The following is a 230,686-nucleotide window of genomic DNA, read 5'->3' as shown; positions in this document are numbered from 1 at the left end:
TCACAAGATCAACAACGTGCTCGGTCAGGTGCTGCTCGCCAAGCGCATGGGCAAGACCCGGATCATCGCCGAGACCGGCGCCGGCCAGCACGGGGTCGCCACGGCGACGGCGTGCGCGCTGCTCGGACTCGAGTGCGTCGTGTACATGGGCGCCGTCGACACCGCGCGCCAGGCTCTCAACGTCGCCCGGATGCGTCTGCTGGGTGCCGACGTCGTCTCGGTCGAGACCGGCTCGGCCACGCTGAAGGACGCGATCAACGAGGCCCTGCGGGACTGGGTCACCAACGCCGATCGCACCTACTACTGCTTCGGAACCGCCGCCGGCCCGCACCCCTTCCCGCTGATCGTGCGCGACTTCCAGCGCATCGTCGGACTCGAGGCCCGCGCGCAGGTGCAGGCGTCCACCGGCCGCCTGCCCGACGCGGTCGTGGCGTGCGTCGGTGGCGGGTCGAACGCGATCGGTATCTTCCACGCCTTCATCGACGACCCCTCGGTCAAGCTGGTCGGGTACGAGGCCGCCGGTGACGGCGTCGAGACCGGTCGGCACGCAGCGACTTTCGCGGGCGGGACCCCCGGCGCCTTCCAGGGCGCCTACTCGTACCTGCTGCAGGACGAGGACGGGCAGACCATCGAGTCGCACTCGATCTCGGCCGGCCTGGACTACCCCGGGGTGGGACCCGAGCACGCGTACCTCAAGGACACCGGCCGCGCGTCGTACGAGCCGATCACCGATACCGAGGCGATGGACGCGCTGCTGCTGCTCTCGCGCACCGAGGGCATCATCCCGGCGATCGAGTCGGCGCACGCGGTCGCGGGCGCACTCAAGCTGGGGCGCGAGCTCGGTGACGGCGCCATCATCGTCGTGAGCCTGTCCGGCCGCGGCGACAAGGACATGGACACCGCGGCGAAGTGGTTCGGGTTGTTCGACGACGAGCCGGGCACCACCGATGCAGCACATTCGACCGAGGAAGGTACCACCAAGTGAGCCAACGAGATTCGCGCCTGGCGCCGACGTTCGCCCAGTGCCGCGCGGAGGATCGCGCCGCGCTCGTGGGCTACCTTCCGGCCGGCTATCCCGACGTCGCCGGGTCCATCGACGTCTTCAAGGCGATGGTCGACTCCGGCTGCGACATCATCGAGGTCGGCGTCGCCTACTCGGACCCGGTGATGGACGGCCCCACCATCCAGCACGCCGCCGAGACGGCACTGCGCAACGGGGTCCGGGTGCGCGACGTGTTCACGATCGTCGAGCAGATCGCGTCCGTCGGCGGCAAGGCCGTCGTCATGACGTACTGGAACCCGGTACTCAAGTACGGCGTCGACGCGTTCGCCCGTGACCTCGCCGCGGCGGGCGGACTGGGCATGATCACTCCCAACCTCATCCCCGAGGAAGCCGGTGAGTGGATGAGCGCCTCCGACGAGCACCACCTCGACCGCATCTTCCTGGTCGCGCCGTCGTCCACGGAGGAGCGGCTGGCGAAGACCCTCGACGCCAGCAGCGGCTTCATCTACGCGGCGTCGACGATGGGCGTGACCGGCGCGCGCGACAGCGTCTCCTCGATGGCCCCCGAGCTCACCGCCCGCATCCGCGCGCACTCCGACATCCCCGTCGGCGTCGGGCTGGGTGTGCGGTCGGGCGCGCAGGCCGCCGAGATCGCGTCCTACGCGGATGCCGTCATCGTGGGGTCGGCGATCGTGTCGGCGGTGGAGCAGGGCCTCGGGGCGGTGCGGACGCTCACGGCCGAACTGGCGGAGGGTGTGCGCTCGGCTACCGTGGCGTCGTGACTTCGATGGTGACCTCGACCGAACTGCTCGCGTACCTCCCGAGCCCACCGCAGGGTGTGTGGCACGTGGGGCCGCTGGCGTTGCGCGCGTACGCGCTCTGCATCATCGTCGGCATCGTCGTCGCCATCGTGTGGGGCGATCGCCGTTGGGTCGCCCGCGGCGGCGAGAAGGGCACGGTCCTCGACATCGCGATCTGGGCCGTGCCGTTCGGTCTCGTCGGCGGCCGGCTGTACCACGTGATCACCGACTGGTCGACCTATTTCGGGGCGGACGGCCGACCGTCGGATGCGCTCAAGATCTGGCAGGGCGGCCTCGGCATCTGGGGCGCCGTGCTCCTCGGTGGCGTCGGAGCGTGGATCGGCTGTCGGCGCCGCGGCATCCCGCTGCCGGCCCTCGGTGACGCCATCGCGCCGGGCATCGTGCTGGCGCAGGCGATCGGCCGGGTGGGCAACTGGTTCAACCAGGAGCTGTACGGACGCGCCACCACCGTGCCGTGGGGCCTCGAGATCTACGAGCGCACCGACGCGGCCGGCCGGGTCGACACCCTCGACGGGGTCTCCAACGGCGTCGTCCAGCAGGTGGTGCATCCGACCTTCCTGTACGAGCTGGTGTGGAACCTGCTGGTGGTCGTGCTCCTGGTGATCGTCGACCGCCGGTTCAGGATCGGTCACGGGCGCCTGTTCGCGCTCTACGTCGCGGGTTACTGCGCCGGCCGGTTCTGGATCGAACTCATGCGCTCGGATCACGCGACCCACATCCTCGGTATCCGGGTCAACTCGTTCACGTCGGCCCTCGTGTTCGTGGGTGCGGTCGCCTACTTCGTGCTCGCGACCAAGGGCCGGGAGGCTCCCGAGGAGTTGCAGCCGCACCGAGCCGACCGCGCGACCGCGGCCGTGGGTGCCGGTGAGCGGTCCGACTCCGGCGTCGACCACCAGACCGATGCGTCCGGCGTTGCCGACCCGACCGACCGGGGCGGTTCCGATGTGAAGGGGAGCAGAAATGAGTGACGACCGAAAGCCCGGCGACGACGCGCCCGAGCCCCGGGAGCAGGGCTGGGCGGACGCGTCGTCGGAACCCACGCCCCCGGAATTCGGTTCCCCGTTCGACTACGACCCGACGGCCGACGCGTCGATGACGGAGTCGACCTCCGGCACGTCCGCGGTGCCGCCGTCGGGAGGCAATTCCGCCGGCCCCGGCTGGGACACCTATTCCGGTGTCGGCAACGGTCCGGGCTGGGGCAGCGGACCCAGCTATCCGCCGCCGTCGAGCGACCCGCTGCCGCCGTCCCCCGGGCCCGTCTACGGGACGCCGCAGCCCGAGTACGGCCGGCCGACGCCCCCTCCGCCTCCGCCGTCCGCGCCGCCGTCGTATCCCGCCGGGTCGGCCTACTCCGCCCCCGGGGCGTACCCGCCCGCCTACGGCGGTTACGGAGATCCGGGCGCACCGTACGGTCGTGATCCGCTCACCGGGGAGCCGTTGTCGGACAAGACGAAGGTCGCGGCCGGACTGCTGCAGGTCTTCCTCGGCGCGTTCGGCGCCGGTCGCTTCTACACCGGGCACACGGGCATCGCGATCGGCCAGATCGCCGTCACGTGGCTCACGTGCGGTCTTGGCGTCGTGTGGCCCGTGATCGACGGCATCGTCATGCTCGCCGGCAACGTCCGTGACGCGCAGGGACGCAAGCTCCGCAGCTGACCCGTCCCGTACGCACCGCCCGCGCCCTCTCCGCGTGGGCGGTGCGGCATTTTTCGCCATCGCTTCGGACGGCACCAGCTTGGTAAACTGACCCGGCCGGGAAGCGATTCCGGCAACCTTCACGGGTCGACAGCAGTGCCGGTGGACCCCGATCGATGCAGTCGGCACCCGTAATGGGCGACCCCCGCCAGGGAGCCGCCGGAGAAGTGCGCGACGCGCGATGGCCCGCAGCGAGGCCCCGCTTCGAGGCTGGACCGGTGTGGAGGTGTTCGGTGCTGTTCTCTCGGCAACCCGATTCCCGTGCCGCGGGCCTCTACGTCGGCGATCGCGAATCCGATTCGTGTGGGGTGGCGATGGTCGCCGACATTCACGGGCGCCGCTCGCACCGCACCGTCGCCGACGCGCTGTTGGCACTCGACAACCTCGAGCATCGCGGCGCCGCGGGTGCCGAGGTCAACAGCGGCGACGGAGCGGGAATCCTCGTCCAACTGCCCGTGGATTTCCTGCGCGATCTCGTCGACTTCGCATTGCCGCCGCCGCTCGCCACCGGTGAGCCCACGTTCGCCGCCGGAATCTGCTTCCTGCCGCAGGATCCCGATCGACGGGTGCACGCGCAGCGCCGGGTCGCCGAGATCGCCGCGGAGGAGAACGTCCGGGTCCTCGGGTGGCACGACGTGCACGTCGATCCGATCGGCGCCGACATCGGTGCCACCGCACTCTCGTGCATGCCACACATGACGTATCTGTTCGTCACCGCGCCGGCGGACGGCGGGGAACGGGCCGGTGGGCTGGAGCTGGACCGGCGGGTCTACGGACTGCGCAAACGCGCCGAACGGGTCACCCCGGCCGCCGAGGACACCGGGACCGCCGTCTACTTCCCGTCGTTGTCGAGCCGGACGCTGACGTACAAGGGCATGCTCACCACGGCGCAGTTGGCGCGGTACTTCCCGGACCTGCGCGACCCTCGGATGACCACGGCCATCGCCGTCGTGCACAGCCGGTTCTCGACCAACACCTTCCCGTCGTGGCCGCTGGCGCACCCGTTCCGCTACATCGCGCACAACGGTGAGATCAACACCGTGCGCGGCAACCGGAACCGGATGCGGTCGCGGGAGGCCATGTTGGCGAGCGATCTCATCCCCGGCGACCTGGAGCGGCTGTTCCCGATCTGTACTCCGGACTCGTCGGACTCGGCGTCCTTCGACGAGGTACTGGAACTGCTCCACCTGGCCGGCCGTTCGCTCCCGCACGCGATTCTCATGATGATCCCCGAGGCGTGGGAGAACCATCCGGCGATGAGCGACGAGAAGCGGGCCTTCTACCAGTTCCACGCATCGCTGCTCGAGCCGTGGGACGGCCCCGCCTGTGTGACGTTCACCGACGGCACCGTCGTCGGCGCGGTACTAGACCGCAACGGCCTGCGGCCCGGCCGGTGGTGGCAGACGTCGGACGGGCGGGTCGTGCTCGCGTCCGAAGCCGGTGTCCTGCCGATCCCGCAGTCCGATGTCGTCGCCAAGGGTCGGCTCGAGCCCGGCCAGATGTTCCTGGTCGACACCGCCGCCGGTCGTCTCGTGCCCGACGACGAGATCAAGGGTGCCCTCGCGGCCGAGCAACCGTACGCCGAGTGGCTCCACGCGGGCCTGCTCGACCTCCGGACGGTCCCGAGCCGGGGAAGGACCCCGCGCGACCACGAGGCGGTGATGCGCCGGCAGCAAGTGTTCGGCTACACCGCCGAGGAGCAGCGCGTCCTGCTCGCCCCGATGGCGACCGCGGGGGCGGAGCCGCTCGGGTCGATGGGCACGGACACCCCGATCGCGGTGCTCTCGAAGAGGCCGCGTCTGCTGTTCGACTACTTCGTCGAACTGTTCGCCCAGGTCACCAACCCGCCGCTGGACGCCATCCGCGAGGAGATCGTCACGTCGCTGCGGCGGGTGATGGGGCCCGAACAGAATCTGCTCGCCCCCACGGCCGCGTCGTGCCGGCAGATCGTGTTGTCGTGGCCGGTGCTCGACAACGACGAACTCGGCCGGATCATCGACGTCAACGCCGACGGCGACTGTCCCGGCCATGCCGCCACCGTCCTGCACGCTCTGTACGACGCCGGCCGGGGTGGCGAGGGAATGGCCGACGCGATCGAGGACCTGCGCGAGGCCGCGAGCGCGGCGATCGCGAACGGTTACCGGACGCTGGTGATCTCGGACCGCGACTCCGATCATCTGCACGCGCCCGTCCCGTCGCTGCTCGCCGTCTCCGCAGTGCACCACCACTTGGTGCGCACCAAGGAACGGACCAGGGTGGCGCTCGTCGTCGAGTCCGGGGACGCGCGGGAGGTGCACCACATCGCGCTGTTGATCGGGTTCGGTGCCGCGGCCGTCAACCCGTATCTGGCGATGGAATCGATCGAGGACCTGGTCGCCGAGGGCGAGTTGAGCGGCGTGCAATCGTCGGTCGCGGTCCGCAACTATCTGAACGCACTCGGCAAGGGTGTGCTCAAGGTGATGTCCAAGATGGGGATCTCGACGGTCGGGTCCTACACGGCCGCACAGGTCTTCGAGGCGATCGGACTCGCGCACGACCTGGTCGACGAGTACTTCACCGGCACCGTCAGCCGGCTCGGCGGCGTCGGCCTGGACGTCCTCGCGCGCGAGGTGGGGCTTCGGCACCGGGAGGCCTACCCCGAGAACCCGTCGTCGCGCGTGCACCGGCGCCTGGACGTCGGGGGTATCTACCAGTACCGGCGCGGGGGTGAACTGCACCTGTTCACCCCCGAGACGGTGTTCCTGCTCCAGCACGCCACCCGCACCGGCCGCGAGGACGTGTTCGCCCGCTACAGCGAGGAGGTGGACCGGCTGTCCGCGGAGGGCGGCACCCTGCGCGGGCTGTTCGAGTTCCGGCGCGGACTACGCCCGCCCGTACCGCTGGCCGAGGTGGAACCCGCCGCCGCGATCCTGCGGCGGTTCAACACCGGTGCGATGAGCTACGGCTCGATCTCCGCGGAGGCGCACGAGACGATCGCCGTCGCGATGAACCGGATCGGGGGACGGTCGAACTCGGGGGAGGGCGGCGAGGACGTCGACCGGCTGCACGATCCGCTCCGACGCAGCGCCGTCAAACAGGTCGCCAGCGGCCGCTTCGGCGTCACGAGCGACTACCTCGTCAACGCGAGCGACATCCAGATCAAGATGGCGCAGGGCGCCAAACCCGGCGAGGGCGGTCAACTGCCGGCCTTCAAGGTGTATCCGTGGATCGCCCGGACCCGGCACTCGACGCCGGGGGTGGGGTTGATCTCGCCGCCGCCGCACCACGACATCTACTCGATCGAGGACCTCGCGCAGCTGATCCACGACCTCAAGAACGCGAACGAACACGCGCGGGTGCACGTCAAGCTGGTCAGTTCGGTGGGCGTGGGCACCGTGGCCGCGGGGGTGAGCAAGGCCCACGCCGACGTCGTCCTCATCTCCGGCCACGACGGCGGCACCGGCGCCTCGCCGCTGACCTCGCTCGAGCACGCGGGACTGCCGTGGGAGATCGGCCTGGCCGACGCGCAGCAGACGCTGGCGCTCAACGGTCTGCGGGACCGGATCACCGTGCAGTGCGACGGCGGCCTGCGAACCGCCCGCGACGTCGTGGTGGCGATGCTGCTGGGCGCCGAGGAATACGGATTCTCCACCGCGCCACTCGTCGCGGCCGGCTGCATCATGATGCGGGTCTGCCACCTGGACACGTGCCCGGTGGGGGTGGCGACGCAGAACCCCGAACTGCGCAAGCGGTTTACCGGGCGTCCGGAGTTCGTGGAGGCCTTCTTCCGATTCGTCGCCGAGGAGGTCCGCCGACGCCTCGCCGAATTGGGGTTCCACAGCGTGGACGAGGCCGTCGGCCACCCCGAACTGCTCGAGACCGCGGCCGGGGTGGCGCACTGGAAGAGCCGCGGATTGGACCTGCGTCCGATCTTCGCCTCCGAGGAACCGATGTCGGTTCCCGGCCGGCCGCAGCGGCGCCGGGTGCGGGCGCAGGAACACGGGCTGGACCTCGCGCTCGACCGGACCCTCATCCAGTTGGCGGAGGGAGCGCTCGAGGACGCGCTCCCGGTGCGGCTGGAACTGCCGGTCCGCAACGTCAACCGGACCGTGGGCACCCTGCTGGGATCGGAGGTGACCCGGCGGTACGGGGCGGCCGGCCTGCCCGACGACACGATCCGGGTCCAGCTCGACGGATCGGCGGGCCAGTCGCTGGGGGCGTTCCTGCCTCCCGGGATCACGATCGACCTCGTCGGCGATGCGAACGACTATGTGGGCAAGGGGCTTTCGGGAGGCCGGATCGTCGTCCGGCCCGCCGAGGACGTGCTGTTCCTGCCGGAGACGCAGGTGATCGCCGGCAACACGCTGCTCTACGGCGCGACGGCCGGCGACACATACTTCCGCGGCCGGGTGGGCGAGCGGTTCTGCGTGCGGAACTCTGGCGCGCTGGCCGTGGCCGAGGGCGTCGGAGACCATGCGTGCGAGTACATGACGGGAGGCCGGGTCGTCGTCCTCGGCTCGATCGGACGCAACATGGCGGCCGGGATGTCCGGGGGGATCGCGTTCGTCCTGGACGCCGACCCCACGAGGATCAACACCGCGATGGTGACACTGCAACAACCCGACGGGGACGACCTGCGGTGGCTGCGTTCGGTGGTCGAGCAGCACCTGCGCTGGACCGGGTCGGCGGTCGCGGCCTCCGTCCTCGCGGACTGGCCGCGCCGGTCCGCGTTGTTCACCAAGATCATGCCGATCGACTACCAGCGGGTTCTCGAGGCCACCAGGATCGCGAAGGCCGAGGGCCTGGACGTCGACACCGCGATCATGGAGGCGGCTCGTGGCTGATCCGCAGGGTTTTCTGCACATCGACAAGCGTGAGGCGCGCAAACGTCCGGTGACCGAGCGCGTGCACGACTGGCGCGAGGTGTACGAGCCGCAACCTGCAGCCGAACGCGAGCGGGAGGTCGCGGAGCAGGCCACCCGCTGCATGGACTGCGGCATCCCGTTCTGCCATTCCGGAAGCGCCGGGTGTCCGCTCGGCAACCTCATCCCCGAGTGGAACGACCTGGTGCGGCGCGGACGGTGGGACGCGGCGGCCGAGCGTCTGCACGCGACCAACAACTTCCCCGAGGTGACCGGCCGGATCTGCCCGGCACCGTGCGAGGCCGCGTGCGTGCTGTCGCTCGCCGACACCCACACCACGGGCAGCGTCACGATCAAACGGATCGAGCAGGCCATCGCGGACATCGCCTGGGAGAAGGGTGAGGTGGGCCCGGTTCTGCCCACCGTGCACACCGGCCGGCACGTCGCGGTCGTCGGTTCCGGCCCCGCAGGACTGGCGGCGGCCCAGCAACTCACGCGGGCCGGGCACGAGGTGACGGTGTACGAGCGCGACGACCGTCTCGGTGGTCTGCTGCGGTACGGCATCCCGGCGTTCAAGCTCGAGAAGTCCGTCCTCGATCACCGGCTGACGCAGATGCGGGTGGAGGGAACGCATTTCGTCACCGACGTGGAGGTCGGTGTGGAACTTCCGGTGTCGGCGTTGACGTCCCGGTTCGACGCGGTGGTTCTCGCGACCGGCGCGCTGAAGGCGCGGGACAACCGCGACGTCGTGGGCCGCGACCTCGAGGGCGTGCACCTGGCGATGGAGCATCTCGTCGCCTCCAACCACGAGTGCGAGGGGGACGGCCCGTCCCCGATCACCGCGCGGGGCAAGCACGTCGTGATCATCGGGGGCGGCGACACCGGAGCCGACTGCCTGGGCACTGCGCACCGGCAGGGCGCGCTGTCGGTGACGCAGCTCGACTACCACCCGGCGCTGCCGACCGAACGCGACGAGGGATCGACACCGTGGCCCGCGTGGCCCATGGTGCTACGCACCTCCCCGGCGCACGCAGAGGGCGGCGTGCGCCGGTACGAGGTTGCGGTGCAACGCTTTCTGGGTGACGCCGAAGGGCACGTGCGGTCGATGGTCCTGGCCGAGGTGCGACTCGGCCGCGACGAACACGGTCGGCGAATGATCGTGCCCGTGGGGGAGGAGATCGAATTACCCTGCGATCTGGCACTTTTCGCGATCGGATTCGAGGGGATCGAGACCGGGCCCCTGCTCGGGGACCTCGGGCTCGAGACGAACAGGAGAGGCGCGCTCTCGTGTGGATCGGATTGGCAGACCGCCACTCCCGGTGTGTTCGTGTGCGGGGACGCCCACCGCGGCGCGTCACTCGTCGTGTGGGCGATCGCCGAGGGCAGGTCGGCCGCGCGGGGCGTCGACGTCTATCTGACGGGAGGGTCCGAACTGCCCGCGCCGGTGCATCCGACGGCGCTGCCGCTGACGGTCGTCTGACGATCACCGGGACGTCACCGGTCGTTCGCCTGCCGAATAGAGTTCGTTCCTGAAGTTGACTAGGCTTTGCTCGTGACCCGACGCACGAAGATTGTCTGCACTCTTGGCCCTGCTACTGCTACCGGTGACCGCGTCCGTGAGCTCGTCGAGAGCGGGATGGACGTCGCGCGACTGAACTTCAGCCACGGTGAACATTCCGATCACGAGGAGAACTACCGGCGGGTGCGCAAGGCGTCCGAGGTGACCGGCCGCGCGGTCGGTATCCTCGCCGACCTGCAAGGTCCGAAGATCCGCCTCGGCCGGTTCGTGGAGGGCCGGACCGTGTGGGAGACCGGCGAACAGATCCGCATCACCGTCGCCGACTGCGAGGGGACCCACGACCGCGTCTCGACCACGTACAAGCAGCTGGCCGAGGACGCCCGTCCCGGCGACCGGTTGCTGGTCGACGACGGCAAGGTGGGGCTCGTGGTCGAGGCCGTCGAGGGTGACGACGTGGTGTGCCGCGTCACCGAGGGCGGCCCCGTCTCGAACAACAAGGGCGTCTCGCTGCCCGGGATGAACGTCTCGGTTCCGGCGCTGTCGGAGAAGGACATCGCCGACCTCGAGTTCGCGCTGCGCCTGGGCGTCGACTTCATCGCGCTGTCGTTCGTGCGCTCGCCCGCCGACGTCGAACTGGTGCACGACGTCATGGACCGCGTGGGCCGGCGGGTCCCGGTGATCGCCAAGCTCGAGAAGCCGGAGGCGATCGAGAACCTCGAGGCCGTGGTGCTGGCGTTCGACGCGGTAATGGTGGCCCGCGGCGACCTCGGGGTGGAGTTGCCCCTCGAGCAGGTGCCGCTGGTGCAGAAGCGGGCCATCCAGATCGCCCGCGAGAACGCCAAGCCGGTGATCGTGGCGACCCAGATGCTCGAATCGATGATCGAGAACTCCCGTCCCACCCGCGCCGAGGCGTCCGACGTCGCGAACGCGGTCCTGGACGGTGCGGACGCGGTGATGCTCTCGGGCGAGACGTCCGTGGGCAAGTACGTGATGGAGACGGTGCAGACGATGGCTCGGATTCTCGAGGCCGTCGAGACCGATCCCGCGCGGGTGCCGCCGCTCACCCATGTGCCGCGCACCAAGCGCGGTGTGATCTCCTACGGCGCCCGGGACATCGGTGAGCGCCTGGACGCGAAGGCGTTGGTGGCCTTCACCCAGTCCGGGGACACCGTCCGCCGGCTGGCGCGGTTGCACTCGCCGCTGCCGCTGCTGGCGTTCACCCCGCTCGAGGAGGTGCGCTGCCAGTTGGCGCTCTCGTGGGGTACCGAGACGTTCATCGTGGATCCGGTCGATTCGACCGATCAGATGTTCTTCCAGGTCGATCACGCGTTGCTGTCCCTCGGCCGCTACAACCGCGGGGATCTCGTGGTGATCGTCGCGGGTTCGCCGCCCGGCACAGTAGGCTCGACCAACCTGATCCACGTCCACCGGATCGGGGAGGAAGACCACTAGAAGGGGTAGCCGGGTGAGCGATCTGGGTGCGGACGTGCGTGCGCCGCGGTCGGCGGATCTGGAGACGATGCTCTCGCTCCTGGATCTCGAGCAGATCGGCGAGGACACGTACCTGGGGCATCACCCGCGGCAGGTCGGCAGCCGCACCTTCGGGGGGCAGCTGACGGCACAGGCGTTGGTGGCCGCGGACCGGACGGTCGACGGCGATCGTCCGGTCCACGCGCTCAACGCCCACTTCATTCGGGGCGGCGACGTGAAGGCGCCCATCGAGTTCCGCGTCGACCGGCACCGGGACGGGCGGGCGTTCGCGAACCGTCAGGTGACCGCCTACCAGGGCGGCAACGTGGTCTTCTCGATGTTCGCGGCGTTCCAGGACTGGACCACCGGTCTCGAACACGGCGTCGACATGCCTGCGGTGCCCGCACCGGAGACGCTGCCCTCGTTCGACGATCACATCGTCGGGTACGAGGATCGTCTGCGCGTGTTCGTCGACGCGCTCAAGCCGATGCAGATGCGGTACGCCAACGACCCCACCTGGGTGCTCAAGGGCACCGGGGAACGGCTGAACCACAACCGGGTGTGGCTGCGGGCGGACGGATCCCTGCCGGACGATCCGTGGGTGCACGCGGCGGCGCTGGCCTACTCCTCCGACACGACGGTGCTCGATTCCGTGCTGACCACCCACGGCCTGTCCTGGGGGCTCGACCGGATCGTCGCGGCCACCGTCAACCACTCCATCTGGTTCCATCGCCCGTTCCGCTTCGACGACTGGGCGTTGTACGCCACCGAATCGCCGGTGGCCTCCGGCTCCCGCGGCCTGGCGACCGGGCATTTCTTCACCCGGGACGGACAGCTGATCGCGACGGTTGTCCAAGAGGGCGTGATCAGGCACTTCCCCCCGCGGCGATGACCGTCGAACCCGTATCGGGGTCGGCCGGGGGCCGATAGAATTCTGGTTCTTCCGAGCCGGCACGCCGTCGCCGATGGGGGAGCCTCATGCGCAGCGAACCGATCGACTGGAATCACGAGGCGGTCGCGAGCCTCCTCTGGACCGCACGGGCGTTCGCGATCGCGATCGTCTGTCTGGTGACCGTCGGGTACCTGCTGGCCCGCCACACTCGGTGGGGCCGACAGTTCTGGACGGTCTCGGGCGCCTACTTCTCCGGACGCGACAGCCGGCGCACGTGGGCGACGGTCGCGGTGATGCTCTTCCTGGCCGTCCTGGGTGTGCGGCTGACGATTCTGCTGTCGTATCAGGGCAACGAGATGTACACCTCGTTGCAGTACGCCGCCCAGGCATTCTCGGGCGGCGACAGCGTGGCGCTCGCCGAGGCGAAGTCGACGTTCTGGCGGTCGATCGCGGTCTTCGCGGTCCTCGCGACCGTGCACGTGGTCCGCTCGCTGCTGGACTACTACGTGGGGCAGGCGTTCGTCATCCGCTGGCGGGTGTGGCTCACCGACCGCGTGGCGTCGGACTGGCTGGATGGGCGCGCCTACTATCGCGGACGCTTCGTCGACAGCGGCATCGACAACCCGGATCAGCGTATCCAGGCCGACGTCACCGACATGACCACCATCACGCAGTCGTTGTCGATGGGGCTGGTCACTGCGGTCACCTCGGTGGTGGCCTTCACCAAGATCCTCTGGGACCTGTCCGGGCCCATGTCGTTGTTCGGCGTCGAGGTGCCCCGCGCGATGGTGGTACTGGTGTACGTCTACGTCCTGACGGCGACCGTCGTCGCCTTCCGGATCGGGCGCCCGCTGATCCGCCTGAATTTTCTCGACGAACGACTGACCGCGAACTTCCGCTATGCGCTGGTTCGGCTGCGGGACCGCGCAGAAAGCGTCGCGTTCTATCACGGTGAGACGGTGGAGAAGTCGGGGTTGCTCGGGCGCTTCACCGCGGTGATCGCGAACGCGTGGCGAATCGTCTTCCGAACGTTGAAGTTCAACGGTTTCAACCTGGGTGTCAGTCAGGTAGCGGTGGTGTTCCCGCTGCTCGTCCAGGCTCCTCGGTTCTTCGCCGGAACGATCACGCTCGGCGACATCACCCAGAGCGCAACGGCTTTCGGTCAGGTGTCCGATTCGTTGTCGTTCTTCCGGCAGTCGTACGACACCTTCGCGGGCTACCGCGCCGCCCTCGTGCGGTTGGACGGGCTCCTCCACTCCGACGCGCGGTCCCGCGACCTGCCCGCAGTGCGCACCGAAAGCGTCGAGGGCGAGGTGCAGTTGTCCGCGGTGCGCGTCGAGCGGCCGGACGGGCGTCCCCTCGTCGAGGACCTGACGCTGCGGCTGGCTCCCGGCGACGCGCTGCTGGTGTCGGGGCCGTCCGGTTCCGGGAAGACGACGCTCCTGCGTACCCTGGCGCGGATGTGGCCCTACGCCGGCGGGACCGTGCGCCGGCCGACCGGCTCGGACGCCCTGTTCCTCTCGCAACTGCCGTACCTTCCGCTCGGCGACCTGCGGGCAGCCGTGGCGTACCCGGCGCGGGCCGGCGATCTCGGCGACGACGCGATCCGGGACGTGCTGGGCAAGGTGGCGCTGGGACACCTGGTGGACCGGCTGGACGAGCACGCGGACTGGTCGTCGATACTCTCGCCGGGGGAACAGCAACGCGTGGCCTTCGCGCGCATCGTGCTGATCCGGCCGCAGGTGGCGTTCCTCGACGAGGCGACCTCGGCCGTCGACGAGGGACTCGAATGCCAGCTCTACCGGCTGGTCCGGGAGGACGTGCCGGAGTGCATGATCTTCAGCGTCAGCCACCGCAGCACCGTCGACCGGCACCACACGCGACGGCTCGAACTGCTGGGAAACGGTCCGTGGCAGTTGTCGGAACTGGCTCTCAGTTGAGCGGAACATCGCTGATGCCGAGCCCGGGGGCCTTTCACGTACGCGCGTGAAAGGCCCCCGGTGCGGGTCAGAGGTACTGTCCGCAGGTCGGCCAGGCGCCGGAACCCTGGCTCGCCAGGATGGACTCCGCCACCTGGATCTGTGCCTCGCGGGAGGTGTTGTGCGGCAATCCGTTACCGCCGTGCGCATTCCAGGTGTCGGCGCTGATCTGCAGGCCGCCGTAGTACCCGTTGCCGGTGTTGGTGCCCCAGTTTCCTCCGCTCTCGCACTGTGCGACCGAATCCCAGTCGCCGGAGGCCGCGTTGGCCACCGAGGTGGTCATGGTCAGTGGTGCTGCGACGAGCGCGGTGGCCGCCGCTGCGGTGCCGATGGTGCGCTTGACGGTGTACTTCGACATGCGTGTGTCCTCTCCGTGGTTGATGACGAGGACTCCGGTGTGTGCCGACGCTGCGTTCGAGTCGGCCGGAGCTGCGTGCCTCGTCGTGCCCCTGGAAGGTTTTCCCGTATCCGATCCCGCTGGGGCGGAACAGCTGTGAAGCGGGACGGTGCTCGGTGTGTCGAGCCGGTCACGACGCTAGGACGGATCGCGCGGCCAGTCACCAGCCGATTTTCTGGGACGGCGGTCCCGCATTGCGGACGGCGTCCCGCCATGCCCCCAGGTGGGCGGCGGATCGAGGGATCGCGGGAAACATGCATCCGGGTCCAAACCGTGACGAGCGTCACTGGCAGGGGGTGACGTGCGTCACTTCGAGACCGGCGCGAAGCACTCGCGTGACGTCATCGAGTCATGGGGCGCGAACCGGACGCCGGTGGGCCAACCGCGCGAACGGGCCGGTCACAAGGCGGCGACGCGACGCGCGATGTCGACGACCCCGAGGGGCACCACGCCGATCCCGCGGGCATCCGTGAGCCGAGCGTCGTCGACACCGGACGTGGCGTCCGTGGCGACGACGGCGCGGTAGTCGCGAGAGGACGCGTCGAACAGGGTGGCGCGCGGGCAGTTCGGGAAGTTGCAGCCCGCGACCACCACGGTGTCGATGCCGGCCCGGCGGAGCCGTGCGTCGAGGGCGGTGCGGTGGAATGCGCTCCACCGCGGCTTCCACATCGCCGTCTCGAGGGGGCCCAGGGGCTGCTCGGCGCCGGTGAGGAGGAGTTCGTGGTCGAGCGGCGGCGCACCGCCGGGCAGTAGAGCGTCGACGATCAGGGATCCCGCCGACCCGGGGCGAACGACGGCATCGCCTCGCGAGATCGCCCCTCGGCGAACGAGATCCACGTCGTCGCCGGCGTAGAGGCGGACGACGTGCACGATCGGTCGCCGGGCTCGCCGGAAGGCGACCGCCAGCGAGGCGAGCGCCGGCACCACGCCGGTGGTGCCGGCGACGGGCAGCGGGCCGTCGTCGGTGAAGTCGTTCTGCATGTCGACCACCAGGAGCGCGGACGACTCCCAGTGGGGTCGGACGAACTCGTCGAGGTGGGCCGGATCGTCCGTCATGGTCCGAATCCAATCAGACCGCGCGGCGTCCGAGACGCGAAACGCGGCCCGCCGCGAAGGCGAGCCGCGTCTCGTCGGCGCGGTGGGCGGTCAGGCCGACACGATCACCGAGGAGCCGTGGCCGAACAGGCCCTGGTTGGCAGTGATGCCCACGCGGGCACCCTCGACCTGACGGCCCTCGGCCTGCCCGCGGAGCTGCCACGTGAGTTCGCAGACCTGGGCCAGCGCCTGCGCGGGGACCGCCTCGCCGAAGCAGGCCAGGCCGCCGGACGGGTTGACCGGGATCCGGCCGCCGATCGACGTGTCACCGGCGCGCAGCAACTGCTCGGCCTCACCGCGCTTGCACAGTCCGAGGTCCTCGATCCAGTCCAACTCGACGGACGTGGCGAGGTCGTACACCTCCGCGACGTCGACGTCCTCCGGGGCGATACCGGCCTCCTCGTAGGCCGCGTAGCCGATCGACTCCTTGAACGTGCGTTCCGGCGCGGGTACCGCCGACGCGGACTCGGTCGAGAAGTTCGGCATGTCCATGATCGTCTGCGGGAACGTCGGCGTGACGGTCGAGATCGCCTTGATGCGAACGGGATCGACGATGCCCTTCTTGCGGGCGTACTCCATCGACGTCAGGATGATCGCAGCTCCGCCGTCGGAGGTGGCGCAGATGTCGAGCAGGTGCAGCGGGTCCGCCACCATCGGAGAGGCCAGCACGTCCGCCGCGGCGACCTCCTTGCGGTACCGCGCGTACGGGTTGTTCAGGCCGTGCTTGGCGTTCTTGACCTTGACCGCTGCGAAGTCCTCGGGGGTGGCCCCGTAGAGGTCGATGCGGCGACGGGCGTTGAGCGCGAAGTACGCGGGGTTGGTCATGCCCATCAGGCGGAAGCGCAGCCAGTCCGGATCGTCCCAACGCTCGCCGGCGTTGGGCGCCAGGAAGCCCTTGGGGGTGGTGTCCGCGCCGACGACGAGCGCGACGTCGGACAGGCCGGCGAGGATGCGGGCGCGGGCGGTGTCGAGGGCCTGGGCGCCGGTGGCGCAGGCCGCGTACGACGTCGCGACGCGCGCCCCGTTCCAGCCGAGCGCCTGCGCGAAGGTCGCGCCGGCGACGTATCCGCCGTAGCCGTTGCGGACGGTCTCGCCGCCGACGATCAGGTCGACGTCGGTCCAGTCGACGCCCGAATCGGCCAGCGCGGCACGCGCGGCGGCGACGCCGTACTTGACGAACGAGTGTCCCCACTTGCCCCACGCGTGCATGCCGACACCGAGGACGGCCACATCGTTGTTGGTGCTCATGCCTGTGCCCCGTTCTGTGCTGCCGCCACCGGCTTCCAGCGCCAGATGCTGCGATCTCCGGTTTCGTCGGTGTAGAGGGTCTCGACGACGAGTTCGACGTCGTCGCCGACCTTCAGATCGGCGACGCCGAAACCGTCGGCGACCTGCCCGAGCACGACCAGACCCTCGGGGAGTTCCACCGCCGCGAGCGCGAACGGCACGTACGGGTCGGTGTTCGAGATGTACGGGGCGGGCGGCTTGTACTGCGCGTCCGTGTAGGACCACACCTTGCCGTGACGGGAGAGCTCGACGTCGTCGAACTCCTCGCCGGAGCAGGCCGGGTTCTTGCAGAAGGTGGTCTCCCTCGGGAACGAGATGTTCCCGCAGGACCGGCACTCGGTACCGATCAGGGCCGGCTGCGGCCCGGTGGTGAACCAGCCCTCGACGGCCGGTGTGGCGGTGTCGCTCATGCAAACCTCATCTGCTTGTCGAGCCTGATCGGCCGCTCGCCGCGGCGACCGACATCGGAACGGGTTGCAGTATGGCATGAGTTAACTGATTCCCCACCCGTGATCCCATCCACCGGACGACGCGAATCGGGCAGGAGGGTTTTCTCCGGGCGCCGGTCCACGGGGCCCGCCCAGTGGGAGTCCCCGCGCCCCGGGTCGCGCCCGCCAATACGAACATTCGACCGAATCGGGCACGCCCGGGTCGTCCGGTGTCGGCGTCGATCGGTTGTTTGGGCAACACGCCGGGATTCTGCGGTTGATCTACGGCACTGTCGGGCGACCGACCGTTATCGTGATCGCGCGAGTCGTCGGAGGTGCACTGTGCTCAGAGTGACTGTCAGACCCGAGGATCGGATGATCCGTCTGCGCGATGGTCGGTCGATGGGGTTTGCCGACTACGGTCCCGCGGACGGCTTCGTCGTCATCAATGCGCACGGTGGACTGTCGTGCCGCCTCGACATCCGGGCGGCCGCCCCGGTGGCCGAGGCCGCCGGCATCCGACTCATCTCACCCGACCGTCCCGGCATCGGACTGTCGGATCCCAGCCCGGGCCGCACGGTGCTCGACTGGGCGGCCGACGTCGAGGAATTGGTGGACCGGCTCGGGATCGAGCGGATGAGCGTGCTCGGCTGGTCGATGGGCGGCCAGTACGCTGCCGCCCTCGGCTACGCGCTGGCCGCCCGGATCCGGCGGGTCGCTATCGTCGCCGGCGCCCTACCGCTCACCGAGGACGGTGTGATCTCGCGGCTCGCAGGTTTCGACCGCTGGCACACCTACATGTCGCTGCACTGTCCTGCTCTGGCGACGGGGTGGTTCCGCGCGATGTCGGTGGTCGCCCGCTCGATGCCCGGACAGTTCGCCCGGTTGTCCGCCCGGGCGCTCGCCCCGTTGGACGCGGAGGTGGTGCGCAACGATCCGCGCGACTTCGCGGCGTTGACGGGGGAGGGTCTACGCCTTCCCGCCGGTGTCGTCGAGGAGTACCGCGCCTGGGCCCGGCCGTGGGGGTTCGCGCCGGAGGACCTCGAGGTCCCGGTCGACGTGTGGTGGGGCGACGGCGACCGGCTCGTACCGAAGGAGTGGCCCTCTCAGCTCGCCACTCGGATCCCGAAATCCACGCTGAACATCGGTACCGGCGGGCACTTCATGGCGCATCTGCACTACCGCGCGATCTTCGATTCGCTCGCCGAGTGCGCGTAGCCGCGTCGAATTTCACCATCCTTTTCACTCGCTTCGCCCTGGGCGCCGACTGAAACGTGTGGCACTCTGGAAGTTGCTCCTTTTGGTAGGGGAGACGGAAGGCCCCGGGGTCCTCGATCTCGGGGCCTTCTCGTGTCCCGGGGTGCCCCGGAGGACGGGCCTACGGCACCTTCACATCGACGATGGTGACCCCGGGTTCGGAGTGCGTCGACACCGCGAGCCCGAGATGTCGCGCCGTGCGTTCGAAGCCCCGTCTGCTGCCCAGCGACCGCCCGAACAGTTGCGTGATCCCGCGACTGCGGGCGGCCGTGCACGCGGACGAGAGCAGGGCCGCACCGACGCCCCGGTGCTGCCAGGCATCCTCGACCAGCAACGAGGCCTCCGCCAGCCCCGGTTCGTGGACCGTGGCGATCAGCTGGCCGTACCCGACCAGCGCGGAATCCTTCTCGGCGACGAACGCGCATCCGTGTGCGGGCGCGAGCAGCGCTGCTGCCCATCGGGGCGGTAACGCGTGCAGACCGGTGTGGTACCGGTCGTAGAGGGTCTCGGCCGAGCACCGTCGGTGCAGGTCGGCGAGGGCGCCGGTGTGGGTGCCGGCGGCCGGGCGCACGACGACGCCGTCATCGGTCGTGTGAGTCGGTTTCGACTGCGAGTTCGATTGGGGCGCAGAAGGTTCGCATGGATCGGTCATGAGCAACACCATTCGTCGGGGTGGACCGCACGCTCAACGCTAGCGAGCGGGCGGTCTCCCGTCGCCGGTCGGCGCCGGTGGCGCTCACCACATCTTCGCGGTGCTGTGACCGGCCGCCGATCTCACTGGTTCCGGGGCGGCGGCGCGACCTCGACACCACCGGATTCGTGTTCCGGACCGGCGATCGGGCTCTCGGCCGGAACCCGGGCCCGGAACCGGGCGGCCTCGCTTCCCGAGGCGTCGGGACGGCGCTCGTCGTTGCTGCGGTACGGCCCCGGCTTGGGGCGGGGGTGTCCACCCGGGAAGGCCAGCCGCGCGATCGTGCGGTGCACCATCCACCACTGCTGTCCGAACGGGCCGGTGTTGTAGGGCAGCTGGTACCGCTCGCAGATGTCCTTCACCTTGGGGGCGATCTCGGAGTACCTGGTGCTGGGCATGTCCGGGAACAGGTGGTGCTCCACCTGGTACCCGAGGTTTCCGCTGACGACGTGGAACAGAGGGCTGCCCTCGATGTTCGCGGCGCCGACGAGCTGCCGCACGTACCAGCCGCCCCGGCTCTCGTTCTTCGTCTCGGCCTCGCTGAAGGTGTAGGCCTGGTCGGGGAAGTGCCCGCAGAAGATGATGGCGTGCGCCCACACGTTTCGGATCAGGTTGGCAGTCGCGTCGGCCGCCGCCGTGGCGAGGTAGGTTCTCTCGATTCCGGCGAGGGTGCGGTCGGCGACGTCGGCGATTCGGGTCCATCGGCCGCCGCCCGCCTTCCGGAGTCGGTTGCCGATCCGCGACGTCCGGGGCTGCGGCAGGCGACCACCGGCCGCCAGTTGGGCGAGACCGAACGCGCCGGCGCTGATCAGCGGCCAGCCGAGGTAGTCCTTGACGATCTGGGCGCGCGCCTTGCCGGAGATGCCCCGCAGGTCGCGCCGGACCTCGGACCACGATTTCTCACCCGTCCGCACGGCCTCGATGTCCATGTCGTGGACGGCGACACCCCACTCGAACAGCGCCATGAGCAGAACGTTGTAGAACGGCTGGGCCAGATAGACCGGATGCCACTTCTGCTTCGGATCGATCCGCATGATCTCGTACCCGAGATCCTTGTCCTTGCCGCGGATGTTGGTGAAGGTGTGGTGGATGTAGTTGTGCGAGTGTTTCCACGCCTCCGCCGTGGAGGCGGTGTCCCAGTCCCAGGTCGACGAGTGGATGTCCGCGTCGTTCATCCAGTCCCACTGGCCGTGCATCACGTTGTGGCCGATCTCCATGTTCTCGAGGATCTTCGCCATCCCCAGGCACGCGGTGCCGAGTACCCAGGTCGTTCGGCGGGACGATCCCAGGAGCAGCACCCGTCCGGCCACGGCCAACTGGCGCTGCGCGGAGATCACCGCCTTGATGTACCGGCGGTCCCGTTCGCCGAGGTCGGCGTAGACCTCGTCGTGGATCGCATCGAACTCGCGCTCGAGCTTCCCGAGGTCGGTCTCGGTCAGATGGGCGAGGGGACTGTTCGCGTCGACGGTGCTCGCGGTCGGGGTCATCTGCGGCCTCCTGTCCTTCGGTTCCGGTGGTCGGGGACGGTGGGTCAGAGTTCGATCTCGAGGTCGCCCTCCGCGGTGTTGACGCACGTGCGGATGACCTTGCCGGTCACGTCTGCGACGTCGCCGGTGCGCAGGTCGCGGATCGTGCCGGAGCGGGCCGTGCCGGCGCAGGTGTGGCAGATGCCGATGCGACAGCCGAACGGGAGGGTGAGCCCCTCCTTCTCGCCGGCCACCAGGATCGGCGTGCCGCCGTCGCAGTCCACCGTCACCTTGCTGCGCAGGAAGCGGACACTGCCACCGGTGCCCTCGCCGACCCCGCCGCCGATGATCGGCTGGAAACGCTCGAGGTGCATGCGGGTCGGGTCGCCGTGTTCGGTCCAGTGCTCGACGAGGCCGTCGAGCATCTCGCCGGGGCCGGAACAGAAGGCCTCCCGCTCGCGCCAGTCGGGGCACAGCCGGTCCAGGTCGTCCGGGGTGATCCGGCCCTGGTGCTCGGTGAGGCGCAGTTCCAGTCGCATGCCGTCGTGCCGGCGGTCCAGCTCGCGCAGTGCCGCACCGAACATGAGTTGTCGCTCGGTCCGGGCGGAATGGATCACGACGACGTCGTCGAGTGCTCGCCGGTGGTGGAGGCTGCGCAGCATGCTGATGATCGGTGTGACACCACTGCCGGCGCTGATGAACAGCATCGAGGCCGGCAGCGGATCGGGCAGCGTGAAGACTCCCTCCACCTCGCCGAGCCGCACCACCTCGCCCGGGCGGATGCGTTGCACGAGATAGGGGGACACCACGCCCTTGTCGACCTTCTTGGGGGTGACGCTGACCAGCCCGTCCTCGTCGTCCGGGTCGGACGTCAGCGAATACGCCCGCCAGTGGTAGCGGCCGTCGATCAGCACGCCGAGCCGCACGTACTGGCCCGGTGCGTGTCCCTGCCACGCGAAGCCGGGGCGGATCATCACTGTGGCGGCGTCGGAGCCCTCGGGTTCGATCCGCTCGACCCGGCCGCGCAGTTCCCGGGTGGTCCACAACGGGTTGATCAGCTCGAGGTAGTCGTCGGGCAGCAGTGGCGTGAACAGGTGCCGGACCGCGCGCAGCGCGGCTCTCCACGGTGCCGGCACCGGTGGAGTAGCTCCGCGCTCTGCCATGGAGCCAACTGTAGAACGCTCGCGGTTCGAAAGCGCGGGAACTGCATGAACGGCTGTCGGCACGCGAATCCACCGCAGCCCGCGAGTGCCGCACGGCCGGAGCGGGATCCCGAAAGACGCTCGGCCCCTTCGGTGGCCGGTTCGGTGCCGGTCTCGGTATCGCCGGTCCTGGTCTGTCGTGGTGCCCTCGGTGAGACTCGAACTCACACTGCACGGGTTTTGAATCCGTTTCCTCTGCCAATTGGGATACGAGGGCGTGCGGGTTACCACTCTAGAAGATCACGGAGCACAGTCAAACCACCGGTACCCTCGTAGCGTTCGTGCCCGGATCGACGGGCGCCGACCCGAGGAGATAGGTGACGATGGACGCTACCCCCGCGCAGGGCACGCAACGACAGCCGCGCCGCGTGGTGGTGGCCGAGGACGAGGCGCTCATCCGGCTCGACCTGGTGGAGATGCTCCGCGAGGAGGGCTACGACGTGGTCGGCGAGGCCGGTGACGGCCAGCGGGCCGTCGAGTTGGCCGAGGAGTTGCGCCCCGATCTCGTGATCATGGACGTCAAGATGCCGCGCCGGGACGGCATCGACGCCGCGTCCGAGATCGCGGCGAAAAGAATTGCGCCCGTGGTGATCCTGACTGCGTTCAGTCAGCGTGAGCTGGTCGAGCGGGCTCGGGACGCCGGCGCGATGGCGTATCTGGTCAAGCCGTTCTCCAAGGCCGACCTGGTACCGGCCGTCGAGCTCGCGGCCAGCCGGTTCACCGAAGTCGCGCTCCTCGAGCGGGAGGTCGCCAACCTGTCGGATCGGCTCGAGACCCGGAAGGTGATCGAGCGCGCCAAGGGTGTGCTCATGCAGTCGCAGGGGCTCAGTGAGCCGGAGGCGTTCAAGTGGATCCAGCGCGCGGCGATGGATCGCCGCACGACGATGAAGGCCGTCGCCGAGGTGGTCCTCGACACGCTCGGCGGTGGCGGCCCCGCCTGAGTGACGGCGTCGGCGGTGGCGCCGGCGCCGGGCGCACGGGGAGGAACGACGTGCCTGTCGGCGCGGCTCCCTAGACTGGTCCACCGTGAGCCCCGCAACCACATCCTCGTCCACCGCCTCCGCATCCGCCGCCGCGCCCGGTTCCGACCGGCCGACGCTGCTGCTTCTCGACGGACACTCCCTGGCCTACCGCGCGTTCTTCGCGCTGCCGGCGGAGAACTTCAAGACGCAGAGCGGGCAGACCACCAACGCGGTGTACGGGTTCACGTCGATGCTCATCAACCTGCTGCGTGACGAGCAGCCCACGCACGTCGCGGCCGCGTTCGACGTGTCCCGCCAGACGTTCCGGGCCGAGGCGTTCCCGGAGTACAAGGCCAATCGCAGCAAGACGCCGGACGAGTTCAAGGGCCAGGTCGAGATCACCAAGGACGTGCTCGGCGCGATGGGCATCCCGGTGATGGCCATCGAGGGCTACGAGGCCGACGACATCATCGCGACCCTCACGACGCAGGCCACCGCGCTGGGCTACCGGGTGCTCGTAGTCACCGGCGACCGGGACTCGCTGCAGTTGGTCACCGACGACGTCACCGTGCTGTACCCGCGCAAGGGCGTCTCCGACCTGACGCGGTTCACGCCCGAGGCGGTGGAGGACAAGTACGGCCTCACCCCGCAGCAGTACCCGGACTACGCGGCCCTGCGCGGCGACCCCAGCGACAACCTGCCCGGCATCCCCGGCGTCGGAGAGAAGACCGCGGCCAAGTGGATTCGGGAGTACGGCTCCCTCGAGAACCTCGTCAACGACGTCGACAAGGTGCGCGGCAAGGTCGGGGACGCGTTGCGCGCCAACGTCAACAGTGTGCTGCTCAACCGGCACCTCACCGAGATGGTGCGCGACGTCGCGCTGCCGTACACGCCCGACCAGCTGGCGCTGGCGCCGTGGGACCGGGAACGGATCCACGCGCTGTTCGACGATCTCGAGTTCAAGGTGCTGCGCGACCGGCTGTTCTCGACGCTGACGTCGACGGAACCCGAGGCCGAGGAGGGATTCGAGGTCCGCGGGCGCGCGCTCGCGGCCGGTGAGGTGGCGGCGTGGATCGCCGAGCACGCGTCGACGGGGGAGCGGCACGGGTTGTCCGTCGTCGGTGTGGGCGCGCCGTACGGCGGCGACGTGACGGCTGTCGCTATCGCCGCGTCCGACGGCGAGGGCGCCTACATCTCCACCACGGTGGTCACCCCGGAGGACGAGGCCGCGCTCGTCGCGTGGCTCGCCGATCCTGCGCAACCCAAGGCGCTGCACGAGGCCAAGCGGGCGCTGCATGCCCTGTGGGGTCGCGGCTGGACGCTGGCGGGGCTCACCAGTGACACCGCGCTGGCCGCCTACCTCGTGCGGCCGGGACAGCGCACGTTCAACCTCGACGACCTGTCGCTGAGGTACCTCAAGCGAGAGCTGCGCGTGGAAGAGTCCGGGCAGCAACAGCTTTCGTTGCTGGACGACGAGGACGCCGCGGACGCCGAGGCGGCCGAGGGGGAGATCCTGCGGGCCCGGGCCGTCGTCGACCTGGCTGCCGCCCTCGACGCCGAACTCGCCGACATCGAGGGCACCGGTCTGCTCGCGGACATGGAGCTGCCGCTGCTCGGCGTGCTCGCCGAGCTCGAGGCGACGGGCATCGCGGTGGACATCGACCATCTCCACGATTTGCAGTCGACGTTCGCGGCCCGGGTCGCGGAGGCGGCCGACGCCGCGTACGAGGTGATCGGCAAGCAGATCAACCTGGGGTCGCCGAAGCAGCTGCAGGTGGTGTTGTTCGACGAACTCGACATGCCCAAGACCAAGAAGACCAAGACCGGGTACACCACCGACGCCGACGCGTTGCAGTCGTTGTTCGAGAAGACGCAGCACCCGTTCCTCGAGCACCTGCTCGAGCACCGCGACGCGACCCGGCTGAAGGTGACGGTCGACGGCCTGCTCAAGACCGTCGCCGACGACGGCCGGATCCACACCACGTTCAACCAGACCGTCGCGGCCACCGGACGTCTCTCGTCCACCGAGCCCAACCTGCAGAACATTCCGGTCCGCACGGACGCGGGCCGTCAGATCCGCGACGGCTTCGTCGTGGGGGAGAGCTTCGACGCCCTCCTCACCGCCGACTACAGCCAGATCGAGATGCGCATCATGGCGCACCTCTCGCGCGACGAGGGGCTGATCGAGGCGTTCAACACCGGCGAGGACCTGCACAGCTTCGTCGGTTCGCGGGCGTTCGGAGTGCCGATCGACGACGTCACCCCGGAACTGCGGCGCCGTGTAAAGGCGATGTCGTACGGACTCGCGTACGGGCTCAGCGCCTTCGGGCTGGCCGCGCAGCTCAAGATCTCCACCGAGGAGGCGCGCGAGCAGATGGAGGCGTACTTCGCCCGCTTCGGCGGGGTGCGCGACTACCTGCGCGAGGTGGTCGAACAGGCTCGCAAGGTCGGGTACACCGAGACCCTGTTCGGGCGCCGCCGTTACCTGCCGGACCTCAACAGCGACAACCGGCAGCGCCGTGAGGTCGCCGAGCGGGCCGCGCTGAACGCGCCCATCCAGGGCACGGCCGCCGACATCATCAAGGTCGCGATGATCGACGTCCAGCGCGCACTCAAGGACGCCGGGTTGCGCTCGCGGATGCTGCTGCAGGTTCACGACGAATTGGTACTCGAGGTGTGCGCCGCCGAGCGCGAGCAGGTGGAGCAACTGGTGCGCGACAAGATGGCGTCGGCGATCGAGCTTTCGGTGCCGCTCGACGTGTCGGTGGGTACCGGACGCAGCTGGGACGCCGCCGCGCACTGATCGGTGCGCGGGACGGCGTCCCAGCGGGTGCGTCGAGAGGGGGTCGCTCAGTTGCCGGTCTGAGCGGCGATCTCCTGGCGGACGGCATCCATGTCGAGGGCCTTGACCTGCGTGATGAGGTCTTCGAGCGCGGCCGGAGGCAACGCGCCCGCCTGGTTGAAGACCAGCACACCCTCGCGGAACGCCATGATCGTGGGGATCGAGCGGATACCGGCGCCGGCGGCGAACTCCTGCTCGGCCTCGGTGTCCATCTTCCCGTGTACGACGTCGGGGTGCTTCTCCGAGGACGCCTCGAAGGTGGGGGCGAAGGAGCGGCACGGTCCGCACCACGACGCCCAGAAGTCGACGAGGACGATGTCGTTGTCCTCGACGGTTTCCTTGAAGTTCTGCTGGGTGAGGGTCTGGGTAGCCACGAAGGCTCCTTTCCGTGGGGGTGAGGCGGACGCGCGGCCCGTCAGGGATCGGTCGGACATCTGTCCGTCGGCCCGTGCAACGCTTCCGCTGCCCGAATTCTTCCGCACGGCGGCGTCGGAAGCGGTCGCGGCAGGTCCGATCAGGCGCGTCGCGTGATGCGCCACTCCCGCTTGGCGTCGGAATCCCACCGGCGGACTCCGTCGGAGGTCCCCACCACGTCGCGGTTGCCGGCGCGGGTGACGACGACGGCCGTCCCGAGATCGGTTGCCTGGATTCGGCGGGACAGCGTCACGTGCGGCGTCCACTCGCCGGGCACGATGTGCGGCGGGACGCCCTCGCAATCCACGATCAGTTCGTAGACGACGCGTTGCAGCGTCAGTAGTTCGGTGGTCGGCACCACCAGCCGGGCGAGCGTCAGTCGTCGTCCACCGAACACGACCACGCCACCGAGCCGGATCGGGAGCGGGGCGGATGGTAGTTCCCGCACCAGCGCGTGTTCGACCTCCGGCGGAATGTGGCTCGCGACGCCCAGCGTGACGTGGGGTCGATTGGATTCGGCGGTGATGCGGTCCTGACTCGGTAGGCGCGCGGCCGTCAGCCGCCGCCACTCGGCGCGCACCGTCGCGTCGACCTGGCGGTCGAGCAGCAACTCCACGGACTGGACCATCGTCAGCAATGATGGTCCGGTGGGTAGTGGGAGTACAGGAGATCCGGGGAATCCGCGCGTCGGACTGCTCGTCGGCGACGGGATCGGGCGGGAGATCGTCCCGGCCGCCCGGGACGTCGTGGACGCGGCGCTGGCCGCCGTAGCACTGCCGGAAGTCGACTGGGTGCCACTTCCCATCGGCTCCGACGCCATCTCGACGTACGGCACGCCGACGCCCGAGCACACGCTGGTCGCACTCGCCGATCTCGACGCGTGGATTCTGGGCCCGCACGACAGCGCCTCGTACCCCGACCCCTTCCGGCAGCAGCTCACTCCGGGCGGCGCCATCCGCAAACGGTTCGACCTGTACGCCAACATTCGTCCGGCCCGCGCGCTCCCGGGAGTGCGCGCGGTGTCGCCGCACATGGATCTCGTCATCGTCCGTGAGAACACCGAGGGGTTCTACGCGGACCGGAACATGTTCGCCGGGGTCGGCGAGTTCATGCCGACACCCGACGTGGGGCTGGCCGTGGGGGTCGTGACCCGGGCTGCGTGTGAGCGGATCGCGCACACCGCGTTCCGACTCGCGCAGCAGCGGCGCAAGCGCGTCACGGTGGTGCACAAGGCGAATGTGCTGTCGATCACCACGGGACTGTTCCGCGACGTCTGCCGGGAGATGGGTCGGCACTACCCGGACGTCGACGTCGACGATGCACATGTCGACGCGATGGCCGCGCACCTGGTGCGGCGCGGCGAGGACTACGACGTGATCGTCACCGAGAACATGTTCGGCGACATCCTCTCCGACCTCGCCGGTGAGCTGTCGGGTTCGCTGGGCACGGCCGCGTCCATCAACGCGTCCGATACCAAGGTGATGGCGCAGGCGGCCCACGGTGCGGCGCCCGACATCTCCGGCCGCAACCGGGCCAACCCCACCGCGATGATCATGTCGGCGGCGATGCTGCTCGACTGGCTCGCCGCGGTGCGGCACGAGCCCGCCCTGGGAACCGCGGCCGAGCGGATCCGCGGGGCGGTCGAGCGTACGGTCGCGTCCGGGGTGGTCACCGCCGACCTCGGCGGGCTCGCGTCGACGAGCGAGTTCACCGAGTCCGTTATCGCACGGGTGTTCCGCCGATGAGCACGGGTCCCGTTCGGTCACCGGCCCGTCCAGGCAGTAGTGTGTCCCGGGTTCGCCGGTCGGAAAACGGAGGTTCGAGGCGCGCGTGTTCGCTCGATTCGCAAGTCGCGTGACCGCTGCCGTCGTGGCATCCGTCGTCGCTCTCGGAGCCGCCGGATGCGTCACGAACGACGAGGGGCTGGTTCCGGTGCTGCCGGAGATCGACGTCCCCCGCGTCGCCGCGATCGCCGAGCAACTGCCGCCGGCGATCGCCGACTCCGGGAAACTCCGGGTCGGTACCAACCCGCCGTACGCGCCCAACGAATTCAAGGACGAGACCGGCGCGATCGTCGGGTTCGACGTCGATCTGCTGGAGGCCGCGGGCGCGGTCCTGGGCCTGACCCTCGACATCAAGCAGACCGACTTCGACAAGATCATTCCGGCGGTCCAGGCCGGCACGCTCGACGTCGGGATGTCGTCGTTCACCGACACGCTCGAACGTGAGAAGAGCGTCGACTTCGTCACGTACTACAGCGCCGGCGTGCAGTGGGCGCAGCGGGCGGGCGACGACGTCGACCCGGACGACGCGTGCGGACTGCGGGTGGGGGTCCAGACCACCACCATCGAGGACATCGACGAGGTGCCGGCGAAGAGCGCGGCCTGCGTCGCGGCCGGCAAGCCGCCGATCCGCAAGATCAAATACGACAGCCAGGACGACGTGGCCAACGCGCTCATCCTCGGCCGCGTGGACGCCTTGTCGGCCGACTCGCCGGTGACCGCGTACGCGATCAAGCGCAGCGACGGCCGCATCGTGCCCGCCGGAGGCGTGTACGACGCGAGCCCGTACGGATGGGTGGTCGCGAAGGGATCACCTCTCGCGCCCGTGCTGCAGCAGGCCGTGCAGTACCTCATCGACGGCGGCCAGTACCGCACGATCGCCGAGGCGTGGGGCGTCGAGGCGGGGGCGATCGAGACATCGGTCGTCAACGGCGCATCGAACTGAAGCACAGGAGAGGGAACAGCCATGCCAGCCAACGAGAGCCGGCCGCCGGACGTCGGGGCCGCCTCCGAGCCGGAACCGATCAAAGCGGTCCCGTTGCGGCACCCCGGGCGCTGGGTCGCGGCGGTCGTCGTGCTGGCGCTGTTCGCCCTGTTCGTCTACGGGGCTGCCACCAACGAGGCATTCCACTGGGACGTCTACGGGCAGTACCTCTTCGACAAGCGGATCACCGCCGCGGCGTGGAAGACGATCCAGCTCACGGTGCTGGCGATGGTCATCGCGATCGTGCTAGGCGTGGTCCTGGCGGTCATGCGGCTCTCACCGAACCCGGTGTTGCGGTCTGCCGCGTGGGTCTATCTGTGGGTGTTCCGCGGCACGCCGGTGTACGTGCAGTTGGTGTTCTGGGGCCTGTTCCCGGCCATCTACAAGACGATCGACCTGGGAATCCCGTTCGGGCCGCAGTTCGTGCACCTCGACATCCAGACGTTGGAGGCCGGGTTCCTGTTCGCGGTGATCGGACTGGCACTCAACGAGGCCGCCTACATGGCCGAGATCGTCCGCGCCGGCGTGGGCTCGGTGAGCGAGGGCCAGACGGAGGCGTCGACCGCGCTGGGTATGTCGTGGGCGCAGACCATGCGCCGGACGGTGCTCCCGCAGGCGATGCGGGTCATCATCCCGCCTACCGGCAACGAACTCATCAGCATGCTCAAGACGACATCGCTGGTCGCGGCAGTGCCTTACAGCCTCGAACTGTACGGGCGTGCCCGGGACATCTCCGGGGCCAACTTCTACCCGGTGCCGCTGCTGCTGGTCGCCTCCACGTGGTACCTGGCGATCACGAGCATCCTGATGGTCGGCCAGTACTACATCGAACGGCACTACTCCAAGGGTGCGTCTCGGACCCTCACTGCCGGACAGCTCCAGGCGCTGGCGGACGCGCAGCGCCGTGACGAAGGTGGCCCGGCATGACGGCTCCGATGGTCCGCGCCGATCGCGTCTGCAAGAACTACGGGGCACTGCAGGTGCTGCGCGGCATCTCGCTCGAGGTCGCTCGCGGTCAGGTGCTGTGCCTGATCGGGCCGTCCGGCTCCGGCAAGTCCACGTTTCTGCGCTGCATCAATCACCTCGAGCGCGTCGACGCGGGCCGCCTGTACGTCGACGGCGACCTCGTCGGCTACGCCGAACGCGGCGGCAAACTCCACGAGCTGAGTCCCCGCGCCGCCGCCCGGCAACGGCGCGACATCGGTATGGTCTTCCAGCACTTCAACCTGTTCCCGCACCGGACCGTGCTCGACAACATCGTCGAGGCGCCGGTGCTGGTGAAGAAGGTGCCGCGCGCGAAGGCCGTCGCACAGGCTCGGGAACTGCTCGACCGGGTGGGGCTGGCGTCGAAGGCCGACGCCTACCCGGTGCAGTTGTCCGGTGGGCAGCAGCAGCGCGTCGCGATCGCCCGCGCCCTGGCGATGGAACCGAAACTGATGCTGTTCGACGAGCCCACGTCGGCGCTCGACCCGGAACTGGTCGGGGAGGTGCTCGGGGTCATGAAGGAACTGGCGCAGGACGGCATGACGATGGTTGTCGTCACCCACGAGATGGGGTTCGCCCGCGAGGTCGCCGATCAGCTGGTGTTCATGGACGGCGGTGTGGTCGTGGAGGCGGGGGAGCCGCGCGAGCTCCTGACCAACCCGCGGCAGGAGCGGACCAGGACCTTCCTGTCCAAGCTGCTCTGAGCCTGCCCGGTCCGCCCTGTCCAAGCTGCTCTGAGCCTGCCCGGTCCGCCCTGTCCAAGCTGCTCTGAGCCTGCCCGGTCCGCCCTGTCCGGCGCGGCCGGGTCTCAGGCGGGCTTGCGGGTGACGAAGATCGCCGTCCCCGGGAACAGTTGGCCGCGCAGCGGGCTCCACTGACCCCACTCGCGGTCGAGCCACTCCGGCCACTCGGGCTCGACGATGTCGCGCACCTCCAGCCCCGCGGCCACCGCCTCACGGACCCGGTCGCCGACCGTCCGGTGGTGCTCGACGTATGTCGGAGTGCCGTCGGCGTCGACCTCGACGTAGGGCGTGCGGTCGAAGTAGGGGAGCGTCGCGGTGAGTCCCCGCGGTCCCGGATCGTCGGGGAAGATCCAGCGGATCGGGTGGTTGACCGCGAACACCCACAGCCCGCCCGGGCGCAGCACCCGGGCCACCTCGCGCATCACCCGGGCAGAATCCGCAACGAACGGAACCGCGCCGAAAGCCGAACAGGCGAGGTCGAAACTCCCGTCCGCGAACGGCAGCGCTTCCGCGCCGGCCTGGACGAGGGGAACCCGCGGCCCGCCACGGTCCATCGCGCCGAGGCCTCGCTCGAGCATTCCCATGGAGATGTCGAGTCCCACGACCTCGGCACCCTGGCCGGCGAGCCAGCGTGCGCACGGAGCCGAGCCGCAGCCCACCTCGAGGATGCGCTTGCCGGTGACGTCGCCGAGCAGGTGGACATCGCCTTCGTGGAGGCCCTCCGGGCACCACACGAACTCGCCGGCCGACGAATCCACGCCGAGGAACTCGCCGTGCGTGCGGTGGTAGTCGTCGGCGTCTGCGTCCCACCACGCCCGGCTGGCGCGTTCGCTCGCCTCGGTGCCGATCCGGGTACGGCTGACCCCGCTGGTGCCGAGGGCGGAGATTGCTGTGGCATGACGGTCGTCGGACGTGTCTGACATGGGTGCCAAGCCTAGAGACCGCGTACGGTGGGGGAAGCGGGTGGCCGGATCGGCGCCGTCGGGGGGGCGGGTGAGCCCGGGTTTGCCCAGCTAGCCGAAGGTCGCGTACCCTGTTGCTCGCGAGTGTCTTCGACGCAGTTCTCGCTGTCCGGTGATTTCACCGGACGGCGGCGGAGAAGCCTCGTGGTGGTCCGGAAGACGGGCGATTCGGGCGCTCAGCCGGAATCCGATGCATTTCGGTCCGCCTGTCTGACAGAACATCACCAACCGACTAACAACCCGTCCGGAGCAACCCAACACATGCCCTCCAACACCGTGACCTCGCCGCAGGTAGCCGTCAACGACATCGGCTCCGCCGAGGACTTCCTCGCCGCCATCGACGCCACGATCAAGTACTTCAACGATGGCGACATCGTCGAAGGCACGATCGTCAAGGTCGATCGCGACGAGGTCCTTCTCGACATCGGTTACAAGACCGAAGGCGTCATCCCTTCCCGTGAGCTCTCCATCAAGCACGACGTCGACCCCAACGAGGTCGTCTCCGTGGGCGATGAGGTCGAAGCCCTGGTCCTCACCAAGGAGGACAAGGAAGGCCGTCTGATCCTGTCGAAGAAGCGCGCGCAGTACGAGCGTGCTTGGGGCACCATCGAGGAGCTCAAGGAGAAGGACGAGGCCGTCAAGGGCACCGTCATCGAGGTCGTCAAGGGCGGCCTCATCCTCGACATCGGTCTGCGTGGCTTCCTGCCCGCCTCGCTCGTCGAGATGCGTCGCGTCCGCGACCTCCAGCCGTACGTCGGCAAGGAGATCGAGGCCAAGATCATCGAGCTCGACAAGAACCGCAACAACGTGGTCCTGTCGCGTCGCGCATGGCTCGAGCAGACCCAGTCCGAGGTCCGCAGCGAGTTCCTGCACCAGCTGCAGAAGGGCCAGGTCCGCAAGGGCGTCGTGTCCTCGATCGTCAACTTCGGTGCGTTCGTCGATCTCGGCGGCGTCGACGGTCTGGTCCACGTCTCGGAGCTGTCCTGGAAGCACATCGACCACCCGTCCGAGGTCGTCGAGGTCGGCAACGAGGTCACCGTCGAGGTTCTCGACGTCGACCTGGACCGCGAGCGTGTCTCCCTGTCGCTGAAGGCGACGCAGGAGGACCCGTGGCGTCAGTTCGCCCGCACCCACGCGATCGGTCAGATCGTGCCGGGCAAGGTCACCAAGCTCGTTCCGTTCGGCGCGTTCGTTCGCGTCGAGGAGGGCATCGAGGGCCTGGTGCACATCTCCGAGCTGGCCGAGCGCCACGTGGAGGTTCCGGACCAGGTTGTGGCCGTCGGCGACGACGCGCTCGTCAAGGTCATCGACATCGACCTGGAGCGTCGCCGCATCTCGCTGTCGCTGAAGCAGGCGAACGAGGACTACAACGCCGAGTTCGATCCGTCCAAGTACGGCATGGCCGACTCGTACGACGAGCAGGGCAACTACATCTTCCCCGAGGGCTTCGATCCCGAGACCAACGAATGGCTCGAGGGCTTCGACAAGCAGCGTGAGGAGTGGGAGTCCCGGTACGCCGAGGCCGAGCGTCGCCACAAGATGCACACCGCTCAGATGGAGAAGATGGCCGCCGACGAGGCCGCCGAGGCTGCTGCCGGCGCGTCCGGCACCAACTACTCCTCCGAGACGGGCTCCGACGAGGGCGCGGCTGCGACCTCCGAGTCCACCGGTGGCTCGCTGGCGAGCGATGCCCAGCTCGCGGCTCTGCGCGAGAAGCTGTCCGGCAACGCCTGATAGCGACAGCCTGAACATTCGGGCTCGAACGACCGGAGGACCCCGGCCCTGATCTCAGGGCCGGGGTCTTCCGCATTTCGCCCTCCGCGCGACTCGCCGGGGAGAGAACGACTGTGGCCCCGATCCTCGCGGGATCGGGGCCACAGTGCGTGTCGTGTGCGGTCGGTCAGTTCGCCGCGGCGGGCACCCATCGGGTGGGCATGGTCGCCGTTCGCTTGCGGATGGTCGCGAAGCTGTGGCGGGCGGGGGTCAGCACGCTGGCGAACCAATTGCGGCGATGCTCTGCGAGCGCCGTGGCCACCTCGGGAATGAGGATCGCGTGGACGCCGTTCTCCATGCCGAGACGGTGCCGACCGGGACGGGTCGGATTGCTGCGCATGAGCTGCTCCTACTCGCTTCGCGTATCGGCTGGTCGGACGGTCGAGGACAGGCTATCCGACCAGGTCGCGGAACCACGCCATTTGGTCCGTTGATGATCTTCGGCGTGTTTGGTGCGACACTGGTCGGCGTGTTGAGAGTGGGCCTCACCGGAGGCATCGGAGCCGGCAAGTCGACCGTGTCGAAGGTTCTCGCGAACCTGGGTGCGGTCATCGTGGACGCGGATCTCATCGCCCGAGAGGTCGTCGAGCCGGGAACGCCCGGCCTCGCGGCGCTCGTCGATGCGTTCGGGGACGACATCCTGCACGCGGACGGCTCCCTGAATCGTCCGGCGCTGGCGGAGAAGGCATTCGGCAGCGACGAGTCGCGGCTGCTGCTCAACTCGATCCTGCATCCCCGGATCGGACAGCGCACCGCGGAACTCGTCGAGGGGGCGAGCGCCGACGGCATCGTCGTGCAGGACATCCCGCTGCTCGTGGAGGGCCGGATGGGGCCCGCCTTCAACCTCGTGGTGGTCGTCTACGTCGACGTCGAGGAGCGGGTCCGTCGCCTCGTCGAACTGCGGGGAATGCCCGAGGTCGACGCGCGGGCGCGCATCGCGGCGCAGGCGACGGACGAGCAGCGCCGGGCCACCGCCGACGTCTGGCTCGACAACTCCGGTGCGCCCGAGCTGATCGAGGCGCAGGTGCGGGCGCTCTACACCGATCGGCTCGTCCCGTTCGAAGCGAACCTGCGCAGCCGCACCGTCGTCGGGGTGCCGCCCGTGCTGCGGCCGGCGGACCCGGGTTGGGCGGGGCAGGGACACCGGCTGGTCGAGCGTCTGCGCGCGGTGTGCGGGGGCGGCGCGGTGCGCATCGATCATGTCGGCTCCACTGCGGTGCCGGGGCTCGACGCACGCGACCTCATCGACATCCAGATCACCGTCTCGGATCTCGCGGCCGCGGCCGAGTTGACCGAGCCGTTGGCGGCAGCCGGATTCCCGCCGATTCCCGCGGCGACGCACGACGAACCGAAGCCCGTGTACGGCGTCGGGGGAGAGGCTGATCCGGCGCTGTGGGACAAGCGCACACACGGCGGCGCCGATCCCGGCCGGCCGGTGGAGATCAGTGTCCGCGTCGACGGCTGGCCCGGACAACGATTCGCGCTGCTCCTGAGGGACTGGCTCCGCGCGGACGAGCACGCGCGCGACGAGTTCCTCGAGGTCAAACGGACCGCGGCGGAGAAGGCTGCGCTCGAGGACGGCGACGCGACCGTCATCTACTCCCGGGCGATGGCGCCCTGGTTCGACCGCGGTTACCAGCGGGCGTGGGAGTGGGCGGAGTCGACCGGGTGGGCGGCCGGCGACTGACTTCTCGTTCGTTCCCGCCCGTCCGACCCGGCGACGATTGCAGGTGAGTGACGCCCGCGTTCGTCGGAGAAGGCCGTCCCGGCCGCCGCCTAGCCCCAGCCGTGCAGGACGATCTTGCCGGTGGTGCGGCCTGTCTCGACGGCCTCGTGTGCCTGGCGCAGGGTGGCGGCACTGATCGGAGTCAAAGTACGGGCGGTGGTGGGACGCACGATGCCGTCGTCGACGAGTTGCGAGACCCTGTCGAGCAGGGCGCGCTGCCGGTCCATGTCGGGCGTGCCGTAGAGCGGGCGGGTGAACATCAGCTCCCAGTGCCAGGTGATGCTCTTGTTCTTGAGTGGTTCGACGTCCCGGGGGCCGTCGTCGATGGCGACGATGTGCCCGAACGGGGCGACGACCTCGGCGTACATCGGGATCTGCCCCTCCGAGTGGGCGGTGAACATCCAGTCCACCCCTCCCGGTGCGATCCGCGCAACTTCGGCGGCCAGGTCGCCGCGATGGTTGACGGTGTGCTCCGCGCCCAGCTCGCGCACCCACTCGCGCCCCTCGGGCGTGGAGGCGGTGGCCACGACGGCGACGTTCGGCAGCAACGCCTCCGCGAGTTGCAACATCACCGATCCCACCCCGCCGGTGGCGCCGACGACCAGCAGTGTCCCGGTGGAGTTCTCGGTCAGAGCGAGCCGATCGAACAGTGATTCCCACGCGGTGATCGCGGTCAGCGGCAGCGACGCGGCGTCGGCGAACGACACGGTTGCGGGCTTGCGGCCCACGATGCGCTCGTCGACCACGTGCAGACGTTGGTTCGTGCCCGGCCGGTCGACGACGCCGGCGTAGAACACTTCGTCGCCGATCTTGTACGTGCTGACCGCCGACCCGACCGCGGTCACGGTGCCGGCGGCGTCGAATCCGAGGACCCGCAGGCCGTCCGGGGCGGCGTTGGTGCGGAGCTTGACGTCGACCGGGTTCACCGAGACGGCCTCCACTCGGACGAGCAGGTCGTGCTCACCGCAGGTGGGGAGCGGGACGTTCTCGGTGATCAGGCAGTTCTCGTCGGTGACGGGCAGGTTCTCGCGGTAGCCGATGGCAGTGGTCGTTTCGGTCATGACCCGATGATGCGATACGGGTACCAGTTACCGTCAAGGGAACATACTTCCCTTTGGGTACCATTGCTGGATGGCTGCCACGCTTCCGACCGCACCGCACGACGTCTACGCGGCGATGTGCCCGTGTCGCGACATGCTCGATCTGCTCGCCAACAAGTGGAGTGCATTGGCGATCGGCGCGCTCGAGGATGCACCGCTGCGCTTCGGGCAGCTGCGGGCCCGCTTGGAGGGCATCAGTCCCAAGGTGTTGTCCCAAGTCCTCAAGCGCCTCGAGGCGCACGGGTTGGTGGACCGCGCCGTGTTCGCCGAGGTTCCGCCGCGGGTGGAGTACAGCCTCACTGAGCTCGGTCGTGGCGCTGCTGACCCGCTGCGGCACCTGCGCACCTGGGTCGAGGCCAACGTCGACGTCCCCTGAGACGACGTCCCCTGGCCTACGGACGTCAGCGCCAACTGACCGGCATGCCCTTGGACGCCAGCCAGGCGTCCATGTCGTGACCGTGGGCGGCGATGCCGTCGACGGCTGCCACAGCCCGGCGGAAGGCCCGGTCGGCGGTCCGGGGGGAGACATAGCCGTACGCGGTCGCCGAGATCAGCTCGTCCACGTCGAGAAGCTCGGTCTCCCGGCCGGTGCGGACCACGAGATCGAGGTAATGGTCCTCGGATTTCCACACCGTGGGTCCGCGCGTGAAGTCGCCGATGTCGATGTAGTGGTTCTGATCGCGCTGGTGGTACGGGTGGTAATGGAAGATCGACGCCCGGATCCCGAGATCCGGAAGAATCCACGACTCCAGATAGTGGAACTGTGGGTGGTCGGCAGTGCGCGCCATGTACAGGCCCCACGGCTCGAGGCGGTAGTGGTCCACCGGCCGCACGAACCCCTTCGGATCGGTGTTGGTGCCCTCGGTGACGTTGAAGTACTCGATCTTGGGCCGGTGCGCCGGCGCCAGATCGACCGCCGGGAACTGGACGGAAGGTGCAGGCACCGGCGGTACGGCGGCCGTGGCGCCCGGTTCGACGTTCTCCATACAGCAAGAACGTACCGGCAAACGTCGGCACCGGCACCGCCGAAGAAGCGGGGCCGCGGGCAGCGTTATCAGAACTTGTCGGAAGGGGCGCATACCCTGGTGACATGGCGTTCGCATCCGAGCACCCCGTGGTGGCACATTCCGAGTTCCGGCCGGTCAGTGAGGTCGAACGTTCCGACGGCCGATTCCAGGTCGTCAGCGAGTACGAGCCCGCCGGCGATCAGCCGGAGGCGATCGACGAGTTGGAACGGCGGCTGCGGGCGGGCGAGAAGGACGTGGTCTTGCTCGGTGCCACCGGTACCGGAAAGTCGGCCACCACGGCGTGGCTCATCGAACGCGTCCAGCGGCCGACGTTGGTGATGGCCCCCAACAAGACGCTGGCCGCCCAGCTGGCGAACGAACTGCGCGAGATGCTGCCCAACAACGCGGTCGAGTACTTCGTCTCGTACTACGACTACTACCAGCCAGAGGCGTACATCGCGCAGACGGACACCTACATCGAGAAGGACTCGTCGATCAACGACGACGTCGAGCGTCTGCGGCATTCCGCGACGTCGAGCCTGCTGTCCCGCCGCGACGTCGTCGTGGTGGCCTCGGTCTCGTGCATCTACGGCCTCGGTACGCCGCAGTCGTACCTGGACCGGTCGATCCAGCTCGAAGTGGGCGTCGAGGTCGACCGGGACGCACTGCTGCGGTTGCTGGTCGACGTGCAGTACACCCGTAACGACATGTCCTTCACCCGCGGCTCGTTCCGGGTCCGCGGCGACACGGTGGAGATCATCCCCTCGTACGAGGAACTCGCGGTGCGCATCGAGTTCTTCGGCGACGAGGTCGAGGCGCTCTACTACCTGCACCCGCTGACCGGTGACGTGGTCCGTCAGGTCGACACGGTCCGCATCTTCCCGGCGACGCATTACGTGGCCGGCCCGGAGCGCATGGAGCGGGCGGTCAAGGACATCGAGGCCGAGCTCGAGGAGCGGCTCGCGGACCTGGAGAACCGGGGCAAGCTGCTCGAGGCACAGCGGCTGCGGATGCGCACCCAGTACGACCTCGAGATGATCAAGCAGGTCGGCTTCTGTTCCGGCATCGAGAACTACTCGCGGCACATCGACGGCCGCCCGGCCGGTTCCGCGCCCGCCACGCTCATCGACTACTTCCCGGAAGACTTCCTCCTGGTCATCGACGAGTCCCACGTGACCGTCCCGCAGATCGGCGCGATGTACGAGGGCGACATGTCCCGCAAGCGCAACCTCGTGGAGTTCGGGTTCCGGCTGCCGTCGGCGACCGACAACCGGCCGCTCACGTGGGAGGAGTTCGCGGGACGCATCGGACAGACGGTCTATCTCTCGGCCACCCCCGGACAGTACGAGCTCGGGCAGGCGGGCGGGGAGTTCGTCGAACAGGTGATCCGCCCCACCGGACTGGTCGACCCCGAGGTCATCGTCAAGCCCACCAAGGGGCAGATCGACGACCTGGTTCACGAGATCCGCGAGCGGACCGAACGCGACGAACGCGTGTTGGTCACCACCCTCACCAAGAAGATGGCGGAGGACCTCACCGACTACCTGCTCGAGCTCGGCATCCGGGTGCGGTACCTGCACTCGGACATCGACACGCTGCGACGGGTGGAACTGCTGCGGCAGCTGCGGCTGGGCGAGTACGACGTCCTCGTCGGCATCAACCTGCTCCGCGAGGGCCTCGACCTGCCCGAGGTCTCGCTGGTCGCGATCCTCGACGCGGACAAGGAAGGCTTCCTGCGCAGCACCACCAGCCTCATCCAGACCATCGGTCGTGCCGCTCGTAACGTCTCCGGGCAGGTGCACATGTACGCCGACAAGATCACCGACTCGATGCAGCGCGCGATCGAAGAGACCGAGCGCCGCCGCGAGAAGCAGATCGCGTACAACCTCGAGAAGGGCGTCGACCCGCAGCCGTTGCGCAAGAAGATTGCCGACATCCTGGACCAGGTCTACGAGGAAGCGGAGGACACCGAGGTCGGCGTCGGCGGCTCGGGCCGCAACGCAAGCCGGGGACGGCGCGCCCAGGGTGAGGCGGGACGCGCTGTCAGCGCCGGCGTCTACGAGGGGCGCGATGTGAAGGCGATGCCGCGGGCCGAACTGGCCGATCTCATCAAGGAACTCACCGACCAGATGATGAACGCGGCGCGCGATCTCCAGTTCGAGCTCGCCGGCCGGCTGCGCGACGAGATCTCCGACCTGAAGAAGGAGCTGCGCGGGATGGACGCGGCAGGCCTGAAGTAGCGCCCGCTAACGTCTTGGACCATGGACGCACATCTGGCCGGCCGAACCGCTCGCTCCCTCGAACTGCTGCACTCCCTCTCCTACTTCGCTCCCGAGGTGGAGACGGAGCTGACCGGTGTCGGACTCGAACCGGGTCGGATGACGTACTTCGCGGCGCGGTCGGCGGCCATGGGGGCGGTGGGTGCGGGCGCCGTCGCCGCCACGTTCTACAACTTCAATCCGGGGCTGATCGCGGATGCGATCCCGCGTGCCTGGACGCTCGCCGAACCACAGCGGATCGTCGCCGCGCGGTACCGCGGCGTCGACGCCGCCTACCGCTCGCTGCTCGGTGACGTCGTCTCGTCTCCCGAAATGGCGGAGGCCGCGCAGCTGGCCGCCATTGCGGCGCAGGGCATTCCCGGCGCCGAGGGACGCCCCCTGTACGCCGGTCACGCCGAACTCGAGTGGCCCGACGAGCCGCACCTGGTGCTGTGGCACGCGCTGACATTGCTGCGCGAGTACCGCGGTGACGGGCACGTCGCGGCATTGCAGACCGCCGGCCTCAGCGGTCTCGAGGCGCTCATCACCCACACCGCCGCGGGAATCGGCTTCCAGAAGAAGTTCGCGCAGAGCCGCCGGGGATGGTCGCCGTCCGAGTGGGACGATGCCGTCGGCACACTGCGCGACCGCGAACTCCTCGACGAGCGCGGCGAATTGACCGCCGACGGACGGGAGCTGCGGGAGGTCGTCGAGGATCTCACCGACGAACTGGCGGCGGCACCGTGGACCGAACTCGGCGAGGATGGCGCGGCCCGGCTGCGGTCGCTCGCGGAGCCGTGGCGAAAGTCCGTCCGCGAATCGGGACTGTTCCCGTCGTCGCTGTTCGGCCCGCGGTACGGCGAGCCGCGCTGACGGGCCGGACCGCGCGGCGCCGCTCGTGGTGGAATGGTGGCCGGGGCGGAGGCTCCACCGGGGGATGAAGCATGTCGTGCCGCAATTCCACCAGGCTTCGCGTCGATGGCGCTAATGTCAGCGCAGCGAATTGGTGATCTCGGTCGAACAGGGCACACAGCGCGTCCTCGTTCAATGCAGACATGGAGGAATGAATGAGTGCCTACCGGACCGTCGTCGTCGGAACCGATGGATCGGACTCGTCCTATCGGGCGGTGGACAAGGCCGCGGCTCTCGCCGGTGACGCCGACGCCAAGCTCGTGATCGCCTGCGCGTACTACCCGGCCGATCCCAAGGACACCGAGGCGGCGCAGGACACCCTCGGCGCGGACGCCTACCAGGTGACGGGATCGGCACCCACGTACGAGATCCTGCGTACGGCGCGCGAGCGCGCCACCTCGGCCGGGGCGAAGAACATCGTCGAGCGGGCGATCGTGGGTGCGCCGGTCGACTCGCTGCTCGCGCTGGTCGACGAGGTGGAGGCGGACCTGCTCGTGGTCGGCAACCGCGGACTCAACACCATCACCGGCCGCCTCCTCGGGTCGGTGCCGTCGGACACTGCACGCAAGTCGACGTCGGACGTGCTGATCGTGCACACGGTCCGCTGACGTTGCTCAGCAGAAGCTGCTGCGGGCCGCGTCCAACAGCAGCCGCGTCGCCGCCTCGGCGGTGAGCGCTCCACCCGACCGGCTCGCGCCGTACGCACCCGTCGGCTGCAGATGCTCGAGGATCGACGCATCGGGTGTGCCGGCAGCCGACTGCCGGCACACCCCGTCGCCGAGCGCGAACAGCGTCGCCTGCGGCACCACGTCGGGGAACCCGCTCGTCGCGAGTGCCTCCGCGTAACGCGCGACCCGGGCTTCGGTGGTCGACACCGTGGACGTCGGTACCGCGGCTGCGGCCGCGGTCTCGGCGCCGGCGGGTGCTTCGTCGATTCCGGAGCCGAGCGTGCAGCCCCCGACCAAGGCGGCTCCGAGGACACCGACCGCTCCCAGCGACGCTGCGCGCCACGCGCTCCGGAAGGTGGGCGATGGCGTCGGCATGGATCGTCGTCCTTCGCGTCGGAGGTGTGCGGGTGGCCCCGCGTGCCACTGGCACGCTACCGGCCGAGCGCTCCGGAGATCACCCGGACCACCGATCAGCCGGCCGACGACACGACCGTCGCATCGAGGGACGCCAGCACGCTGGGCAGCGGCCGGGAGTGGACGATGCCGAGACGCTGGGTCGCGCGGGTGAGCGCGACGTAGAGATCGTTGAGGCCGCGCGGCGACTCGTCGAGCAGATCCTGGGGCTCGACGACGAGTACCGAGTCGAACTCGAGGCCCTTGGCGTCCCTGACGGTGAGCACGCTGACCGAGTCCGAGCGCAGGTCCGCCAGCTGCTCGACGTGCTCGTGGCCCGCGAGGACTGCGGTCAGCCCGGGCCCGGTCTCGTCGGCCACCCGCCGTCGCACCTCGTCCAGGACCTCGGATTCGTCCACCGACTGCGCCCACGGCGGGAAGCCCGATTCCCGCACGGAGCGGGGAACCGCCTGACTCGGATCGATCTCCGCGAGCACCCGGTGTGCGAGTTCCATGATCTCCGCGGGCGTCCGGTAGTTGACCGTCAGCTCGGTGAGCTTCCACCGCTGAGCGACGTACGGCCCGAGCACGTCCTGCCACGACGAGCTGCCCGCCGGATCGCCGGTCTGGGCGGTGTCGCCGACCAGCGTCATCCAGCGGTTCGGGATGCGCCGCATCAGCATGCGCCACGCCATCTCCGACAGCTCCTGCGCCTCGTCGACGATCACGTGGCCGTAGGTCCAGGTGCGGTCCGCGGCCGCGCGTTCGGCGGTGGTGCCGTGCCGGCCCATCTCGTGGCGCTCGGCGAGCTGGCTGGCGTCGATCAGGTCGTAGGCCATGAGGATCTCGGGATCGAGTTCGTCCTCGAGGTCCTGCGGCGCCGACCCGGTCAGGATGTCCAGCGCGCCCTGGGCGTCGGCGATCTGCGCGCGCCAACGGCGTTGTGCGCGTTCACGTTCCGCAGCGTCGTCGACGCCGAGCAGCTCGGCGAGTTCGTCGAGCAGCGGCGCGTCGGGCGCGCTGAACCCGACCCCCGCCGTGCGCAGCAGGGTCGCGCGCTCGTCGTCGGTGAGCCCGGGCGCGGCCGAGGCGAGGCGCTCGGGGGAGCGCAGGAGGTCGGTGAGGACCTGCTGCGGCGTCAGCTCCGGCCACAGCGCGTCGAGCGCCGCCATGATCGCGGGGTCCTCCCGCATCTCGTCCCGCATGTCCGCGATGTCGTCTCGGCTGAGCAGGTTGGCGCCGTCGACGACGTTCTTGCCGAGCGTGGCCGCCAGCTGGTCGGCGAGAGCCTCGATCGCGGCGGAGACGAAGATCGGCCGTGCCAGGTTGTGCGGTCGCCGCGACGACCGCGCGCGTCCGCGCGCCCGCGTGACGATCTTGCGGTCCAGCGTGATCGGGTAGCTGTCGAACCGCAGCTCGATCGGCGCCCGGGGCACCTCCTGCCGGTCGCGCACCGCCTTCTTGAGGATGTCGATCATCGCGAGCGAGCCCTTCAACGCGCCCGCGGCCAGCGTGTCCTCCCGGGTCGCGCGCACCCCCGGGTAGAGGTCACCGATGGTCGAGAGCAGCACCCCGGTCTCGCCGAGCGAGGGCAGGACCTGGCCGATGTAGTCGAGGAAGGTCTCGTTGGGGCCGATGATGAGCACGCCGGACTTCTCCAGCTGCTGCCGGTACGTGTACAGCAGGTAGGCCGCGCGGTGCAGGGCGACCGCCGTCTTCCCGGTTCCCGGTCCGCCCTGCACGACCAGTGCGCTCTTGTGGTTCGAGCGGATGATCGCGTCCTGTTCGCTCTGGATGGTCTCGACGATGTCGTGCATCTGGCCGGTGCGGGCCGCGTTGAGCGCGGCCAGCAGAGCGCTCTCGCCCGCGACACCGCCGGCCGCGGCGCTGTCGCCGTTCCGCTCTGCCGCCGTCAGGTCCAGGTACTCGTCGTTGAGCGCGGTCACCGTGCGGCTGCGGGACCGGATGTGGCGGCGCCGGGTGACGCCGTCGGGCGCGGCCGGCGTGGCGAGGTAGAAGGGACGCGCGAGCGGCGCCCGCCAGTCGAGCAGCAGGGTCTCGTAGTCGTTGGCCTCGTCGAGGATGCCGATCCGGCCGATGTAGCGGGGTTCGTCGTCGTCGGCGACGTCGATGCGACCGAAGCACAGGCCGTTCTCCGCGGCGTCGTACCGCGCGAGGTCCTCGGTGTACATCTGCGTGAAGGACTCGCGTTCGCTGCGGGCCTGCGGGGTGCCCCCGGTCTGCAGGAGAACCTGGCCGAGGCGGTTCTGGGCGTACGCGCGCAGCGAGTCCAGCCGCTCGTACAGCGTCGAGACATACCCCTGCTCGTGCTCGAGATCGGGGTGGACGTGGGCCTCGTCGGGCAAGAGGTCTCCTAGGTCGGGGGACGGCAGAAAGCGCCCAAGCATTCTAGTGCGACGGAGGAATTCGCGCAGATCCGCTGGTGACGAGCGCCCGACCCGCACCCACCGACGTGCATGGCGGGGGCGGGCAGCGGGTGCCCGGTGTCGGACCGGATCTGCCCGCAAACCGGAGAGGAGCGAAAATGACCTCCACCAGTGTGCAACCCACCAGTGCGTCGGGGCCCGACGCGACACCGTTCCACACCGTCGACCCCTATACCGGCCGATCGATCAGGGAGTATCCGTACCTGGTCGGCGAGCAGCTCGACGAGATCGTGGAGCGGGCGGCGACAGCGTTCGAACTGTGGCGCGACGAACCCGTGGAGCGTCGCGCGCACGTGCTCTCGCGGGCCGCCGAACTCGTGCGCGAACGGAAGGAGGACCTGGCCGCGTCGGTGACTCGGGAGATGGGCAAGCTCATCGAGGAGGCGCGGGACGAGGTGGATCTCGCCGCGGCGATCTTCCAGTACTACGCCGAGAAGGGGCCCGACTTCCTCCGCCCCCGGACGCTCGAGGTGGACGAGGGCAGCGCCGAACTGGTCAACGAGCCGATCGGCGTCCTGCTGGGAATCGAGCCGTGGAACTTCCCGCTCTACCAGGTGGCGCGGTTCGCGGCCCCGAACCTGCTGCTGGGCAACGTGATCCTGCTCAAGCATTCGAGCTCGTGTGCCCAGACCGCGCTCGAGCTCGAGAAGCTTCTCGCGGATGCCGGAGCGCCCGAGGGGGTCTACAACAACGTGTTCCTGCAAGTTCCCGACATCGAACGGGTGGTCTCCCATCCCGCCGTCCAGGGGACGTCGCTGACCGGGAGCGAGCGCGCCGGCGCATCGCTCGCGGAGATCTCCGGCCGCCACCTCAAGAAGTGCGTGCTCGAGCTCGGCGGTAGCGACCCCTTCGTGGTGCTCGACGTCGACGACCTCGACGGCACGCTCGACGCGGCCGCCGCCGGGCGGCTCGGGAACACCGGCCAGAGTTGTGTCGCGTCCAAGCGTTTCATCGTCCCCGACGCGATCTACGACCGGTTCGTGGACGGACTCACCCGCCGGTTCTCCGACCTGGTCGTGGGTGACCCCACGGATCCGGCGACCACGCTGGGACCGCTGTCATCGGAGGACGCGGCGCAGAAACTGCTCGAGCAGGTCGAGGATGCGGTCGACAAGGGGGCCACGGTGACGGTCGGCGGATCCCGTCCTCAGGAGCGGGGCCCGGACGGCAAGGGCGCTTTCGTCGACGCGACCGTGCTGACGGACGTGACACCGGAGATGCGGGCCTTCGAGGAGGAGCTCTTCGGTCCCGTCGCGGTCGTCTACCGGGTGGCGGACGAAGACGAGGCCGTCTCGCTCGCCAACTCGACACGGTTCGGTCTGGGCGGCACGGTCTTCGGCTCGGACGAGGCCCGCGCCCGCGCGGTCGCCGAGCGGATCCGCAGTGGGATGGTGTGGATCAACCATCCCACGGCGACCGCACCGGAGCTCCCGTTCGGCGGGGTGAAGAGCTCGGGGTTCGGCCGCGAACTCAGTGACCTCGGCCTGTTCGAGTTCGCGAACCGCAAGCTGATCCGCTCCGTCCCGGCCACCGCCGGAGTCGAACACGCCGCCACCGGGTAGGCGCGGGCATGGCGACATTGCGCTCCGACACCGAAGTCGTCCGTGAGCTGCTCGACCGGGCGGGCCGGACGTACGCGCGGGACGCGGAGATCACGCTGAAGGACACCCCGGAGCCGCTGTTCCAGCTCCTGGTTCTGGCGATGTTGCTCAGCGCCCGCATCTCCGCCGAGATCGCGACGCAGGCGGCCCGCGAGTTGTTCGCCGCGGGCTGGCGCACACCCGAGTCGATGGTCCGGGCCCCGCGCGGCCAGGTGATCGCCGCATTGAAGCGAGGCCGTTACTCCCGGTACGACGAGAGCACGGCCACGCGCCTGCGGAAGGCGGCCGAGCGGGTCCGGGACGAGTACGACGGTGATCTGCGGGGACTCGCGGAACGCAGCGGGCACGACGAGAAGGCGGCCGCGCGGCTGCTCCAGGAGTTCGACGGCATCGGCCCGGTCGGTGCCGAGATCTTCCTGCGGGAGGTCCAGGACACATGGACGTGGTTGCGGCCGCACCTGGACGAGCGCACCCTCGCGGGTGCCACGGAACTGCAGCTGCCTCGCGATCCCGACGCGCTCACCGAGCTCGCCGGGGCCAGCGAGATGGCGCCGCTCGCCGCGGCCCTGGTCCGGGTGACGCTCGACTCGAAGCTGCGGGACGAGGTGCTGGCTGCCCCGGGCTGATGCCCGTTCGGCAACGCCGAGGGCGGCGCCCCCGATTCCATCGTCGGCTCGATTGCCGCCGATGGGCTCGGAGTGCGCCGCCCTCGGAGTGTGCTGCGTGCTGCCGCGGCGGATCAGTTCTGCAGTTCGGCAGCCTTGGCGCGCGCGGTGGCGAGGGCGCGCTCGGCCTGCTTACGGGCCTTCTTGCTGACGACCTCGCTCTGGTCACCGGCGGTGGCGAGGGCGCGCTCGGCCTGCTTGCGCGCCTTCTTGCTGACGACCTCGCTCTGCGCACCGGCGGTCGCGAGCGCCCGTTCGGCCTGCTTACGGGCCTTCTTGCTCAGGACTTCGCTCTGCTCGCCGGCGTTCGCCGCCCATTCCGCGCCGCGTTCGCGGGCCAGGTGAGCGAACTCGGTGCCCCGCTCGCGGGCCAGCTCGGCGAGCACGGGACCGCGTTCGCGCGCCACCTCACCGAGTTCGGCGCCGCGCTCCTTCGCCAGATGCGCCAGCGCCGCGCCGCGCTCGCGAGCGGTGTCGAGCAGGTCTCCGCCACGATCGCCGGCCTGCTCGGACGCCGCACGGACCCGCTCGGCGACGCTGTGGAGCGTGTCGCTGTCCGGGCCGTGGTTGTTGCTGGAGAGGACCTCGCTGACGGTCGCCTGCGCCTTCCGGGCGGCACGGCGGCCCCGCCAGCCCAGCGACGGCTTGCCCTCGGTGTCGACCGCCGCGATGAGCAGGCCGCCCAGCATCGTCATGTTCTTGAAGAACTGCATGCGCTGCATGGCGCGCTGCTGCGGGTCGTCGACATTCCAGAAGTCGTGACCGGCGACCGTCGTGGGAATGAGCGTCCCGGCAAGCGCCAGCGACGACGCGCGCGGCGCCTTGCCGAGCGCCAGCAGCACGCCGGCACCCACCTGGACCGCTGCGTTGATCTTCACGAGCGTTTCGGGGTCCGACGGAACCTTCTCGGTGACTGCACCCGGCAGCGTCCCCATGGATTTCTCGATCAGCGCGCCGGCGGCCTCAGCCTTCGGCGACGGGCTCCGCAGTGAGTCGATGCCCCCGGCGATGAACACCGTGGACAGCAATGGGCGGGCAATTCGGCGGACGATCATGATGAGTGGCCTCCCTACCTGGATTGTGATTCCACCGTATCCAGGTAGGTGGCGATCGGCACGGCACCGACGGACCGCACGGGATTCACCAGCCGCGTTCGCGCCACTCCTGCAGATGCGGACGCTCCGCACCGAGCGTGGAGTCCTTGCCGTGACCGGGGTAGAAGGGGGTGTCGTCGGGAAACCGGTCGAACAGCTTCGACTCGACGTCGTTCATCAACGACGTGAACCGTTCGGCGTCCGGGGTCTTGCCCACACCGCCGGGGAACAGCGAGTCGCCGGTGAAGAGGTGCACACGACCGGTACCGCCCTGTTCGGTGAGGGCCAGCGTGATTCCGCCCGGCGTATGGCCGCTCAGGTGGATCACCTCGAGCGTGAGATCGCCCACCGTGATCGTGTCCCCGTCCTCGAGGCTGCGGTCGGGATGGACCGAGAGGATCTCGGAGTCGAGGGGATGCGCCGCCGTCGGACGGCCGGTCTTCTCGGTCACCTCGGCCAGGGCGAACCAGTGGTCGTGATGTTGGTGCGTCGTCACGATGAGCTCGAGCTGCGGCGCCTGCTCCTCGATGAGCCGAACGATGCGGTCCGCATCGTTCGCGGCGTCGATGAGCAGCGACTTTCCGGTCGCCGTGCACGTGACGAGGTACGTGTTGTTGTCCATGGGACCGACGGACATCTTGGTGATCGTCGCGCCGGGAACGGTGCGACGCTGAGCGCCCGACGTCCCGGAGAGATCGCCCGTGTAGTCGTCGTCGATGGTGATGCTCTGCTGCTCCATGATCGGGAGGCTACCGTCGAATGTCGGTGCCGACGCGCAGCCGACTCCCGCTGTCGGTGTTCATCGCGAAACCTGCTGGTCGGAGAGTTTGTCGGTGCCCGCGCCTACCATGGGCTGCGCCGGACGAGTGTCCGTGCGACGGCCGAACCGAGAAGGGACTACGTGTGGCGGATCGCCTGATCGTGCAAGGTGCACGTGAGCACAATCTGCGAGGAATCAATCTCGATCTGCCGCGCGACAGCATGATCGTCTTCACCGGTTTGTCCGGGTCGGGCAAGTCCAGTCTTGCGTTCGACACGATCTTCGCCGAGGGACAACGCCGCTACGTCGAATCGCTGTCGGCGTACGCGCGGCAGTTCCTGGGGCAGATGGACAAGCCCGACGTCGATTTCATCGAGGGGCTCTCGCCCGCGGTCTCGATCGACCAGAAGTCGACCAACCGCAATCCGCGCTCCACCGTCGGCACCATCACCGAGGTGTACGACTATCTCCGCCTGCTGTACGCCCGCGCCGGCACGGCGCACTGCCCGGTGTGCGGCGAGCAGATCGCCCGGCAGACACCGCAACAGATCGTCGACCAGGTCCTCGAGATGGACGAGGGCACGAAGTTCCAGGTCCTCGCGCCGGTGGTCCGCACCCGCAAGGGCGAGTTCGTCGACCTGTTCGAGCAGCTCAACACCCAGGGATACTCGCGAGTCCGCGTCGACGGTGTGGTGTACCCGCTGACCGACCCGCCCAAGCTCAAAAAGCAGGAGAAGCACGACATCGAGGTGGTCGTGGACCGCCTCACCGTCAAGGCCAGCGCCAAGCAGCGGCTCACCGATTCCGTCGAGACGGCCCTGCGACTGGCCGAGGGCATCCTCGTGCTGGACTTCGTCGACCGCGACGAGGACGCCCCCGACCGGGAGCGCCGATTCTCCGAGAAGCTGGCGTGTCCCAACGGTCACGCGCTGTCGATCGACGATCTCGAGCCGCGGTCCTTCTCCTTCAACTCGCCGTACGGCGCGTGCCCCGAGTGCACGGGCCTCGGCATCCGCAAGGAGGTGGACCCGGATCTGGTCGTGCCGGATCCGGAGCTGAGTCTCGACGAGGGGGCGATCGCCCCGTGGTCGATGGGGCAGAGCGCCGAGTACTTCGGCCGACTGCTCTCGGGCCTGGGCGACATCATGGGCTTCGACATGAAGACGCCCTGGAACAAGCTGCCGGCCAAGGCGCGCAAGGCGATCCTCCAGGGCAGCACCGACCAGGTGCACGTGCGGTACAAGAACCGGTACGGGCGGACCCGGTCCTACTACGCCGAGTTCGAGGGCGTGATGCCGTTCCTGCACCGCCGGCTGGAACAGACCGAGTCCGAGCAGATGAAGGAACGCTACGACGGGTACATGCGGGACATCCCGTGCCCTGCCTGCAACGGCGCCCGGCTCCGTCCGGAGATCCTGTCGGTGACCGTGGCTGCGGAGGGGTACGGCCCGAAGTCGATCGCGCAGGTGTGCGAGCTGTCCATCGCGGACTGCTCGGCGTTTCTGGGCAGCCTCACGCTGGGCGCCCGCGAGGAAGCGATCGCGGGCCAAGTGCTCAAGGAGGTCCAGGCGCGTCTCGGGTTCCTCCTCGACGTCGGGCTCGACTACCTGTCGCTGGCGCGTGCCGCGGGCACCCTGTCCGGCGGCGAGGCGCAGCGCATCCGGCTCGCCACGCAGATCGGTTCCGGTCTCGTCGGCGTCCTGTACGTCCTCGACGAACCCTCGATCGGCCTGCACCAGCGTGACAATCGTCGGCTCATCGAAACCCTCACGCGGCTCCGCGATCTCGGCAACACGCTGATCGTCGTCGAGCACGACGAGGACACGATCCGGGCGTCGGACTGGGTCGTCGACATCGGCCCGCTGGCCGGTGAGCACGGTGGCCGGGTCGTGCACAGCGGACCCTACGAGAAGTTGCTCACCAACGCCGAATCCCTTACGGGCGCCTACCTGTCCGGACGCAGCACCATCGACGTCCCGGCCGAGCGCCGGGCCGTCGACCGCAAGCGTCAGGTCACCGTCGTGGGGGCGCGGGAGAACAACCTGAAGGGCATCGACGTCAGCTTCCCGCTCGGAGTGCTCACGTCGGTCACCGGGGTCTCGGGATCGGGCAAGTCCACGCTCGTCAACGACATCCTCGCGACCGTGATGGCGAACAAGCTCAACGGCGCACGTCAGGTCCCGGGCCGGCACACCCGGATCAACGGTCTCGACCAGCTCGACAAGCTGGTCCAGGTGGACCAGTCGCCCATCGGACGCACCCCGCGGTCGAACCCGGCGACGTACACCGGCGTGTTCGACAAGATCCGCACGTTGTTCGCCGCGACCACCGAGGCCAAGGTGCGGGGTTACCAGCCGGGACGGTTCTCGTTCAACGTCAAGGGCGGCCGTTGCGAGGCATGTTCCGGCGACGGCACGCTCAAGATCGAAATGAACTTCCTGCCGGACGTCTACGTGCCGTGCGAGGTGTGCCACGGCGCCCGCTACAACCGCGAGACGCTCGAGGTGCACTACAAGGGCAAGACGATCGCGGAAGTGCTCGACATGCCGATCGAGGAGGCGGCCGAGTTCTTCGAACCCGTCACGTCCATCCACCGCTACCTGAAGACCCTGGTGGAGGTCGGTCTCGGCTACGTGCGGCTGGGCCAGCCGGCGCCGACGCTGTCCGGTGGTGAAGCGCAGCGCGTGAAGCTCGCGGCGGAGTTGCAGAAGCGCTCGACCGGGCGCACCGTCTACGTTCTCGACGAGCCGACGACCGGCCTGCACTTCGAGGACATCCGCAAGCTCCTCAAGGTGGTCGGCGGGCTCGTCGACAAGGGCAACACCGTCATCGTCATCGAGCACAACCTCGATGTCATCAAGACGTCGGACTGGGTCATCGACATGGGACCCGAGGGCGGGTCCGGCGGCGGCACCGTGGTCGCGGAAGGAACCCCGGAGGACGTGGCGGCGGTTCCGCAGAGTTACACCGGGCGCTTCCTCGCGGAAGTCCTTGCAGCGCCGGCGGTCCCCGAGAACGGGGCCGCACCCCGTCGCACCGCGGCGGGCAAGACCGGACCGGCTCCGCGCAAGCGGGCCCGCAAGGCGGCCGCGGTCGGGTAGCCCCGGGGTCGGCTCGGTGCGGGTCGGCATCTGCAGACCGGTGACGGCGGCGGGATTCACGGAAGTCCCACCGCCGTCGGCGTCTCGGTCGACTGCTCGCCCCCGGGACCGGCCATGTGAGCGACCGCACGCGGTCCGGCGGCACCGGCCGGCGCGGAGGCGGGGGTAAACTCTTCGTTGCACGAAGTTATGTCCGGGGTCCGTCGGTGACCCCCAAGCATTGGGTCCGAGTGTCGGCGGGGACTGGTGGGTCGCCGACACAACCGCTTCGGCGACCCCATGTGACGGAAAGCTTCCATGTCTGTGCAAGTCTCACCTCGCGCTGCTCAGCGGCGCGCCCGCAATCCCTTCGCTCAACTCGGGGCCGCGGCCGGGTGGTCGTTTCTCCCCATCGGCCTTCTCGCGCGTCTCCCGTTCGCGATGCTGACCCTGGGCATCAGCAGTTACGTTGCGCTCGTTCGGGATTCGTACTCGCAGGGAGGAGTCGCCGCGGGCTGCTACGCGGCCGGCGCGGCCGTGGGGACCGCAGTGGTCGGCGCGTGTGCCGATCGGTTCGGCCAGCGGCGTCTCGTCCTCGTCCTCGCGGTCGTCAACACCCTGCTCGTAGTGGCGACACTCGCCGCAGCGCACGGGCAGGGGATGGCGTTACTTCTGATCGCCGCGGCGTTCTGCGGTTTCACCGTTCCGCCGGTCGGCCCCCTCTCCCGGGTCCGGTGGACCGCGCTGATCCGCCGCTCGGTGACGGGTGATCGCGCCCGGGTGCAGGGCGCGGCCTTCAGCTACGAAACCCTGGCCGACGAGATGACGTTCGTGTTCGGTCCGGTGCTCATCGGGGTGCTCGCGGTCTTCGCGCCCGCTGCACCGCTGGCCGTGTGTGCCGTGCTGACCCTGGTGTTCGGAATCCTGTTCGCGGTGCATCCGACCGCCGGTGTCGCGGCCGCCGCAGCACGAACGGTCGACGCCGGGGTGGCGTCCCTGCGCGAGTTCGCGCGCGCGAACCAAGTGCTCCTGGTCCTGGCGATGCTGACGATCGGATCGCTGCTCGGCGCCGCGTCGACGGCGGTGGTGGCGTTCGCAGGCGAGAACGGGAGCACGCAGGGCGCCGGCTTCATCTACGCGGGGTTCGGCATCGGTTCGGGGGCGGCGTCGGTGGGCATGGTCGTGGTGTCGCAGAAGATCGGCCTGCACGCGCGTTGGATCGCCGGAGCAGTGTGGGCGGTGGCCGTGTCGGCGGTACTGCCGTTCATCGACTCCGCTGTCGTCCTCGCCGCTCTGCTCTGCCTGCTCGGCGTGGGAGTCGGCCCCGTGATCGTGTCCATCTATCGCATCGCCGCCGATTCCACGCCGCGGGGCCGGAACACCGTGCAGATGACTATTCTCTCGGGATCGTTGATCGGTGGAAACGCCATCGGTGCGCCGCTAGCGGGCGCGGTCGCGGACTCGTTCGGTTCCGCGCCGGCGTTCGCCGTCGTCCTCTGCGGGTGCGTGGTGCTGGCGTGCACGGGCGTGGGTTCGGGACTGCTCGACAGGCGAGCCCGCCGCGTCTTGTGAGCGGTCCGCGGCTTCGCGTGTCCGGAGGCCGATCGCGGCGGTAGCGTGCCGTCATGGACCTCCGCCACGACGTCGCCGGTTCCGGCCCCACGCTCGTGCTCGTGCACGGCATCGTCGACCGCCGGCAGGCCTGGACCGCGGTGGTGGACCGCTTGACGCCCTACCGCCGGGTGGTCACCGTCGACCTTCCAGGACACGGGGAGTCCGCTGCTCTTGCCGACGGCGAGGAGGTGTTGGACGGACTTCTCGACGAGCTGACCCGCTTCGTCAGGTCCGTGACACCGGCCGGGGAACGCCCGCACGTCGCGGGCAACTCGCTCGGAGGGTTTCTCGCGCTCGGCCTCGCCGCCCGCCGAGAGGCGGCCTCGGCGACCGCGTTGTCGCCGGCCGGGTTCTTCGTCAACCACGCCGATCAGGTCCGCACCGAGTGGACCTTCCGGGCGCTGCGTTCACTCACCCGCGCGATGGGATCGCGGATGCCCGCCGCCATGGCGTCCCGGGTGGTGCGCTATCCCTCGTTGGCCGCGTTCTACGGCCACCCGGCCCGGGTGTCGTACGAGGACGCGGTGACCGGAGCGCGGTCGCTCGCGACGAATGCTCTGGTGGACCGCACCATGGCCGCGACCTTCGACCTCCCGGCGTCCGTGGATCCGGAGATTCCGGTGACCGTCGCGTGGGGCCGCCGGGACCTGATCCTGCCGGTGTACCAGGCGCGGCGGGTGCGGCGCGTGTTCCCGCAGGCGCGGGTGATGGTGCTACCCGGGATCGGGCACGTTCCGATGACCGACGATCCGGAGTTGATCAGCACGATTCTGCTCGGCGGCAGCGTGACGCCGTCGTCCTGAGTCCGCACCGGCCGCCGGCCGTCGCCCAGGGGGAAAGAAACGGCGGCGGGAGCTGCTGCTCCCGCCGCCGTGACTTCTGCAGCCGTTACTGGCCGCCGCCGCCCTGCTGCTGCTCCGAGGAAGCGCTCAGCAGGCCCGACAGAAGCCCGGTGATGTCGAGGTCGCCCTTGGTGACGGCGTCGATCAGGGCGCTGAAGAGGGAAGAAACGGATCCCATGGTGTGGCTCCTTCGGTTCGGCCCCCGGTCGGGGCGGTAGGGGAAATGCACGTATTCGACAGCCAGCCGAACGCTACCAATGTGGCAACTGTTACGGGTGGGAATCGCAATGCGAGGCCCCGGCCGTGGCTGGGACCGCGACGCGACTCGCCGCAAGCGGCTCAGCGTGACGCGACTCCCCGCAGGCGGCTCAGTAGACGGGTCCGGTGTACTTCTCGCCGGGGCCCTTGCCGGGCTCGTCCGGGTGCGCGGAGGTCTCCCGGAAGGCGCGCTGCAGTGCCTGCAGGCCCTCGCGGATCGGGCCGGCATGGGGGCCCAGGTACTCCACCGAGGCGGTGACGAGTCCGGCGAGTGCGGTGATGAGCCGGCGCGCCTCGTCGAGGTCGAGCTGCGGGCTCTTCTCCGGCTCGGGATCGGACAACCCGAGCTTCTCGGCCGCCGAACTCATCAGCATGACGGCGGCGCGGCTGATCACCTCGATCGCGGGGACGTCGGCGAGTTCGCGGACGTCGGAGAGATCGTCCTCGGCGTGCTGGACGGCTTCGGCCGGGTCGGGATTCTGCGTCATGTCTGCCAGGATTCCATCGACGGTGGTCGCCGGTACGGTCGGGTCGTGGCCGCCGGCGCGATTCGAAACGGTGCGCCGGAGGTGCTACGCTGTTCGTCACGACCGCCCTCGGCCTTCGGCCAGGGCAGCAAAGTGGAGTCCGACTCCCACCTCTGCGCGGCACCTGGCGGTGCGGTTCAGTGGTCCGGTCGCCGCCCGGATGCTTCCGCAGGGAAGTGTCGGGTGGCTCCTTCCAGTACGTGAAGGGGTGCCGCTCCCGGCTTCGGGGCGGTATCGCACCGGTCGACATCGGGCCCCGCACGGCGAGTTTCTCGCCGACGCGGGGCTTTCTTGTTGGGGATCGAGGGCGCACGGGGCTGCGGCGCGGTCAAAGGACTGCACCGCACTACCTAGGAGGCCACATCAGCACTGAGACCCGCATCAACGAGCGCATCCGAGTTCCCGAGGTTCGCCTCATCGGACCCGGGGGTGAGCAGGTTGGGATCGTGCGTGTCGAGGATGCGCTGCGCGTAGCACTCGAGGCCGACCTCGACCTGGTCGAGGTGGCTCCCGATGCCCGTCCGCCGGTCTGCAAGATCATGGACTACGGCAAGTTCAAGTACGAGACGGCGCAGAAGGCGCGCGAGTCGCGGAAGAACCAGCAGCAGACCGTCATCAAGGAGCAGAAGCTCCGCCCGAAGATCGACGACCACGACTACGAGACCAAGAAGCGGAACGTCATCCGCTTCCTCGAGGCGGGCTCGAAGGTCAAGGTCACGATCATGTTCCGTGGTCGCGAGCAGTCTCGTCCCGAGCTCGGGTTCCGCCTGCTCCAGCGTCTCGGCGCGGATGTCGCGGACCTCGGCTTCGTGGAGACCTCCGCGAAGCAGGACGGCCGCAACATGACCATGGTTCTTGCGCCGCACAAGGGTGCGAAGACCCGTGCGAAGGCCCAGGAGGGCGCCCAGGCCACGCAGGCGAAGCCCGCGACCGGTGACGGTGGCGCGCCTCCCGCGCCCAGCGCCTGACCCGACCACTCGACGCAAGACCGAAGTACGTAAGACACAAGAACTGAGGACTCCATGCCCAAGTCGAAGACCCACAGTGGCACCGCGAAGCGATTCAAGGTGTCCGGTAGCGGAAAGATCCTGCGCCAGAAGGCCGGACGTCGCCACCTGCTCGAGCACAAGAGCTCGCGCGTGACCCGTCGTCTGGACGGCAAGGCCGTCGTCGCCGACCAGGATGCTCCCCGCATCAAGCGTCTGCTCGGCATCTGAGCTCTTCCCCTACTTGACCGCAAGGGGCACGTCTGTGCCCCGACAGATTGACAGGATTTTGCAGTGGCACGCGTAAAGAGGGCTGTCAACGCCCAGAAGAAGCGTCGTTCGATTCTCGAGGCCTCGAGCGGCTACCGCGGACAGCGTTCGCGCCTGTACCGCAAGGCGAAGGAGCAGCAGCTCCACTCGATGACCTACGCCTACCGTGACCGTCGCCAGCGCAAGGGCGACTTCCGGAAGCTGTGGATCGCTCGTATCAACGCTGCGGCTCGCGCCAACGACATCACCTACAACCGCTTCATCCAGGGCCTCAAGGCTGCGGGTGTCGAGGTGGACCGCAAGATCCTCGCCGAGCTCGCCGTCTCCGACGCCGAGGCATTCGCCGGTCTGGTCGCGGTCGCGAAGGCAGCCCTGCCGGCCGACGTCAACGCTCCGGCCGGAGAAGCGGCCTGAGTCAGCAGTTCCGGAATCGACCCGTGGACCCGTTCACCGAACGGACTCCGCGGGTCGTTTCTGCTGTCAAGCTCCTGCGCGGCGCAGAGCGCAGGAAGACGGGACGATTCCTCGCGGAGGGCGAGAACTCGGTCGCCGAGGCCCTCGCCGGCGGGGTGGTGCACGAGGTGTTCTTCACCGAGCGCGCGGGGGAGCGCTACCGCGAGCTGATCGACGACGCCCGCGCCGCCGGGATCCCCGCGTCGCTGGTCACCGACCGGGCGATCCGCGGCCTGAGCGACACCGTCACCCCGCCCGGTGTGGTCGCCGTGTGCGACCTGCTCGACGTGCCGCTCACACGCGCGATCACGGCCGAGGCCCGTCTGCTCGCGGTCCCGGTGGCGATCGCCGAACCGGGCAACGCCGGAACCGTCATCCGAGTGGCCGACGCGGTCGGCGCCGACGCGGCCATCCTCGCCGGTGACAGTGTCGACCCCCACAACGGCAAGTGCGTCCGGTCCTCGGCCGGAAGCCTGTTCCACCTGCCGATCGTGCGCGAGCGCGACACCGGCACCGTTCTGACGGCACTGGCCGACGCCGGCATCCAGGTGCTCGCGACGGCGGCGGACGGTGAAGTCGACCTCGACGACGCCGACGAACTCCTGGCGCGGCCGACCGCGTGGTTGTTCGGCAACGAGGCCCACGGTCTCGACCCGGCCGTCGCGGAGCGCGCCGACCACCGGGTGCGAATTCCGATCCGCGGTCGCGCGGAGAGCCTGAACCTGGCCACCGCCGCATCGATCTGCCTGTACGCGAGCGCCCGCGTCCAGCACCGGAGTCACTGACGCGGCCGAACTCGTTCGAATCGTCGCAGGCCGATCGCCTAGGATTCGAGTGTCGTGCCCGGGTCCGGGTACCCCGCGACAATCAGCATCAGACAGATGAAGACAGACAAGGAGTTGCACCGGTCGTGGCTAAGAATGAGGGCGGTGCCCCGCCGACTGTCGATGCGAGCGCGCTGACCGAGGAGGCACTGGCGGCTGCGGCCGTCGCCGCCGAGGAGGCGTTCGCGGCGGCCGCGGACCTGGACCAGCTCGCCCAGGCCAAGATCGAGCACCTCGGTGACAAGGCCCCCGTCGCGCTGGCCAAGCGCGGCCTGGGTGCGCTGCCCAAGGAGGAGCGCTCGGAGGCGGGCAAGCGGGTCAACGTGGCCCGCACCCGCGTCGTCACGGCGTTCGACGCCCGCCGCGAGATCCTGCTCGCCGAGCGGGACGCGGCCGTGCTGGTCTCCGAGGCCATCGACGTGACGCTGCCGGCGGTGCGCCGCCCGGCGGGTGCGCGGCATCCCATCACGATCATCTCCGAGCAGATCGCCGACGTCTTCGTCGGCATGGGCTGGGAGGTCGCCGAGGGCCCCGAGGTCGAGACCGAGCACTTCAACTTCGACGCGCTCAACTTCCTGCCCGACCATCCGGCGCGCACGATGCAGGACACGTTCCACATCGCGCCCGAGGGTTCGCGGCAGGTGCTGCGGACGCACACCTCTCCGGTCCAGGTCCGCACGATGCTGTCGCGGGAGATCCCGATCTACGTCGTGTGCCCGGGGCGGACGTTCCGTACCGACGAGCTCGACGCCACGCACACCCCGGTCTTCTCCCAGGTCGAGGGTCTCGCGGTGGACAAGGGGCTGACCATGGCGCACCTGCGCGGCACCCTGGACGCGTTCGCGCGCGCGTTGTTCGGCCCCGACACCCGGACGCGCATGCGCCCCAACTACTTCCCGTTCACCGAACCGTCCGCCGAGGTGGACGTGTGGTTCCCGAACAAGAAGGGCGGCGCCGGCTGGGTCGAGTGGGGCGGCTGCGGCATGGTGAACCCGAACGTGTTGCGCGCGTCCGGTATCGACCCCGACGAGTACTCCGGTTTCGCGTTCGGTATGGGCCTCGAGCGGACGCTGCAGTTCCGCAACGGCATCCCGGACATGCGCGACATCGTCGAGGGCGACGTGCGGTTCACGCTGCCCTTCGGTGTCCAGGCCTGATCGCGACGAGAACGAGAGAGCTGAGAAGACGTGCGAGTAGCGCAATCGTGGCTGACCGAGATCCTGCAGCGGGCGACCCCCGAGTGGCAGGTCACCCCCGAGGAGTTGGATGCCGGATTCGTCCGGGTGGGCCTCGAGGTCGAGGAGGTCGAGTCGCTCGAACCGGTGACGGGACCGCTGGTCGTGGGCCGGGTGCTGGAGATCGAGGAGCTCACCGAGTTCAAGAAGCCGATCCGGTTCTGCAAGGTGGACGTCGGCGCCGATGCGCCACAGGAGATCGTCTGCGGCGCAAGGAATTTCGCGCAGGGTGACCTCGTCGTGGCGGCGCTGCCGGGCGCGGTGCTGCCGGGTGGGTTCGCGATCGCCGCCCGCAAGACGTACGGCAAGGTCTCCAACGGCATGATGTGTTCGGCCTCGGAACTGGGGATCGGTAAGGACCACTCGGGAATCCTGGTCCTCGAGCCGGGGACGGCGGAGCCCGGCACCGACGCCAACGATCTGCTCGGACTCGACGACACCGTCATCGAACTCAACATCACCCCGGACCGCGGCTACTGCTTTTCGGTGCGCGGTCTGACTCGCGAACTGGCCTGCGGTTTCGACCTGCCGTTCGCCGACCCCGCGGTGGTGCCCGCCCTGCCCGCGGACGGCGGGGAGGCCTGGCCGGTGCGGCTCGAGCCGGAGTCGAAGGCCACGCGCTTCACCGCCCGACGGATCACCGGCGTCGACGCCTCCGCAGTGAGCCCGTGGTGGCTGCAGCGGCGCTTGCTGATGTCCGGCGTCCGTCCCATCTCGCCGGCCGTCGACGTCACCAACTACGTGCTGCTCGAGCTCGGGCAGCCGCTACACGCGTTCGACGCCGCCAAGGTCCAGGGGGGCCTGGTGGTCCGCCGCGCCCAGGCGGGGGAGAAGCTCACCACGCTCGACGAGGTCGAGCGCACGCTCGATCCCGAGGACGTCGTCATCGCCGACGAGTCCGGGCCCATCTCGTTGGCCGGTGTGATGGGCGGGGCCTCCACCGAGGTGCATGCCGGGACCACCGACATCCTGCTCGAGTCGGCCACGTGGGATCCGCTCGCGGTGTTCAAGACCTCGCGGCGCCACAAGCTGATCAGCGAGGCCAGCAAGCGCTACGAGCGGGTCGTCGACCCCGAGGTGGCGCTGCCGGCCCTCGACCGGGCGGCGGCCCTGCTCGTCGAGATCGCGGGCGGCACCGTCGAGCCGGTGCTCACCGACGTGGGCGACGTTCCGTCGTCGCGGCAGATCCGCATGGACATCGACCTGCCGGACCGGGTTGCCGGCGTCGGCTACCCGAACGGCACGGCCGCCCGGCGTCTGACGCAGATCGGCTGCACCGTCGAGGTCGGCGTGAGCGAGTCCGGGCACGGCCAGCTGGTCGTCACCCCGCCGTCGTGGCGTCCCGATCTGACCCAGCCGGCCGACCTGGTCGAGGAGGTGCTGCGCCTCGAGGGGCTCGAGCAGATCCCGTCCGTGCTTCCGCACGCCCCGGCCGGTCGCGGCCTGACCGGGGAGCAGCGTCGTCGTCGGGCGGTCGGCCGGATGCTCGCCGCGTCCGGATACGTCGAGATCCTGCCGCCGGTGTTCCTGCCGCACGCCGTCTTCGACACGTGGGGCCTGGACGCGGACGACCCGCGCCGCAACACCACCAAGGTGCTCAACCCGCTCGAGTCCGACCGTCCGGAGCTCGCGACGACGCTGCTGCCCGGCATGCTGGAGGTGCTGGCCCGCAACGTCTCTCGTGGCCAGCGCGACCTGTCGCTCTACGGCGTCGCGCAGGTGGTGCTGCCGGGTCCGGACACCGTGCCGGTGGACGCCCTCCCGGTCGACCGCCGTCCCACCGACGAGCAGATCGCGCAGTTGCTGAAGTCGCTGCCGGCCCAGCCGGTGCACGTGGCGGTCGTCCTCTCCGGGCTGCGTGAGCCGTCCGGCCCGTGGGGTGCAGGCCGTGCCGCCGACGCGGCCGACGCGTTCGCGGCCGTGCAGACCATCGCCGACGCCGCCGGCGTCACGGTGGAACTGCGCGCCGCGCAGTACCTGCCGTGGCACCCGGGCCGCTGCGCCGAGGTGGTCTTCGACGGCGCCGTCGTCGGCCATGCCGGCGAGCTGCATCCGGCGGTTCTCGAGCGCGCCGGTCTGCCCGCCCGCACGTGCGCGGTCGAGATCGACCTCGACGCACTGCCGGTCACGGAAATTCTTCCGGCGCCGCGGATCTCGCCGTTCCCGGCGGTGCTCCAGGACGTCGCGGTCGTGGTCGACGACTCGGTGCCGGCGGCGGCCGTCGAGGCGGCCCTCCGCAGCGGCGGCGGCGAACTGCTCGAGGACATCCGCCTGTTCGACGTCTTCGAGGGCGCGCAGGTCGGCGAGGGACGCAAGTCGCTCGCGTTCTCGCTGCGCTTCCGCGGCACCGACCGCACGCTGACCGAGGACGAGGCCAGCGCGGCGCGCGACGCTGCGGTCGCCGCAGCCTCCGACGCGGTCGGGGCGGTCCTGCGCGGCTGAGCGCGAGCACGACCACGAGGGGCTCCCCTCGGTAGCCTGGAAGGTGCTATCGAGAGGAGCCCCTCATGGTTGACACGGCCGGCGGACCGGACGACGTACTCGGCGTACTCCACGGACTCGGCGACGCCGAACTGCTCGCCGTGGTGCTCGCGGCCACGGCCGCACGGCCCGCGCTCGCGCCCGTACACGCGGCCGCGTCGATGCTCTCCGCCGGGGCCGGACGCACATCGGACTTCCCACCGGACCCGTCCCGGCCCACCGCGCCGCCGGACGTCCCGCCGCCCCTGACCATGGGCGCGGACGTCCCGGGTCCCGACTACACCGACGCGGGTGTCCCGACCTTCGATCGCGTCCGGGACCGCGTCGAGGAGCGTGCCGGCACCACGCTGGGCGCGGAGGAACTCGAACGCGAGGGCCGGGCCGGCCGCGAACTCGACGAGCGGTGGCAGGCGCGCGAGACCGCGGCCCGCGACCGGCTCACCGAGATCCGCCGCTCCATGAACGACGGGTAGGTCGGCGCCCTCCGAGTCAGTGCCGCTCGAGGATGGCCGCGAAATCGGTTCCCGCGGGAAGCGACCCGTACTCGAAATCCCGGTCGGCGCCCAGGCGCGCCGCGACGAACGCCTCCGCGACGGCGGTGGGTGCGGTTCGTAGCAGCAGCGATCCCTGCAGTCCCAGCGCCATCGCGGCCGCGACGGGACGAGCCCGCAGCTGTGCGCCCGCCGGATCCATCGTCGCGAGGTCGGTGAGCATTGCGCGCACGCGGTCCAGGTGGGCGTCGAACAGCGACGACGCGCCGCGGGCAAGGTTGAGTTCGACGTCGAAGGCCTGCACCGACTCGGGTTCGCGGGTCATCGCCCGCAGCACATCGAGCGCGATGACGTTCCCCGACCCCTCCCACACCGCCATCACCGGCTGCTCGCGGTAGCGGCGGGCCAGCGGGAACGCCTCGGTGTAACCGTTGCCGCCGAGGCACTCGAGCGACTCGTAGGCGTGGTGCGGTCCGCGCTTGCAGATCCAGTACTTGCTCACCGCGGTCGCCAGGCGGCGGAACGCCTTCTCGGTCTCGGTCGCGTCGTCGTCGTGCGCCCGCGCGAGCCGCAGCGCCGTCGCCGTCGCGGCCTCCGACTCGAGCGCGAGGTCGGCGACCACCGCGGTCATCGCGGGCTGGTCGACGAGCGTGGCCCCGAACGCGGCCCGGTGCCGGACGTGCCACAGTGCCTCCGCGACCGACTGCCGCATGCCGGCGGTCGAGCCGTACACGCAGTCGAGGCGGGTGCGGGACACCATCTCGATGATCGTGCGCACGCCGCGGCCGGGCTCGCCGACGAGGTGGCCGATGGTGCCGTCGAGCTCGATCTCGGAAGACGCGTTCGACTTGTTGCCGAGCTTGTCCTTGAGCCGTTGGATGCGGAACACGTTGCGTGTGCCGTCCTCGAGCACCCGCGGCACCAGGAAGCACGAGAGCCCCTGCTGTGTCGCCCGGTCGCTCCGCGGGCTCCGCTCCGATGATCGGTCGCTCCGCGGGCTCCGCTCCTGCGCGTTGGCGAGCACGAGGAACGCGTCCGACATAGGCGCCGAGCAGAACCACTTGTGACCGGTGAGCGCGTATGTTCCGTCCGAGAGCGGCTGCGCCACGGTGGTGTTCGCGCGGACGTCGGAGCCGCCCTGCTTCTCCGTCATGGCCATGCCGAAGATAGCGCCGGGCTTGTCGCCGGGTGCGGCGAGCGCGCCGTCGTAACCGCGCGAGTAGAGGCGGGGGAGCCAGCGCTCGGACAGGTCGGGGGACAGCATCAGTGACGGGACCGCAGAGTGGGTCATCGAGATGGGGCACGCATGGCCGGGTTCGACCTGCGCGAACAGCATGAACGTCGCGGCCCGGGCGACGTTGGCGCCCGGGCGCGGCTGCGCCCACGCCGAGGTGTGCGCGCCGTGCTCGACGGCCGCCGAGATGATGCGGTGGTACGCGGGGTGGTACTCGACCTCGTCGATGCGGTGCCCGTACCGGTCGTGGGTGTGCAGGCGGGGGACCTCGGTGTTGGCCAGCTCGGCGTCGTGCTGGAACCCGGCGGTGCCGACCAGGGACCCCACCTCGCTCAGGTGCGCGGCGGCCCACCCCGCGTCGTACCGAGCGACACCCTCGACGAGCGGAGTGTTGCTGGTGAACTCGTCGATCCCCACCCGCGGCGGAGCCTGATTGAACACCTCGTGGGTGTGGTGTCCGCGCGCCGCAGCGTCGGTGCGGTCGTCGATCGTCGTCATGTGTCGGGCCCTTCCCCAAAGCAATGAATCATGATTCACTTCTTGGAGCTGACTGTAGGACGGAATCGCGTGACGGGCAACGGGCCCCCGACGACGGGGGCCGAACCCGGCCGGCGCCCAGTGAAGGAGAGCCCGTGCATCTGAACGTGTTGCTGGAGAGCGCCCGTCGGAAGTTCCCGGACAAGGATGCGGTCGTGTACGGGGCGCAGCGCCTGAGCTATCGCCAACTCGATGCCGCGGCGCGACGGGCCGCGGAGGTGTTCCGCCGCGAAGGGGTGCGGCCGGGCGACCGGGTCGCGGTCATGACGTACAACTCGCCGGGCTTCCTGATCGCCGCGTTCGGGATCTGGCGCGCGGGCGGTGTGCTGGTGCCGGTCAATCACAAGCTGACCGCCGCCGAGGTGGAGTACACGATCGCGCACAGCGGTGCGCGCGTGGGTGTGGTCTCCGCCGATCTGGCTGCGCCCGCGCGCGGGGGCGCGCCGCGGACGCGCTGGCTTCTCACCGAGGCCGCGACGCACGGCACGGACGTCGCGGACGACGACGACTTCGACGCTCTCGTGGCCGCGGCGCCCGAGTGGGACGGCGCCGACGGTGACGAGGACGACGTCGCCCAGATTCTCTACACCTCCGGCACCACGAGCGCCCCCAAGGGTTGCGTGCACACGCATCGCACGATCGCGTCGGTGCCCCCGCTGATCGTCGCCACCATCGGGCTCACCCGAGACGACCGCTTCCTGATTGCGATGCCGATCTGGCACGCGTCGCCGCTGAACAACTGGGCACTCACGACGCTGTTCCTCGGCGGCACGGTGATTCTGCTGCGCGAGTACCACCCCGTCGAATTCCTCGAGACCGTCCAGCGGGAGCGGGCCACGGCCTTCTTCGGTGCGCCCATCGCCTACCTCGCCCCCGTCCAGGTCGCCGAGGCGCACGGGCTCGATCTCGGTCGCTACGACCTGAGTTCCATGCGCCGGTGGATCTACGGCGGCGCGCCCATCGGCGCACCGACCGCGCGCCTGCTCGCGAGCGTGTACCGCTCGGAAAACTTCTACCAGGTGTACGGCATGAGCGAGATGGGCCCGGTCGGGACCGCGCTCTACCCCCACGAACAGATCGAGAAGGCCGGATCGATCGGCCGGGGCGGGATGCCCGGCGTGGATCTGCGTGTCGTGCGTGCCGACGGCGGCGACGCGGCGCCCGGTGAGACCGGTGAGATCTGGCTCGGCGCCGACACCCGCATGCGCGGCTACCTCGACAACGACGCCGCGACGGCGGACGTCTTCGACGGGCGCTGGTACCGGACCGGGGACGTGGCCCGAGTCGACGACGACGGCTACCTGTTCATCGTCGACCGCCTCAAGGATGTCGTCATCACCGGTGGCGAGAACGTGTATTCGCAGGAAGTGGAGGAAGCGCTCCGGCCACACCCGGACGTGGTGGACGTCGCGGTGATCGGCCGCCCGCATCCGGAGTGGGGTGAGACGGTGGTGGCCGTGGTGGTGCCGGTCGACGGGAGGACGGTCGACCTCGACGAGGTGCGGGCCTATCTGTCGGACAAGCTCGCGCGGTACAAGGTCCCGCGCGAACTGGTGCTCGTCGACGCACTCCCGCGCAACCCGTCGGGCAAGCTGACGAAACACGTGCTGCGGGACGCCGTGCTCACGGACTGACCGCACGGGGGAGCGGGCGGTGGTGGGTGAGTCGCGTCCGTGACAGGCTGACCGGATCCCCGGACGGCGGCACTGAATGAATTTGCATCATGATGCATAATCATCCGTATGGGTACTTCAGGAGACTCCGAAGCTTCGACGGCCGGGGCGCGGTCGCCGATCAAGGTCGCGGTCGCGGGCGCCAGCGGGTACGCGGGTGGCGAGGTCCTGCGCCTGCTGCTCGGGCACCCCGCCTACCGGGACGGTGCGCTGGTGATCGGCGCGCTCACCGCCGGCGGCAACGTCGGCACCACGCTGGGCGCGCACCATCCGCATCTGCTGCCGCTGGTCGACCGAGTCCTCGGCCCCACCGACGTCGAGACGCTGTCCGGACACGACGTGGTCTTCCTGGGGCTCCCGCACGGCAAGTCCGCCGAGATCGCGGAGCCGCTCCCCGAGTCCACCGTCGTCATCGACTGCGGTGCCGACTTCCGGCTCACCGATGCCGCCGCGTGGGAGAAGTATTACGGCAGCCCGCACGCGGGCAGCTGGCCGTACGGTCTGCCCGAACTGCCGGGCGGCCGGGACGCGCTCGTCGGTGCGACCCGGATCGCGGTGCCCGGCTGCTACCCGACGGTGTCGTCGCTCGCGATGGCTCCGGCCGTCGCCGCGGGCGTCGTCGAGCCGCGGGTCAACGTGGTCGCGGTCAGCGGTGCGTCCGGCGCCGGCCGAGCCCCCAAGGCCGATCTCCTCGGCGCCGAGATCATGGGGTCGGTCCGGGCCTACGGCATCGGTGGCGCGCACCGGCACACCCCCGAGATCACGCAGAACCTCTCCGCGGCCGCGGGCACCGATGTGACGGTGTCGTTCACGCCGATCCTCGCGCCGATGCCGCGCGGCATCCTCGCAACGTGCACCGCGCCGACGACCGCGTCCGTCGCCGAGATCCGGTCCGTGTACGAGAAGGCCTACGGGGACGAACCGTTCGTCCACGTGCTGCCCGAGGGGCAGCTGCCGCAGACGGGTGCCGTCGTCGGGTCCAACGCCGTGCAGATGGCGGTGGCCGTGGACGCCGACGCCGGTCTGCTCGTCGTGGTCGCCGCGATGGACAACCTCACCAAGGGCACCGCCGGCGGTGCCGTCCAATCCATGAACCTGGCCCTGGGCCTGCCCGAGACCGATGGTCTCTCGACTGTGGGAGTTGCTCCGTGACATCCGTATCCGACCACGCCGACGCCGTCGAGACCGCCGGCGGCCGGCTCGTCCGCACGCAGGGCGTCACCGCGCCGGCCGGTTTCCGGGCCGCGGGTATCCAGGCCGGTATCAAGGTCAGCGGCAAGGCGGACCTCGCACTCGTGGTCAACGAGGGGCCGGAGCTGGCTGCCGCGGGCGTGTTCACCGCCAACAAGGTCAAGGCCGCGCCGGTGCTGTGGTCGCAGCAGGTGCTCACCACCGGGCGCCTGCGGGCGGTGGTCCTCAACTCCGGCGGTGCCAACGCCTGCACGGGCGCACCCGGGTTCCAGGACACCCACAAGACGGCCGAGCACGTCGCCGCGTCGCTCAGCGACTGGGGCACCGAGACCGGTGCGGTCGAGGTCGCGGTGTGCTCCACCGGTCTGATCGGCGACCGGTTGCCCATGGACAAGATCCTGTCCGGAGTCACCGAGATCGTGCACGAACTGGCCGGCGGGATCTCCGGCGGCACCGACGCCGCGCACGCCATCATGACCACCGACACCGTCCCGAAGCAGGCGGCCCTGCACCACGCCGACAAGTGGAACGTCGGCGGAATGGCCAAGGGCGCGGGCATGCTGGCGCCGTCGCTCGCGACGATGCTGTGCGTCGTCACGACCGACGCCGTCGCCACCGCGCAGCAGCTCGACGAGGCGCTGCGCCACGCGACGCGGATGACGTTCGACCGGCTCGACGTCGACGGCGCCACCTCCACCAACGACACCGTGCTGCTGCTGTCGTCCGGTGCCAGCTCCGTCACGCCCTCGCAGGACGAGCTCAACGCCGCGGTCCTCGCGGTGTGCGACGACCTGGCCGAGCAGATGATGGCCGACGCGGAGGGCGTCACCAAGCGGGTGCTGGTCACCGTCAGCGGTGCCGCGTCCGAGCAGGACGCGCTCGTCGCGGCTCGCACCGTCGCCCGCGACAGCCTGGTCAAGACGGCGTTGTTCGGCTCCGACCCCAACTGGGGCCGGGTGCTGGCCGCGGTCGGCATCGCGCCGATCGAACTGGACCCGGACCGGATCGCGGTGTCGTTCAACGGCAATCCCGTCTGCATCGACGGCGTCGGCGCACCCGGCGCCCGGGAGGTGGACCTGTCCGGGATGGACATCGCGCTCACGATCGAACTGGGCGTCGGTGAGCACACGGCCTCCATCCGCACGACGGACCTCTCGCACGCGTACGTCGAAGAGAACTCGGCGTACTCGTCATGAGCAGCGACATCGATACCGCGGCCGCCATCGCGGACCTGACGTCGACGCAGAAGGCGTACGTCCTCGCGGAGGCGCTGCCGTGGCTGCAGCGCTTCCACGACAAGGTCGTCGTGATCAAGTACGGCGGCAACGCGATGATCGACGACGAGCTCAAGCGAGCGTTCGCGGCCGACATGGCGTTCCTGCGCACGATCGGCATCCACCCCGTCGTCGTGCACGGCGGGGGACCGCAGATCAACGCGATGCTGAAGCGGCTCGGCCTCGAAGGTGAGTTCCGGGGCGGCTTCCGGGTCACCACACCCGAGGTCATGGATGTGGTCCGGATGGTGCTCTTCGGTCAGGTGGGTCGCGAGCTGGTCGGGCTCGTCAACGCGCACGGCCCGTTCGCGGTCGGCATCTCCGGTGAGGATGCGCGGTTGTTCACCGCCACCCGTCGCACCGTCCAGGTCGACGGCGAGGCCACCGACATCGGTCTCGTCGGCGACGTGACGACCGTGAACCCCGCGGCGGTGCTGGATCTCATTGCGGCCGGGCGTATTCCGGTCGTGTCGACGATCGCACCCGACCAGGACGGCGTGGTCCACAACATCAACGCCGACACCGCGGCCGCCGCGCTCGCCGAGGCCATCGGGGCCGAGAAGCTCGTCGTCCTCACCGACGTCGAGGGTCTGTACACCGACTGGCCCGACCGCTCGTCGCTCGCGTCCGAGATCGACACCGCCGCGCTGCGACAGCTGCTGCCCCGGCTCGACGCCGGCATGGTCCCGAAGATGGAGGCCTGCCTGCGCGCCGTCGAGGGCGGGGTACCCACCGCCCACGTCATCGACGGCCGGGTCGCGCACGCGGTTCTGCTCGAACTCTTCACCGGGGAGGGCATCGGCACGATGGTCACCCCCGCACCGGAACTCGTCACCACGGAAGGACTGGCATGACTGCCACGACGGATCTCCAGCAGCGCTGGTCCGGCGCTCTGATGAACACCTACGGCGTACCGCGGGTGGCGTTGGTCCGTGGCGAGGGCGCCGTGGTCACTGACGCGGACGGTAAGCAGTACCTCGATCTCCTCGCCGGCATCGCGGTGAACATCCTCGGGCATGCGCATCCGGCGATCGTCGAGGCGGTGACCACCCAGCTGTCGACGCTGGGGCACGTGTCCAACCTGTACGCGAGCGAGCCCGCGGTGGCGCTGGCCGAGCACCTGCTGTCGCAGCTGGGCGTGGGCGACAGCGCGGGCTCGGTGACGGGCCGGGTGTTCCTGTGCAACTCGGGCACCGAGGCGAACGAGGCGGCGTTCAAGCTCGCCCGCGTGACCGGTCGGCGCAAGATCATCGCCGCGGACAAGGCGTTCCACGGCCGGACGATGGGCGCGTTGGCGCTCACCGGTCAGCCCGACAAGCGGGCCCCGTTCGAGCCCATGCCGCCGGGCGTCGAGCACGTCCCGTACGGCGACCTCGCGGCGCTGGACCGGGCCGTCGACGACGACACGGCCGCGGTCTTCCTGGAACCGATCATGGGTGAGGGCGGTGTCGTGGTTCCGCCCGAGGGGTACCTCGCGGGGGCCCGCAAGATCACGTCCGACCGGGGTGCGCTGCTGATCCTCGACGAGGTGCAGACCGGCATCGGCCGCACCGGCTGGTTCTACGCGCACCAGGCGGCGGGCATCGTGCCCGACGTCATGACGCTCGCCAAGGGACTCGGCGGCGGCATGCCGATCGGAGCGTGCATCGCGACCGGAGCGGCCGCGGAGCTGTTCGGCCCGGGTAAGCACGGCACCACGTTCGGTGGCAACCCGGTGTGCGCGTCCGCCGCGCTCGCGGTGCTCAAGACGATCGCCGCCGACGACCTGCTCTCGCGCGCCGACATGATCGGCAAGGTGCTCTCCGCCGGAATCGAGGGACTCGGTCACCCGCTCGTCGATCACGTCCGCGGCGCCGGACTGCTGCTCGGTGTGGTCCTCACCGACGACGTCGCGCCCGCCGTGGAGACCGCGGCCCGGGAGGCGGGCTACCTCGTGAACGCCGCTCAGCCCGGCGTCGTCCGGTTGGCACCCCCACTGATCCTCACCGAGGCGCAGGCGGAAGGATTCGTCGCGGCGCTGCCGGGAATCCTCGACGCGGCTGCGGCGGAATCGCAAGGAGGCAAGTAGTACATGACCGTTCGACATCGGAACGAAGCCCGCGGAGCGACCCTCCGACACTTCTTGAGGGACGACGACCTGACCCCGGCCGAGCAGGCCGAGGTGCTCGAGCTCGCCCGTGAACTCAAGGCGAATCCGTTCTCGCGGCGGCCGCTCGAGGGCCCGCGCGGCGTCGGCGTCATCTTCGACAAGAACTCGACCCGCACGCGGTTCTCGTTCGAGATGGGCATCGCCCAGCTCGGTGGCCACGCGGTGGTCGTCGACGGCAGCAAGACCCAGCTCGGCCGCGACGAGACCCTGCAGGACACGGGTCGGGTGCTGTCCCGCTTCGTGGACGCCGTCGTCTGGCGCACGTTCGGGCAGGAACGACTCGAGGAGATGGCCGAGGGTGCGACGGTCCCGATCGTCAACGCGCTGTCCGACCAGTTCCACCCGTGCCAGGTGCTGGCCGACCTGCAGACGATCGCCGAGCGCAAGGGCGAGCTGAAGGGCCTGCGGCTGACGTACCTCGGGGACGGCGCCAACAATATGGCGCACTCGCTGCTCCTGGGCGGCGTCACCGCGGGCGTGCACGTCACTGTCGCGGCGCCGCTGGGGTTCTCACCGGACCCGGCGGTGGTCGACGCGGCACGGGCCCGCGCCGAGCAGACCGGCGCGATGGTCACGCTCACCGACGATCCGCAGGCTGCCGTCGTCGGCGCCGACGTCCTGGTCACCGACACCTGGACGTCGATGGGTCAGGAGTCCGACGGTCTCGACCGCGTCGGCCCGTTCCGGCCGTTCGGGATCGACGCCGACCTGCTCGCCAAGGCGGCACCCGAGGCCGTCGTGCTGCACTGCCTGCCGGCCCACCGCGGCGAGGAGATCACCGACGAGGTGCTCGACGGCCCGCAGTCGGCCGCGTGGGACGAGGCCGAGAACCGCCTGCACGCCCAGAAGGCCCTGCTGGTCTGGCTGCTCGAGCGAGCCGGGACCCGGCCGTGACCTCCGCCCCGGGCCCGGAGACTGCGCCGTCTGCCGCCGCCGTCGCGCACACGCGTGCCGGCCGGCAGGCCAGGATCACCGCGCTCGTCGCCGAGCGTCACATCCGCAGTCAGGCCGAACTCGCGGCGTTGCTCGCCGCCGAGGGCATCGAGGTCTCGAACGCGACACTGTCGCGTGACCTCGAGGAACTCGGCGCGGTCAAGCTGCGGGCCGCGGACGGCGGGGCCGGGGTGTACGTGGTGCCGGAGGACGGCTCGCCGGTGCGGGGCGTCTCGGGCGGCACCGATCGGCTGTCCCGGCTCCTCGGCGAGCTGCTGGTGTCCACCGACGCCAGCGGCAACCTCGCCGTGCTCCGCACCCCGCCGGGCGCCGCGCACTACCTGGCCAGTGCGCTCGATCGGGCATCGCTGCCCGACGTCGTGGGCACCATCGCCGGCGACGACACCGTCGTCGTCGTGGCCCGCGAACCGCTCACCGGAGCGGAGCTTGCCGCGGCGATAGAGCGCCTGGCCTGACCACTAGACTCTTCCCCGAACACTTCTATTTTCCTAAGGAGCACACACACCATGGCTGATCGCGTCGTACTCGCCTACTCGGGCGGGCTGGACACCTCCGTGGCCATCAGCTGGATCGGCAAGGAGACCGGCAAGGAGGTCGTCGCCGTCGCCATCGATCTCGGCCAGGGTGGCGAGGACATGGAGGTCGTGCGTCAGCGTGCCCTCGACTGCGGCGCGGTCGAGTCCGTCGTGGTGGATGCGCGGGACGAGTTCGCCGAGGAGTACTGCCTGCCGACCATCCAGGCGAACGCGCTCTACATGGACCGCTACCCGCTGGTGTCGGCGATCAGCCGTCCGCTCATCGTCAAGCACATCGTGAAGGCGGCCCGCGAGCACGGCGGCACCGTCGTCTCGCACGGCTGCACCGGCAAGGGCAACGACCAGGTCCGGTTCGAGGTGGGCTTCGGTGCCCTCGCTCCCGACCTCGAGGTCATCGCCCCGGTCCGTGACTACGCGTGGACCCGCGAGAAGGCCATCTCCTTCGCCGAGGAGAACAACATCCCGATCAACGTCACCAAGCGGTCGCCGTTCTCGATCGACCAGAACGTGTGGGGCCGCGCGGTGGAGACGGGCTTCCTCGAGGACCTGTGGAACGCCCCCACCAAGGACGTCTACGACTACACCCAGGACCCGACGCTGAACTGGAACAGCCCCGACGAGCTGATCATCAGCTTCGAGGCCGGTAAGCCGGTCGCGATCGACGGCAAGCCCGTCACGGTGCTCGAGGCGATCCAGGAGCTCAACAAGCGGGCGGGCGCGCAGGGCGTCGGCCGCCTCGACGTGGTCGAGGACCGTCTCGTCGGCATCAAGAGCCGCGAGATCTACGAGGCCCCGGGCGCGATGGTGCTCATCAACGCGCACCAGGAGCTCGAGCACGTCACGCTCGAGCGCGAGCTCGGTCGCTACAAGCGTCAGATGGAGCAGCGCTGGAGCGAGCTGGTGTACGACGGCCTGTGGTTCTCGCCGCTCAAGGACGCGCTGGACGCGTTCGTCGCGAAGACCCAGGAGAAGGTGACCGGCGACATCCGCCTGTTCCTGCACGGCGGCGCCATCACCGTCAACGGCCGTCGCAGCTCCGAGTCGCTGTACGACTTCAACCTGGCGACCTACGACGAGGGTGACACCTTCGACCAGTCGTACGCCAAGGGCTTCGTCAACATCCACGGCCTGTCCTCCAAGGTCGCGGCGAAGCGCGACCTGGGTCTCTAGGTCATGACCGACGCCCACGGAACAAACGAGGGTGCCCTCTGGGGCGGCCGGTTCGAGTCCGGACCGGCCGCCGCCATGGCGGCGCTGAGCAAGTCGACGCACTTCGACTGGGTCCTGGCCCCGTACGACGTGCGGGCGTCCCAGGCACACGCCAAGGTTCTGCACAAGGCCGGGCTGTTGAGCGACGCCGACCTGGCGACGATGCTCGACGGTCTGACCCGGCTCGGCGACGACGTCGCCTCCGGTGCATTCGGGCCGGCGGACTCCGACGAGGACGTCCACGGCGCCCTCGAGCGCGGACTGATCGAGCGCGTCGGCCCCGAGGTCGGCGGTCGGCTGCGGGCGGGTCGTTCCCGCAACGACCAGGTGGCCACCCTGTTCCGGATGTGGCTGCGCGACGCCGCCCGTCGCGTCGCGGACGGGGTGCTCGACGTGGTCGACGCGCTCGCGACGCAGGCGGCGGCACACCCCGACGCGGTGATGCCGGGTAAGACGCACCTGCAGGCGGCGCAGCCGGTGCTGCTGGCGCACCACCTGCTCGCGCACACGCACCCGCTGCTGCGCGACGTGCAGCGTCTGCGGGACTGCGACAGGCGGGCGGCGGTGTCCCCGTACGGCTCCGGAGCCCTCGCGGGATCGTCGTTGGGCCTCGATCCCGATGCGATCGCCGCGGAGTTGAACTTCGACGCTGCCGCCGAGAATTCGATCGATGCGACGTCCTCGCGCGACTTCGCGGCCGAGGCCGCGTTCGTGTTCGCGATGATCGCCGTCGATCTCTCGCGGATGGCCGAAGAGGTCATCATCTGGAGCACGCCGGAATTCGGGTACGTCACGCTGGCCGACGCGTGGTCGACCGGTTCGTCGATCATGCCGCAGAAGAAGAACCCGGACGTCTCCGAACTCACGCGCGGCAAAGCCGGACGGCTGATCGGCAACGTGACCGGTCTGCTGGCCACGCTCAAGGCGCAGCCGCTCGCGTACAACCGCGATCTGCAGGAGGACAAGGAGCCGGTCTTCGACTCGGTGGCGCAGCTCGAACTGCTGCTGCCCGCGATCACCGGTCTGGTCGCCACCCTCGAATTCCACACCGAGCGCATGGCGGAGCTCGCCCCGGCGGGCTTCACCCTCGCCACCGACATCGCGGAATGGATGGTTCGGCAAGGAGTTCCGTTCCGCGTTGCGCACGAGGCCGCGGGCGCGTGCGTCCGGGTCGCGGAGGCGCGTGGTGTCGGGCTCGACGAGCTCACCGACGAGGAGTTGGCGGGCGTCGATCCGGCGTTGACGCCCGCGGTGCGCGAGGTGCTCACTGTCCACGGCTCGATCGCGTCGCGCAACGCCCGCGGTGGTACCGCGGGTGTCCGGGTCGCCGAGCAACTCGGTGGGGTGCGCACGTCGGCGTCCGCGTTGCGGGAGTGGACGCGCCACCGGCCGGCGTGAAGATCGACTCGGTGTAACTCCGCTTCCATACAGGCAGTAATGTGGAAGGCTCATCGAACGAGATGTGATGAAGGTCACGATGAGCTGTAGGGGGAGTGCGCTGGTGAATCTGGGTTCCGACTATGTGGTGGGGTCACTCCGTCGGGCGGTCGCCACGGCGCAGAACGGCCTCGAGGTGGTGCGGCTCGGCGGTCTGGAAACGGGGGCGACCCCGTCGCCGTTCCAGGTCGTCGAGCGCGCGCCGATGTACCGCCTGCGCCGCTATTTCCCGGACTCGGAACCGGCGCAGGCGGGTCCGCCGATCGTGCTGGTTCCGCCGATGATGATGTCGGCGGACGTCTACGACGTGACGCGGGACCAGGGCGCGGTCGGCATCCTCCACGAGATGGGTATCGACCCGTGGGTGGTGGACTTCGGGTCGCCGGATTCCGAGGAGGGCGGCTGGAGTCGCACGCTCGCCGACCACATCGTGGCGATCAGCGAGATCGTCGACCTGGTGCACGAGCACACCGGCCGCGACGTTCATCTGTCCGGGTACTCGCAGGGCGGGATGTTCTGCTACCAGGCGGCGGCCTACCGGAGGTGCCGAAACGTCGCGAGCCTCACCACGTTCGGAGCTCCGGTCGACACCCTGGCCGCGCTCCCGTTCAACATTCCCGCGGGCCTGGCGACCAGGGGGGCGGACCTGCTCGCGGACCACGTCTTCACCCGGCTCTCCATCGCCGGGTGGATGGCGCGGGCGGGGTTCCAGTTGCTGGATCCGGTGAAGACCGCCAAGTCGCGGTTCGACTTCCTCCGCCAGCTGCACGATCGGGAGGCGCTCCTTCCGCGTGAACAGCAGCGCCGCTTCCTGGCTCAGGACGGCTGGGTGGCCTGGTCCGGGCCGGCCGTTGCCGAACTGCTCAAGCAGTTCGTCGTGCACAACCGCATGATGACCGGCGGCTTCGTCATCAAGGACACCCCGGTCAGTCTCGCGGAGATCTCGTGCCCGGTGCTCGCGTTCGTCGGCGAGGTCGACGACATCGGGCAGCCCCTCGCGGTGCGCGGCATCAAGCGCGCGGCGCCGCGCGCCGAGGTGTTCGAGTCGACCTTGCGGGCAGGTCATTTCGGTCTGGTGGTCGGGTCGGCGGCGGCCTCCCGCACGTGGCCCACCACCGGCGAGTGGGTGCTGTGGCGGGAGGGCACGGGCCGGCGCCCGGAGATGGTGGACGCGATGGTCCACGACGAGCCGTCCGGCCACGACAGCGGTGTCAGCATCACCAACCGCATCACCCACACCGTCGCGTCCATCGCAGAGGTGGGAGCGGGGGTCGGCCGCGGCATCGCGGACCTCGCCACCGACACCGTGCGGGGCACCCGCGAGATTTCCATCGAGGCGGCCCGCGCGCTGCCGCGGCTGGCCCGCCTGGGCCAATTGCAGCCGCACTCCCGAATCTCGCTGGGCCTGCTCCTCGCCGAACAGGGCCGGCAGGCGCCGGGCGGTGAGTGCTTCCTGTTCGACGACCGGGTCCACACCAACGCCGCCGTCAACACCCGGATCGACAACGTCGTGCGCGGGCTCATCCACGCCGGGGTCCGGCCCGCCACCCACGTCGGCGTGCTGATGGAGACACGGCCCAGCGCGCTGGTCGCGATCGCCGCGCTGTCGCGTCTCGGCGCGGTCGCCGTGCTGCTGCCGCCCGGCGGATACCTCGAGGAGGCGGTCCGGCTGGGCCGGGTGGACCGGATCGTGGTCGACCCCGACAACCTCGAGGACGCCGTCGCCACCGGGAAGAAGGTCCTGGTGCTGGGCGGCGGCGAGTTCCGCGGTCTCGCGGTGGAACTCGGGCCGGACGTGGTCGACCTCGAACAGGTGGACCCGGATGCGGTGACGCTGCCCGGTTGGTACCGGCCCGATCCCGGGCGGGCGCGCGAGTTGGCGTTCGTCATCTTCAGCGGATCGTGCGGCAGCCTCGAGGCCAAGTTCATCACCAACTACCGGTGGGCGTTGTCGGCCTTCGGTACCGCGTCGGCGGCTTCCCTCAGTCGCGGCGACACGGTGTATTGCCTGACGCCACTGCATCATTCGTCGGGTCTCATGGCGACGATTGGTGGGGCCGTCGCCGGTGGGGCACGTATCGCGCTCTCGCGGGGCCTCGACCCCGAGCGTTTCGCCGAGGAGGTGCATCGCTACGGCGTGACGGTGGTGAGCTACACGTGGACGATGATGCGCGAGATCCTCGACGCCGAATCGCTGCCGCTCGACCAGGGGCATCCGGTGCGGCTGTTCATCGGGTCGGGCATGCCCCCCGGGCTGTGGCGGCGGGTCACCGAGCGGTTCGCTCCCGCGCGGGTGCTCGAGTTCTACGCCTCGACCGAGGGTGACGTCGTACTGGTCAACGTCGCGGGCGCGAAGGTGGGCTCCAAGGGCCGGCCGCTGCCCGGCAGCGCCGAGGTGCGACTGGGTGCGTACGACCCCGTCGAGGGCCGCCTGCTCGAAGACGAGCGGGGATTCGTCCGCGAGTGCGCGGACGGCGAGGTGGGGCTGTTGCTGGGCCGGCCCGGTGCCCGCGCCGAGGCGTCACCGGGGGTGATGCGCGGCGTCTTCGCGGCGGGTGACTCGTGGGTGCCCACCGAGAATCTGTTCTGCCGTGACGCGGACGGCGACTACTGGCTGATCGACCACAAGCGCACGGTCGTCGCCGCCGAGCGCGGCCCGGTGTTCACGCATCCGATCGTCGACGTGCTGGGGGAGATGCCGCAGGTCGACCTCGCGGTGGCCTACGGGGTGCCCGCGGGCGAGCACCAGGTGGCGGTCGCCGCCGTCACGGTGCGCGGCGGGCGGATTCCGACGGCCGCGGAGATCACCGCCGCGCTCGGACAGCTGCCCATCGAGCACTGCCCGGACATCGTGCACGTGGTCGATCGCATTCCGCTCGGCCCGTCGTACCGGCCCAGTTCGTCGGCGCTGCAGGCGTCCGGGCTCCCCGAACCGAGTGCCAGATCGTGGTACCTGGACACCGAGACCGGCGGGTACAAGCGATTCACGAAGGCCGTCGCGGCACGGTACGGCGAGGGTCCGTCCAAGCCGGGCGGGGTGCCCGCGTAGCCGGCGCGTCCACGACTTGTAGCCTGGACCGGCCGAGTTCCCCGACGGCCCGAGAGGACTGAAGTGGCTATTGATTCCACCCTGCTCAGCATTCTGGCATGCCCGCAGGACAAGGGGCCGTTGCTGTTGGTCGGCGACGAGTTGCTCTACAACCCGCGGCTGCGCCGCGCGTACCCGATCGAGAACGGCATCCCGGTGCTGCTGATCGACGAGGCGCGCGCGGTGTCCGACGCCGAACACGAGGACTTCGTCGCGCGGGGAATCGCGTCGTCCGAGAGCTGACGGTCCGCTCACCCGAGCGGCCCGGTGAGGTAGCGCTGCAACGTCGGTGCGATCAGTCGGGTGGCCTCTTCGGTGGAGAGCGTCCGAAGCGCGTCGACGCCGAGGAGATGACGGGTCACGAACAACCCGGCCATCTGTGACGCGACGAGCGCGATGCGCAGTTCGCCGGTACCGGGCGGCGAATCGACACGGGGAACGAGATCCCGCAGCGCCACCTCGAGCAGGAAGCTGCGGATCAGGCCCTCGCGGCCGCCGGTGAGCGCTGAGCGCACCGCGGCGACGACGGCCGGCTGGTGCGCGGAGTCCCACACGCCGATCACGGTGCCGGCGAGCGCCGCGCCGAGCGTCTCCAACGGCGCGGAGGCCAGGGGTCCCAGGACAGTGGCCGGGTCGAGCGGCAGTGCGACGGCGGCGATCAGCAGCTGGTGTTTGGTTCCGAAGTAGTGGTGCACCAGCGCGGCGTCGACGCGGGCTTCCTGTGCGATCGATCTGATGGTCGCATGATCGAAACCTTTGTCGGCGAACTGATTCCGGGCCGCTTCCAGGATGCGTTCGCGTGTCACCGACGGGCCCGGCCGGCGGCCGGGACGCGTCGACGCGGGTTCGGCCGTCACGGCGTCCGCCGTCGCAGGGTGGCGGCGCCCAGCGCGAGTGCCACGACGACGAAGCAGATGACGACCGCGAGGTCGCGCCGCATCAGTCCGGTCGTGCCGGGGTGCCCCGCCACCTGTTGGAGGGCCTCCACCGCGTAACTGAGCGGAAGCACGTTGCTGATCCACTCGAGCCACTGCGGCAACTGGCCGCGCGGAACGAGCAGGCCGCACAGCAGCAGTTGCGGGATCACGATCACCGGCATGAACTGCACGGCCTGGAACTCGGTGCGCGCGAACGCACTGCACAGCAGGCCGAGCGACACTCCCAGCACTGCGTTGATCACCGCGATCACCAGCACCCAGACGACGCTGCCCTCGGTGGCCAGATCGAGGAAACCGAATGCCACCGCACAGGCGAGCGCAGCCTGGGCCGCCGCCGCGAGCGAGAACGCCGTCCCGTACCCCGCGAGCAGGTCGAGTTTGGAGAGCGGGGTCGTCAACAGGCGTTCGAGCGTTCCGGAGCTACGTTCACGCTGCATCGCGATCGACGTCACCAGGAACATGACGATGAAGGGGATGATGCCGAGCATCGTGATGGCGATCCGGTCGAACAGCGGAACCTGACCGGGTGGGGTGGCCACGTTCTGGTACAGGAAGTACAGCAACACCATGATCAGCGACGGCACGACCAGAATCATGGCGACCGTCCGGTGGTCGACGCGCAACTGCCGCAGGATGCGGGTGGTACTCGACGCGTAGATACGGGGGTTGACGATCATGATTCGACTCCCACCTGTTCGTCGCGGATGAGGGCGAGGAAGGCCTCTTCGAGATTCGTCTTGCCCGTCCGGTGTCTGAGCTCGTCCGGCGCGATGTCCGCGAGCAGTCGGCCGTCGCGCAGGAGGAGCAGGGTCTGGCAGTGATCGGCCTCGTCCATGACGTGGCTCGAGACGACGAGCGTGGTGCCGGCTCGCGCGAGCGCCGCGAAGTGCTCCCACAGTTCCGCCCGCAGAACCGGATCCAACCCGACGGTCGGCTCGTCGAGGACGAGGAGCTCGGGCCGTCCCACCAGCGCGCACGCGAGCGAGACTCGGCTGAGCTGCCCGCCCGACAGTGCCCCGGCCGGACGGTGACCGTGCGTGGACAGCCCGACCGAGTCGATCGCGTCGGCGACGGCGTCGTTCCGTCGCCCGTAGAGGGAGGCGAAGTAGCGCACGTTGTCGCGGACGGTGAGGTCGAGATACACACTCGGGGCCTGCGTCACGTACCCGACGCGGCGCCGTAGTGCAGGTGAGCCCGCGGGCCGGCCCAGGACGGTCACCGTCCCGGACTCGACGAGCTGGGTGCCGACGACGCATCGCATGAGCGTGGTCTTGCCGCAGCCGGACGGGCCCAGGAGACCGGTGATCGTTCCGACCGGGATCGACACGTTCACGTCCCGCAGCGCCGGCGCCCCGCCGCGCTGCACGTTCAGGTCGGAAATCTCCACGGCTCGAGCCGGACGCCCCGCGGAGACGGGGCCGGGGATGGCGGTCATGAGGACCTCTATTCATCGATTGATGAACTCATCACACGTTGAATTCTCGGCCGCCGCCCACCGGTCGTCAACGCTTCCCGGGTCTCGAACTGGCAAAGCTACCCGGCGATTGTGGACAATCGGCCCGTGATCGAATCCGGGCGAACCATCCTGCGCGACGTGGACCATCCGCTGGAGGCGGCACGAGCGGTGCTCGGGGGCGTGCTGACCGTGGGAACGGTTCGCGCGCGAATCGTCGAGGTCGAGGCATACGGCGGAGACCCGTCGGGCCCGTGGCCCGACCCGGCGGCCCACTCGTACCGCGGCCGCACGCCCCGCAATGCCGTGATGTTCGGTGAGCCCGGGCATCTGTACGTCTACCGCAGCTACGGAATGCACTTCTGCGCCAACGTGTCGTACGGGCCCGACGGCGTCGCCGGCGGCGTGCTGCTGCGCGCCGCCGAGATCGTCGCGGGGCACGACCTGGTCGCGTCCCGGCGGCCGGCGGTCAAACGGCCGTTCGACGTGGCCCGCGGCCCGGGGAACCTCGGGTCGGCGCTCGGTCTGTCCCTCGACCACAACGGATTCGACCTGCTCGGCACGGATCCGGGACTGCATCTCGAACTCGGTTGCGCCACCGATTTCCGCAGTGGTCCGCGCGTGGGTATCGCGGTGGCCGCGGAGCTGCCGTGGCGCCTGTGGCTGCCCGCGTCCGGAGCCGTCTCGGCCTACCGGCGCAGCCCGCGCGCACCCGTGCCCGAGTGACGGTGGGATGATCGGGTGCGTGACTGAGAACATCCTTGACGAACTGACCTGGCGGGGGCTCATCGCCCAGTCGACCGATCTGGACGCGCTGCGACGTGCGACCGAGGCTGGACCAGTCACGCTGTATGCCGGTTTCGATCCGACCGGGCCCTCCCTGCACGCCGGCCACCTCGTGCCACTCCTCGCGCTCAAGCGCTTCCAGCGGGCCGGACACCGGCCGATCGTCCTTGCCGGCGGCGCCACCGGGATGATCGGCGATCCGCGTGACGTCGGCGAGCGCACCATGAACTCCGCCGACACGGTCGCGGACTGGGCGGACCGCATTCGCTCGCAGCTCGAGCGCTTCGTCGACTTCGACGAGTCGCCGACCGCAGCGGTCATCGAGAACAACGCCAACTGGACGTCCAAGCTCAGCGCGATCGATTTCCTGCGGGACATCGGCAAGCACTTCTCGGTGAACGTCATGCTCGCGCGCGACACGGTCAAGCGTCGGCTCGAGTCGGACGGCATGTCGTACACCGAGTTCAGCTACATGCTGTTGCAGGCCAACGACTTCGTGCACCTGCGCCGCAGCTACGGCTGCACGCTGCAGGTGGGCGGCTCCGATCAGTGGGGCAACATCATCGCCGGAGTCGACCTCAACCGGAGGCTGGACGGGGAGACCGTGCACGCGATGACCGTGCCGCTCGTGACCTCGGCCGACGGCAAGAAGTTCGGTAAGTCGACCGGTGGCGGAAGCCTGTGGCTGGACCCCGAGATGACCAGCCCGTACGCCTGGTACCAGTACTTCGTGAACACCGGGGATGCGGACGTCATGCGCTACCTGCGGTGGTTCACCTTCCTCTCCCGGGAGGAACTGGCCGAGCTCGAGGCCGCCACGGCCGAGCGTCCGCAGGCGCGGGAGGCACAGCGACGGCTGGCGGCCGAGATGACCACGCTGGTCCACGGGCAGGAGAACACCGCCGCCGTCGAACTCGCGAGCAAGGCGCTGTTCGGTCGCGCCGAGCTCACCGATCTGGACGAGGCCACGCTCGCGGCCGCGCTGAAGGAGGCCTCGATCGCCGAGGTCGCTGCGAGCAGCCCGCGGACGATCGTCGATCTGCTGGTGGCGAGCGGTCTCTGCGAGAGCAAGGGTGCGGCCCGACGGGCGGTCAAGGAGGGCGGCGCGTACGTCAACAACCAGCGCATCGAGTCGGAGGAGTGGACGCCGGAGAACTCGGACCTGCTGCACGGTCACTGGCTGGTGGTCCGTAGGGGCAGGAAGAACTTCGCCGGCATCGAGGTGGTCGCGGGCTGACGTGTCCGGCGTCACCATGATCGATTTCTGCGCGAGCGGGACGAGGTGTGCCTCGTCCCGTTCGGTCTACCTGGGGGTTTTCTGCGAAGATGCGGAAGGTGGGGCCGCTGACCAGCGGATTTGGTGTTCTGCGCTCGGGCCCCGTAACTTATTCCAGGTCAGAGCGACACGGACACCGACCCGGACGCGATCTTCACAGGTCAGCGAGGGAAAACGAGGTTGTACGGGGAGCGCCTGATACTCCTGGAAGTTGCTTCCCTGCCCGGTGTAGGGTGGTGGAGCCGCGTCCGGGTGGCCCGGATGGGAGCCGAGTTTGCACTCGGATCCCGGGTGGGATAAGCTGGAACGGTTGCCCCGGAACGAGGAACTGCAAAGTTTCGAGTGATGGTGTGCGCGTGTTCTTTGAGAACTCAACAGTGTGTCGATGAATGTCAGTGCCAATTATTTATTTGGTACTCCACGCCATCGTGTAGTGCTTTTGCGCAGCGTGGTGTGGGTATTTGCTGATCGTCTCATTCTTCCGTCTGGGATGGTCAGTGCAAAGCTAGTTTGAGTTTTTTTGCTAGTGATTTGACTCGATGTCTATGACTGATTAGTGGCTTCGGCTGCGAAATCTAGAGTCTTCAACGGAGAGTTTGATCCTGGCTCAGGACGAACGCTGGCGGCGTGCTTAACACATGCAAGTCGAGCGGTAAGGCCCCTTCGGGGGTACACGAGCGGCGAACGGGTGAGTAACACGTGGGTGATCTGCCCTGCACTCTGGGATAAGCCTGGGAAACTGGGTCTAATACCGGATATGAGCTCCTGTCGCATGGCGGGGGTTGGAAAGGTTTACTGGTGCAGGATGGGCCCGCGGCCTATCAGCTTGTTGGTGGGGTAATGGCCTACCAAGGCGACGACGGGTAGCCGGCCTGAGAGGGCGACCGGCCACACTGGGACTGAGACACGGCCCAGACTCCTACGGGAGGCAGCAGTGGGGAATATTGCACAATGGGCGAAAGCCTGATGCAGCGACGCCGCGTGAGGGATGACGGCCTTCGGGTTGTAAACCTCTTTCAGCAGGGACGAAGCGAAAGTGACGGTACCTGCAGAAGAAGCACCGGCCAACTACGTGCCAGCAGCCGCGGTAATACGTAGGGTGCGAGCGTTGTCCGGAATTACTGGGCGTAAAGAGCTCGTAGGCGGTTTGTCGCGTCGTCCGTGAAAACTTGGGGCTCAACCCCAAGCTTGCGGGCGATACGGGCAGACTTGAGTACTGCAGGGGAGACTGGAATTCCTGGTGTAGCGGTGAAATGCGCAGATATCAGGAGGAACACCGGTGGCGAAGGCGGGTCTCTGGGCAGTAACTGACGCTGAGGAGCGAAAGCGTGGGTAGCGAACAGGATTAGATACCCTGGTAGTCCACGCCGTAAACGGTGGGCGCTAGGTGTGGGTTTCCTTCCACGGGATCCGTGCCGTAGCTAACGCATTAAGCGCCCCGCCTGGGGAGTACGGCCGCAAGGCTAAAACTCAAAGGAATTGACGGGGGCCCGCACAAGCGGCGGAGCATGTGGATTAATTCGATGCAACGCGAAGAACCTTACCTGGGTTTGACATATACCGGAAACACCTAGAGATAGGTGCCCCCTTGTGGTCGGTATACAGGTGGTGCATGGCTGTCGTCAGCTCGTGTCGTGAGATGTTGGGTTAAGTCCCGCAACGAGCGCAACCCTTGTCCTGTGTTGCCAGCGCGTAATGGCGGGGACTCGCAGGAGACTGCCGGGGTCAACTCGGAGGAAGGTGGGGACGACGTCAAGTCATCATGCCCCTTATGTCCAGGGCTTCACACATGCTACAATGGCCGGTACAGAGGGCTGCGATACCGTGAGGTGGAGCGAATCCCTTAAAGCCGGTCTCAGTTCGGATCGGGGTCTGCAACTCGACCCCGTGAAGTCGGAGTCGCTAGTAATCGCAGATCAGCAACGCTGCGGTGAATACGTTCCCGGGCCTTGTACACACCGCCCGTCACGTCATGAAAGTCGGTAACACCCGAAGCCGGTGGCCTAACCCTTGTGGAGGGAGCCGTCGAAGGTGGGATCGGCGATTGGGACGAAGTCGTAACAAGGTAGCCGTACCGGAAGGTGCGGCTGGATCACCTCCTTTCTAAGGAGCATCTCCAACGCAGGGGTCACACAGGTGGCCTGCTGGTTGGCAGAGGCCGTTTAGTCCCCAATCGTGGGACTGCGGTTGCTCATGGGTGGAACACTGACAAGCATTCTTCTTCACTACTGCCGGCCCGAGTGCTGGTGGGAAGAGAGTTATATCGGCATACTGTTGGGTCCTGAGAGAACACGCAAGTGATCTTCTCGAAGGAAAGTGACGACAGGCGGGAAACGCAGGTCATACCGCAGCGGGAACTTCGGTTCTGGTTGGTCCGGTGTCTGCACGAGTTTTCTGCTTGTGTGTTGTTTGAGAACTGCACAGTGGACGCGAGCATCTTTGTTGTAAGTGTTTAAGAGCGTACGGTGGATGTCTTGGCACCAGGAGCCGATGAAGGACGTAGGAGGCTGCGATAAGCCTCGGGGAGCTGTCAACCGAGCTGAGATCCGAGGATGTCCGAATGGGGAAACCCAGCCACAGTGATGTGTGGTTACCCGCGCCTGAATATATAGGGCGTGTGGAGGGAACGTGGGGAAGTGAAACATCTCAGTACCCACAGGAAGAGAAAACAACATGTGATTCCGTGAGTAGTGGCGAGCGAAAGCGGAAGAGGCTAAACCATGGGTGTGTGATAGCCGGCAGGCGTTGCATTCGTGGGGTTGTGGGATCCGTCTTGTCAATTCTGCCGGATTGGCCGACAGTAAGAAATCATCGTGTTAGTCGAAGTGGTCTGGAACGGCCTGTCGTAGAGGGTGAGAGTCCCGTAGACGAAAACATGGTGACTGTCGTGACGGACACCCGAGTAGCAGCGGGCCCGTGAAATCTGCTGTGAATCTGTCGGGACCACCCGATAAGCCTGAATACTCCCTGGTGACCGATAGCGGACTAGTACCGTGAGGGAAAGATGAAAAGTACCCCGGGAGGGGAGTGAAATAGTACCTGAAACCGTGCGCTTACAATCCGTCAGAGCCTTCGAACACTTCGGTGTTGGGGGTGATGGCGTGCCTTTTGAAGAATGAGCCTGCGAGTTAGCGGCATGTCGCGAGGTTAACCCGTGTGGGGTAGCCGTAGCGAAAGCGAGTCCGAATAGGGCGTTTGAGTGGCATGTTCTAGACCCGAAGCGGAGTGATCTACCCATGGCCAGGGTGAAGCGACGGTAAGACGTCGTGGAGGCCCGAACCCACTTAGGTTGAAAACTGAGGGGATGAGCTGTGGGTAGGGGTGAAAGGCCAATCAAACTCCGTGATAGCTGGTTCTCCCCGAAATGCATTTAGGTGCAGCGTCGTGTGTTTCACTCTGGAGGTAGAGCTACTGGATGGCCGATGGGCCCCACAAGGTTACTGACGTCAGCCAAACTCCGAATGCCAGAGTGTGAGAGCACGGCAGTGAGACTGCGGGGGATAAGCTTCGTAGTCGAGAGGGAAACAGCCCAGATCGCCGGCTAAGGCCCCTAAGCGTGTACTAAGTGGAAAAGGATGTGGGGTCGCGAAGACAACCAGGAGGTTGGCTTAGAAGCAGCCACCCTTGAAAGAGTGCGTAATAGCTCACTGGTCAAGTGATCCTGCGCCGACAATGTAGCGGGGCTCAAGTACACCGCCGAAGCCGCGGCATTCACATAACACCCATGCGGGTCTACGGGCCTGTGTGCAGTGGTGTGGATGGGTAGGGGAGCGTCGTGCAGCCATGGAAGCGCCGGAGTGATCCAGGTGTGGAGGCTGCACGAGTGAGAATGCAGGCATGAGTAGCGAAAGACGAGTGAGAAACTCGTCCGCCGAATGACCAAGGGTTCCTGGGCCAGGTTAATCCGCCCAGGGTGAGTCGGGACCTAAGGCGAGGCCGACAGGCGTAGTCGATGGACAACGGGTTGATATTCCCGTACCCGTGTGAACGCGCCCCTGGTGAATCAGTGATACTAACCGTCCTGAAGCGTCCTTACTTCCCTTCGGGGAACCTGGATGTGGATGCACGGGACCTGATCTGGTAGTAGCCAAGCGATGGGGTGACGCAGGAAGGTAGCTGAGCCAGTCAGTGGTAATACTGGTGTAAGCGTGTAGGGCGAGTGGTAGGCAAATCCGCCACTCATGATGCCTGAGACGTGATGCGTAGCCGATTGAGGCGAATTCAGTGATCCTATGCTGCCGAGAAAAGCCTCTAGCGAGCTTTCACACGGCCCGTACCCCAAACCGACACAGGTGGTCAGGTAGAGAATACTAAGGCGATCGAGAGAACTGTGGTTAAGGAACTCGGCAAAATGCCCCCGTAACTTCGGGAGAAGGGGGGCCTCGTCTGGTGATCACTCTTGCAGTGTGAGCTGGGTGGGGCCGCAGAGACCAGAGAGAAGCGACTGTTTACTAAAAACACAGGTCCGTGCGAAGTCGTAAGACGATGTATACGGACTGACGCCTGCCCGGTGCTGGAAGGTTAAGAGGACCGGTTAGCCAGTAATGGCGAAGCTGAGAATTTAAGCCCCAGTAAACGGCGGTGGTAACTATAACCATCCTAAGGTAGCGAAATTCCTTGTCGGGTAAGTTCCGACCTGCACGAATGGCGTAACGACTTCTCTGCTGTCTCAACCACAGACTCGGCGAAATTGCATTACGAGTAAAGATGCTCGTTACGCGCGGCAGGACGAAAAGACCCCGGGACCTTCACTATAGCTTGGTATTGGTGTTCGGTTCGGTTTGTGTAGGATAGGTGGGAGACTGTGAAGCATGCACGCCAGTGTGTGTGGAGTCGTTGTTGAAATACCACTCTGATCGTATTGGACATCTAACCTCGGACCATGATCTGGTTCAGGGACAGTGCCTGGTGGGTAGTTTAACTGGGGCGGTTGCCTCCCAAAATGTAACGGAGGCGCCCAAAGGTTCCCTCAGCCTGGTTGGCAATCAGGTGTCGAGTGCAAGTGCACAAGGGAGCTTGACTGTGAGACTGACAGGTCGAGCAGGGACGAAAGTCGGGACTAGTGATCCGGCACCGGCAAGTGGAAGCGGTGTCGCTCAACGGATAAAAGGTACCCCGGGGATAACAGGCTGATCTTCCCCAAGAGTCCATATCGACGGGATGGTTTGGCACCTCGATGTCGGCTCGTCGCATCCTGGGGCTGGAGTAGGTCCCAAGGGTTGGGCTGTTCGCCCATTAAAGCGGCACGCGAGCTGGGTTTAGAACGTCGTGAGACAGTTCGGTCTCTATCCGCCGCGCGCGTCAGAAACTTGAGGAAGGCTGTCCCTAGTACGAGAGGACCGGGACGGACGAACCTCTGGTGTGCCAGTTGTTCCACCAGGAGCACTGCTGGTTAGCTACGTTCGGAAGGGATAACCGCTGAAAGCATCTAAGCGGGAAGCCTGTTCCAAGATGAGGTTTCTCACCCCCTCGAGGGGGTAAGGCCCCCGGCAGACCACCGGGTTGATAGGCCAGAACTGGAAGCACAGTAATGTGTGGAGGTGACTGGTACTAATAGGCCGAGGACTTACCACAAAGAAGCTACGCGTCCACTGTGCGGTATCTGAAACAACACACAGATACCATTCACCCCCTACCACGATCCGTCAGGGATTGTGGGTTCGGGCGGGGAGTTGAATGTGTGACAGTTTCATAGAGTTACGGCGGCCATAGCGGAGGGGAAACGCCCGGTCCCATTCCGAACCCGGAAGCTAAGCCCTCCAGCGCCGATGGTACTGCACTCGACAGGGTGTGGGAGAGTAGGACACCGCCGAACATCCGTTACCGAAAGGGGACCCGATACACTGGGTCCCCTTTCGTGCTTTGTAGTGAAAGGAATGGCTGTGTCGGAAAGCAGTGGTGATCGTCGGAACTTCCGAGGAGACGGCACCCACCGCTCCGAAGGACCTCGTGGCGGTCGGCCGGCGGACCGTCGTGGCCCGCGCGACGATCGACGTCAGGGTTCGACCGGCCAGGACCGGAGTGGTGGCCAAGGCCGCAGCGCGGGACAGTGGCGCGAACACGACGATCGACGTGGAGACGACCGTCGATCCGATCGCCCCTACGGCCGACGTGACGACAACCGTGGCGAGCGTCGGGACGACGTGCGTGGTGGGCGTCGTGACGACTATCGTGGCGAGCGCCGCGACGACAACCGTGGGGACCGACGCGACGACCGTCGGCAGTTAGGTGGACGTGGCGGCGACGACCGGCGCCGTACCGCCGGCGGGGGCGGACCGCACCGTCGTGGTGGCGAGGGTGGATTCGGTCCGGCCCGCGGCCGCGAAGCCGCCGGCCCGCAGCGTCGTGACGCCCGCCCGGACGAGCCGGACATCCCGGACGAGGTCGAGGCCGGTGAGCTCGAGCCCGCGGTACGCCGTGACCTCCTGAGCCTGGACAAGAACAACGCGAACACCGTTGCACGCCACCTCGTGATGGCGAGCCGGCTCATCGAGGACGATCCGCGCTTGGCACTGGCCCACGCGCGTGCCGCCAGGCAGCGTGCCGGCCGGATCGCGGTGGTCCGCGAGACTGCCGGCATCACCGCCTATCACGCCGGCGAGTGGGCAGAGGCGCTGTCCGAGCTGCGCGCGGCCCGGCGGATGTCGGGCGGCCCCGGCTTCCTCGCCGTCATGGCCGACTGCGAACGTGGTCTCGGCCGGCCCGAACGCGCCATCGAGCTCGGCCGCAGCGACGAGGCGCGGGCCCTGACCGGTGACGACGCCAGTGAACTGCGGATGGTCGTCGCAGGCGCCCGGATGGACCTCGGTCAGTTCGACCAGGCGGTCGTGACGCTGCAGACCCCGGATCTGGACGCCAAGCGCACCGGGTCCGCCGCTGCCCGTCTGTTCTACGCGTACGCCGACGCCCTGGTCGCGGCGGGTCGCATCGAGGACGGACTCAAGTGGTTCCTCAACTCCGCCGCGGCTGACGTCGACGGCGAGACCGATGCGGAGGAGCGGGTCGCGGAACTGACCGGAGAGGGGCAGTGACGCCGCCTGTCACCGCGACCCTCCGCTGCGCCCACGACGTGCTGCTGCTCGATCTCGACGGCACCGTCTACCAGGGCGCCGAGGCGATCCCGGGTGCGCGGGAGGCGTTGGGGGCCGGCGACCAGCGTCAGCTGTACGTCACCAACAACGCGAGCCGGAGCCCGGCCCAGGTGGCCGAGCACCTCCGGGACCTCGGTTTCGACGCCGCCGACGACGACGTCGTGACCAGTTCGCAGTCGGCCGCTCGTCTGCTGTCCGAGAAGCTCGGTCCGGACGCGGCGGTACTGGTGGTGGGCACCGACGCGCTCGCGGCGGAAGTCGCCAACGTCGGGCTGCGACCGGTCCGACAGTTCCGGGACGCGCCCGTTGCGGTGGTGCAGGGGCATTCCCCGACCACGGATTGGGCGATCCTCGCCGAGGCCACGCTCGCGATCCGCGCCGGCGCGCTGTGGATCGCGGCCAACGTCGACTCCACGCTGCCCACCGAACGCGGTCTCGTCCTGGGCAACGGCTCGATGGTCGCCGCGCTGCGCACCGCGACCGGCCGCGAGCCGATCGTGGCCGGCAAGCCGGCCGCCCCGCTGATGGAGGACGCGCTCCGTCGCGCGCAGGCCGCGAGTCCTCTCGTGGTGGGCGATCGCCTCGACACCGATATCGCCGGGGCGAATGCGGTGGGCATCGACTCACTGCTGGTGCTGACGGGTGTCAGCACGACGGCGGAACTTCTGCGGGCGGACGAACAGCATCGCCCCACCTACGTGGCGAAGTCGCTCGACGCGCTCAACGCGCCGGCGTCGGCCGCACGGGTCGCTCGCCACCCCGGTTGGCAGGTGGAGTTCGACACCGGTGATCTGGTCGTGCACACCGACGGCGCGGATGCGGCGGCGGGTCGAACCGGAGCATTTCTCTCGGTGCTCGAGGCGGCATGGCGGCACCCGGAGTTCGTGCGGGTGCGTGCGGGCGACGACGTCGCGCGCACCGCGGTCTCGGCCCTGCTCGGGGAGATGTGACGGCGCCGTCCGGCGTCGCGCGGGGTGGTTGCCGGTGGTCCGGTGTCGGGCCGATGGGCTAGGTTTGCACCGATGAGCACGTCAGTACCACTTCCAGGTCGACACCTCCCGCATTCCGGTGACGGTGTCGATCCCGCGGATGTTCATGCCCGTGTCGATGCGCTGCTCGCCGAGTTGGGCGACGCCGGTGGTGACCACGCGCGGCAGGCGCACATTCTCGAACGGGCTCACGATGTTCTCGTCGAGTCCCTGGCAGCAGTGGACAAGGTCTGAGGTGGCACGTCGAGCAAGGGTCGATGCGGAACTCGTGCGCCGAAAGCTCGCGCGGTCGCGCGAGCATGCACAGGAGTTGATTGCGTCCGGTCGCGTCCTCATCGCGGGCACCGTCGCCACCAAGCCCGCCACCGCCGTCGAGACGGGGACTCCACTTCTCGTCACCGAGGTGGACGAGGAGATCTCGTGGGCATCGCGCGGAGCGCACAAACTTCTGGGCGCACTGGACGCCTTCACTCCGCACGGGCTGACGGTCACCGGGCGCCGGTGCCTCGACGCAGGTGCGTCCACGGGCGGTTTCACGGACGTGCTGCTGCACAACGGCGCGCGTGAGGTGGTCGCCGTCGACGTGGGATACGGACAGCTGGTGTGGCGACTGCAGTCCGACGATCGGGTGCACGTCGTCGACCGGACCAACGTCCGCTCTATCGATGCCGACACCATCGGCGGCCCGGTCGACCTGGTGGTCGCGGACCTGTCGTTCATCTCGCTCAAGCTGGTGCTGCCGGCGATGGTGGCGTGCGTGAACGACGGCGCCGACCTTGTTCCGATGGTCAAGCCGCAGTTCGAGGTCGGTAAGGAACGCGTGGGATCGGGCGGTGTGGTGCGCGATCCCGAGTTGCGGGCCTCCGCGGTCATCGAGGTCGCCGAGGCGGCTGCCGCGCTGGGGCTGCGTACCGTCGGTGCCGTCGCGAGCCCGCTCCCGGGACCGTCCGGCAACGTCGAGTACTTCCTGTGGCTGCGCAAGGAGGTCGCCGGGGCGCCACCGCAGACCGAGGACGCCCCGGCCGTCGAGGACCTTGTCCGGCGCGCCGTGGAGGAGGGGCCGCAGTGAGTGAGTTGACCGTTCCGGGCGTGCCCACTCGGCAGATTTTGCTGGTCGCGCATTCGGGGCGCGCCGAGATCACCGAGACCGCACGCCGGGTCGCCGAGATCTGCGCCCGTGCCGGCATCGCGCTGCGTCTGCTCGAGAACGAAGTGGACGTGGACCGCGTCCAGTCGCTGTCGGCCGGGCCCGATCGTCCGATGGTCAGTGTCGTGCCGGAGGGGCCCGGTGCTGCGTCGGACTGCGAAATGGTGATCGTCCTCGGTGGGGACGGCAGCTTCCTGCGCGCCGCGGAACTGGCGCAGTCGGCCAACGTCCCGGTGCTGGGAATCAACTTGGGACGCATCGGCTTTCTCGCGGAAGCGGAGGCCGAGCACCTCGAGACCGCGATGGAACAGGTGGTGCGGCGCGAGTACCGGATCGAGCATCGCATGACGCTCGACGTGCTCGTGCGCGTGGAGGATCGCATCGTGCAGCGCGGGTGGGCGCTCAACGAGGCGAGTATCGAGAACCGCTCGCGGCTCGGCGTGCTCGAGGTGGTGCTCGAAGTCGACGGACGTCCGGTGTCGGCGTTCGGGTGCGACGGCGTCCTGATCGCGACCCCGACCGGGTCGACCGCGTACGCGTTCTCGGCGGGCGGGCCGGTCGTGTGGCCGGAACTCGAAGCGCTGCTGGTGATTCCGAGCAACGCGCATGCGCTCTTCGCCCGTCCGCTGGTCACCAGCCCCGAATCGATCGTGGCGGTCGAGACGGTCGCCGACAGCCACGACGGGCTCGTGTTCTGCGACGGGCGCCGCACGCTCGAGCTGCCGGCGGGCGGTCGCGTGGAGGTGGTACGCGGCAAGGATCCGATCCTGTGGGTGCGGCTCGACTCCGCGCCGTTCGCGGACCGGATGGTGACCAAGTTCGAACTTCCGGTGACCGGGTGGCGAGGAAGGAAGCGGTAGCGGTGCTGGCAGAGATTCGGATCGACAACCTCGGGGCCATCTCGTCGGCCTGCGCGCAGTTCCACGCCGGCCTGACCGTCCTCACCGGAGAGACCGGTGCCGGTAAGACGATGGTGGTGACGAGCCTGCACCTGCTCAGCGGGGCGCGGGCCGACGCGGGGCGGGTCCGGGTCGGCGCCGCTCGCGCGGTCGTCGAGGGTCGGTTCACCGTCGAGGCGTCGGCGCCGCTGGTCGACCGCGAGGTCACCCGGCTGCTCGAATCCTGCGGTGCCGAACGGGACGAGGACGGCAGCATCATCGCGGTGCGCACCGTCGGCGGCGACGGCCGCTCGCGTGCCCATCTCGGCGGCCGCAGTGTCCCGGCGGGCGTGTTGTCGGAGTTCACCGATCCGCTGCTGACCGTGCACGGCCAGAACGATCAGTTGCGGCTGCTCCGGCCGGACCAGCAGCGTGCGGCCCTCGACCGCTTCGCGGACAAGACCGTCGGCCCGTTGCTCACGCACTACCGCAAGCACCGCGCCGAGTGGTTGGAGGCGCGCACGGAACTGGCCGAACGCACCGGCCGGACCCGGGAGTTGGCGCAGGAAGCCGACCAGTTGACGTTCGCGCTCGAGGAGATCGACCGCGTCGCGCCCAACCCCGGTGAGGACACCGACATCGTCGACGAGGTGCGACGTCTCGGCGATCTCGATTCCCTCCGGACGGCGGCCGAGGGCGCGCAGGCGGCACTCGCCGGCCTCGACGACGGCGGCGTCGACGGTGCCGCGGGTGCGTTGGATCTGCTGGGGGAGGCCCGGGCCCGGATCGAGACGTCCGACGACCCGGCGCTCACGGTCCTGGGCCCGCGCCTGGGCGAGGCGATGGCGGTGGTCTCGGATGTCGCCGGCGAGCTGTCGGGATACCTGTCGGGGTTGCCGAGCGATCCCGGGGCCCTGGACACGCTGCTGACGCGGCAGGCGGAATTGAAGACGCTCACGAGGAAGTACGCTGCCGACATCGACGGCGTGCTCGAGTGGGCAACCACCGCCCGGGAGCGGCTCGCGCGCATCGACACCTCCTCCGACGCGCTGGCCGCGTTGACCGCGCGGGTGGAGGAAGCCGCCGCGCTCACTGCCGAGGCGGCCGCGAAGTTGTCGGCCGCGCGGACCAAGGCCGCGGCGAAGCTCGCGAAGGCCGTCAGCGCCGAGCTCGCCGGATTGGCCATGGGTCGTGCGGCGCTCGACGTCACCGTCCGTCCGCGTGAGGCCGGCCCCAACGACACCGCCCCGCTGGCGGTGAACGGCCGGGAACTGCACGCGGGTGCGTCCGGCGTCGACGACGTGGAGTTCCGGCTCGCCGCGCACAGCGGAGCGCAGGCGCTGGCCATCGGCAAGAGCGCGTCGGGCGGCGAGCTGTCGCGGGTGATGCTGGCGCTCGAGGTCGTGCTCGCCGGTTCCGATCGTGGGGCGACGATGGTGTTCGACGAGGTCGACGCCGGCGTCGGTGGACGTGCGGCGGTCGAGATCGGCCGCCGCCTGGCCCGGCTGGCCCGTACCCACCAGGTCATCGTCGTCACGCATCTGCCGCAGGTGGCCGCGTTCGCCGACACCCATCTGGTGGTGGACAAGGTCGACGACATCAGTAGCGGTGTCGACAGCGGCGTCCGCACGCTCACCGAGGACGAGCGGGTGGTGGAGCTGGCCCGCATGCTCGCCGGGCTCGACGACACCGAGACCGGCCGCGCCCACGCCGAGGAGTTGCTCACCATCGCGGGGCAGGAACGCAGCACCGCGCCCGCCTGACCTCGCAAAACAGACTTTTCAGTTGGTGAAGCTGTGACGCGTGTGGTATTTGATACGGCGCGCCTCCCTGATCATCGTCTCGTGACGAGCGATCATCGAGGCCATGAAGATGCCGGCGCTGCTCTCCCGTAAGACCGAAACCCTCCCTGGCATCAGTGGCATCGCTCGGGTCGACCGCGACACCGGCAAGCTGCTGCGCCGCGTCGGCCACGGCGACGTCGTCGTGCTCGACGAGATCGATCTGGACCGCGTCACCGCCGACGCTCTCGTGGCGGCCGGTGTCCTCGCGGTGGTCAACGCGTCGCCGTCGATCACGGGCCGCTATCCGAACCTCGGTCCCGAGGTGCTGGTCGCCAACGGCATCGTGTTGATCGACGCGGCCGGCGCCGAGGTCTTCAAGTCGATCAAGGACGGCTCCAAGGTCCGCCTGCACGAGGGTGCCGTGTACGCCGGCGAGCGCAAGCTGGCCGAGGGTGAGGAGCAGACCGAGGCCGAGATCTCCGATCGCATGATCGAGGCCAAGACCGGGCTGGTCGACCACCTGGAAGCGTTCTCCGGCAACGCGATCGAGTTCATCCGGTCCGAGAGCCCGCTGCTGATCGACGGGGTCGGTGTGCCGGACATCGACGTCGACCTCGAGGACCGGCACGTCGTCGTCGTGGCAGACGGCCCCGAGCACCAGGCGGACCTCAAGGCGCTCAAGCCGTTCATCAAGGAGTACTCGCCGATCCTGGTGGGCGTCGGCGCGGGCGCGGACACGCTGACCAAGGCCGGCTACCGGCCCGACCTCATCGTCGGCGACCCGGACGACATCACGAGTGAGACCCTCAAGTGCGGCGCCGAGGTGGTGCTGCCCGCGGACCCCGACGGCCACGCCCACGGGCTCTCCCGCATCCAGGATCTCGGAATCGGCGCCATGACGTTCCCGGCGTCCGCGTCACCGGCGGACCTGGCGCTGCTGCTGGCCGATCACCACGGCGCGTCCCTCATCGTCACGGTCGGCAGCACCGTCTCGCTGGACGAGTTCTTCGATCGCGGGCGACGCGACACCAACCCGGCGGCGTTCATGACGCGCTTGAAGGTGGGCCCGAAACTGGTGGACGCCAAGGCCGTCGCCACGCTGTACCGCAGTCGCGTGTCCGGCGCGGCCATCGCGCTGCTGGTTCTCGCGGCGCTGACCGCCGTGATCGTCGCGCTGGTCGTCTCGAACATCGGCGGTGAGGCGCTGGACTGGGCAATCGAGACGTGGAACAGCTTCGCGCTGTGGGTACAGGGGCTCTTCAAGTGATTTCCATGCGTCAACACGCCATCTCGATAGCGGCGATCTTCCTGGCCCTCGCGATCGGTGTGGTCCTCGGTTCGGGTCTCCTGTCCGACGGCATGCTCTCGGGCCTGCGCGACGACAAGACCGAGTTGCAGGACGAGATCGAGAACCTCAACCAGACCAACAATCGGTTGGGTGAACAGCTCACGGCGGCCGACGGATTCGACTCCGCGGTCTCCGACCGGATCCTGCGGGGTGCCCTCGCTCAGCGGTCGGTCGTCGTCGTCACCACCCCCGACGCCGATCCGGGTGAGCTCGACGGGATCCAGCGTCTCGTCGGGCAGGCGGGCGGGTCGATCTCGGGTCGGATCTCGCTGACCCCGTCGTTCGTCGATGCCGCGAACGGCGACCAATTGCGCACGCTGGTGACGAACGTCATCCCGGCCGGTGTCCAGCTCCGCACGGGCGCGGTGGACCAGGGCAGCATCGCCGGCGACCTGCTGGGTTCGGTGCTGCTGCTCAATCCGCAGACGGCGCAACCGCAGACCACCCCGCAGGAGCGCATGCTCGCGCTCGACACGCTGCGCGGCGGCGGGTTCATCGACTTCGACGGCAACGTCGCGCCGGGGCAACTCGCGGTCGTCCTCACCGGGGACGGAGACCCGGAGAACACGAGCGGCAACCGCGGGGCCGTCATCGCCCGGTTCGCGGGCGCACTCGACAGCCGCGGGGCCGGCACGGTCCTCGCCGGTCCGCCGGCCGCGGCGGAGGGCAACGGCCCGATCGCCGTCGCGCGTGCCGACGCCGCGATGTCGGCGGTCCTGTCCACCGTCGACGACGTCGACCGTGCCGCGGGCCGGATCACCACCGTCCTCGCACTTCAGCAGCAGCTCGACGGCGGTGCCGGTCGGTACGGGACGGGACCGGGGGCGGCAGCTGTCACCGTCGGCGCGCCGCAACCGTAGGGCCGGTGTGACGGTCGTCGCCCGGAAACCGGGAGCGTCGTGCACGCGCTGTCGCCGACAGGTGTTACCGTGAAGTCCCGTGGGTCGGCAGGCCCCAGCATGCTTCAACTCAGACCAAGTCCTGCACAGTCGTCACGGGAGCCCCTTTGCCACAGTCACGCAGCAATTCGCGTAACGCCACCAAGCACATCTTCGTGAGCGGGGGTGTCGCCTCCTCCCTCGGTAAGGGATTGACCGCTTCCAGCCTCGGTGAGCTGCTCACCGCGCGCGGACTGCGCGTGACGATGCAGAAGCTCGATCCCTACCTCAACGTCGATCCCGGAACGATGAACCCGTTCCAGCACGGCGAGGTCTTCGTCACCGAGGACGGCGCCGAGACCGACCTCGACGTCGGACACTACGAGCGGTTCCTCGACCGCGACCTCAACGCCTACGCGAACGTCACCACCGGGCAGGTCTACTCGGCCGTCATCGCGAAGGAGCGCCGCGGCGAGTACCTGGGCGACACCGTCCAGGTCATCCCGCACATCACCGACGAGATCAAGAGCCGAATCATCGCGATGGCCGGCGCCGACGCGCAGGGACACGTGCCCGACGTCGTGATCACCGAGATCGGCGGCACCGTCGGTGACATCGAGTCCCAGCCCTTCCTCGAGGCGGCCCGGCAGGTGCGGCACGACGTGGGCCGGGAGAACGTCTTCTTCCTGCACGTCTCGCTCGTGCCGTACCTCGGCCCCTCCGGCGAGCTCAAGACCAAGCCCACGCAGCACTCGGTGGCCGCGCTGCGCAACATCGGTATCCAGCCCGACGCGCTGATCCTGCGTTGCGACCGCGAGGTGCCGCAGGCGCTGAAGGCGAAGATTGCGCTGATGTGCGACGTCGACGTGGACGCCTGCATCTCGACGCCGGACGCACCGTCGATCTACGACATCCCCAAGGTGCTGCACCGCGAGGGCCTCGACGCCTACGTCGTCCGCCAGCTGGGGCTGCCGTTCCGCGACGTCGACTGGACCGTGTGGGGCGACCTGCTCGAGCGCGTCCACAACCCGCGCGAGATCGTCAAGGTCGCGCTGGTGGGCAAGTACGTCGATCTGCCGGACGCCTACCTGTCGGTCACGGAGGCGCTGCGCGCCGGCGGCTTCGCGCACTACTCCAAGGTCGAGATCTCGTGGGTGCCGTCCGACGAGTGCGAGACCGAGGAGGGCGCGCAGGCCGCGCTCGGTGACGTCGACGGCGTGCTGATCCCCGGCGGCTTCGGCATCCGCGGCATCGAGGGCAAGCTCGGCGCCATCCGCTACGCCCGCACCAACAAGATCCCGCTGCTGGGCCTGTGCCTGGGTCTGCAGGCGATGGTGATCGAGGCGGCCCGCTCGGTGGGTCTCAAGGACGCGAACTCCGAGGAGTTCGACCAGGACACCAAGCACCCGGTGATCTCGACCATGGCCGACCAGGAGCAGATCGTCGCCGGTGAGGCCGACCTCGGCGGCACCATGCGGTTGGGCGCCTACCCGGCGGTGCTGACCGAGGGTTCGGTCGTCGCGAAGGCCTACGGCAGCGAGAACGTCTCGGAGCGGCACCGTCACCGCTACGAGGTCAACAACGCCTACCGTGACCGCGTCTCCAAGAGCGGGCTGCAGTTCTCGGGCACCTCGCCCGACGGCCACCTCGTGGAATTCGTGGAACTGCCCGCGGACAAGCACCCGTTCTTCGTCGGCACGCAGGCGCATCCGGAGCTCAAGAGCCGCCCGACGCGCCCGCACCCGCTGTTCTCGGCGTTCATCGGGGCCGCGCTCGACTACAAGGCCGGCGAGCCCGGCACGGCCGACGTCTCCTCGGACACCGCCGACGCCGCCGATGCCGCGTCCACCACGGCCGACAGCGTCGGCTGAGCGGTAGCGCGATGAGTCTGCCGGGGGAGCACGAGTTCGACACGGTCGCCTCGCGTGACGTGTACAGCGGGGCGATCGTGGCCCTGCGCGTGGACCGGGTCGTCATGCCCGGCGGGCGGGAAGCGGACCGTGAGGTCGTCGAGCACCACGGCGCCGTTGCCGTCGTGGTGCTCGACGACGCCGACCGGCTGGTGCTGATCCGCCAGTACCGGCACCCGCTCGGACGGCGCTTGTGGGAGCTGCCCGCCGGCCTGCTGGACGAGCCCGGGGAGGATCCGCTCGACGCCGCCCGCCGCGAACTCCGGGAGGAGACCGGCCTGGCCGCCGAGCGGTGGTCGGTGCTGGTCGACATCGCGCTCTCGCCGGGGTTCACCGACGAGTCCGTCCGCGTGTTCCTCGCCTCGGGCCTGCGGGAGGTGGACCGCCCCGACGCGCACGACGAGGAAGCCGACCTCGAGATTGCGCGGGTGGCGGTCGACGAGGCCGTGGCGATGGCGTTGCGCGGCGAGATCGTCAACGCCACAGCGGTGTCCGGGATCCTGGCTCTGGCTGCGGCGCGTGCCCGTGGGGACGGTCTCCGTCCGCCGGACGCCGCGTGGGTCGACCAGCCCGAGACCTTCGCCCGCCGCAAGCACACTCGGGCCGACAGCGAACCCACATGACCGCGTTGGGCGGCCAGGTCGGTACCTACCTGGACCACCTGGCCGTCGAACGAGGTGCCGCCCGCAACACGCTCAGCTCCTACCGGCGCGACCTCGGTCGCTACGAGCGGTTCCTAACCGAGCGGGGCATCGACGATCTGCGGGCGGTCGGTGAGTCCGACGTCAGCGATTTCGTCGTGGCGCTGCGCCGGGGCGACCCGGAGTCGGGAACCGTGGCCCTCGCACCCAGTTCGGCCGCCCGCGCACTGATCGCGGTGCGCGGGCTGCACCGGTTCGCGGCCGCCGAGGGCGTGACGGCCGGGGACGTCGCGCGCGCGGTGAAACCGCCGACCCCCGGGCGCCGTCTGCCGAAATCGTTGCCGCTCGACGACGTGTTGTCGATCCTCGAAGCGGCCGGGGGCGACGGCGCCTCCGACAATCCCCGCACCCTGCGCGACCGGGCGCTACTGGAGCTGCTCTACTCGACCGGCGCCCGGATCTCGGAGGCCGTGGGGCTCGACGTCGACGACCTCGACACCGACGCCCGGGCGGTGCTGCTGCGGGGTAAGGGCGGCAAGGAACGCGTCGTACCGGTCGGGCGTCCGGCGATCGCCGCGATCGACAACTACCTCGTGCGCGGCCGTCCGGCGCTGATCACGCGGGGGACACCGGCACTGTTCCTCAACGCCCGCGGGGGACGGCTGTCGCGGCAGAGCGCGTGGCAGGTTCTGCACGACGCCGCAGAGAAGGCCGGCATCTCGGTCGCGGTGTCGCCGCACACGCTGCGGCACTCGTTCGCCACCCACCTCCTCGACGGCGGCGCCGACGTGCGTGTGGTGCAGGAACTGCTCGGACACGCGTCGGTGACGACCACCCAGATCTACACGATGGTGACCGTCGGTGCGCTGCGCGAAGTATGGGCACAAGCACACCCGCGGGCACGCTGATCGGACGCGTGTTTGCGGCGGTTCGAGGTCACGAAGCGGTAGCGTTACGACATCAGCTGGACGACACAGAACGGGATCGACAGGACAGGGGACATCGGAACCGTGGTGACACCGCAGCCGCAATCGGCGGAGTCAGCGCCCCCGTACTCCAGGGATGCGCTGTCGCACGACAATCACGTCGACCCTGCGCGTGAGGACGTGCCGATCGGGCCGACCGGCCGACCCTTGCGGGAGATTCCCGAGCCCGGGCCCGTCGCCGGCCACGGCCCCGCCCGTGTCATCGCGATGTGCAATCAGAAGGGCGGCGTCGGGAAGACGACGTCGACGATCAACCTGGGCGCCTCGCTCGCCGAGTACGGTCGCCGGGTGCTGCTCGTCGACCTCGACCCGCAGGGGGCACTGTCCGCGGGCCTGGGCGTCGCCCACCACGATCTGGACCTCACCGTCCACAATCTGCTGGTCGAGCGGACGGCGGTCGACGACGTCCTCATGCGGACCCGGATCGACGGACTGGACCTGCTGCCCAGCAACATCGACCTGTCGGCCGCCGAGATCCAGCTCGTCACCGAGGTGGGCCGGGAACAGACCCTCGGGCGTGTCCTGCATCCGGTCCTCGACCGGTACGACTACGTGCTCATCGACTGCCAGCCGTCGCTGGGCCTGCTCACCGTCAACGCGCTCGCCTGCGCGGACAGCGTGATCATCCCGATGGAGTGCGAGTTCTTCTCGCTGCGCGGGCTGGCGCTGCTCAACGACACCGTCGACAAGGTGCGCGATCGGCTCAACCCACGACTGTCCCTCGAGGGCATCGTCGTGACGATGTTCGACTCCCGCACCCTGCACGCCCGTGAGGTGATGTCGCGGGTGGTGGAGGTCTTCGGCGATCTCGTCTACGACACGGTCATCAACCGGACGGTCCGCTTCCCGGAGACCAGCGTCGCGGGCGAGCCGATCACCACGTGGGCTCCCAAATCGGTGGGCGCCGAGTCCTACCGGGCCCTCGCCCGCGAGGTCATCCACCGCAGCGGCCGGTGAGCGCCGACGTCGCCGCGGGCCTCGACACGACCGATCCGCGACCGAGTGGCGCGGACAAGCCCGGGTTCCGGGTGCGCCTGCGCAACTTCGAGGGTCCGTTCGACCTGCTGCTCACGCTCATCCACCAGCACCGACTCGACGTCACCGAGGTGGCGCTGCACGAGGTGACGGACGAGTTCATCGCGTACACCCGCAGCCTGGGCAGCGACCTCGGCCTGGACCAGACCACCGAGTTCCTCGTCGTGGCGGCGACGCTGCTCGACTTGAAGGCGGCCCGGCTGCTGCCGGCCGGCGAGGTGGACGACGCCGAGGACCTCGCGCTGCTCGAGGCACGCGACCTGCTGTTCGCGCGGCTCCTGCAGTACCGCGCCTACAAGCAGGTCGCCCAGCTGTTCGGCGAGCTGGAGGGCGCCGCGCTGCGACGGTATCCGCGGTCGGTGTCGGTGGAGGACCGGTTCGTCGACCTGCTGCCCGAGGTGTTGCTGGGGGTGGACCCGGGCCGGTTCGCCGAGATCGCCGCGAGCGCCTTCCGGCCGCGACCCGTCCCGACGGTCGGCCTCGACCACCTGCACGTGCCGAAGGTGTCCGTCCCCGAACAGGCACAGCGCATCCTCGAACTGCTCCGCGCGCGGGGCCCTGGGGTGTGGACGCCGTTCGGTGAGCTGACCGCCGAGTGTGAGCTTCCGGTGCACATCGTGGCCCGATTCCTGGCCCTGCTCGAGCTGTATCGCGCGCGCTCGGTGCTGTTCGAGCAGCCGGAGCCGCTGGGCGATCTGCTGGTGACGTGGACGGGAGAGGTCGAGACCGTGCCCGCGAGCGAGGAGGACTACGGATGACGTCCACGGAGGACATGGGCCCGTTCGAGGACGAGTTCGAGGAGATGTCCGATGCCCGCCTCGCAGCGGCGCTCGAGTCGATGCTGCTGGTCGTGGACAGCCCGGCCGCCCCGGCGATGCTCGCCGCCGCTCTCGGGGAGCCGGAGGCGCGGGTGGCGACGATGCTGGCCGCGATGTCCGCGGACCTGACCGCCCGTGGCAGCGGTATCGACCTGCGTTTCGCGGGGGACGGCTGGCGCTTCTACACCCGCAACGAGTTCGCGCCGTACGTCGAACGGCTGCTCCTCGACGGTGCCCGCTCGAAGCTCACCCGCGCGGCGCTCGAGACGCTCGCGGTGATCGCCTACCGGCAACCACTCACCCGGGCCCGGATCAGCGCGGTCCGCGGAGTCAACGTCGACGGCGTCATCCGCACGCTGCTGGCGCGGGGTCTCATCACCGAAGCCGGCCCAGACCCCGAGACGAACGGCACCACGTACGCGACGACGGAACTGTTCCTCGAGCGGCTCGGTCTGGCGTCGCTCACGGATCTGCCGCCGCTCGCGCCGCTGCTTCCGGACGTCGATGTGATCGACGACATCACCGAGAGCCTCGAATCGGACCCACGGTTTGCGAGAATGGACAGGACTACGTCGTCTTCGGGAACGCCGGACACCCCGCCCGATCTCGGAGCCGACATCGAAAACTGACAGGGATCGAAAAAAGTGAACAAGCCCGCTCGCCGTGATGGCACACCGGACCGCAAGAAGAGGCAGGCCCCCGGCCGCGCCGATTCCGCACAGAAGAACTCGGCCCAGAAGAGTTCGGCCCAGAAGAGTTCGGCACCGAAGAAGCAGCTGAACAAGCGTGGCAAGCCGAAGGCGGCCAAGCCCCAGCGCACCCAGACGCAGGTGCACGCCCCGAAGATCAGCAACGCGAAGCCCGCGAAGCACCAGTACTCCGACGTCGACCGCGATCTCGCACCCGTCAAGGGTGACGGCGTCCGGCTGCAGAAGGTGCTCGCGCAGGCCGGCGTCGCCTCCCGCCGGGCCGCGGAGGAACTCATCGACCAGGGCCGCGTCGAGGTCGACGGCCGCATCGTCCGGGAGCAGGGCCTGCGGGTCGATCCCGAGAACGCGATCGTCCGCGTCGACGGCATCCGCGTCGTCGTGAAGAAGGACCTCGTCCACATCGCGCTCAACAAGCCGCGCGGCTGGCAGTCCACGATGTCCGACGACCTCGGCCGCCCGTGCATCGGCGACATCGTCTCGGAGCGGGTCGCGGCCGGTCAGCGGCTGTTCCACGTCGGCCGTCTCGACGCCGACACCGAGGGCCTGATCCTGCTCACCAACGACGGGGATCTCGCGCACCGGCTGATGCACCCGTCGTACGAGGTGCCCAAGACGTACCTGGCGACCGTCAACGGGGTGGTCGACCGCGGTCTCGGGAAGACCCTCAAGGCCGGTGTCGAACTCGACGACGGGCCGGCGAAGGTCGACGCGTTCACGCTGCTCGACGTCAACGGCGGCAAGTCGCTGGTGCGCATGGTCCTGCACGAGGGGCGCAAGCACATCGTGCGCCGCCTGCTCGACGCCGTCGGACATCCCGTGGTTCGCCTGGTGCGTACCGACATCGGCGCGGTCGCGCTCGGTGACGGGCGTCCGGGCACACTGCGGGTGCTCGGCCGCGGCGAGGTCGGCAGCCTCTACGGGGCGGTGGGGCTGTGAGCGTGACCCACGACGGGCCCCTGGTCGTCGCTATCGACGGGCCGTCGGGCACCGGCAAGTCCAGCGTGTCCCGGTGCGTCGCGACCCGGCTGGGCGCGCGGTACCTCGACACCGGTGCGATGTACCGCATCGCGACGCTGCACGTGCTGCGGCAGGGCGTCGATCTGACGGATCCGCACGCGATCGCCGAGGCGACCGCGTCGCTGCCGCTGTCGATCGGCACCGACCCCGAGGCGGAGGGTGTGCAACTCGCCGGTGAGGACGTCACCGCCGAAATCCGCGGCGCCGCCGTCACCCAGGCGGTGTCCGCCGTGTCGGCGGTTCCCGACGTCCGCGCCTTCCTGGTGGACCTGCAGCGGCGGATCGTCGAACACGCCGAACGGATCGTCGTCGAGGGCCGTGACATCGGCACCGTCGTGCTGCCGGACGCGGACGTGAAGATCTTCCTGACGGCCTCCGCGCAGGCCCGCGCCGAGCGGCGCAACGCCCAGAACGTCGCCGAGGGGCGGGGCGACGACTTCGCCGCCGTCCTGGCCGACGTGCAGCGCCGCGACCACCTCGACTCCACCCGCGCGGTATCTCCGTTGCGCCCGGCGGAGGATTCGGTGACGGTGGACACGAGTGAACTGGGTATCGACGACGTGATCGGCAGGTTGCTGCTGGTGGTAGGCGACAGAACTGGAGCAGTGCAGTGACCGACGATTTCGTGAGTGACGTGTCCGGCGGCGGGTTCGCTTCGGACGGGATCTGGAGCGAGGAATCCGACTGGGATGTCGCCGACTTTCTCGACGGTGACGAGGCCGAGGAGCACGTGGCCGTCCCCGTCGTCGCGATCGTCGGGCGCCCCAACGTCGGCAAGTCGACGCTGGTCAACCGGATCATCGGCCGCCGCGAGGCAGTCGTCGAGGACTTTCCGGGTGTGACCCGCGACCGCGTGTCGTACGACGCGAACTGGGCCGGTCGCCGGTTCATGGTGCAGGACACCGGCGGTTGGGAACCCGATGCCAAGGGGCTGCAGCAGTCGGTGGCCCGTCAGGCAGAACAGGCCATGAACACCGCCGACGCGATCCTGCTCGTGGTCGACGCGGTCGTCGGGGCCACCGCCACCGACGAGGCCGCCGTGCGGGTGCTGCGCCGGTCCAAGACGCCGGTGCTGCTGGTCGCCAACAAGGTCGACGACACCCGCACCGAGGCGGAGGCCGCCGCGCTGTGGTCCCTCGGCCTGGGGGAGCCGCACATGGTGAGCGCCACGCACGGCCGCGGCACGGGTGATCTGCTCGACGAGGTCCTCCGGGTGCTGCCCGAGACCCCGCGCGAGGGCACCGCGACCGGCGGTCCCCGCCGTGTGGCGTTGGTCGGCAAGCCGAACGTCGGCAAGTCGAGCCTGCTCAACAAGCTGGCCGGAGACGAGCGCTCGGTGGTGCACGACGTCGCCGGCACCACGGTCGACCCGGTCGACTCGCTCGTGGAGCTGGGCGGCAAGGTGTGGAAGTTCATCGACACCGCCGGTCTGCGCAAGAAGGTCAGCCACGCCAGTGGTCACGAGTTCTACGCGTCGCTGCGCACCAAGTCGGCCATCGAGGCCGCCGAGGTCGCCATCCTGCTGATCGACGCGTCGAAGCCGATGACCGAACAGGATCTGCGGGTGCTGTCGATGGTGGCCGACACCGGTCGGGCGCTGGTGCTGGCGTTCAACAAGTGGGACCTCGTGGACGAGGACCGCCGCTACATGCTCGAGAAGGAGATCGACCGCGAACTGGTCCGGGTGCCCTGGGCGCAGCGCGTCAACATCTCCGCGCACACCGGCCGCGCGATCCAGAAGCTGGTGCCGGCGATCGAGACGGCGCTCGAGTCGTGGGACAAGCGGATCCCCACCGGCCGCCTCAACAACTGGCTCAAGGAGGTCGTGGCGGCCACGCCGCCGCCGATGCGCGGTGGCCGCCTGCCGCGGATCATGTTCGCGACGCAGGCCGGCACCCGTCCGCCGACGTTCGTGCTGTTCACCACGGGCTTCCTCGAGGCCGGCTACCGCCGGTTCCTCGAGCGGCGCCTGCGTGAGGAGTTCGGCTTCGACGGCAGCCCCGTGCGGATCTCCGTGCGGGTGCGGGAGAAGCGCGACCGCCGCAGCCGCTGACCCGATCGGACGCCGCAGGGGTTCTGCGCCGGTCGCGGGGGAATTCGATACGGATTCACCGTGCGACGGCGGCAGAACCCCTGCGGTGTTTCGACGCGATCAGGCGGCTGACCAGCTGATTCGCTTTCCCGAGCGACACTGTTGTAATCTCTTGAAGCGCCCGAACGAGGGCGTGGACGGGCTGTGGCGCAGCTTGGTAGCGCACTTGACTGGGGGTCAAGTGGTCGCAGGTTCAAATCCTGTCAGCCCGACCGACGAAAGCCCCAGGTGAGAGAAATTCTCGCCTGGGGCTTTCTGCATGTACGGCCACGATCGCGCCGCGCGGGTAGCGGTCCGCGAAAACAGGTAGCGCTCGGGCGTGGGACAGGTAGTGCAGCAGCGGCGCCGCGGGTGTCGGCGCGGCAGACTGGTGGTGGCCGGAAAAAGGATCACCCGAACTTTCGGGGAGCGTGACGGACATGATGCGACGCGGGCGTAAGACGCTCATTGCGCTGGACAGTGGAGACTGGTGCCTCGCGAGGGTCGTCGGGCCGCATCACGGGGAGTCCGGTGTGCGGGTCCGATTCGTCGAGCACCATGCCGGAGAGAAGTATCCGACGTTCTCCTTCGCCGAGCGTGATTCGGGGGACGGCGTCGCCCTCTAGCGGACCGAGTTGTCGCCCGTTGTCTCGTTCAGCGGGAAACTGCACACCTGGGGTGTTGCCGCTCACTAGCTTTCGGGTGTGACGACGATCCAGCAGCAGACTTACTCTCATTTGCTCTCTCCCGGCAAGCTCGGCCCGATCACCCTCCCCAACCGGGTGGTTCTCCCCGCAATGGACATGAACCTGAGCGAGGACGGCGAGATCGAGCACGGCGACATCGAGCACTTCGCGGTCCGCGCCGCCGGCGGCACGGGAATGATCATCACCGGTTGCTGCGCGGTGGCGTACCCGGTGGGCTGCACCAGCCGTAAGGAGCCGGGTCTGTCCGAGGACCGGTTCATTCCCGGCCTCAAGGCGCTCGCGGACGCGATCCACGAGGCCGGCAGCACGTTGTGCGTGCAGATGACGCACCACGGCCGCGTCGCCCGGATCGACACTCTCGACGGCCGGCCGCAGCTGGTGCCGTCGACCCCGCGGCCGCCCGGCGACATGAGCGCGATGGCGGACTGTACGCCCGAGGAACTGGCCAAGATGGCCGCCATCCAGGAGGGCAAGAAGGCCACCTACCACGAGGCCACCCAGGAGGACATCGACTGGCTGGTCCGCATGTTCGCCGAGGCGGCGGGGCGCGTGAAGAAGGCCGGCGGTGACGCGGTGGAGATCCACTGCGCGCACAACTACGTCCTCGGCGGCTTCCTGAGCCGCTACTCGAACCAGCGCACCGACGAGTACGGCGGGTCGCTCGAGAACCGGGCCCGGTTGGCGTGCGAGGTGATTCGCGCCGTCAAGGACGAGGTGGGCGACAGCCTCGCCGTCATCGTGCGGCTGGCCGGTCAGGAGTACGGCGAGACGGACGGTCTCACGCCCGACGAGGCGGCCGCCGCGGCCGCTCTGTTCGAGCAGGCCGGCGCCGACGCGATCCACGTCACGGGGACCGCGCTCAACGCGTTCGCGAACTTCACCGACGGACCGCTGCCCAACAAGGTCGGCTTCTACACCGACAACGCCGCGGTCATCAAGCGCGCGGTGTCGATCCCGATCATCACCGTCGGCCGCATGCTGCCCGAGGTGGGGGAGCGGATGATCGCGGAGGGCCACACCGATTTCGTCGCGATGGGCCGTCAGCTGCTGGCCGACCCGGAGCTCGTCAACAAGCTGAAGGCAGGACGTCCGCAGGAGGTCCGCCCCTGCATCAACTGCTACGTGTGCGTCCAGGAGAACTTCTGGGACGACACCCCGCTGTGCGCGGTCAACCCGGCGCTCGGCAACGAGAAGGTGCTGCCGTTCCCCCGCGCCACCACCCGCAAGCACGTCGTCGTGGTCGGTGCCGGTCCGGGCGGCATGGAGGCCGCCCGCGTCGCGACCGAGCGCGGACACCGGGTCACCTTGCTGGACAAGACCGATCGCCTCGGCGGAACGCTGTGGTTCTCGACGCTCACCACCCCCGACAACGAACGGTTGCTGAACTGGCTCGGCAACCAGGTGTCCGAGGCCGGGGTGGACGTCCGGTTGAAGACCGAGGCCACCGCCGCCACCGTCAAGTCCCTCGCCCCCGATGTCGTGGTGGTCGCGACCGGCGCCGTGCGCGCCCGCCCCGACGTGCCCGGCGGTGACCTGCCGCACGTGCACACCGGCGACTCGCTGCGTGCGCTCATGACCGGTGCGGGCGACGTGTCGGACCAGAAGCTGCTGCTGCGGGTCATGGGCAGGATCGGCGGTCTCGTGGGGATCACCAAGAGCCCCGCGAAGATTCGCGACCTCAGCCGCAAGTTCCTCAAGTTCCTGCCGATGAGCAGGAACGTCGTCGTCATCGGTGGCTCGCTCGTCGGTCTGGAACTGGCCGAGTTCCTGGCCGAGCGGGGCAGCCACGTGACGCTGCTCGAGGAAGGACAGCAACTGGGCGTGCCCATGGCGATGCCGCGCCGCTGGACCGCCGTCAAGCACGCGGGCGAGCTGGGTGTGCAGATCCACCGCCACGCGACCGTGCAGCGGATCACCCCGAAGACCGTCGAGTTCACGGTGGGCGGCGAGACGAAGACGGCACCGGCGAGCATGGTCGTGGTGGCCTCCGGTGTCTCCGCCGCGGCGCCGCTCGCCGACGAACTGACCCGCGCCGGCGTCGACGTGCGGGTGGTCGGCGACGCCACCTCGGTCGACTACATCGAGGGCGCGATGCACTCGGCGTGGAAGGTCGCGACCGAGATCTGACGTCCGTACCGGACACAGCCGATTCGGGGCGCTCCACCGGACCAGGTCAGGTGGGGCGCCCCCGACGCGTCGGTCACGCCGGGCGACGTCCGACGCGGTCCATCGCGTCCTGCCACGTCGTGCACGCTCCCACCAGCGCCCGCTCCGATGTGGCCCCGCTCGGCTGCTGCCACACGCCCCACAGCCCGGCGTCGTCCCCGGTGCGGATCTTGCGTACTGCCCACGGCGACGGGGTGCGGTGCGCAACGTCGGGCAGTCCGAGGATCCGGCGCATCTGGGCGTACGTGATCGAGGTGTTCACGGCGGCCGATCAGGCGAAGTCGGGGCAGTACGCGACGGTCGCGGCCGTCATGACGTTGGCTACCTCGGCTCGGGTGTAGCCGTCGTCCCCGACGTATGCGGCCATGAGTTCGGGTTTGCTCTGACCGCGGTAGAGCGAGTTGCACAGTGCCAGACCGAATCTGATCTGGTCGCTCTCCGGACGCTCCATCAGCGTGAACTCCGTGATGTACGACAGGAACAGCAGATCCTCGCTGTTGAGGACGGGTCGTGCGTCCGCGGCCGGCACGTCGCCCGGGGCGAGCGGAATCGGCGTCTCGGCGACGTCGGCATCGGTGGTCGCGGCGAGCGGTGCGGGACGCGGCGCGTCGGTGGTCGTCCGGTGCGGTGTCGCGGGACTCGGGGTCGTCCGGGCGATCACCACGGGTTCGCTGTCGGTGGGCGTGCTGCTGCACCCGACGAGCGCCAGGAGCGGGAACGAGAGGGCGGTGAGCAGGCCGAGCCGGGCGGAGCGAATCACGAGGGGAAATCTTGCCCTACCACGGCGACATCGCCGTCTTCGGGTGGCCGGTCTCGGATCAGTTCGCGGCGAGGCGGAAGATCGGCATGAACACTTCGGTCCGCGGAAGCTCGGCGTCCGGGTCGTCGAGGTAGCACTCCCACGCCTGTCCCGTTGTCACGCAATCATTTTCGGTGATCCAGTCGGTGAGCGCGACGTACGCCGACTCGACGGTGTCGTAGCCGCCCACGTGCACGGTCGATGCGCACGGGCCGCCCGGCAGCCAGGACGGCAACACCGTGCCGGTCGCGTCGATGGGGCGGGCGAGCGAGAACCCGGCTTCGACGTGCCAGCGGCCGCCCGGCATCGGCAGGTACCGCGCGAACGGTGGCCCGGTGATCGGGACGTCCGCCGCCTCGACCACCCGGGCGACCGCGCGGAACGCGGGGCCGAGGAACAGGGGTATCGCCTCCACCGACACCTCGTCGGCGACCAGCGCGGTCGGGCGCGCCGGCAGGTCCCGAACACGGATGTCGTAGCTCACGGGTGCGCCTCCCCGAGACCGGATGCGCGTGGTGGCGCCATCGCTGGGAGCCCACGATAGCGAGCGTGCCGGCGCGGTGGGGCATGATCGATCGAACGGCGGTCGGGGATCGCGTAGGAGGCGGAGATGGTGCAGACGGGTGGGCTCACGCGGGCGCGAATCGAGTCGCGGTTGCGGGCGTTCGACGCCGTCACCGTGCCGCTCGCGGACCGCCGGGCCGCGGCCGTGGTGATCGCCGTGATGCGCGGGGAGGGGGACGTGCCGGTGTTCCCGCTGACCAGACGGCCGGCGACGATGCGGGCCCACGCCGGTCAGTTCGCCCTGCCGGGCGGGCGGCTCGACGAGGGGGAGTCGGCCCGCGACGCCGCGTTGCGGGAACTGCGCGAAGAACTCGGTGTCGCCGTCGGTCCCGAGAACGTGCTCGGGCGGCTCGACGACTACGTGACCCGCTCGGGTTACGTCATGACCCCGTTCGTCGTGTGGAGCGACGACACCGTCGGCGCGCTCGTCCCCAACCCCGACGAGGTGGCCCTCGTCCACGCGGTGCCGCTCGACGAACTCGACGTCCCCACCGAATACGCGACGCTACCCGGCTCTCCCGAGGCCGTCGCCTGCTGGCCGTTCCGTGGCGAGCACATCCACGCCCCCACTGGAGCGGTGATCCACCAGTTCTGCGAGGTGGTGCTCCACGGCCGCGCGACGCGGGTGGCGGCGTTCGCGCAGCCGAGCTTCGCATGGCGGTGAAAACGGTCGTCGGCGCGGTCTCGGCGGACTAGCGTCGGCCCCGTGGACATCCTCCGTTCGGTTCTGCGGTTCGTCGATCGCACGGGCGTCGAGCCGGTGGCGTGGCACCCGCCGCCCGCGCCGGCCGAGACCGGCCTGTTCGGACCGGGCCGGCAGCTCGACGACGCGCAGCTGTGGCAACTGCCCACCGGCCGTGGCCCCGAGGACGTGGCCGTCGACGGTGACGGACGCGTCGTCACGGGTGGCGACGACGGGCGTCTGTGGCGATTCGACACCGACGGGCGGGCAACCGAACTCGCCCACACCGGTGGTCGTCCACTGGGCGTCGAGGTGCTGGACGACGGCCGATTCCTCGTGTGCGACAGCCGGCGCGGCGTCCTGCGCGTCGACGAGACCGGCCGCGTCGAGGTGCTCGCCGACGCCGCGCTGGGGCAGCCGCTGCTGGTGTGCAACAACTCGGCCGTCGGGCGCGACGGCGTCGTCTACTTCACCGACTCGTCGGCGCGCTTCCCGCTCGAGGACCACCGGCTCGACCTGCTCGAACACAGCGGTACCGGCCGACTGCTGCGTTTCGATCCCCGCACGGGGGAGATGGACCTGCTCGCCGACGGGCTGCAGTTCGCCAACGGCGTGGGGCTGGCCGTCGACGAGTCGTTCGTCGTCGTCGCCGAGACCGGGTCGTACCGGATCCGGCGGGTGGAGCTGACCGGACCGCGCGCCGGCGCGGTGTCGGTGTGGGCGGACAACCTGCCCGGTATTCCCGACAACGTCACGTCGCAGACCGGCGACGGCATCTTCTGGGTGGCGCTCTACAGTCCGCGCATGGCGTTGCTGGACCGGGTGGCGCCGTACCCGGACCTGCGGGTGCTCACGGCCAACCTCCCGGACTTCGTCCAACCCGATCCGATTCGTCGCGCCTGGGTCCTCGGCCTCGACCGGGACGGCCGGGTCGTGCACAGTCTGCGCGGTGGGAAGGGCAGCTACGCGCCGGTGACCGGCGTGCGTGAGACGTCCGACTGGCTGTATCTCGGCAGCCTGAGCGCCGGCGCGATCGCGCGCGTGCCCCGGAGCGTGGTCGGTTCCTGAAATGCCACCCCGCGTGTGGAAAGCTGGCACCGACGAAACGGACGGGACCCGAGAGGATTGTCGGTGGACGCGGTGGGACAGCAACAGCCCGATGTCGTAGCGGGCGACGACCGCATCCTCACCGTCCCCAATCTGCTCAGCGTCGTCCGGCTGGCCGGCGTACCGCTGTTCCTGTACCTGCTGCTGGGCCCGCACGCCGACGGGTGGGCGCTGGCAATCCTGATGCTCAGCGGGTTCACGGACTGGGCGGACGGCAAGCTCGCGCGCCTGCTCGACCAGACGTCGCGACTCGGTGCCCTGCTGGACCCGCTGGTCGACCGCCTCTACGTGATCACGACGCTCGTCGCGTTCGTGTTGCGGGACATCATCCCGTGGTGGGTCGCGGCGATCCTCATCGGCCGCGACCTCGTCCTCGCGCTGACGCTGCCCGTCTACCGGCGGCGCGGGCTCCCGCCGCCCGAGGTCATCTACCTCGGGAAGGCCGCGACGTTCGCGCTGATGTTCGCGCTGCCGTTGGTGCTGGCGGCGCAGGGCGACTGGGGCGTCGCCTCCGTCGCCCACGCGTGGGGCTACGCGCTGCTGGTGTGGGGCACGGCGCTGTACGTGTGGACCGGGGGCCTCTACATCGCCAAGGCGGTCGGGGTGGCGCGCGGCGTGCCGGCGACCGTCGCGCGGAGCGGCCCGTGACGGGCGGCCCGCGGCAGGTGCGGCGGAACCCGGTTCCGTCGCTGCTCCGATCGCTCATGAACGATCACCTCGATCCCGGGTACGCGGGCGCGGCCGAGGACCGGGAACTGGGCCACGCGAAGCCCACCCGCATCGGTGCGGGTGCATGGATCGCGGTCGGTGCGGCGCTCGTCGGGATCGTGTTCGGCACCGCCTACGCGCAGGCGTCGTCGTCGGCCACCGACGTCGACCGGACCCGCACCGAGATGCTCGCCAAGGTCCGCTCCGCCGAGGATCAGGGACGTACTCTCGCCGCCGGCCGCGACGAGCTCGCCGCCCGCGTCGAGGATCTGCGGGCCCGTGTCCTGGCCGGTGACGCGGAGGGTGCCGAGGTGCTCGGTCGCCTGCGCGAACTCGAGGCGGCGGCCGCGGTGGAACCGGTCCACGGCCCGGGCCTGGTCGTGACGCTCACCGACCCCGCGGCGCGTCCGGACCTGTCGGACTCGTCGCAGCGGGTGGGCGGATCGCCGCAGGCCGGCGTGCTCGACCGCGATCTGCAATCCGTCGTCAACGCGATGTGGGCCAGCGGCGCGGAGGCGGTCGCGGTCGGAGACGTCCGGGTGGGACCCGACGTGACCATCCGTCAGGCCGGCGGGGCGATGCTCGTCGACAACCAGCCCGTGCCGTCGCCGTACCGCGTGTCCGCGATCGGTTCGCAGGCGAAACTGCAGACCGCTTTCGTCGTCAGCGACGCCTACCTGCGGATGGCGGCGGTGCGAGATCTGTACGGCGTGGGCTTCACCATCGCCGACTCCGGAGACTTGCAGCTGCCCGCTGCCACGGGTCGGGAAACCAGGTTTGCACAGGAAACGGGGGCACCGTGAATACGGCGAAATCGGAGCAGCCGACCAGGACAGGCCGCGCACCGCGGGGTGGATACGCCCTCTACGGGGTGCTCGCTCTCGTCGTCGGCATCGTGATCGGCGTGGTGTTCAGCCCGCGCGTGCCCGACGCCGTCCAGCCGTATCTGCCGATCGCGGTGGTGGCGGCCCTCGATGCGGTGTTCGGCGGGCTGCGCGCCTATCTCGACGAGATCTTCGATTCCAAGGTGTTCGTGGTCTCGTTCGTGTTCAACGTGCTCGTCGCGGCGCTCATCGTGTGGCTCGGTGACCAGCTCGGGGTCGGCACTCAGCTGTCGACCGCGATCATCGTCGTGCTCGGCATCCGCATCTTCGGCAACGCCGCGGCCCTGCGTCGTCGGCTGTTCGGGGCCTGACGCGGATGGCGAGCGAGGAGCGGCCCGAGGGCACGGCCGGGCCCCGCAGCGACGGCCGGCACGAGATGCCGACACCCCCGTCCACCCGCACCCGGCGCCGGTTCGGGTTCGGGCTCCTGGCCGTCCTGCTCATGGTGGCGCTCGGGGTGGCCATCGCGACCCAGGTGTCCAGCACCGGTTCGGGGGACAACCTGGACTCGGCGCGACCGGCGGACCTGCTCGCGGTGCTGGGCAACCTCAACCAGCGCGAAGCGGCGCTGCGGCAGGAGATCGCGGGCCTCGAACAGACGCTGTCCCGGCTCGAGGCCGGCGGCGGCAGTTCGACCGCCGCGCTCGACGAGGCGAAGTCGCGCCTGGCGGCGCTGTCGATCCAGGTGGGCACCGTGGCCGCCACCGGTCCCGGAGTGACACTCTCGATCGCGGACCCCGGCAAATCGGTGGGGTCGGAGGTGCTGCTCGACCTCGTCCAGGAACTGCGCGCCGCCGGGGCCGAGGCGATCGAGATCGACGACGCGGACGGCGTCGCGATCCGGATCGGCGTGAACTCCTGGGTGAGCGGCGGCGGGGGCGACGTCACGATCGACGGGCGCAAGATCACCGCCCCGTTCGAGGTGGTGGCGATCGGCGATCCGCCGACCCTGGCCGCCGCCCTGAACATCCCCGGCGGCGTGGTCGACACCGTCGCCCGCGCCGGCGGACAGCTGCGGATCGAGCAGTCCTCGCAGGTCACCGTGGCCGCCTTGCGGGAAATCGAACCGCGCCAATACGCTCGACCCGGAAACTGATCTTCCCGATCCGCCCGCCGGATCGGTCCCGGAAAGGACGCCACCGTGAGTGAGCTCGCTACCCCCGCCGATCTGCGCTACACAGCAGAGCACGAATGGGTGCGGCGCACCGGTCCGACGACGGTGCGGGTGGGCATCACGGACTTCGCGCAGTCGCAGCTCGGCGACGTCGTGTTCGTGCAGCTCCCGGCCGAGGGCGAGGCGGTCACCGCCGGTGAGTCGCTGGGCGAGGTCGAGTCGACCAAGAGCGTCTCCGACATCTACGCCCCGCTCACCGCGAAGGTCGTGAACGTGAACGCGGAGCTGGACGGCAGCCCGGAACTGGTGAACAGCGCGCCCTACGACGGCGGCTGGCTGGTCGAGCTCGAGGTCGAGAGCGAGGCCGCGCTCGACGAGGCGATCGCCGGCACGCTGGACGCCGACGCGTACCGCGAGGTTTCCGAAAGCTGATTTCGGGACGAAGCCCCCGGATTTCGCGGGTCTCGGGACGGCCTGTCCACCTACACGCACCGGCACTCTCAGGGTACGGTCGAGGTGAACGCAGTGCCGTGCCGGTGTGCAGATCCGCATCGCAATGTGATCGTGGCCGAGACTGGTCTGGGCCGAGTTGTACCGCGTGACCCCGGGAGCGCGCCGAGAGGTTTCCCGGGTAGTCGGACAGAGGAGGAGAAACGGTGAGCGAGAACGGCAACGACGCGGTTTACGGAGAAACACCGGCCGAGACCACATCGGTTTTCCGTGCGGATTTTCTCAACGAGATGGACAGTGCGTCGGCGCAGACGGCCGAGGCTCCCGTCTCCGGGGTCGAGGGTCTTCCCGCCGGTTCCGCGTTGCTCGTCGTGAAGCGGGGGCCCAACGCGGGCTCGCGTTTCCTGCTGGATCAGCCGACGACATCGGCTGGGCGTCACCCCGACAGCGACATCTTCCTGGACGACGTCACGGTCAGTCGCCGGCACGCCGAGTTCCGGCAGGACGACGACGAGTTCCAGGTCGTCGACGTGGGCAGCCTCAACGGCACGTACGTCAACCGGGAGCCCGTCGATTCCGCGGTGCTCGCCAACGGCGACGAGGTGCAGATCGGTAAGTTCCGCCTGGTCTTCCTGACCGGCCCGCGGGGCAATGCCGGTGGTTCGCAGATCGGTGAGTCCGCGGCTGGTGCGGGCAACCAATGACCGCTGTTCGGCAGGAGGCCACTGCGGGCATGTCCATCGGGACGGTGCTCGACAGACTCCGTCCCGACTTCCCGGACGTGACGATCTCCAAGATCAGGTTTCTCGAGGCCGAGGGACTGATCAGCCCGGAACGAACGCCGTCCGGGTACCGGCGGTTCTCCATCGCCGACGTCGAGCGGCTGCGCTACGTGCTCACCGCCCAGCGGGACCAGTATCTGCCGTTGAAGGTGATCAAGGAGCAGCTCGAGGCCATCGACAAAGGTGCGGCCACGGTCGGGGCGGTCGATTCGCTGCCGCGCCGGCCGCGTGTTCTGGCCGTGGCGCCGGGCGAGGTGTCCCCGGAGGAGTTCCGGTCCGATAGTGAGGTGCGGATCAGCCGCGACGATCTGATCGAACGCGCCGGCATCGACGACCGCTTCCTGACCGAACTGTTGCGCAGCGGCCTCATCGTTCCGGGTGCCGCCGGGTTCTTCGACGAGGAGGCCGTCACGCTCGCGCGGACGGCCCGGGCGATGTCCGAGTTCGGACTCGAGGTTCGCCATCTGCGCGCGTTCAAGCTCGCCGCGGACCGCGAGGCCGCCCTCGTCGCCCAGATCGCCGGTCCGGTCGCGAAGGGCCGGGACGCGGGCGCGCGCGACCGGGCGGAGGAGATGGTGCGCGAACTGGCTGCTCTGTCGCTCACCCTCCACACGTCACTCGTGAAGGCCGCGGTGCGAGGAGCGCTCGATCGCTGACGGCCGGAGCGGGAACGAATAGAATCGGGGAGTACGTCAAACGGGGCTCGTTCGCCGTCCGAGGTGGACCCGGTCACCGGTACGAGGTGGAGGACGCGATGAGTGAGATGCGTGTGATCGGAATCCGTGTCGAACAGCCGCAGAACCAGCCGGTGTTGCTTCTGCGCGAGAGCAGTGGTGACCGATATCTGCCGATCTGGATCGGGCAGACCGAGGCCACCGCGATCGCGTTGGAACAGCAGGGCGTCGAGCCGGCCCGCCCTCTGACGCACGACCTCATCAAGGACCTGCTCGACGCGTTCGGGCACAACCTCCTGGAGGTCCGGATCGTGGACCTGCAGGCGGGGACGTTCTACGCCGACCTGGTGTTCGAGGGGGACGTGCGGGTGTCCGCGCGGCCGTCGGACTCCGTCGCGATCGCGTTGCGCATCGGGGTGCCGATCTTCGTCGAGGAGGCCGTCCTCGAGGAGGCCGGACTGGTCCTGCCGGACGAGCGCGAGGACGAGGTCGAGAAATTCAAGGAGTTCCTCGAGTCGGTGTCGCCGGACGACTTCAAGGCGACCGACGGCTGAGTCTTACCCTCAACTCGAGGTTGAGAGTTTTGCGGTGTGTCGCGTTGACCCCGCCGTCACGGGCCCATAGCGTCTGGCTCGTGAACGCCCGCCACGCGGAGTGTGCAGGGCGTACTCTGAGTGGATCCACCGTTCGGGTTTACTCGATGTCACGAGCGTGCAACCAGCAGGACCCGGGGGAGTCGACGAACTTCCCGTCCGCCGTTTGCCGCCGAACACGCGAGAGGGAGTAGTCCGTGGGAGATCGGCCGCAGGAACACCAGTGGAACCGTGCCGGCGACGCGGCCGGTGCGGCGTCGATCGCCGACGAGGACGTGCAGCCCGGCTTGTTCCCTGACGACTCCGTACCGGACGAACTCGTCGGATACCGGGTGCCGAGCGCGTGCCAGATCGCGGGCATCACGTACCGCCAGCTCGACTACTGGGCGCGCACCGACCTGGTGGTCCCGTCGATCCGCGGCGCGGCCGGATCGGGCAGCCAGCGCCTGTACTCCTTCAAGGACATCCTGGTCCTCAAGATCGTCAAGCGTCTGCTCGACACCGGCATCTCGCTGCAGAACATCCGGGTGGCCGTCGATCACCTGCGCAGTCGGGGAGTGCGGGACCTGGCCCGGATCACCCTCTTCTCCGACGGCACCACCGTCTACGAGTGCACCTCCGCGGAAGAGGTCGTCGACCTGCTGCAGGGTGGCCAGGGCGTGTTCGGGATCGCGGTGAGCGGCGCGATGCGCGAACTCACCGGGACCATCGCCGACTTCCCGGCCGAGCGGGCCGACGGCGGCGAGATCACCGAGCGGCCCGAGGACGAGCTGGCCTCGCGTCGCAAGAACCGCGGCGACCGCAAGACCGGCTGATCGGTTTCGCCTTGTCGTCCCGGTCACCCGGGGTGGCATAGACTGTCGGAGCGTCGCCGTCGTACGGGAGAGTTCCGGGCATGCATCTCGATGCTGACCGGACGCCGAAGGAGCAACACCTCCCCGTCAATCTCTCAGGCACCGAGGACCGTGCGGGCTCCGACGCCTCTGGAAAGCGGTGGGAGTACCCACCCGCCCACGGGGAAAGGCGCGTCCGCCCGTCACGGCGGTCGGCAGCCGAATCTCTCAGGCGCTCGGAACGATCGAGCAGGCGACAGAGGGGGAGGACCGCTTCATTCGTGGAGCGCTTCCTGTACCCGACGGACCGCCTGGGAGTCCTCTTGATCGACGCTCGTAGTCATTCCTTCGCCGACCGGCATGTCGGCCCGGACGCGGCGGAACTGTCGCGCATCCTCGACGTGGTCGGAGTCGCGTCGCTCGACGAACTCGCCGCCCGCGCCGTCCCGGCCGGCATTCTCGATCCCGCACCCGCCGGAGTGGCGGCCGGCCTCGACGCGCTGGACGCGCCCCTGACCGAACACGAGGCGCTGGCGGAGCTTTCGGCGCTGGCGGCCGCCAACACGAGCGCCACCTCGATGATCGGCCTGGGCTACTACGACACGCTGACGCCGCCGGTGCTGGTGCGCAACATTCTCGAGAACCCTGCCTGGTACACCGCCTACACGCCGTACCAGCCGGAGATCAGCCAGGGCCGGCTCGAGGCCCTTCTCAACTTCCAGACCATGGTCGCCGACCTGACCGGGATGGAGATCGCCAACTCGTCGATGCTCGACGAGGGCACGGCCGCGGCCGAGGCCATGACGCTGCTGCGCCGCGCGTCGCGCAGCAAGTCGCCCCGCTTCGTCATCGACACCGACCTGTTCCCGCAGACCCGCGCCATCGTGGCGACCCGGGCCGAGCCGCTGGGGATCGAGATCGTCGAGGCGGATCTCGGTGCGGGACTGCCCGACGGCGACTTCTTCGGCGTCCTCGCGCAGGTCCCGGGCGCGTCGGGACGGGTCGTCGACCACGCGGCGACGATCGCCGCGGCGCACGAACGCGGCGCGCTCGTCGCCGTCGGCGCCGACCTGCTGGCGCTCACGCTGATCACCCCGCCCGGCGAGATCGGGGCCGATGCGTGCTTCGGCACCACCCAGCGGTTCGGCGTCCCGATGGGGTTCGGTGGGCCGCACGCCGGGTACCTCGCCGTCCACAGCAAGCACGCCCGTCAGCTCCCGGGCCGGCTCGTCGGCATCTCGGTCGACGCCGACGGCAACCGGGCGTACCGGCTGGCGCTGCAGACTCGCGAACAGCACATCCGGCGGGAGAAGGCGACCAGCAACATCTGCACTGCGCAGGTCCTGCTGGCAGTGATCGCCGCCATGTACGCCAGTTACCACGGCGCCGAGGGCCTGAAGGCCATCGCGCGGCGAGTGCACGACCGCGCCGCCGGTCTCGCGGCGGGGCTGCGCGCGGGTGGTGTCGAGGTGGTGCACGAGCACTTCTTCGACACCGTCCTGGCGCGGGTGCCGGGGCGCGCCGCGGACGTCGTCGCCCAGGCCAAGGCCTGGGACGTCAACCTGCGTCTCGTCGACGCCGACCTCGTGGGGATCGCGTGCGACGAGGCGACCACCGCCGCGCACGTCGCGTCCGTGCTCGCGGCGTTCGGCGTGCCGGCCGAGGTCGAGAGCACGCCGGCGCCCGCGCCGTTCGGTGACCGCACCAGCGCGTACCTGCAGCACGAGGCGTTCACGAAGTACCGCACCGAGACGGCGATGCTCCGCTACCTGCGGGCCCTGTCGGACAAGGACATCGCGCTCGACCGCAGCATGATCCCCCTCGGATCGTGCACGATGAAGCTCAACGCCACCGCGGAGATGGAGCCCATCACCTGGCCGGGCTTCTCGAAGCTGCACCCTTTCGCGCCCACCACCGACGTCCCGGGCATGCTGAAGGTCATCGCGGATCTGCAGGACTGGCTGGTCGCGATCACCGGATACGACGCGGTGAGCCTGCAGCCCAATGCCGGCAGTCAGGGCGAGTACGCAGGGCTGCTCGCCATCCGCAACTATCACCGCAGCCGTGGTGACGACCACCGCGACACGTGCCTGATCCCGTCGAGTGCGCACGGCACCAACGCCGCCTCCGCGGTGATGGCGGGTATGCGCGTGGAGGTGGTGGCGTGCCGGGAGAACGGCGACGTCGACCTCGACGACCTACGCGCCAAGATCGCCGACCACGCCGAGCGTCTCGCCGCGATCATGATCACGTATCCCTCGACGCACGGCGTGTACGAGGAAGAGGTCGGCGAGATCTGTGCTGCCGTGCACGACGCCGGCGGGCAGGTGTACGTCGACGGCGCCAACCTCAATGCGCTCGTGGGCCTTGCACGGCCGGGCCGTTTCGGTGGCGACGTGAGCCACCTGAATCTGCACAAGACGTTCTGCATTCCGCACGGCGGCGGTGGCCCGGGTGTCGGCCCGGTCGGTGTGCGCGCACACCTTGCCCCGTTCCTGCCCGGCCATCCGATGGCCCCCGAACTCGGCGACGCGGGACCGGTCTCGGCGGCGCCGTACGGCAGCGCATCGATCCTGCCCATCACATGGACCTACATCAAGATGATGGGCGCCGAGGGGCTGCGGCGGGCATCGCTGACGGCGATCGCGTCGGCCAACTACATCGCCCGCCGCCTCGACGAGTACTTCCCGGTGCTCTACACGGGCGAGAACGGCATGGTGGCGCACGAGTGCATCCTGGATCTGCGTCCGCTCACCAAGGAGACGGGGGTGACGGTCGACGACGTCGCGAAGCGTCTCGCGGACTACGGATTCCACGCGCCGACCATGAGCTTCCCGGTGGCCGGCACGCTCATGGTGGAACCGACCGAAAGCGAGAACCTCGACGAGATCGACGCGTTCTGCGACGCGATGATCGCGATCCGCCACGAGATCGACCGGGTGGGGGCAGGGGAGTGGCCGGTCGACGACAACCCGCTGCGCGGCGCACCGCACACCGCCGAGTGCCTTGTTTCCGAGTGGAATCATCCGTACTCGCGTGCGGTCGCGGTGTACCCGCAGGGCACCGGCCGGCCGAAGGTATGGCCCGCCGTCCGACGAATCGACGGCGCGCACGGCGACCGCAACCTCGTGTGTTCGTGCCCGCCGATCGAGGCCTACACGAGCTGAGCTCGACCGAACGGCCCCGGACGCTGTCCCGCAGCGTCCGGGGCCGTCGTCGCCCTACCGAGCACAGAGGTCCGCAGCGGACGGAAACTTAGTAATTCCCGAATTTCGGCGCCTTCGGTCGACCGTTTCCGAGGTATGCGCACCTTCGATCGCGCCCCGGTCACGACGTCATCGACTCGGTAGGTCGCCGATGCGTAATCGACGTTGACCCCCGTCGACGACGGGCCGATGATCCATTGATGGTCGAGGTACCCGACACGGGGCGGTCCGAGCGGATCGCCGGTCTGTTCGATTCGGTGGTCGAGAGTTACGACAACGTCGGTGTCGCGTTCTTCGGTCCCATCGCCGAACGTCTCGTCGACGCCGTAGCGCCGGCGCCCGGCGCGCGGGTTCTCGACATCGGCTGCGGGCGGGGCGCGGCGCTGTTCCGGCTTGCCGCCGCAGTAGGTGCCGAGGGGCAGGTCACGGGGATCGACTTCGCTCCCAAGATGGTTGCCGCCACGGCGCGCGACGCGCGAGCGCGCGGCCTCGCGAACGTGGACGTCCGAGTCATGGACGCGATGGATCCCGAACTGCCGCACGGGGAGTTCGACGTAATCACCGCGTCGTTCGTGATCTTCTTCCTGCCCGATCCCGCGGCGGCGTTGACCCGGTGGCGGTCGCTGCTGGTTCCGCGCGGGACGGTCGGTGTCTCGACGTTCGGTGCGTGGGATCCCCGGTGGGAACAACTGAGCGATCTCATCGCGCCGTACCGGGACAGGTCGGTCTTCACCGTCGACCCACGAGACCCCAACGGGCCGTTCGGGTCCGACGCCGGGGTGGAGCGGCTGATGCGCTCCGCCGGACTGGTCGACGCCCGCTCGTCACAGTTCGATCTGGTCCTTCGCTTCGAAGACGTCGAGCAGTGGTATGCGTGGACGCGGTCCCACGGTCAGCGCATGTTGTGGGAGTCGATACCGGAGAACGAATTGGGGCACGTGCGGGACCAGGTGTTCGAACGGGTGGACGGGTGGCGGGACGACAGCGGACTCATCACGTCCCATCACACGATCAGACTGACGCTCGCGCAGCGGCCGTGACGGCGCTGCGCGACCTTGGGGGGAGGGGGAGGCCGTGTCGCGCATTCTCGTTGCGGTGGCGGTCGTCGTCGCACTGGTGGGGGTCGGTGTCGCGGCCGCGTGGGAGATACCGCGCGCGGTGCGGGAGTCGAACAGTGCCGCCGCCGAGCGGGCGCTCGACGAGCGGGCAGTCCCTGTCGGCGGCCGGACCGTCACCTGCGCGGAGTTGTTTCCCGAGGGATGCAACTACGACCTGCAGTTCGCCTTCGACCGGTGGGGAGGCCAGCTCGATCCGTTTCTCGCCAGCGACCTCGGGCCGTGGGGTAGGGGGGTGGCGCCGGCACAGGCGACAAAGCTGGGCCTCGAGGCCTGCAACACCGCCCGCATTCCGGGGCAGACCTTCCTCGAGTATCTCGATCTTGCGCAGGCGGAGCGGCCGGAGGCGTCGAGTGCGCAGCTGTTTCCGTTCTGGCACGAGGCGCAGCGCGTGCTCTGCCCCGCCGGTTGAAACGAAGTCGGTCCCGGACGGAATCCGAAGATTTTCCGATATTCCGCTCAACACGTCAACTCCGAACATGGCCTGCGGCCATGTGTGCCACGACGACGGCGGTCGCCGGCGGGGTAGAGCGGCCCGCGCGCCGTGCCCGTAGCGGTCTCCACTGCTTCGTAATGTGCTGGCCGGGGGCGTTGGGTGCGTGCTAACTTGGGTCGTCCGTGAGTGACCTGGAGTGCGAGAGAATGGGGGGGTGAGTTGATGTTTGCGGTGAAGACCGCTGCCGTGTGCAGCGCCCGGACCATCCTCATTTCCCGGGCCCCGGTCTAGATCCGATTCCCGTTGCAGGTTGTCGCCGTGAGCTGTGCTCGCGGATGCACTGCCGAGTGGTTTTCGTGTGCGAACGGGGCTCCTTCACCCAAGGGTCTCATCATGCATTCACCTCACCAGTCTTGGAATTCTTCGTCGTCTTCCCACGAGCTGTCCGCGCTCGGCTGGGACGAGACGTTCGCGGCGATGTTCGCCGAACACGCTGCCGCCGGGCTCCTACCGGCTCGTGTCGTGCGGGTCGACCGCGGCCTGTGTGACACCCTCACCGCCTCGGGACCGGTGCGCGCCGACAGCAGTGCACACGGCGGCGCGGACCGTGAGCACACGGTGTGCACCGGCGACTGGGTCGCGCTAAGGCCGGGATCTCAGCCGCTGGTGGTGGCGGTGCTCCCTCGCCGGACCGCGATCACTCGCGCGTCCTCGGACCGCACCTCCCATCGGCAGGTCCTCGCGGCCAATGTGGACACCGTCGTCATCGCGGTCTCGCTGGCCGCACCGGTCAAGGCGGGCCGGATCGAGCGGTTGCTGGCGCTGGCGTTCGACAGCGGCGCCCGGCCGGTGATCGTGCTGACCAAGGCCGATCTGGCCGAGCATTCCGGTACCGACGAGGCCGTGGTGGCCGCGCTGGCTCCCGGCGTCGCCATCCTCGCTACCAGTGCCGCTACCGGCGTGGGCCTCGGGCAACTGGCCGCGGCGGTGACCGGGACCGCGGTGCTGCTGGGTCCGTCGGGGGCCGGCAAATCGAGTCTGGCCAACGCGCTGCTGGGACGGGAACACATGGGCACCAACGAGGTTCGCGCCGTCGACGGCAAGGGACGCCACACCACCGTGCACCGCGAGTTGGTGGTGTTGCCCGCCGGTGGCGTGCTCATCGATACTCCGGGCCTGCGGGGAATCGGCCTCCAGGATGTCGCCGACGGGGTCGAGCAGGTGTTCGCCGAGATCGAGGCCTATGCCCGCGACTGCGCGTTCGGGGACTGCGAACACCGCAGCGAGCCCGGGTGCGCGGTGCAGGACGCGGTCGTGGCCGGAGAGTTGGACCTGGGGCGGCTCGATCGGTATCGCAAACTGATGCGGGAAAGCCAGTGGGCGGCCACCCGCGGTGACGCCCGCCAGAGCGGTAAACGCAGCAAGACCGTCAAGGCGATCACGCGGGACCTGCGCGCCACCTATCGATTCCGCGACCGCCAGCGCTGACGCCGGCGGGTGCGCTGGTCTCCACATCATTCATCACAGGAAGACGCAATCATGAATTTTCGTACCGACTGGATCACTCGCGCCGAGACCAGCGGCGATATCGCCGCGATCCGCGAGATCAACCTCGCCGCGTTCGACACCGCCGAGGAGGCCGACCTCGTCGACGCGCTGCGCCGGGGCCCCGCCTGGATCGCCGAATTGTCGCTGGTCACTCTCGACGCTGCCGGCGCTCGCGTGGGATATGTACTACTGACGCGCGCACACATCGATGAGACTCCGGCGCTGTGCCTGGGACCGTGCGCGGTGCTGCCGCAGTACCAGGGGAGCGGCGTCGGATCGGCCGCGATCCGGGCGGCTCTCGCAGCCGCAAAGGCGAGGGGCGAACAATTCGTCACCGTTCTCGGACATCCGGAGTACTACCCGCGTTTCGGGTTCACCCGCGCCGGCACCCACGGCGTCACCATGAAGACGTCCGTCCCCGACGACGCGCTGATGGTACTGAGCCTGGACACCGAACCCGTGCCCAGTGGCGTCATCCGTTACGCGGCAGCCTTCGGCGACATCTGAACACATCCGTTCGGCCGGTCGCCCGGCACACCCCGGGGCTCGTCTGCGCACTCTGCGGGCGAGCCCCGGTGGTGTGTCCGCGGGACCGATCACCCTCTGGGGCGGCTCGCCAGCTCCAGAATCGTGATTTCCGGGGGAGCGCCGACCCGGGCCGGAGGACCCCAGGCGCCGGCTCCGCGGGTCGTGTACAGGACGGTGTCGCCGATCCGGTCGAGTCCTGACACCGACGGCTGCTGAAGCGGGACCAGGTAGCCCAGCGGCCACAGCTGACCGCCGTGGGTGTGCCCGGACAGCTGCAGGTCCACGCCCAGTTCGGACGCCTCCAGGGCCTGCTTGGGTTCGTGCGCGAGCAGCAGCACGAACCGTTCGGGATCGCGGCCCGCGAGCGCCGCGGGGAGATCGGGTTCGTAGGGGGCGGGGGAGGTGAGGTCATGGATGCCGGCCAGGTCGATGACGCCGCCGCCGCGTCGGATCTCGACGCGCTCGTTGCGGAGCGCGCGCACCCCGAGGGTGTCCCACAGGTCCAGCCACCGCCCACCGTCCCCGGCGTAGAACTCGTGGTTGCCGCTCACCCCGAACACGCCGAGCGGGGCGCGCAGATCTCGCAGCGGTTCGAGGTCGGCACCCACCTTCGCGACGGTGCCGTCGACCAGGTCGCCCCCGAGCAGCACCAACTCGGGTTTCTGCGCGTTGACCAGGTCCACGACCTTGCGGGTGAATCCGGCGCCGCGGGAAGGGCCCACGTGCAGGTCGGTCACCAGCGCGATCCGCGTGCCGGCGAACTCGCTGGGCAGCCTGCGCAGCGGGACGCGGACGCGCTGGATTCGTGGGGTGTGCGCCTCCACCACGCCGTAACCGGCCGTGCCGACCGCCGCGACGGCGACCGCGGCGGTGACGCCGCGCAACACCCGGCGCCGTGACGGGTCCGTGGGTTGCGGGCGACCGGCCAACCGGGCGATACCGGAGCCGGCCGCCAGGACCACGAGGCCGAGTACCAGGTACAGCAGCGCAGCCAGCCACGTCCAGCCGACGAAGGCGGGGATGCGGGCCCACACCGGGTCGAACACCTCGCCGCTGCCGATGCCGATCAACGCCAGCACCCAGAACGCGACGAGCGCGGTGTCGATCACGCGGGCGGGCCGTCCCGTCAGCCCGACGACGCGAACCAGCCGACGGTGCACCCACCAGCTGACGAGGGCGAGGAAGACGGCGAAGACCGCGATCCGCACCATGGCTACGCCAGCAGCTTTCCGAGCGCGTCGCCGAGGTCGGGAGCCGCGGTCGACGGCACCGCCACCAGGGTGCCGCCGGTCCGGTCGGCGGTCGCCTGCAGGGTGACCTGGTCGCTGTTCTCGGCGATCGAGAGGACGTCCACGCGGACCGGGTGCGCCGCGCCGGCGAGCGCGTCCGTCAGCTGCCGCGCAGTGGTGGAGGTGTCGTCGTTGGGGCCGTCGGTGATCAGCAGGACGGAGTTCGGGCGGCCGTCGACGAAGCCGTCCACGGCGCTGTCGTGCGCGGCGATCAGCGACGCGTACGTGGACGTCGCGGTGGCGGGACGCAGGGACGTCAGCGCCGACTCGAGACGCTGTCGGCGGTCGGAGTCCGTCAGCGGCCCGGTCGGCACCTTCACCTGGTAGGGCTTGCTGCCGTCGAGGCCGCGGCTGTACACCCACAGGCCCACATGCGATCGGTCCGGCAGGGCCGCGAGGCGCGCGGCCAGGGCGTCGACGGTGTTGCTCAACCGGGTTCCCGCCCCGTCGGCGTAACCCATCGAGCCGGAGACGTCGAGCAGGATCGTCGTGGTCCGGGGCATGGCCGGTGTCGCGAACGTCGACGCCAGACGCGCGGCGGCGGGACCGGTGGCGGGGACGAGTACCTGACCGAGGTCGGGCACCGGGATGTCGTCGGTGGCCGACGGCGTCCGGTCCCCGCTGCGGAACCCCGCCTCGACGAGGGACTGCTGCTGCTCCGGCTGGCGCAGGAAGTCGACGAACTGGGCGGCGGCCCGGGTCAGGGTCTCGTCGACCCACGGCGTGGCGAGGACCGCGCCCGGGTGGTCGGCGACGGGTGTGGCACCGGACGGTGCGAACGCGGTGAGCCCCGAAGCGCGGTCACCGGCGGCGATCATCTGCTGCTCGGTGGCGGGGACGGCGTGCACGGGGGCACTCTGCGGGTCGCGCTGCGACGACAGCGCCGCGAGCGCGTCGGCGGTGGTGGCGGGCGCGTTCTCGATCGCCCTGCTGCCGGCGGCGAGGGTGGCGATCGCGGAGGTGACCCGCGGCGAGGCGGCCTGCGCGTCGTCGAGCGGTCCCGCGCCCACGTTCGCGGTGGCGGCGGCGATCGCGTCCAGCGCGGCCGCGGTGGCTCCCGATCCGGGGCCGGTGGGCAGCGCCAGACGCAGATTGCCCCAACCGCCGAGACCCATCTGTGCCAGCGCGTCCCGGCCGGACTGGAGTGCGGGCAGGTTCTGCCATCCGGTGTCCGCGGCGGTGAGCGCGAGCGCGAGTTCCCGCGGCGCGGCCAGGACGACAGGGCTCGACGCCACCGACTTGGGCCGGCCGGCGACCACACCGGTGTCGGCGAGTCGGTTGACGGGTCCGCTCGTCGCGGGGATCCACAGCGCCGGCTCGGGGCCGAGGTCCGCGTTCCACGGCCCGTCGGGCGCGGCGAGCAGCGCATCGGTGACGGCGGCCGAGTCGGCGTCCTGCACGGACACCGCGACACAGTGGTCGCGCACCACCGGGTGCGTGGCGGTGAAGCGCTCGGCGAGGTCCCGGATCGGGCCGGCGATGTCCGGGTCGGCCGCGACGTGGAGCGTCGCGTCGCCCTCGACGCAGGCACCGGCCGCCGCGGTGCCCTGACTGCTGGTGTGGTCCCTCAACTGGAACCAGCCGATGACACCGAGCACCAGGATGATCACGGACACCACCGCGATGATCGGTCCCTTGCTCACGCCGCGGGTCGCCCGGTCGCTGCGATGCCGTCCCACTTGGTAAACCGCCTTGCCTTCCGCCTGCCGAACCGGCACCCGACCGGCCCCGACCCACGCAGTCTAGTGACGAATACGGACATCTCGAACGCGCTCGGCCCCGACACCCGGGGCGGGGTCGGGGCCGAGCGCGGCGGTGGCGATCAGGCGTTGGCGGCCTTGTACTCGCGACGGCGGCGATGCAGGATCGGCTCGGTGTAGCCGCTGGGCTGCGCGCCGCCCTCGAGAATCAGCTCCTTGGCCGCCTGGAAGGCGATGTTGGAGTCGAAGTTCGGGGCCATCGGCCGGTAGTCGGCGTCGCCCTCGTTCTGGCGGTCGACGACCGGAGCCATGCGCTCGAGGCTCGCGACGACGTCGGCCTCGGTGACGATGCCGTGCCGCAGCCAGTTGGCCAGCAGCTGGCTCGAGATGCGCAGCGTCGCCCGGTCCTCCATGAGCGCGACGTCGTGGATGTCGGGCACCTTGGAGCAGCCGACGCCCTGGCTGATCCAGCGGACGACGTAGCCGAGGATCGACTGGCAGTTGTTGTCGAGCTCCTGCTGCTTCTCCTCGTCGGACCAGTCGGTGCTGGGGGCCAGCGGGATCGTGAGGATCTCGTCGACCGTCGCGCGCGGCTTACCCTTCAGCTGGTCCTGGACCGCGAACACGTCCACCTGGTGGTAGTGGGTGGCGTGCAGGGTCGCACCCGTCGGCGACGGCACCCACGCGGTGTTGGCGCCGGCCTTGGGATGCCCGATCTTCTGCTCGAGCATGTCGGCCATCAGGTCGGTCATGGCCCACATGCCCTTACCGATCTGGGCCTTGCCCTGCAGGCCGGTGGCGAGGCCGGTGTCGACGTTCCAGTCCTCGTAGGCGGCGATCCAGGTCTGCTTCTTCATGTCGGCCTTGCGCACCATCGCGCCGGCCTCCATCGAGGTGTGGATCTCGTCGCCGGTGCGGTCGAGGAAGCCGGTGTTGATGAACACCACCCGCTGGTCCGCTTCCTTGATGCAGGCGGCCAGGTTGACGGTGGTGCGGCGCTCCTCGTCCATGATGCCGACCTTGAGGGTGTTCTCGGGCAGGCCGAGCACCTCCTCGACGCGGCCGAACAGCTCGGTGGTGAACGCGACCTCCTCGGGGCCGTGCTGCTTGGGCTTGACGATGTAGATCGAGCCGGTGCGGGAGTTGTTCAGCGGCCCGTGCTCGTCGTCGATGCTCAGACCGTGGACGGCGCACGCGCTGGTGACGAGCGCGTCGAGGATGCCCTCGGGCAGCTCGTTGCCGTCGGCGTCGAGGATCGCCGGATTGGTCATGAGGTGGCCGACGTTGCGGACGAACAGCAGCGAGCGGCCGTGCAGCGACAGCTCACCGCCGTCCGGGGTGCTGTACGTGCGGTCCCCGTTGAGGGTGCGGGTGACCGTCTTGCCGCCCTTGGCGAACGACTCGGACAGGTCACCGCGGTTGAGGCCCAGCCAGTTTCGGTAGCCGACGACCTTGTCGTCGGCGTCGACCGCGGCCACGGAGTCCTCGAAGTCCATGATCGTGGTGATCGCGGACTCGAGCACGACGTCCTTGACGCCGGCACCGTCGGTCTTGCCGATAGGCGAGCTCGGGTCGATCTCGATCTCGACGTGCAGACCGTGGTTGCGCAGCAGCACCGAGGTCGGCGAATCCTTGTCGCCCAGGTAGCCGACGAACTTCTCCGGCTGCGCGAGCCCGGTCACCACCTCGCCGCCCAACTCGACGGCCAGCTTGTCGTCGACGACGAAGTAGCGAGTGGCCTCCGCGTGCGAACCCTTGGCCAGCGGCGCCGCGGTGTCGAGGAAGTTGCGGGCCCACGCGATGACCTTGTCGCCACGAACCTTGTTGTAGCCCTGCCCCTTCTCGGCGCCGCCTTCTTCCGAGATGGCGTCGGTGCCGTACAGCGCGTCGTACAGCGATCCCCAGCGGGCGTTGGACGCGTTGAGCGCGAAGCGGGCGTTGAGGACCGGCACCACCAGCTGCGGGCCGGCGGTGCCGGCGATCTCCGTGTCGACGTTCTCGGTGGCGACCTGGAACGGCTCGGGCTCCGGCAGCAGGTACCCGATGTCCTGCAGGAACGTCTTATACTCCGCCGGGTCGATCGGCTTGCCGGTCCGCTCGCGATGCCAGACGTCGATCTGCGCCTGCAGGTCGTCCCGCTTGGCGAGCAGCGCCTTGTTCTTGGGGGCGAGGTCGGCGAACACCTTGCTCGCGCCCTCCCAGAACGCCTCCGGACTCACGCCGGTGCCCGGAAGCGCCTCGTCGTTCACGAAGTCGTAGAGAACCTTGGCGACCTGAAGACCACCGACCTGCACGCGTTCAGTCATGGAACTGCCTCACTTTTCCGGTACCAGCGGTGGTCCTGACACGGCCGCGACCTGGGCGCATGCGGAATCACCGAACGGGACGACAACAATGTTACCCGGCGGTAGGTTCCGAAGCAGATCAGTCGGTACGGCTGCCGGGGCATCGACGAATACAGCTGCTGGAGCTGAGGCGCGTGAGGTGGGCGCCGACTGCGGGGGACGAACGGTGCACGTCCGGAGGCAGACTCGATCGTGAAAGGCGAGTTGGCCGATCGTGCACAGATCCTACTGGCCGGTCACCGTGGCCGCACAGCGGGTCGTGGCGGCGGCGGCCCCTGAGGGTGGCGCCGTCGGAGTCCCGGCAGTGCACCGGTGGCGGCACGCTGTCGGAGTTACTGTCGAGGGCATGTTCAGCACCGAGATCGAGGTCCGCACGGGCGACACGCCGGCGGTCTACGACCTGACCCGGGACATCGAGCGGTTCCTCGTCGCCGCCACCGCCCGCGACGGACTACTGCACGTGTGGGTGCCGCACGCCACCGCCGGTCTCGCTGTCATCGAGACCGGTTCCGGTAGCGACGACGACCTGCTCGCCGCAATCGACCTACTGCTTCCCCGCGACGACCGCTGGCAGCACCGGCACGGCAGCCGAGGCCACGGTCGCGACCACGTGCTGCCGGCCTTCGTCCCGCCGTTCGTGTCGGTTCCGGTGATCGACGGGACCCTGGCCACCGGCACCTGGCAGTCGGTCTGCCTCGTCGACACCAACGTCGACAACCACACTCGCCGGGTGCGGTTCAGTTTCCTGGCGGGGTGACGCCGCGGGCCGAGCTATCCCTGCGCTCCGGCGGCCGCGGCCATCTTCGTCGCGGCGTCGGCGAGCGGGACACCGTCCTCGGCCAGCGCCGGCACCAGCAGGTCCATGCATTTGCCGAACAGCACCACCAGCAGCACCCGTAGCGCGCTGATGTCGGCTGCGACGCGGGCCCGGTCGGTGCTCGGACACGACAGCCGCGAGTACGCCTGTTCCACCGTCTGCCACTCACCGAGCAGGCCTTCGACCAGCAACTGTGCCCGGACAACCGGCGCGGCCGCCGGATACAGCGTCTCCTCCGCGGCCCGGTGCCACGGGCGCAGCGTGAACTCGGCGAAATCGACGACGGCGCGGTGCGCCGCCGCGAACTGGGCGTCGTCGGCGCCGACGGCCCGGAACACGTCCCGCTCGAGTGCCGCCATCCGGCCCAGGAGGTCGAACATCGTCGCCTGCAGTTCGACCGCCGCCTCCTGCGTCGTCGTCTCGGTCATCGTCACCCTCTTCGTCCCGGCGCTCGGCGGCGGATCCGCCGACATCACCCTAGGGGCGCAGGGTTCCCGCACGCCGGTCGTGTCTCTCTCACCGATACGCTTCTCGTCGTGCGTGGTGAGTACAAGGTTCCCGGTGGCAAGCTCGTGATCGTCGACGTCGAGGTGGAGGACGGGCGCCTGTCCCGGGTGGCGTTGTCCGGCGACTTCTTCCTCGAGCCGGACGAGGCGCTGGGCGACATCGTCGCGGCGGTGACCGGGATGCCCACGAGCGCCGACGCCGCGACGCTGGGCCAGGCCATCTCCGCGAAGATCGGCGGCGACGTCGCGCTGATCGGGTTCACGCCCGAATCGGTCGGCATCGCGATCCGCCGCGCACTCGGCCACGCGACCAGCTGGCACGACCACACCTTCGACGTCATCGGGCCGGTGGTGCTCGACCCGGCGATGCACGTCGCGCTCGACGAGGTGATCGCCCGCGAGGTCGCCGCCGGTGAGCGGCCTCCGACGCTCCGGTTCTGGGACTGGGATTCGCCGCTGGTGGTCCTGGGGTCGTTCCAGTCGGTGCGCAACGAGGTGGACGAGGAGGCCGCGGCCCGGCACGGCATCGGCGTCGTGCGCCGCATCTCCGGCGGCGGGGCGATGTTCATGGAGCCGGGCAACTGCATCACCTATTCGCTGGTGGTGCCCACGTCACTGGTGGACGGGCTGAGCTTCGAGCGGTCGTACGAGTTCCTCGACCAGTGGGTGATGGGCGCGCTCTCCGACGTCGGGATCAAGGCACGCTATGTGCCGCTCAACGACATCGCATCCGAGCAGGGCAAGATCGGCGGCGCCGCGCAGAAGCGGTTCGCGGCCGGCGCGGTGGTGCACCACGTGACGATGTCCTACGACATCGACGCCGACAAGATGACCGAGGTGCTCCGCATCGGTCGGGAGAAGATCTCCGACAAGGGCATCACCAGCTCCGGCAAGCGCGTCGACCCGATGCGGTCGCAGACCGGCATGGCCCGCGCCGACATCATCGCCGCCTTCCTGGCGCACTTCCGCGCCCGTTACGACACCCGCGAGAGCAGCTACACCGACGCCGAACTGGCGGCCGCGCGGGAGTTGGTCGAGACCAAGTTCGCGAACCCGGAGTGGACGTATCGGGTGCCGTGACCGGGTGCGGGCGGAGTCCGCGCGGCGGGTAGGCTGCTGCTTCCATGGCACTCGGCGCAACCCTGCACACCTTCACGATCGCGCTGGCCGACGTCGATCGCGGCGTCTACCAGGACCTCGAGCTACGGGCGGCACGGCACCCGTCCGAGACGGCCGAGTACTTGCTCACCCGGCTGCTCGCGTACTGCCTCGAATACGAGGACGGGATCGCGTTCAGTGACGGCGGAGTGTCCGACGCGGGTGAGCCGGCCGTCCTGGTCCGCGATCTCACCGGCCGGCTCACCGCGTGGATCGATGTCGGGGCACCCGACGCCGACCGGCTGCACCGCGCCGCGAAGCTGGCCGACCGGGTCGCCGTCTACACCCATCGCGACCCCACCAAGGTGCTGGCCGCGCTGGCCGGCAAACGCATCCACCGCGCCGAGACGATTCCGGTGTACAGCTTCGATCGGGACTTCGTCGACGCCGCCGCGGCCGCGATCCAGCGCCGCAACACCGTCACGGTCTCGGTGACCGAACGCTCGCTGTACCTCGAACTGGGGACCGCCGTGTTCAGCACCCCGGTCGTCGAGCATCGGATCGGCTGACCCGGCGCTGCGCCTCATTCGCCGTACCGCACGACCTTGAACTTGTTCCGGTAGCCGCTGTCCTCGCAGAACCCGGTGGGGATCGGGGCCACCTCGTGCGCGCGGCACGTCCAGTCGCCCACGACGATGGTGTTGCGGTTGCCGTGGGTCGCGAACGCCGGATCGGCGACCGCCGCCGACCACACGTCGCGGACGGCGGCGCACTCGACCGTGCCCTGGACGACGATGACGCGCGCACCGACCTGGTTCAGCGTGCAGGGACCGTCCCCCGGAGTGTCGACCTGCGGCTGCGTGGCCGCCGGCGCCGTCACGGTCTCGGTGACGACCTCGGTCACGGTGGAGGGCTGCGGCGCCGCCGCGGTGTCGGATCCGGAACATCCGGAGAGCGCGAGGGCGGCGAGCAGGAAGGCGCCCGCCGTCAGCGACAGGGCAGGGCGGGACATGATGGTGAGACTCCTCGGTCGGGGTTTACGTGATCGGCGGCGCGCGCTCGTCGGCGCCGTGCGCGCGCGGGACGCCGAGTCGCGCGCGGCACCCGGCTCGGCTGCGGTTTGGGCGGCGGCGCCGCCGCGGTGCGTCACCGCGACGACGGGCTGCTCGCGACCCCGAGCAGGCCCTGGCACCGCTCGAGCAGTTGCGCCCGCAGCGCCGAGGCCCGCTCCGACAGTGCGATCTGTTCGCGCACGTAGTCGGCGCGGCCCTGCGGGGTCTCGATCGGCACCGGTGCGTAGCCGTAGTCGGACAGGTCGTAGGGGCTGGCCCGCATGTCGAGCTCCCGCGCGTCCGTTGCCAGACGGAAACAGTCGAGGACGAGCTCGGACTCCACCAGCGGACCCAGTTTCGACGCCCATTTGTACAGATCCATGCCGGCGTGCAGACAACCCGGCTGCTCGCGCGCCAGCTGATCTTCGCGCGAGAGCGGGGTCTCGTTGCGCGGGACGGCGTCGGGGGTGAAGAACCGGAACGCGTCGAAGTGCGTGCAGCGCAGTTGCATGGACTCGACCACCTCGTCGGTGCCGGTGTGCCCGAGCCGCAGGGGAACCTGCGCGTGCCGGACGGCGTCCTCGCCGCCGCGGTAGACCATGGCCCACTCGTGCAGACCGAAGCAGCTCAGGTGGGGGCGGCGCGCCGCGGTCGCCGACATCAGCGCGGCCACGAATTCGACCGTCGAGCGGCGCCGCGCCAGGAGGTCGGGGGAGACGGTGACGCCCTCGGCGGTCGCGACGTACCCGGCGTACTGCAGGTACCCCGCCGCGGACGGGCCCTCGAGCACCGCCGGGAACCCGGGATGCCACCGGCGCAGCTGACTGGGACGCACGCTGTAGTACGTGAACAGGAAGTCGTGCACCGGATGCTTGACGCCCGCCGCCTGACGTTGCCGGTGCGGCCCGACGAGGACCGCCACCGATTCACGGTGGCGGTCCCGTCGGGCGGTCCACACCTCTTCCGGCAGAACTGCCGAACTCACTGCTGTCAGACCGCCTTCTGCCCGGGAATCGCGTCGTCGATCCGGTGCGTGCCGTCGCGCACGGTGCCGACGAACTCCTCGACCAGATCCTCGAGCGCGACGATACCGATCAGCGCGGCGGACGAATCGACCACAGCCCCCAGATGGGCGCCGGCGCGGCGCAGGGCCGCCAGCGCGTCGTCGAGCTGCAGCGTCACCGAGATCAGCGGCAGCCGTCGGATGTCCGAACGCGGGATGACCGTGTCCGGGCCCGCCGACTCGTCGGCGACCAGATCCAGCACGTCCTTGAGGTGCAGGTAGCCGACCAGGGCGCCGTCGGCGGCCCGGACCGGGTAGCGGGAGTAGCCGGTCTCCACGACCGCTTCCTCCACGGCACCGAGCGTGGTGCCACCCGCCACGAACGGGACCGTGCGCATCTGCGACGACCGGATCATGACGTCGGCGACGGTGCGGCCCTCGGTCTCGAGGGCCTGCGTGAGACGGCGATGCTCTTCCTCGTCGATGAGCCCCTCGGTGTGGGACTCGCCGATCATCTCGGACAGCTCCATCGCGGACACCGTCGCATTCAGTTCGTCCTTGGGTTCGACGCGCAGCATCCGGAGGATGCGGTTGGCGCTGATGTTGTAGAACGCGATCAGCGGGCGCGCCACCTTGATGAACATCAGGTGGGCGGGGACCAAAAGCATCGCGGACTTCTCCGGACCGGCGATGGCGATGTTCTTCGGGACCATCTCGCCGAGCAGGATGTGCAGAACCGCGACCAGCGCCAGCGCGATCGTGAACCCGACCGGGTGCAGCAGCGCCTCCGGCGCCCCGAGGGCCTCCATGGGCCGCTCGATGAGGTGCGCGATCGCGGGCTCGCCGACCTTACCGAGCAGGATCGAGCAGATCGTGATGCCCAACTGGGCGCCGGCCAGCATCAGCGACAGGTGCTCGCCGGCCGCGATGACCGTCGCGGCGCGCTTCTTTCCCTGCGCGTGCAGCGCCTCGAGCCGGTCGCGGCGCGCGGTGATGAGCGCGAACTCCGCGCCGACGAAGAACGCGTTGCCCGCCAGCAGGACGACCGTGAGCAGGACTCCCAACAGATCATTCATCGGCGGCCTCCTCCCGGGTCGCGCCGATGGCCGGGACCGGCGTCAGCAACACCCGGTCGATGCGGCGTCCGTCCATCGTCAGCACCCGCGCGATCCAGCCGCGCCCGTCCGGGCCCAGCGGCCGGCCGGTCGCGTCGGGCAGCGCCACCTCGTCGCCCTCGACGGGAATCCGGCCCAGGCAGGTGAGCACCAGGCCGCCGAGCGTGTCGTACTCGCCCTCGGGCGCGACGTAGCCCGTGGCGCGGGTGATCTCGTCGGTGCGCAGCAGACCCGAGCACGACCAGCTGTAGCCGACGCGCTGCACATCGATCTCGGGTTCGTCGTGCTCGTCGCGGACGTCGCCGAGGATCTCCTCGATGAGGTCCTCCATGGTCACGATGCCGGCGGTGCCGCCGTACTCGTCGACGACGAGCGCGACCTGCATGCCGTCTGCCCGCACCTGCTCCATGACCGTGTCACCGTCGAGCGTCGACGGCACCACCGGCACGGCCTGTGCCAGCGACACCAGCGACGTGGTGGCGCGGCGGCCGGCGGGCACGGTGAACGCATGCTTGATGTGGACGACGCCGATGGTGTTGTCCAGGTCGCCGTCGACGACGGGGAACCGGGAGAACCCGGTGCGTGACGCCGCGTCGATGAGATCGACGACGGTGGCGTCGGTGTCGAGGGACTCGATCTTCACACGCGGGGTCATCAGTTCCTCGGCACTGAGTTCGCCGAACCGGAGCGACCGGTTGACCAGCAGCGCGGTCCCGGCGTCGAGCGAGCCGCGGGCCGCGGAGGTGCTCACCAGCGACCCGAGCTCCTGCGGCGAGCGGGCCGAGCGCAGTTCCTCGGCCGGTTCGATGCCGAGACGTCGGACCACCCAGTTGGCGGTGCCGTTGAGACCGTTGATGGCCCACTTGAAGATCAGCGAGAATCCGGCCTGCAGGCCCGCGGTCGCGCGGGCGGTCGGCAAGGGCTTGGAGATCGCGAGGTTCTTCGGAACCAGCTCGCCGAAGATCATCGAGAACGAGGTCGCGATGATCAGGGCCGCGGCCAGCGAGACACCGCTCGCGGTGGAGTCGGACGCGCCGAGACCGGTGAGCAGCGGGGTGATGAACCGGGCCAGGACGGGTTCGGCCAGGTAACCGGTGATCAGCGTCGTGATCGTGATACCGAGCTGGGCGCCGGACAGCTGGAACGAGAGTGTGCGGTGCGCGTGCTGGACCTGCCGGGCGCGCCGGTCGCCGTCCCGGGCGTGCGAGTCGACGGTGCTGCGTTCGAGCGCGGTGAGAGAGAATTCGGCCGCCACGAAGACGGCGGTGCCTGCGGTCAGCGCGATGAAGCCGACCAGGCTCAGGGCGGTGAGTGCGACGTCCATGTCAGCACCACCCGCCCAGGGGGAGGAAACTCGAGGGGCCGCCGGGTTTGTCGCCCGGCTCGGTAGAGGAGCCCTCGGACTCCGCGTCCGGGCCCGTCGATGTCGCTACGGCGTGTGCGTCGGGGGGCGTGTGTATGGGTGCCTCGGGCACCGGGGTCCTCTCTGTCGGGCGGCGCGTGTCGTCGACTTCAACGGCAGCGGCGCCGAGCGTATTTCCGGAAAAGAAGCCTCCACTGTACCGGCCACCCCGAAAAGGGGACGAAACGGACGGCGGATGGGGGCTGCCGGAGCGCGGTCACCAACCCGACGGCAGCGGGCGACCCTCGGCGAACCCGGCTGCGGACTGGACACCCAGGACCGCCTTCTCGTGCAACTCGTCGAGCGTCCGCGCACCCGCGTACGTGCACGTGCTTCGCACCCCCGAACAGATGTGATCGAGCAGGTCCTCGACCCCGGGGCGCGCCGGATCCAGACGCATCCGGGAACTCGAGATGCCCTCCTCGAACAGCGCCTTGCGGGCCCGGTCGAACGCGGTGTCCTGCGCGGTCCGCGCCGCGACGGCCCGCTTGGAGGCCATCCCGAAACTCTCCTTGTACCGGTTGCCGTCGCGGTCGATGCGCAGTTCGCCGGGTGCCTCGTAGGTGCCGGCGAACCACGAGCCGACCATCACGTTGGACGCGCCGGCGGCCAGCGCGAGCGCGACGTCGCGCGGGTGCCGGACGCCGCCGTCGGCCCAGACGTGCGCCCCGAGTTCGCGTGCGGCGGCCGCGCATTCGGCGACGGCCGAGAACTGCGGGCGTCCGACACCGGTCATCATGCGGGTGGTGCACATCGCGCCGGGCCCCACACCGACCTTGACGATGTTCGCGCCCGCATCGATCAGATCGCGGGTGCCGCGTGCGGAGACCACGTTGCCGGCGACCAGCGGGACGCCGAGACCGAGCGCGGCGACGGCACGCACCGCGTCGATCATCCGCTGCTGATGGCCGTGCGCGGTGTCGAGCACCAGGACGTCCGCGCCGGCGTCGACGAGAGCCTTCGCCTTGGCCGCCACGTCCCCGCCGACCCCGACGGCCGCGGCGATCCGCAGGCGTCCGTGCGCGTCGACGGCGGGGGTGTAGATCCCGGCCCGGATCGCGCCGGTGCGGGTGAGTACACCCGCGAGCCGGCCGTCGTCGTCGACGATGACGGCCAGGGGGTCGTGCCGGGTCTCGAGCAGCGAGAACACCTCGCGCGGCGTTGCGGTGACCGGAGCGGTCGCGAAGTCCCGCACTGCCACCGCGCCCACCCGGGTGAACCGGTCGACATCCGTGCACGACGCCTCGGTGAGCACGCCGACCGGACGGCCGTCCTCGACGACGACCGCGGCACGGTGGGCGCGCTTGTGGAGCAGCCGCAGCGCGTCGGACACCGCATCCTCGCGGTCGAGGGTGATGGGGGTGTCGGCCACCAGGTGCCGACTCTTGACGAACGCGACGGTCTCGGCGACGGCGTCGGCGGGCACGTCCTGCGGGATGACGACGAGCCCGCCGCGGCGGGCGACGGTCTCGGCCATCCGGCGTCCGGCGACGGCGGTCATGTTCGCGACCACGATCGGGATCGTCGTGCCCGACCCGTCCGACGTCGCCAGGTTCACGTCGAAGCGGGACGCGACCTCGGTCCGGTTCGGGACGAGAAACACGTCGTCGTAGGTGAGGTCGTACGGCGGGCGCTGTCCTTCGAGGAACTCCACAATCGCCGAGCGTACTGCCGGAGCCGAGGCGGCGCCCGATATCAGGCGAGCGCCGGATACGGGGTGTCGGCGACTGGCGGGGCACCACCGACCTGGGTCCGCCCGCCACGCGGGGGCGTCACGTCACGCGCGTTCCCCGACCGCGTCGGACTGCGGTTGCAGTGCCGCCTGGTCGCGGGACAGTGCCACGGTGGTGTAGACCATCACCACGAGGGCCCCGACCACCAGCGCGACCGCCGGCCCGGACACCCGCAGTCGTTCGTCGAGCACCGTCATGCCGAGGAAGATCGCCACCACCGGTTCGCCGATCGTCATGGCCGGCAGCGACGCCGCGAGCGGGCCCACCTGGAACGCCCGCTGCTGCAGGTAGACCCCGGCGACGCCGGCGCCGACGAGCGCGTACGTCTGCCACGCGCCGAGCACGTGCCCCAGCCCGTGCTCGAACAGATCGGTCACGTACTTGGTGAACGCGACCGCGATGCCGTACAGCGCGCCGCTGGCACTGCCCAGCAGCAGCGCCCGCCGCCCCGGCGTCATCCGCGGAGTCAGACCGGCCGCGGTGGCGGCAACGGTGACCACCACGACCGCGACGAGCGGGATCGCCCAGTCGTGCCAGGGTGCGTCGGTGCCGCCCTCGGTAGGGTCGCCGACGACCAGGAACACCGCGAGCGCGACGGTGAGCGCGATCGCCGACGTCCAGGATCGTCGGGTGAGGCGGTACCCGGAGAACCGCGCCGACAACGGCAGCGCGAACAGCAGCATCGACACGATCAGCGGCTGCACCACCAGCACCGAACCGAGCGCGAGGGCCGCGACCTGCATCAGGTAGCCGCCGCCGTCGCCGACGATCCCGGCCCACCACCGGGGACTGCGCACCAGCGTGGCGATCAGTGCCTGGTCCTCGGGGACCGCCGCCGCGGCGCTCTGCTGCGCCACCGAGGCACACGCGAACAGGAACGCGGCGAGCAACGCGCACGCGACCGAGGCCACCGGCAGTCCGGACATCGGCTCAGTGTGCCCCGCGGCGGCGCCGCCCGTGCCCGGAATCGGTGCGGCCACGACGCTGTTCGCCGCGCGGGCGCGTTCCCGGCCGCGGGCCGCGCCCGCCCCACGGTTTCTCGGCCCGGGCCGGTGCCGGTGTCGGTGGCTCCGGAACGCGGTCGGGCACGGGGATGCCGCTGGGCTCCCGCGCCCCGGTGACCGCCGTCCAGCGCCGGTCCTCGCCGCCCACCGGCAGCGTCGCGGCGTCGACGGCCGCCGCCCGCATCACCTTGTCGGCGGCAGCGCGTTCGTCCTCGGTCACCAGCGTCACCACCACCCCGGATTCACCCGCGCGGGCGGTGCGTCCAGCCCGGTGCAGGTACGCCTTGGGCTCGGTCGGCGGGTCGACGTGCACCACGAGCGAGACGTCGTCGACATGGATGCCGCGCGCCGCGACGTCGGTGGCGACGAGGACCGGGGCGGTTCCGTCGGTGAATTCGGCGAGGACGCGGGTGCGGTGGCCCTGTGGCTTGTCGCCGTGCAGACCGCCCGCCGCGATCCCGACGGCGCGCAGCTCGGCGGTGAGCCGGTCCACCCCCGCCTTGGTGCGGACGAACAGCAGCGTCTTCCCGGGCCGCGCCGCGATGCGCGCGACGGTGGCGTACTTGATCTCCCGCGGCACGTGCAGCACGTGGTGCTCCATCGTGTCGACGGCGGCGACGGCCTCGGCCGTCGCGTGCGTGATCGGGTGGTTCAGGTAGCGCGCGACGAGGGTGTCGACCTCGCCGTCGAGCGTCGCCGAGAACAGCAGTCGCTGCGCCGACGCCGGGGTGCGGTCGAGGATCTCGGTGACCTGCGGCAGGAAGCCGAGTTCGGCCATGTGGTCGGCCTCGTCGACGGTGGTGATCCGGACATCGTCGAGCACGATGGTGCCCTGCGCCAGATGGTCGGCCAACCGGCCCGGCGTCGCGATAACGATGTCGACGACCCGGGCGAGCCGGACGGCCTGGCCCTTGAACGGGACACCACCGACGATCGCGGCGGTCCGCAGGCCGAGCGCGAGCGCCGGTTCGTCGAGCGCCTTCTCGATCTGGGCGGCCAGTTCGCGGGTGGGCGCCAGCACGATCGCGCGGGGGCGCCCGGGGCGGCTCGCGCCGCCCTTGAGGCGCACCAGCAGCGGCAGCCCGAACGCGAGCGTCTTACCCGACCCGGTCGGCCCCCGGCCGAGGACGTCCCGCCCGGCGAGGATGTCCGGGATGACGGCCGCCTGGATCGGGAACGGCGCCGCGATGCCCTCGCGGCCGAGGGAGTGCACCAACGTCGGCGGCAGACCGAGCTGCGCGAACGTGGGGGTGGGACGGTCGGGCATGGAACGAGTGGGCCTTCCGTGGGTGATGTGTCAGGCTACCGCGGGTGGCACAATCGCGGTTTCGCCGAACGTGGAGGTAGATGTGTCGGAATCGCACCGGACCGAGCAACTGGTCACCGAGATCGAGATGGGGCACCTGCGGCGGTGCGTCGAACTCGCCGCCGAGGCGCTCGCGGCGGGGGACGAGCCGTTCGGCTCCGTCCTCGCCACCGCGGACGGCACCGCCGTCGCCGAGGACCGCAACCGCATCGCCGACGGCGATCGCACCCGCCACCCCGAGTTCGCGCTGGCGCGCTGGGCGGCCGAGCACCTGACCGAGGAGCAGCGCGCGGGCGCCACCGTGTACACGTCGGGGGAGCACTGCGTGATGTGCGCGGCGGCGCATGCGTGGGTGGGCCTCGGGCGCATCGTGTACGTCAGTTCCACCTCGCAACTGGTGTCGTGGCTCGACGAAATGGGGGTGCCGCCGGCGCCGGTGCGTCCGTTGCCGATCCGCGAGGTGGCGCCGGCCGTCACCGTGGTGGGGCCGATCCCCGAACTCGTCGAGGACGTTCACCGGCTCCACCAGCGCCTGCACGGCGCCTGACACGCGACGGGGGCGGACGCCGCAGCGTCCGCCCCCGTCGCGTCGTCGGAGTCTCAGGCCTCGATCTCGGAGCGGTCCCCACTCCAGAGGGTGTGGAACTTGCCCGGCATGTCGACACGCTCGTAGGTGTGGGCGCCGAAGAAGTCGCGCTGACCCTGGGTGAGCGCTGCCGGCAGTCGCTCGGCGCGCAGACCGTCGTAGTAGGACAGCGACGACGCGAACGCCGGCACCGGGATGCCGAGCGTGGTGGCGGTGACGACGACCCGACGCCAGCTGTCGATCGCGTTCTCGATCGCCTCGCGGAAGTACGGCTCGACGATCAGCGACGTCAGGTCCGGGTTGGTGTCGTACGCCTCCTTGATCCGGTTGAGGAAGCGGGCGCGGATGATGCAGCCGCCGCGCCAGATGGTGGCGAGGTCACCGGGCGTGAGATCCCAGCCGTACTCCTCGCTGCCGGCGCGGATCTGATCGAAGCCCTGCGCGTACGCAACGATCTTGGACGCGTACAGCGCGCGCCGGATGTCCTCGGTGAACTGCTGGACGTCGGTCGGCTTGGCTCCCAGGTCGCCGGACGCCAGGCCCTGCGCGGCCTTGCGCTGCTCACGTGAACCGGACAGCGCGCGGGCGAACACGGCCTCGGCGATGCCGGTGACCGGCACCCCGAGGTCGAGCGCGGACTTGACCGTCCACCGGCCGGTGCCCTTCTGCTCGGCGGCGTCGACGATCACGTCGACCAGCGCCTTGCCGGTCTTGGCGTCCTTCTGGCGCAGCACCTCGGCGGTGATCTCCACCAGGTAGCTCTCGAGGTCGCCGGAGTTCCACTCGGTGAACACGTCGGCGACCTGCTCGGCGTCGAAGCCCAGCGCGTCGCGGAACAGGTTGTACGCCTCGCCGATGAGCTGCATGTCGGCGTACTCGATGCCGTTGTGCACCATCTTCACGAAGTGGCCGGAACCGTCCGGGCCGATGTGGGTGCAGCAGGGAGTGCCGTCGACGTGCGCCGAGATGGACTCGAGCAGCGGACCGAGCGCCTCGTACGACTCCTTGGGGCCGCCCGGCATGATCGACGGGCCGTTGAGTGCGCCCTCCTCGCCGCCGGAGATGCCGGCGCCGACGAAGTGCAGGCCGCGCTCGCGCAACGCCGCCTCGCGGCGGATCGTGTCGGTGTACAGCGCGTTGCCGCCGTCGATGATGATGTCACCGGGCTCCATCGCGTCGGCGAGTTCCTCGATGACCGCGTCGGTCGCGGCGCCGGCCTTGACCATGATCAGCACGCGGCGCGGCTTCTGCAGCGCGCCGACGAACTCCTCGATGGTCTCGGTGCGGACGAAATCGCCGTCGTCGCCGTGCTCGGCCAGGAGCGCGTCCGTCTTCGCGATGCTGCGATTGTGCAGGGCCACCGTGTGTCCGTGGCGGGCGAAGTTGCGGGCGATGTTGGAACCCATGACGGCGAGCCCGGTGACGCCGATCTGGGCGCGGGCAGCCTCGGTGCTGGCAGAAGTCTCGGAGGTCATGGTTACAGCTTCCCCCGTAACCCCACCGGGACGCGAACCGGCCCCGCGTCTCGGGTGGCGTTGTCGGTGCGCGGCGACGTCAGAGTTCGCGCCAGCTGCCGTCGTTCATGTCGTGCCCGTGCGCGGCCATGAGCATCAGCCCCCCGTCGACCGGGATCGAGCGACCCGTCAGGTACGACGAGCGGGGCGACGCGAGGAAGGCGATGACGGAAGCGATCTCGTTGACGTGGCCGGGGCGTCCGGTCGGGTTGCCCGGGCGGTCTTCGTGGAAGGCGTCGGCTTCGTCCATGCCGGTCATCGGGGTGGCGATCTCACCCGGCGCGACGGCATTGACGGTGATGCCGTGCGGGGCGAGTTCGAGTGCGAGGCACTGGGTCAGCATCCCCAATCCGGCCTTCGCCGAGCAGTACGCGGACGCGCCGAAACGCGGCACGTGTTCGTGGACGCTGGTGACGTTGACGATCCGGCCGCCCCGGCCGGCGTCGACCATCAGGCGTGCCGCGCGTTGCGAGCACAGGAACGGCCCGTCGAGGTCGGTGGCGAGGACTTCGCGCCACTGGTCGTAGGTCAGATCGAGCGCCCGGTCCCGGTGTCCGGTGCCGGCGTTGTTCACCAGCACCCCGAGGCCGCCGAGCTGTTGCGCGAGGCGGTCGATCGTGTCGGCGGTGTCCGGGCTCGTCAGGTCCTGACGGGCGACGTAGCAGCGTTGTCCGCGCTGTTCGACGGCCGCGCGGGTGTCGTCGGCGCCGGCCTCGTCGGTGTGGAAGGTGATGCCGACGTCGTACCCCTCTGAGGCGAGGAGTTCGGCGGTGGCCTTGCCCATACCGGAGTCTGCGCCGGTGACGACGGCGAGCCGGGGATGTGTCGGAGCGGTCATGTCCGAGGAATACCCAATAGCTGGGAGCGGCACACTGAAGGGATGAGGTTGTTGCTGTTGGCCGACACCCACGTGCCCGCACGGGCACGTTCCCTGCCGGCCGTCGTGTGGGACGAGGTGGACCGCGCCGACGTCGTCGTCCACGCGGGCGACTGGATCGAGGTGGGGTTGCTCGACGAGCTCGAGGACCGGGCCGAGCGGCTGATCGCGTGCTGGGGCAACAACGACGGACCGGCCCTACGGGCACGGCTGCCGGAGATCGCGCGGGCGACCCTCGACGGGATTCGGCTGGCCGTGGTGCACGAGACCGGCGCCTCGACCGGACGCGAGAAGCGCATGGCCGCGGCCTATCCCGACACCGACGTGTTGGTGTTCGGTCACTCCCACATCCCGTGGGACACCACGACGCCGAGTGGTCTCCGGCTGCTCAATCCGGGCTCGCCGACCGACCGACGCCGACAGCCGCACTGCACGTACATGACCGCGACGGTCGAGGCCGGCACGCTGGGGGACGTGGAGTTGCATCGCATTCCGGTACGGGCAGCCGGCGTCGGACGGTGATCGAGGAACTGCGCTGGGCACCCCTCGTCCAAGGCGCGACGAAGCCTCGACACGATCCGCCGAAACATCTCCAGTACCTGGACCGGCGGGAGCAGGTGGGCCGACCTGGGCGGGAGCACGTTCCGAAGCGTGGCACTGGTGCGAGCGGATGTGGCGTCCGGGCCCGGCACTAACATTTGGCTATGACCATCGCCTTCGTCCAGGCCACCTGGCACCGATCCATCGTCGACCATGCGCGGGAGGCGTTCGTCACCCGCTGGCGCGAGCTGGGCCACGACCCCGCCGACATCGAGTTCTTCGAGACACCCGGAGCCTTCGAGATCCCGCTGCACGCGCAGCGGCTGGCCCGCACCGGCCGGTTCGACGCCATCGTCACCGCCGGGCTCGTCGTCGACGGTGGCATCTACCGGCACGAGTTCGTGGCCTCCGCGGTGATCGACGGCCTGATGCGGGTCCAGCTCGACACCGATGTGCCGGTGTTCTCCGCGGTACTCACTCCGCACCACTTCCACGAGCACTCCGACCACGCGGACTTCTTCACCGCCCACTTCGACAAGAAGGGTGCGGAGGTCGCGGACGCCTGCTCCGGCACCCTGGCTTCGCTCGCGACCATCAAGTAGTCCGGCCCGCGCCCCACCGTCGCCTCGAACCGCGGGGCCGGGTGGCCCGGCTCCGCGGTACGGGCAGTGCAGGAGAGTGGACGACGATCGACCCGTGCGCGCGGTCAGTCGCCGTAGAAGGTGGCTGCGTCGATTTGGTCCAGCGGAAGCACGTCCGCGGCCGCAGCGGTACGGCCTGCCGTGAGCGAAGGGCTGTCCCTCAGCGCGACGGCGAGTGCCGGTTCCTCGTCGATCTGCACAACCAATTGGTAAATGGCGGCCAGGTGGTGCAAACACGGGCGCTTGCGGCCTGAGCACGCGCAGGTCGTGTTGTGTGCCTCCGGGTCTCCGGCGACCGAGATGGACTTTGCCGTCAGATCGGCAACAAGCGAGTCGGGGATCTCGCCGGCCGCCACCGCGCGGTTCCGGGAGCCGGCACGAGCGACGAGATCGCGTACGGCGGCTGATTCCACATCGCTCCACAGCGGTACGGCGATTTCGACCGGAACCACCCTGTCCCGAACGGTCACTTCGGCACGAATTCGGCCCGTCTCGACGGCAATGAGGGTGACCGAGCCCTTGCCCACAAGGATGCGAGCCTGCGGCAACAACGAGTTCGGTGAGGACGCGCCGGTCGATTCGACGGTTCGCAGCCACGCGCGGCCCCACGCGGTGACGCCGAACTTCACACCCATTGCGGGGTTCCGATCGCGTCGAGGTCGAGCAGGGCCCGTAGCTCGGTGTCGGGCAGGTCAGCCAACGCGGCCTCGAAGGCTAGTCGGCGAACAGCCTTCACTGCCAAACAAACTCGTCCCAATCGCCGCCCCTCGGGTGTGCTGTTCCCGACATTGACGGGAGCCGGATCATGAGGCCTCCGGGGGAGTGGGCGCCGCCTTCTCTGCTCCACTTCTCCCTCCACGCCCGCCACCCTTTCCGGAGATCGCCGAAGATCGCAGGCTACGGCGCGATCGCGTCGCCGAGAGTCCTGGATCGCCAGTTCGGCGGCCAGGGCGCGGCCGTGAACGCTGTGGATTGCTCGACGTCCCGAACGGTGCCGGCTCGGCTGACGAAGGACGTGCGCACCGAGTAGTCGTCGCCTGTGAGGCGAACGTCGAGGGAGCCGTCGACGACAGAGAGCACCCACCGGTCGATGTCTGCGAACAGTTCTGTAGACCCGCGATCGCACGCATCGCACCCACAGTCGGGAATCGACGCCAGACTCACCGCCGGGTCGCCGGCTGCGACGGTCACCGTGAATATGTGTTCACTGTCCACCGGTGCGTGTGTTGTCAACACCAATGGAACCGCACCGGCAGCCGTCGGTTCGAGAATCGTTACGGCGCCGCCGGAGTCGAGTGGGCGGAGCGCCCACCTCGCTTCCGTCGCCTCGCGCGCCCAGCCGCGGTCGAGGAGCACCTTGGTCCGCGCGCGTGCTCGGGCAACCACGATCAGGAACTTGTCGGGATCGGTGAGTCGCTCGTATTCCGTCTCGTCCGGTGTGCAGCCGTCCTCGTACGGGTTCGGCCATCCAGGCGTGGCCGCACCGGTGACGGCGAATGCCGCGTCGACGTCGGCGAGCAGCTCACATACCTCGTCGGACAGCAGCGGCGCGCGCCCACTCCACCCCGCTTCGAGCGCGCGGAGGATGTTGCCGTTGAACCCACACCACCACGACTGCGCCCTATCAGTAGCCACCATAGGAACCTATCGGCGCCGTCGATGCCCTGCCGAACTGTGTCGATGCGCCTGCAGCGGCGCAAGGTGCGCTCGATAGTCTCGGGCTGCGGGCCGTCTGCCCGGTTCCCTCAGTCGTTGGAGGTGACGCAGTGAATGCGTGGTTCGACCTCGATGCGGTTCCGCCTTACCGGCTACCGGTGACGACCCGACAGGCTGCAGCTACCTCGCCTGCGTGGTCCCTTCGTGGTGTCGGATCGGCGTCGTCGTCCAGCGGTACCAGGCCAGCCAGCAGAAGGCGACAACCATGAGGACGTCGGCGACGAGAGCCACCGCGGTCGATCGCGTCACCCGGGCAACCGGAAACGCAACTGCCGCAATACACAGGAGTGCGACACACGCCCGCGGCGATATTCGCGAGTGCCACTGCAACGCACCGAGAACGATGAGCGCGAGGGGAAACACCGGACCGGCCAGCAGCAATACGGCCGCCCCGCCGATCGGGTAACCCTCGAACCCCGTGAGACCGGATCCCTCGGTCACGCCCAACACGCCTTCGAAAAAGCCCTGCAAACCGAATGCGACGGTCCCGAACATCCCGACCAGCACCAGCAGGAACCCCAATGCGGAGATGACGGGAAAGGGCGAGCGAAGCCTCTCGTACTCTCCGAGAAGTCCGAAGACCCACGGCACCGTCGACACGGCGATGAGCATGCCGCCGACGACCCCGTAATGTCCGTCGTCCCAAAACAGTGGGGACAGAGCGAAGAGCACCGGCCCGACGACGAGCCCGAGGACTTGTAGCCGAGGCACAAGCATGGCCTCGATGGTAGTCAGCGAGGACGACGGCGTCTTCGATACGGCGGGGACAAGGGCGGCCCCGCCCAGGTTCCGTTCGCATGCATCGTGAGACCACGCCCCTGGGTGCGGGAGGTGGGCCGCCGAAGGGTTTCCGGCATGGACTGTGACGTGCCGTCCGCCGCGTATCACCCGGGCCGAAGCGCTGACCTACTTGGCTGCGAGCCGTATTCGGGGTCGCGGCGGATTGTTCGAAGCCCGATCCCCGAGCCCGATCCCCGAGGCGTAGTCACCTCCACCCGGGCCGGACTGTGCGCCGTCGCCCCCACCACGCAGTCGCCGCGGCCACCAGCAGGACCACACCGATGCCGACCGCGACAAGGCCTGCACGACTGGCCTGATCACATCCGAAGCTGTAGAAGGTGCCCGTGTACGCGTCCGGGTCGCGAACACCCGGCACCTCGAAGGCCTCGCTGACGTGGTCCCGGACCTCGTCCATGCACTCGGTATAGGCCCGCTTCTCGTGGCGATCGAAGACGAACCCGCCGACGATCAGAACGACGGCCACCGCGGTCAGGCCGGCGAGTAGTCGGTGCGTCCTCGGAGTCACCGCAGCATTGTCACACGAGGTCCGGGCACCGTCTCAGTGCTCGTCCGCGGCCAGGATGTCGCGGGTGATTTCGAGTTGCCCCAGGTGTTGCGACAATTCGCGCACGATGTGCAACAGCATCCAGGTCGCGGTAGCCGTGCGGGCGCTGCCGCTGCGGGTGGTGCCCGGGGGAGTCCGGTCCCGCACTCCCTCGGTCAGAGCGATCGCAACCCGTTCGGGGAAGGACTCGCGGATGCGGTCGAGTTCGGCGCACAGCTCCTGTGGGTCTCCCTGAGCGCGGAACTCGCTGTCCCGGTCGCGGGGGATGCGCAGGCCCGCGATCAGTGACCCGCCCCAGTAGTCGGCCATCCCCACGCAGTGCGCGCCGATCGCGTACGGACTGTTGGCGCCGGGCAGGTTCGGGACGCGGTTGGCCTGCTCGCTGGTCATGTCGGCGAGGATCGCCCGCATCGCGGCCAGGGACTCTGCCGCGATGGACACGACGGCCTGATATGTGTCGTCGTCGGCTCGGTTCGTCATGGGAGGAGCGTAAGGCCGGTACACGGGATTCGTCGCCCGGCACCGTGCACACCGGCCCCGGTCGCCCTGTCGGGGCGGCCGGGGCCGGTGTGCTGGAATGCGTGGTCAGTCGACCTCGCCGCTACACGTTGCGGTTGCGGTGCGGGCCGTCGAATCCGTCGTAGCTGCGCCGCTCGGTGCGGCTACGGAAACCGCTGCTGCGCGGGGCCGGTCCGCCCTGGCCGCCGTTCCGCTCACCGTGCGAGCGGTCGGGGCGATCGCCGTACGATCGGCGGTCCCGGTCACCGAAGTCGCGGCGCGGGCCGCGGTCGTTGCGCTCGCCGAAGGACCGGTTGTTGTCGCGGGAGCCACGGAAGCCGCCGCCCTCGCCGTCGCGGCGCGGGGCACGATTGTCCCGATCCCCGAAATCGCGACGCGGACCGTCGAAGTCGCGACGCGGGCCACGATCGCCACGGAATCCGTTGCCGCGGGACTCGCCGCCGTGCGACTCGTTGCGACGGAAGCCGCCCTCACTGCGACGGTCACCGAAGTCGCGGCGCGGGCCGCGGTCGTTGCGGTCACCGAAGGACCGGTTGTTGTCGCGGGAGCCACGGAAGCCGCCGCCCTCGCCGTCGCGGCGCGGGGCACGATTGTCCCGATCCCCGAAATCGCGACGCGGACCGTCGAAGTCGCGGCGGGGGCCGCGGTCGCCGAAGCTGCGCTCACCCTCGTTGCGGTCACCGAAGTCCCGGCGCGGCCGGTCGTCCCGGTTGCCGCGGAACTTGCCGTGCTCCCCGTCGCGACGCGGGCCGCGGTCACCGAAGTCGCGGCGAGGTCCGCGATCGTCGCGGTTCCCGCGGAATCCGCCGTCGCGGCGCGGACCGCGGTCACCGAACGACCGCTCGCGGCGCTCGGTGCCGAAGTAGCTGTCGCGCACCGGTTCTCCACTCGGAGCCTGCGCCCCCGTGATCGCGGCCAGTTCCTCCGAACCGGGGAACACGGGCACGGCGGTGGCGTCGACGCCGGCCATCCCGGTCAGCCGGCGGAACATGCGGCGCTGGTTCGGCAGCACGATCGCGGCCACCACACCGGCCTCGCCGGCACGCGCGGTGCGACCGGCGCGGTGCAGGTAGTCCTTGTGGTCCTGCGGCGGATCGACGTGCACCACCAGGTCGATGCCGTCGACGTGGATGCCGCGGGCCGCGACATCGGTCGCGACCAGGACCGGGGTGCGGCCGTTCTTGAAGCGTTCGAGGACACGGGTGCGCTGGTTCTGCGCCTTGCCGCCGTGCAGCGCCTCGGCAGCGACGCCCTGCTCGCGGAGCCGTTCCACGACACCCTCGGTGCCGAGCTTGGTGCGCGCGAACATGATGGTGCGACCACCCTTGCGGGACGCGATCTCGGCGAGGACGGCGTCCTTCTGGCCGCGGTCGACCAGCAGCACGTAGTGGTCCATCGTGGTGACCGATGCGCGACCGTCCTGCGTGGAGTGCAGTTCGTGCTGCGGCAGGAACTCGCGGACCAGCGCCTGCACGTCGTTGTCGAGCGTCGCCGAGAACAGCAGCCGCTGGCTGTCGGCCGGGGTGCCGTTCAGCAGCGTGCGCACCTCGGGCAGGAAGCCCATGTCGGCCATCTGGTCGGCCTCGTCGAGTGCGGTCATCTCGATGGCGTCGAGCACGCACGTGTTCTGCCGCAGGTGGTCGCCGAGGCGGCCGGGGGTGGCGACGAGGATGTCGACGCCCCGGCGCAGCTGGTCGACCTGCTTGGTGAACGGGGTGCCACCGACGGCGGCGCGCACGTTCAGGCCGAGGGCTCCGGCGTACGGGGTGAGCGAGTCGACGACCTGGAAGGCGAGCTCACGGGTGGGCACCAGCACCAGCGCGCGGGGCGCTTGGGCGCGGGCCGGTCCTCGTGGCGGGCCAGGCGCGCGAGCATCGGCAGACCGAAGGCAAGCGTCTTGCCCGAACCGGTCTGGGCGCGGCCGAGGATGTTCTTGCCGGCGATGGCGTCCGGGACGGCCATGGCCTGGATGGGCGAGGGGACGGTGATCGAGTTGCGGGCGAGCGCGGCGACGACCGGCTCGGGCAAGCCGATTTCGGCGAACGTCATCTCGGGGGTCGAGCTTTCGACAGCTGTGTCGATGTCGGTCTCGTCCTGTACGGACGGATCTTGGGCAGCAGTGGTCACGCGGAATACCTCTCCGGACGTCGGGCGCGTCGCGGAGCGGGGCTGTCATGCAGCCGCACGAAGAGACGAGCCAGGGCACATTTCACCTGGCCATCCGAGCGCGCATGCGGAGAGATGGGGCTGTGTGCCAAACAAATGTTGGACTGTTCGATCGGGCCGCGATGGCGGCCGCAATCGAGTGTACGCGATCGGACAGCGAGCCCGCCGATCACCGCGAGCGCTGTGACCAGCGCAACGGAAACCCGGTGGGCCCGCGTCGGTACGACGTCGTCAGGGTTGGGAGGCCGAGAACAGCCGGCTCAGCTCCACCAGCCACGGCACCGCGACCGCGATCGTCGGGACAACCAGGATCGCCGCCGCGGTGAGGTAGGCGGCCGCCGTGATCCGCACGTCGCCGGCGGTGCCGGTGAGACGCTGGACCCGCACCAGGGTGCTGGGACCACCGACCGCCATCGCGCCGCGCGGTGCGGTGGAACCGGCGCACGTGACCAACGCCCGGGCGAGCGGTGCCGGACCGGTGACCTTCACGGCCGAATCGTCGGCGAGCAGTTCGACGAGCAACTGCACCGACCCCAGCGCCGACTTGGAGCGGACCACCCGCGGAAACGCCTCGTGGACAGCGGTGAACGCCTCGAGTACGAGATCGTGGCGGGCCCGCAGGTGCGAGCGTTCGTGCGTGAGGATCGCGGTCACCTCGGCGTGGCCCAACGAGTTGAGGGCCCCCTCGCTGACCACCACGCGCTGCCGCAGTCCCGGGAGGCAGTACGCGATCGGCTCGGCCGCGTCGAGGACGCGGACGTCGGAGAACCCCCCGAGCGCCGACGACGGATCCACGTCACCGCGGTCGAGGAGATCGACGAGCATCCGGTGCCGCGCGCGGCGACGTCGGGTGTGCACGGCGACGCGAACGATCGAGAAGATCAGCTTGGCGCCGATGAGCAGCGTGAGGCCGAAGACGACGATGTAGAGCACCCACAGCGGCAGCCCGAGCGCATCTATCTCGGCGGTCGGCTCGGTGGTGGGGCGGCCGTCGGGCCCGGGCACGAGTAGCTGGCTGGCGATTGCGAGCCCGGAACTGAAGGCCGACAGGACGGCGGCGAGTGCGATCGCCTGCCACAGCACCAGCGCGGCGCGCGGCGACCGGTACGGCCACTGCGCACGACTGAGCAGCGCCGGCACCGGACCCGTCAGTGCGAGCGCGAGCACACCGAAGGCGAGCGCCGTGGTGGCGTTCATCGGTTACCGGTCATGGCGTCGCAGGGCCTCAACTCGCCCGGCCGGTACCGGGCGGCAGTCCCGGCGGGTGCAGCGGAGCCGGCTGGGCGGCCTTCGCGGCCTTCTCGGCTTCGGACTCCTCGAGCGCGGCCAACGCCTCGCGCAGCGCGGCGGCCTCGTCGGCCCCGACCTGCCCGACGAAGTGGACGAGCGCGGCGGCTCGCTCGCCGGACGCGTCGGCCTGCTGCAGGGCGTCGACCATGAGGCCGGCGACCAGCTCGTCGCGGCCGTGCACGGGCACGTAGCGGTGCGCGCGATCATCACGCTGCTGGATGACGAGGTGCTTCTTGGCCAGGCGTTGCAGGACGGTCATCACCGTCGTGTACGCCAGTTCCCGCCGAGCCGCCAATGCCTCATGCACCTGCCGCACCGTCTGGGGTTCCGACACGGACCACAGATGGTCCATCACCGCACGTTCGAGCTCGCCGAGTCCAGCCATGCCGCGATTCTACGGACCACCCGCCCCGAATGGTTACTACTGGCGGTAGTAACTTTCCGCGGACCGGTGTGGTATCGGTCGCATCCCACCCGGGCGCGGTATACCGGGTGAGGACGACGGCGGGATGGAGGTCCGGTGGCGCAGTGGCTCGATCGGGTATCGCTGGTGTCGGGGCCGTTGCCCGTGCTGGTCGTGCTGCTGGGGATCCTCGGCGCGGGATGGCTGCTGGCGAGTCGGCGGCGCTGGTTCCTGCGGTGGGCGGTGCCGCTCTCGGCGCTCGCGGCGGTGGCGACCACGCTGCTGTTGTACGTGGTCGTCGAACACGTGTGGCGGCCGTTCCCGGACCCGGTCGAGACGGCCGTCTACGTGTGGATCGGCGTCGGACTGTGGGCGGTGCTGCTGCTGGTGCCGCGGCTGCTGACCGGGCGCCGGTGGATGATCCCGATCTCGGTCGTCGCGGCCGGTGCGGTCGTGCTCACCGCGGCGCTGCAGATCAACCAGGTGTTCTACGCGTATCCCACGGTGGGCACCGCACTCGGGCTGCCGGACCCGGACCGGATCGACTTCGCCGAGGTCCCGCCGCCGCAGGCGTCCGTCGTCACCGGCCGGCCGCTCGAGGAGGCGTGGACGGCGCAGGCGGACGGGATACCCGGCAGTGGCCGCTACACCACCGCGGCGATCCCCGGTGCGACGTCCGGATTCGGGGCGCGGGACGCGGTGATCTACCTGCCGCCGGCGTACTTCGCGACCCCGCGTCCGCTGCTGCCGGTGCTGGTACTGCTCGCCGGCCAGCCGGGCTCGCCCGAGGACTGGCTGCACGGCGGCAAACTCGTCGCGACGATGGACGCCTTCGCCCGCGCCCACCACGGGCTCGCGCCGGTGGTGGTGGTCCCGGACGGCACCGGGTCGCAGCTCGCGAACCCGCTGTGCGTGGATTCCCCGCTCGGCAACGTCGCCACCTATCTCGCGGTGGACGTGCCCGCGTGGGTGAAGACGCATCTGCAGGTGGATCCCGATCCGCGGTCCTGGGCGGTGGGCGGGTTGTCGTACGGGGGGACGTGCTCGCTGCAGCTGGCGACCAACTATCCGCAGGTCTATCCGACGTTTCTGGATCTGTCGGGGCAGGAGGAGCCGACTCTCGGCGACCGGGCCCGCACCGTGGACGAGGCGTTCGGCGGTGACGAAGCCGCGTTCGTGGCGGTCAATCCGCTGGATCTGATGAAGACGCGGCGGTACCCGGACACGGCGGGGATCATCGTCGTCGGAGACCGCGACGACGCCTACCGCGGCGGCGCGAAAACGGTGTACGAGGCTGCGAAGAACGCGGGCATGGATGTGCAGTACGTAGAGGTGCCGGGCGCGCACAGCTTTCTGGTGTGGTCCACGGGACTGCGGGAAGAACTCGACTGGCTGGCCGAACGGATGGGACTGATCTCGTGAATGCGGTGCGGCGATACGCGCGTCGGGTCGTGGATCTGCTGCGGTACGGAGCAGCGGGCGCACCGGTCAGCATCACGCTGCTGGCGTTGATCTGGATCCTCGGCGTGGCGACCGACTCGGTGGGCCGCGGGCCCGGACAGTTCGTCGACCGGCATCTGGCGGTCGGGATCGGACCCCTCGAGCACTGGCGGCTGTGGACCCCGCTCACTGCGGGCCTGTGGGCGCCCGGACCGGCCGGCTATCTGGGTGCGACCGTGCTGGTCTTCCTCGTCGCGGCACCGCTCGAGCGGCGGATGGGATCGGCGCGGTTCGCGTTGTCGGCCGGCGTCACCCAGATCGTCGGCGCGGTGCTCGGTGCGGCGGTCGCCGCGGTGGTGAAACTTCTCGACTCCGACTGGGGCTTTCGGCTCCACATCGGCACGGCGGTCGGGCCGACCACGTGGATCGTGGGGGTCGCGATGGTCGCCAGCGCCTCGATGGACACCCTGTGGCGGCGCCGGATCCGGGTGGGTCTGCTCGCCCTCACGTTGACGCTGGTGTTGTTCGCCGGGCAGTTGCAGGACGTCATCCGGTTCGCGGCCGCGGTGGTGGGCCTGTGCCTCGGCCCGTGGATCGTGGGCCGCTCCGCCCGCGGACATCGCGTCACCGGGACCCGCCGCGAGGGCCGGGTGCTGGTCGCGATCGTGGTGGCGGCCACGTCGATCGGCACGATGCTCGCGGCGCTGTCCCCGCACGCCGTCGGGCCGCTCGCGGTGCTGCGTGACCTGTTCCGCGGGGTGCCGTGGACGGCGGCGGAGGTCCGCGAGATCTGCCAGGCGGCGCAGTCGGATCCGGACTGCCGGCGCGGTGAACTCGACCTGCGCCTGTCCGGGGTGGGCCCCACCCTGCTGAGCCTGATGCCGTCGGTGTTCCTGCTGGTCCTGTGTGACGGGCTGCGCCGGGGCCGACGGTTCGCGTGGATCGCGTCCACCGTCGCGCAGGTGGTGCTGCTGGCGCTGTCCCTGCTGAACTTCGTCGTCCGCTACGTCGACGTGGTGGACGAGCAGACGCTGTTCTACGGCCTCGACGAGCCCAACGTCTACCGCACACTGACACCGTTCCTCACCCCGCTGGCGCTGTTGATCCTGCTGTTGGCCACCCGGAAGCTGTTCGACGTGCAGGCCCCGCCGAAGACGTACCGCCGGTTGTTCGGCAAGCTGGCCGTGCTGGTCGCCGGGCTCGGCGTGCTCTACGTGCTGGGCGGGCTGTGGGCGCGCAACGGCTTCGACCGCCGTCCCACCGCCGCGACGCTCGTCGCGGACTTCCCCGAGCGGCTGGTGCCGCCGGTGTACCTGCAGATGCTCGATCCGCGGCTGCTGCCCGTCGACTGGGCGTCGACCCTGCTCTACGAGTGGACCGGGGTGGTGTTCTGGGTGGCCGCGTGCGTGCTGGTGGCGGCGACGTTCCTGCGGCCGGCGTACGGCGCCGACAGCGGCGCGGGGGAGCGGGCGCGCGCGATCCTCACGTCCGGGTCCGGCAGCGCGCTGTCGTGGATGACGACGTGGCGGGGCAATTCGTACTGGTTCGGTGCCGCCGGCGACAGTTACGTCGCGTACCGGGTGATCGGTGGCGTCGCGCTGACGACGGGCGGGCCGGTGGGACGCCCGGACCGGGTCCGCGACGATGTGGCCGGGTTCGCCGAGTTCGCTGCCGCCAACGGGTGGACGCCGTGCTTCTACTCGGTGACCACCGACGTCCGCGATGCAGCCGACACACTCGGTTGGGTCGGTGTCCAGGTGGCCGAGGAGACCGTGCTCGACCTCGGCGCGATCGCCTTCACCGGCAAGAAGTTCCAGGACGTGCGCACCGCGCTCAACAAGGCCGCGAAGTCGGGCATCACCGCGGAGTGGATCGACTTCCGCACCGCCCCGCTCGCGATCACCGACCAGATCACGGCGATCTCCGAGGAGTGGGTCGCCGACAAGGGGATGCCCGAGATGGGCTTCACGCTGGGCGGGCTGCAGGAGATGGACGACCCCGAGGTGCGGTGCCTGATCGCGGTCGACGAGCAGCGCACCGTGCACGGGGTGACGTCGTGGCTGCCGGTGTACCGGGACGGCCGGATCGTCGGCCGAACCCTGGACTTCATGCGGCGCCGCGCGGACGGCGGATTCCGGCCCGCCATGGAGTTCCTGATCGCGTCGGCCGCGCTGCTCCTCGAACAGGAGGGCGCCGAGTTCGTGAGCCTGTCCGGGGCACCGCTGGCGACGATGCGCCGACCCGACGCGGCCGACGGCGACGACGCCGGCCCTGCACCGGACGTGCGACCGGGGTGGTCCGACGCGATGGACTCGGTGCTAGAACTGCTCGGACAGACACTCGAGCCGGTGTACGGCTTCCGCTCGCTGCTGGCGTTCAAGTCGAAGTTCCAGCCCCGCTACGAGCCGATGTACATGTGTTTCGCGGACCCCGTCGCGTTGCCGAGCATCGGCAACGCGATCGGCCGGGCCTACCTGCCCGAGGTCTCCTTCGGGCAGGGCGTGCGGCTGGTGCGGACACTGGTGCAGCGCTGACGGCGACCATCCGCCGGCGCGCAGTGTGTGCCGAACCGATCAGGAATCGAGAAGCGTCGGGTGCACTCCCCGAAATAGCGTGGGCGCCATGAACCTCAACATTCACTCCGCCTTTCTGCCGCACACCGATCACGAGGCGTCGCTGGCGTTCTACCGCGACCTGCTCGGCTTCGAGGTCCGCAAGGAGGTCGGGTACAACGGCCTGTACTGGATCACCGTGGGGCACCCCGACCAGCCCGACGTGTCGCTGGTGCTGCACCCGCCGGCCGCCGACCCCGGCGTCACCGACGACGAGCGCCGCGTCATCACCGAGATGATGGCCAAGGGCACGTACGCCATCCTCACCCTGGCCACCCCCGACCTCGACGCGACGTTCGAGAAACTCGTGGCCGGCGACGCCGAGATCGTCCAGGAACCCACCCAGCAGCCGTACGGCATCCGGGACTGTGCGGTCCGCGATCCCGGCGGCAACCTGCTGCGTATCAACGAGGTGCCGTGATGACCGGGCTGCAGTCGATCACACTCGAGGTGCCCGACGTCGCCGCCGCGGAGACGTTCTACGCGGACCTCGGGGTCGGCAAGTACGTGGACGTGCGGGCCGCCGGCGCACCGGCCACCGGTTTCCGCGGGTTCACCCTGTCGCTGGTGGTCTCGCAACCCAATGTCGTGGACGCGTTCGTGGAGGCGGCCGTCGCCGGTGGTGCGGCCGTGGTCAAACCCGCGAAGAAGAGCCTGTGGGGCTACGGCGGCGTGGTACAGGCGCCGGACGGCGCGCTGTGGAAGATCGCGACGTCGGCGAAGAAGGATCGGGGCCCCGCGGTCCGGGAGTTCGAGTCGCTGGTGCTGCTGCTCGGTGTCGCGGACGTCAAGGCCGGCAAGGCGTTCTACGTCGACCGCGGGTTCGAGGTGGCCAAGAGTTTCGGCCGCAAGTACGCGGAGTTCGCCGGGCCGTCGTCGAACGTCACGCTCGCGCTGTACGGCCGTCGGGCGCTCGCCAAGGACGCCGGTGTATCCGACGAAGACGCCGGTTCCCACGGACTGCTCATCGGCGGCGACGCGGGACCGTTCACCGACCCGGACGGGTTCGTCTGGGAGGACGCGCGACGCTGAGATCCGGCCTCCCGCTGCGGCCGTCGGGGGGCGCTTCACCCGCTCCGGGTGAGGCCCCGCCGGCGGCCGGATGTCACGGTACCAACTACGTCCGGAGGCGCCGCCGTGCGAGAGGGGACCCCATGACCGATCGGTCGGACTTCGACGATGTCGAGCGCGGGTTCGTCGCCGCGCTGTCGCCGGGGGTGGTCACCGACGCGGCCGGCGCCGTGGTGTGGGACGGCCCGTCGTTCGGGTTCCTCGACGACGACTGCCCACCCACCGTCCACCCGAGCCTGTGGCGCCAGTCCCGGTTGTGCGCCCGGCAAGGATTGTTCGAGGTCACCGAGGGGATCTACCAGATCCGGGGCCTGGACCTGTCGAACATGACGCTCGTCGAGGGCGAGACCGGCGTGATCGTCGTGGATCCGCTGATCTCGGCGGAGACGGCGGCGGCCGGGCTCGCGCTGTACCGCGAGCACCGCGGTGATCGTCCGGTGGTCGGGGTGATCTACTCGCACTCGCACATCGACCACTTCGGTGGTGTGAAGGGCGTGACCGGCGTCGACGACGTCGCGGCGGGGCGGTGTCCCATCCTGGCGCCCACCGGTTTCCTCGAACACGCGGTCGCGGAGAACGTGTACGCCGGCACCGCGATGTCCCGGCGCGCCGCGTACATGTACGGGGCGGCGCTGCCCCGCGGGCCGCGCGGCGCCGTGGGGGCGGGACTCGGCCCGACCACGTCGACCGGGACGCCGACGCTCATCGCACCCACCGTGGAGATCGAGCACACCGGGCAGACGGAGGTCGTCGACGGCGTCCGGATCGAGTTCCAGATGACGCCGGGCACCGAGGCGCCGTCGGAGATGAACTTCCACTTCCCGGACCGGCGGGCGCTGTGCATGGCCGAGAACGCGACGCACACGCTGCACAATCTGCTGACGTTGCGTGGCGCACTGGTGCGCGACCCGCACGTGTGGGCGAAGTACCTGACGGAGGCGATCAACCGCTACGCCGCGCGCTCGGACGTGCTGTTCGCCTCCCATCACTGGCCCACGTGGGGGACCGAACGGCTCACCGAGTTCCTGTCCGTGCAGCGGGACCTGTACGGCTACCTGCACGACCAGACGGTGCGGGCGATCAATAAGGGCGCCACCGGCATCGAGATCGCGGAGACCTTCCGGTTGCCGCCCGCCGTCGAGCAGGCCTGGCACACCCGCGGCTACTACGGTTCGGTGAGCCACAACGTCAAGGCGATCTACCAGCGGTACATGGGCTGGTTCGACGGCAACCCGGCACGGTTGTGGGAGCACCCGCCGGTGGAGGCGGCGCGCCGGCACGTGGAGTTCATGGGGGGCGCCGCCGAGGTGATGGCGAAGGCCCGGAAGTCCTACGCGGAGGGCGATTTCCGGTGGGTGGCGCAGGTGCTCGACTACGTGATCTTCGCCGACCCCGGCAACACCGACGCCACGGCGTTGCAGGCGGACACCCTCGAGCAGCTCGGCTTCGGAGCCGAGAACGGGACGTGGCGCAACTTCTTCCTCATGGGCGCCTACGAGCTCCGCAACGGCCCGGTCGGGACACCCACGGTGACCGCGTCGGCGGACATCGCGGGCGCGCTGTCGGTGGAGCAGGTCTTCGACGCGGTCGCGTTGCGCGTGGACGGGCCGCGGGCGTGGGCGGCGGACATCACGCTCGACTGGAACATCACCGACCAGGGGCTCAGCCATCGCACTCACCTGCGCAACGGGCTGTTGGTGCACTACGACCTCGACGGCACGGCGGGCGGCTCCGACGCGGTGCTCACGCTGTCGCGGGCCGACCTGGTCGCCGTCGTGGTCGGTGGCGCCGATCTGGCCCGGCTGATCGCTGAGGGCCGGGTGACCGCCGACGGTGACATCGCCCGGCTCGCCGAGCTGGTGGGCTACCTGGACGCGCCCGATCCCGACTTCGCGATCGTCACGCCGTGACGGTCGGCGGGCCGCTCTCGCTCAGTTCGCGGGGCGTGGTCCGCCGACCGCGCCGTACACGTGCCGGGTCCCGATCGGCACGATCAGCGGCCGATCCGACACCGGATCGTCGATGACGGCGGCCTCGAGCCCGAACACCTCGTCGAGCAGTTCCGCGGAGATGACGTCCTGCGGCTTGCCCTGCGCCACGATCCGCCCCTGCGACATCACGATCAGGTGATCGCTGTAGCGGACGGCGAGGTTGAGGTCGTGCAGCACCATGATGACGGTGCGGCCCATCTCCTCGTGCATGCGGTCGACGAGGTCGAGGACCTCGATCGAGTGCGAGAGATCCAGGTAGGTGGTCGGCTCGTCGAGCAGCAGGATGTCCGTGCCCTGCGCGAGCGCCATCGAGATCCACGCGCGCTGACGCTGGCCGCCGGACAGCTGGTCGACGGGCCGGTCGGCCAGGTCGGCCACGCCGGTCAACGCGAGCGCCCGCGCCACCTCGCCCTCGTCGTCCGACGACCACTGCCGAATCCACGACTGGTGCGGGTGGCGGCCGCGCGCGACCAGGTCGGCGACCGTGAGTCCCTCGGGTGCGAGGGGCGCCTGCGGCAGCATGCCGAGGGTGCGGGCGACGTCCTTGGTGCGCATCGACCCGATGGCCTTGCCGTCGAGCAGCACCTTGCCGCCGCGCGGCTTGAGGAGCCGGCCCAGCGCACGCAGCATGGTCGACTTGCCGCAGCCGTTGGGGCCGATGACCGTGGTGATGACCCCGGTCGGGATCTCGACGTCGAGGTCTTCGACGATGACCCGATCGCCGTAGCCGAGGGTCACGTTCTCGGCGACGAGGCGCGGCGCGGGTGTGGAGTGAGCCGTGGTGGTCATGCCGAGACCTTCCGGTTGTTGCGGACGAGCAGGTACAGGAGGAATGGGCCGCCGAGCGCCGACGTCACGATGCCCACCGGCAGTTCGACGGGGAGGATGGTGCGCGCGATGATGTCGCTGCCGACGACCAGCACGGCACCGCAGAGCGCGGACGCGATGATCGGCGGGCCGGCCGAGCGGACCAGCCGCATCGCGACCTGCGGGGCGGCGAGCGCCACGAAGCCCACCGGGCCGGCCGCCGCGGTGGCCACGGCCGCCAGGATCACCGACGCGAGCAGCAGCTTGGCCTGCGCCGACTGCTGCCGGACGCCGAGCGAGCGGGCGTTGTCGTCGCCGAGACGCAGCGCGCCGAGGGTGAAGGTGGAGATGATCGCCCATCCGCCGATGACGACGAGCGCGACGGTGACGGGCCACACCTGTGCCCACCCGGCGCCGTTGAGCGAGCCGTTGAGCCACACCTTCGCGCGGGAGACGTCGTTGATGTCGGCGGAGATCAGCAGCCATCCGGTGATCGCGATCAGCATCGCGTTGATGCCGATGCCGACGAGGATCAGCCGGTAGCCCTCGACGCCCTTGCGCCACGCCAGTAGGTAGATCACCGCGGCGGTGAGCAGCCCGCCGAGCAGCGCCGCCAGCGGAATGCCCAGGGTGGCGAGCAGACCAACGAACGAGCCGCCGCCCCCGAGCACGATCAGCGCGACCGCGGCCGCGCTGGCGCCGGAGGTGATGCCGAGGATGTCGGGGCTGGCCAGCGAGTTGCGGGCGATGGACTGGGTGATGGCGCCGGAGATACCGAGCGCGACGCCGATGAGCACCGCCGTGAGCGCGCGGGGGAGCCGCAGGTCCATCACGATGAACCGCTGCACCTTCGTCCCGCCGCCGAAGAGCACGTTGGTGACCTCGGGGACGGACAGCGGGAAGTCGCCGCGGCCGATGCCGAGGCACACCAGCAGGAACAGCGCGGCCACGAGCACCACGTTGACGGCGATCATGTACGGCCGCAGGACCAGCGACACCGGGCCGAGCCGGAACGCGCGCCGCGACGGCACCTTCACCGCGTCGGCCGGGTCGGTGGTGACGGGTTCGAGGACGCTCACAGGCTCGCCAGCTTCCTGCGCCGCACGAGCGCGATGAAGAACGGGGCACCGACGACGGCCAGCACGATGCCGACCTGCAGCTCACCGGGGCGCACCACGACGCGGCCGATGACGTCGGACATCACCAGCATGAGACCGCCGAGCAGCCCGGCATAGGGGACGAGCCAGCGGTAGTCGGGTCCGGTGATGGCGCGGGCGACGTGCGGCACCACCAGGCCGACGAACGCGATCGGCCCGCACGCGGCGGTGGCCGCGCCGGTGAGCAGGGTGATCGCGACGATGCCGATGGTGCGCGACAGCGCGACGTTGGTGCCGAGCGAGCGGGCGACGTCCTCACCGAGGCTGATCACATTCAGGCTGGGGGTGCTCGCGACGGCGATCACCAGCCCCAGCACCAGGAACGGCAGCACCTGCCAGAAGATGTCGATGCCGCGGCCGGACACCGAGCCGACCACCCAGAACCGGTAGCCGTCGAGGCTGGTCTGGTCCACGATCACCACCGCGTTGGTCATCGCCTGCAGGAAGAACGCGACGGCCGCACCCGCCAGCGCCAGACTGAGCGGGCTGGCCTTGCCGTTGCCGATCGAGGACAGTCCGAACACCACGATCGACGCGGCCGCCGAACCGGCGAACGCGAACCACAGGTACTCGCCCGGCGAGGTGAGCCCGAGCGTGTAGATCGCCAGCACGACGAAGAACGCCGCGCCGGCATTGAGACCGAGGAGGCCGGCATCGGCCAGCGGGTTGCGGGTGTGGCCCTGGATCAGTGCGCCGGCGACGCCGAGCGCGATGCCGACCACGAGACCGAGCAGCGTGCGCGGAATGCGGAGCGTGCGCACGATGATGTCGGTCTCGCTGCCGGTGGCCTGGAAGAGCGCGTGGAAGACCTCGCCGAACGAGAGGGGGCGGGCGCCGACGGCCACGCTGGCGAACAGCACGAGCAGCAGCAGCAGCGTGAGCGCGGCGAGTCCCAGCAGCCGCCGCCGCCGCACTGCCGCCAGCGACGTGTCGGAGGCGATGGGCTCGAAACCGTCCGCCCGGGCGGTGGACTCGCGGACGACCTCGATGTCGTGGCCCCGCCACCGGCGCAGTGCCCGGCGCACACCGATCGGGGCGGCGGTCTCCGCGTCGCGGGTCACGAGCCCGAACCAGCCCTTGCCGACGGTCGTGCCGCCCCGGCCCTCGCGGAACCCGCGGTTCCACACGAACAGGCCGACGGCGATCACGACGGCTGCGCCGCCGAACACCGCACGATCGGCCTCCCCGCCGCCGCGGGCATCCGCGAGCGAGTCCACGAGATACCAGCCGATCACGAGCGGCAGTGCCACGACGCCGATGTCGACCAGATTCGCGAGGACGCGCAGATATCGGGGCGCGGGCCCCTGGGGGACCACTTCCTTCGCGTAGTCGCCGGGCGGGTGCGGGTGCCCCGACGCGTCCGGATCCGAGTCCGGGAGGCGTGTCGTCGTCACTGCTGGGCTGCTCCTAGGGAAAGCAAACGCTGTCGAGCCTCAGGTTACGGAAGCCTAACCGAAGGGGCGACGGCAGTATCCGCTCTGCGGCACGCAAACCGATCAGTTTGCGAGTAGTTAGGCTAGCCTACGCTTGTTCGTAGGAGTTCAGACGTTCGATGGAGGCACGATGCCGGTGACCGCACCCGCCCACTGCAGCACGACCGAGACTTCCCTGACGCACGCGTGTAGCCGGCTCCGGGCGATCGTGCCGGACTATCCGCGGGTCTACGCCGTCGCCACGATGGCGGAACAGGGCAAGCGGCGCTGGTGGCCGATCGCCGCGTGCGCCCGCGACGAGGGACTGCCGGCCGGCGCGCCCCGGGACCGTGTGGGGCAGATGTACGCCCGCCTGCTCGAGGACCTGCGCTCGCCCGACGCCGCGATCACCCAGGTCGCGGCGGCGCTCGTACATGCCGTCGTGGGGCGGGTGGCCGCGCTGGTCGTGCTCGAGGGGCGGGCGTGGGATCCGGGCGTCGACAATCTGTGGATCCACATGGACAACGACAACGGCATCGACTGGGCCGGCGTGGCCGACGGCCGGCTGCGGGTGTTGCCCGACGACGCCCTCGCCGATCGCCGGGACGTCGTGACGTTGCCCTGTGAGCGGGCCCTGGCGGTGTGGACTGCCCACCGGTGCCTCACATCCCTGGCGGCCATCCGCCGGGCGCTCGACGCCACCGCGCACCTCGACTCGGTGCGCTTCGCCTCCCTCGTCGCCGACGCGGTCCTCGGTGCCGCCACGTACGTGCCGATTCGCGCCGGTTCGTCCCGGTCGGTCGCCGCCCGCCGCGGGCAGGACCTGCTCGATGCCTTCGAGGCCGCGGGCGTTCCGGTCCGCACCCGGGCCCTGCTGGCGACGGCATGCTGACGAAGGGGTTGATCAATTAGGGCAGGCTTCCCTATAGTTGGGGCTGTCAATACTGCTGGACCGTGCGGAGTCCTGAGGGCTGCAGCGACTCCCGGTCCCTGCCACGGCGGGTTCCGCGCACACTGTGCGGAACCCGCCGTCTCGTCTGTCGGACCCGCCGCCCCGAAGGCCTCGACCAGTCGACGCTTCCGCGATCGGCGCGTCGACGTCCGTGGTCGTGTTCGTAACGCTGTTCTCGATCCTCGTCGGCGGCCCGGGTGCCGCGAATCGGGGGTACCGCGTGGGTTGCGCGTCAGCGTCGGTGCCGCGCCGGCGGGCGCCTTCGGCCTGGGGGCGGACCCCTCGACGGCGCATCCCTGGAGATCGGCGTCGATACCGGGGCCAACCGAAGGCGGAGTCGTGCAACGAATCCGAAGCCTGGTCGGATCGTCCGACTCGTCGGTCGTTTGTCTGGCGGTAGGCGTCGATACAGGCGTGCCCGACGGTGTGCGGCGACAACCGCCGACGACGCCGGGTGCGGTCAGCGGGCTGACGCCCGCCGACCGCACCCGGTATCACGAAACCTGCAGGTCAGCTGCCGAACTGGCTGAGGACGCCGTTGAGAACGTCACGGAAGAAGTCCTCGACGCTACCGAGCCCGGGAACGGCAGCCGGATCCTCCTCGGTGACCGCCACCCGCACGGGCTGGCCGACGACCTGGTACGCGGTGTCGCCGATTTCCTTGCACTTGGTGAACACCCAGTACTCGCCGATGGGCAACGCCGCCGAGGTGCCCGAACCCGAGGCGCCGGTGAGGATCTGGTCCTTCACCAGACTCGGCCCCGCGATGGGGTACTCGCCTACCTTGGTGCTCCTGTCGAAGACGGTGGCGTCGCCGCGGTACACGTAGCCCTCGCAGTAGTTGAACGGGAGGGTGGTCTTCAGGCCGGTGACCGTGGAGGTGATCGTCGAGCCGGACACCGTCACGGTCGGACTACCGGTGACCTGAGCCGAGGAGAGCGCGGGGCTGGTGACGAGAGCGAGTGCGGAGAGTCCGGCAACGACTCCGGCACCGGCCAGCTTGCGTGAAACGCCCATGTTGGGTCCCTTCGAGTGTGGACGCCGCGCTGCCCCGACGGTGCGGCGTGGGTTCGACATTGTGCGCGGCGCCGGGGTCTCCCGACGGGCACCATGAAATAAGGTAAGCCTGCCCTGCTGAGGGCAGGCTTATTAAATGATGCCGGTGCTTCCGTGTCAAACGGTCGGTTGTGCGATAGGCGGTAACTTCCACTCGGCCCGTCGCCTTTTCTCTCCCATGCCCTCCGCGAGGACAGCCGGCATCGTGCTCTCGGCGTCGAGCGCAACGGATCGCCGAACGTGGGCGGTTCTGTGCGTGTTCCTGACGGAAAACGTGTGGCCAGGCCGGCGCGACCGGTCACGGAGCGAGAGGACTGACAAGCACCTGTCAGTGCCGACCAGATCGATTTGCGTCAACTGGTTCCAGACGCCGTTCTGGACGATTTTCAACTCGCACTCGAAACCGCGGACGTGGCAGCAGAACTCGCGCTCGCGCACTGTCGCTGATCGGGCGCGGCGCGATGGTCTGCACCGGATCGTCATGCTTCGGCCTGTCGCGGTTCGGTATCTCGTCGACCTCTTCGGGGGAGTCGTGCGGTGTCGCGTGCTGAGCCGGCGAGCATGACCGCCGCGTAGATCAGCAAGGCGCCCCCCAGCACGGTTTTGAGGTAACCGCCGTACGGCACCGCGTACCAGACCTTCCCGCGGACCTGTTTGGCAGCGACTGTTTTCGTGTCGGGGGAGGGGTTGGCGTCGCCTTGTGTGGTGAACCGGAGTTCGCCCTCCCGGGTGCGCCCGATTCGCACAATCCGGTGCGTGACGAGTGTCGGACTTCCTGCGTCCCATTCGAAGGTGATGGGATCACCGACTTGGAGAGATTCCACCTGTTGCTCGCGTACCACGACTACGCTCCCTGGCTTGTATGTCGGGTTCATCGAACCCGAGAGCACCGTGTACGGCGTGGAGCCCGTCGCTGCCGGGACGAGCACGACCAAGGCGAGGGCTGCACATACCACCACGAGCGTCGCCCAGGACAAGATGCGTCTGGCCTGGAGGCCCGCCCGGGAAAACTTCTTCCGCACTCGGGGGTGAAGGACAGGACGAGGCGCGTACTTGCGAAGGGGTGTCGTTGCGATGTTGGGGCGGGAGGAGCGCAGGATCGGAGTTCCTTAGAGAAGATGGGCCTTGCAGACGACAGCGACGCGCGGGGTGTTGAAGTAACCGATGAAGATGTTTGCACGTGTTCGGAGCCTTCGAGGGCAGCCAGGGACGCGACTACGCCGTTCCTAGAAGGATATCGCCATAGCTGCGTGGGTGTTTCACACTTGTGGGTCCAGAGGCACCCGGTCGTGATACATCGTTAGGTGTTGCTTTCGGATTGGATCCGGGGGCGAAAAAGAGAAGCGGTAGGCGGCCAGCCCGAACTCGGGGCATCCCGTGCCGGCGTCGACACCTCCGAGGAGATGGATCCTCCGGAGCGGAGCCCTGGAATGGCCGGTTTTTGTGGGCTTCGAGGCAAAGGGGCGTTCTGGCCGACTACCTAAAATTCGCCTACGGATCCCACGGCAGCACGCACTTCTCGAACGATCCGGCCACCCTGCTCGACATGTTGGAGGCAGTCGGCACCACCCGCCAGGCCGTCGACCGGACCGACGTTCGCCTCTCCCAGAGCGACTACGGCTCGCCGAGATAATGGGGCTGCGTTCAAGACCGGCAGCGGCCTGATCCTCCCCGTGTCAGCGCCGGCGAACGTGCCGAACGCCGAGCCATAACCAGCTCTCGATGTGGCGACCCGCTGAGCGAGCGCTGCAGACCGCGCGGAGCGGAACTTTTTCGTTCAGATACGTTCCAGCCGGTTTGTTAGTAATGTACGTCACACTACCCCAGATTGTTATTGACAACACACCTGGCTGTAATCACCCTCGCGCGGGCGCGGGCCCGCACCCAAGGAGCGTCATGAAAATTCGCTCGTTATCCCGACTCATTCCCGTAGCGGCGGCCGCCGCGGCCCTGTCCCTCTTCGGATCAGGATTGGCCACCGCTCAAGCAGCAACCGGCTCCACCGGAACTCCGACCTCCGCGCCGTTCACCTTCGACGATTGGGGCACCTGTCCCGTGGGTGACCCGGACGTAGCCACCTGCGCGACAGTGCTGGTGCGCTCCGGAACCGCCACTATCGGATCCCTGTCGGTGCCGTTGTCGGACGGCGCGTTGAAGATTGCGGGCGGCGTCAAGTACGTCTTCGGTGACGACGGCAGCTTCAGTCAGGTCTTCGTGCCGGCGCCGGGAACCCGGAAAGGCGTGGTCTCCAATCCGATCAGCGTCCCCGGCGGAGTCTTCGGCTTCGAAGGACCACTGGGCCTGTCCTCGGTCACCGTGACCCTCGAACCGGTCGAGACACCGACTATCGACCTGTTCACCTTCAACCTGAAGCTTCCGGTGCGCATGAAGCTCTCGAATGCGTTGCTGGGCAACAACTGCTACATCGGCACGTCTGCGAACCCGATTCGGCTCAACCTCGAGACCCCGAACCAGAACGGCAACGACGCCGAAGCCATCGGCAACCATCCCGGCGCCGTCTTTCGGGCGATTCCCCACAATGACCGCACCTTTGCCGTGCCCGGAGCCACCGGATGCGGCGCGCTCGGCAGCCTGAACTGGGCTGTCAATCTGCGCACGGGCACCCCGTCCGCCAGCGGCTCCAACGCCATTGACACCGTCTCCGACATTTACAACGTCGGGGCCTACGACGTTCCTACGCAGGCATAACCGCGCCGACCTCTGCCGGGCGGACTGCCCGCAGAGCTCCCCGCCGCAAGCCGGTGGCCGGCCCCTCCACCACTTCGTCCGTCCATATCGCCCTGCCATTCGCTCCTGACACGACCACTCACGAGAACGACAAGGTGCTCTTGACATGACACGCTCATCCTTCGTCACCCGGCTGGCACCACTTGCCGCCGCCACCGCCGCCATCACGCTGCTCACCAGTGGCGTTGCCGGAGCAGCGGACTCGCCCGGATCGGTCGGCTCCACCGGCTCTTCAGCGTCCACGGGCTCGACCGGATCGCTCGGGTCATTGGGCTCCACCGGCCCCGTCGAACCCGACCCGCTGACCTTCGACGGCTGGGACACCTGCCCGATCGCCGACCCCGACGTGGCCACCTGCGCGACAGTGCTCGTGCGGGACGGCTCGGTCAAGATCGGCAATCTCACCGTCCCCCTGCCCGACGGCAGCCTGAAAATCGCCGGCGGCCTCAAGTACGAATTCAAGGATGACGGCAGCTTCGACCAGGTGTTCGTACCCGCCCCCGGCACGAATCACGGCGTCACCGCCAACCCCATCGATGTCCCCGGCGGCGCACTCGGCATCGACACCCCACTCGGCCTCACCCAGATCACCGCGGAAGTCGAAGCCCTGGGCACCCCGAAGGTCGACCTGTTCACCTTCTCGCTCGACCTGCCGGTGCGCCTCAAGCTGTCCAACCCGCTGCTTGGAGACCACTGCTACATCGGGTCGGCCGACAAGCCGATCAACTTCGCCCTGCGTACACCGAACCAGACCGGTAACGACGCCGAGGCCATCGGCGACCACCCCGGCGCCGTCTTCCGCGCCATTCCGCACGAGGACGACACCTTTGCCGTCCCCGGCCCCGAAGGATGCGGCGGTGGCCTCCTCGACTGGGCCGTCAACCTTCGCGCCGGAACCCCCTCACCGGCCGGCAAGAACTCCATCGAGACCGTCTCCGACATCTACAACGTCGGAGCCTACGAGGTCGACCCCCCCGCGTGAGCTGACCAGTTCCGACAACCTTGCTGGTCCTGGTCGTACGGGACCAATGAGTGCCCCCTGGCGCTACGAACTCCCAGGCTCGCTCTGCCCGAACGTCGATCCCCAGCCGACGCTGTTACGGGTCGCGCCTGGCGAAGTGGTCGGTCCTGAATGAGTGATCGCCTGATCCGCAACGCATTTCGTGTGGCGGAGCATGTGGCTACACTCAGCGCCGCCCCGCAGAAGCGACCGCGCGGATTTCGTGATCCCCCAGATGCCCCGGCGCGGCGAGCGGGGGGGGCGGTCCCCTTGACGCCCGTACAGTGCCCCGGCAGTCCGTCCCGGACGCCGGGGCACACCCCTATCCAGGTTCGATCAGCAGACTCGAGGCGTCACTTCAGAGTCTCTACGCCCCCGTCGCGCAGCACCAGCACCCGGTCGGGTCGAGCGCACGATGGTGGTGCAGCCCCCTCCGGCGCTCCACTTCGCCGATGCGAGCAAACACTATCGACCAGCCGCCACGCCTGTTCTAGTCAAATGACCGAAAACTCTGTAGGGCAGCCAACTTCAAAGATCGTGCGCCGGAGGTGCAGCTTTCGCTGGGTGCCGTCGCTCCCCGAGCTTCGTTCGTACAGTCGTCGGGCGCAGACAAGCACACTGTCGTCCACCGCGGCGGTAGCGTTCTTTTCCGTGGGCGCGTGCAGTGCCTCCTTGTTCATGCAGGCCGGTATGCGCTGTGCACAGTTTCGCCCAGTGGTGCGAATCATCGACACCGTGCCGCCTGTGCGGCTCGGTCGGTCGTTCTCGGTCGGGAGCGGCTGTCCGCGTCGGAAATCACCGCGGCCGCGCAGCCGAGAACACAGCGCACAACACGGCGTGCGGCGGGCGATCGATACGCCGAGGCCAATGCGAAGCGGAAACCGGAGATGGGGGGCATGACGAGTCCTTCCCTTCGTGTCTTGACTTGCCTGTGGGCGCAGCGCTCAGCGCTGGGGTTGAGCGCGTTCTGTGGCGTGGAACCCTGTCTTCGCGTGGGCGCCATCGCAGAAGGGTTTTGACGCGGATGCGCCGCAGCGGCAAAGGAAGACGGTGCGCCGGCTTCCCAGCTCGTAGATCGTTCCGCTGTGGTCGACCACCTGGATGGGGCCCTTGACTTGAAGGGGCCCGTTGTCGACGGTCTTGACCGTTACCTGGGGTGGCTCCGGGGTCGAGGCTGCGGAATTCCGGGGATCTGTCATGCCGATGGCCCTTCAGTAGTGCGGATGAGCTCGTCAGCCGAGGCGGGGTTTCTGCCCGGCTTGCCTACTACCCTACGGGGGTATAGTGTCCGACATCAACCGGGTACCCCCGGGGGGTAGTGGGTCGAGAAAGAGCGGCCGAAGGTCAGCCGAAAGGTGGCACTAATGCAGAGCATCGAACTCGATGTGGAGCACGGTTACATCCACCGCAAGGATGACTATCTCAAGCGCTTGCGCCGGATCGAGGGGCAGGTACGGGGGTTGCAGCGAATGGTGGATGAGGAGAAATACTGCATCGACATCCTCACTCAAGTTTCTGCGGTGACGAAGGCGCTGCAGGTGGTATCACTCGGCCTTCTCGAAGAACACCTGGGCCACTGCGTGGTCGAGGCTGCCGTACGCGGCGCCGACACGGCGGGGGAGAAGGTTCAAGAAGCCTCTTACGCCATAGCGCGGCTGCTCCGTTCCTGAATCGCGCTACTCCTCCTGGTTTTCTGCATACCGGTAAGGGGTATCGACGTTGATCACCCCCAGCGGCGTGAGAGGCATGAATCGCGCCAGATCGGTTGCCGAAACGGCCGGGAGCCTCGGGCACGAGCGGCGTCGCCGTGCTGATGGCCACCAGCGAGGCGCCCCTCAACGACAAGAAGACCCACACAGTGGTCCCTGCGATCGGCTTGCAGGTCGCCGACCGACCACCACAAGGAAGGAGTCCGTAGATGCGGACCCCGGTCAAACTCACCGGATTCGCCGTGGCCGTGGCCGCGGTACTCGCCGCCTCCTTCGGAGTCGGAAGCGCCGTGGGAAAGTGCTCTTCCGCTGGCTGCAGCCGGCTTGCTCAATTTCAAGGCAGCCAACACCCTTACCGACACAGATTCGGTATCGACAAAAGCACGGGCCCGGCAGCAACAGCAGCCGGTCAACCTCTGACCGCCCGGCGACAGTTCCTCGGGCGGTAGTGCCCTACCGTGCGAGAACCCATGGATCCTGCCCGACTCGGCCTGGCCCGTTCACAGTGGGCGTTCGGTCCGGGCCGGACAGGCGACATACCCCCGGACACCCCCGACCGGGCGGTAACCACCACAGGAAAAGGAAGCACACATGTCCTCCACAAGTACCTACCGCGTCATCGGAATGACGTGCGGAGGTTGCGCAGGCAAGGTCACCAGCAGGGTCGAGCAGATCCCGGACATCACAGACGTGGATGTGGATCTGGCGACGAGCAGCATCACGGTGACCTGGGCTGAGAACGTCAGTGACGATGCCGTCAGAAACGCCGTCGAACAGGCGGGTTATCGGATCGCCGCCAACTGACACCTGGTGGCCATGCCACCTCTTGTAGCGCTCGGGCCCTGACAATCTCCCTGCAGGTCAGGGCCCGAGCCATCGGACGCCTTCATCGAATTCGCCACAACCCGAGGACAGTCATGTCTCGCCTCCCCAACCTCACGCCGGTCACCGCCGTCGGAGCCTCCCGAGAGCTGCTGGCCGATCTCGTCGCCCGCCACGGGCAGGTGGGCGCCATGGTCTCCACCATGGCGCACTCTCCGGCAGTCCTGGGCGGCTATCTTCAGCTCAGTCGCGCCATGAAGCGAGCCAAACTCGACCGCAAGACCAGCGAGAGAATATCCATCGCACTTCAAGCGCAGATCGGATGCCGACTGTGCCTCCAATCCCACATCGACGCCGCACGTTCGATGGGTGTCGATGCGCAGGAGATCGAACGAGCCGAAGCCGGCACATCCGCAGACACGGCCACCGCCGCGCTCATCGCTCTGGCCATGCAGATCTACCGAGAGCCGGCTGCCATCACCGACGAGCAATTCACCGCACTGCGGGGACACGGCTACAGCAACCGCGAGATTGCCGATGTCGTCGGCATCGTGGCTCTCAACTTCCTCACCGGCGCGTTTAACCTCGTCGCCGGCCTGGCGCCGGAATAGGCGCAAGCGCAGGGCTTTCCATCACCATGCAGGGCCTGATAAACGCAATAGCCGGCGACCTTGCGGCGCGACAGAAGGTCGGGAAGCAACGATCTCGGCAGGCATGTACTACGGCTCCAGCGGCTGCCCGAGCTGGGGGAGCGGACGCCTCGCCCAACCGATCGCCTTTGATGTGCCGCGCCCCCGGTGACCGGCGCTCCGGTCCGCGGCTCCACAGGACCGCAATCGTTCGCGTACCCGGTAGGGGTATGCGGACGGGGGGCATGTGCCGGTGCTGGGCCGAATGGATCACGCGATCCTGCGTCGTCAGGCGAGATTCCCGGGTGCCAAGCGGGACACGTTCCCTGCCGTGGACCAAGGTCGCCCGTCGCGCCATCGGTGCCTGACGGAGGAATGTAATTCCTTTCCGCACAGTGTATTTCAAAACGACTGTGGCGTTCAGTCGTGTCGAAAGGTCCGATCGGTCGTTCGCTCACCGCGGCCCTCGAAGGCTCAGTTCCGGTGGGGCGCCACCCGTCGGCAGCGGCAGATGTCGAGCACGCTGAGCGAAAGGGGTAGTCTCCCAACGCTTGCGATTGATACCCTACCCCCCTAGGGTAAGCAGCAATCAAGCTTGCCGTTCCCACCTCTACCCGAATGGAGCACGACATGTCGTCGTCAACCTCACGAAGTAGCTTGCGATGGTGGGGTCTTGCCCTCATCGCGCTGGCGCAGTTCATGGTGATCATGGACGCGTCGATCATCGGAGTCGCACTGCCCCGCATGCAGACGGATCTCGGGTTCACACCGAATTCGCTGTCGTGGGTGTTCAACGCCTACGTCATCGCCCTCGGCGGTCTGCTCTTGCTGGGCGGACGTCTCTCCGACCTTTACGGCCCCCGGAAAATGTTCGCGACCGGATGGCTGGTCCTCGGTATCGGATCACTAGTGGCCGGTTCTGCCGGCAACGTGCCGGTCGAGCTCATTGGCCGCGTGCTGCAGGGAGGCGGATCTGCACTCATTGCGCCGGCCGCGCTCACGCTCCTGATGATGCTTTTCGGGTCCGATCCGAAGGAGCTCACGACTGCGATGGCGCTCTATGGCGCGGCAGCACCAGCCGGCGGCACCGCGGGCGTCTTCCTCGGAGGTCTCATCACCGAGTTCGCATCGTGGCCATGGGTGTTCTTCATCAACGTGCCGATCGCCGTGGTAGTTCTGCTGGTGATGTGGAAGGCGTTGCCGGGGGGAACCCTCGGAGCTCGTGGCTCGGTCGACGTGATCGGCGCTCTCACAGCGACTCTCGGCCTCGCGGCACTCGTGTTCGGTATCGTGCGCGCTGAAGTTGCCGGATGGGACTCCGCGCAGACCTGGGTGGCGATCGGTATCGGGGGAGTTCTCCTCGTGCTGTTCCTGGTCTCGCAGAATGTGAAGCGAGAGCCACTGATGCGTCTGTCGATCTTCAGCTCGCCGAATCTCGGTGCGGCGAACCTGGCGCAGTTGCTCCTCGGAGCCGCGTGGGTGCCGATGTGGTTCTTCTTGAACCTGTACCTGCAGCAGGTACTCGGTTTCAGCGCCTTCCCGGCGGGAGCTGCTCTCCTCCCGATGACAATCCTCATCATGCTCGGGATGATTGTCCTCGCGCCACGCATCATCGCAGCGTTCGGACCGAAGGTTCCGATCGTGCTGGGCTTGGTCATCTTGGCTGTCGGTCTTGGCTGGATGGCCTTCGTCAGCCCCGACGGTACGTACTGGGTCGACGCGTTCGGGCCCTCCCTGGTCGTCGCCTTCGGGCAGGCGCTCGCTTTCATTCCGTCGCTCCAGGTTGCGATCTCCGCAGCGCCGCCGGCAGAGGGGGGACTCGCCTCCGGAATCGTGAATACGAGTTACCAGATCGGCTCGGCGGTCGGCCTCGCGATCGTCTCCGCCGTCGCGGCCGGCTTCGGCGCGAGCCAACTCGACGATCCCACGGCGCTTACGAACGGCTACTCGGCCGCCTTCATCGGTGCTGGGGTTATCGCGCTGGTCGGTGCGGTGCTCGTTCCGATCTTCTTCCGCACCAAGCGTGAGGTCCACACCGTCGACACACTGTCTGTCTAGCGGTCCTGCTGTGCGCTCCGTGACTTGTCCGGTCCTTCCCGACAGACGCGCACAGACACCACCGAGAGCGCGAGCTCACCGACATCCGCACCTGAACGAAGGAACAATCATCATGTCCACCCCAAGCCTTCTCATCGCCTACGACGGCTCCCCGAACGCAAAGAGCGCCGTTGAGGCCGCGGCCACACTCTTCGCGGGTGCCGAAGCCGTCCTGTTCTACGCCCGGCAACCGATGGAAAGCTTCGCCGCACATCTTCAGGGCCACCCTGCCCTCGAAGAGCTCGACGGCCTCGACGCCGCAACGCTGGACGCATCCGAGCGAATCGCGGCCGACGGCGCCGAGCTGGCACGCCGGCACGGACTGCGGGCTGAGCCACTCGTCGCCTCGACAGTCGCCACGGCGTCGGAAGCCATCATCGAGGCGGCTGAAGAACGTGATCTCGACCTGATCGTGCTGGGCTCTCGCGGCCTTCGGGGCCTGCGTGCGACGCTCCTGGGCAGCACGTCCGCAAACGTGCTCCATCACGCAACCAGACCTACGCTCGTGATCCCCGCTGATGCGCTGGCACAGGCTCGCGCCGAGAGCCAGTCGGCTATGCGGAACTGACCACGACGGCCGAAAATCAGCGTGTCCGTTCCCCTAGCCTCCCTCGATCGAGTCCCGTCTTCCCGATCGGGTGCCGAGCTTGCGCGGAACGGAGAGCGAGGCGCGTCGTCTGGACAACTCCCGTTGCCAGCGCGCGTCTCGCTCTACCGTCTGAGGTCTGACGGTCCCACGAGTACGGCGGTTGCCGCGTGTGGCGCGAGGGACGTGCTGGACGTGGTCGGCGTCGGTGCTGGCCGCGTAGGGTACGAACGGAATTCGGGGATCAGTTCACCCTCACCTCTGCGACTGCCCGTGCGGTGGAGCGAGGAATGGGATTTCCGGCGTGCCGCCAGGGTGTGCCTTGCGTCAATCGCAGGCCGTGGCGAGCCGAATGAGCATATCGCGCAGGATCGCAGCATCGCTCGTCGTCAGCACTGCGTGGAGGAGCTCGTCCTCTGCTTCCCTGATCTTCCCGCGGACCGCATCGAGCAGTGTGCGGCCCCCGGAGGTGATGCCGACAGTGCGCTGACGTTGATCGCGGGAGCGTTCGCGGCTGACGAGCCCCCGCGAGACCAACGCGTCCAGATGTCGACCCAGCCGAGTGGGGTCACGGCGGGTCCGGCGGGAGAGCTCCACCTGAGACATGGCCGCACTCGAGGAGACCTCGGTCAAGATCGCGTACTCCCACATCGACAGCCCGGCATCGCGCAACAGAGGCTCCTCCATGGCAGCCAAGCGAGGGAGTACCCGCGCCATGAGCGCAGCGAGGTCGGGCTCGCCGCGCACAGGGATCTCGGAACCGGTCATGGACACCCTCCTCAGTGTCGTCTACCGTGGTAGAGGATCAGTTAATCTACCGCGGTAGACGATCAAGTTGGTCCTCTGCACATTCGACGGTAGTTCACACATTGCCGGTCGGAGCACCTCGACCACAGCGGTCGAGTGCGCTGTCTCGGCTTCGCCCGAAGGGGGCGCGCAATGGATGTATCCATGTTGCACACCGTGACCGAAGACCTCGCAGGATGGCTCTCCGAGATCACCCAAGGCGATCTCGGGCAACCAACGCCGGTGCCCGCACGGGACGTCGGCGACCTGTACCTGCACATCATCGACCGAAATCTCGTCGTCGCCGCAGGCCTCACGCATCAGCCAGTACACGTGCCCGTCCAGGGCCACGCATTGCGGAGGCCGACCCTCGACACCTCGGTAGATCTCTACGGCGGTGGGTTCGAGCGGTTGTACCGTCGGACGGCCCGTCAGACGGAGGATGGTTTCGCGTCTGTTTCCTCTGCCGAATCGCGCTACTGCATAGACGGGGTCGACCTCGACGCCTGCGCGGTCTACGACAAACACGTCAGCGACACCGTCATCCACACCTGGGACCTGACGCAAGCGATGGGATTCGACTACCGCCCGTCCGCTGAAGTGGCACAACGGATTTGGCAGTCGTTGCAGAAGTCGCCAATCGAAGACGCCGATACGGTATGGGCGTGTGCGCTCAGAATGTCGGGTCGGGTGTAGCAGACGAACTGGGTTCCGTCCGCCCGAGGGGCGGCATCGAAGACAGTTCGTACAGCGCGTCGGCGCCAGCCCGGACCGTCGCCTGCGCTCGAGCAGGGTGCCGACTCGCGCTACCAGTTCGGCAGGTGGGCCCGGAATTCGTACCAGGGGCCATCGATGTGTGTGGCTTCGAATTCCTCGTAGTACTTGTCGCCCGTGGGTTGACCTGTGGGGGAGTACACCCACCCTCCGGTTGACAGCCAGAAGACCTGATCCTCGTCCACGAAGTAGATCGCACCGTCTCGGTGACGCGTGACTGAAGAAATCGAGAACGGGCCGACGTCGATACCCCAGAGGGCGTCCCCTTCCGGCATCGTGGTGACCACTGCCTCGAAGTCGGAGCGCGCGGAGTGAAACGACGGAGCTGGAAGTAGCAAGGCCAGTAGCAGTGCCATGACGACGATTACTGGGGCTGGGACGATCCACCAAGACCATCGGCGGTAGCGGACGACGACGTTGAACGTCTTGGTTGCCCAAACGGTTCCGGTGAGGAAAAATAGAAATCCGAGGGTAGTCAAGATCAGATCGTTGGCGAGGTCGTCCGCCGTATGGGCCGCGCCGGGCCACCAGTCGACTACTGCGAAGACGATGCCCGTCGCTAGCACTGCTGTGCACACGGCCAGCACCGCTCGCGGTGGCCGCCCGTCCGTGTGCCGCGCAGTCGAGGGCATACCCGACGGTATCGCACGCTGCTGTCCGGGCTTTCGAGGTTGGGCGCGCACACTTGCCGACCTACGAGCGGCGTTCCTTCCCAAATTAGTGCCCCGCGGGCGTGTGCGGATCTGGGTGATGCGTTTGTTGCCTTGTCTGATCGGGCGTTCGTGGGTGTAGAGCGGGAAGGGATCGTGGTTCCACCCGTCGGTTTCGTCGACGGGATTCACGTCGTACGGGTCGACCTCACACTCGATGTCGGGTGTGGCCGGCGATCGGGGTGCTGGACATCTGCCTCGACGGCTTCGTTCCAGTGCGCCCGGCCGCTCTGCCTCGCTGCTGTGGAGCCCTCGTGGATAGTGATGTCAGGCGAGCAGCGGGGCCAGACGGGGGTCGGTGTCCCAGCGGTCGCCGAGGATTCCGCGGCCGCACCAGAGCGCGAGAGCGGGGGCGGCCGGCCCGGCGAGTCTCAGCGGTACAGCGTTTTCGAACGCGAGGGTCAGCGACCATCCGTACAGATCGGGGTGAAATTCGGTGACCGCGTTGAAGTGGAAGCTGAGCCAGCCCTTCGCCGCGGTGTGGCACCATACGCGGTGGTTGGTGATAAGAAACTGACTTTGCTGGTGCTCACGCCACATGAGCGTGCCGTCGCGTTGGGCGGCATGCTTGGCGCGGCTATTGGCGATCATGCTGCCTGCGATGCTGCCGACAACGAAGGCGGGGCTGCCGATCGCGAACGACGAGGTCCGGTAGTAGGTGCCGTCACCAGCCCAGTACCGCGAATACTCGGCAGTTCCTTCGGCAATGGCCCCCTCGCCGTGGCCCAGCACGAGGCCGTGTACTGCCATCGCCGGTGGCGGTGATCCGGCTCGGATCTGTCGCGCGCACTCGACGGCGTACCTCCACCACTGATTGCACTGCTCTTCGCGTGCGGCTGCCTGTTGCGCGAGCCCCCTCGCCTTACTCCCCATGCGGCTGAAGCTATCAAAGAGGACCGACTGTCGAACGGAACCTACCGCCGTGGTTAGCCTGCTGGTGGCGGACTATCGGGGTCGGGGGTCGGGTTCTGGAATGGTGGGTTGATGAGTGCGGTCGAAGCGTTGTTGGCGGGTCCGCGTGGTCGTCGGTTGCTGCTCGAATACGCGTTGGACGCGGAGCAATGTGTGGGCGTCGAGTCACAGCGGGACACGCTCCATTCTGCCGTGTTCCGGGCCTCGTATCGCGTCGACGTCGCTCGGGGCACCGGAACGGTCCTGTTCGGACCTGGTGCGGAGGAGGCTCGGCGGACCGTCGTCACTGCGAAGGATGTGGCGGACCGCCTGTCTCGGGTGCCGCTTCCGGAGGTGACGGCGACCGCGCTGCGTTCTGCCCTGGAGGCGTCGGTGGATTCGGCGTGGTATTGGCAGGAGCCGGACGGGAAGGAAGTACTTCTCGCCGCCGAGTCCGTGCGAGGTGAGCTGCGACGGATTGCAGAGCATGTCGCGTCGTCTCCGCATGCGCAGTGGTGGTCGACAGGTCTCGTTGCGGGGGATCAGTGGCTGGTGGGTTGGGTCGATGAAGGCACGGATTCTCTCGACGCGGCCGTCATTGCACCGACTGCTGCGGAATTGTTGCGGGACTACCGCGTTCGCACTGTCGAGGAGGAAGAGCGAGCAGCGCGCGATCGACCCGTGGATCCGTCGGCGAACTGGTCCGGGTGGTGGTGGTCGACACCACCAACGCGAAGTTCGACCCGCAGGCTGTTCGACGGAACCCCGGCAGGGCTGTGGTTCGTCGAGGACAGCATGGGATGGAACCGTGCCGTCTCGCGGCCCATGGACATCCCTGATGGTGTTCGCGTGTACGAGGTCGATGGAGCACAGTCGTGGGCGCAGCTGTGCAGGCAGTTCCCCATGGAGGTGACTGCACAGAAGCGACACGACTGGTACCGCGCGACGGGGTGGACAGGGCGATGGGTCATCCCCGACTGGCCGCGGGTGGCCGAGCGGTACGACGGTGTTCATCTCACCGTGGCGGGATACCTCGCCGCGGCGGGCACCCCCGTCGCTGTGGATGACGACACGGCGAGTGTGATCGCAGGCTGGGCGCCCGACGAGACCTATTGGCTCACCGACGTCGCCACTCTCGAAGCCGACGGATATCGGAAGTGGTTGTGTAACAACAGCGTTCGGCATTATTCATGGGTGGAAGATCTGGCGCAGTGATCGTGTCGACACAGCGCCGGGAGAAGATTTCGGGCGGTTCTAGTGGAGCGTCATCCAGATGGCGGCCGAATGCGACCGCCAGGGTGCCGACGATGACCGCGCCGATCGGGACGGTGCGCCGACCTTTCGATGGGCTGGAGCTAGCGCGAGCTTCTCACGTCAGGAGGACATCTGCGACAGCAACCACCACCGCCGACGCACAACCGACGGCGATCCCGGCAATCTGCGGCGCTTTCGACCCGACTCGCCGCGCGAGGTAGCCGGCCCCGGCTCCCACGATTCCGATCGCGAGCACGCCGCCGAAAATCGAAAACAACGTCATGAATGCGACCATTGTGATCGACGCGCTGAGTGCAGCCCCTATGGAGTGGCCGGCGGTGCCTGCGACAGCTATGGGGAACTGCCACACCAGGGCCGTCAAGCCGGCCGCGACAGGTGCCGAGAGCACGGCAGAGCACGCGCCTTCCCGCAAACTACGTTTGGATTCGGGCTGCATTGCCATCAGTGTGTCTCGTCCCTTTCGTAAAACCGAGCGTCAGACGGGTTCGCCGTTGAAGCGGGCTTCCATGATGGGTGACAGTGGGATGTGGTGGACGATCCGCTTGGTGAGCGGAAGTGCGTGGATCGCGGAGATGGCATCCCACTTGAAGGCACCGCATTCGCCGGTCGGTAGCCCGGCTGGCCGCATGCCGAGTCCGTCCTCGTCGATGAGCCAGACGATCGGTGGCGTCTGTTGGTCGGTCAGACAGGTCAGTTCTCCGGCGGCGGTTCGGAGGGCAGTCGGTAGCCGGCCAGCACGGCAGCCATGTCGCCTTCGTAATGCTCCTCGGTCCAGCGAACAGTGTGGTCGACGACTTCTACAGCTTCCGAGCGGTGCCAGGCGCCTTCGCAGGTGACGACGCGGACCGGCTCGAAGTCCTGGGCGATCGGCATGGGCTCGGGGACTGCGGGCGTGGTCTGGGGCAGACCTGAGAATCCGAGGAGGTTGTCGGCCAGGCAGGTCGGCTCTACCAATCCTGAGATCGTCGGTGGTGGTGTGGGCGCGGCGGTGTCGTCGGACTCGGTCGACGAACCGCACCCCGACATGGTGAGTGCGAGCGCAGTCAACCCCACTAAGATCCTCGAAGCCCCCATAACGGGCACTTTACGGATGGGGCGGGGAGTGCGCGGGTGAACTGCGGCCCGGTACCGCGTTCGGGGTTCGCGGCGGTGCCGCGCAAACTGCGGTGTGCCTGGTTGCTGTCGATGGAGGATTCACAGCGGACCCAATCCGATGCGTGGGTGGCGTCACTTGTCCGGACAGATGGGGACCCGGCAAGATCCCATCGGGGTCTGCTTGGGCCGCGAGGTCGTCCTGGACGTGGACCGACGACGGGGGAGGCGCAGCGGTGGCGGAACGATGAGCGAAGGCGGGCGTCGACTACCGAGGCGGACGGATGCAGTCGTCATCGCGTGGTTCTCGGTCGTATTCGCTGCCATCGCGATCGTCTTGGCTGTGCAATTGCCGTGGGGTGCCGCAGTAGGAGACACTGGTTTCGATCTTTGCCGTGACCGTCCGCCGGCTTCGGTACAATCGGACTCAAATCGTCCAGGGCAGATACGAGTCACGACCTCTCGGTCTTGGTTCCCGATAGGCGTGAACTGCGAGGGTGTTGACCCGACGTCCGGCGAATACGTTGTAGATCGGCCCAGGAGTTGGGTCAGCACCTACATCAGCTTTCTCGCACTGGGAATCGGGGCTGTCGCAACCACCGTCCTGTCAATCCAGTATCGACGACCACGGATCGACGGATGAAACCTGTTCTGCTCCGCGCGTGCCGGTTGTCGATGGCGTGCGGGTTGCTCGCCCAGCCGGCAGGGCGTGTGGTTCCTGATCCAGACGCGGTCTGCCTCGCCCGGCTGTCAGCGCCTTCGCATCATTCTCACTGATCGGTCGCGGCCCCCGCCCCAGTTTTCACCGGCTTCCAGGCGAGCGATTGTCCTTGCCACGGGAAGTCCGCATGAACCAGGGTTTTGCTCACCATGGTCCCAACCCTGTACCCGAGGGCTTCCGCCACGCACAATCGCAGCTCTGACGATCGAAAGCTGTGCTGGGCCCGGTAATTCCGGCCAGGAGGTACCGGAAGCGTGAATGCCCCAGTCGATCTGCTCGACGACCCGACCACTGTTGTCCCCGCCAGGACGAGACCGCGACTGAGTGGTCCACCTCTGCGCCGGGTGGCCGGTCGTGTCCTGGCACTCGGCGTGTTCCTCGTCCTCTGGTGGGCGGTGACCGCCGCCGGACTGATCGAACCGCTGTTCCTCCCGTCCCCGGGCGCGGTGTGGGACGCGTTCGTGCAGGCCAACACGTGGCATCCGGTCGCACCGGGCGTCGACCGGCTCGTCCAGGGCGAACAGGGCTATTTCCTGTGGGAGCACCTGTTGGCGAGCTGCCAGCGGATCGCCGCCGGCGTCGGTGCCGCCGTCGTGGTCGGCCCGCTCCTCGGCTTCGCGATGGGCATGTGGCGGCCGCTCAACACCCTGCTCGAGCCGTACCTCAACTTCCTGCGCGCCCTGCCCCCGCTGGGCTACATCGGCCTGCTCATCGTGTGGTTCGGCATCGGCGACACCTCGAAGATATGGCTGTTGTTCCTCGCCGCGTTTCCCGCGATCACCATCGCCACGATCAACGGCGTGCACGCGGTTCCACGCGATCACATCGACGCGGTGCGCTCACTCGGCGCCAACCGTCGCCAAGTGCTCACCGAAGTCGTGTTGCCCTCTACCGCGCCGGAGGTCCTCACCGGAATCCGCATCGCGGTGGGTTTCGCATGGACGACGGTGGTCGCCGCCGAACTCAACAACGGCATCCCCGGCATCGGCGGCCTGGCCTATCTGTCGGGCACACAGCTGAACACGCCGCTGACGATCGCCTGCATCGTCGTCATCGGCATCACCGCTCTGGTCTTGGACGCGGTCATCAAATGGCTCGGCGTCCTCGCCGTGCCCTGGAAGGGAAAAGCATGAAGCGCACACTCGTGGTCGCGGCGGCGCTGGCGGCGGGCACACTTGTCGCCGGCTGCGTCTCCACCGATCGGAACAGTTCGCCGGACGGCTCCGCGGCGGCCGCCGCGTGCCCGTTCGAGGTGAACCGGTCGGTGACGACCACCGCGCGCATCGCCTACCAGGACATCCCCAACGGCGACCTGCTGGTGAAGGATTCGGGCATCCTCGAGGCATGCCTGCCCAACGCGGACATCACGTGGAGCCGGTTCCCGTCGGGCGGTGACGTGGTGCAGGCGTTCGGTTCCGGCAGCGCCGACCTGGGGCTGCTCGGCTCCAGCCCCGCGACGAAGGCGCTGTCGGCTCCGTTGAACATCGACATGCAGGTGATCTGGATCCACGACGTGATCGGCGCGGCCGAATCCCTCGTGGTGCGCGACCCGGCGATCACCTCGGTCGAGCAGCTCGCCGGCAAGACGATCGCCACACCGTTCGCGTCGACCGCTCACTACAGTCTGCTCGCCGCCCTGGACCGGGCCGGCATCACCGACAAGGTCACCCTCGTCAACCTCGCCCCCGATGCGACGGTCGCGGCGTGGCAGAGCGGGGAGATCGACGGCACCTGGATCTGGGAGCCGACCCTGTCCGAACTCGCCGGCGGTCACGTGCTGCTCACGAGTGCCGACACCGCTGCGGCCGGCGTCCCGACCTTCGACCTCGCCGGCGCCACCCGGGCCTTCGTCGACGCCAACCCGGAGTTCGTCCAGGTGTGGACCCGTGCCCAGGACTGGGCGGTCGAGCAGCTGCTCACCGATCCCGACAAGGCGTCCGTGGCGCTCGCGGTCCAGCTCGGTGTCGCACCGGAGGCGGTGCGCCCGCAGCTCGACGGGCTGACCTACCTTCGGGCATCGGAGCAGGCGTCGGACGCGTACCTCGGTGCCGCGTTCGCCGACAACCTGCTCTCCACCGCGCAGTTCCTGCACGAGCAGGGCCAGATCACCGCGGTCAGCGCTCCCGAGGTGTACCGGAACGGCGTCTACGTCGACGCGGCACGTCAGGTCGCGCAGCCGTGACCGGGAACCGGACGGGTACCGATCGGGTCACCTTCACCGGCGTCACCAAGTCGTACGGCACGGGCGCGGCGACGGTGCCCGCGGTGAGCACCGTCGACCTGACCATCGAACCGGGGGAGTTCGTGTGCCTGGTGGGGCCGTCCGGATGCGGCAAGACCACCCTGCTGCAGATGCTCGCCGGATTCGAATCTCCCACCACCGGCACCGTCGACATCGGCGGGGTCCCGGTGACCGGCCCGGGCCCCGAACGCGGCGTCGTGTTCCAGAAACCCAACCTGTTTCCGTGGAAGTCGGTGCGCGCCAACGTCGAACTCGGACCGAAATTGCGAGGTGCGTCCCGCACCGAGAAACGTCTGCGTGCCGATCGGATCCTCGCGACCGTCGGGCTGTCCGAGTTCGCGGGCCGGCGCACCTACGAGTTGTCCGGCGGCATGCAGCAGCGCGCGCAGATCGCACGCGTGCTCGTGAACGAACCGCGAATCATCCTGATGGATGAGCCGTTCGGGGCTCTCGACGCCCTCACCCGCGAGAAGCTGCAGACCGAACTGCTCGCGATCCGGCACGCCGATCACCGGACCGTCCTGTTCGTCACCCACAGCGTCGACGAGGCGGTCTTCCTCGGGAGCCGGGTGCTCGTCATGAGCACCCGGCCCGGCCGTATCGTCGAGGACATCGCGATCTCGCTCCCCGGTGACACCGACGCCGGCCCCCGGTCGCCGTCGGTGCGCACGACCCCCGCCTTCGCCGCCTACAAGGAGCGGATCGCGCGGGAGATCTACCGAGCCCACGCCTGACGCTCAGCGCGCCAGCACCAGTCCCTCCGCCGCCGCGGGGTGCGTCCACAGCCCGCGGCGAGAGAGGATGGGCAGCACGCCTTCACCGAACTGGTATGCCTCCTCGAGGTGAGGCACCCCCGAGAGCACGAACTCGTCGACGCCGGCGGCGTGGTACTCCTCGATCAGCGCGGCGACCTCGGCGTGGCTGCCGACCAGGGAGGTTCCGGCGCCGCCGCGCACCAGACCGACCCCGCTCCACAGTCCCGGGTGGATCTCGAGTGTGCGGGCGTCCCCGTCGTTCCGGGTCGCGCTGCCGTGCAGTTCCCGCATCGCGCGCTGCCCCTCGGACTCGCTGACAGCCAAACCTGCTTGGGCGAGCGCGATCTCGTCCGGATCCATGTCGTCGAGCAGCCGCTGCGCCTGCGCCCACGCCTCCTCGGACGTGTCGCGGCTGATGACGTGCAACCGGACCCCGAATCGCGGCGACCGGCCGTGCGCGGCGGCTTCGGCCTTCACCTTGTCGATCTTCCGGGCGACCGCGGCCGGCGGCTCACCCCACGTCAGGTAGACATCGGCGTGCCGTCCCGCCACCGGCAGTGCCGCCGCGGAGGATCCACCGAAGTACACCGTCGGCGCCGGATCGGGGGTCTGGTCCAGCCGCGCACCCTCGACACGGATGTGCTCACCGTCGAGCGAGACCAGGTCCCCGCGCCACAATCCGCGCAGCACGGTGAGGAATTCGTCGGTGCGCCGGTATCGCTCGTCCTTGGTGAGGAAGTCGCCGTAGGCGCGCTGTTCACTGCTCTCGCCGCCGGTGACGATGTTGATGAGCAAGCGTCCCTGCGAGTGTTCCTGGTAGGCGGTCGCCATCTGCGCGGCCAGCGTGGGCGAGAGCGCGTCGGGCCGGAACGCGACGAGGAACTTCAATCGCTGCGTCTGCGGGACCAGCATCGACGTGGTGATCCACGCATCGACGCACTGCAGACCGGTCGGGGTCAGCGCGCCCTCGAATCCGAGTTGCTCGGCCGAACGAGCGACCTGACCGAGATAGTCGAGGGTGGCGGGCCGATCGGCGGCGGTGACGCGCAGGTCGGCGCCGTGACCGCCACCGACAATGGAGCGGCTGTCGCCGGACGTGGGCAGGAACCAATGAAACGACAAGGACATGACGGGACCTTCGGAGTGAGGAGATGTGGACCGGTGCGCGTCAGCGACGACAACGCAGAGTGCACACCCGGCACAGATCCACATACAGACGCCAGCTGTGCCACACGGGACGCAGCACACGGGGCTGCGGGTCACCGATGGGCGTCATGGCAATTACTCCTGAATGTTGGTGTGCAACAGGCTACCGCACGGGGCAACGGTTTCCCACGACCCGTCCCGATCCCGAGCGTGCCTGCGCAGGAACGATGTCCGCGCTCTCCAACTCTCGCCTCATCCGGAGGCCGACCTCAGTGGGGTTGCGCCTGTCGACGCAGGACGAGCTGTACTGCCGTCCCGCCGGCCAGGGCGGCGGCCCCTGCCGATAGCGGGAACGCAAGGGGAGGTTCCACGGCGTCGAACCGTTTGGGTGCGCCACGCACGAGCGGGTCCGTGCGGGATTCGATCTCGGTCGGATCGAGGACGTAGTCGGCATCGGTGACCGCTGCTATCTCCATCACTGGAGGGTCGGAGCGGACCAGCTGCGCGGTCCCGGCGCCCACGATCAGACCGGTTGCGGGAATCGCGAGCCACAGCGCGACATGAGCGGCGCGGTCAGGGATCCGGACGACCGCCGCAACCGCCATCAGCAGCACGCTCACCGCAAGGCCGAAACCGAGCCCGATCAGGGGCAAGACGACCACTTGTGGCCACCAGGGCGGCCCGCCACGATATTCGAGATAGTCGAAAGTGAAGATGAACCCGGGCTCGGTCGAGCCCGCTGGCGGTTGGGGAGAGACCAGGACTGCTCGGCGAGGAGCAATGCGGCGCCACCCGATCAGCATCGCCAACCCCGAGCAGAGCCGGCCGTCGTCAAGGTAGCTGCAACGCATGTCCGTGGCCGCATGGATCGAGTCTCTCAGGCGCAGCGCCTCGTGGCGGTCGACGGACCGGGCCGCGCTGGTGGGGCGTACCGGGTAGCCGATACGCATCTTCGTGGGCGCAGCAGTCGCAGTCGGATCACCAACGCCATTGTCCGGGCGGGTAGAGCAACCAGGAGGTGCCATCCGATTCCTGTTTGACGTGCCAGAGGATTACGCCGGCAGAGTGCATGACCTGGGAGCGTTCGGGTAGCACGAATGGCGGTACCCACATCAGCTGGATATCGCCGTCTCCATTCCAGCCTGCGTCCGCGAATCGCTGGCGCGCGATCGCGAGGTAGCCGTCAACGTCCACGACGAACTCGGCAGGGTCGCGGGTGAATTCGAGGTAGTCGATCCACTCGTATGCTGTGGCGGTGAAGTTCCGTAGTGCGCACGGGGGGTAGTCGATTCCTCGGTTCTTGCTCCCTGAGTCGGCCATGCCTCGATTGTCTCGCCGCTCGTGTCGGCGACCCGTTGTGCTCCGTACTGGCCCTCGCTGGGGACATGAAGGTCGATTGCGTCGCCCCTGGGGTGCCGGTAGCGGCCGTCCTGCCCGGTGCCCTCAGCTTGGAGACCTGCAACGCCTTGATCGGGGCAGGAATTGCCGGGGTTTACGGACCTCCGGACAGCGAATAGCGGATGTAGCGGCCGCCCCACTTCAAGTAGGCACTGGTGGTGGCTTGGCCGCGGATGGTGTCGTTCTGGAATTGGAAGACGGCATGGCGGGGCCAGAGGTTGCTGACGTGTTCGAGGGTGTAGTTGTCGTGCGCGGGTTGGCGGATCTCTTCGCGAGCGAAGCCGTCGCTGTCGCCGCGCAGGTATGTCCTGCCGAGGGATTCGAGCCGTTCGGGCGGGATGAAGATGTTGACGCTGTGGTAGACGAACATCGTGTAGAGGAGCCCGGCGGCGAGTGCTGCGGCAAGTGCGAGAGCCCCGTATCGGAGTAGGCGGCGGCGCGGCATCAGGCACTGTAGCGCGCTGTGACCGGCACGCAGGGCCGGTCGGGTGCAGTGTCACTGTGTTCGGGTTGCCGGGACGCGTATCGGTGCGTGTGGTCGCGGCGCAAGACGATCCCCTCGAGAGCCCGCAGATGGCGAGCCGACCTCTGTACGCGATCACGGACGGTTAGCGTGTGGGAATGACGTGTTCGCTGGTCACGGGGTGGGGGCGCGCGAGTCGCGGATTTGGGTGTTGCGGCGACAGCGAGGGCGGCGTCGAAGAGACCCGGATTCTCGACTGGTGTGCGCCCGCGTTCGACCGTTTTCCGATGCGTGGTACTGGTGGTAGCCGATCCGAGGCGGACTATCTGCGGCGTGCGCATGGCTGGGTGCAGGGTGCGGTTCGGCCGGTGTATGCGCTTGACGATCTACAGCCTGCCTCCGTGACGGTGGCGAAATCGCGAGGTTCGTGTAGTCAGCGCTTGGCGGTGGTGGAGGCGCTGGCTCGCCGCGCCGGGATCGCCACCCGGGTCGAAGGGCTCGTGTTGCGAGGGGAGTTCTGGTACCCGCGTTTTCGGTATCTGCGGCCGTTCGTGCCTGATCGCGTGTTGTTGGCGTGGCCGAGTTTCCTGGTCGATCGCGGGTGGCTCGACGCGTCCGCAGTGTTCTCCGAGGGATGCCGGCTGCAATCGACGGCATTCTCGAATCGAGGAAGCGAGACCTTGTTCGACGCGGCGGCGCGGGCGCGAATCCGGTGGGGTGAGACGCCCGTCTCCTCGGGATGTGTGGATCTTTCCGGGTACGTCGTCGAGTCGTTGGGCACCTTCGACTCCCGTGACGATTTGTTCGGCGCGTACGGGCAGACACTGATCCGTCCGGTCCGGACTGTGTTGGAGCCCGTATTCAGCCGATGGGCCGCGTCTTAGAAGTGGACCGTCCCGGCGCCGCGGAACTGTCCGCGTCGCCGGCGTGCTCGATGGTGGTGGGGCTTGCAGCGCGGCGGTGCTACCGGTACGGACGGGGTCGGTGAGCCGACCGCAGGGCCGTCAGGCGTGCTCGGCACGTGTGGCGCGGTATCGGTAGCCGTCCTGGTCGGTGACGTGTTCCCATTCGAAGTCGACAGTTCGGCCGACGGTGAGGGTTCTGAATCCTGTGCCGACAACGGCGCTGAAGCTCACCCAGCACCCGCCTGGGGTTGACGTGGAGTCGATGACGCCCCAGCCGTCCTCGGTGTGCCACTCCCGCACCGTTCCTGTCGCGCTGATGGCCCCGGCAACGTCGCTCCGGGGAAATTCGGTGACCGCTCCGACCGAGTGAGTGGATTGAGCGGTCTCTATGTGGCTGCTGCAGGACGTGACGAGCAGCGGCAGTAGAAGTGCGGCGAGGCGGGTCCTGGGTCGCATGGTTCCAGTGTGTCCGCAGCTGTGGGCTGGTCGGTTGAGGTGTCCCGGTGGGGTCGGTCAGGATTGCTCGGCTTCGTCGGCGCGGTAGCCGAGCCAGATCCACAGGGCTGATGCTGCGGCCACGAGGCCCGCCACGGCGAGTGTCGACGGCCCCCACTCGACGATGAGGTCGGAGGTGTGAATGCCGGTGGCCGGGTAGGTCGATTCGCAGCGGGTCGCGACGAGAACGACCCAGACCTTGCTGGAGATCGCCGGGGTGGCCACCACGCCGTCGGCGCCGGGAGTGAAGGCCGATGGCGGAATCGGCTGCGTGGTGCACACCTCGATGGGGGCATTGATGAAGAACGCGGCGACGTAGACGGTGAGTCCGGCGGCGATGCCGAACAGCGCGAGCGTTTTGCGCATGTGGTGGTCCCCCTGTCGGCTGCCAGCGGCGACCGCACCAACTTTGAGCAAAGTCTTGTGGCCGGCGTCACGGCGATGGGCCGCCACGCCCCGGCCGAAACCGTGGACGCCTGGGTTGGGGAGCGTTTGGTGACAACCTTCATCATCCGTTCTGCGAGTTCGGCGTCCTCGAGGCTGAATCCTTCGGGGAGCGCCGCGCGTTGTAACCGCGCGGTGGCCCCTTCCGGGCGCGCAGCAAACTCACCCGCGGGCACTGCCGGTGCATCTTGCAGCGAGCGGACGAGGGCCTGGCCGGAAGACGATCACCGCCGCCACCAGCAGACTTGCCGCGATGCCGAGCGCCGGGAAGCTCACCCAGGTCGGTTCCAGATCGAGATGGGGCGGCAGGTAGAGCGCCGACATCGGGTCGACATAGGTGTCGGTTGGTTCGAGCATGTCGGACCACGTCTGTCGCGGGGGACACGTCCTGCCGATCAACGCAGTTGCCAACCCGATCACGCCCCCAGTGACCACGAACCCCGCCCCGATAGCCACGCGGCTACTCATCTGGGAGGTCCGCCGAGTTGCAGCTGTGATGGCGAACCCGGTGGCCATTCCGATCAGGCTGCCAACGGCGGGGAAGGACCACGATCAGTGGCCACCAAGCGGGGCCCGAAGCGTATTCGGAGTGGTCGACGACGATCATGTACCCGACATCGCTGGGGGCGGGGGGTGTCGATGGACCAGGCCCAGCAGTCCGCTCCGGCTGTCCCAACGGTGTGGCGAAACGCCACCCCAGGTATCCGATCGTTCCCACAATCAGCCCCCAGACCGTGAGGGCGGCGATGAGGTAGCGCCGGTTGCGAACCTCTTGCCCGTTCGGTGTCACATCGGTCCTCTTCGTCATTCCCGGATTCCTCGTCGAGCTCGGGGCCCGGGCGCCCCGCTCGTGGCCGGCACGGTAGGGATGTGCGCGGCGTCGCGATCTGCGGCGACCTCAGAGGCTACGGAAGGCTGAACGGTCGTCAGGGAATGCGATCGGTCCAGATGATCGTGACGTCGGCGGCGACCTCGACTTTGGAGAGGTGAAGGTACTCGAGGACCACCTCGCGGGCGGCGTCGAGGCTCCGGGTCCCGTAAGTCTGTGTGGTGCCGTGCTCGTCGATGTCGAGCTCGAGACCTCTGATCCACTGTCGTCGTCGCCACCACGGTGCGCGGGTCTCCCACCGGGTCACTGTTACTCGAATCTCGTCCATTCGGCACACCCTGTCACGCGAATGCGACATGCAGAGACGTAGTCCGAGCGTTTACGGGCCGGGCTCCAGATACACCGGACCGTTTTTGTAGGTCATCGGGCACCGGCGGCGGTGCCGAAGGTCCCATTGGTTCGCTTTTGCCGGCGAGGGGGGCGTACGTTGAGGAACGCAGCCTTCCCGGCTGCCTTCACCGGCGATCAAGGACTCGCCCATCCAGGCGCTGAGCCCTTATCCGCCAAGTTCACGCAGGTGTTTCGTCCTGTGGGCTCCGCCTCCACCCCGAGGATTGCGAAAGCTCGAGAAAGCCCTCGGCGTTTTGAGGAGCGCTTCATGCGCCCACCACCCGGCCAGCCGCAACATGAACACTTCGCTGACGCGGCCACCACCTTGGCTCTACTCACAGAGCACCCCACCAACCTCGTCGTCGATGGGCAGCTCCGCTCGGTTCGCACCGATTACCCGTCCGGACTCCACCTCCTGGCCACGTACAACGCGCCCGGGTGGCCCATCGGGGAATGGCTTGTGCAGTACCGCGGTCAGCGGGGCTCCGACCCCCACGAGTGGATCCTCGCGGACGCGTGCCATTGCTGGCTCGTCGACGCCTTCGATGCCGCGACCTCCGAGCTCCGGAGCGGCCGGAGGGTGAAGACTGTCCTCCGGCACACGCCGCCACAACCGTCTGTGGATTCCGTGACCGCCGACACCGCCGAGGGATGGCCGCGCCTCGACAGGCTTGCGTGACCCGTAGCAGCCGTGCGCGTGAGCGTTGGTAGGGCGGGTGACGCCAGGCACGAAGTCCCGACTTTCCGGATACGGAAGGGGCAGCCAGCAGCGATCACGGCCGCAGAACTGGGCCGACCTGGCCCGTGATGAAGGCGAGCCGTGGCACTTTCGGGCCTTACTTACGGGTGTGAGCATCGTCCTCTCTACACCCCCTGACGCAGCGTTCGCGAACCGGGCGCCCACACCCGTGCAGCACGTCTCGCGATCTTCTCCTTTTTAGAGACTTGTTCTGTTACTGTTGAGTAACTACGCGGAGTCGTCGATTCACACGGGAACTGGCGACAGATGAGAAGGAGCTCGACATGGTCACTATCTCCAGCGACGGCCCGGTATGGACGCTCAATCTCGGCGACAACGAGAACCGCTTCTCGCCTGACTGGCTCGGAGCCGTCGAGCGTGCCCTCGAGGAAGTTGAGGCATCGACCGACGCCGCGGTCCTGGTCACCATCGGTTCCGGCAAGTACTACTCGAACGGCCTGGACCTCGAGTGGATCGGGCAGAACTTCGATCAGCTCGACGCCTACGTCGCACGAGTCCAGGCGCTGTTCGCTCGCGTGCTGACCCTTCCCGTGCCGACGATTGCCGCGGTGAACGGCCACGCCTTCGGCGCGGGTTCGATGTTCGCTATCGCCCACGACTGGCGCGTCATGCGTGAAGACCGCGGCTACTTCTGCTTCCCCGAGGTCGACATCAATATCCCGTTCACCCCGGGCATGACTGCTCTCATCACCAGCAAGCTGTCACCGCGCACCGCGATCGACGCGATGACTACCGGGCGTCGGTACACCGCCACGGACGCTGCCATCTGCGGGCTGGTCGACGGCGCCGCCTCGCTCGAGAAATTGCACGGAACCGCGGTCAGCATGGTCCAGGGCCTGGCCGGAAAGGACCGCAACACCCTGGGCATCATCAAGGCCCGTCTCTTTGCTGAAGCGACCGCCGCGCTCCTCTCCGCGAGCAGCGAGGCCTGAGCACGATGGGTCGCCCCCGTCAGCACGACCTGAACACGCTCTGTGACCACGCGCATGACCTTTGGGTAACCCACGGGGCCGCAGGCGTGACCATCCGTGCCCTCACTGCAGTGTCCGGTGCATCCAGCGGCGCTGTCTACCACGCCTTCGGGTCACGTGACGGCCTGCTGGCGCGCGTCTGGGCGCGTGAGGCGGAGGATTTCCTCACGTTCCAGCGGGGCACGGTCGCGCGCGCCATGGCCACCGGCACCCCGACCGACGCCCTTGTCACTGCGGCCATGGCGCCGGCCCATTACGCCGAGTCGAACATGGACAGCGCCCGATTGCTGCTGTCGGCCAACGTCGACGACCTCATGACCGCAGAACTCACCGACGACGGCCGGGCGCAGCTCCGACAGCGCCAGAAGGAGCTCGGCCAACTGCTGGTCGAACTTTCCTCCGCACTCTGGAACCGACAAGACCCCGCAGCCATCACCACCGTGCGGTACTGCGTCGTCAATCTCCCCGGCACGCTGCTGCTCCGGTCGAAAAACGTCACCGACCCGATCGCCCATCACGCTCTCGAACTCGCGGTGCGCGGCATCGCCTCGCAGGCGCCGCCGGCCTCCGCCGTCTGAACCATACGTCCATTCGGGGCAGCGCTCACCCCGCGGCCCGCCGAGCAGTCCAGGCATCAGAAGGAACCAGTTCCATGACCGAATCACCGATCAAGAAGGCGTACAGCGCACTTAACGCGCGCCCCTTCGGTAAGCGGGTCTTCAGCACCGCCCTCACTCTGAAAGCCCCCTACTTTCGCACCATCCGACCCACGATCGTCTCGCTCGAGCCTGGGCGCGGCGAGGTTCGCATGCGCGACCGCTGGAGCGTGCACAACCACCTCGGCACGGTCCACGCCATCGCCTGCTGCAACCTCGCCGAGCTCGCCGGCGGAACAACGCTCGACATCTCCCTACCGGACACGCACCGCTGGATCCCCAAGGGCATGCACGTCTCCTACCTCGAGAAGGCCAGAGGCACGCTGACGGGCATCGCCACCGTGGAAGACCTGGGCAGCCTCGCACCTGATGCAGCCCGCGAGGTCATCGTCCCGGTCGACATCACCGATCCCGACGGGACGACCGTCGTCCACGCCGACATCACGATGTGGATCTCGCCCCGCTGAGCACGGCAGAGTCGCCTCCCGGGTCGAGCGCGCGAATCCTGGCGACATGATCCACTTCAACGTGAAGAAGAGTCGTTGCAGCACCAGCGACGCAGGTACTCAACACCGCCGGATTCACCCCCGCCACAGGGTCCGCCGGGGCTGCTGAAGACGACCCCGCGACCCAAACCATATACTCCCGCAACGAGTTTGGTGCGCTGGCCGAGCAGGGGAAGAAGAAGCCGAAGTGGCCGTGGATCGTCGGCGGCGTCCTCGTGGCGTTCATCGGCGTCGGCGCCATCGGTGCAGCCATGGACGACGATGATGCCGGCACCCCGGCGTCCTCGACCGCACCACCGCCGTGGCTCCTGCGGCGACGTCGAGCGCCGACGCCCCCACCTCGGAGGCCGCTCCGCCGCCGGCGACGACGACGGTCGCGACGGCTCCCACGACGACGCTCCCTCTCGAATCCTCGTGCAGCGATGCCGCATGGCGCGAGTCGATGGGCGCGGAAGGCGACCGGCTGTGCGACGCAACGTGGAACCCGCAGCCCGCCGTTCCCGCATACACACCACCGCCCGCATACACACCACCGCCCGCGTACACGCCGCCTCCCGCCCCGGAGCCTGCGCCCGCGCCGTCGCTCGGCACGGTTACTCCTGGCGCGTTCTGTTCCACCCCCGGCGCTGTCCGCGTGACCAGCAAGGGCACACCGATGATGTGTGGCGCGGGAAGCGATGGCCGGGACCGCTGGAAGTCCGCGGGCTGACACGGACTCGATCGACGCAACATTCGGGTATTCAGCCTGCCGGCCCGCCGGGCTGAACACCGTTTGTCGCCGAACGCCTTCGGCGACTACGGCTCTGCGTGGTTAGACGACCGCCAGCAAAATGCACACCGGGTAACAGGCCATCGCGCCGGGCCGATGACCGAGACACCCGTTGACCCGTATGGGGGGACTGACTTGAAGAACAAACTCATCATCGCCGCCGTGGCCGCCCTGGCCTCTTTCGGCCTGACTGCCTGCGGTGGGGGAGACGATCCCGTGGAGACGCCGCCGACCACGCCCGTCACCACGACCGTCGACGCAACCACGACGACGCCCACAACGCAGCCGCCGGCCAACACCACCGCTGAGGCCGCACCCGCCACTTTCGAATGCGGTGACCTGTCGATCTACCAGTCCGGGACCGCCCTGTACTCCGACGGCACCACCGGCTACGAGGCGGCCTGCGACACATACGTGCCACCGGCGACCACCGAAGCCCCCGCGAAGGTGCTGAGGTACTGCGACTACCCGGGCACCGCCGTCTACACCGACGGGTCGTACTCCACGACCGACCCGGCCTGCGCCACGATGCGCGCCGAAACGAACACCAACCCGAACCCCGGTGGCGGTTACCCGTACGACCCGGAGGAAGACCGAAACGGTGACGGCGTCGTCAACGGCTACGAACGCTGCGGAATTCGCTGCGGCAAAGCCCCGACCAGCGGCGACATCCAAACCCAATACGGCTGCGAGCAGGGCTACATCACCGGTCGTGCCTGCGAGCCGTACACCGGCTGACGCGTCGACACCGCCGAGGAGATAGATCCGCCGCTCGCCGTCGTCGAACGCGGCGAAGATTGCCCGCGCCCACGCCTCGGGCTCGATTACCTGGACGTGCCGGCGGGCTCCTGACATGGCATCGGTGCTCAGGACGTCACGGGCACTGCGGTGCCGGAGTCGGCCGGATCCGACCCTCTCGCTTCCACCTCGAATCGCTTTAGGTGATCGTCAGCGTCGTGCCCGGCGTCCCGAGGGCATGCGCTGCGATGGTTCGTGGCGCGGTGGCGAGCGCTGCGGGATCGCGGAACGTGGGTACTGACGGGCACCGTCAGCGCCGGCCAGATCGGTCGGCAGCGTCCGCGGTTCCCCTCTTCTGATGGGGTGCGAAAAGGGACCGGATGCGTTCGGTCGCCTCTCGGCGATTGGCGCAACGCAGCTCCAGCCGTGCGGAACTCTGCGAGGACAAGGGTGTGAGCCCGGGGGACACGGAACGCAACCGATCCAGCCGTCTCAACGCCGGTACCGGCGGCCCTATTCCGGGCGAGAGCCGGTTACGTGTCTATGGGCGGGCAGCTTCTCGCCGAGGGGGCACCCGGACGGGTAAACGGCCCTTCCCGGATGCAACGCCTGTTCAGCAGGCCCCTCGTCCCGCAGCGAGCACTGCCTGGGCCATCAGTTCCTGGTCCGCTGGCGAGAACGTCGCCTTCCACGAGTAATCCGAACGCATCGTCTCCACTCGCTCACGCGCGAACTGCTCGCGATCGAACACTTCAAGGCCTCTCGTGCGCACGGGATCGCCCATCAAGTCGAAGTACTCGGATTGCGAGCTACACATCTTCTCGTACAGCGCGTGGCCAGTGAGATCACTTACGCTGCTCCAATCGGTGCGACGAACCCAGGTGCCGGTCTGTGGTTGTTCGTCGACCGCTGTGATGGTGGCGGACGGTGATAGCGGCTCAGGCGCAGTTTCCGGCTCGGCGTTCGGGTCCGTGGGGCCGGAGCAGGCAGACAGGACCAGAGCAGCAGCACCGACAGCAACCGTAACCGTAACCAGGGACTTCACAAGACATGGTTAGCACGGTCGGGCGGAGGTGAATGCGGTCAGTGTCGAGCGGGGAGGTCGACCTCGTCCGGGGTCTTGTCGTTGCGAAGGCCCTTCCAGCTGGGGGCGTCGCGGGCTGCCGCCCGTGTACTCGCGGTACTCGACGTCGCCGACCAGGGCCGGTTCCACCCAGTCGGCGCCCCCTCGCTTCTCGGTTCGGGGGCAGCGCGGCGAGCGCGGCGCGCGGCTGTTCATGCGCGGCCAGTTGCTGGCAGAGCAATCGCCGGAGAGCGGTGGTGAATCCGGTGCCGACGTGTTCGATGTAGACCAGGCGGCCATCGTCGTCGTCCGCGCGGAGCAGCAAGGACCCGACGCCGTTGCGTGCCGCGCCCGCCGCCGTCGACCTGGCACTCAGAGGTTAGATTGTGCGCCGGCCACGCCCGCCCGCACGGGAACCGACAAACGATCCTGTGGGCCGTGTGAGCTGGCGCATCCGACAGCGTTCTCCGTTCGGGTTCTTCGAGAGATGCTGCAGTGCAGGTTGGCGATCGTGTCCGCATCCGCCCAGGTGGCGTCTCTGTTATCACCATCACCGAGGCGTCTGCTGCGGTTCCTGTGGTGGAGGACGGTGATGGAGCTGAGGCCGCGCAACCTGGGCCAGATGCATGTCGCGTCTGGGCGCTGAGGGGGCTGGCCGGCAACCCGGGAGGTTCGGGCACGTGCCGGACCCTCTGGCCGGGCCGGGTCGACGGTTGGATTTCAGTCGGGTTGTCGAGTGAGTTCCGCGATGATCTCCATGCCGAGTGCGTAGGCGGGAACGCCGGCGGTGATGACCGCGGTTTCGGCTACGCCGATGAGGTCGGCGGTGGTTGCACCGGCGTGGAGCGCGCCGCGGGCGTGGATCCGGGCAGGGTCCGACCGGCCCAGCGCCAGCAGTTGACCGAAGTGGACGAGCTGCTGCACGCGTGCTCCCAGCGCGTTGTCGGTCAGCACGATGTGCCGCAGCGCTATGATCGCTTCTTCGGTGTCGAGCCGATGGTGTTGTTCGGCCAGCCGCAGGCGGTCCTCGGCGCCGGGAGGAACGGCGCCGAGGGTCGAGTGGTAGCGGTCGCGGATCGCGTCGGCGCGGTATGCGTTGGCGCTCATGAGCTGCGCGCCATCGAGGCGCGGACGGCCGCGAGGGCACCCGGAGGGAAGTCCACCGCCCCGCCGATGGCGCGCGCGGCGATCTCCGCTTCGGCGCTTTCCTCGATCGCATACAGGAGCGCGGCGGCCGATGCCGGATCCGGGCCGAAGACCATCAGGCCGTGGTTGGCCAGCAGCACTGCCTGCGTCGTCGGACGATCATCGAGGATCTGGGCGATGCTGCGGACCGATACGTCCGATCCGCGCGGTCCCCACGCGACGACCGGCACTTCCTCGGCCTGACCGAAACGCAGCATCGGCTCAGTTCGGCACGGCAGGGGCCGGTTCGCCACGGCAAACGCGGTCGACGCGGGCGAATGGGTGTGGATGACGGCGCCCACCTCGGCCCGCTTGCGATAGACGATGCCGTGCATGGCGATGATCTCGGTGCTGGAGGATCGCAGCTTCCCTTCGAGGACCCGCCCGTCCTGGTGGACGACCGCCACTTGTTCTGGCCGTAGCTCGCGAATGAAGCCCGGGGTCATGGCGAACCGTTCGCCGTCCAGCCGCGCGCTGATGTTGGCGTGCCCGGAGTGCGACATCACGCCGGCTGCGAACAACTGCGCGGCCGTCTCGGCGATCTGGTGGGCCTGGGGTGTCGTTGCCGGTGTTCCCGTCATGGTCAGACCTTTCCGATTCGGTGGTCGGCGGCCGTTCGGCGCCGACGACGACCACGGTGCGCCTTAAACTCGGGTTCAAGTCAAGCGATGTATCGACCAAGGGGAACTGCTGTGATGACGATCGGTCAGCTCGCCGCGAGCACCGGAGTCCCGGCATCGGCAATCCGATACTGGGAGCGGCAAGGGGTCCTGCCGGAGCCCGAGCGACGGGGCGGGCAGCGACGATATCCGGCCGAGGCCGCCGACCGGATCGCGGTGTTGCGCACGTTCCAAACGGCTGGCCTCAGCCTCGACGAGATTCGCGACGTTCAGCAGGACCGTCCACAACGCGGAGCGATGTTGACCGCCAAACTCGCCGAGATCGAGCGCCGCATCGTCGACCTTCGGCACGCCCACGAACTTCTCGCACACGCGGTTCGGTGCAGCAAACCGGATGTCGTTGCGTGCGCGACGTTCCGGTCGCAGATGGCGACCTGGCAGTCGCCACTCGACGACCCGGGCGGGAGATGATCGGCGCGGCGTACTCGCGGTGCGCGGTGCACGCACGCCCTGCCCACTCGGACGCCGGCAGCGTGTCGGACCTTCGATGGCGTCGAGACCGTCGGAGGCTCCTCGAGCAGAGTGCGCGGCGGCGACGATTCGACGTTGTCGCGCATGCCGGGTCGGCCGTCGATCAGGAGGGCTTGGCGAGCAACGTGGCCAGTGTGTCTCCCAGACTGGGCCCGGAGGCGGGAGTGTCGGCGCGCCAGGCGATATGCCCGTCGGGGCGCACGAGCAGGGCCCCGGTATTCGCGAGTCCACACAGGCGACGCAGCCGGTCCCACGGGTCGTCGGACGCGTCTTGCACCAACGGGTGTCTCCCAGTGACCGGATGGCCTCGTCGAGCAGCATCGTCGACCTGGTCGTGCCACTGGGCGCTGTCGGTGGGGCCGTGGATGAGTGTGAAGGTGGCGCCGATCAGGTCGAGGGTCGAGCCTACGCCAATTGAATTGGCGAACTGTACATGTGGAAGCAGCTGCCCGGGCAAGCCCGCGGGCGTGTATCCGCCGGGGTCGATCGACGAGTCCGAGGGCCCATCGACCACGGCATCCGATCCGTACCGTGTGGTGAGGAGAAGTTCATCGTCGATGCGGTACCCGCCGCGGGCTCCGGCATTGTCCAGAGCGATCTCGATGACCTGCCGGGGGATGGGCCTACGCTCAGCCTCGTAGGTGTCGAGAAGTTCGGCGCCGGCCCGTCCCGACAAGACTGCGGCCAGTTTCCACGCCAGGTTGTCGGCGTCACCGAGGCCTAAGTTCATCCCGTGCCCGCCGGTCGGCGGAACGGCATGGGCCGCATCGCCGGCCAGGAACACGCGCCGACGTCGGTACGCGGAGGCGAGTGTGGCATCCATCCGCCACACCGACGTGTCGACGACCGACACGTCGAGGTCGGCGACGCCGGCGGCGGCGCGCACGATCTCGGTCCAGTGGGCCTCATCGAACGCGGTCGGATCCTCGGTGTCAGGGTCGTAGGGGTACTGGTAGATCCAGTGCGTGTCGTTGTCGATCGCCATGAATCCGCCCCGGGCAGGTGGGGTCAGGAAGTACGAGGCGCTCGTTCGATCGGCGACGACGGCGCCCAAGGGTGCACGGAAGCGGACGCTGACGTAGTACCCCAGCCCGGTGTCGCCGTCCATCCGGATGCCGGACTGTGCCCGAACGGTACTTCTGGATCCGTCACAGCCCACGAGGTAGTCGGCCGCGACGATCGACCGCGCGCCGGTGTCGACGTCGCGCAGTTCGGCCGAGATACCGTCGTGGTTCTCGGTGAACGAGACGAATTCGGTACCGAATCGAATACGGCTCCCGTCCGCTTCACGTGCCGGCTCGAACAAGATCGCCTCGAGGACGTCCTGAGAGCAGATCACCCCGGGCGCGGGGGTGACCTCTCGACCGACCACGCCCTGGTCGAGGGTGGTGCGCACGAATTCGGGTGCGCTCAATGTCGCTCCGCGGTACATCGACACGTGTTCGCCGGGCAACCCCGCCGCTCGTACGCGGTCCTCGAGGCCCATCCGACGCAACAGTTCCATCGACCGGGCCGAGATGCCTCGCGCTTTGGGGTGACGTGCGCGGACGGGTCTCTACCAGGCAATTGTCGATTTCGTTGCGAGAGAGCAGGATTGACAGGGCAAGTCCGACCGGCCCGCCCCCGACGATGAGTACCCGGCTCGTTCGACTATGCATGCACGTCCTCCTCCGAGCCGGATCGAGCGGACCCGGCGCGCCGACATTCGTAACGGTATTCGGCTGAAATATACGTTACAGTGATCACTTGTTGTCCACCCGTTTCTCGGAGGTGCTCGTCGTGGATCTGAGTGGCGACAATCCCCGCGGCCTACGGTTCGTCGTCGAAGTCGCGAACGCATACCGAAAGAATCCGGCCCTGTCGGTCACCGACTTCCAGGCGATCGTCGACCGACACACCGCGCATGGCGCCGCAGTGCCGAAGTGCGGCAAAGGCGCCGACCTTCTGGCCGCGATCGAAGACATCGTGCGAATTCTCGCCGCTCGGGAGTCCGGGACGGCGGCGGACAGGATCAACTCCACGTTGAACCGATATCCGGCTCACCCTCAGCTCGTCCAACTTCCCGGGCGCCCGTGGTCGATGCATCTCCGTTCCGAGAACACTGACCGGGCGCAGTGGTTCGCCTCCACCGCCGCTTTCGCCCTCGGATTGTGGCTCAGCGAGAAGGGTGCGTGCGCGTGGGGCACTTGCCAGGCGCCCGGCTGCGACGACTTCTTCGTCGACAGCGGGCGCCGTACTGCGCAGCGCTACTGCACGCCCCGGTGCGCGACACGCGCCCGCGTCGCGAACTACCGACTCAAGAGCGCAGGTCGATAGTTACGTGAACGGCGCGCCGGCTGCTCGGCCTCCACGGTCAGCGACGGCGAGCGGGTTGTTCGTAAGGTGTGCTCGCGCGCCGCCCAGCTCCGCCCGCCTAGCCTCGTCGGATGTGGGGGCGTTTTGCGTGTTGGCTTGGGTGTGGTGTCAGGGTTTGGTGTGGCGGGTGAGTAGGGCCCATCGAGTGAGGAATCCGATGGAGGTGCAGAACAGGACTGGTGCGAGTGCTGCTGTGGTGGCGAGCAGAATGATGCCGAGGGGCGGCACGATCGCGATGAGTGGTAGCGCGAGCGGTGCGAGCGCGGTGTTGATGAGTGCTCCGGCGAAGCAGGTGCCAGCGATCTTCAGCTGGTCTGGGTGTCGGATGGTGGGCACGGGTCGGACTGTAGCGGTTCCACTGCTGAGGCCGCCGAGGCGTACCGCGATGCACCGCCCGAGGACGTGCTCGGCAAGTCTCACGTTGTTGCTCGGGTCCGCTGGCACGGCGGCAGCATCGTCACCGCCGCCTGGCTGTTGCGAGTCATGACGTTGGTTGCAGCCACCGCGTCGTTTGACCTTCAAGTAGGTCGAAGCCGAATGATGTCGGGGTGTTAGATTTCGGGTTGATGGCGATCGGGACCTTCGCGCGGCGAAGCGGTCACACGGCGAGTGCGTTTGCGCTTCTACGCCGATGCAGGTTTGCTGCTGCCTGCAAAGATCGATCCCGTCTCCGGATACCGCTTCTACGGGGATGGCCAGCTGGAGCTGGCTGTTCTGCTCCGCGGTTTACGGGAAATTGGTATGCCCCTCGCGGCCGTAAAATCCGTTCTCGGCGCTCGACACGAGGAAGCGGTTCGCCTTCTCGATGAACATGTCAACGCGGTGGTCAGCGATGCCGCGGCCACACTGCTGCGGGCGGTTGTCATCACATCAAGGCGGGACTGGCCACGCATGTCCTTGATCCGTGGAGGGCAGCGGCGCGTGGTGGCATCTGGCCATCCGCGCCACCCGACAGTTCCTCGGCATGGATCTGTGGCTATGGGCCGACGCCGCGCGCGGCTCCCGCAGTCCGATGTCGTGGAGACTTTGGCAGCTGAGCTGCATTAGAACCGGCTCATCTCGAGGTGTTGATCGTCGAATGGGTTCGGTTCCGGTGACAAGACCGTCAAGATCGGCGTCAATCCCACCCGGGCCCGGCAACCCGCCGGCGCGCCCACCACACGATCACCGCGGCCGCCAGCAGCGCAGCGCCGATCCCGGCGGCCGTGAGGCCGACACGGTTCGCGTCTTCACAGGCCCGGACCAGCGACACACTGACAACTTCCGGGTTGACCGGCATTTGAGGGGCATCGCCAAGGGCTCTCATGGCGTCCGTGCACTGCACATAGTCATGGGTCTCGTGGCGATCAAATACGACTCCACCCACGATCAGAACAACGGCCACGACCGCTAGTCCGCTCACCAGTAGCGGCAACCCACACCCGATTACGAGTGAACAATGTCGAGAGTGCCTGTCACTATCGGTCCTTCGATCCGTGCCATTTGTCACTGAAGGTGACTGGTTAGGGCAGCGCGACGTAGTCACTTCCTCGCGGGCCCGACCGACCGACGCTGCGTCCACCACACGATCGCCTCGGCCGCCAGCAGCACCGCGCCGATCCCGGCCACAGCTAGGCCGATCCAGTTCGCGTCTTCGCAGCCAGTCAAGAGCACTGGAGACGTCAGCACTTCTGGGTCCGGTGGGTCGTGATAGGTGCCTGACACGAAGAGGGTGCTTTCGGTGATGGTCCTGATTTCGTCCATGCATTCCGAATGAACACGCACCTCGTGCCGGTCGAACGCGATTCCGCCGGCGATTAGGACGATGGCCACCGCCGCGCCGGTTAGCAGTAGGCGCGTCTTCGAAATCATTGGGAGATTGTCACACGAGGTCAGGGTATCTCCCGACGGGCGACTTCGCGGCGTTGCTGGCGCGCGATCAGCCGATCTCGGTTCGCGGTGCCGTCGAAAATCTCCGGGTGGCCCGCGGTATCGATGTTGAGCGGGGTATCCGCGAGTCGCAACTCTGCCAGGACCGGTTCGGAGGGGTGGGCGAGATGGAAGTCGAGCGGAGAGGGGCTGCCGGCGGCCTCGCAAAGCAGAGGGCGGTGTCGTCGACGATAGAATGCGGGGACGGTCGACGCTCACGTGAGCGGCTGGGGCGGCTGAGGACATGAGGTCCGAGGGGCTCGGCGAGACAGGTATATTCATCTCAACCAAGTACCCAGAGCATGCGCCGCGTGTGCGGGAGGCGCGCCGCACGGATCTCGAGAATGGTTGAAGAGCGGCCGAATTGGTGACGTTGGCCGCCCTTCGGGCTGGCGTACTCAGAGGGGTGGTTGTCGAAGGCGCCCCAACCCAGTTCTCGGGTGGTCCCAAGTTCTGGTCACCTCAGCATTTTCGCGTCGTGAGCTGCGGCGATGGCATGTCCCGGCTGGGGCCAGCGCATGTGGGGTTGTGGGGGTGCTCGAGTTCGGTGGTCTGGGGGGCGGTGCGCGGTGCATGGGGGGGGGTGGTTCGAGGGCCGCCCAGGGACTCGTACGTTAATTGTGTTGTGACGCGGCGGACCTGTTCGGTCGGGTATGGGCTGACGCGCTTGATACCACGGCTCGCGAGCAGCGCACGGGCCCTCGAAGTCGACACAACCCAGTAGTCGGCGACCCGGTCGATCGGCTAGAGCACGGACTCGGGTAGGAGGAGCTGGCACAGCGTCCGCGGATGGGAGCCCGGCACCCAGGAAAGCGACTGCGGATGTAGGTGGCGGCGCAGATCAGCGCCGGAACCACTTTTGTCGTGGTGGGGTGAATAGGTCGTCGCTGAGTGGTTGGTCGACAGCGATGATTTCGACGTCGAATTCGATCCACGAAGGGTGTTCGATGCTGACGCAGATCCCGGTTTGCTCGTCGACGCGCACCAGTGACGGGGGTCCGGGTGCCCACAGGTCGGTTTCGTGGTCGAACTCGCCGATCAGTAAGGGGCAGCAGGGGCAGCGGGGATCGTATGCGGGGGTGGGTTGCGCGGTTGCTTGCAACGCGGGCCGGCCGTGATGTTCGACGCGGGTGACGTCGTGCAGGTCGACCGGGGTCACGTTCGGGTCGTCGCGGTTGTGGACGCGGTCTGCGAGTTCGATCGGGTTGAGCATGGCCACCCACCGGTAATCCTCGTAGAACGGCTGGTCGTAGTCGACGTCGATGCGGTCCGGCACCGCTTCGACGAGGCCGTCTTCGGCGAAGGCTGGCCGGATATCGGTGGGCCAGTGCCCCAGGATTTCCCCACCGCGGCCGTCGGACGTGTACATCGTGCCGGCGTAGGGCCGCCTCGAGGTGGCGGCCTCGAGGAGATTCCCGTCCGCGTCTTCGACCCGGAGATCGCCGGGACGGCGAATCCACGCGTGCCGCATCTCGCCGCCTCCTTCTCGCCAGCGGAACTCGATGCTGTGCCACAGCCACGGGGATGATCGGGCGAGGCGGCGCAGCCGTTCGACGGTCGGTGGTGTGGTCATTCCTCCATCATGCACCGTCTTTCGTGCCCGCCTCGGCGGGGTAGGCCCCGTTGCTGTGGTTGGCTGCGTGCGGGGCCGCGGGCGCGGTGTCCCGATCAGGGGGTGGGATGTCGAGGCTGGGGCAGGTTCTCGAAAGTGAGGGTCTTCAGCGGTGGGCGGCTACGTTTGTCGCTGTCTGGTTCGCGGTGTTGGTGCTGCCGCCCAGGGTGGGTTCGGCGGTAGACCATCCGACGGTGTGGCGCTGGATTGTCGTGGTGGCGCTGGTGGTCGGTGTCGTGGCGTTCGGGTACGACGCCTTCTCGCGGTGGCGCAGACATCTCACCGGCCAGGAGCCGGAGCGCTTCTTCGTTGCACCCGAGGAGGTTCCGGTCGCGAACGTGGAGGCGGTGATCGCGTCGACCGATGACCGTCTGGCGGCGATCAGGGCGCTACGCGAGCAGCATCCGGGTCTGGGGTTGAAGGCTGCCGCTGACCTCATCGATGCGGCGCGCGGCGGACGAGACTGAGGACACCGCGCTCGCCCAAGATGTGTGCAACTCCCGGGGGGCCGTCAGTACGCGCGCACACCTTCCGTGGCTGTGGGTCGACGGCGCGCGCGTTGTCCCCAGACGGCTCCACGACAGGGCACGTCGTGGAGCGGCTTCCGCTGAATATCGTGGGCGATCGGGCAGACTGCTGCGGTGGCACTTACGGAGAGGAGAGGCGCGAGGTCGCGGACGGAGTGGTTGACTGCTGCGTTCTGGGTTTTGACGTTCTTCTTCGCGTACGGTCTGCTGCTCTATTGGTGGCCGGCGTTGGTGTATCTCGCTGCCGGGAGTGTGCTGACTTACTGCTGGTGGCAGCGGCGTCGACACGGCCGGTTCTCGATCGTGTTCGGCTCGCTCTGCGCCTTGTCGGCGGTGATGACGTGGGCGGTGAGCGCGTGGGCGTTCCTGATACCGATCTCGATCCCGGTGGACAGCCTCGGGCATCGGCGGATGAATTGCGGCTCGGTCGTCAGTCCGGTGCCGGCTGCTGAGCTGAAGGTAACTGCCGGCGGAATGAGCGGGCCAGGGAGGCACCCGATACCGCAGAGCTGGATGGCAGAGACGTGCGCGGACGAGCTCTTCTTTCGCGGTAGCAGGGCGGCAGGCGTCGCGCTGATAGGTGTGTTCCTCGCTGTGCGCGCCTACGGGCACTTCTCGACGCCACGTTCGACCCAAGTCGAGGGCGCTGCATAGCTTTGAGGCGGGGGGCGGTCGCAGAGACGCTCTTCTTTCGCGGTAGCAGAATGGATGGACGAGCCCGAACCGGGGTACGAGGACGAGGACTAGCGATCGAGGTCGGCGAGATCGCATCCGGTGCGGCAACAGTTTTGCGCGCGCCTCACGCGAATTGGACCACTCACAACTCCGACCTGCAACACGATCAATCCCCGCCAAGTTCTTGACGCACGACAGCCATCACGCCAGCACATTGCCTGATACCCCGGACTCGTCAGATGCAGTTGGATCGCACTTAAATTCAGGTTCAGTGTGATGACCGCTTTCGGCAGGTCCCACCGGATGGTTGCCTCAGGTCCGGGTTCGGCGCTCGTGGCTGTCCCCAGGAGTGCGGTAAGTGCCACATCGAGGTTCGTGAACCCTTCATCCAGCAGCGGGACGCACCACTGTCTTAGGCGTAGCGTCATCTGCCACGTCCGAAACGAAGATCGAGATGCAGCGCATCGAACGGTTCCGCCTGTACATGTCCGCCTCCCGCCGGCTGACATGAAGGTTCGTTCGTATCGAGCCGCCAGCTTGCCTGGGTTCGACGAGCTCCCATCCGGCTTGTGCGCAGAATGGTTCCAGGTCGTCGACGGTCCAGGTCCTGTCGAATTCTGCGGTGAGGCGAGCGACGCGTGTGGCGCCTTCGATGTCGACGTGCATGGGGGATGCTAATTCCTCGGCATGTCCCGTCAGGGTCCGGCACTTGCGTGGTGCACGGGGGTCTGGCGTTGCGGGGCGGGTGCCGGCTACCGGTGGCGGGGTTTTGAATTGCGATGTGGCGCAACGTGTGTTGTGAATCGTGGTGTGGGTTAGGGAATGTCTGCGCGTGGCGTATGGCGCGGACGCGTGTTGGCTGGGGGAGTGTGTATTTCGATGTTTCAGATGTGTGGCGTTGTTGGCGAGTGCGAGTGTTCGGTGGTGGTTGCCCCACAAGGAGTACCGCTCACGCCTTCGTCACGCGCAGGGCCAGCTCGGCCACGCGGCGCAGCTGCTCCTCATCGGCGCCGTCGCGAGCGTAGGACGACAGGCCCACGAGGAGGGCATGGACGAAGGCGGCGAGCGTTTCGGCGTCGACGCTCGTTTCCGTGTCGATTGCGACTCTCCGCAGTTGGTCTGCGGTGATCGCGCGGTTCTGGTTGCGATTGCCGGTGAGCTCGGGTGCGGTGTTGACGAGGCATCCGCGCGGATGGGCTTCGCTGGCGTACTCCTGGCATGCGCGGTTGAGCATCATCCGCAGCACCTCGTGCGGAGTCGTGCCGGCAGTCCCGGCTGTGGTCACGGACGCGGGGTTGGCTTCATAGCGGGCGACGGCCTCCTTGAACAGGGCCTGTTTGTCGCCGAACGCGGCATACAGGCTCGGCGCGGAGATGCCGAGCTCCTGCGTGAGGTCGGCGATGGAGGTCTGCTCGTAGCCGTGCTCCCAGAACAGGCGTATCGCCTTGTCCAGTGCGGTGTCTCGATCGAAGCTGCGCGGCCGTCCCATGCATTCATTTTATAGGGGTCACTACAGATCTGCTAGCGTTCTGTATCGACCACTACAAAATGCGGTGGCCGGCGACCACCACGAGAGACAGGACACCTGATGACCCCCACCACTACAGACGTGACGACCGCCTTCCTCGAGGGCCTCGGCGCACAGGACCCGGAAAGAATGGGCGAGCTGTTCGCGGAGGAGATCGACTGGTTCGTTCCGGGCGATCCGGCGGTAGCGCACTGGGTCGGCGCTCGCTCGCGTAAGAGCGAGGTGCCCGACTACTTCCGTGCCCTGTGGGCCGCTCTCGAACCGGGCAAGAGCGTCGTCTCCGTCGAGGCTGTCGTCACCGACGGCGAGGACGCCGTCATCTTCGGTGCGTTCGACCACGTCGCAGCTCCGACCGGACGCCCGTTCCACACCGCCGTTGCGCTGCGTTTGACCGTGAAGGCGGGAAAGATCACGCGCATGCACCTGTTCGAGGACACGGCAGCGACGGCTGCGGCGTTCGCAGCCTAGGTGTACTGAGCCATCGGGCCGGTGACACTCGGGCTGCGGGCGTGAGTCGGTGGCTCGAGTGGAACCGGCCAGTATTTCCGTGCTCGGACGGGCTTGGGCACGGCAACGTCCTTGCAGGCCCCGGGGGAGCCGGTTCAGATGTCACCTACTCGGGGCACCAGCCCCGAGTGCTCGCGTCGGCAAACACGAACGTGCCAGCGCCACGTCTGCCATGCGGATCGTCACCAGGGCTGCGGTTCGGTAGAGGACGATGCAGCCGTTCTCCCGCAGCCCTCCTGCTCATTCCGCATGCCATCCGCCGACGACTTGCCGGGCACCGGCTGTGGAGTGCCGGACATCCTGTGTGGGCCTCTTCCGTTGCACTTCCTGAGTGACGACGACGCCAACCAAGACGATGACCAGGAGCGCACTGACAGCGACGCCCGGCAGTGGCGCGCCGACGACCCCGATAGCCACGCATGCGAGCGCTCCACCCACCAGGAGACCGCTGACCGTTCGTGTGGCCCGTAGCCGAAGTGCAGTTTGGGCAACGAGATAGAGGGCGGGTCCGCCGACGACCGCGATCATCTGTGCGGGCAACAGGCGGTCGCTGGGGTGTGCAATGACCAACTCGTCGCCGACTGCCGTCAGAATGACACCGGCAATGATCAGAACGTGCCCGTAGGTGTAGGAGTCACGGGCCAGTTGTGTTCGAGAAGATGATTCGGTGAGGGCGTTCTGGCCCAGTTCACGGGTCGAGGTGAAGTACAACCACCACAAGGCCGCAGTCCCGACGAACGCCCCGCCGAACGCGGTGACAGTCACGACGTCGAGCGGAAGGTCGGCCACGGTCGTGCCGGTGAGGACAATCGTCTCTCCGAGGGCGGCGATGACGAAGAGCCCGAACCGTTCGACGAAGTGGTCGGTGGCCAGATCCCATGTCTCGCCCGCCAACCGCGGCCGGCCGGGGACACGGAAGAAGAAGAGCGGCGCAGAGTAGTCGAGCGCCAGCGCGACGGTCCACAAACCCACGCGTGCGGCATCGTCCGCAATGCCGCCGGCAATCCAGAACACGCCGGCGACGCTCAGCCAGATGAGGATCCGGCCGGCTCGCTCGCGTTCGATCGTGCCTTTCGCGGCGACGACGAACGTCAGAAACAGGTGGCGGCCGACCTGGATCGAGACGTAGGCGCCGGCGAACAGCAGTCCTTTGCTGCCGAAGGCCTCCGGGGCTGCGATCGCCATGAGCAGGCTTGCGAGCATCAGTGCGATCAACAGGACGCGCACGGCGTCGGTCTCCGAGTCGAGCTCGTTGGTGGCCCACGTGGTGTAGTTCCACGACCACCAGACCGCGAGGAGGATCATCACCGCTCGGCCTGCGCCGGCCACGGTCAAGTGCTCCAGTAGCAGGTGGGAGACCTGACTGATGGCGAAGACGAACACGAGGTCGTAGAACAACTCCAGCGGCGCCGCCCGTTTGCCCTCAGGGTCGCCGCGTCGAGCCCGTCGCGTCACCAGGGGAGCACCCCGGCGCGGTCGGTGACCGTGCCGGTGGGCGTGTCGGCTCCCAGGGTGGCAATGCGCACCGCTGCCTCTGCGCCGTCCTCCACGCTGTGTCCGATCCGGCCGGTGAACTCGGTTGCAGTCTGGCCGGGGTCCACCGCGTTGAAGCGAACGTCGGGGATGGTCTTGGCGTATTGCATTGTCAGCATCGTGACCGCGCTCTTCGATGAGCCGTAAGCGGCGAGCGGGTACTGCGACTCGACTCGTTCCGGATCCTGGGTCATCGTGAACGACCCGAGTCCGCTGGTGACATTGATGACCGAGGGGCGAGTCGCGACCCGCAGCAGGGGCAGGAATGCGTGCGTGACGCGCACCAGCCCGAAGACGTTTGTTTCGTAGACATGGCGGATCTGGTCGGCTGTCATGTCCTCGGGTGGGGTGACTTCCCCGAGGATGCCGGCGTTGTTGACCAGGATGTCGAGGTGGCCGGCCCGCCCACGCAACATCTCGACCGCGGCGTCGACCGACGCGTCGTCGGTCACGTCCAGTTGGACGAAGTGAGCACCGAGTCGGTCGGCGGATTCGCGGCCGTTCTCGGCGTCGCGGGCTCCGATCCAGACGGTGTGGCCGGCCTGGACGAGGCGGCGGGCCACCTCGTAGCCGAGACCCCTGTTGCCGCCGGTGATCAGTGTGGTCGTCATGTTCCCTCTTTCGTGGCATGCGGTGGTGCCGGTGCCGCGCAGAGAAGTGCGCGGGGCACCGGCACCGTTCGTGATGGAAACGTTCGTGTCGTCCGGCAGTGGTGGCGACACTGCCGCCGCGGGGACAGTCCCGCCGACGAGGATTCCTCTAGTGGGAGGGCCGGAACGGGCGCAGCAATCGGATGCCGTCCTCGATGGAACCGTCGATCAGTTCGAGCATCTGAGGGACGAGTTCCCGCATCCGCGGTGCGCTCAGATGGGCGTCGAGCACCGCACGGTTCTCCCAACGTTCGTAGATGATGAACGTGCCCGCGTCGTCGACGATCTCGTGCGCCTCGTAGTCGATGTTGCCGGGGTCGTTCCGAGAGGGTGTGACGGCCGCGGCGATGAAGGCCTTCAGGTCGGCCTCTCGACCGGCTTTCGCGTGCGCTTCCCAGATCACGGTCACGTACCCGTCGGGCGTGGCAGTCATGTTCGTACTCGCATTCGTCTACGGGCTTCCGGGCCGGGGTGATTTGTTGGCTCCACCAGCGTCGCTCAACGTGGACGTGGCAGCTTCCGTCAATCGACTGCCATTTCGTGGCCGCGTCTACTCGAGTCCGGTCTTCCGTAGCAGGTGCGCCCGGCCCGCGGATCCCGCTTACCGAGTGGTCGGCGCGTCGGGAGGCAGGGCGTCGAGAGCGTCTCGGAGCGCGCCGCGGGAGGTGATCCCCAGCTTCGGAAACAACCGATAGAGATGTGACGAGACGGTCCGCGGCGACAGGAAGAGCCGCGAGGCGATCTGCGGATTCGACAGCCCCGTCGCTGCGAGCCTGGCGACCTCCAGCTCCTGAGGCGTGAGCCTTGTGCCGGCATCGCCGCGGGGAGCGCGCGCCATCCCCGTTGCGCGGAGCTCTGCCTTCGCCCGGGCCTCCCAGGGCCGGGCCCCGACCCGCTCGAATCGGGCACACGCAGCGCTCAGCTGCACTCGCGCCTCACGGGTACGTCCTCGTCTGCGCAATTCCTCGCCGTACGCCAGATGCGCGCGGCCGACCTCGAAGGGCCAGCGTTCGATGCCGGGCAGTGCGAGCGCCTCCTCGAACCGTCGGACCATGTCGTCGGGCTCCGACGTCATTGCGGTGGCCGCCGCCGCGCTCAGCGCCCATCGTGGTGACACGCGCTCGACACCCGTCGCGCACAGCGCCTCGGCGTGCCGTCGCGCCTCCACGGCGCGGCCCGTCCGTAGCGCCGACTCGACCAGATCCGTTGCAGTCCACAGTGCTTCGGGGTTGAAGCTCGGCAACGCGCCGGGTGGGCAGATCGCCGTGGCGTGCCGGAAGGCCGTGTCGAAGTCGGTAGCGCCGATCGCCGCGCGGGCAGCAGCCTGGTGAGCGCAATTCTCCAACCGCCGCAGCCTCCTGGGCGCCGACCAGCTCCAGATGTCCTGACAGTGGGCACGGCACGCATCGAGGTCGCCGCGTTGGGCCTCGACCATCGCCGCGACGTACCGGCCGACCTGACCGAACAGGTGGTAACCGGTCTTTTCACACAACGCGACGAGCTCGGCTGCAGCGTCGGCCGATGACTGCCATCGGCCGCTGTGCAGGTCGTCCAGAGCGACGAACATGAGCCCGGGCATGCTCGCTCCCATCGCGCCGTCATCGCGGACGACGCGAGAAACAGCCTCGCGGCAGCCCGAGAGCCGGTCGAGGTACGAAGCGGCCAGGGCAGTGCGAATGATGAGGTCGGCGTCGGCCTGGTCTTTCAGGTGGGCGATCTCGTCGTCCAGTCGACGGAGCATGTCGTCGGTGACGGACCCTGGGGCGTAGTGGATGCGCCCCACGGACACCGCTGCCGCGGGCGAGTCTTCGGGAAGCGGGCCGACGACGTCGATCAGGGGCCGCCAATGCTCGTCGCGTCCCGAGTAGTGGCTGGCGAGGGTCAGCGTGAAGAGCGCAGTCTCGAGCTCGCCACGCGGCAGTTCGGACGGGTCCACGCGTTCCTCGACCAGCTTCAGCAACAACGCGTGGGCGGTATCTGCATCGCCCTCCGTGACGAGCACCAGAAAGGCGGCCGCGGCGGACGTCGCCAGTGCCTTCGGCGGATCCTCGTGCATCTCGCGCATGATCTCGTGCGAGGTGTCCAGATGGCCGGCCACCCATGCGGCGATGTACGCCGCTCGGGAGAAGCGGCGTGTTCGGTTCCCCGAGTCGGGGCTCAGTTGGGCGGCTCGCCGCAGACGAGCGACGGCGCCGGCGGCGTCACCGCGCCGCAGACTGCTCTGCGCCGCAGTCTCGACGACCGAGGCCACCGCCTCGTCGGGCACCGTCGTGGCTCGCGCGAGGTGGTCACCGCGGCGTTCGGGGTGGTCGATCAGCGCATCGGCCAGGCGGTGGTGCGCGCTGCGCCGCTGCTCGCCGGTTGCGCCGTCGACCACGGCGGACCTGACCAGCGGGTGCCGAAAGCGAACGGTGCGAGCATTTTCGGCGACCTCGAGAAGGTGGTCACGTTCCGCCGGAGCCAGCCCGTCCAGTGTGCCGGGACCACCGGCCGCGGTGAGGAGAACGAGGTCGCCGGAGCCCTCGAGAGCCGCGAGCAGGAGCAGGTCGCGGGTTCTCTGCGGCAGTCGCTCCACGCGGGCCGCATACAGAGCGCGGACATCTCGTCCCTGCCCGCTCGTCCAACCCGTGCCATGGAGGTCCGCGGGCCCGGACACGCTGCTGGCGCCGGCGAACTCGAGCAGGGCGAGTGGGTTCCCTTGGGCCTCCCGTGCCACCGTCTGCAGTATTCGAACAGGGAGATGAACGAACCTTGTGGAGAGCAATCGCAGTGCGTCCGTGTCGTCGAGAGGCGCGACCACGAGCTCGGTGAGGCCGGTCGGCCGGAACGAGCCGTCGGTCTCGGGGCGCCAGGCTGCGAGAAGACCGATTCGGCGGCCCGCGAGCCTCCTGGCGACGAATGCCAACGTGGATCGGCTCGCGTCGTCGAGACTGTGGAGGTCGTCGACGACGACGAGGAGGGGTTGTTCCTTCGCGGCCTCGCTGAACAGCACCAGCGCCGCGTTCAGTACAGCGAGCCGGTCGGGCGCGGGGCCGATGCCGAGACCGAGCGCGACCTCGAGGACTTCCCTCACGGCAGAGGGCAAACCGTCGATCTCACGAGAGAGTGGGGCCACGAGCTCGTGGAGACCCGCGAAGCTGATGTCCGTTTCGTACTCGACGCCGCGGCCCCGGATGACCCGCATCGACGTCGTACGCGCAAGGTCGGCGGTTGCGTCCAGGAGCGCGGTCTTCCCCACACCCGGATCTCCGGTGAGTAGGACGGCCGCGCCATCCGTCGCCGCCCTACCGACGAAGTCTGTGAGCTCGGCAAGTTCGCGGTCTCTACCTACCAGTGCGGTCGGATCGACACCTACCGTCACCAATGTTGTCCCGCCTCGCACTCATCATGGCCCTCATGGTTGGAACAGCACTACGACCAGCCACGCGATCGAGAAAAAAGTACCGCACCGGAATCACCCACTCGTGCTCCTCATCGCAGAACCCTTCCGTCGTCGTCAGCTGCAGCCAGAGGTATGGACGGCGCAACGCCCGGAAACTCATCGGCATGACATGAGCGGTTCGTGCCTCGAAGGGGCCGGTTGCGGCCGCCGGGGCGCTGTGGATCACGATGACGGGAGACATATTCGATCGGTGGCCGGGCGGCAGGGGTGCCGCACTGCGGCCGCCGGGGACGAGGGAGCTGAGCATGGCGAGCGACGCAGAGCGCGCACTGGGACTGGCGGACGGAGCAGATCCGGCCGAGGTCAACGCGTTCCTCAACAAGGGTTTCGGGGAGGCGTTGGGCCTGGAGTTCACCGAACTGACCGCCGACCGCGTCCGCGCCCAGTGGAAGGTCACCCCCGCGCTGTACCAGCCGTGGGGGATCATGCACGGCGGCGTGCACTGCGCGGTGATCGAGTCCGTCGCCAGCATCGCCGCGAGCCTCTGGCTGGGGGACCGCGGTCACGTCGTCGGCGTGAACAACAACACCGATTTCCTCCGTGCCGCCCGGGACGGGGTCCTCTTCGCCGAAGCGACCCCGGTGCACCGGGGTCGCTCGCAGCAGCTCTGGCTCGTCACCGTCACCGACGAGCAGGAGCGCCTCGTCGCGCGCGGACAGGTGCGCCTGCAGAACATCACCGAGACGTCGTCGCTCGGCAACAAGTGACGCGGGGCCGGTCAGCCGGCCTCGCGTGATCGGTCGGCGTGACGCGATCGACTCTGCTCCTGCAGCTCGTCGATCGCGTTGCGCGCGAACACCTGCTGTTCGGTCGACGCCATCTGCGCGCGTCCGCGGCCGATGAACGAGACGGTCCACGAGATCACCGTCGACAGCCGGCTGCGGAAACCGATCAGGTACATCAGGTGGATCACCAACCACATGACCCAGCCGATGAAGCCGGTGATCTCGAGTTTGCCGACCTTGGCGACCGCGCTGTACCGGGAGATCGTCGCCATCGAGCCCTTGTCGAAGTACTTGAACGGCGGCCGGTCGCCGGGCGAAGCGCCGTCGAGACTCGCCTTGATCTGCTTCGCGGCGTACTTGCCGCCCTGCATCGCGACCTGGGCGAGGCCGGGCAACTTGTCGAGGGACATCATGTCGCCGATGACGAAGACGTTCGGATAACCGGGCAGGGTGAGATCCGGGTTCACGTGCACCCGGCCCGCGCGGTCCACCTCGGCCCCGGACTGCTCGCCCAACTGGCGGCCCAGCGGGCTGGCCTGCACGCCCGCCGACCACACCTTGCACTGGGACTCGATGCGAGTCTCGGAACCGTCCTTGTGCCGGACCACGAGCCCGTCCACGTCGACATCGGTCACCATCGCGTTGAGCTGGATCTCGACGCCGAGTTTCTCGAGACGCTCGGCGGCCTTGCGGCTGAGCTTGCCCCCGTACACCGGCAGCACCGCGGGGGCACCGTCGAGGAGGATCACGCGGGACTCGCGCGGGTCGATGCGCCGGAACGCCCCGGCCAGCGTGCGGTGCGCCAGCTCGGCGATCTGGCCGGCCAACTCCACGCCGGTGGGTCCGGCGCCGACCACGACGAAGGTGAGGAGACGGCGTCGTTCCTCGGGGTCGTCGGACAGCTCGGCCTGCTCGAACGCGCCGAGGATCCGCCCGCGTAGCTCGAGGGCGTCGTCGATGGTCTTCATGCCGGGCGCGAACTCGGCGAAATGGTCGTTGCCGAAGTAGGACTGCCCGGCTCCGGCCGCGACGATGAGGGAATCGAACTCGGTCACGGTCTCGCGCTCGAGGAGACGCGAGGTGACCTTGCCGGCCGCGAGGTCGATCGCCTCGACGTCGCCGAGCAGCACCTCCACGTTCTTCTGTTTCCGCAGCACCATCCGGGTGGCCGGCGCGATGTCGCCGACGGACAGGATGCCGGTGGCCACCTGGTACAGCAGCGGCTGGAAGAGGTGGTGCGTCGTCCGGGCGACGAGGGTGACGTCGACGGGGGCGCGTTTGAGGGCCTGGGTGGCGAAGAGGCCTCCGAATCCCGATCCGATGACCACGACACGGTGACGATGCGGCTCTGGCGAGGGGGTGCTCATGGCGCGCTCCTTCGGGGGTCGACGAAACGTGCTGACCCTTGTCACGGTAGCCGCCGCTCGGTCACGCGTCCTGCCAACTCGACCGGCCCCTGGATACGCCGATGGGCGGCGGGAGAGGCCCTCCCGCCGCCCATCGGGCCGACGTCACACGGCGCGCGTCAGGCGTCCTTGAAGACGCTGCCGCGGCGAATCAACAGCGTGAAGCCGATCGTCACCAGACCGAGCACCACCATCATGGTCGCGACGGTGTTGAGACCGCTGACCGTGGGGGCGGCGCTGCCGGCCGCCGTCGCCGAGGACGCGAGCAGCATCGTCGCGATCGAGGTACCGATGCCCTGACCGCCGGTGCGCAGCACCGAGTTGGTGCCCGTCGCCTCGCTGGTATTGGACTCCGGCACCGCCTCGACGATGAGGTTCGGCATCGCGGTGTACGCGAACGCGGTGCCCACCGACACCGTGATGATCATCGCGACCATGCCGGCGACCGAGTCGTGGAAGATGATGAGCATCGCGGAGCTGATCGTGAACAGCGTGGTGCCGAGCAGCATCGCCGAGCGGGACCCGACGGCCCGCGAGATGCGACCGCTGAGCGGGGTGCAGACGAAGCCGAACATCGATCCGATGAACGACAGCCAGCCGGCGTTGGTGGGGGAGATGCCCAGACCGAACGGCGCCGACGTGGGCGACTGCAGGATCAGCGGGATGATCATGGTGCTGATGCCCAGCGGGCCGACGGAGATCGCCAGGGTGGCCAGCATCGTGAGCGCGACCTTGCGGTCGGTGAACAGGCGCACGTTGACGATCGGGTCCGTCACCCGCAGTTCCCACAGCACCCAGAGCGCCAGCACCGCGATACCGCCGATGATGAGACCCAGGGTCTTGGCGTCCGTCCACCCCCACGCGCCGGACTTGTTGATGCCCAGCAGGACCGCGGCGATGGCCGGCGCGAACGCGACGGTGCCGAGGTAGTCCACGCGTTGCGTGGTGCCCACCGGGGGACGCCACGGCAGGACGAACAGCACCAGCAGCAGCGCCATCACCGCGTAGACGGCCGCGACGACGAAAATCATGTGCCAGCTGGCGTGGTCGAGCATGTAACCGGCGACCAGGAGCGACGCGGAACCGGCGGCGACCGCCGAACCGGAGATGACCGCGATCGCGACCGGCACCTTGATCGCCGGCAGGTGCTCGCGTGCCAGGCCGATGCACAGCGGGAGGATCGCGCCGGCGACGCCCTGGATGGCGCGCCCGACGATGATGCTGCCGATGCTGTCGCCGATCGCGCTGATGACCGAGCCGATGGCGGCCGCGGCCAGCAGGACCACGAGGACGCGCTCGCGGCCGTACATGTCACCGAGGCGGCCGCACACCGCGGCGGACGCCGCCGCGACCAGCAGGAAGGCCGTCACGGCCCAGCCGACCGTCGCGGCGTCGCTGTTGAACTCCTTGATGAACGTGGGGATGGCGGCGTACACCATCGACGTCTCGAACGCGCTGATGATCTCGACCAGCATGAGGACGCCGATGATCACCCAGGCGGGGCGCTTCCGGTTGAACCGGCCACGCGCCGGTGGCGCGCCGTCGGCGCGGGTGTCTGCAGTAGCTGTCACTGAAGTAGTTGTCCAGACTCTCGAACGGCCCGGGAATACGGGCGGTGCTGCGGGAAGAGCGAAGAATCGCGAGGTCATCGCGTCCACGGGCGAACGAGGCTAGAGGTGGGCCACAGTCCTGTTCCGTTGGTCACAGTGTGGCAACTCACGTCCCCGGCCCATCCGGCGTGCGCACTCAGTGGGACCGGGGCATGACGCAGGTCACCAAGACGACCTGCGGAAACGGGCATAACCCCTGGTCACGACCTCGCGTCGAAGTAGGGGCTCGTCGCAGGGTGGTCTCGCTGAGCGAGAGTGATGCACCGCGGGCGGGACGCGGCGTGCACGGCCGAATACCGACGCGTGGGTTTCTCGCGTGGCCCAGTCTTCCAGGCAGAACGCGATCGCGGACCCGAATCGGTAGAACTGCCGATGAACTTCGCGAAACGTCAGACGCCGTCGAGAAGGCGGTAGAGCGGGTTACGGGCCGCCGCCTCCCGCACGCCGGTCCCGGCGCCCTCCGTGTAGACCTGCGTGGTGTTCATCGACTCGTGCCCCAGCATCCGCATGAGGGTGAAGATGCTGACGTTCTCGTCGGCCATGTTGGTGGCGAACGTGTGCCGGAACTGATGGGTCAGGGCACCTTTGGCGCGTTCACCGTTGATCCCGGCGCGCCGGTAGGCCCGCAGCACGCGGTACTGCAGTGTCCCGCGGGTGATGCGCGCCCCGTCGGCGCCGACGAACAGGGGATCGCTACCGCGGAATCGCTGCCACACGGCCGCATCCGTAGGCACCCGGCGTTTGGTCGAGTCGGGAAAGCGCGCGGCGCGCGACTCCAGGTATCCCGTCAGGGTGGCCACCAGTGCCGGCTCCGCGGTCGCGACACGTTCCTTGCTGCCCTTGCCGCGCACGAGGATCACCCGCACCGCGTCGGTGCCCGCCTCGGAGACACCCCGCACGTCACCGATGTTCACGGCGATCAGCTCCGACGACCGCATCCCGGTGAGCAACGCCGTGAGGATGATCGCGAAGTCCCGTTCGCCCCACGGCCGGACACCGTCCCGGTCGTCCTCCTGCAGGGTCGCGATCAGCCGCGCCACGGCGTCCGCGGGCAGCGCCTTGGGGATGCGCTTGGCGGCCTTGGGTCGCAGCACGGCCGACATCGGGTTCGCGACGATCGCGTCGAGCGAGAACAGGAAGTCGCACAGGGTGTTCCAGGTGGACCAACAACGCCGGATCGACGCCACCTCGTGGGTGGCCGCGAACGACGCGAACGCCTGCTGCATCGCCTGCTTGGTGATCACGTCCACGGTGAGCTGTTGCGCCGGCACCCCGGTCTGCGCGGACAGGTGCTCGCAGATCCCCGCAAAGTCCTGCCGGTACGCCTTGAGGGTGTGGGGAGACGGTTTGGCGGTGCTGCGGTGCACCAGGAATTCGCCGAACCAGGCGTCGAGAAGTCGTCCATCGTCGCTCACGCCGGTTCGCTCCAACTTCCTTCCTCAGCCACTCGTCGCGGACGGAACAGCACATGTGTTCGATCCGTGCGGACGAGTCTAGCGGCAGGCTGCGGCGCGCAACCGCGCCCGCGTCCCGGCCCCGAGCGATGCTCGCAAGCGGGGTGTAACCTCCGCATCCACACTTCACCCCCGAATTCACCCTTGGGGAACTTTCCCCACTGCCGCCGTTCTCTTAGATTGGTGGAAGCCAGGCGCACCCCCCGACGTGTGCCTGGCCCTAACGTTCCGATGTCCCCGCCGCGGCCAGTCCCGGCGGGGACATCGTCGTTTCCGGCCCTCCCGGCACCGCGTGTACGGTCCCGCGATTGCGGGTAGTCGTGCAGCGAATCCGGCCCCGGTACGGGCCGCACTCGACGAGGAGGCGAACGATGGCGACGTGTGAGACATGTGGCAACGAATACGACAAGGCGTTCACCGTGGTGATGGGCGACCGTCGGGGCATCTTCGACAGCTTCGAATGCGCCGCGCACGCAATGGCACCGGTGTGCGGGCACTGCGGATGCCGCATCCTCGGCCACGGTGTCGAGGACGAGAGCCGCATCTTCTGCTGCGCCAACTGTGCGCGGAAGGCCGGCCACGAACAACTCGTCGATCGGGCGTGACCGGGGCACTCACCGTTCGAGCTGACGGCGCAGCGACGCCAGGGAACGGGCCAGCAGCCGCGAGACGTGCATCTGGGAGATGCCCAGTTCCTCCGCGATCCGGCTCTGGGTCAGGTTCCCGAAGAAGCGCATGACCACGATGCGGCGCTCCCGCTCCGGGAGCGCGTCGAGCGCCGGCCGCAGTGCCTCACGGTCCTCGACGGCCGCCAGCTCGGCGTCGTCCCCGCCCAGCGTCTCGCTGAGCGGATGGGAGTGGTCGTCGCGGGACGTGCCGGCATCGACGGAGTCGGTCTGGTACGCGTTGCCCGCCGCGAGACCCTCCGCGACGTCGTCCTCGCCGATCCGGAGATCCGCCGCGATCTCGCTCCGCGTCGGGGTGCGTCCCAGGCGCTGCGCCATCGTCATCGTGGAGCGGGTGACCTCGAGGTGGAGCTCCTTGACGCGGCGCGGCACCCGAACGGCCCACCCCGTGTCACGGAAGTGCCGGCGCACCTCACCCAGCATGGTCGGCACCGCAAAGGACACGAAGTCGGAACCTACGCGCAGGTCGTAGCGATTGACGGCGTTGACCAGACCCACACGGGCCACCTGCACGAGGTCGTCGTGGAACTCGCCGCGGCCGTCGAAGCGCCGTGCGATGTGGTCGGCCAGCGGCAGGCAGCGCGTGACGACCGTGTCGCGGAGCCTGCGATACCGGGGGTCCGTGCGGTCGAGGGTCGCCATGGATTCGAATACCGGGCCCACGTCCCGGTACCTGTCGGTGTGCTCGACCGAGCGACTCACTCGATTGCCCAGTCGAGACGACGCACGGAGTGCGGATGCTTCACGTGTCCTCCTGACGCATCGGGAAAGACAAGGATGCGTTCATCGTACGTCGGGCTCGGGCCCGCGGCGCGAGTCCGAGCGGCTCATCGTGCGCAGGCCGTCCGGTTTGAGAAGTGCCGAATCGGGGCACTCCGACAAGGATGAGCGAGAAGACCGAACGCCGCAGCGAGCCGCCCGCGGCCCGGGCGCACCGCCGTGAGTCGGACGGCGCCGCGCCGTTCGTGCCCGAGTCTGCCGGACTCGGGCAACTCGCCGAGGCCGCCCGCAGTTGTCGAGGCTGCGGCCTCTTTCGTCCCGCGACGCAGACGGTGTTCGGGGCGGGTCCCGCCACGGCCGAACTGATGTTGGTGGGGGAGCAGCCCGGCGACGCCGAGGATCTCGCCGGCTCGCCGTTCGTCGGACCGGCTGGCAAACTGCTCATGCGCGCGCTCGCCGACGCCCACATCGATCGCCGCCGGATCTACCTGACCAACGCGGTCAAGCACTTCAAGTTCACCCGTGCCGAGCGCGGCAAACGACGAATCCATCAGAAGCCGAGTCGCGGCGAGGTGGTGGCGTGCCGTCCGTGGCTCGTCGCGGAGATCCGGGCCGTCCAGCCGAGAGTGCTGCTGTGCCTGGGCGCAACTGCCGCACAGTCGCTGCTCGGACCGTCGTTCCGCGTCACGGCGCACCGAGGGGAGGAGCTCCGTATCGACGACTACAGTGTCTCGGCGGCGGGGCAGCACCCCGTCGTGTATGCCACCGTGCATCCGTCGTCCATCCTGCGTGGTTCGCCCGAGGATCGCGACGACGCCTACGCGGCTTTCGTCGCCGACCTGCGGACGGCCGCCGCGGCCTGACCGGTCGAGCCGGAGGTAGACGCAGCCTCCGCCCGAAACGTCTTCTCGGACATGGATATTCGTCATTATCCATGAGAGTGGAGCGGGCCTGGAGGCGGCGGTGCGGGGCAGTGCGGTCCGCCGCGTACACCGTACATCGCAGTGACGCCGGCTGGGCTGCTTGGATTACGTGGACAACGCGAGAATTCGACGGCAACCGACGCGTCGTCGCAGACGGGTGCACGCTGCGGACGAGTCGACGCGTCGAATCCGAATGCGACGTGGATGCCGGTGCACAACGCGGTCACGCACCGGAGCGCGTCGGTGCGTCGAGTTCGGACGGCCGTCGGATCGGTGCGGGCGTCGGTACATCGACGATGTCAGGTCGGCGGTCCGAAGCGCATCCGGAACGGGCGGGTCACGTGCTGCGTGATGCCGGAGGTTCCACCGGCAGGGAACGGATCCGAAGCGCGCTCGGCACAATACGGCGATGTCGCCAGGAGTGCGTGCGGTCGGTCGAATGACCTAAGCCCGTTGGGGGCTCAGTGAGTCCGGGCGGTCCGCCCGGGCTCTCCGGGGAACTGCCCAATCTGCATTACTTGACATAATGTGGATTATCGGCGAAACGGTGACCTGGCGATATCACGTCGTGACGCCCGCGCCGACTTCCGCGCTGACACTTCGCACCCTGACGCGTCGCACGCAGCAACTGAAGTATTTCCGTTCACGGCGCCGCGACGCGTTTGCCTCCTCGGGTCGCGCGACGTCGTTGTCGCGACGGTCGCGTGCCCGTCGACGCGTTCGTATCGAGCGGGCAGAATTCACCACCACTGTCATCGACGCGCTGCGTCGGGTTCCGTTGTCCGTGTGGGCTCGGCGGCTCCTGGTGGCGGCCGGATCCCGGACTCGCCGAGGCTGCCGAACTGATGACGCCCCCTCCCTTGCCTTCCCACGCCCGGGCCTGAATACGTCACAGTGACGAATGCGGGCGGTGCCGCCGGACGTTCGAATGCGTCCAACAAACGATCCTTCGGCGTCTTCTCTCCGGGACGGGAAAGTTCTCCGAGAATTTCCTTCACGCCACGCCGTTCGTCGCGGATACTCCTGATCATGAAGACCGTTGGAGTTCGCGCGGCAGTGACCGCCGCCGTCGTCGCGACCGTCGCCGCAGTGTCACTCGCGCTGCCGGCCACCACGTCCGGCGACCCGGCGAGCTCCACGGTGCGCTATGTCGCGCTCGGTGATTCCCGAGCTGCCGGACCGTCACTCGACCGGATCGCGGCGACCAACGGCTGCAACCGTTCGGAGCTCGGCTACCCGAACCTCGTCGCGCGCGGCGTGCACGCGACGTCCTTTCTCAACCTGTCGTGTTCCGGGGCGCGGACCGAGAACGTGACGAACACGCCGCAACAGACCTCCACCGGCGCGATGGCTCCGCAGATCGACCGGATCCCACCGGACACCACGCTGGTGACCCTCAGCATCGGCGGGAACGACCTGCGCTGGCCCACACTCGTCTCCCGCTGTTACACGAGCGGTCCCGGTGCCGATGCGCGGTGCCGCACCGATCCGGCGTTGACGCTCGACGCGGCGGCGGCGCTGGCGGATCTGGCCCCCAAGGTGTGGTCGACACTCGTGGCGATCCGGGCGAAGGTGCCGTTCGCTCGGATAGTCCTCGTCGGGCACGGTGGACTCTTCGGTGACCGCGGGTGCTGGCCCAATCTCCCGCTCAGCGACGCCGACGCCGCCTGGGCCACGGGGTTCTTCGCGACGGTCAACGGGGTCCTGGCGACGGCGGCCGCGACCGCCGGCGCCGAGTACGTCGACGTCGTTCCCGGCACCCAGGGGCACGACGCGTGTGCCGCCCCGGATCGACGATGGTTCGAGGGACGTCAGGCCGGTCCGTCCGCGAGCCCACTGCATCCCAACGCCGCGGGCATGGCGCACATGGCGCAGCGGGTGCTCGACGTGGTGCGTCGCTGACGGGTCGGGCCTATTGCCTGGACCGCTACCGTGCGTTCGGGGCCGCCGCGAAGAACATCGCGATCGCGCGGGCCCCGGGGTCGACGACGCCGCGGGCGTGCTCTCCGACGTAGCTGGCCCGTCCGCGCCGGGCGACCATCTCGCGGGTGGACTGGGCGCCCTGTTCGGCGGCGTCCCGCGCGGCGGCCAGCGCGGGCAGCACGTCGTCCGAGCGCGCCGCCGCGGCCAACAGAGCCTCGGCGGCCGGGACCATGGCGTCGACCATCGTCTTGTGTCCCACCTCGGCCTTGCCGAGCCGTCGGACGGCCCGCGTGGCGGTGTCGCATGCCGCGGCGAGCTCACCGGCGGACACGCCGTCACCGCCGACGTCGGCGAGGCGGCCGAACCAGAGTCCCAGCAGCGGCCCGCTGGTACCGCCGGTGTCGAGGAAGGCGTCCGAGACGCGGGTGAACACCTCGCCGGGGCGGTTCGGGGGGTGCGCGTCGAGTTCGGCGAGGGCCACCCGCAGGGCGGAGCGCAGATTGAAACCGAAGTCGCCGTCGCCTACCTGACGATCCAGGTCGGTCAGCACGTCGACCTGCGCCTCGACGTCGGCGGCGAAACGCCGGATCCAGTCGCGGGTGGGCTGCAGCTGCAGGGCGGTCATGTGCCTCTCCTCGTCTCCGGTCACCACGTCAGCGCGGGGGTGCGTACCGGGGCGTCCCACAGTTCGAGCAGGTCGTCGGCCGCCCGGACGAGGGTGATGGACAGGCCGTGCATGTCGAAGGAGGTGACGAACGACCCGGCGATCAGCCGGGCGTGCCCGATGCCGCGGCGGTCGAGGGCACGCGCCAGTTCCCGGGCGGCGATGGCCAGTTCGAGTTCGTGGGTGGCGCCGAGGCCGTTGACGATCGCGATGGCGTCGTCGCCCGAGGCGATCCGTCCTGCCGCGACGAGCTGGCCGACGAGGTCGTCGATCAGCTCGTGCACCGGAGTGAGGGGGCGGGTGCCGCGGCCGCGTTCGCCGTGGATTCCCACACCGAACTCGATCTCGTTCTCCCCCAGCTCGAACGACGGCCTACTGTGCCCGGGGGGTGTGCCCGCCCGCAGTGCCACCCCGAGTGTGGACGAGGACGCCACGACCCGGCGGCCGAGGTCGGCAACCTCGCGTAGCGTGTCCCCGCGTTCGGCGGCGGCCCCGCAGATCTTCTCGACCGCGACGACCGCCGCGGTGCCGCGCCGGCCCGGACCGTCCGGCGCGAGGTCGTCGGTGGCGAGATCGTCGTCGACAACCACCATTTCGACGGCGCGATCCCCGTCGAGCAGCTCGGCGGCGATCGAGAAGTTCAGGATGTCGCCGGTGTAGTTCTTGACGATCAGCAGTGTCCCGTGACCGGTGTCGACGGTCTCGATCGCCGATCGCACCTGAAACGCGGTGGGGCTCGAGAAGACGGCTCCCGGTACCGCGGCGTCGAGCATGCCGGTACCGACGAACCGGGCGTGCAGCGGCTCGTGCCCGGCCCCGCCCCCGGACACGAGCGCCACCTTGGACGGGCGTTCGCCCGCGCGCACGACGAATGTCGGATCGGTGTGGCACACGAGGGCATCCGGGTACAGCAGCTGCAGTCCCTCGAGCGCTTCCCGGGTGACGTCCTCGGGCTCGTTGACGAAGTGTCGGGTGGTCATTGCATGCTCATTCCCCGGATCGTCTCGTCCCAATCCTCGGCGGTGTGTCGACGTCCCCGGATGATCGGGGCTTCCGTGGAACAATGACGGCGTGTCCCCCAGCTTCAGGCCGGGTGAGGGCCCGGGCCCCGCGGATCGACTCGGCAGGCACGAGTTGGTCGATCGGTCGTGCCCCGTGCGTGCACGTCTCGCGGACCTGACGCAGGCGTTGGTCGAAGTGTCGGCCGGGGAGGATCTGCGCGAGATCGCGCGCCGGATCGTGGTCGCGGCCCGAGAACTGACGGGTGCGCGCCGTGGCGTGATCGAGGTCGGTGACGGCGGCGGCACGCACCTGGCACGCGTGACCGTCGGGGACGACGGTACGGGCGGACGGGACCGTGGTGGGCGTGCGGGTGCGCCGGCGGTACTGGAATTGCCGATTCGGTTGCGCGAGAGCATGTTCGGGACGCTTCGGCTGGTGGGCGCGGAACGCGACGGGGAAGACGGCGGAGCCTTCTCCGTGGAGGACGAGGCGCTCGCGGACGCGTTGGTCACCGCGGCCGCGACCGCGCTCGACAACGCCCGGCTGCGTGAGCTGTCGGAACGACGACACCTGCGGCTCGCGGCGCTGCACGAGGTGGGCACGGCGCTGCTCGCGCCGACCGACGCCCGGCACGCCCTCCAGGTCGTCGCCGACCGGGCACTGGAACTGACCGACTCGGACCAGTCGTTCCTGGCCATGCCCACCGACCCGGAGGAGGCGCCGACGGACGTCGCGGACCTGGAGATCGCGGTCGCGGCGGGACCGGAATCCGCGCGGCTCGTGGGGAGTCTTCTGCCGGTGATGCGCTCGAGCACCGGCAGGGCCTTCCGGATGCGGGCGCCCTGCCGCGCGGACAGCCTCGCGTACGCCCCGTTCGATCGGGCGCTCGAGGCGTTCGGTCCGGCGCTGATCGTTCCGCTGCCGGCCGCCGACGGCGTCACCGGGGTGCTCGTGACGCTGCGCCGGCGGGGGCGCCCGTCGTTCGAACCCGATCAGCTCGCCCTCATGACGGCCTTCGCGGATCAGGCGGTGCTGGCGCTGCGGTTGGTGGCCGCGCAGCGCGAGAGTCGCGAGCTGGTGCTGCTCGCCGACCGGGACCGGATCGCCCGGGACCTCCACGACCATGTCATCCAACGGCTCTTCGCCGCCGGGTTGTCGCTGCACGGCACGTTGAGCCGGGTGTCCGCGCCCGAGGTCCGGGCGCGGATCGACGGGACCATCGACGAGTTGCAGGAGGTGGTGGCCGACATCAGGACGGCCATCTTCGACCTCCACGAGGGCGCCGACACGCTGCCACTCGGACAGCGGCTGCGCCGAACCGTCGCGGACCTGACCGCCGACACGCCCGTCGAGGCGGACGTACAGGTACGGGGGCGCCTCGCAGACCTGTCCCCGGTGGTGGCCGATCACCTCGACGCCGTGGTGCGGGAGGCGGTCAGCAACGCGGTGCGGCACTCGGGTGCCGACACGATCCGGGTGGCGGTGGACGTCACCGATCGTGTGACCGTGGAAATCGCGGACGACGGGTGCGGCGGCGGAATTCCGCGACCGTACGGAGGTCTGGACAATCTCGCCGCGCGGGCCGCGGAGGTCGGCGGCGCGTTCGAGCTCGCCTCGACCGGCGGGCGCGGCACCCGGGTGGTGTGGACCGCCCCGACGCTCGACTGAACGGAGGGACATGTCATGACGGCCGAACGCGCGGAGTTCGACCCGGAGTGCGAGCTGTGCGCGTTGACCGGCACCACGGGGACGGAGTGGCTGCTGATGTTCACCGGGTTCGACCCGGTGCACGAGGGCACCCGCGAGGCGTTGTCGACCCTCGCGAACGGGTACATGAGCGCGCGGGGTGCGCTGTCGGAGTCCCGCGCGGACGGCGTCCACTATCCCGGGGTGTACGTGGCCGGGTGCTACAACCGGCTGACGTCGCGGGTCGACGGGATGCGGCACGAGGACGAGAGCCTGGTCAATCTGCCCAACTGGACAGCCGTCACCTTCCGCGGTGAGGGCGGTGACTGGTTCTCCCCCGCGAGCTCGTTCGAAATGCTGCACCACCATGTCGGGCTCGACATGCGCGGCGGGGTGCTGCTGCGCGAATCGGTCGTGGTCGACGGGCAGGGCCGGCGGACCCGGATCCGCCAGCGCCGGATCGTGTCGATGGCCGATCCGCATCTTGCGGTGGTCGACACCGTGCTGTGGCCGGAGAACTGGTCGGGCACGCTGGCGGTGCGGTCGGTGCTGGACGCGAACGTGCGGAACTCCAACGTGCCCGATCTGGCGCAGTTCGCCGACCGCCATCTCACCGAGGTGGCGGTCGGCGGCGTCGGGCCCGACGGGGTGTGGCTGCGCGCCCAGACCAGCCAGTCCCGCGTGCAGGTGGCGGAGGCGGCCCGCACGCGGGTGCGGGTGGACGGGCTGGGGGTACCGACCACCCACACCCGCCGGTTCGAGCTGGACGCGGTGGCGGACCACGTCGCGGTCGAGGTGCGTGCCGGACAGTGCGTCGAGGTCGAGAAGGTCGTCGCGGTGTACACGTCGCGGGACCGCGCGATCTCCGAGCCGCTGGCGGCGGCGCAGGAGTCGGCGTTGTCGGCGCACGGTTACGCGGACCTGCTGGCCGCGCACGTGGAGGCATGGGATGCCCTGTGGCGCCGGTTCGAGGTGTCGCTGGGTGCCCCCGTGCGTGCGCGGCAGGCCACCGACGTCCAGATCTTCCATCTGCTGCAGACCCTGTCGCCGCACACCGCGGACCTGGACGTGGGGGTGCCGGCGCGGGGGCTGCACGGTGAGGCGTACCGGGGGCACGTGTTCTGGGACGACGTGTTCGTGTTTCCCGTGCTCAACATGCGGCTGCCCGAGCTGACGCGTGCGCTGCTGCTGTACCGGTACCGGCGTCTGCCGCAGGCCCGCCGCCTGGCGGCCGCGCAGGGCTTGGCCGGGGCGTTGTTTCCGTGGCAGAGCGGCAGCGACGGCCGGGAGGAGACCCCGCGCGTGCTGTTCAACCCGCGGTCGGGTCGCTGGATGCCCGACCACTCGCGCCGCCAGTATCACGTCAACCTGGCTGTCGCGTACAACGTGTGGCACTACTGGGAGGCGACGGCCGACCTGGGTTTCCTGGCCGCGTTCGGTGCCGAGCTGCTGGTGGAGAACGCGCGCTTCTGGGCGAGTCTGGCGGTGCACGATCCGGTCGACGACCGCTTCGACATCCGCGGCGTGATGGGCCCGGACGAGTTCCACGACGGGTACCCGGACCGGCCGGGCACCGGCATCGACAACAGCGCGTACGTCAACGTGATGTGCGCGTGGTCGCTGGCGCGGGCCCTCGACGCCTACCGCATCCTCGGTGAGAACGAGGACCTCGGGCTGTGGCAGCGACTCGACGTGGGCGCCGACGAGCTCGAACTGTGGGACCGGATGCGCCGACGGCTGCGGGTGTGCTTCCTGTCGAACGGGTTGCTGGCCCAGTTCGAGGGGTACGAGTCGCTCGCCGAGCTGGACTGGGACGCCTACCGGGCGCGGTACGGCAACATCGGCCGGCTGGACCTGATCCTCGAGGCGGAGGGCGACAGCTGCATCCGGTACCGCGCGTCGAAACAGGCGGACGTGCTGATGCTGCTGTACCTCTTCACCGCCGAGGAGTTGACGTCGCTGCTGCACCAACTGGGCTGCCCGTTCGATCCGGCGACGATCCCCGCGACCGTCGAGTACTACCTCGACCGGACGACGCACGGGTCGACGCTCAGCCGCGTCGCGCACGCATGGGTGCTCGCGCGCGGCAACCGGCGAGGTTCGTGGCAGATGCTCGGTGAGGCACTCGAGGCGGATCTGTCGGACACCCAGGGCGGGACGACGCGGGAGGACGTGCATCTGGGTGCGATGGCGGGCAGTGTCGACATCCTGCAGCGGTGCTACACGGGATTCGACATCCGCGGGGACGTGTTGTGGCTGCACCCGCTGTTGCCCGACGAACTCGAGGTTCTCGAGTTCGACATCCGGTACCGCGACCACTGGGTGCGTCTGCGCTGCGACCACCGGGAGCTGACGCTGTCGACGAAGGCCAGTGCCGCTCCCCCCATCCGGGTCAACGTCAACGGCAGCGAGTACGAGGTGGCCGCCGGCCAGCAGATCTCGGTGGGGACCGCGCAGCGGATGCGGCCCGACCCGTCGATGACCGGAGGTGTGTGATGGACCGGGCGACCAACGGGGTGGCGGACGCCGGACGGGGTGCGGTGGTGGTGGGCGTCGACGACTCCGACGCGGCCTTCGACGCCCTCGACTGGGCCGCCGGAATCGCCGCCCTGCGCGGGCTGCCGGTACACGTGGCGCACGCGTTGCCCACCCCCGGCGTGTACATGAGCGAGGCGTCGGCCCTGATCCAGGCGGGGTTCGAGGAGCGCCTGCAGGAGTCGGCGCACGAGGTGCTCGCCCGCGCGCGTGAGCGGGTGACGGCCGCCCACCCGGACGTCGAGTGCTCGGCGGGCACCTACCCCGGTCCGCCCGCGTCCGCATTGCTCGAGGTGGGTGCGGAAGCGGAACTGCTGGTGCTGGGAGCCACGGGGGCGGGCGGTCTCGGCGGCGCACTGGTCGGATCCACCGGGCAGCGGGTCGCCCAGCACGCGCGGTGCCCGGTGGTGATCCATCGGGGCGGGCCCGGGGCGGCCCACGATGCGCGGCCGGTCGTCGTCGGCGTGGACGGAAGCGCCGCGAGCGCCCGGGCGCTCGCGGCGGCGTTCGAGTACGCGGCCCTGTTCGGGGCGCCGTTGGACGCGGTGCACGCGTGGGGTCCGGATCGGCCGGTGCACCGACACGGGGCCTTCCGGTTGGTGGACTGGGCCAAGGTCGAGGCGGAGGAGCGTGCGGTGCTGGCGGAGGCGCTCGCGGCGATGCGCACCCGCCACCCCGGCGTGCCGGTCGACGCGCGACTCGAGCGGCGGGGCGCGGCGGCGGCGTTGCTCGACCACGCGCAACGCGCCTGCCTGGTGGTGGTCGGGAGTCGGGGGCGCGGACGCCTCCGCGGCGCCCTCCTGGGGTCGACGAGCCAGAACCTGCTCCATCACGCGCCGTGCCCGGTCATGGTGTGCCGTCCCCCGCGGGAGTGACGAACGGCCCTCCCCCGGCGCCGCGTCCCGCGGTCGAATGAATGTGCAGCCGATCCCGCGGCTGCAGGACGACGAGGAGTGGCCATGTCCAGTGTTCCCGCCCGCCGCAGGTCCGTCTTTCCCGATCTGACCGAACTGTTCGACGCGCTCCCGGTGACGGGCTTCCGTCCACCGTTCGGCGGCAACCTCATTCGCGTCGAGGACCGTCTCGACGACGACAAGTACGTGCTGCGTGCCGAGTTGCCGGGCCTGAACCCGGAGGACATCGAGGTCAGCGTCGAGGACGGCCGGCTGAACATCGCGGCCGAACGGACCGAGGAGACGTCCGAACGCGGACGGTCGGAGTTCACCTACGGTTCGTTCAACCGGTCGGTGACGTTGCCGCCCGGCGCGGACGAGGACCAGGTCGAGGCCAGCTACACCAAGGGGATCCTCGAGGTCACCGTCGGGCTCACGACGCAACAGTCCGGAGGCCGGAGCATCGAGGTCAAGCCGGGCGACTGACCGACCGGCCGTCGCCGCGGACGACGAGCAGCGGCCCCGTGACCGTGTGCAGCAGCGCCGTGCTGGTGGACCCGAGGGTCATGCCCAGGAATCCGCCGCGGCCGCGGCTGCCGACGACGATGAGACGCGCTCCGGCACCGTGCAGCAACAGGTTGCGCACCGGCCGGTCCTGCACGACGAGCGGCCGCACCGCGACGTCGGGGTACTTCTCCCGCCACCCGGCCAGGCTCTCGGACAGCGCCGCCTGCTCGGCGGCCTCCACCTGGGCCCAGTCCAGCCGCTGCCGGGCCTGCGCGAACGGCAGGACGGCCAGATCCCGGTCGGACCAGGCGTGCACCGCCACGAGTTCGGTGCCGTGCAGCGACGCTTCCTCGAAGGCCGCACCGATCGCGGGTTCGTTCGCCGCCGAGTTGTCGACCCCGACGACGACCGGTCCGTCCAGTGGTGGCTCTCCCGGCCGGGGCCACCCGGGCACCACCGCGACCGGACAGCGCGCGTGCCGGGCGACGGCGGAGGTGACCGACCCGGCCAGGCCGCTGGTGAATTCGCCGAGGCCGCGGGTGCCGAGCACGAGCATGCGCGCCGACTCGGAGTGGTCGAGCAACAGCTGCGCCGGCGGCACCGGCGACAGTTCGGTTTCCGGCGCCAGCTCCGGGTACTCCCGGGACACGAGCTCCCGCGCGTCGTTCAGCGCATGCTCCCCGGCGATCCGCAGATCGTCGACGAACGGTGACCCGAGCCCGATGCCGCCGGCACCGACACTCGCCAGCAGCAGCAGGGGGTCGCCGCGGAGCGCGGCCTCGTGGGCGGCCCAGCGGACGGCGTCGCGCGATGCGGCGGAGCCGTCGACGCCGACGACGATCGGAGAAGGGGTCATGGGGCGCTCCTCGAGGACGGATCGGGGCGGGGCTCGGTCAGTGCGCGGACGAGTTCGAGCCGGGTCACGGTGCCGACGGGTGCGAAGCCGTCCGCGACGGCAACAGCGTACGTCGCGGTGTCGGCCGGCGCCGCCGCAACGCGACGGATGTCGGTGTCGTGTGGCCCGGCTGAGGGGTTCATCGGTGAGTCTCTCTCGCGATCAGGTCCGCACGATCATGAGCGGACAGGTCGCGGAGTGCAGGAGGACCCCCGAGGTGGAGCCGAGCAGCATCCCGGTGAAGCCGCCGCGGCCGTGGCTGCCCACCACGAGCAGATCCGCGTCCGCGGCGACGCTGAGGAGTTCGTCTGCGGCGTGGCCCCGGACGACGGTGCGCGCGACCGCCGTTCCGGGGTAGGTCTCCGTCCAGCCCGCCAGACTCTCGGCCAGTACCGCCTGCTCGGCCACCTCGACCTCGTCCCACTCCAGGCGGAACTGATCGTCGAAGGCAGTGGACATGTCGAACTGCGACCACGTGTGGACGGCGTGCACCCGCGCGCCCCGCAGCGCCGCCTCCTCGAACGCGGCCGCCAGCGCCGAGCGACTGTTGTCGGTGCCGTCGACTCCGACCACGACATCGCCTCCGGTCGGGTGTTCCGTCGACGCCCGGATCACGACGACGGGACAGTGTGCGTGCGCGCCCAGTGCGACGGCGACCGATCCGGCGAGCGCGGCGGTCACCCGGCCGAGCCCGCGGCTCCCGACCACCATCATCCGCGCCGACTTCGACGCCTCCAGCAGCGCCGGCCGGGCCGGGCCTTCCAGCACGTCGGTGGTGACCGCCGTCGGAGCCGGCTCGCCGGCGCTGCACGCTGCCGCAGCGGCCGTGTCGAGGCCGGCGTGCACGGCCCGGTCGCGGTCGATGAAGTAACTGGGCGGCAACCTGATGCCGTCCCCGTACGGGGTCGGTGCGCCGAGCGCCGAGACGATCCGGAGGGGACAGCCGTGCAGTCCGGCTTCGCGGGCGGCCCAGACGGCCGCGGCGTACGAGGTCGCGGAGCCGTCGATTCCGGCGACGACGGGTCCGTCCGTGCGAGCGGATGCATCGTGGGACCTCCACGAACTCGAATGCCCCCATCGTCGCGGCGCCCGGTGCGTCCGGATAGAGCCGAAGGTCCCCGCGCCGCTGTCCCGGGGCGCGTCCGGGCGGCGTCGGTGCGTCGTACCATCGGGTCGTACGCGCCGCCGGGAGGTGCAGCGATGTTGTCAGTGTTCCTCGTCGACGATCACGAGGTGGTGCGCCGCGGCCTCGCCGCACTGGTCGACGCCGACGACGACATGTGCGTCGTCGGCCAGGCCGAGAACCGGTCCCAGGCCCTCGCGCAGATTCCTGTCGTCAGACCGGACGTGGTGCTGCTGGACGTGCGCCTGCCCGACGGCAGCGGACTCGATGTGTGTCGACGGTTGTGTGCCCGGATGCCCGAGGTGCGCTGCCTGATCGTGACGTCGTTCCGGGACGCCCGGGCGATGCGGGACGCTGCGGCCGCCGGGGCCAAGGGTTACGTCGTCAAGGACGTGCGCGGTATGCAGTTGGTGGAGGCGGTGCGGGAGGTGGGCGCCGGACGCTCGCTGCCGCTCCCCCCGGAGGCGCCGCCGCGGCGCCGGGACGGGTTCCCGAACAATCTGACGGCACAGGAGCGGCGGTTGCTCGAGCTGCTCGGGGAGGGCCTCACCAACCGGCAGATCGCCGAGCGGATCTTCCTGGCCGAGAAGACCGTGAAGAACTACGTGTCCCGGATCCTGGCCAAACTGGGCGTGGAGCGGCGGACCCAGGCCGCGGTGTTGGCGGCGCGGTTCGCGGGCGGTCCGGGCTGACACCCCAGGTGCCGGAGAGGCTCAGGACTCGTCCGCCCAGCGCGCCACTGCGGCTGCGGCCGCGTCCCGCACCTCCCCGGAGGTGTCGATTCGGGTGGCGCCGGGCCACGGGTCGGCGCGTCGGGCCATCGTGTTCGCGACGTCCGGGGTGGCCTCCGAATCGTGGTCGCGGCCCGTCACCGCCCGCTCGCGCAGTCGAAGCTCGGTCACCCCCGCCGG

214 protein-coding genes, 2 tRNA genes, 3 rRNA genes, 4 pseudogenes and 1 riboswitch (2 of these 224 cut by a window edge) are annotated in these 230,686 nt (G+C 69.0%); of the genes and pseudogenes, 128 read left to right on the top strand and 95 right to left on the bottom strand.

What is annotated here, in order from left to right; genetic code table 11:
* The 9 genes from trpB to E7742_RS08745 form a co-directional block, all read left to right on the top strand.
* Positions 1-985, top strand: partial view of a tryptophan synthase subunit beta gene (trpB, locus tag E7742_RS08785; RefSeq protein WP_137798602.1) — the 3' portion only. Its footprint begins 338 nt before the window's first position; the window shows 985 of its 1,323 coding nt (coding positions 339-1,323); the start codon falls outside the window, past its left edge; its stop codon occupies positions 983-985.
* The gene (gene trpA / locus E7742_RS08780) at positions 982-1,785 is read left to right on the top strand and encodes a tryptophan synthase subunit alpha (RefSeq protein ID WP_137798601.1); all 804 of its coding nucleotides are present in this window, start codon (positions 982-984) and stop codon (positions 1,783-1,785) included. The genes trpB and trpA overlap by 4 nt, the downstream gene beginning before the upstream one ends.
* A 5-nt stretch (positions 1,786-1,790) precedes the next feature.
* A complete protein-coding gene (gene lgt, locus E7742_RS08775) occupies positions 1,791-2,792 on the top strand; it encodes a prolipoprotein diacylglyceryl transferase (RefSeq protein WP_254699292.1) in 1,002 nt (333 codons plus the stop codon).
* Positions 2,785-3,480, top strand: coding sequence for a TM2 domain-containing protein (locus E7742_RS08770; protein WP_137798600.1), 696 nt, complete (start codon positions 2,785-2,787; stop codon positions 3,478-3,480). The genes lgt and E7742_RS08770 overlap by 8 nt, the downstream gene beginning before the upstream one ends.
* Before the next feature lie 272 nt (positions 3,481-3,752).
* Entirely contained in the window at positions 3,753-8,342 is a 4,590-nt protein-coding gene (gltB, locus tag E7742_RS08765) for a glutamate synthase large subunit (RefSeq protein WP_137798599.1), read from the top strand.
* Complete coding sequence (locus E7742_RS08760) at positions 8,335-9,840, top strand: glutamate synthase subunit beta (protein WP_137798598.1); 1,506 nt, start codon at positions 8,335-8,337, stop codon at positions 9,838-9,840. Before gltB ends, E7742_RS08760 begins: the two co-directional genes overlap by 8 nt.
* A gap of 72 nt (positions 9,841-9,912) precedes the next feature.
* Entirely contained in the window at positions 9,913-11,331 is a 1,419-nt protein-coding gene (pyk, locus tag E7742_RS08755) for a pyruvate kinase (protein WP_137798597.1), read from the top strand.
* 67 nt (positions 11,332-11,398) lie between these two features.
* Entirely contained in the window at positions 11,399-12,241 is an 843-nt protein-coding gene (locus E7742_RS08750) for an acyl-CoA thioesterase (protein WP_137801108.1), read from the top strand.
* An 86-nt stretch (positions 12,242-12,327) separates the two neighbouring features.
* Positions 12,328-14,181 carry an ABC transporter ATP-binding protein/permease gene (locus E7742_RS08745; protein WP_137798596.1) on the top strand — a complete coding sequence of 618 codons (1,854 nt, stop codon included), beginning with the start codon at positions 12,328-12,330 and terminating at the stop codon, positions 14,179-14,181.
* A gap of 67 nt (positions 14,182-14,248) precedes the next feature.
* Here E7742_RS08745 and E7742_RS08740 read toward each other — a convergent pair whose 3' ends face one another.
* From E7742_RS08740 to E7742_RS08725, 4 genes are all read right to left on the bottom strand, one after another.
* The gene (locus E7742_RS08740; protein ID WP_137798595.1) at positions 14,249-14,578 is read right to left on the bottom strand and encodes a transglycosylase family protein; all 330 of its coding nucleotides are present in this window, start codon (positions 14,576-14,578) and stop codon (positions 14,249-14,251) included.
* Between the two features lie 438 nt (positions 14,579-15,016).
* Complete coding sequence (locus E7742_RS08735; RefSeq protein WP_137798594.1) at positions 15,017-15,673, bottom strand: cysteine hydrolase family protein; 657 nt, start codon at positions 15,671-15,673, stop codon at positions 15,017-15,019.
* Positions 15,674-15,763: 90 nt separating this feature from the next.
* A complete protein-coding gene (locus E7742_RS08730) occupies positions 15,764-16,960 on the bottom strand; it encodes a lipid-transfer protein (protein WP_137798593.1) in 1,197 nt (398 codons plus the stop codon).
* The gene (locus E7742_RS08725; protein ID WP_137798592.1) at positions 16,957-17,409 is read right to left on the bottom strand and encodes a Zn-ribbon domain-containing OB-fold protein; all 453 of its coding nucleotides are present in this window, start codon (positions 17,407-17,409) and stop codon (positions 16,957-16,959) included. The genes E7742_RS08730 and E7742_RS08725 overlap by 4 nt, the downstream gene beginning before the upstream one ends.
* A 393-nt stretch (positions 17,410-17,802) precedes the next feature.
* Between E7742_RS08725 and E7742_RS08720 the strand changes: the two genes are divergently transcribed.
* Positions 17,803-18,645: an alpha/beta fold hydrolase gene (locus E7742_RS08720; protein WP_137801107.1), complete on the top strand. Its 843-nt coding sequence runs from the start codon at positions 17,803-17,805 to the stop codon at positions 18,643-18,645.
* 160 nt (positions 18,646-18,805) lie between these two features.
* Here E7742_RS08720 and E7742_RS08715 read toward each other — a convergent pair whose 3' ends face one another.
* From E7742_RS08715 to E7742_RS08700, 4 genes are all read right to left on the bottom strand, one after another.
* The gene (locus E7742_RS08715) at positions 18,806-19,255 is read right to left on the bottom strand and encodes a GNAT family N-acetyltransferase (RefSeq protein ID WP_175420441.1); all 450 of its coding nucleotides are present in this window, start codon (positions 19,253-19,255) and stop codon (positions 18,806-18,808) included.
* Between the two features lie 203 nt (positions 19,256-19,458).
* Positions 19,459-20,862 (bottom strand): fatty acid desaturase family protein, encoded by a 1,404-nt coding sequence (locus tag E7742_RS08710; protein ID WP_137798590.1) that lies wholly within the window; start codon positions 20,860-20,862, stop codon positions 19,459-19,461.
* Between the two features lie 44 nt (positions 20,863-20,906).
* Positions 20,907-22,004, bottom strand: coding sequence for a ferredoxin reductase (locus E7742_RS08705; protein ID WP_137798589.1), 1,098 nt, complete (start codon positions 22,002-22,004; stop codon positions 20,907-20,909).
* A 179-nt stretch (positions 22,005-22,183) separates the two neighbouring features.
* A tRNA-Leu gene (locus E7742_RS08700) sits at positions 22,184-22,260 on the bottom strand.
* 106 nt (positions 22,261-22,366) lie between these two features.
* Between E7742_RS08700 and E7742_RS08695 the strand changes: the two genes are divergently transcribed.
* Complete coding sequence (locus E7742_RS08695) at positions 22,367-22,984, top strand: ANTAR domain-containing response regulator (protein WP_137798588.1); 618 nt, start codon at positions 22,367-22,369, stop codon at positions 22,982-22,984.
* An 85-nt stretch (positions 22,985-23,069) separates the two neighbouring features.
* Positions 23,070-25,808, top strand: a complete 2,739-nt coding sequence (gene polA / locus E7742_RS08690; RefSeq protein WP_137798587.1) for a DNA polymerase I — start codon at positions 23,070-23,072, stop codon at positions 25,806-25,808.
* A 47-nt stretch (positions 25,809-25,855) separates the two neighbouring features.
* On the opposite strand, the gene trxA is transcribed toward polA, so the two are convergent.
* Both trxA and E7742_RS08680 read right to left on the bottom strand, forming a co-directional pair.
* Complete coding sequence (gene trxA, locus E7742_RS08685) at positions 25,856-26,221, bottom strand: thioredoxin (protein ID WP_137798586.1); 366 nt, start codon at positions 26,219-26,221, stop codon at positions 25,856-25,858.
* A 140-nt stretch (positions 26,222-26,361) separates the two neighbouring features.
* Positions 26,362-26,889 carry a 2'-5' RNA ligase family protein gene (locus E7742_RS08680; RefSeq protein WP_137798585.1) on the bottom strand — a complete coding sequence of 176 codons (528 nt, stop codon included), beginning with the start codon at positions 26,887-26,889 and terminating at the stop codon, positions 26,362-26,364.
* Positions 26,890-26,908: 19 nt separating this feature from the next.
* On the opposite strand from E7742_RS08680, the gene E7742_RS08675 reads away from it, so the two are divergent.
* The 4 genes from E7742_RS08675 (at position 26,909) to E7742_RS08660 (ending at position 30,715) form a co-directional block, all read left to right on the top strand.
* On the top strand, positions 26,909-28,006 hold the full coding sequence (locus tag E7742_RS08675) for an isocitrate/isopropylmalate dehydrogenase family protein (RefSeq protein ID WP_137798584.1): 1,098 nt from the start codon (positions 26,909-26,911) through the stop codon (positions 28,004-28,006).
* A gap of 85 nt (positions 28,007-28,091) precedes the next feature.
* On the top strand, positions 28,092-28,988 hold the full coding sequence (locus tag E7742_RS08670; protein ID WP_137798583.1) for an ABC transporter substrate-binding protein: 897 nt from the start codon (positions 28,092-28,094) through the stop codon (positions 28,986-28,988).
* 21 nt (positions 28,989-29,009) lie between these two features.
* A complete protein-coding gene (locus E7742_RS08665; RefSeq protein WP_137798582.1) occupies positions 29,010-29,954 on the top strand; it encodes an amino acid ABC transporter permease in 945 nt (314 codons plus the stop codon).
* Entirely contained in the window at positions 29,951-30,715 is a 765-nt protein-coding gene (locus E7742_RS08660) for an amino acid ABC transporter ATP-binding protein (RefSeq protein ID WP_137798581.1), read from the top strand. Before E7742_RS08665 ends, E7742_RS08660 begins: the two co-directional genes overlap by 4 nt.
* Positions 30,716-30,819: 104 nt before the next feature.
* Here the strand turns inward: E7742_RS08660 and E7742_RS08655 are convergent, their stop codons facing one another.
* Entirely contained in the window at positions 30,820-31,677 is an 858-nt protein-coding gene (locus E7742_RS08655; RefSeq protein WP_137798580.1) for a class I SAM-dependent methyltransferase, read from the bottom strand.
* Between the two features lie 300 nt (positions 31,678-31,977).
* Between E7742_RS08655 and rpsA the strand changes: the two genes are divergently transcribed.
* On the top strand, positions 31,978-33,450 hold the full coding sequence (rpsA, locus tag E7742_RS08650; RefSeq protein WP_137798579.1) for a 30S ribosomal protein S1: 1,473 nt from the start codon (positions 31,978-31,980) through the stop codon (positions 33,448-33,450).
* 166 nt (positions 33,451-33,616) lie between these two features.
* On the opposite strand, the gene E7742_RS08645 is transcribed toward rpsA, so the two are convergent.
* Positions 33,617-33,829: a hypothetical protein gene (locus E7742_RS08645; protein ID WP_137798578.1), complete on the bottom strand. Its 213-nt coding sequence runs from the start codon at positions 33,827-33,829 to the stop codon at positions 33,617-33,619.
* 129 nt (positions 33,830-33,958) lie between these two features.
* Between E7742_RS08645 and coaE the strand changes: the two genes are divergently transcribed.
* Positions 33,959-35,176, top strand: a complete 1,218-nt coding sequence (gene coaE / locus E7742_RS08640; RefSeq protein WP_217497526.1) for a dephospho-CoA kinase — start codon at positions 33,959-33,961, stop codon at positions 35,174-35,176.
* 89 nt (positions 35,177-35,265) lie between these two features.
* Here the strand turns inward: coaE and E7742_RS08635 are convergent, their stop codons facing one another.
* A complete protein-coding gene (locus E7742_RS08635) occupies positions 35,266-36,276 on the bottom strand; it encodes a zinc-binding alcohol dehydrogenase family protein (RefSeq protein ID WP_137798576.1) in 1,011 nt (336 codons plus the stop codon).
* Positions 36,277-36,346: 70 nt separating this feature from the next.
* Here E7742_RS08635 and E7742_RS08630 point away from each other — a divergent pair, with 70 nt between their 5' ends.
* Complete coding sequence (locus tag E7742_RS08630) at positions 36,347-36,691, top strand: winged helix-turn-helix transcriptional regulator (RefSeq protein ID WP_217497525.1); 345 nt, start codon at positions 36,347-36,349, stop codon at positions 36,689-36,691.
* Between the two features lie 25 nt (positions 36,692-36,716).
* Here the strand turns inward: E7742_RS08630 and E7742_RS08625 are convergent, their stop codons facing one another.
* Entirely contained in the window at positions 36,717-37,301 is a 585-nt protein-coding gene (locus E7742_RS08625; RefSeq protein ID WP_137798575.1) for a DUF402 domain-containing protein, read from the bottom strand.
* 104 nt (positions 37,302-37,405) lie between these two features.
* Here E7742_RS08625 and uvrB point away from each other — a divergent pair, with 104 nt between their 5' ends.
* The 3 genes from uvrB to E7742_RS08610 all read left to right on the top strand — a co-directional run bounded on the left by uvrB (position 37,406) and on the right by E7742_RS08610 (position 41,100).
* Positions 37,406-39,562, top strand: a complete 2,157-nt coding sequence (gene uvrB, locus E7742_RS08620; protein WP_137798574.1) for an excinuclease ABC subunit UvrB — start codon at positions 37,406-37,408, stop codon at positions 39,560-39,562.
* Positions 39,563-39,583: 21 nt separating this feature from the next.
* The gene (locus E7742_RS08615; protein ID WP_137798573.1) at positions 39,584-40,453 is read left to right on the top strand and encodes an SCO6745 family protein; all 870 of its coding nucleotides are present in this window, start codon (positions 39,584-39,586) and stop codon (positions 40,451-40,453) included.
* Positions 40,454-40,647: 194 nt separating this feature from the next.
* On the top strand, positions 40,648-41,100 hold the full coding sequence (locus E7742_RS08610) for a universal stress protein (RefSeq protein WP_137798572.1): 453 nt from the start codon (positions 40,648-40,650) through the stop codon (positions 41,098-41,100).
* 6 nt (positions 41,101-41,106) lie between these two features.
* On the opposite strand, the gene E7742_RS08605 is transcribed toward E7742_RS08610, so the two are convergent.
* Both E7742_RS08605 and E7742_RS08600 read right to left on the bottom strand, forming a co-directional pair.
* Positions 41,107-41,535, bottom strand: coding sequence for a DUF732 domain-containing protein (locus tag E7742_RS08605; protein WP_137798571.1), 429 nt, complete (start codon positions 41,533-41,535; stop codon positions 41,107-41,109).
* 95 nt (positions 41,536-41,630) lie between these two features.
* Positions 41,631-43,961: a HelD family protein gene (locus tag E7742_RS08600; RefSeq protein WP_137798570.1), complete on the bottom strand. Its 2,331-nt coding sequence runs from the start codon at positions 43,959-43,961 to the stop codon at positions 41,631-41,633.
* Between the two features lie 137 nt (positions 43,962-44,098).
* On the opposite strand from E7742_RS08600, the gene E7742_RS08595 reads away from it, so the two are divergent.
* Positions 44,099-45,562, top strand: a complete 1,464-nt coding sequence (locus tag E7742_RS08595) for an NAD-dependent succinate-semialdehyde dehydrogenase (protein WP_137798569.1) — start codon at positions 44,099-44,101, stop codon at positions 45,560-45,562.
* Between the two features lie 8 nt (positions 45,563-45,570).
* Positions 45,571-46,227, top strand: a complete 657-nt coding sequence (locus E7742_RS08590; RefSeq protein WP_137798568.1) for an endonuclease — start codon at positions 45,571-45,573, stop codon at positions 46,225-46,227.
* A gap of 113 nt (positions 46,228-46,340) precedes the next feature.
* Here the strand turns inward: E7742_RS08590 and E7742_RS08585 are convergent, their stop codons facing one another.
* Together E7742_RS08585 and E7742_RS08580 are read right to left on the bottom strand one after the other, a co-directional pair.
* Positions 46,341-47,321 (bottom strand): DoxX family protein, encoded by a 981-nt coding sequence (locus E7742_RS08585; protein WP_137798567.1) that lies wholly within the window; start codon positions 47,319-47,321, stop codon positions 46,341-46,343.
* A gap of 85 nt (positions 47,322-47,406) precedes the next feature.
* Positions 47,407-48,099, bottom strand: a complete 693-nt coding sequence (locus E7742_RS08580) for an MBL fold metallo-hydrolase (RefSeq protein ID WP_137798566.1) — start codon at positions 48,097-48,099, stop codon at positions 47,407-47,409.
* 164 nt (positions 48,100-48,263) lie between these two features.
* Here E7742_RS08580 and uvrA point away from each other — a divergent pair, with 164 nt between their 5' ends.
* The 3 genes from uvrA (at position 48,264) to E7742_RS08565 (ending at position 53,617) form a co-directional block, all read left to right on the top strand.
* Positions 48,264-51,221 carry an excinuclease ABC subunit UvrA gene (gene uvrA / locus E7742_RS08575; RefSeq protein WP_137798565.1) on the top strand — a complete coding sequence of 986 codons (2,958 nt, stop codon included), beginning with the start codon at positions 48,264-48,266 and terminating at the stop codon, positions 51,219-51,221.
* A 297-nt stretch (positions 51,222-51,518) separates the two neighbouring features.
* Positions 51,519-52,772, top strand: coding sequence for an MFS transporter (locus tag E7742_RS08570; RefSeq protein ID WP_137798564.1), 1,254 nt, complete (start codon positions 51,519-51,521; stop codon positions 52,770-52,772).
* A 53-nt stretch (positions 52,773-52,825) separates the two neighbouring features.
* Positions 52,826-53,617 (top strand): alpha/beta fold hydrolase, encoded by a 792-nt coding sequence (locus tag E7742_RS08565; protein ID WP_137798563.1) that lies wholly within the window; start codon positions 52,826-52,828, stop codon positions 53,615-53,617.
* A gap of 85 nt (positions 53,618-53,702) precedes the next feature.
* Here the strand turns inward: E7742_RS08565 and E7742_RS23600 are convergent, their stop codons facing one another.
* Both E7742_RS23600 and E7742_RS08560 read right to left on the bottom strand, forming a co-directional pair.
* Positions 53,703-53,834 carry a hypothetical protein gene (locus tag E7742_RS23600; RefSeq protein WP_302661066.1) on the bottom strand — a complete coding sequence of 44 codons (132 nt, stop codon included), beginning with the start codon at positions 53,832-53,834 and terminating at the stop codon, positions 53,703-53,705.
* 190 nt (positions 53,835-54,024) lie between these two features.
* Positions 54,025-54,402, bottom strand: a complete 378-nt coding sequence (locus tag E7742_RS08560) for a DUF1844 domain-containing protein (RefSeq protein WP_137798562.1) — start codon at positions 54,400-54,402, stop codon at positions 54,025-54,027.
* A gap of 356 nt (positions 54,403-54,758) precedes the next feature.
* On the opposite strand from E7742_RS08560, the gene infC reads away from it, so the two are divergent.
* From infC to E7742_RS08525, 7 genes are all read left to right on the top strand, one after another.
* On the top strand, positions 54,759-55,409 hold the full coding sequence (gene infC / locus E7742_RS08555) for a translation initiation factor IF-3 (protein WP_137801105.1): 651 nt from the start codon (positions 54,759-54,761) through the stop codon (positions 55,407-55,409).
* 54 nt (positions 55,410-55,463) lie between these two features.
* The gene (gene rpmI, locus E7742_RS08550; RefSeq protein WP_137798561.1) at positions 55,464-55,658 is read left to right on the top strand and encodes a 50S ribosomal protein L35; all 195 of its coding nucleotides are present in this window, start codon (positions 55,464-55,466) and stop codon (positions 55,656-55,658) included.
* 63 nt (positions 55,659-55,721) lie between these two features.
* Positions 55,722-56,111 (top strand): 50S ribosomal protein L20, encoded by a 390-nt coding sequence (gene rplT, locus E7742_RS08545; RefSeq protein WP_127951295.1) that lies wholly within the window; start codon positions 55,722-55,724, stop codon positions 56,109-56,111.
* Positions 56,112-56,134: 23 nt separating this feature from the next.
* Complete coding sequence (locus E7742_RS08540; protein ID WP_137798560.1) at positions 56,135-56,935, top strand: TrmH family RNA methyltransferase; 801 nt, start codon at positions 56,135-56,137, stop codon at positions 56,933-56,935.
* 125 nt (positions 56,936-57,060) lie between these two features.
* Positions 57,061-58,131, top strand: a complete 1,071-nt coding sequence (pheS, locus tag E7742_RS08535; protein WP_137798559.1) for a phenylalanine--tRNA ligase subunit alpha — start codon at positions 57,061-57,063, stop codon at positions 58,129-58,131.
* A 30-nt stretch (positions 58,132-58,161) separates the two neighbouring features.
* Complete coding sequence (gene pheT / locus E7742_RS08530) at positions 58,162-60,651, top strand: phenylalanine--tRNA ligase subunit beta (RefSeq protein WP_137798558.1); 2,490 nt, start codon at positions 58,162-58,164, stop codon at positions 60,649-60,651.
* A 65-nt stretch (positions 60,652-60,716) separates the two neighbouring features.
* Complete coding sequence (locus E7742_RS08525) at positions 60,717-61,163, top strand: PspA/IM30 family protein (RefSeq protein WP_137798557.1); 447 nt, start codon at positions 60,717-60,719, stop codon at positions 61,161-61,163.
* Positions 61,164-61,179: 16 nt separating this feature from the next.
* On the opposite strand, the gene E7742_RS08520 is transcribed toward E7742_RS08525, so the two are convergent.
* On the bottom strand, positions 61,180-62,913 hold the full coding sequence (locus tag E7742_RS08520; protein ID WP_137798556.1) for an acyl-CoA dehydrogenase family protein: 1,734 nt from the start codon (positions 62,911-62,913) through the stop codon (positions 61,180-61,182).
* Positions 62,914-63,047: 134 nt separating this feature from the next.
* Here E7742_RS08520 and E7742_RS08515 point away from each other — a divergent pair, with 134 nt between their 5' ends.
* From E7742_RS08515 to E7742_RS08465, 11 genes are all read left to right on the top strand, one after another.
* The gene (locus E7742_RS08515) at positions 63,048-64,586 is read left to right on the top strand and encodes a class I adenylate-forming enzyme family protein (RefSeq protein ID WP_137798555.1); all 1,539 of its coding nucleotides are present in this window, start codon (positions 63,048-63,050) and stop codon (positions 64,584-64,586) included.
* A gap of 108 nt (positions 64,587-64,694) precedes the next feature.
* Complete coding sequence (gene argC / locus E7742_RS08510; RefSeq protein WP_137798554.1) at positions 64,695-65,777, top strand: N-acetyl-gamma-glutamyl-phosphate reductase; 1,083 nt, start codon at positions 64,695-64,697, stop codon at positions 65,775-65,777.
* Entirely contained in the window at positions 65,774-67,012 is a 1,239-nt protein-coding gene (gene argJ / locus E7742_RS08505) for a bifunctional glutamate N-acetyltransferase/amino-acid acetyltransferase ArgJ (RefSeq protein WP_137798553.1), read from the top strand. Before argC ends, argJ begins: the two co-directional genes overlap by 4 nt.
* Positions 67,009-67,944, top strand: coding sequence for an acetylglutamate kinase (argB, locus tag E7742_RS08500; protein ID WP_137798552.1), 936 nt, complete (start codon positions 67,009-67,011; stop codon positions 67,942-67,944). The genes argJ and argB overlap by 4 nt, the downstream gene beginning before the upstream one ends.
* A complete protein-coding gene (locus E7742_RS08495; protein WP_137798551.1) occupies positions 67,941-69,158 on the top strand; it encodes an acetylornithine transaminase in 1,218 nt (405 codons plus the stop codon). The genes argB and E7742_RS08495 overlap by 4 nt, the downstream gene beginning before the upstream one ends.
* Before the next feature lie 3 nt (positions 69,159-69,161).
* Positions 69,162-70,133 carry an ornithine carbamoyltransferase gene (gene argF / locus E7742_RS08490; RefSeq protein ID WP_137798550.1) on the top strand — a complete coding sequence of 324 codons (972 nt, stop codon included), beginning with the start codon at positions 69,162-69,164 and terminating at the stop codon, positions 70,131-70,133.
* A complete protein-coding gene (locus E7742_RS08485; RefSeq protein WP_137798549.1) occupies positions 70,130-70,648 on the top strand; it encodes an arginine repressor in 519 nt (172 codons plus the stop codon). The genes argF and E7742_RS08485 overlap by 4 nt, the downstream gene beginning before the upstream one ends.
* 51 nt (positions 70,649-70,699) lie before the next feature.
* Positions 70,700-71,899 carry an argininosuccinate synthase gene (locus E7742_RS08480; RefSeq protein WP_137798548.1) on the top strand — a complete coding sequence of 400 codons (1,200 nt, stop codon included), beginning with the start codon at positions 70,700-70,702 and terminating at the stop codon, positions 71,897-71,899.
* Between the two features lie 3 nt (positions 71,900-71,902).
* Positions 71,903-73,336 carry an argininosuccinate lyase gene (gene argH / locus E7742_RS08475; protein ID WP_137798547.1) on the top strand — a complete coding sequence of 478 codons (1,434 nt, stop codon included), beginning with the start codon at positions 71,903-71,905 and terminating at the stop codon, positions 73,334-73,336.
* A gap of 67 nt (positions 73,337-73,403) precedes the next feature.
* Complete coding sequence (locus tag E7742_RS08470) at positions 73,404-76,424, top strand: acyl-CoA synthetase (RefSeq protein WP_137798546.1); 3,021 nt, start codon at positions 73,404-73,406, stop codon at positions 76,422-76,424.
* A gap of 63 nt (positions 76,425-76,487) precedes the next feature.
* Positions 76,488-76,706: a Trm112 family protein gene (locus E7742_RS08465; RefSeq protein WP_137798545.1), complete on the top strand. Its 219-nt coding sequence runs from the start codon at positions 76,488-76,490 to the stop codon at positions 76,704-76,706.
* Positions 76,707-76,720: 14 nt separating this feature from the next.
* Here the strand turns inward: E7742_RS08465 and E7742_RS08460 are convergent.
* From E7742_RS08460 to E7742_RS08450, 3 genes and pseudogenes are all read right to left on the bottom strand, one after another.
* Positions 76,721-77,320: pseudogene (locus E7742_RS08460) on the bottom strand (TetR/AcrR family transcriptional regulator); the annotation flags it as partial.
* Positions 77,317-78,078, bottom strand: coding sequence for an ABC transporter permease (locus E7742_RS08455; protein WP_137798543.1), 762 nt, complete (start codon positions 78,076-78,078; stop codon positions 77,317-77,319). The gene E7742_RS08455 and the pseudogene E7742_RS08460, both read right to left, overlap by 4 nt.
* Positions 78,075-78,836, bottom strand: a complete 762-nt coding sequence (locus E7742_RS08450; protein WP_137798542.1) for an ABC transporter ATP-binding protein — start codon at positions 78,834-78,836, stop codon at positions 78,075-78,077. Before E7742_RS08450 ends, E7742_RS08455 begins: the two co-directional genes overlap by 4 nt.
* A gap of 126 nt (positions 78,837-78,962) precedes the next feature.
* On the opposite strand from E7742_RS08450, the gene E7742_RS08445 reads away from it, so the two are divergent.
* The 7 genes from E7742_RS08445 to E7742_RS08415 all read left to right on the top strand — a co-directional run bounded on the left by E7742_RS08445 (position 78,963) and on the right by E7742_RS08415 (position 88,957).
* Positions 78,963-79,580 carry a DNA-3-methyladenine glycosylase gene (locus E7742_RS08445; protein WP_175420440.1) on the top strand — a complete coding sequence of 206 codons (618 nt, stop codon included), beginning with the start codon at positions 78,963-78,965 and terminating at the stop codon, positions 79,578-79,580.
* Positions 79,581-79,599: 19 nt separating this feature from the next.
* Positions 79,600-80,877: a tyrosine--tRNA ligase gene (gene tyrS / locus E7742_RS08440; RefSeq protein WP_137798541.1), complete on the top strand. Its 1,278-nt coding sequence runs from the start codon at positions 79,600-79,602 to the stop codon at positions 80,875-80,877.
* 623 nt (positions 80,878-81,500) lie between these two features.
* Positions 81,501-83,019 (top strand): 16S ribosomal RNA (locus tag E7742_RS08435).
* A 339-nt stretch (positions 83,020-83,358) separates the two neighbouring features.
* Positions 83,359-86,490: ribosomal RNA gene (locus E7742_RS08430) — 23S ribosomal RNA — on the top strand.
* A 124-nt stretch (positions 86,491-86,614) separates the two neighbouring features.
* Positions 86,615-86,731, top strand: a 5S ribosomal RNA gene (gene rrf / locus E7742_RS08425).
* The 16S, 23S and 5S rRNA genes sit together here, the layout of an rRNA operon.
* A 67-nt stretch (positions 86,732-86,798) precedes the next feature.
* On the top strand, positions 86,799-87,947 hold the full coding sequence (locus E7742_RS08420; RefSeq protein WP_137798540.1) for a hypothetical protein: 1,149 nt from the start codon (positions 86,799-86,801) through the stop codon (positions 87,945-87,947).
* Entirely contained in the window at positions 87,944-88,957 is a 1,014-nt protein-coding gene (locus E7742_RS08415; protein WP_137798539.1) for an HAD-IIA family hydrolase, read from the top strand. The genes E7742_RS08420 and E7742_RS08415 overlap by 4 nt, the downstream gene beginning before the upstream one ends.
* Positions 88,958-89,038: 81 nt before the next feature.
* Here E7742_RS08415 and E7742_RS23740 read toward each other — a convergent pair whose 3' ends face one another.
* Entirely contained in the window at positions 89,039-89,188 is a 150-nt protein-coding gene (locus tag E7742_RS23740; protein WP_175420439.1) for a hypothetical protein, read from the bottom strand.
* A 43-nt stretch (positions 89,189-89,231) separates the two neighbouring features.
* Between E7742_RS23740 and E7742_RS08405 the strand changes: the two genes are divergently transcribed.
* From E7742_RS08405 to E7742_RS08325, 16 genes are all read left to right on the top strand, one after another.
* A complete protein-coding gene (locus E7742_RS08405; protein WP_137798537.1) occupies positions 89,232-90,065 on the top strand; it encodes a TlyA family RNA methyltransferase in 834 nt (277 codons plus the stop codon).
* Positions 90,062-91,003, top strand: coding sequence for an NAD kinase (locus E7742_RS08400; protein ID WP_441346887.1), 942 nt, complete (start codon positions 90,062-90,064; stop codon positions 91,001-91,003). The genes E7742_RS08405 and E7742_RS08400 overlap by 4 nt, the downstream gene beginning before the upstream one ends.
* A gap of 2 nt (positions 91,004-91,005) precedes the next feature.
* Positions 91,006-92,784 carry a DNA repair protein RecN gene (recN, locus tag E7742_RS08395; RefSeq protein WP_137798536.1) on the top strand — a complete coding sequence of 593 codons (1,779 nt, stop codon included), beginning with the start codon at positions 91,006-91,008 and terminating at the stop codon, positions 92,782-92,784.
* Positions 92,785-92,887: 103 nt separating this feature from the next.
* Positions 92,888-94,072, top strand: a complete 1,185-nt coding sequence (steA, locus tag E7742_RS08390; RefSeq protein WP_137798535.1) for a putative cytokinetic ring protein SteA — start codon at positions 92,888-92,890, stop codon at positions 94,070-94,072.
* Positions 94,069-95,013 (top strand): copper transporter, encoded by a 945-nt coding sequence (locus E7742_RS08385; RefSeq protein ID WP_137798534.1) that lies wholly within the window; start codon positions 94,069-94,071, stop codon positions 95,011-95,013. Before steA ends, E7742_RS08385 begins: the two co-directional genes overlap by 4 nt.
* A gap of 146 nt (positions 95,014-95,159) precedes the next feature.
* Positions 95,160-96,902, top strand: a complete 1,743-nt coding sequence (locus E7742_RS08380; RefSeq protein ID WP_137798533.1) for a CTP synthase — start codon at positions 95,160-95,162, stop codon at positions 96,900-96,902.
* Between the two features lie 11 nt (positions 96,903-96,913).
* Entirely contained in the window at positions 96,914-97,564 is a 651-nt protein-coding gene (locus tag E7742_RS08375) for an NUDIX domain-containing protein (protein ID WP_137798532.1), read from the top strand.
* Entirely contained in the window at positions 97,561-98,490 is a 930-nt protein-coding gene (gene xerD, locus E7742_RS08370; RefSeq protein ID WP_137798531.1) for a site-specific tyrosine recombinase XerD, read from the top strand. Before E7742_RS08375 ends, xerD begins: the two co-directional genes overlap by 4 nt.
* A gap of 159 nt (positions 98,491-98,649) precedes the next feature.
* Entirely contained in the window at positions 98,650-99,525 is an 876-nt protein-coding gene (locus E7742_RS08365) for a ParA family protein (RefSeq protein ID WP_441346915.1), read from the top strand.
* On the top strand, positions 99,522-100,361 hold the full coding sequence (locus tag E7742_RS08360; protein WP_137798529.1) for a segregation and condensation protein A: 840 nt from the start codon (positions 99,522-99,524) through the stop codon (positions 100,359-100,361). Before E7742_RS08365 ends, E7742_RS08360 begins: the two co-directional genes overlap by 4 nt.
* A complete protein-coding gene (scpB, locus tag E7742_RS08355; RefSeq protein ID WP_137798528.1) occupies positions 100,358-101,050 on the top strand; it encodes an SMC-Scp complex subunit ScpB in 693 nt (230 codons plus the stop codon). The genes E7742_RS08360 and scpB overlap by 4 nt, the downstream gene beginning before the upstream one ends.
* Positions 101,051-101,065: 15 nt before the next feature.
* Positions 101,066-102,067, top strand: a complete 1,002-nt coding sequence (locus E7742_RS08350; RefSeq protein ID WP_137798527.1) for a pseudouridine synthase — start codon at positions 101,066-101,068, stop codon at positions 102,065-102,067.
* Between the two features lie 2 nt (positions 102,068-102,069).
* Positions 102,070-102,762, top strand: a complete 693-nt coding sequence (gene cmk, locus E7742_RS08345; RefSeq protein WP_137801102.1) for a (d)CMP kinase — start codon at positions 102,070-102,072, stop codon at positions 102,760-102,762.
* Positions 102,759-104,201, top strand: coding sequence for a ribosome biogenesis GTPase Der (gene der, locus E7742_RS08340; RefSeq protein ID WP_137798526.1), 1,443 nt, complete (start codon positions 102,759-102,761; stop codon positions 104,199-104,201). Before cmk ends, der begins: the two co-directional genes overlap by 4 nt.
* A gap of 177 nt (positions 104,202-104,378) precedes the next feature.
* Positions 104,379-104,452, top strand: a tRNA-Pro gene (locus E7742_RS08335).
* Positions 104,453-104,923: 471 nt separating this feature from the next.
* Positions 104,924-107,053: an oxidoreductase gene (locus E7742_RS08325; RefSeq protein WP_137798524.1), complete on the top strand. Its 2,130-nt coding sequence runs from the start codon at positions 104,924-104,926 to the stop codon at positions 107,051-107,053.
* 73 nt (positions 107,054-107,126) lie between these two features.
* On the opposite strand, the gene E7742_RS08320 is transcribed toward E7742_RS08325, so the two are convergent.
* The 3 genes from E7742_RS08320 to E7742_RS08310 are packed head-to-tail and all read right to left on the bottom strand — an operon-like array spanning position 107,127 to position 108,375.
* Positions 107,127-107,354, bottom strand: a complete 228-nt coding sequence (locus E7742_RS08320; RefSeq protein ID WP_137798523.1) for a hypothetical protein — start codon at positions 107,352-107,354, stop codon at positions 107,127-107,129.
* A gap of 9 nt (positions 107,355-107,363) precedes the next feature.
* Positions 107,364-107,852, bottom strand: a complete 489-nt coding sequence (locus tag E7742_RS08315) for a DUF732 domain-containing protein (protein ID WP_137798522.1) — start codon at positions 107,850-107,852, stop codon at positions 107,364-107,366.
* Between the two features lie 58 nt (positions 107,853-107,910).
* Positions 107,911-108,375, bottom strand: coding sequence for a GyrI-like domain-containing protein (locus tag E7742_RS08310; RefSeq protein ID WP_137798521.1), 465 nt, complete (start codon positions 108,373-108,375; stop codon positions 107,911-107,913).
* A gap of 126 nt (positions 108,376-108,501) precedes the next feature.
* Here E7742_RS08310 and E7742_RS08305 point away from each other — a divergent pair, with 126 nt between their 5' ends.
* The 16 genes from E7742_RS08305 to E7742_RS08230 all read left to right on the top strand — a co-directional run bounded on the left by E7742_RS08305 (position 108,502) and on the right by E7742_RS08230 (position 123,094).
* Entirely contained in the window at positions 108,502-109,119 is a 618-nt protein-coding gene (locus E7742_RS08305) for an NUDIX hydrolase (RefSeq protein ID WP_137798520.1), read from the top strand.
* Between the two features lie 42 nt (positions 109,120-109,161).
* Complete coding sequence (locus E7742_RS08300) at positions 109,162-110,205, top strand: SMP-30/gluconolactonase/LRE family protein (protein WP_137798519.1); 1,044 nt, start codon at positions 109,162-109,164, stop codon at positions 110,203-110,205.
* A 63-nt stretch (positions 110,206-110,268) separates the two neighbouring features.
* Positions 110,269-110,892: a CDP-alcohol phosphatidyltransferase family protein gene (locus E7742_RS08295; protein ID WP_441346886.1), complete on the top strand. Its 624-nt coding sequence runs from the start codon at positions 110,269-110,271 to the stop codon at positions 110,890-110,892.
* Between the two features lie 56 nt (positions 110,893-110,948).
* Positions 110,949-111,755 carry a DUF881 domain-containing protein gene (locus E7742_RS08290; protein WP_137801101.1) on the top strand — a complete coding sequence of 269 codons (807 nt, stop codon included), beginning with the start codon at positions 110,949-110,951 and terminating at the stop codon, positions 111,753-111,755.
* Entirely contained in the window at positions 111,752-112,147 is a 396-nt protein-coding gene (locus E7742_RS08285) for a small basic family protein (protein WP_137798518.1), read from the top strand. Before E7742_RS08290 ends, E7742_RS08285 begins: the two co-directional genes overlap by 4 nt.
* Before the next feature lie 5 nt (positions 112,148-112,152).
* On the top strand, positions 112,153-112,932 hold the full coding sequence (locus E7742_RS08280; RefSeq protein ID WP_137798517.1) for a DUF881 domain-containing protein: 780 nt from the start codon (positions 112,153-112,155) through the stop codon (positions 112,930-112,932).
* Positions 112,933-112,977: 45 nt separating this feature from the next.
* Entirely contained in the window at positions 112,978-113,382 is a 405-nt protein-coding gene (gcvH, locus tag E7742_RS08275) for a glycine cleavage system protein GcvH (RefSeq protein ID WP_137798516.1), read from the top strand.
* A gap of 224 nt (positions 113,383-113,606) precedes the next feature.
* On the top strand, positions 113,607-114,104 hold the full coding sequence (odhI, locus tag E7742_RS08270) for an oxoglutarate dehydrogenase inhibitor Odhl (RefSeq protein ID WP_137798515.1): 498 nt from the start codon (positions 113,607-113,609) through the stop codon (positions 114,102-114,104).
* Complete coding sequence (ftsR, locus tag E7742_RS08265; RefSeq protein WP_137798514.1) at positions 114,101-114,838, top strand: transcriptional regulator FtsR; 738 nt, start codon at positions 114,101-114,103, stop codon at positions 114,836-114,838. The genes odhI and ftsR overlap by 4 nt, the downstream gene beginning before the upstream one ends.
* A 98-nt stretch (positions 114,839-114,936) precedes the next feature.
* Positions 114,937-115,410 (top strand): bifunctional nuclease family protein, encoded by a 474-nt coding sequence (locus tag E7742_RS08260; RefSeq protein ID WP_137798513.1) that lies wholly within the window; start codon positions 114,937-114,939, stop codon positions 115,408-115,410.
* Positions 115,411-115,646: 236 nt separating this feature from the next.
* On the top strand, positions 115,647-116,264 hold the full coding sequence (locus E7742_RS08255; RefSeq protein WP_137798512.1) for a MerR family transcriptional regulator: 618 nt from the start codon (positions 115,647-115,649) through the stop codon (positions 116,262-116,264).
* 54 nt (positions 116,265-116,318) lie between these two features.
* A riboswitch (glycine riboswitch) is annotated at positions 116,319-116,425 on the top strand.
* A gap of 180 nt (positions 116,426-116,605) precedes the next feature.
* Entirely contained in the window at positions 116,606-119,449 is a 2,844-nt protein-coding gene (gene gcvP / locus E7742_RS08250; protein WP_137801099.1) for an aminomethyl-transferring glycine dehydrogenase, read from the top strand.
* A gap of 239 nt (positions 119,450-119,688) precedes the next feature.
* Positions 119,689-120,528 (top strand): class I SAM-dependent methyltransferase, encoded by an 840-nt coding sequence (locus E7742_RS08245; protein WP_137798511.1) that lies wholly within the window; start codon positions 119,689-119,691, stop codon positions 120,526-120,528.
* Between the two features lie 55 nt (positions 120,529-120,583).
* A complete protein-coding gene (locus E7742_RS08240; RefSeq protein WP_254699205.1) occupies positions 120,584-121,015 on the top strand; it encodes a hypothetical protein in 432 nt (143 codons plus the stop codon).
* A 417-nt stretch (positions 121,016-121,432) separates the two neighbouring features.
* A complete protein-coding gene (rsgA, locus tag E7742_RS08235) occupies positions 121,433-122,527 on the top strand; it encodes a ribosome small subunit-dependent GTPase A (RefSeq protein WP_137798509.1) in 1,095 nt (364 codons plus the stop codon).
* A 51-nt stretch (positions 122,528-122,578) separates the two neighbouring features.
* Entirely contained in the window at positions 122,579-123,094 is a 516-nt protein-coding gene (locus E7742_RS08230) for a GNAT family N-acetyltransferase (protein WP_137798508.1), read from the top strand.
* A gap of 89 nt (positions 123,095-123,183) precedes the next feature.
* Here the strand turns inward: E7742_RS08230 and E7742_RS08225 are convergent, their stop codons facing one another.
* The 3 genes from E7742_RS08225 to E7742_RS08215 form a co-directional block, all read right to left on the bottom strand.
* Positions 123,184-124,326, bottom strand: coding sequence for a metallophosphoesterase (locus E7742_RS08225; protein ID WP_137798507.1), 1,143 nt, complete (start codon positions 124,324-124,326; stop codon positions 123,184-123,186).
* A gap of 2 nt (positions 124,327-124,328) precedes the next feature.
* Positions 124,329-126,047 (bottom strand): substrate-binding domain-containing protein, encoded by a 1,719-nt coding sequence (locus E7742_RS08220; RefSeq protein ID WP_254699204.1) that lies wholly within the window; start codon positions 126,045-126,047, stop codon positions 124,329-124,331.
* A 179-nt stretch (positions 126,048-126,226) separates the two neighbouring features.
* Positions 126,227-128,410 (bottom strand): malate synthase G, encoded by a 2,184-nt coding sequence (locus E7742_RS08215; protein WP_137798505.1) that lies wholly within the window; start codon positions 128,408-128,410, stop codon positions 126,227-126,229.
* 385 nt (positions 128,411-128,795) lie between these two features.
* Here E7742_RS08215 and E7742_RS08210 point away from each other — a divergent pair, with 385 nt between their 5' ends.
* Complete coding sequence (locus E7742_RS08210) at positions 128,796-129,206, top strand: YjbQ family protein (RefSeq protein WP_137798504.1); 411 nt, start codon at positions 128,796-128,798, stop codon at positions 129,204-129,206.
* A gap of 14 nt (positions 129,207-129,220) precedes the next feature.
* Here the strand turns inward: E7742_RS08210 and E7742_RS08205 are convergent, their stop codons facing one another.
* Positions 129,221-129,694 (bottom strand): hypothetical protein, encoded by a 474-nt coding sequence (locus E7742_RS08205; protein ID WP_137798503.1) that lies wholly within the window; start codon positions 129,692-129,694, stop codon positions 129,221-129,223.
* Between the two features lie 108 nt (positions 129,695-129,802).
* On the opposite strand from E7742_RS08205, the gene E7742_RS08200 reads away from it, so the two are divergent.
* Together E7742_RS08200 and E7742_RS08195 are read left to right on the top strand one after the other, a co-directional pair.
* A complete protein-coding gene (locus tag E7742_RS08200; protein ID WP_137798502.1) occupies positions 129,803-130,852 on the top strand; it encodes a lipoate--protein ligase family protein in 1,050 nt (349 codons plus the stop codon).
* Between the two features lie 44 nt (positions 130,853-130,896).
* Positions 130,897-131,439, top strand: a complete 543-nt coding sequence (locus E7742_RS08195) for a YaeQ family protein (RefSeq protein WP_137798501.1) — start codon at positions 130,897-130,899, stop codon at positions 131,437-131,439.
* Between the two features lie 14 nt (positions 131,440-131,453).
* On the opposite strand, the gene E7742_RS08190 is transcribed toward E7742_RS08195, so the two are convergent.
* The 7 genes from E7742_RS08190 to E7742_RS08160 form a co-directional block, all read right to left on the bottom strand.
* Positions 131,454-131,882, bottom strand: a complete 429-nt coding sequence (locus E7742_RS08190) for a hypothetical protein (protein ID WP_137798500.1) — start codon at positions 131,880-131,882, stop codon at positions 131,454-131,456.
* Positions 131,883-132,016: 134 nt separating this feature from the next.
* A complete protein-coding gene (locus tag E7742_RS08185; RefSeq protein ID WP_137798499.1) occupies positions 132,017-132,907 on the bottom strand; it encodes a 3-methyladenine DNA glycosylase in 891 nt (296 codons plus the stop codon).
* A 5-nt stretch (positions 132,908-132,912) separates the two neighbouring features.
* Positions 132,913-134,001, bottom strand: coding sequence for a hemolysin family protein (locus E7742_RS08180; protein ID WP_137798498.1), 1,089 nt, complete (start codon positions 133,999-134,001; stop codon positions 132,913-132,915).
* Positions 133,994-135,364 carry a hemolysin family protein gene (locus E7742_RS08175; RefSeq protein ID WP_137798497.1) on the bottom strand — a complete coding sequence of 457 codons (1,371 nt, stop codon included), beginning with the start codon at positions 135,362-135,364 and terminating at the stop codon, positions 133,994-133,996. Before E7742_RS08175 ends, E7742_RS08180 begins: the two co-directional genes overlap by 8 nt.
* Before the next feature lie 295 nt (positions 135,365-135,659).
* Positions 135,660-137,096, bottom strand: a complete 1,437-nt coding sequence (locus E7742_RS08170) for a GuaB1 family IMP dehydrogenase-related protein (RefSeq protein WP_137798496.1) — start codon at positions 137,094-137,096, stop codon at positions 135,660-135,662.
* A 123-nt stretch (positions 137,097-137,219) separates the two neighbouring features.
* Entirely contained in the window at positions 137,220-138,101 is an 882-nt protein-coding gene (locus tag E7742_RS08165; RefSeq protein WP_137798495.1) for a DMT family transporter, read from the bottom strand.
* Between the two features lie 4 nt (positions 138,102-138,105).
* A complete protein-coding gene (locus tag E7742_RS08160; protein WP_137798494.1) occupies positions 138,106-139,446 on the bottom strand; it encodes a DEAD/DEAH box helicase in 1,341 nt (446 codons plus the stop codon).
* A 109-nt stretch (positions 139,447-139,555) separates the two neighbouring features.
* On the opposite strand from E7742_RS08160, the gene E7742_RS08155 reads away from it, so the two are divergent.
* Entirely contained in the window at positions 139,556-140,032 is a 477-nt protein-coding gene (locus E7742_RS08155) for a nucleoside deaminase (protein WP_137801098.1), read from the top strand.
* A gap of 53 nt (positions 140,033-140,085) precedes the next feature.
* On the opposite strand, the gene gndA is transcribed toward E7742_RS08155, so the two are convergent.
* The gene (gene gndA, locus E7742_RS08150; protein WP_137798493.1) at positions 140,086-141,546 is read right to left on the bottom strand and encodes an NADP-dependent phosphogluconate dehydrogenase; all 1,461 of its coding nucleotides are present in this window, start codon (positions 141,544-141,546) and stop codon (positions 140,086-140,088) included.
* Between the two features lie 79 nt (positions 141,547-141,625).
* On the bottom strand, positions 141,626-142,423 hold the full coding sequence (locus E7742_RS08145; RefSeq protein ID WP_137798492.1) for an SDR family oxidoreductase: 798 nt from the start codon (positions 142,421-142,423) through the stop codon (positions 141,626-141,628).
* Between the two features lie 42 nt (positions 142,424-142,465).
* Between E7742_RS08145 and E7742_RS08140 the strand changes: the two genes are divergently transcribed.
* Positions 142,466-142,984 (top strand): metallophosphoesterase family protein, encoded by a 519-nt coding sequence (locus E7742_RS08140; RefSeq protein WP_137798491.1) that lies wholly within the window; start codon positions 142,466-142,468, stop codon positions 142,982-142,984.
* Between the two features lie 182 nt (positions 142,985-143,166).
* Positions 143,167-143,604 (top strand): 6,7-dimethyl-8-ribityllumazine synthase, encoded by a 438-nt coding sequence (locus tag E7742_RS08135; RefSeq protein ID WP_137798490.1) that lies wholly within the window; start codon positions 143,167-143,169, stop codon positions 143,602-143,604.
* Positions 143,605-143,708: 104 nt separating this feature from the next.
* On the opposite strand, the gene E7742_RS08130 is transcribed toward E7742_RS08135, so the two are convergent.
* From E7742_RS08130 to E7742_RS08095, 8 genes and pseudogenes are all read right to left on the bottom strand, one after another.
* Positions 143,709-144,278 carry a hypothetical protein gene (locus tag E7742_RS08130; RefSeq protein WP_137798489.1) on the bottom strand — a complete coding sequence of 190 codons (570 nt, stop codon included), beginning with the start codon at positions 144,276-144,278 and terminating at the stop codon, positions 143,709-143,711.
* 262 nt (positions 144,279-144,540) lie between these two features.
* Positions 144,541-145,278: a DUF6226 family protein gene (locus E7742_RS08125; protein ID WP_254699203.1), complete on the bottom strand. Its 738-nt coding sequence runs from the start codon at positions 145,276-145,278 to the stop codon at positions 144,541-144,543.
* Between the two features lie 201 nt (positions 145,279-145,479).
* Entirely contained in the window at positions 145,480-146,076 is a 597-nt protein-coding gene (locus tag E7742_RS08120; RefSeq protein ID WP_137798488.1) for a hypothetical protein, read from the bottom strand.
* Between the two features lie 268 nt (positions 146,077-146,344).
* On the bottom strand, positions 146,345-146,665 hold the full coding sequence (locus E7742_RS08115; RefSeq protein ID WP_137798487.1) for a hypothetical protein: 321 nt from the start codon (positions 146,663-146,665) through the stop codon (positions 146,345-146,347).
* 33 nt (positions 146,666-146,698) lie between these two features.
* Positions 146,699-147,184, bottom strand: coding sequence for a DinB family protein (locus tag E7742_RS08110; RefSeq protein WP_137798486.1), 486 nt, complete (start codon positions 147,182-147,184; stop codon positions 146,699-146,701).
* A gap of 121 nt (positions 147,185-147,305) precedes the next feature.
* Positions 147,306-149,272 (bottom strand): annotated as a pseudogene (locus E7742_RS08105) (DEAD/DEAH box helicase).
* 348 nt (positions 149,273-149,620) lie between these two features.
* Positions 149,621-150,586 carry a M56 family metallopeptidase gene (locus E7742_RS08100; RefSeq protein WP_137798485.1) on the bottom strand — a complete coding sequence of 322 codons (966 nt, stop codon included), beginning with the start codon at positions 150,584-150,586 and terminating at the stop codon, positions 149,621-149,623.
* Between the two features lie 28 nt (positions 150,587-150,614).
* Entirely contained in the window at positions 150,615-151,064 is a 450-nt protein-coding gene (locus tag E7742_RS08095) for a BlaI/MecI/CopY family transcriptional regulator (RefSeq protein WP_137798484.1), read from the bottom strand.
* A gap of 135 nt (positions 151,065-151,199) precedes the next feature.
* On the opposite strand from E7742_RS08095, the gene E7742_RS08090 reads away from it, so the two are divergent.
* The 5 genes from E7742_RS08090 to E7742_RS08070 all read left to right on the top strand — a co-directional run bounded on the left by E7742_RS08090 (position 151,200) and on the right by E7742_RS08070 (position 158,115).
* Positions 151,200-152,504: an alpha/beta hydrolase-fold protein gene (locus tag E7742_RS08090; protein WP_137798483.1), complete on the top strand. Its 1,305-nt coding sequence runs from the start codon at positions 151,200-151,202 to the stop codon at positions 152,502-152,504.
* The gene (locus tag E7742_RS08085; RefSeq protein WP_137798482.1) at positions 152,501-155,056 is read left to right on the top strand and encodes a bifunctional lysylphosphatidylglycerol flippase/synthetase MprF; all 2,556 of its coding nucleotides are present in this window, start codon (positions 152,501-152,503) and stop codon (positions 155,054-155,056) included. The genes E7742_RS08090 and E7742_RS08085 overlap by 4 nt, the downstream gene beginning before the upstream one ends.
* An 88-nt stretch (positions 155,057-155,144) precedes the next feature.
* Complete coding sequence (locus tag E7742_RS08080) at positions 155,145-155,555, top strand: VOC family protein (RefSeq protein WP_175420437.1); 411 nt, start codon at positions 155,145-155,147, stop codon at positions 155,553-155,555.
* Positions 155,555-156,166 carry a glyoxalase gene (locus tag E7742_RS08075; RefSeq protein WP_137798480.1) on the top strand — a complete coding sequence of 204 codons (612 nt, stop codon included), beginning with the start codon at positions 155,555-155,557 and terminating at the stop codon, positions 156,164-156,166. The genes E7742_RS08080 and E7742_RS08075 overlap by 1 nt, the downstream gene beginning before the upstream one ends.
* Before the next feature lie 122 nt (positions 156,167-156,288).
* Complete coding sequence (locus E7742_RS08070; RefSeq protein ID WP_137798479.1) at positions 156,289-158,115, top strand: alkyl/aryl-sulfatase; 1,827 nt, start codon at positions 156,289-156,291, stop codon at positions 158,113-158,115.
* Between the two features lie 21 nt (positions 158,116-158,136).
* On the opposite strand, the gene E7742_RS08065 is transcribed toward E7742_RS08070, so the two are convergent.
* The 3 genes from E7742_RS08065 to E7742_RS08055 all read right to left on the bottom strand — a co-directional run bounded on the left by E7742_RS08065 (position 158,137) and on the right by E7742_RS08055 (position 161,554).
* Entirely contained in the window at positions 158,137-158,985 is an 849-nt protein-coding gene (locus E7742_RS08065) for an ABC transporter ATP-binding protein (protein ID WP_137798478.1), read from the bottom strand.
* Complete coding sequence (locus tag E7742_RS08060; RefSeq protein WP_254699289.1) at positions 158,982-159,977, bottom strand: FecCD family ABC transporter permease; 996 nt, start codon at positions 159,975-159,977, stop codon at positions 158,982-158,984. The genes E7742_RS08065 and E7742_RS08060 overlap by 4 nt, the downstream gene beginning before the upstream one ends.
* 101 nt (positions 159,978-160,078) lie before the next feature.
* Positions 160,079-161,554 (bottom strand): iron chelate uptake ABC transporter family permease subunit, encoded by a 1,476-nt coding sequence (locus tag E7742_RS08055; protein ID WP_137798476.1) that lies wholly within the window; start codon positions 161,552-161,554, stop codon positions 160,079-160,081.
* Between the two features lie 169 nt (positions 161,555-161,723).
* On the opposite strand from E7742_RS08055, the gene E7742_RS08050 reads away from it, so the two are divergent.
* Complete coding sequence (locus E7742_RS08050) at positions 161,724-162,464, top strand: hypothetical protein (protein WP_137798475.1); 741 nt, start codon at positions 161,724-161,726, stop codon at positions 162,462-162,464.
* 570 nt (positions 162,465-163,034) lie between these two features.
* Here the strand turns inward: E7742_RS08050 and E7742_RS08045 are convergent.
* Together E7742_RS08045 and E7742_RS08040 are read right to left on the bottom strand one after the other, a co-directional pair.
* On the bottom strand, positions 163,035-163,541 hold the full coding sequence (locus E7742_RS08045) for a hypothetical protein (RefSeq protein WP_137798474.1): 507 nt from the start codon (positions 163,539-163,541) through the stop codon (positions 163,035-163,037).
* Between the two features lie 518 nt (positions 163,542-164,059).
* Complete coding sequence (locus tag E7742_RS08040; RefSeq protein ID WP_175420436.1) at positions 164,060-164,602, bottom strand: signal peptidase I; 543 nt, start codon at positions 164,600-164,602, stop codon at positions 164,060-164,062.
* Positions 164,603-165,476: 874 nt separating this feature from the next.
* Between E7742_RS08040 and E7742_RS08035 the strand changes: the two genes are divergently transcribed.
* Positions 165,477-166,289: a hypothetical protein gene (locus tag E7742_RS08035; RefSeq protein WP_137798472.1), complete on the top strand. Its 813-nt coding sequence runs from the start codon at positions 165,477-165,479 to the stop codon at positions 166,287-166,289.
* A 307-nt stretch (positions 166,290-166,596) separates the two neighbouring features.
* The gene (locus E7742_RS08030) at positions 166,597-167,310 is read left to right on the top strand and encodes a hypothetical protein (RefSeq protein ID WP_368076958.1); all 714 of its coding nucleotides are present in this window, start codon (positions 166,597-166,599) and stop codon (positions 167,308-167,310) included.
* 962 nt (positions 167,311-168,272) lie between these two features.
* On the opposite strand, the gene E7742_RS23735 is transcribed toward E7742_RS08030, so the two are convergent.
* Positions 168,273-168,527, bottom strand: a complete 255-nt coding sequence (locus tag E7742_RS23735) for a CDGSH iron-sulfur domain-containing protein (RefSeq protein ID WP_137798470.1) — start codon at positions 168,525-168,527, stop codon at positions 168,273-168,275.
* Between the two features lie 165 nt (positions 168,528-168,692).
* Between E7742_RS23735 and E7742_RS08020 the strand changes: the two genes are divergently transcribed.
* The 5 genes from E7742_RS08020 (at position 168,693) to E7742_RS08000 (ending at position 173,153) form a co-directional block, all read left to right on the top strand.
* On the top strand, positions 168,693-168,998 hold the full coding sequence (locus tag E7742_RS08020; RefSeq protein WP_137798469.1) for a metal-sensitive transcriptional regulator: 306 nt from the start codon (positions 168,693-168,695) through the stop codon (positions 168,996-168,998).
* A gap of 630 nt (positions 168,999-169,628) precedes the next feature.
* Positions 169,629-169,841, top strand: a complete 213-nt coding sequence (locus E7742_RS08015; protein ID WP_137798468.1) for a heavy-metal-associated domain-containing protein — start codon at positions 169,629-169,631, stop codon at positions 169,839-169,841.
* Between the two features lie 113 nt (positions 169,842-169,954).
* Entirely contained in the window at positions 169,955-170,470 is a 516-nt protein-coding gene (locus E7742_RS08010) for a carboxymuconolactone decarboxylase family protein (protein ID WP_137798467.1), read from the top strand.
* Positions 170,471-171,118: 648 nt separating this feature from the next.
* On the top strand, positions 171,119-172,546 hold the full coding sequence (locus E7742_RS08005) for an MFS transporter (protein WP_137798466.1): 1,428 nt from the start codon (positions 171,119-171,121) through the stop codon (positions 172,544-172,546).
* Positions 172,547-172,658: 112 nt separating this feature from the next.
* Positions 172,659-173,153 carry a universal stress protein gene (locus E7742_RS08000; protein ID WP_137798465.1) on the top strand — a complete coding sequence of 165 codons (495 nt, stop codon included), beginning with the start codon at positions 172,659-172,661 and terminating at the stop codon, positions 173,151-173,153.
* Between the two features lie 345 nt (positions 173,154-173,498).
* On the opposite strand, the gene E7742_RS07995 is transcribed toward E7742_RS08000, so the two are convergent.
* Positions 173,499-173,939: a MarR family winged helix-turn-helix transcriptional regulator gene (locus E7742_RS07995; RefSeq protein ID WP_137798464.1), complete on the bottom strand. Its 441-nt coding sequence runs from the start codon at positions 173,937-173,939 to the stop codon at positions 173,499-173,501.
* A 183-nt stretch (positions 173,940-174,122) separates the two neighbouring features.
* Here E7742_RS07995 and E7742_RS07990 point away from each other — a divergent pair, with 183 nt between their 5' ends.
* Positions 174,123-174,653 carry a maleylpyruvate isomerase N-terminal domain-containing protein gene (locus tag E7742_RS07990; RefSeq protein WP_137798463.1) on the top strand — a complete coding sequence of 177 codons (531 nt, stop codon included), beginning with the start codon at positions 174,123-174,125 and terminating at the stop codon, positions 174,651-174,653.
* A gap of 110 nt (positions 174,654-174,763) precedes the next feature.
* Here the strand turns inward: E7742_RS07990 and E7742_RS07985 are convergent, their stop codons facing one another.
* Positions 174,764-175,309: a hypothetical protein gene (locus E7742_RS07985; protein ID WP_137798462.1), complete on the bottom strand. Its 546-nt coding sequence runs from the start codon at positions 175,307-175,309 to the stop codon at positions 174,764-174,766.
* Positions 175,310-175,708: 399 nt separating this feature from the next.
* A complete protein-coding gene (locus E7742_RS07980) occupies positions 175,709-176,191 on the bottom strand; it encodes a hypothetical protein (RefSeq protein ID WP_137798461.1) in 483 nt (160 codons plus the stop codon).
* 234 nt (positions 176,192-176,425) lie between these two features.
* On the opposite strand from E7742_RS07980, the gene E7742_RS07975 reads away from it, so the two are divergent.
* Positions 176,426-177,547, top strand: a complete 1,122-nt coding sequence (locus E7742_RS07975; RefSeq protein WP_175420435.1) for a hypothetical protein — start codon at positions 176,426-176,428, stop codon at positions 177,545-177,547.
* Between the two features lie 154 nt (positions 177,548-177,701).
* Here E7742_RS07975 and E7742_RS07970 read toward each other — a convergent pair whose 3' ends face one another.
* The 3 genes from E7742_RS07970 to E7742_RS23475 form a co-directional block, all read right to left on the bottom strand.
* Entirely contained in the window at positions 177,702-178,043 is a 342-nt protein-coding gene (locus tag E7742_RS07970) for a hypothetical protein (protein WP_137798460.1), read from the bottom strand.
* A gap of 39 nt (positions 178,044-178,082) precedes the next feature.
* Positions 178,083-178,235 carry a hypothetical protein gene (locus E7742_RS23480; RefSeq protein WP_254699202.1) on the bottom strand — a complete coding sequence of 51 codons (153 nt, stop codon included), beginning with the start codon at positions 178,233-178,235 and terminating at the stop codon, positions 178,083-178,085.
* 62 nt (positions 178,236-178,297) lie between these two features.
* Positions 178,298-178,654 carry a hypothetical protein gene (locus E7742_RS23475; RefSeq protein WP_254699201.1) on the bottom strand — a complete coding sequence of 119 codons (357 nt, stop codon included), beginning with the start codon at positions 178,652-178,654 and terminating at the stop codon, positions 178,298-178,300.
* 1,086 nt (positions 178,655-179,740) lie between these two features.
* Between E7742_RS23475 and E7742_RS07960 the strand changes: the two genes are divergently transcribed.
* The 3 genes from E7742_RS07960 to E7742_RS07950 are packed head-to-tail and all read left to right on the top strand — an operon-like array spanning position 179,741 to position 182,396.
* A complete protein-coding gene (locus tag E7742_RS07960; protein WP_254699286.1) occupies positions 179,741-180,553 on the top strand; it encodes an ABC transporter permease in 813 nt (270 codons plus the stop codon).
* Positions 180,550-181,602 carry a taurine ABC transporter substrate-binding protein gene (locus E7742_RS07955; RefSeq protein ID WP_254699200.1) on the top strand — a complete coding sequence of 351 codons (1,053 nt, stop codon included), beginning with the start codon at positions 180,550-180,552 and terminating at the stop codon, positions 181,600-181,602. The genes E7742_RS07960 and E7742_RS07955 overlap by 4 nt, the downstream gene beginning before the upstream one ends.
* Positions 181,599-182,396 carry an ABC transporter ATP-binding protein gene (locus tag E7742_RS07950; protein WP_137798458.1) on the top strand — a complete coding sequence of 266 codons (798 nt, stop codon included), beginning with the start codon at positions 181,599-181,601 and terminating at the stop codon, positions 182,394-182,396. Before E7742_RS07955 ends, E7742_RS07950 begins: the two co-directional genes overlap by 4 nt.
* A 3-nt stretch (positions 182,397-182,399) precedes the next feature.
* Here E7742_RS07950 and E7742_RS07945 read toward each other — a convergent pair whose 3' ends face one another.
* The 4 genes from E7742_RS07945 to E7742_RS07930 form a co-directional block, all read right to left on the bottom strand.
* The gene (locus tag E7742_RS07945) at positions 182,400-183,545 is read right to left on the bottom strand and encodes an LLM class flavin-dependent oxidoreductase (RefSeq protein WP_137798457.1); all 1,146 of its coding nucleotides are present in this window, start codon (positions 183,543-183,545) and stop codon (positions 182,400-182,402) included.
* A 287-nt stretch (positions 183,546-183,832) separates the two neighbouring features.
* Positions 183,833-184,513 (bottom strand): hypothetical protein, encoded by a 681-nt coding sequence (locus E7742_RS07940; protein WP_137798456.1) that lies wholly within the window; start codon positions 184,511-184,513, stop codon positions 183,833-183,835.
* Positions 184,514-184,541: 28 nt separating this feature from the next.
* The gene (locus tag E7742_RS07935) at positions 184,542-184,883 is read right to left on the bottom strand and encodes a hypothetical protein (protein ID WP_137798455.1); all 342 of its coding nucleotides are present in this window, start codon (positions 184,881-184,883) and stop codon (positions 184,542-184,544) included.
* 172 nt (positions 184,884-185,055) lie between these two features.
* Positions 185,056-185,406, bottom strand: coding sequence for a hypothetical protein (locus E7742_RS07930; protein WP_137798454.1), 351 nt, complete (start codon positions 185,404-185,406; stop codon positions 185,056-185,058).
* A gap of 176 nt (positions 185,407-185,582) precedes the next feature.
* Between E7742_RS07930 and E7742_RS07925 the strand changes: the two genes are divergently transcribed.
* Positions 185,583-186,308 (top strand): transglutaminase domain-containing protein, encoded by a 726-nt coding sequence (locus E7742_RS07925; RefSeq protein ID WP_254699199.1) that lies wholly within the window; start codon positions 185,583-185,585, stop codon positions 186,306-186,308.
* 534 nt (positions 186,309-186,842) lie between these two features.
* Here E7742_RS07925 and E7742_RS07915 read toward each other — a convergent pair.
* The 3 genes from E7742_RS07915 to E7742_RS07905 all read right to left on the bottom strand — a co-directional run bounded on the left by E7742_RS07915 (position 186,843) and on the right by E7742_RS07905 (position 188,425).
* Positions 186,843-187,190, bottom strand: a complete 348-nt coding sequence (locus E7742_RS07915; RefSeq protein ID WP_137798452.1) for a hypothetical protein — start codon at positions 187,188-187,190, stop codon at positions 186,843-186,845.
* 240 nt (positions 187,191-187,430) lie between these two features.
* Entirely contained in the window at positions 187,431-187,625 is a 195-nt protein-coding gene (locus E7742_RS07910; protein ID WP_137798451.1) for a hypothetical protein, read from the bottom strand.
* Positions 187,626-188,194: 569 nt separating this feature from the next.
* Positions 188,195-188,425 (bottom strand): hypothetical protein, encoded by a 231-nt coding sequence (locus E7742_RS07905; RefSeq protein ID WP_137798450.1) that lies wholly within the window; start codon positions 188,423-188,425, stop codon positions 188,195-188,197.
* 1,085 nt (positions 188,426-189,510) lie between these two features.
* Here E7742_RS07905 and E7742_RS07900 point away from each other — a divergent pair.
* From E7742_RS07900 to E7742_RS23470, 4 genes are all read left to right on the top strand, one after another.
* The gene (locus E7742_RS07900; protein ID WP_137798449.1) at positions 189,511-190,179 is read left to right on the top strand and encodes an enoyl-CoA hydratase-related protein; all 669 of its coding nucleotides are present in this window, start codon (positions 189,511-189,513) and stop codon (positions 190,177-190,179) included.
* A gap of 5 nt (positions 190,180-190,184) precedes the next feature.
* Positions 190,185-190,796 carry a TetR/AcrR family transcriptional regulator gene (locus tag E7742_RS07895; protein ID WP_137798448.1) on the top strand — a complete coding sequence of 204 codons (612 nt, stop codon included), beginning with the start codon at positions 190,185-190,187 and terminating at the stop codon, positions 190,794-190,796.
* Between the two features lie 74 nt (positions 190,797-190,870).
* Complete coding sequence (locus tag E7742_RS07890; protein ID WP_137798447.1) at positions 190,871-191,341, top strand: hotdog fold domain-containing protein; 471 nt, start codon at positions 190,871-190,873, stop codon at positions 191,339-191,341.
* Between the two features lie 904 nt (positions 191,342-192,245).
* Positions 192,246-192,887 carry a hypothetical protein gene (locus tag E7742_RS23470; protein ID WP_254699197.1) on the top strand — a complete coding sequence of 214 codons (642 nt, stop codon included), beginning with the start codon at positions 192,246-192,248 and terminating at the stop codon, positions 192,885-192,887.
* Between the two features lie 613 nt (positions 192,888-193,500).
* Here the strand turns inward: E7742_RS23470 and E7742_RS07875 are convergent.
* The 4 genes and pseudogenes from E7742_RS07875 to E7742_RS07865 all read right to left on the bottom strand — a co-directional run bounded on the left by E7742_RS07875 (position 193,501) and on the right by E7742_RS07865 (position 195,716).
* The gene (locus E7742_RS07875) at positions 193,501-193,932 is read right to left on the bottom strand and encodes a hypothetical protein (protein ID WP_137798445.1); all 432 of its coding nucleotides are present in this window, start codon (positions 193,930-193,932) and stop codon (positions 193,501-193,503) included.
* A 38-nt stretch (positions 193,933-193,970) separates the two neighbouring features.
* Positions 193,971-194,305: pseudogene (locus E7742_RS23730) on the bottom strand (ATP-dependent DNA ligase); the annotation flags it as partial.
* Positions 194,306-194,670: 365 nt separating this feature from the next.
* Entirely contained in the window at positions 194,671-195,057 is a 387-nt protein-coding gene (locus tag E7742_RS07870; protein ID WP_137798444.1) for a carboxymuconolactone decarboxylase family protein, read from the bottom strand.
* Positions 195,054-195,716 carry a class II aldolase/adducin family protein gene (locus tag E7742_RS07865; RefSeq protein ID WP_137798443.1) on the bottom strand — a complete coding sequence of 221 codons (663 nt, stop codon included), beginning with the start codon at positions 195,714-195,716 and terminating at the stop codon, positions 195,054-195,056. The genes E7742_RS07870 and E7742_RS07865 overlap by 4 nt, the downstream gene beginning before the upstream one ends.
* 87 nt (positions 195,717-195,803) lie before the next feature.
* On the opposite strand from E7742_RS07865, the gene E7742_RS23725 reads away from it, so the two are divergent.
* On the top strand, positions 195,804-196,226 hold the full coding sequence (locus E7742_RS23725) for a MerR family transcriptional regulator (RefSeq protein WP_368076956.1): 423 nt from the start codon (positions 195,804-195,806) through the stop codon (positions 196,224-196,226).
* 163 nt (positions 196,227-196,389) lie between these two features.
* Here the strand turns inward: E7742_RS23725 and E7742_RS23865 are convergent, their stop codons facing one another.
* Both E7742_RS23865 and E7742_RS23860 read right to left on the bottom strand, forming a co-directional pair.
* Positions 196,390-197,790 (bottom strand): FAD-dependent monooxygenase, encoded by a 1,401-nt coding sequence (locus E7742_RS23865; RefSeq protein ID WP_441346885.1) that lies wholly within the window; start codon positions 197,788-197,790, stop codon positions 196,390-196,392.
* A gap of 34 nt (positions 197,791-197,824) precedes the next feature.
* Positions 197,825-197,944 (bottom strand): annotated as a pseudogene (locus tag E7742_RS23860) (FAD-dependent monooxygenase); the annotation flags it as partial.
* A gap of 112 nt (positions 197,945-198,056) precedes the next feature.
* Between E7742_RS23860 and E7742_RS07845 the strand changes: the two are divergent.
* Positions 198,057-198,602: a CGNR zinc finger domain-containing protein gene (locus E7742_RS07845; RefSeq protein ID WP_137798439.1), complete on the top strand. Its 546-nt coding sequence runs from the start codon at positions 198,057-198,059 to the stop codon at positions 198,600-198,602.
* Between the two features lie 147 nt (positions 198,603-198,749).
* On the opposite strand, the gene E7742_RS07840 is transcribed toward E7742_RS07845, so the two are convergent.
* Positions 198,750-198,977, bottom strand: a complete 228-nt coding sequence (locus E7742_RS07840; protein WP_137798438.1) for a hypothetical protein — start codon at positions 198,975-198,977, stop codon at positions 198,750-198,752.
* 273 nt (positions 198,978-199,250) lie between these two features.
* Between E7742_RS07840 and E7742_RS07835 the strand changes: the two genes are divergently transcribed.
* Positions 199,251-199,688: a MerR family transcriptional regulator gene (locus E7742_RS07835; protein ID WP_254699195.1), complete on the top strand. Its 438-nt coding sequence runs from the start codon at positions 199,251-199,253 to the stop codon at positions 199,686-199,688.
* Positions 199,689-199,758: 70 nt separating this feature from the next.
* Here E7742_RS07835 and E7742_RS07830 read toward each other — a convergent pair whose 3' ends face one another.
* From E7742_RS07830 to E7742_RS07815, 3 genes are all read right to left on the bottom strand, one after another.
* Positions 199,759-200,025, bottom strand: a complete 267-nt coding sequence (locus E7742_RS07830) for a hypothetical protein (protein WP_137798437.1) — start codon at positions 200,023-200,025, stop codon at positions 199,759-199,761.
* A 137-nt stretch (positions 200,026-200,162) separates the two neighbouring features.
* Entirely contained in the window at positions 200,163-200,492 is a 330-nt protein-coding gene (locus E7742_RS07825; protein WP_137798436.1) for a hypothetical protein, read from the bottom strand.
* A gap of 898 nt (positions 200,493-201,390) precedes the next feature.
* Positions 201,391-202,020 carry a hypothetical protein gene (locus E7742_RS07815; protein ID WP_137798435.1) on the bottom strand — a complete coding sequence of 210 codons (630 nt, stop codon included), beginning with the start codon at positions 202,018-202,020 and terminating at the stop codon, positions 201,391-201,393.
* Positions 202,021-202,355: 335 nt separating this feature from the next.
* Between E7742_RS07815 and E7742_RS07810 the strand changes: the two genes are divergently transcribed.
* Both E7742_RS07810 and E7742_RS07805 read left to right on the top strand, forming a co-directional pair.
* Positions 202,356-202,628, top strand: coding sequence for a ribosomal protein L7/L12 (locus tag E7742_RS07810; RefSeq protein ID WP_137798434.1), 273 nt, complete (start codon positions 202,356-202,358; stop codon positions 202,626-202,628).
* A 219-nt stretch (positions 202,629-202,847) separates the two neighbouring features.
* Positions 202,848-203,342, top strand: coding sequence for a hypothetical protein (locus tag E7742_RS07805; protein WP_137798433.1), 495 nt, complete (start codon positions 202,848-202,850; stop codon positions 203,340-203,342).
* 89 nt (positions 203,343-203,431) lie between these two features.
* On the opposite strand, the gene E7742_RS23455 is transcribed toward E7742_RS07805, so the two are convergent.
* From E7742_RS23455 to E7742_RS07795, 3 genes are all read right to left on the bottom strand, one after another.
* Entirely contained in the window at positions 203,432-203,791 is a 360-nt protein-coding gene (locus E7742_RS23455; protein ID WP_254699194.1) for a DUF6301 family protein, read from the bottom strand.
* Complete coding sequence (locus E7742_RS23450) at positions 203,748-204,029, bottom strand: DUF6301 family protein (protein ID WP_254699193.1); 282 nt, start codon at positions 204,027-204,029, stop codon at positions 203,748-203,750. The genes E7742_RS23455 and E7742_RS23450 overlap by 44 nt, the downstream gene beginning before the upstream one ends.
* A gap of 283 nt (positions 204,030-204,312) precedes the next feature.
* Positions 204,313-204,852: a TetR/AcrR family transcriptional regulator gene (locus tag E7742_RS07795; RefSeq protein WP_175420434.1), complete on the bottom strand. Its 540-nt coding sequence runs from the start codon at positions 204,850-204,852 to the stop codon at positions 204,313-204,315.
* A gap of 99 nt (positions 204,853-204,951) precedes the next feature.
* On the opposite strand from E7742_RS07795, the gene E7742_RS07790 reads away from it, so the two are divergent.
* Positions 204,952-205,359: a nuclear transport factor 2 family protein gene (locus E7742_RS07790; RefSeq protein WP_137798432.1), complete on the top strand. Its 408-nt coding sequence runs from the start codon at positions 204,952-204,954 to the stop codon at positions 205,357-205,359.
* A 279-nt stretch (positions 205,360-205,638) separates the two neighbouring features.
* Here the strand turns inward: E7742_RS07790 and E7742_RS07785 are convergent, their stop codons facing one another.
* From E7742_RS07785 to E7742_RS07770, 4 genes are all read right to left on the bottom strand, one after another.
* Positions 205,639-206,853 carry a low temperature requirement protein A gene (locus E7742_RS07785; protein WP_137798431.1) on the bottom strand — a complete coding sequence of 405 codons (1,215 nt, stop codon included), beginning with the start codon at positions 206,851-206,853 and terminating at the stop codon, positions 205,639-205,641.
* Positions 206,850-207,542, bottom strand: coding sequence for an SDR family NAD(P)-dependent oxidoreductase (locus E7742_RS07780; RefSeq protein WP_137798430.1), 693 nt, complete (start codon positions 207,540-207,542; stop codon positions 206,850-206,852). Before E7742_RS07780 ends, E7742_RS07785 begins: the two co-directional genes overlap by 4 nt.
* Positions 207,543-207,690: 148 nt before the next feature.
* Entirely contained in the window at positions 207,691-208,014 is a 324-nt protein-coding gene (locus E7742_RS07775; protein ID WP_137798429.1) for a putative quinol monooxygenase, read from the bottom strand.
* Between the two features lie 168 nt (positions 208,015-208,182).
* A complete protein-coding gene (locus tag E7742_RS07770) occupies positions 208,183-210,942 on the bottom strand; it encodes a helix-turn-helix transcriptional regulator (RefSeq protein WP_254699192.1) in 2,760 nt (919 codons plus the stop codon).
* Positions 210,943-211,268: 326 nt separating this feature from the next.
* On the opposite strand from E7742_RS07770, the gene E7742_RS07765 reads away from it, so the two are divergent.
* On the top strand, positions 211,269-211,730 hold the full coding sequence (locus tag E7742_RS07765; protein WP_137798427.1) for a PaaI family thioesterase: 462 nt from the start codon (positions 211,269-211,271) through the stop codon (positions 211,728-211,730).
* A gap of 11 nt (positions 211,731-211,741) precedes the next feature.
* Here E7742_RS07765 and E7742_RS07760 read toward each other — a convergent pair whose 3' ends face one another.
* The 3 genes from E7742_RS07760 to E7742_RS07750 all read right to left on the bottom strand — a co-directional run bounded on the left by E7742_RS07760 (position 211,742) and on the right by E7742_RS07750 (position 216,179).
* Positions 211,742-213,115 carry an NAD(P)/FAD-dependent oxidoreductase gene (locus tag E7742_RS07760; protein ID WP_137798426.1) on the bottom strand — a complete coding sequence of 458 codons (1,374 nt, stop codon included), beginning with the start codon at positions 213,113-213,115 and terminating at the stop codon, positions 211,742-211,744.
* A 158-nt stretch (positions 213,116-213,273) separates the two neighbouring features.
* Positions 213,274-214,647, bottom strand: coding sequence for an MFS transporter (locus tag E7742_RS07755; protein WP_137801091.1), 1,374 nt, complete (start codon positions 214,645-214,647; stop codon positions 213,274-213,276).
* Positions 214,648-215,153: 506 nt separating this feature from the next.
* Entirely contained in the window at positions 215,154-216,179 is a 1,026-nt protein-coding gene (locus E7742_RS07750; protein WP_254699191.1) for a tyrosine-type recombinase/integrase, read from the bottom strand.
* A gap of 410 nt (positions 216,180-216,589) precedes the next feature.
* Between E7742_RS07750 and E7742_RS07745 the strand changes: the two genes are divergently transcribed.
* The gene (locus E7742_RS07745; RefSeq protein WP_137798424.1) at positions 216,590-216,823 is read left to right on the top strand and encodes a hypothetical protein; all 234 of its coding nucleotides are present in this window, start codon (positions 216,590-216,592) and stop codon (positions 216,821-216,823) included.
* Positions 216,824-216,832: 9 nt separating this feature from the next.
* Here E7742_RS07745 and E7742_RS07740 read toward each other — a convergent pair whose 3' ends face one another.
* Positions 216,833-217,618 (bottom strand): SigB/SigF/SigG family RNA polymerase sigma factor, encoded by a 786-nt coding sequence (locus tag E7742_RS07740; protein WP_175420589.1) that lies wholly within the window; start codon positions 217,616-217,618, stop codon positions 216,833-216,835.
* Positions 217,619-217,788: 170 nt separating this feature from the next.
* On the opposite strand from E7742_RS07740, the gene E7742_RS07735 reads away from it, so the two are divergent.
* On the top strand, positions 217,789-218,487 hold the full coding sequence (locus E7742_RS07735) for a UdgX family uracil-DNA binding protein (RefSeq protein WP_137798422.1): 699 nt from the start codon (positions 217,789-217,791) through the stop codon (positions 218,485-218,487).
* Positions 218,488-219,576: 1,089 nt separating this feature from the next.
* A complete protein-coding gene (locus E7742_RS07730; RefSeq protein WP_137798421.1) occupies positions 219,577-220,449 on the top strand; it encodes an SGNH/GDSL hydrolase family protein in 873 nt (290 codons plus the stop codon).
* Between the two features lie 25 nt (positions 220,450-220,474).
* On the opposite strand, the gene dhaL is transcribed toward E7742_RS07730, so the two are convergent.
* Together dhaL and E7742_RS07720 are read right to left on the bottom strand one after the other, a co-directional pair.
* Positions 220,475-221,095 carry a dihydroxyacetone kinase subunit DhaL gene (gene dhaL / locus E7742_RS07725; RefSeq protein ID WP_137798420.1) on the bottom strand — a complete coding sequence of 207 codons (621 nt, stop codon included), beginning with the start codon at positions 221,093-221,095 and terminating at the stop codon, positions 220,475-220,477.
* 20 nt (positions 221,096-221,115) lie between these two features.
* Positions 221,116-222,114 carry a dihydroxyacetone kinase subunit DhaK gene (locus E7742_RS07720; protein ID WP_137798419.1) on the bottom strand — a complete coding sequence of 333 codons (999 nt, stop codon included), beginning with the start codon at positions 222,112-222,114 and terminating at the stop codon, positions 221,116-221,118.
* A 175-nt stretch (positions 222,115-222,289) separates the two neighbouring features.
* Between E7742_RS07720 and E7742_RS07715 the strand changes: the two genes are divergently transcribed.
* From E7742_RS07715 to E7742_RS07700, 4 genes are all read left to right on the top strand, one after another.
* Positions 222,290-223,804 carry a sensor histidine kinase gene (locus tag E7742_RS07715; protein ID WP_137798418.1) on the top strand — a complete coding sequence of 505 codons (1,515 nt, stop codon included), beginning with the start codon at positions 222,290-222,292 and terminating at the stop codon, positions 223,802-223,804.
* Positions 223,805-223,819: 15 nt separating this feature from the next.
* Complete coding sequence (locus E7742_RS07710; RefSeq protein WP_137798417.1) at positions 223,820-226,318, top strand: glycoside hydrolase family 65 protein; 2,499 nt, start codon at positions 223,820-223,822, stop codon at positions 226,316-226,318.
* Positions 226,318-227,232: a universal stress protein gene (locus E7742_RS07705; RefSeq protein ID WP_137798416.1), complete on the top strand. Its 915-nt coding sequence runs from the start codon at positions 226,318-226,320 to the stop codon at positions 227,230-227,232. The genes E7742_RS07710 and E7742_RS07705 overlap by 1 nt, the downstream gene beginning before the upstream one ends.
* Before the next feature lie 84 nt (positions 227,233-227,316).
* Positions 227,317-227,736, top strand: coding sequence for an Hsp20/alpha crystallin family protein (locus E7742_RS07700; protein ID WP_137798415.1), 420 nt, complete (start codon positions 227,317-227,319; stop codon positions 227,734-227,736).
* Here the strand turns inward: E7742_RS07700 and E7742_RS07695 are convergent.
* The 3 genes from E7742_RS07695 to E7742_RS07685 are packed head-to-tail and all read right to left on the bottom strand — an operon-like array spanning position 227,720 to position 229,660.
* On the bottom strand, positions 227,720-228,613 hold the full coding sequence (locus E7742_RS07695; RefSeq protein ID WP_137798414.1) for a universal stress protein: 894 nt from the start codon (positions 228,611-228,613) through the stop codon (positions 227,720-227,722). The two genes, E7742_RS07700 and E7742_RS07695, sit on opposite strands and share 17 nt — an antisense overlap.
* Positions 228,610-228,795: a hypothetical protein gene (locus E7742_RS07690; RefSeq protein WP_137798413.1), complete on the bottom strand. Its 186-nt coding sequence runs from the start codon at positions 228,793-228,795 to the stop codon at positions 228,610-228,612. Before E7742_RS07690 ends, E7742_RS07695 begins: the two co-directional genes overlap by 4 nt.
* A 19-nt stretch (positions 228,796-228,814) precedes the next feature.
* Complete coding sequence (locus E7742_RS07685) at positions 228,815-229,660, bottom strand: universal stress protein (RefSeq protein ID WP_254699284.1); 846 nt, start codon at positions 229,658-229,660, stop codon at positions 228,815-228,817.
* Positions 229,661-229,852: 192 nt separating this feature from the next.
* On the opposite strand from E7742_RS07685, the gene E7742_RS07680 reads away from it, so the two are divergent.
* On the top strand, positions 229,853-230,467 hold the full coding sequence (locus E7742_RS07680; protein ID WP_137798411.1) for a response regulator transcription factor: 615 nt from the start codon (positions 229,853-229,855) through the stop codon (positions 230,465-230,467).
* A gap of 21 nt (positions 230,468-230,488) precedes the next feature.
* Here the strand turns inward: E7742_RS07680 and E7742_RS07675 are convergent, their stop codons facing one another.
* Positions 230,489-230,686 carry the 3' portion of a bifunctional aminoglycoside phosphotransferase/ATP-binding protein gene (locus E7742_RS07675; RefSeq protein WP_254699190.1) on the bottom strand. Its footprint extends 1,227 nt past the window's final position, so only the last 198 of its 1,425 coding nucleotides appear in the window; its start codon lies off the right edge, out of view; it ends in the stop codon at positions 230,489-230,491.

This window comes from Rhodococcus sp. SGAir0479, from assembly GCF_005484805.1.
Classification (GTDB): domain Bacteria; phylum Actinomycetota; class Actinomycetes; order Mycobacteriales; family Mycobacteriaceae; genus Prescottella.
This window is presented reverse-complemented; position numbering and strand designations above follow the sequence as displayed.

Coding starts and splice junctions, on each gene's coding strand:
- E7742_RS08130 (WP_137798489.1), bottom strand. CDS start 144,278: ATGGGTGTGAAGTTCGGCGTCACCGCGTGGGGCCGCGCGTGGCTGCGA.
- E7742_RS08745 (WP_137798596.1), top strand. CDS start 12,328: ATGCGCAGCGAACCGATCGACTGGAATCACGAGGCGGTCGCGAGCCTC.
- E7742_RS07995 (WP_137798464.1), bottom strand. CDS start 173,939: ATGACCGGTTCCGAGATCCCTGTGCGCGGCGAGCCCGACCTCGCTGCG.
- E7742_RS08480 (WP_137798548.1), top strand. CDS start 70,700: ATGGCTGATCGCGTCGTACTCGCCTACTCGGGCGGGCTGGACACCTCC.
- E7742_RS07760 (WP_137798426.1), bottom strand. CDS start 213,115: ATGAGCACCCCCTCGCCAGAGCCGCATCGTCACCGTGTCGTGGTCATC.
- argB (WP_137798552.1), top strand. CDS start 67,009: ATGAGCAGCGACATCGATACCGCGGCCGCCATCGCGGACCTGACGTCG.
- E7742_RS07705 (WP_137798416.1), top strand. CDS start 226,318: ATGGACCGGGCGACCAACGGGGTGGCGGACGCCGGACGGGGTGCGGTG.
- E7742_RS08010 (WP_137798467.1), top strand. CDS start 169,955: ATGTCTCGCCTCCCCAACCTCACGCCGGTCACCGCCGTCGGAGCCTCC.
- E7742_RS07890 (WP_137798447.1), top strand. CDS start 190,871: ATGACCGAATCACCGATCAAGAAGGCGTACAGCGCACTTAACGCGCGC.
- E7742_RS23470 (WP_254699197.1), top strand. CDS start 192,246: ATGACCGAGACACCCGTTGACCCGTATGGGGGGACTGACTTGAAGAAC.
- E7742_RS08725 (WP_137798592.1), bottom strand. CDS start 17,409: ATGAGCGACACCGCCACACCGGCCGTCGAGGGCTGGTTCACCACCGGG.
- E7742_RS07795 (WP_175420434.1), bottom strand. CDS start 204,852: ATGGGACGGCCGCGCAGCTTCGATCGAGACACCGCACTGGACAAGGCG.
- E7742_RS07765 (WP_137798427.1), top strand. CDS start 211,269: ATGGCGAGCGACGCAGAGCGCGCACTGGGACTGGCGGACGGAGCAGAT.
- rpsA (WP_137798579.1), top strand. CDS start 31,978: ATGCCCTCCAACACCGTGACCTCGCCGCAGGTAGCCGTCAACGACATC.
- E7742_RS08720 (WP_137801107.1), top strand. CDS start 17,803: ATGATCCGTCTGCGCGATGGTCGGTCGATGGGGTTTGCCGACTACGGT.
- E7742_RS08290 (WP_137801101.1), top strand. CDS start 110,949: ATGAACGATCACCTCGATCCCGGGTACGCGGGCGCGGCCGAGGACCGG.
- E7742_RS23450 (WP_254699193.1), bottom strand. CDS start 204,029: ATGCACGTCGACATCGAAGGCGCCACACGCGTCGCTCGCCTCACCGCA.
- E7742_RS23725 (WP_368076956.1), top strand. CDS start 195,804: ATGTATCGACCAAGGGGAACTGCTGTGATGACGATCGGTCAGCTCGCC.
- E7742_RS07925 (WP_254699199.1), top strand. CDS start 185,583: ATGACGTGTTCGCTGGTCACGGGGTGGGGGCGCGCGAGTCGCGGATTT.
- E7742_RS08225 (WP_137798507.1), bottom strand. CDS start 124,326: ATGGTGCGGATCGCGGTCTTCGCCGTCTTCCTCGCCCTCGTCAGCTGG.
- E7742_RS07940 (WP_137798456.1), bottom strand. CDS start 184,513: ATGCGTATCGGCTACCCGGTACGCCCCACCAGCGCGGCCCGGTCCGTC.
- E7742_RS07905 (WP_137798450.1), bottom strand. CDS start 188,425: ATGGACGAGATTCGAGTAACAGTGACCCGGTGGGAGACCCGCGCACCG.
- E7742_RS08175 (WP_137798497.1), bottom strand. CDS start 135,364: ATGGACGTCGCACTCACCGCCCTGAGCCTGGTCGGCTTCATCGCGCTG.
- E7742_RS07690 (WP_137798413.1), bottom strand. CDS start 228,795: ATGAACCCCTCAGCCGGGCCACACGACACCGACATCCGTCGCGTTGCG.
- argF (WP_137798550.1), top strand. CDS start 69,162: ATGACCGTTCGACATCGGAACGAAGCCCGCGGAGCGACCCTCCGACAC.
- E7742_RS23455 (WP_254699194.1), bottom strand. CDS start 203,791: ATGACGCTACGCCTAAGACAGTGGTGCGTCCCGCTGCTGGATGAAGGG.
- E7742_RS08205 (WP_137798503.1), bottom strand. CDS start 129,694: ATGACCGAGACGACGACGCAGGAGGCGGCGGTCGAACTGCAGGCGACG.
- E7742_RS08520 (WP_137798556.1), bottom strand. CDS start 62,913: ATGACGACGATCGACGACCGCACCGACGCTGCGGCGCGCGGACACCAC.
- E7742_RS08065 (WP_137798478.1), bottom strand. CDS start 158,985: ATGACCACCACGGCTCACTCCACACCCGCGCCGCGCCTCGTCGCCGAG.
- E7742_RS07825 (WP_137798436.1), bottom strand. CDS start 200,492: ATGATTTCGAAGACGCGCCTACTGCTAACCGGCGCGGCGGTGGCCATC.
- E7742_RS07915 (WP_137798452.1), bottom strand. CDS start 187,190: ATGCGCAAAACGCTCGCGCTGTTCGGCATCGCCGCCGGACTCACCGTC.
- E7742_RS08000 (WP_137798465.1), top strand. CDS start 172,659: ATGTCCACCCCAAGCCTTCTCATCGCCTACGACGGCTCCCCGAACGCA.
- E7742_RS08020 (WP_137798469.1), top strand. CDS start 168,693: ATGCAGAGCATCGAACTCGATGTGGAGCACGGTTACATCCACCGCAAG.
- E7742_RS07815 (WP_137798435.1), bottom strand. CDS start 202,020: ATGCGGCACGCGTGGATTCGCCGTCCCGGCGATCTCCGGGTCGAAGAC.
- uvrB (WP_137798574.1), top strand. CDS start 37,406: ATGGCGTTCGCATCCGAGCACCCCGTGGTGGCACATTCCGAGTTCCGG.
- E7742_RS08045 (WP_137798474.1), bottom strand. CDS start 163,541: ATGGGCGTTTCACGCAAGCTGGCCGGTGCCGGAGTCGTTGCCGGACTC.
- E7742_RS08600 (WP_137798570.1), bottom strand. CDS start 43,961: ATGCTTGGGCGCTTTCTGCCGTCCCCCGACCTAGGAGACCTCTTGCCC.
- xerD (WP_137798531.1), top strand. CDS start 97,561: ATGACCGCGTTGGGCGGCCAGGTCGGTACCTACCTGGACCACCTGGCC.
- E7742_RS07945 (WP_137798457.1), bottom strand. CDS start 183,545: ATGTCCTTGTCGTTTCATTGGTTCCTGCCCACGTCCGGCGACAGCCGC.
- E7742_RS08120 (WP_137798488.1), bottom strand. CDS start 146,076: ATGCTTGTGCCTCGGCTACAAGTCCTCGGGCTCGTCGTCGGGCCGGTG.
- E7742_RS08590 (WP_137798568.1), top strand. CDS start 45,571: ATGGCGACATTGCGCTCCGACACCGAAGTCGTCCGTGAGCTGCTCGAC.
- E7742_RS08625 (WP_137798575.1), bottom strand. CDS start 37,301: ATGGAGAACGTCGAACCGGGCGCCACGGCCGCCGTACCGCCGGTGCCT.
- E7742_RS08450 (WP_137798542.1), bottom strand. CDS start 78,836: ATGACCGCCATCCCCGGCCCCGTCTCCGCGGGGCGTCCGGCTCGAGCC.
- E7742_RS08630 (WP_217497525.1), top strand. CDS start 36,347: ATGGCTGCCACGCTTCCGACCGCACCGCACGACGTCTACGCGGCGATG.
- E7742_RS07680 (WP_137798411.1), top strand. CDS start 229,853: ATGTTGTCAGTGTTCCTCGTCGACGATCACGAGGTGGTGCGCCGCGGC.
- E7742_RS08015 (WP_137798468.1), top strand. CDS start 169,629: ATGTCCTCCACAAGTACCTACCGCGTCATCGGAATGACGTGCGGAGGT.
- E7742_RS07910 (WP_137798451.1), bottom strand. CDS start 187,625: ATGCTCGAACCAACCGACACCTATGTCGACCCGATGTCGGCGCTCTAC.
- E7742_RS08560 (WP_137798562.1), bottom strand. CDS start 54,402: ATGACGCAGAATCCCGACCCGGCCGAAGCCGTCCAGCACGCCGAGGAC.
- E7742_RS07700 (WP_137798415.1), top strand. CDS start 227,317: ATGTCCAGTGTTCCCGCCCGCCGCAGGTCCGTCTTTCCCGATCTGACC.
- E7742_RS08730 (WP_137798593.1), bottom strand. CDS start 16,960: ATGAGCACCAACAACGATGTGGCCGTCCTCGGTGTCGGCATGCACGCG.
- E7742_RS08605 (WP_137798571.1), bottom strand. CDS start 41,535: ATGCCGACGCCATCGCCCACCTTCCGGAGCGCGTGGCGCGCAGCGTCG.
- E7742_RS08750 (WP_137801108.1), top strand. CDS start 11,399: ATGCTCTCGCTCCTGGATCTCGAGCAGATCGGCGAGGACACGTACCTG.
- E7742_RS07730 (WP_137798421.1), top strand. CDS start 219,577: ATGAAGACCGTTGGAGTTCGCGCGGCAGTGACCGCCGCCGTCGTCGCG.
- E7742_RS23735 (WP_137798470.1), bottom strand. CDS start 168,527: ATGACAGATCCCCGGAATTCCGCAGCCTCGACCCCGGAGCCACCCCAG.
- E7742_RS08280 (WP_137798517.1), top strand. CDS start 112,153: ATGGCGAGCGAGGAGCGGCCCGAGGGCACGGCCGGGCCCCGCAGCGAC.
- E7742_RS08660 (WP_137798581.1), top strand. CDS start 29,951: ATGACGGCTCCGATGGTCCGCGCCGATCGCGTCTGCAAGAACTACGGG.
- E7742_RS23480 (WP_254699202.1), bottom strand. CDS start 178,235: ATGCGGCCAGCCGGGCTACCGACCGGCGAATGCGGTGCCTTCAAGTGG.
- rsgA (WP_137798509.1), top strand. CDS start 121,433: ATGCATTCACCTCACCAGTCTTGGAATTCTTCGTCGTCTTCCCACGAG.
- argH (WP_137798547.1), top strand. CDS start 71,903: ATGACCGACGCCCACGGAACAAACGAGGGTGCCCTCTGGGGCGGCCGG.
- E7742_RS08230 (WP_137798508.1), top strand. CDS start 122,579: ATGAATTTTCGTACCGACTGGATCACTCGCGCCGAGACCAGCGGCGAT.
- E7742_RS08005 (WP_137798466.1), top strand. CDS start 171,119: ATGTCGTCGTCAACCTCACGAAGTAGCTTGCGATGGTGGGGTCTTGCC.
- E7742_RS08215 (WP_137798505.1), bottom strand. CDS start 128,410: ATGACTGAACGCGTGCAGGTCGGTGGTCTTCAGGTCGCCAAGGTTCTC.
- E7742_RS08135 (WP_137798490.1), top strand. CDS start 143,167: ATGACCATCGCCTTCGTCCAGGCCACCTGGCACCGATCCATCGTCGAC.
- E7742_RS07930 (WP_137798454.1), bottom strand. CDS start 185,406: ATGCCGCGCCGCCGCCTACTCCGATACGGGGCTCTCGCACTTGCCGCA.
- E7742_RS08580 (WP_137798566.1), bottom strand. CDS start 48,099: ATGGAGCAGCAGAGCATCACCATCGACGACGACTACACGGGCGATCTC.
- E7742_RS08070 (WP_137798479.1), top strand. CDS start 156,289: ATGACCGATCGGTCGGACTTCGACGATGTCGAGCGCGGGTTCGTCGCC.
- E7742_RS08190 (WP_137798500.1), bottom strand. CDS start 131,882: ATGTCCCGCCCTGCCCTGTCGCTGACGGCGGGCGCCTTCCTGCTCGCC.
- E7742_RS08140 (WP_137798491.1), top strand. CDS start 142,466: ATGAGGTTGTTGCTGTTGGCCGACACCCACGTGCCCGCACGGGCACGT.
- steA (WP_137798535.1), top strand. CDS start 92,888: ATGAAGATGCCGGCGCTGCTCTCCCGTAAGACCGAAACCCTCCCTGGC.
- E7742_RS07710 (WP_137798417.1), top strand. CDS start 223,820: ATGACGGCCGAACGCGCGGAGTTCGACCCGGAGTGCGAGCTGTGCGCG.
- E7742_RS08495 (WP_137798551.1), top strand. CDS start 67,941: ATGACTGCCACGACGGATCTCCAGCAGCGCTGGTCCGGCGCTCTGATG.
- E7742_RS08705 (WP_137798589.1), bottom strand. CDS start 22,004: ATGGCAGAGCGCGGAGCTACTCCACCGGTGCCGGCACCGTGGAGAGCC.
- E7742_RS08565 (WP_137798563.1), top strand. CDS start 52,826: ATGGACCTCCGCCACGACGTCGCCGGTTCCGGCCCCACGCTCGTGCTC.
- E7742_RS07695 (WP_137798414.1), bottom strand. CDS start 228,613: ATGACCCCTTCTCCGATCGTCGTCGGCGTCGACGGCTCCGCCGCATCG.
- E7742_RS07735 (WP_137798422.1), top strand. CDS start 217,789: ATGAGCGAGAAGACCGAACGCCGCAGCGAGCCGCCCGCGGCCCGGGCG.
- E7742_RS08570 (WP_137798564.1), top strand. CDS start 51,519: ATGTCTGTGCAAGTCTCACCTCGCGCTGCTCAGCGGCGCGCCCGCAAT.
- E7742_RS08095 (WP_137798484.1), bottom strand. CDS start 151,064: ATGGCTGGACTCGGCGAGCTCGAACGTGCGGTGATGGACCATCTGTGG.
- E7742_RS08245 (WP_137798511.1), top strand. CDS start 119,689: ATGGTCGAGGTACCCGACACGGGGCGGTCCGAGCGGATCGCCGGTCTG.
- E7742_RS07720 (WP_137798419.1), bottom strand. CDS start 222,114: ATGACCACCCGACACTTCGTCAACGAGCCCGAGGACGTCACCCGGGAA.
- E7742_RS08260 (WP_137798513.1), top strand. CDS start 114,937: ATGAGTGAGATGCGTGTGATCGGAATCCGTGTCGAACAGCCGCAGAAC.
- lgt (WP_254699292.1), top strand. CDS start 1,791: ATGGTGACCTCGACCGAACTGCTCGCGTACCTCCCGAGCCCACCGCAG.
- E7742_RS07955 (WP_254699200.1), top strand. CDS start 180,550: ATGAAGCGCACACTCGTGGTCGCGGCGGCGCTGGCGGCGGGCACACTT.
- E7742_RS08615 (WP_137798573.1), top strand. CDS start 39,584: ATGGACGCACATCTGGCCGGCCGAACCGCTCGCTCCCTCGAACTGCTG.
- E7742_RS07870 (WP_137798444.1), bottom strand. CDS start 195,057: ATGAGCGCCAACGCATACCGCGCCGACGCGATCCGCGACCGCTACCAC.
- E7742_RS08635 (WP_137798576.1), bottom strand. CDS start 36,276: ATGACCGAAACGACCACTGCCATCGGCTACCGCGAGAACCTGCCCGTC.
- E7742_RS08680 (WP_137798585.1), bottom strand. CDS start 26,889: ATGGTCCAGTCCGTGGAGTTGCTGCTCGACCGCCAGGTCGACGCGACG.
- E7742_RS07980 (WP_137798461.1), bottom strand. CDS start 176,191: ATGGCAGTACACGGCCTCGTGCTGGGCCACGGCGAGGGGGCCATTGCC.
- dhaL (WP_137798420.1), bottom strand. CDS start 221,095: ATGACCGCCCTGCAGCTGCAGCCCACCCGCGACTGGATCCGGCGTTTC.
- E7742_RS08165 (WP_137798495.1), bottom strand. CDS start 138,101: ATGTCCGGACTGCCGGTGGCCTCGGTCGCGTGCGCGTTGCTCGCCGCG.
- E7742_RS23600 (WP_302661066.1), bottom strand. CDS start 53,834: ATGGGATCCGTTTCTTCCCTCTTCAGCGCCCTGATCGACGCCGTCACC.
- E7742_RS08585 (WP_137798567.1), bottom strand. CDS start 47,321: ATGATCGTCCGCCGAATTGCCCGCCCATTGCTGTCCACGGTGTTCATC.
- E7742_RS08735 (WP_137798594.1), bottom strand. CDS start 15,673: ATGACGGACGATCCGGCCCACCTCGACGAGTTCGTCCGACCCCACTGG.
- E7742_RS08710 (WP_137798590.1), bottom strand. CDS start 20,862: ATGACCCCGACCGCGAGCACCGTCGACGCGAACAGTCCCCTCGCCCAT.
- E7742_RS07900 (WP_137798449.1), top strand. CDS start 189,511: ATGGTCACTATCTCCAGCGACGGCCCGGTATGGACGCTCAATCTCGGC.
- E7742_RS08375 (WP_137798532.1), top strand. CDS start 96,914: ATGAGTCTGCCGGGGGAGCACGAGTTCGACACGGTCGCCTCGCGTGAC.
- E7742_RS08210 (WP_137798504.1), top strand. CDS start 128,796: ATGTTCAGCACCGAGATCGAGGTCCGCACGGGCGACACGCCGGCGGTC.
- E7742_RS08305 (WP_137798520.1), top strand. CDS start 108,502: ATGGTGCAGACGGGTGGGCTCACGCGGGCGCGAATCGAGTCGCGGTTG.
- E7742_RS08610 (WP_137798572.1), top strand. CDS start 40,648: ATGAGTGCCTACCGGACCGTCGTCGTCGGAACCGATGGATCGGACTCG.
- argC (WP_137798554.1), top strand. CDS start 64,695: ATGGGTACTTCAGGAGACTCCGAAGCTTCGACGGCCGGGGCGCGGTCG.
- E7742_RS07975 (WP_175420435.1), top strand. CDS start 176,426: ATGAGTGCGGTCGAAGCGTTGTTGGCGGGTCCGCGTGGTCGTCGGTTG.
- E7742_RS08455 (WP_137798543.1), bottom strand. CDS start 78,078: ATGATCGTCAACCCCCGTATCTACGCGTCGAGTACCACCCGCATCCTG.
- E7742_RS07780 (WP_137798430.1), bottom strand. CDS start 207,542: ATGACGACCACACTGATCACCGGCGGCAACAGGGGTCTCGGCTACGAG.
- E7742_RS07790 (WP_137798432.1), top strand. CDS start 204,952: ATGACCCCCACCACTACAGACGTGACGACCGCCTTCCTCGAGGGCCTC.
- E7742_RS08695 (WP_137798588.1), top strand. CDS start 22,367: ATGGACGCTACCCCCGCGCAGGGCACGCAACGACAGCCGCGCCGCGTG.
- E7742_RS08525 (WP_137798557.1), top strand. CDS start 60,717: ATGGTTGACACGGCCGGCGGACCGGACGACGTACTCGGCGTACTCCAC.
- E7742_RS08080 (WP_175420437.1), top strand. CDS start 155,145: ATGAACCTCAACATTCACTCCGCCTTTCTGCCGCACACCGATCACGAG.
- rpmI (WP_137798561.1), top strand. CDS start 55,464: ATGCCCAAGTCGAAGACCCACAGTGGCACCGCGAAGCGATTCAAGGTG.
- E7742_RS08100 (WP_137798485.1), bottom strand. CDS start 150,586: ATGAACGCCACCACGGCGCTCGCCTTCGGTGTGCTCGCGCTCGCACTG.
- E7742_RS08060 (WP_254699289.1), bottom strand. CDS start 159,977: ATGATCGCCGTCAACGTGGTGCTCGTGGCCGCGCTGTTCCTGCTGGTG.
- E7742_RS23865 (WP_441346885.1), bottom strand. CDS start 197,790: ATGGAACTGTTGCGTCGGATGGGCCTCGAGGACCGCGTACGAGCGGCG.
- E7742_RS07895 (WP_137798448.1), top strand. CDS start 190,185: ATGGGTCGCCCCCGTCAGCACGACCTGAACACGCTCTGTGACCACGCG.
- E7742_RS08740 (WP_137798595.1), bottom strand. CDS start 14,578: ATGTCGAAGTACACCGTCAAGCGCACCATCGGCACCGCAGCGGCGGCC.
- E7742_RS08160 (WP_137798494.1), bottom strand. CDS start 139,446: ATGCCCGACCGTCCCACCCCCACGTTCGCGCAGCTCGGTCTGCCGCCG.
- E7742_RS08075 (WP_137798480.1), top strand. CDS start 155,555: ATGACCGGGCTGCAGTCGATCACACTCGAGGTGCCCGACGTCGCCGCC.
- E7742_RS08595 (WP_137798569.1), top strand. CDS start 44,099: ATGACCTCCACCAGTGTGCAACCCACCAGTGCGTCGGGGCCCGACGCG.
- E7742_RS08035 (WP_137798472.1), top strand. CDS start 165,477: ATGAAAATTCGCTCGTTATCCCGACTCATTCCCGTAGCGGCGGCCGCC.
- E7742_RS07935 (WP_137798455.1), bottom strand. CDS start 184,883: ATGGCCGACTCAGGGAGCAAGAACCGAGGAATCGACTACCCCCCGTGC.
- E7742_RS08110 (WP_137798486.1), bottom strand. CDS start 147,184: ATGACGAACCGAGCCGACGACGACACATATCAGGCCGTCGTGTCCATC.
- scpB (WP_137798528.1), top strand. CDS start 100,358: ATGACGTCCACGGAGGACATGGGCCCGTTCGAGGACGAGTTCGAGGAG.
- E7742_RS08195 (WP_137798501.1), top strand. CDS start 130,897: ATGGCACTCGGCGCAACCCTGCACACCTTCACGATCGCGCTGGCCGAC.
- E7742_RS08665 (WP_137798582.1), top strand. CDS start 29,010: ATGCCAGCCAACGAGAGCCGGCCGCCGGACGTCGGGGCCGCCTCCGAG.
- E7742_RS07865 (WP_137798443.1), bottom strand. CDS start 195,716: ATGACGGGAACACCGGCAACGACACCCCAGGCCCACCAGATCGCCGAG.
- E7742_RS07990 (WP_137798463.1), top strand. CDS start 174,123: ATGTTGCACACCGTGACCGAAGACCTCGCAGGATGGCTCTCCGAGATC.
- E7742_RS07970 (WP_137798460.1), bottom strand. CDS start 178,043: ATGCAGCCCGAATCCAAACGTAGTTTGCGGGAAGGCGCGTGCTCTGCC.
- E7742_RS08180 (WP_137798498.1), bottom strand. CDS start 134,001: ATGAATGATCTGTTGGGAGTCCTGCTCACGGTCGTCCTGCTGGCGGGC.
- E7742_RS07745 (WP_137798424.1), top strand. CDS start 216,590: ATGGCGACGTGTGAGACATGTGGCAACGAATACGACAAGGCGTTCACC.
- E7742_RS08645 (WP_137798578.1), bottom strand. CDS start 33,829: ATGCGCAGCAATCCGACCCGTCCCGGTCGGCACCGTCTCGGCATGGAG.
- E7742_RS08655 (WP_137798580.1), bottom strand. CDS start 31,677: ATGTCAGACACGTCCGACGACCGTCATGCCACAGCAATCTCCGCCCTC.
- E7742_RS07775 (WP_137798429.1), bottom strand. CDS start 208,014: ATGACTGCCACGCCCGACGGGTACGTGACCGTGATCTGGGAAGCGCAC.
- E7742_RS08770 (WP_137798600.1), top strand. CDS start 2,785: ATGAGTGACGACCGAAAGCCCGGCGACGACGCGCCCGAGCCCCGGGAG.
- ftsR (WP_137798514.1), top strand. CDS start 114,101: ATGACCGCTGTTCGGCAGGAGGCCACTGCGGGCATGTCCATCGGGACG.
- E7742_RS08145 (WP_137798492.1), bottom strand. CDS start 142,423: ATGACCGCTCCGACACATCCCCGGCTCGCCGTCGTCACCGGCGCAGAC.
- E7742_RS08050 (WP_137798475.1), top strand. CDS start 161,724: ATGCCGGTGACCGCACCCGCCCACTGCAGCACGACCGAGACTTCCCTG.
- E7742_RS08470 (WP_137798546.1), top strand. CDS start 73,404: ATGAAGGTCACGATGAGCTGTAGGGGGAGTGCGCTGGTGAATCTGGGT.
- gndA (WP_137798493.1), bottom strand. CDS start 141,546: ATGACCTCCGAGACTTCTGCCAGCACCGAGGCTGCCCGCGCCCAGATC.